General features: G+C 45.5%; 191 protein-coding genes, 4 tRNA genes and 1 pseudogene (2 of these 196 only partly in view). 89 read left to right on the top strand and 107 right to left on the bottom strand.

Going from position 1 to position 230,686, the window contains the following annotated elements; translation table 11 throughout:
• Positions 1 to 335, bottom strand: partial view of a hypothetical protein gene (locus V7Q13_RS03480; protein WP_333799289.1) — the start only. 1,306 nt of this gene lie to the left of the window's left edge; 335 of the gene's 1,641 nt are visible here — the first part of the coding sequence; it begins with the start codon at positions 333 to 335; its stop codon lies off the left edge, out of view.
• On the bottom strand, positions 335 to 3,412 hold the full coding sequence (locus V7Q13_RS03475) for a tetratricopeptide repeat protein (protein ID WP_333799288.1): 3,078 nt from the start codon (positions 3,410 to 3,412) through the stop codon (positions 335 to 337). Before V7Q13_RS03475 ends, V7Q13_RS03480 begins: the two co-directional genes overlap by 1 nt.
• A 210-nt stretch (positions 3,413 to 3,622) precedes the next feature.
• On the opposite strand from V7Q13_RS03475, the gene V7Q13_RS03470 reads away from it, so the two are divergent.
• The 6 genes from V7Q13_RS03470 (at position 3,623) to V7Q13_RS03445 (ending at position 7,068) form a co-directional block, all read left to right on the top strand.
• Positions 3,623 to 3,925: an ATP-dependent Clp protease adaptor ClpS gene (locus tag V7Q13_RS03470; RefSeq protein ID WP_333799287.1), complete on the top strand. Its 303-nt coding sequence runs from the start codon at positions 3,623 to 3,625 to the stop codon at positions 3,923 to 3,925.
• Positions 3,926 to 3,945: 20 nt separating this feature from the next.
• Complete coding sequence (aat, locus tag V7Q13_RS03465; protein WP_333799286.1) at positions 3,946 to 4,596, top strand: leucyl/phenylalanyl-tRNA--protein transferase; 651 nt, start codon at positions 3,946 to 3,948, stop codon at positions 4,594 to 4,596.
• Positions 4,597 to 4,854: 258 nt separating this feature from the next.
• Positions 4,855 to 5,058, top strand: coding sequence for a hypothetical protein (locus V7Q13_RS03460; RefSeq protein ID WP_333799285.1), 204 nt, complete (start codon positions 4,855 to 4,857; stop codon positions 5,056 to 5,058).
• Positions 5,058 to 5,312, top strand: a complete 255-nt coding sequence (locus V7Q13_RS03455; protein ID WP_333799284.1) for a type II toxin-antitoxin system RelE family toxin — start codon at positions 5,058 to 5,060, stop codon at positions 5,310 to 5,312. The genes V7Q13_RS03460 and V7Q13_RS03455 overlap by 1 nt, the downstream gene beginning before the upstream one ends.
• 26 nt (positions 5,313 to 5,338) lie before the next feature.
• Positions 5,339 to 6,151, top strand: coding sequence for an alpha/beta hydrolase (locus tag V7Q13_RS03450; RefSeq protein WP_333799283.1), 813 nt, complete (start codon positions 5,339 to 5,341; stop codon positions 6,149 to 6,151).
• A 221-nt stretch (positions 6,152 to 6,372) separates the two neighbouring features.
• Positions 6,373 to 7,068, top strand: a complete 696-nt coding sequence (locus tag V7Q13_RS03445) for a DUF6994 family protein (RefSeq protein ID WP_333799282.1) — start codon at positions 6,373 to 6,375, stop codon at positions 7,066 to 7,068.
• Between the two features lie 12 nt (positions 7,069 to 7,080).
• Here the strand turns inward: V7Q13_RS03445 and V7Q13_RS03440 are convergent, their stop codons facing one another.
• Complete coding sequence (locus V7Q13_RS03440; RefSeq protein WP_333799281.1) at positions 7,081 to 7,779, bottom strand: hypothetical protein; 699 nt, start codon at positions 7,777 to 7,779, stop codon at positions 7,081 to 7,083.
• A gap of 34 nt (positions 7,780 to 7,813) precedes the next feature.
• On the opposite strand from V7Q13_RS03440, the gene V7Q13_RS03435 reads away from it, so the two are divergent.
• Both V7Q13_RS03435 and V7Q13_RS03430 read left to right on the top strand, forming a co-directional pair.
• Positions 7,814 to 10,336 carry a VPS10 domain-containing protein gene (locus V7Q13_RS03435; RefSeq protein ID WP_333799280.1) on the top strand — a complete coding sequence of 841 codons (2,523 nt, stop codon included), beginning with the start codon at positions 7,814 to 7,816 and terminating at the stop codon, positions 10,334 to 10,336.
• 348 nt (positions 10,337 to 10,684) lie between these two features.
• Entirely contained in the window at positions 10,685 to 11,320 is a 636-nt protein-coding gene (locus tag V7Q13_RS03430; RefSeq protein ID WP_333799279.1) for an NUDIX hydrolase, read from the top strand.
• 92 nt (positions 11,321 to 11,412) lie between these two features.
• On the opposite strand, the gene V7Q13_RS03425 is transcribed toward V7Q13_RS03430, so the two are convergent.
• From V7Q13_RS03425 to V7Q13_RS03410, 4 genes are all read right to left on the bottom strand, one after another.
• Entirely contained in the window at positions 11,413 to 11,847 is a 435-nt protein-coding gene (locus V7Q13_RS03425; RefSeq protein ID WP_333799278.1) for a hotdog fold thioesterase, read from the bottom strand.
• A 4-nt stretch (positions 11,848 to 11,851) separates the two neighbouring features.
• Complete coding sequence (gene coaD / locus V7Q13_RS03420) at positions 11,852 to 12,325, bottom strand: pantetheine-phosphate adenylyltransferase (RefSeq protein ID WP_157478524.1); 474 nt, start codon at positions 12,323 to 12,325, stop codon at positions 11,852 to 11,854.
• A 100-nt stretch (positions 12,326 to 12,425) separates the two neighbouring features.
• Positions 12,426 to 13,349, bottom strand: a complete 924-nt coding sequence (locus tag V7Q13_RS03415; RefSeq protein ID WP_333799277.1) for an aspartate carbamoyltransferase catalytic subunit — start codon at positions 13,347 to 13,349, stop codon at positions 12,426 to 12,428.
• 38 nt (positions 13,350 to 13,387) lie between these two features.
• Positions 13,388 to 14,554: a TlpA family protein disulfide reductase gene (locus V7Q13_RS03410; protein WP_333799276.1), complete on the bottom strand. Its 1,167-nt coding sequence runs from the start codon at positions 14,552 to 14,554 to the stop codon at positions 13,388 to 13,390.
• Between the two features lie 99 nt (positions 14,555 to 14,653).
• Here V7Q13_RS03410 and V7Q13_RS03405 point away from each other — a divergent pair, with 99 nt between their 5' ends.
• The 6 genes from V7Q13_RS03405 to V7Q13_RS03380 are packed head-to-tail and all read left to right on the top strand — an operon-like array spanning position 14,654 to position 22,841.
• Positions 14,654 to 15,778, top strand: coding sequence for a 5-(carboxyamino)imidazole ribonucleotide synthase (locus V7Q13_RS03405; protein ID WP_333799275.1), 1,125 nt, complete (start codon positions 14,654 to 14,656; stop codon positions 15,776 to 15,778).
• 46 nt (positions 15,779 to 15,824) lie between these two features.
• Positions 15,825 to 16,895, top strand: a complete 1,071-nt coding sequence (locus V7Q13_RS03400) for an efflux RND transporter periplasmic adaptor subunit (RefSeq protein ID WP_333799274.1) — start codon at positions 15,825 to 15,827, stop codon at positions 16,893 to 16,895.
• Between the two features lie 43 nt (positions 16,896 to 16,938).
• Positions 16,939 to 20,058: an efflux RND transporter permease subunit gene (locus V7Q13_RS03395; RefSeq protein ID WP_333799273.1), complete on the top strand. Its 3,120-nt coding sequence runs from the start codon at positions 16,939 to 16,941 to the stop codon at positions 20,056 to 20,058.
• A gap of 46 nt (positions 20,059 to 20,104) precedes the next feature.
• Positions 20,105 to 21,373, top strand: coding sequence for a TolC family protein (locus V7Q13_RS03390; RefSeq protein ID WP_333799272.1), 1,269 nt, complete (start codon positions 20,105 to 20,107; stop codon positions 21,371 to 21,373).
• 51 nt (positions 21,374 to 21,424) lie between these two features.
• A complete protein-coding gene (gene purE, locus V7Q13_RS03385) occupies positions 21,425 to 21,943 on the top strand; it encodes a 5-(carboxyamino)imidazole ribonucleotide mutase (protein ID WP_333799271.1) in 519 nt (172 codons plus the stop codon).
• Positions 21,927 to 22,841, top strand: coding sequence for a DUF6929 family protein (locus V7Q13_RS03380; protein WP_333799270.1), 915 nt, complete (start codon positions 21,927 to 21,929; stop codon positions 22,839 to 22,841). The genes purE and V7Q13_RS03380 overlap by 17 nt, the downstream gene beginning before the upstream one ends.
• A gap of 1 nt (position 22,842) precedes the next feature.
• On the opposite strand, the gene bshC is transcribed toward V7Q13_RS03380, so the two are convergent.
• Together bshC and rimO are read right to left on the bottom strand one after the other, a co-directional pair.
• Complete coding sequence (gene bshC / locus V7Q13_RS03375; protein WP_333799269.1) at positions 22,843 to 24,435, bottom strand: bacillithiol biosynthesis cysteine-adding enzyme BshC; 1,593 nt, start codon at positions 24,433 to 24,435, stop codon at positions 22,843 to 22,845.
• Between the two features lie 26 nt (positions 24,436 to 24,461).
• A complete protein-coding gene (gene rimO / locus V7Q13_RS03370; protein ID WP_333799268.1) occupies positions 24,462 to 25,772 on the bottom strand; it encodes a 30S ribosomal protein S12 methylthiotransferase RimO in 1,311 nt (436 codons plus the stop codon).
• Positions 25,773 to 26,009: 237 nt separating this feature from the next.
• Here rimO and V7Q13_RS03365 point away from each other — a divergent pair, with 237 nt between their 5' ends.
• Entirely contained in the window at positions 26,010 to 26,423 is a 414-nt protein-coding gene (locus V7Q13_RS03365) for a hypothetical protein (RefSeq protein ID WP_333799267.1), read from the top strand.
• Positions 26,424 to 26,497: 74 nt separating this feature from the next.
• Here the strand turns inward: V7Q13_RS03365 and V7Q13_RS03360 are convergent, their stop codons facing one another.
• The gene (locus V7Q13_RS03360; protein WP_333799266.1) at positions 26,498 to 27,691 is read right to left on the bottom strand and encodes a pyridoxal phosphate-dependent aminotransferase; all 1,194 of its coding nucleotides are present in this window, start codon (positions 27,689 to 27,691) and stop codon (positions 26,498 to 26,500) included.
• Between the two features lie 160 nt (positions 27,692 to 27,851).
• Positions 27,852 to 28,394, bottom strand: a complete 543-nt coding sequence (locus V7Q13_RS03355) for a C40 family peptidase (RefSeq protein ID WP_333799265.1) — start codon at positions 28,392 to 28,394, stop codon at positions 27,852 to 27,854.
• Positions 28,395 to 28,634: 240 nt separating this feature from the next.
• Between V7Q13_RS03355 and secDF the strand changes: the two genes are divergently transcribed.
• Together secDF and V7Q13_RS03345 are read left to right on the top strand one after the other, a co-directional pair.
• Positions 28,635 to 31,655 (top strand): protein translocase subunit SecDF, encoded by a 3,021-nt coding sequence (gene secDF, locus V7Q13_RS03350; RefSeq protein WP_333799264.1) that lies wholly within the window; start codon positions 28,635 to 28,637, stop codon positions 31,653 to 31,655.
• A 144-nt stretch (positions 31,656 to 31,799) separates the two neighbouring features.
• Entirely contained in the window at positions 31,800 to 32,207 is a 408-nt protein-coding gene (locus tag V7Q13_RS03345; protein WP_333799263.1) for a DUF4332 domain-containing protein, read from the top strand.
• Between the two features lie 46 nt (positions 32,208 to 32,253).
• Here the strand turns inward: V7Q13_RS03345 and V7Q13_RS03340 are convergent, their stop codons facing one another.
• Positions 32,254 to 34,062, bottom strand: coding sequence for a right-handed parallel beta-helix repeat-containing protein (locus tag V7Q13_RS03340; RefSeq protein WP_333799262.1), 1,809 nt, complete (start codon positions 34,060 to 34,062; stop codon positions 32,254 to 32,256).
• Positions 34,063 to 34,265: 203 nt separating this feature from the next.
• Between V7Q13_RS03340 and V7Q13_RS03335 the strand changes: the two genes are divergently transcribed.
• On the top strand, positions 34,266 to 36,137 hold the full coding sequence (locus V7Q13_RS03335; protein ID WP_333799261.1) for an FAD-dependent oxidoreductase: 1,872 nt from the start codon (positions 34,266 to 34,268) through the stop codon (positions 36,135 to 36,137).
• Between the two features lie 76 nt (positions 36,138 to 36,213).
• A complete protein-coding gene (locus V7Q13_RS03330) occupies positions 36,214 to 37,512 on the top strand; it encodes a hypothetical protein (protein ID WP_333799260.1) in 1,299 nt (432 codons plus the stop codon).
• A 59-nt stretch (positions 37,513 to 37,571) separates the two neighbouring features.
• On the opposite strand, the gene V7Q13_RS03325 is transcribed toward V7Q13_RS03330, so the two are convergent.
• Entirely contained in the window at positions 37,572 to 37,910 is a 339-nt protein-coding gene (locus V7Q13_RS03325; RefSeq protein ID WP_333799259.1) for a HesB/IscA family protein, read from the bottom strand.
• A 154-nt stretch (positions 37,911 to 38,064) separates the two neighbouring features.
• Here V7Q13_RS03325 and V7Q13_RS03320 point away from each other — a divergent pair, with 154 nt between their 5' ends.
• From V7Q13_RS03320 to V7Q13_RS03290, 7 genes are all read left to right on the top strand, one after another.
• Positions 38,065 to 38,583 (top strand): DUF7935 family protein, encoded by a 519-nt coding sequence (locus V7Q13_RS03320; RefSeq protein WP_197429043.1) that lies wholly within the window; start codon positions 38,065 to 38,067, stop codon positions 38,581 to 38,583.
• Between the two features lie 10 nt (positions 38,584 to 38,593).
• The gene (locus V7Q13_RS03315; RefSeq protein WP_333799258.1) at positions 38,594 to 40,159 is read left to right on the top strand and encodes an acyl-CoA mutase large subunit family protein; all 1,566 of its coding nucleotides are present in this window, start codon (positions 38,594 to 38,596) and stop codon (positions 40,157 to 40,159) included.
• Positions 40,160 to 40,373: 214 nt separating this feature from the next.
• The gene (locus V7Q13_RS03310; RefSeq protein WP_333799257.1) at positions 40,374 to 41,843 is read left to right on the top strand and encodes a serine hydrolase; all 1,470 of its coding nucleotides are present in this window, start codon (positions 40,374 to 40,376) and stop codon (positions 41,841 to 41,843) included.
• Positions 41,844 to 41,863: 20 nt separating this feature from the next.
• Positions 41,864 to 43,174, top strand: coding sequence for an amidohydrolase (locus tag V7Q13_RS03305; RefSeq protein WP_333799256.1), 1,311 nt, complete (start codon positions 41,864 to 41,866; stop codon positions 43,172 to 43,174).
• Between the two features lie 141 nt (positions 43,175 to 43,315).
• Positions 43,316 to 43,945: a Crp/Fnr family transcriptional regulator gene (locus V7Q13_RS03300; RefSeq protein ID WP_333799255.1), complete on the top strand. Its 630-nt coding sequence runs from the start codon at positions 43,316 to 43,318 to the stop codon at positions 43,943 to 43,945.
• 85 nt (positions 43,946 to 44,030) lie between these two features.
• Positions 44,031 to 45,254: a TCR/Tet family MFS transporter gene (locus tag V7Q13_RS03295; RefSeq protein ID WP_333799254.1), complete on the top strand. Its 1,224-nt coding sequence runs from the start codon at positions 44,031 to 44,033 to the stop codon at positions 45,252 to 45,254.
• A gap of 63 nt (positions 45,255 to 45,317) precedes the next feature.
• Positions 45,318 to 45,776 (top strand): hypothetical protein, encoded by a 459-nt coding sequence (locus V7Q13_RS03290; RefSeq protein ID WP_333799253.1) that lies wholly within the window; start codon positions 45,318 to 45,320, stop codon positions 45,774 to 45,776.
• A gap of 112 nt (positions 45,777 to 45,888) precedes the next feature.
• Here the strand turns inward: V7Q13_RS03290 and V7Q13_RS03285 are convergent, their stop codons facing one another.
• From V7Q13_RS03285 to V7Q13_RS03270, 4 genes are all read right to left on the bottom strand, one after another.
• Positions 45,889 to 47,211 (bottom strand): aspartate kinase, encoded by a 1,323-nt coding sequence (locus tag V7Q13_RS03285; protein ID WP_333799252.1) that lies wholly within the window; start codon positions 47,209 to 47,211, stop codon positions 45,889 to 45,891.
• 224 nt (positions 47,212 to 47,435) lie between these two features.
• Positions 47,436 to 48,518, bottom strand: coding sequence for an Ldh family oxidoreductase (locus tag V7Q13_RS03280; RefSeq protein WP_333799251.1), 1,083 nt, complete (start codon positions 48,516 to 48,518; stop codon positions 47,436 to 47,438).
• 467 nt (positions 48,519 to 48,985) lie between these two features.
• Positions 48,986 to 49,450 (bottom strand): hypothetical protein, encoded by a 465-nt coding sequence (locus V7Q13_RS03275; RefSeq protein ID WP_333799250.1) that lies wholly within the window; start codon positions 49,448 to 49,450, stop codon positions 48,986 to 48,988.
• A 90-nt stretch (positions 49,451 to 49,540) separates the two neighbouring features.
• Positions 49,541 to 50,641, bottom strand: a complete 1,101-nt coding sequence (locus tag V7Q13_RS03270; RefSeq protein WP_333799249.1) for a TolB family protein — start codon at positions 50,639 to 50,641, stop codon at positions 49,541 to 49,543.
• A 138-nt stretch (positions 50,642 to 50,779) separates the two neighbouring features.
• On the opposite strand from V7Q13_RS03270, the gene V7Q13_RS03265 reads away from it, so the two are divergent.
• The 3 genes from V7Q13_RS03265 (at position 50,780) to V7Q13_RS03255 (ending at position 53,630) form a co-directional block, all read left to right on the top strand.
• On the top strand, positions 50,780 to 51,631 hold the full coding sequence (locus tag V7Q13_RS03265; RefSeq protein ID WP_333799248.1) for a tetratricopeptide repeat protein: 852 nt from the start codon (positions 50,780 to 50,782) through the stop codon (positions 51,629 to 51,631).
• A gap of 166 nt (positions 51,632 to 51,797) precedes the next feature.
• Positions 51,798 to 52,445, top strand: coding sequence for a ribulose-phosphate 3-epimerase (rpe, locus tag V7Q13_RS03260; protein ID WP_333799247.1), 648 nt, complete (start codon positions 51,798 to 51,800; stop codon positions 52,443 to 52,445).
• A gap of 132 nt (positions 52,446 to 52,577) precedes the next feature.
• On the top strand, positions 52,578 to 53,630 hold the full coding sequence (locus tag V7Q13_RS03255) for a serine hydrolase domain-containing protein (protein WP_333799246.1): 1,053 nt from the start codon (positions 52,578 to 52,580) through the stop codon (positions 53,628 to 53,630).
• A 71-nt stretch (positions 53,631 to 53,701) separates the two neighbouring features.
• On the opposite strand, the gene V7Q13_RS03250 is transcribed toward V7Q13_RS03255, so the two are convergent.
• Positions 53,702 to 54,154, bottom strand: a complete 453-nt coding sequence (locus V7Q13_RS03250) for a DUF3276 family protein (RefSeq protein WP_333799245.1) — start codon at positions 54,152 to 54,154, stop codon at positions 53,702 to 53,704.
• A gap of 183 nt (positions 54,155 to 54,337) precedes the next feature.
• Between V7Q13_RS03250 and sucC the strand changes: the two genes are divergently transcribed.
• Complete coding sequence (gene sucC, locus V7Q13_RS03245; RefSeq protein ID WP_333799244.1) at positions 54,338 to 55,549, top strand: ADP-forming succinate--CoA ligase subunit beta; 1,212 nt, start codon at positions 54,338 to 54,340, stop codon at positions 55,547 to 55,549.
• Between the two features lie 112 nt (positions 55,550 to 55,661).
• A complete protein-coding gene (locus V7Q13_RS03240) occupies positions 55,662 to 56,705 on the top strand; it encodes a hypothetical protein (protein ID WP_333799243.1) in 1,044 nt (347 codons plus the stop codon).
• Positions 56,706 to 56,751: 46 nt separating this feature from the next.
• On the opposite strand, the gene V7Q13_RS03235 is transcribed toward V7Q13_RS03240, so the two are convergent.
• A complete protein-coding gene (locus V7Q13_RS03235; protein ID WP_333799242.1) occupies positions 56,752 to 57,216 on the bottom strand; it encodes an FKBP-type peptidyl-prolyl cis-trans isomerase in 465 nt (154 codons plus the stop codon).
• Between the two features lie 78 nt (positions 57,217 to 57,294).
• Between V7Q13_RS03235 and V7Q13_RS03230 the strand changes: the two genes are divergently transcribed.
• Both V7Q13_RS03230 and fmt read left to right on the top strand, forming a co-directional pair.
• Entirely contained in the window at positions 57,295 to 58,584 is a 1,290-nt protein-coding gene (locus V7Q13_RS03230; RefSeq protein WP_333799241.1) for an exo-beta-N-acetylmuramidase NamZ family protein, read from the top strand.
• A 28-nt stretch (positions 58,585 to 58,612) separates the two neighbouring features.
• Positions 58,613 to 59,551 (top strand): methionyl-tRNA formyltransferase, encoded by a 939-nt coding sequence (gene fmt, locus V7Q13_RS03225; protein ID WP_333799240.1) that lies wholly within the window; start codon positions 58,613 to 58,615, stop codon positions 59,549 to 59,551.
• A gap of 1 nt (position 59,552) precedes the next feature.
• Here the strand turns inward: fmt and V7Q13_RS03220 are convergent, their stop codons facing one another.
• On the bottom strand, positions 59,553 to 60,392 hold the full coding sequence (locus V7Q13_RS03220; RefSeq protein ID WP_333799239.1) for a hypothetical protein: 840 nt from the start codon (positions 60,390 to 60,392) through the stop codon (positions 59,553 to 59,555).
• A 56-nt stretch (positions 60,393 to 60,448) separates the two neighbouring features.
• On the bottom strand, positions 60,449 to 61,819 hold the full coding sequence (locus V7Q13_RS03215) for a methyltransferase RsmF C-terminal domain-like protein (RefSeq protein ID WP_333799238.1): 1,371 nt from the start codon (positions 61,817 to 61,819) through the stop codon (positions 60,449 to 60,451).
• 84 nt (positions 61,820 to 61,903) lie between these two features.
• Between V7Q13_RS03215 and V7Q13_RS03210 the strand changes: the two genes are divergently transcribed.
• The 4 genes from V7Q13_RS03210 to V7Q13_RS03195 all read left to right on the top strand — a co-directional run bounded on the left by V7Q13_RS03210 (position 61,904) and on the right by V7Q13_RS03195 (position 63,583).
• Positions 61,904 to 62,224, top strand: a complete 321-nt coding sequence (locus tag V7Q13_RS03210; RefSeq protein ID WP_333799237.1) for a hypothetical protein — start codon at positions 61,904 to 61,906, stop codon at positions 62,222 to 62,224.
• Positions 62,225 to 62,313: 89 nt separating this feature from the next.
• Positions 62,314 to 62,388 (top strand) — tRNA-Val (locus V7Q13_RS03205).
• 148 nt (positions 62,389 to 62,536) lie between these two features.
• Positions 62,537 to 62,929 carry a DUF302 domain-containing protein gene (locus tag V7Q13_RS03200; protein ID WP_333799236.1) on the top strand — a complete coding sequence of 131 codons (393 nt, stop codon included), beginning with the start codon at positions 62,537 to 62,539 and terminating at the stop codon, positions 62,927 to 62,929.
• Between the two features lie 63 nt (positions 62,930 to 62,992).
• Positions 62,993 to 63,583, top strand: coding sequence for a phosphatase PAP2 family protein (locus tag V7Q13_RS03195; protein WP_157478487.1), 591 nt, complete (start codon positions 62,993 to 62,995; stop codon positions 63,581 to 63,583).
• On the opposite strand, the gene V7Q13_RS03190 is transcribed toward V7Q13_RS03195, so the two are convergent.
• From V7Q13_RS03190 to V7Q13_RS03075, 24 genes are all read right to left on the bottom strand, one after another.
• Complete coding sequence (locus V7Q13_RS03190; RefSeq protein WP_333799235.1) at positions 63,580 to 65,064, bottom strand: NAD(P)/FAD-dependent oxidoreductase; 1,485 nt, start codon at positions 65,062 to 65,064, stop codon at positions 63,580 to 63,582. The genes V7Q13_RS03195 and V7Q13_RS03190 overlap by 4 nt on opposite strands.
• 54 nt (positions 65,065 to 65,118) lie before the next feature.
• Positions 65,119 to 66,558: an MFS transporter gene (locus tag V7Q13_RS03185; protein WP_333799234.1), complete on the bottom strand. Its 1,440-nt coding sequence runs from the start codon at positions 66,556 to 66,558 to the stop codon at positions 65,119 to 65,121.
• A gap of 18 nt (positions 66,559 to 66,576) precedes the next feature.
• The gene (locus V7Q13_RS03180) at positions 66,577 to 67,242 is read right to left on the bottom strand and encodes a bifunctional 4-hydroxy-2-oxoglutarate aldolase/2-dehydro-3-deoxy-phosphogluconate aldolase (protein WP_333799233.1); all 666 of its coding nucleotides are present in this window, start codon (positions 67,240 to 67,242) and stop codon (positions 66,577 to 66,579) included.
• A 3-nt stretch (positions 67,243 to 67,245) separates the two neighbouring features.
• Positions 67,246 to 67,698 carry a YhcH/YjgK/YiaL family protein gene (locus tag V7Q13_RS03175; protein ID WP_333799232.1) on the bottom strand — a complete coding sequence of 151 codons (453 nt, stop codon included), beginning with the start codon at positions 67,696 to 67,698 and terminating at the stop codon, positions 67,246 to 67,248.
• Positions 67,699 to 67,709: 11 nt separating this feature from the next.
• Positions 67,710 to 68,735 (bottom strand): sugar kinase, encoded by a 1,026-nt coding sequence (locus V7Q13_RS03170; RefSeq protein ID WP_333799231.1) that lies wholly within the window; start codon positions 68,733 to 68,735, stop codon positions 67,710 to 67,712.
• A 39-nt stretch (positions 68,736 to 68,774) separates the two neighbouring features.
• A complete protein-coding gene (locus tag V7Q13_RS03165; protein ID WP_333799230.1) occupies positions 68,775 to 69,806 on the bottom strand; it encodes a sugar kinase in 1,032 nt (343 codons plus the stop codon).
• A gap of 3 nt (positions 69,807 to 69,809) precedes the next feature.
• Positions 69,810 to 70,715: a 5-dehydro-4-deoxy-D-glucuronate isomerase gene (kduI, locus tag V7Q13_RS03160; RefSeq protein ID WP_333799229.1), complete on the bottom strand. Its 906-nt coding sequence runs from the start codon at positions 70,713 to 70,715 to the stop codon at positions 69,810 to 69,812.
• A gap of 46 nt (positions 70,716 to 70,761) precedes the next feature.
• Positions 70,762 to 71,526 carry a 2-dehydro-3-deoxy-D-gluconate 5-dehydrogenase KduD gene (gene kduD, locus V7Q13_RS03155; RefSeq protein WP_333799228.1) on the bottom strand — a complete coding sequence of 255 codons (765 nt, stop codon included), beginning with the start codon at positions 71,524 to 71,526 and terminating at the stop codon, positions 70,762 to 70,764.
• Between the two features lie 45 nt (positions 71,527 to 71,571).
• On the bottom strand, positions 71,572 to 72,972 hold the full coding sequence (gene uxaC, locus V7Q13_RS03150) for a glucuronate isomerase (protein ID WP_333799227.1): 1,401 nt from the start codon (positions 72,970 to 72,972) through the stop codon (positions 71,572 to 71,574).
• A 33-nt stretch (positions 72,973 to 73,005) separates the two neighbouring features.
• A complete protein-coding gene (locus tag V7Q13_RS03145) occupies positions 73,006 to 73,821 on the bottom strand; it encodes an SDR family oxidoreductase (RefSeq protein WP_333799226.1) in 816 nt (271 codons plus the stop codon).
• Positions 73,822 to 73,848: 27 nt separating this feature from the next.
• Positions 73,849 to 75,492 carry a UxaA family hydrolase gene (locus V7Q13_RS03140; protein ID WP_333799225.1) on the bottom strand — a complete coding sequence of 548 codons (1,644 nt, stop codon included), beginning with the start codon at positions 75,490 to 75,492 and terminating at the stop codon, positions 73,849 to 73,851.
• 10 nt (positions 75,493 to 75,502) lie between these two features.
• Positions 75,503 to 76,945 (bottom strand): tagaturonate reductase, encoded by a 1,443-nt coding sequence (locus V7Q13_RS03135; RefSeq protein ID WP_333799224.1) that lies wholly within the window; start codon positions 76,943 to 76,945, stop codon positions 75,503 to 75,505.
• A gap of 34 nt (positions 76,946 to 76,979) precedes the next feature.
• A complete protein-coding gene (locus V7Q13_RS03130; RefSeq protein ID WP_333799223.1) occupies positions 76,980 to 78,875 on the bottom strand; it encodes a glycoside hydrolase family 88/105 protein in 1,896 nt (631 codons plus the stop codon).
• On the bottom strand, positions 78,876 to 80,516 hold the full coding sequence (locus tag V7Q13_RS03125) for a glycoside hydrolase family 28 protein (RefSeq protein WP_333799222.1): 1,641 nt from the start codon (positions 80,514 to 80,516) through the stop codon (positions 78,876 to 78,878). It abuts the gene before it with no gap.
• A gap of 145 nt (positions 80,517 to 80,661) precedes the next feature.
• Entirely contained in the window at positions 80,662 to 81,087 is a 426-nt protein-coding gene (locus tag V7Q13_RS03120; RefSeq protein ID WP_333799221.1) for a nuclear transport factor 2 family protein, read from the bottom strand.
• 66 nt (positions 81,088 to 81,153) lie between these two features.
• Positions 81,154 to 82,551, bottom strand: a complete 1,398-nt coding sequence (locus V7Q13_RS03115; protein ID WP_333799220.1) for a Gfo/Idh/MocA family protein — start codon at positions 82,549 to 82,551, stop codon at positions 81,154 to 81,156.
• Positions 82,552 to 82,570: 19 nt separating this feature from the next.
• Positions 82,571 to 84,172 carry a glycoside hydrolase family 43 protein gene (locus tag V7Q13_RS03110; protein WP_333799219.1) on the bottom strand — a complete coding sequence of 534 codons (1,602 nt, stop codon included), beginning with the start codon at positions 84,170 to 84,172 and terminating at the stop codon, positions 82,571 to 82,573.
• A gap of 6 nt (positions 84,173 to 84,178) precedes the next feature.
• Complete coding sequence (locus V7Q13_RS03105; protein ID WP_333799218.1) at positions 84,179 to 85,087, bottom strand: alpha/beta hydrolase; 909 nt, start codon at positions 85,085 to 85,087, stop codon at positions 84,179 to 84,181.
• Between the two features lie 6 nt (positions 85,088 to 85,093).
• Positions 85,094 to 86,140 carry a pectinesterase family protein gene (locus V7Q13_RS03100; protein ID WP_333799217.1) on the bottom strand — a complete coding sequence of 349 codons (1,047 nt, stop codon included), beginning with the start codon at positions 86,138 to 86,140 and terminating at the stop codon, positions 85,094 to 85,096.
• Positions 86,141 to 86,202: 62 nt separating this feature from the next.
• On the bottom strand, positions 86,203 to 86,928 hold the full coding sequence (locus V7Q13_RS03095; protein ID WP_333799216.1) for a rhamnogalacturonan acetylesterase: 726 nt from the start codon (positions 86,926 to 86,928) through the stop codon (positions 86,203 to 86,205).
• A 71-nt stretch (positions 86,929 to 86,999) separates the two neighbouring features.
• Entirely contained in the window at positions 87,000 to 88,409 is a 1,410-nt protein-coding gene (locus tag V7Q13_RS03090) for a pectate lyase family protein (RefSeq protein ID WP_333799215.1), read from the bottom strand.
• A 75-nt stretch (positions 88,410 to 88,484) separates the two neighbouring features.
• The gene (locus V7Q13_RS03085) at positions 88,485 to 90,263 is read right to left on the bottom strand and encodes a RagB/SusD family nutrient uptake outer membrane protein (RefSeq protein WP_333799214.1); all 1,779 of its coding nucleotides are present in this window, start codon (positions 90,261 to 90,263) and stop codon (positions 88,485 to 88,487) included.
• A gap of 67 nt (positions 90,264 to 90,330) precedes the next feature.
• Positions 90,331 to 90,519 (bottom strand): hypothetical protein, encoded by a 189-nt coding sequence (locus V7Q13_RS03080; RefSeq protein ID WP_333799213.1) that lies wholly within the window; start codon positions 90,517 to 90,519, stop codon positions 90,331 to 90,333.
• Positions 90,520 to 90,537: 18 nt separating this feature from the next.
• Positions 90,538 to 93,525 (bottom strand): SusC/RagA family TonB-linked outer membrane protein, encoded by a 2,988-nt coding sequence (locus V7Q13_RS03075; RefSeq protein WP_333799212.1) that lies wholly within the window; start codon positions 93,523 to 93,525, stop codon positions 90,538 to 90,540.
• Between the two features lie 399 nt (positions 93,526 to 93,924).
• Between V7Q13_RS03075 and V7Q13_RS03070 the strand changes: the two genes are divergently transcribed.
• Both V7Q13_RS03070 and V7Q13_RS03065 read left to right on the top strand, forming a co-directional pair.
• Entirely contained in the window at positions 93,925 to 94,986 is a 1,062-nt protein-coding gene (locus V7Q13_RS03070; protein WP_333799211.1) for a LacI family DNA-binding transcriptional regulator, read from the top strand.
• A gap of 91 nt (positions 94,987 to 95,077) precedes the next feature.
• Positions 95,078 to 96,397 carry a hemolysin family protein gene (locus V7Q13_RS03065; RefSeq protein WP_333799210.1) on the top strand — a complete coding sequence of 440 codons (1,320 nt, stop codon included), beginning with the start codon at positions 95,078 to 95,080 and terminating at the stop codon, positions 96,395 to 96,397.
• Positions 96,398 to 96,399: 2 nt separating this feature from the next.
• On the opposite strand, the gene V7Q13_RS03060 is transcribed toward V7Q13_RS03065, so the two are convergent.
• The gene (locus V7Q13_RS03060) at positions 96,400 to 96,882 is read right to left on the bottom strand and encodes a DUF6702 family protein (RefSeq protein ID WP_333799209.1); all 483 of its coding nucleotides are present in this window, start codon (positions 96,880 to 96,882) and stop codon (positions 96,400 to 96,402) included.
• 156 nt (positions 96,883 to 97,038) lie between these two features.
• On the opposite strand from V7Q13_RS03060, the gene V7Q13_RS03055 reads away from it, so the two are divergent.
• From V7Q13_RS03055 to V7Q13_RS03035, 5 genes are all read left to right on the top strand, one after another.
• Positions 97,039 to 97,617: a HupE/UreJ family protein gene (locus V7Q13_RS03055; protein WP_333799208.1), complete on the top strand. Its 579-nt coding sequence runs from the start codon at positions 97,039 to 97,041 to the stop codon at positions 97,615 to 97,617.
• Between the two features lie 36 nt (positions 97,618 to 97,653).
• The gene (locus V7Q13_RS03050; RefSeq protein ID WP_333799207.1) at positions 97,654 to 100,017 is read left to right on the top strand and encodes a M1 family metallopeptidase; all 2,364 of its coding nucleotides are present in this window, start codon (positions 97,654 to 97,656) and stop codon (positions 100,015 to 100,017) included.
• A gap of 166 nt (positions 100,018 to 100,183) precedes the next feature.
• Positions 100,184 to 100,268: transfer RNA gene (locus V7Q13_RS03045), tRNA-Ser, on the top strand.
• A 143-nt stretch (positions 100,269 to 100,411) separates the two neighbouring features.
• Positions 100,412 to 100,912, top strand: a complete 501-nt coding sequence (locus V7Q13_RS03040; protein WP_333799206.1) for a type VI secretion system tube protein Hcp — start codon at positions 100,412 to 100,414, stop codon at positions 100,910 to 100,912.
• 3 nt (positions 100,913 to 100,915) lie between these two features.
• Complete coding sequence (locus V7Q13_RS03035; RefSeq protein WP_333799205.1) at positions 100,916 to 101,317, top strand: hypothetical protein; 402 nt, start codon at positions 100,916 to 100,918, stop codon at positions 101,315 to 101,317.
• A gap of 8 nt (positions 101,318 to 101,325) precedes the next feature.
• Here the strand turns inward: V7Q13_RS03035 and V7Q13_RS03030 are convergent, their stop codons facing one another.
• Positions 101,326 to 103,443 carry an endonuclease MutS2 gene (locus tag V7Q13_RS03030; protein ID WP_333799204.1) on the bottom strand — a complete coding sequence of 706 codons (2,118 nt, stop codon included), beginning with the start codon at positions 103,441 to 103,443 and terminating at the stop codon, positions 101,326 to 101,328.
• 168 nt (positions 103,444 to 103,611) lie between these two features.
• On the opposite strand from V7Q13_RS03030, the gene V7Q13_RS03025 reads away from it, so the two are divergent.
• Positions 103,612 to 104,568, top strand: a complete 957-nt coding sequence (locus tag V7Q13_RS03025) for a hypothetical protein (RefSeq protein ID WP_333799203.1) — start codon at positions 103,612 to 103,614, stop codon at positions 104,566 to 104,568.
• On the opposite strand, the gene cysC is transcribed toward V7Q13_RS03025, so the two are convergent.
• Both cysC and V7Q13_RS03015 read right to left on the bottom strand, forming a co-directional pair.
• Positions 104,501 to 105,067, bottom strand: a complete 567-nt coding sequence (gene cysC, locus V7Q13_RS03020) for an adenylyl-sulfate kinase (RefSeq protein ID WP_333799202.1) — start codon at positions 105,065 to 105,067, stop codon at positions 104,501 to 104,503. The two genes, V7Q13_RS03025 and cysC, sit on opposite strands and share 68 nt — an antisense overlap.
• Entirely contained in the window at positions 105,064 to 105,786 is a 723-nt protein-coding gene (locus tag V7Q13_RS03015; protein ID WP_333799201.1) for an aspartyl/asparaginyl beta-hydroxylase domain-containing protein, read from the bottom strand. Before V7Q13_RS03015 ends, cysC begins: the two co-directional genes overlap by 4 nt.
• Before the next feature lie 141 nt (positions 105,787 to 105,927).
• On the opposite strand from V7Q13_RS03015, the gene V7Q13_RS03010 reads away from it, so the two are divergent.
• From V7Q13_RS03010 to V7Q13_RS02995, 4 genes are all read left to right on the top strand, one after another.
• Positions 105,928 to 106,761 (top strand): DUF2911 domain-containing protein, encoded by an 834-nt coding sequence (locus tag V7Q13_RS03010; protein ID WP_333799200.1) that lies wholly within the window; start codon positions 105,928 to 105,930, stop codon positions 106,759 to 106,761.
• A gap of 191 nt (positions 106,762 to 106,952) precedes the next feature.
• Entirely contained in the window at positions 106,953 to 107,207 is a 255-nt protein-coding gene (locus V7Q13_RS03005; protein WP_333799199.1) for a type II toxin-antitoxin system ParD family antitoxin, read from the top strand.
• On the top strand, positions 107,197 to 107,496 hold the full coding sequence (locus V7Q13_RS03000; protein ID WP_333799198.1) for a type II toxin-antitoxin system RelE/ParE family toxin: 300 nt from the start codon (positions 107,197 to 107,199) through the stop codon (positions 107,494 to 107,496). The genes V7Q13_RS03005 and V7Q13_RS03000 overlap by 11 nt, the downstream gene beginning before the upstream one ends.
• Positions 107,497 to 107,666: 170 nt before the next feature.
• Positions 107,667 to 108,815 (top strand): SIR2 family protein, encoded by a 1,149-nt coding sequence (locus tag V7Q13_RS02995; protein WP_333799197.1) that lies wholly within the window; start codon positions 107,667 to 107,669, stop codon positions 108,813 to 108,815.
• A 103-nt stretch (positions 108,816 to 108,918) separates the two neighbouring features.
• Here V7Q13_RS02995 and V7Q13_RS02990 read toward each other — a convergent pair whose 3' ends face one another.
• Positions 108,919 to 110,202, bottom strand: a complete 1,284-nt coding sequence (locus V7Q13_RS02990; protein ID WP_333799196.1) for a metal-dependent hydrolase family protein — start codon at positions 110,200 to 110,202, stop codon at positions 108,919 to 108,921.
• 219 nt (positions 110,203 to 110,421) lie between these two features.
• Between V7Q13_RS02990 and trxA the strand changes: the two genes are divergently transcribed.
• The 3 genes from trxA to V7Q13_RS02975 all read left to right on the top strand — a co-directional run bounded on the left by trxA (position 110,422) and on the right by V7Q13_RS02975 (position 111,937).
• Positions 110,422 to 110,739, top strand: a complete 318-nt coding sequence (gene trxA / locus V7Q13_RS02985; RefSeq protein WP_157478459.1) for a thioredoxin — start codon at positions 110,422 to 110,424, stop codon at positions 110,737 to 110,739.
• 86 nt (positions 110,740 to 110,825) lie between these two features.
• Positions 110,826 to 111,353 carry a hypothetical protein gene (locus V7Q13_RS02980; protein WP_333799195.1) on the top strand — a complete coding sequence of 176 codons (528 nt, stop codon included), beginning with the start codon at positions 110,826 to 110,828 and terminating at the stop codon, positions 111,351 to 111,353.
• A 23-nt stretch (positions 111,354 to 111,376) separates the two neighbouring features.
• Complete coding sequence (locus V7Q13_RS02975) at positions 111,377 to 111,937, top strand: hypothetical protein (RefSeq protein WP_333799194.1); 561 nt, start codon at positions 111,377 to 111,379, stop codon at positions 111,935 to 111,937.
• 26 nt (positions 111,938 to 111,963) lie between these two features.
• On the opposite strand, the gene pepT is transcribed toward V7Q13_RS02975, so the two are convergent.
• Entirely contained in the window at positions 111,964 to 113,268 is a 1,305-nt protein-coding gene (gene pepT / locus V7Q13_RS02970; RefSeq protein WP_333799193.1) for a peptidase T, read from the bottom strand.
• 130 nt (positions 113,269 to 113,398) lie between these two features.
• Between pepT and V7Q13_RS02965 the strand changes: the two genes are divergently transcribed.
• Positions 113,399 to 114,631 (top strand): 4-hydroxy-3-methylbut-2-enyl diphosphate reductase, encoded by a 1,233-nt coding sequence (locus V7Q13_RS02965; RefSeq protein WP_333799192.1) that lies wholly within the window; start codon positions 113,399 to 113,401, stop codon positions 114,629 to 114,631.
• Here V7Q13_RS02965 and cmk read toward each other — a convergent pair.
• Genes cmk through V7Q13_RS02950 form a run of 3 tightly spaced genes read right to left on the bottom strand, consistent with a single transcriptional unit; the run spans position 114,628 to position 118,476 of the window.
• Positions 114,628 to 115,320, bottom strand: coding sequence for a (d)CMP kinase (gene cmk, locus V7Q13_RS02960; protein ID WP_333799191.1), 693 nt, complete (start codon positions 115,318 to 115,320; stop codon positions 114,628 to 114,630). The two genes, V7Q13_RS02965 and cmk, sit on opposite strands and share 4 nt — an antisense overlap.
• A 36-nt stretch (positions 115,321 to 115,356) precedes the next feature.
• Complete coding sequence (locus tag V7Q13_RS02955) at positions 115,357 to 115,857, bottom strand: DUF1648 domain-containing protein (protein WP_333799369.1); 501 nt, start codon at positions 115,855 to 115,857, stop codon at positions 115,357 to 115,359.
• Between the two features lie 54 nt (positions 115,858 to 115,911).
• Positions 115,912 to 118,476 carry an ATP-dependent Clp protease ATP-binding subunit gene (locus V7Q13_RS02950; RefSeq protein WP_333799190.1) on the bottom strand — a complete coding sequence of 855 codons (2,565 nt, stop codon included), beginning with the start codon at positions 118,474 to 118,476 and terminating at the stop codon, positions 115,912 to 115,914.
• Between the two features lie 214 nt (positions 118,477 to 118,690).
• On the opposite strand from V7Q13_RS02950, the gene V7Q13_RS02945 reads away from it, so the two are divergent.
• The gene (locus V7Q13_RS02945; protein WP_157478603.1) at positions 118,691 to 119,074 is read left to right on the top strand and encodes an STAS domain-containing protein; all 384 of its coding nucleotides are present in this window, start codon (positions 118,691 to 118,693) and stop codon (positions 119,072 to 119,074) included.
• A 74-nt stretch (positions 119,075 to 119,148) separates the two neighbouring features.
• Positions 119,149 to 120,075: a ribonuclease Z gene (locus V7Q13_RS02940; RefSeq protein WP_333799189.1), complete on the top strand. Its 927-nt coding sequence runs from the start codon at positions 119,149 to 119,151 to the stop codon at positions 120,073 to 120,075.
• Here V7Q13_RS02940 and V7Q13_RS02935 read toward each other — a convergent pair.
• The 8 genes from V7Q13_RS02935 to porV all read right to left on the bottom strand — a co-directional run bounded on the left by V7Q13_RS02935 (position 120,035) and on the right by porV (position 127,687).
• Positions 120,035 to 121,177 (bottom strand): alpha/beta hydrolase, encoded by a 1,143-nt coding sequence (locus V7Q13_RS02935; RefSeq protein WP_333799188.1) that lies wholly within the window; start codon positions 121,175 to 121,177, stop codon positions 120,035 to 120,037. The two genes, V7Q13_RS02940 and V7Q13_RS02935, sit on opposite strands and share 41 nt — an antisense overlap.
• Positions 121,178 to 122,047: a 4-hydroxy-tetrahydrodipicolinate synthase gene (gene dapA, locus V7Q13_RS02930; protein ID WP_333799187.1), complete on the bottom strand. Its 870-nt coding sequence runs from the start codon at positions 122,045 to 122,047 to the stop codon at positions 121,178 to 121,180.
• A 28-nt stretch (positions 122,048 to 122,075) separates the two neighbouring features.
• A complete protein-coding gene (locus V7Q13_RS02925; RefSeq protein WP_333799186.1) occupies positions 122,076 to 123,059 on the bottom strand; it encodes an acetyl-CoA carboxylase carboxyltransferase subunit alpha in 984 nt (327 codons plus the stop codon).
• Between the two features lie 128 nt (positions 123,060 to 123,187).
• Positions 123,188 to 124,528: a murein hydrolase activator EnvC family protein gene (locus V7Q13_RS02920; protein ID WP_333799185.1), complete on the bottom strand. Its 1,341-nt coding sequence runs from the start codon at positions 124,526 to 124,528 to the stop codon at positions 123,188 to 123,190.
• Positions 124,529 to 124,602: 74 nt separating this feature from the next.
• Entirely contained in the window at positions 124,603 to 125,421 is an 819-nt protein-coding gene (locus V7Q13_RS02915) for a DUF4292 domain-containing protein (RefSeq protein ID WP_333799184.1), read from the bottom strand.
• A gap of 102 nt (positions 125,422 to 125,523) precedes the next feature.
• Positions 125,524 to 125,967, bottom strand: coding sequence for a dUTP diphosphatase (gene dut, locus V7Q13_RS02910; protein ID WP_333799183.1), 444 nt, complete (start codon positions 125,965 to 125,967; stop codon positions 125,524 to 125,526).
• Positions 125,967 to 126,452 carry a 2-C-methyl-D-erythritol 2,4-cyclodiphosphate synthase gene (gene ispF, locus V7Q13_RS02905; RefSeq protein WP_333799182.1) on the bottom strand — a complete coding sequence of 162 codons (486 nt, stop codon included), beginning with the start codon at positions 126,450 to 126,452 and terminating at the stop codon, positions 125,967 to 125,969. Before ispF ends, dut begins: the two co-directional genes overlap by 1 nt.
• 77 nt (positions 126,453 to 126,529) lie before the next feature.
• Entirely contained in the window at positions 126,530 to 127,687 is a 1,158-nt protein-coding gene (gene porV / locus V7Q13_RS02900) for a type IX secretion system outer membrane channel protein PorV (RefSeq protein WP_333799181.1), read from the bottom strand.
• 282 nt (positions 127,688 to 127,969) lie between these two features.
• On the opposite strand from porV, the gene V7Q13_RS02895 reads away from it, so the two are divergent.
• Entirely contained in the window at positions 127,970 to 128,692 is a 723-nt protein-coding gene (locus V7Q13_RS02895; protein ID WP_333799180.1) for a DUF6498-containing protein, read from the top strand.
• On the opposite strand, the gene V7Q13_RS02890 is transcribed toward V7Q13_RS02895, so the two are convergent.
• Both V7Q13_RS02890 and V7Q13_RS02885 read right to left on the bottom strand, forming a co-directional pair.
• Positions 128,689 to 129,705 carry a bifunctional heptose 7-phosphate kinase/heptose 1-phosphate adenyltransferase gene (locus V7Q13_RS02890; RefSeq protein ID WP_333799179.1) on the bottom strand — a complete coding sequence of 339 codons (1,017 nt, stop codon included), beginning with the start codon at positions 129,703 to 129,705 and terminating at the stop codon, positions 128,689 to 128,691. The two genes, V7Q13_RS02895 and V7Q13_RS02890, sit on opposite strands and share 4 nt — an antisense overlap.
• 74 nt (positions 129,706 to 129,779) lie before the next feature.
• Positions 129,780 to 131,231 carry an APC family permease gene (locus V7Q13_RS02885; RefSeq protein ID WP_333799178.1) on the bottom strand — a complete coding sequence of 484 codons (1,452 nt, stop codon included), beginning with the start codon at positions 131,229 to 131,231 and terminating at the stop codon, positions 129,780 to 129,782.
• A 194-nt stretch (positions 131,232 to 131,425) separates the two neighbouring features.
• Here V7Q13_RS02885 and V7Q13_RS02880 point away from each other — a divergent pair, with 194 nt between their 5' ends.
• The 4 genes from V7Q13_RS02880 (at position 131,426) to V7Q13_RS02865 (ending at position 137,375) form a co-directional block, all read left to right on the top strand.
• Positions 131,426 to 133,900 (top strand): S9 family peptidase, encoded by a 2,475-nt coding sequence (locus tag V7Q13_RS02880; RefSeq protein ID WP_333799177.1) that lies wholly within the window; start codon positions 131,426 to 131,428, stop codon positions 133,898 to 133,900.
• Between the two features lie 70 nt (positions 133,901 to 133,970).
• A complete protein-coding gene (locus tag V7Q13_RS02875; protein ID WP_333799176.1) occupies positions 133,971 to 134,567 on the top strand; it encodes a peroxiredoxin-like family protein in 597 nt (198 codons plus the stop codon).
• Positions 134,568 to 134,673: 106 nt separating this feature from the next.
• Positions 134,674 to 135,882, top strand: coding sequence for a radical SAM protein (locus tag V7Q13_RS02870; RefSeq protein WP_333799175.1), 1,209 nt, complete (start codon positions 134,674 to 134,676; stop codon positions 135,880 to 135,882).
• 11 nt (positions 135,883 to 135,893) lie between these two features.
• Positions 135,894 to 137,375, top strand: a complete 1,482-nt coding sequence (locus V7Q13_RS02865; RefSeq protein WP_333799174.1) for a hypothetical protein — start codon at positions 135,894 to 135,896, stop codon at positions 137,373 to 137,375.
• 7 nt (positions 137,376 to 137,382) lie between these two features.
• Here V7Q13_RS02865 and V7Q13_RS02860 read toward each other — a convergent pair whose 3' ends face one another.
• The 5 genes from V7Q13_RS02860 to V7Q13_RS02840 form a co-directional block, all read right to left on the bottom strand.
• Complete coding sequence (locus V7Q13_RS02860) at positions 137,383 to 138,348, bottom strand: NAD-dependent epimerase/dehydratase family protein (protein WP_333799173.1); 966 nt, start codon at positions 138,346 to 138,348, stop codon at positions 137,383 to 137,385.
• A 13-nt stretch (positions 138,349 to 138,361) separates the two neighbouring features.
• Positions 138,362 to 139,216 carry a dTDP-4-dehydrorhamnose reductase gene (gene rfbD, locus V7Q13_RS02855; RefSeq protein ID WP_333799172.1) on the bottom strand — a complete coding sequence of 285 codons (855 nt, stop codon included), beginning with the start codon at positions 139,214 to 139,216 and terminating at the stop codon, positions 138,362 to 138,364.
• Positions 139,217 to 139,294: 78 nt separating this feature from the next.
• Positions 139,295 to 140,284 carry a UDP-glucuronic acid decarboxylase family protein gene (locus V7Q13_RS02850; RefSeq protein WP_333799171.1) on the bottom strand — a complete coding sequence of 330 codons (990 nt, stop codon included), beginning with the start codon at positions 140,282 to 140,284 and terminating at the stop codon, positions 139,295 to 139,297.
• A gap of 5 nt (positions 140,285 to 140,289) precedes the next feature.
• Positions 140,290 to 141,633 carry a UDP-glucose dehydrogenase family protein gene (locus V7Q13_RS02845; RefSeq protein ID WP_333799170.1) on the bottom strand — a complete coding sequence of 448 codons (1,344 nt, stop codon included), beginning with the start codon at positions 141,631 to 141,633 and terminating at the stop codon, positions 140,290 to 140,292.
• Between the two features lie 33 nt (positions 141,634 to 141,666).
• Positions 141,667 to 142,800: a DegT/DnrJ/EryC1/StrS family aminotransferase gene (locus V7Q13_RS02840; RefSeq protein ID WP_333799169.1), complete on the bottom strand. Its 1,134-nt coding sequence runs from the start codon at positions 142,798 to 142,800 to the stop codon at positions 141,667 to 141,669.
• Between the two features lie 202 nt (positions 142,801 to 143,002).
• Here V7Q13_RS02840 and V7Q13_RS02835 point away from each other — a divergent pair, with 202 nt between their 5' ends.
• Complete coding sequence (locus tag V7Q13_RS02835; RefSeq protein WP_333799168.1) at positions 143,003 to 144,226, top strand: 3-deoxy-D-manno-octulosonic acid transferase; 1,224 nt, start codon at positions 143,003 to 143,005, stop codon at positions 144,224 to 144,226.
• Here V7Q13_RS02835 and V7Q13_RS02830 read toward each other — a convergent pair.
• Positions 144,187 to 145,203: a hypothetical protein gene (locus tag V7Q13_RS02830; protein WP_333799167.1), complete on the bottom strand. Its 1,017-nt coding sequence runs from the start codon at positions 145,201 to 145,203 to the stop codon at positions 144,187 to 144,189. The genes V7Q13_RS02835 and V7Q13_RS02830 overlap by 40 nt on opposite strands.
• Positions 145,204 to 145,268: 65 nt before the next feature.
• Here V7Q13_RS02830 and V7Q13_RS02825 point away from each other — a divergent pair, with 65 nt between their 5' ends.
• The 3 genes from V7Q13_RS02825 to V7Q13_RS02815 are packed head-to-tail and all read left to right on the top strand — an operon-like array spanning position 145,269 to position 147,772.
• Positions 145,269 to 145,847 (top strand): thymidine kinase, encoded by a 579-nt coding sequence (locus V7Q13_RS02825; RefSeq protein ID WP_333799166.1) that lies wholly within the window; start codon positions 145,269 to 145,271, stop codon positions 145,845 to 145,847.
• 30 nt (positions 145,848 to 145,877) lie between these two features.
• Complete coding sequence (locus V7Q13_RS02820; RefSeq protein WP_333799165.1) at positions 145,878 to 146,537, top strand: heme exporter protein CcmB; 660 nt, start codon at positions 145,878 to 145,880, stop codon at positions 146,535 to 146,537.
• A 41-nt stretch (positions 146,538 to 146,578) separates the two neighbouring features.
• On the top strand, positions 146,579 to 147,772 hold the full coding sequence (locus V7Q13_RS02815) for a hypothetical protein (protein WP_333799164.1): 1,194 nt from the start codon (positions 146,579 to 146,581) through the stop codon (positions 147,770 to 147,772).
• 49 nt (positions 147,773 to 147,821) lie between these two features.
• Here V7Q13_RS02815 and V7Q13_RS02810 read toward each other — a convergent pair whose 3' ends face one another.
• Positions 147,822 to 149,084 carry a nucleoside recognition domain-containing protein gene (locus V7Q13_RS02810; protein WP_333799163.1) on the bottom strand — a complete coding sequence of 421 codons (1,263 nt, stop codon included), beginning with the start codon at positions 149,082 to 149,084 and terminating at the stop codon, positions 147,822 to 147,824.
• Positions 149,085 to 149,411: 327 nt separating this feature from the next.
• Here V7Q13_RS02810 and ychF point away from each other — a divergent pair, with 327 nt between their 5' ends.
• Complete coding sequence (ychF, locus tag V7Q13_RS02805) at positions 149,412 to 150,512, top strand: redox-regulated ATPase YchF (protein WP_333799162.1); 1,101 nt, start codon at positions 149,412 to 149,414, stop codon at positions 150,510 to 150,512.
• A 40-nt stretch (positions 150,513 to 150,552) separates the two neighbouring features.
• On the opposite strand, the gene V7Q13_RS02800 is transcribed toward ychF, so the two are convergent.
• From V7Q13_RS02800 to V7Q13_RS02780, 5 genes are all read right to left on the bottom strand, one after another.
• Positions 150,553 to 151,293: a tyrosine-protein phosphatase gene (locus V7Q13_RS02800; RefSeq protein WP_333799161.1), complete on the bottom strand. Its 741-nt coding sequence runs from the start codon at positions 151,291 to 151,293 to the stop codon at positions 150,553 to 150,555.
• A 62-nt stretch (positions 151,294 to 151,355) separates the two neighbouring features.
• Positions 151,356 to 153,341, bottom strand: coding sequence for a polysaccharide biosynthesis protein (locus V7Q13_RS02795; protein ID WP_333799160.1), 1,986 nt, complete (start codon positions 153,339 to 153,341; stop codon positions 151,356 to 151,358).
• Positions 153,342 to 153,502: 161 nt separating this feature from the next.
• Positions 153,503 to 154,408, bottom strand: coding sequence for an FKBP-type peptidyl-prolyl cis-trans isomerase (locus V7Q13_RS02790; RefSeq protein WP_333799159.1), 906 nt, complete (start codon positions 154,406 to 154,408; stop codon positions 153,503 to 153,505).
• Positions 154,409 to 154,505: 97 nt separating this feature from the next.
• Complete coding sequence (locus V7Q13_RS02785; RefSeq protein ID WP_333799158.1) at positions 154,506 to 155,519, bottom strand: DHH family phosphoesterase; 1,014 nt, start codon at positions 155,517 to 155,519, stop codon at positions 154,506 to 154,508.
• A 103-nt stretch (positions 155,520 to 155,622) separates the two neighbouring features.
• The gene (locus V7Q13_RS02780; RefSeq protein ID WP_333799157.1) at positions 155,623 to 156,852 is read right to left on the bottom strand and encodes a lipopolysaccharide biosynthesis protein; all 1,230 of its coding nucleotides are present in this window, start codon (positions 156,850 to 156,852) and stop codon (positions 155,623 to 155,625) included.
• A 108-nt stretch (positions 156,853 to 156,960) separates the two neighbouring features.
• On the opposite strand from V7Q13_RS02780, the gene glmS reads away from it, so the two are divergent.
• The 14 genes from glmS to V7Q13_RS02710 all read left to right on the top strand — a co-directional run bounded on the left by glmS (position 156,961) and on the right by V7Q13_RS02710 (position 178,508).
• Positions 156,961 to 158,796, top strand: a complete 1,836-nt coding sequence (gene glmS / locus V7Q13_RS02775; protein ID WP_333799156.1) for a glutamine--fructose-6-phosphate transaminase (isomerizing) — start codon at positions 156,961 to 156,963, stop codon at positions 158,794 to 158,796.
• A 172-nt stretch (positions 158,797 to 158,968) separates the two neighbouring features.
• Positions 158,969 to 160,546: an SUMF1/EgtB/PvdO family nonheme iron enzyme gene (locus tag V7Q13_RS02770; RefSeq protein ID WP_333799155.1), complete on the top strand. Its 1,578-nt coding sequence runs from the start codon at positions 158,969 to 158,971 to the stop codon at positions 160,544 to 160,546.
• A gap of 95 nt (positions 160,547 to 160,641) precedes the next feature.
• Positions 160,642 to 161,922, top strand: a complete 1,281-nt coding sequence (locus V7Q13_RS02765; RefSeq protein WP_333799154.1) for a UDP-N-acetylmuramoyl-tripeptide--D-alanyl-D-alanine ligase — start codon at positions 160,642 to 160,644, stop codon at positions 161,920 to 161,922.
• An 87-nt stretch (positions 161,923 to 162,009) separates the two neighbouring features.
• Positions 162,010 to 162,465, top strand: coding sequence for a DUF983 domain-containing protein (locus V7Q13_RS02760; protein ID WP_333799153.1), 456 nt, complete (start codon positions 162,010 to 162,012; stop codon positions 162,463 to 162,465).
• Positions 162,466 to 162,555: 90 nt separating this feature from the next.
• Positions 162,556 to 164,892 carry an NADP-dependent malic enzyme gene (locus V7Q13_RS02755; RefSeq protein WP_333799152.1) on the top strand — a complete coding sequence of 779 codons (2,337 nt, stop codon included), beginning with the start codon at positions 162,556 to 162,558 and terminating at the stop codon, positions 164,890 to 164,892.
• Between the two features lie 53 nt (positions 164,893 to 164,945).
• Positions 164,946 to 165,689, top strand: a complete 744-nt coding sequence (locus V7Q13_RS02750) for an MlaE family ABC transporter permease (protein WP_157478637.1) — start codon at positions 164,946 to 164,948, stop codon at positions 165,687 to 165,689.
• Positions 165,686 to 166,489 carry an ABC transporter ATP-binding protein gene (locus V7Q13_RS02745; protein WP_333799151.1) on the top strand — a complete coding sequence of 268 codons (804 nt, stop codon included), beginning with the start codon at positions 165,686 to 165,688 and terminating at the stop codon, positions 166,487 to 166,489. Before V7Q13_RS02750 ends, V7Q13_RS02745 begins: the two co-directional genes overlap by 4 nt.
• A 15-nt stretch (positions 166,490 to 166,504) precedes the next feature.
• Entirely contained in the window at positions 166,505 to 167,050 is a 546-nt protein-coding gene (locus V7Q13_RS02740) for a hypothetical protein (protein WP_333799150.1), read from the top strand.
• A 204-nt stretch (positions 167,051 to 167,254) separates the two neighbouring features.
• Positions 167,255 to 168,046, top strand: a complete 792-nt coding sequence (locus V7Q13_RS02735; protein ID WP_333799149.1) for a DUF4198 domain-containing protein — start codon at positions 167,255 to 167,257, stop codon at positions 168,044 to 168,046.
• 89 nt (positions 168,047 to 168,135) lie between these two features.
• Entirely contained in the window at positions 168,136 to 169,008 is an 873-nt protein-coding gene (gene sucD, locus V7Q13_RS02730) for a succinate--CoA ligase subunit alpha (protein WP_157478640.1), read from the top strand.
• Between the two features lie 137 nt (positions 169,009 to 169,145).
• The gene (locus V7Q13_RS02725) at positions 169,146 to 175,286 is read left to right on the top strand and encodes an alpha-2-macroglobulin family protein (protein WP_333799148.1); all 6,141 of its coding nucleotides are present in this window, start codon (positions 169,146 to 169,148) and stop codon (positions 175,284 to 175,286) included.
• A gap of 64 nt (positions 175,287 to 175,350) precedes the next feature.
• Entirely contained in the window at positions 175,351 to 176,424 is a 1,074-nt protein-coding gene (locus V7Q13_RS02720; RefSeq protein WP_333799147.1) for a S66 peptidase family protein, read from the top strand.
• A gap of 35 nt (positions 176,425 to 176,459) precedes the next feature.
• On the top strand, positions 176,460 to 177,377 hold the full coding sequence (locus V7Q13_RS02715) for a S66 peptidase family protein (RefSeq protein ID WP_333799146.1): 918 nt from the start codon (positions 176,460 to 176,462) through the stop codon (positions 177,375 to 177,377).
• Positions 177,378 to 177,467: 90 nt separating this feature from the next.
• The gene (locus V7Q13_RS02710) at positions 177,468 to 178,508 is read left to right on the top strand and encodes a WD40/YVTN/BNR-like repeat-containing protein (RefSeq protein ID WP_333799145.1); all 1,041 of its coding nucleotides are present in this window, start codon (positions 177,468 to 177,470) and stop codon (positions 178,506 to 178,508) included.
• A gap of 440 nt (positions 178,509 to 178,948) precedes the next feature.
• Here V7Q13_RS02710 and V7Q13_RS02705 read toward each other — a convergent pair whose 3' ends face one another.
• Entirely contained in the window at positions 178,949 to 179,281 is a 333-nt protein-coding gene (locus V7Q13_RS02705; protein ID WP_333799144.1) for a DMT family protein, read from the bottom strand.
• 69 nt (positions 179,282 to 179,350) lie between these two features.
• Here V7Q13_RS02705 and mutS point away from each other — a divergent pair, with 69 nt between their 5' ends.
• Positions 179,351 to 181,978: a DNA mismatch repair protein MutS gene (gene mutS / locus V7Q13_RS02700; protein WP_333799143.1), complete on the top strand. Its 2,628-nt coding sequence runs from the start codon at positions 179,351 to 179,353 to the stop codon at positions 181,976 to 181,978.
• Positions 181,979 to 182,017: 39 nt separating this feature from the next.
• Here mutS and V7Q13_RS02695 read toward each other — a convergent pair whose 3' ends face one another.
• Positions 182,018 to 182,560, bottom strand: a complete 543-nt coding sequence (locus V7Q13_RS02695) for a hypothetical protein (protein WP_333799142.1) — start codon at positions 182,558 to 182,560, stop codon at positions 182,018 to 182,020.
• Between the two features lie 331 nt (positions 182,561 to 182,891).
• Between V7Q13_RS02695 and V7Q13_RS02690 the strand changes: the two genes are divergently transcribed.
• Entirely contained in the window at positions 182,892 to 184,022 is a 1,131-nt protein-coding gene (locus V7Q13_RS02690; RefSeq protein WP_333799141.1) for a hypothetical protein, read from the top strand.
• A 113-nt stretch (positions 184,023 to 184,135) separates the two neighbouring features.
• Here the strand turns inward: V7Q13_RS02690 and V7Q13_RS02685 are convergent, their stop codons facing one another.
• Complete coding sequence (locus V7Q13_RS02685) at positions 184,136 to 184,819, bottom strand: hypothetical protein (RefSeq protein WP_333799140.1); 684 nt, start codon at positions 184,817 to 184,819, stop codon at positions 184,136 to 184,138.
• 16 nt (positions 184,820 to 184,835) lie between these two features.
• Between V7Q13_RS02685 and V7Q13_RS02680 the strand changes: the two genes are divergently transcribed.
• Positions 184,836 to 185,336: a hypothetical protein gene (locus V7Q13_RS02680; RefSeq protein ID WP_333799139.1), complete on the top strand. Its 501-nt coding sequence runs from the start codon at positions 184,836 to 184,838 to the stop codon at positions 185,334 to 185,336.
• A 281-nt stretch (positions 185,337 to 185,617) separates the two neighbouring features.
• Here the strand turns inward: V7Q13_RS02680 and V7Q13_RS02675 are convergent.
• The 11 genes from V7Q13_RS02675 to pxpB all read right to left on the bottom strand — a co-directional run bounded on the left by V7Q13_RS02675 (position 185,618) and on the right by pxpB (position 195,492).
• Positions 185,618 to 185,691, bottom strand: a tRNA-Ala gene (locus V7Q13_RS02675).
• A gap of 176 nt (positions 185,692 to 185,867) precedes the next feature.
• The gene (locus tag V7Q13_RS02670) at positions 185,868 to 187,193 is read right to left on the bottom strand and encodes a citrate (Si)-synthase, eukaryotic (protein ID WP_333799138.1); all 1,326 of its coding nucleotides are present in this window, start codon (positions 187,191 to 187,193) and stop codon (positions 185,868 to 185,870) included.
• Positions 187,194 to 187,345: 152 nt separating this feature from the next.
• Positions 187,346 to 188,587 carry an NAD(P)/FAD-dependent oxidoreductase gene (locus tag V7Q13_RS02665; RefSeq protein ID WP_333799137.1) on the bottom strand — a complete coding sequence of 414 codons (1,242 nt, stop codon included), beginning with the start codon at positions 188,585 to 188,587 and terminating at the stop codon, positions 187,346 to 187,348.
• A gap of 40 nt (positions 188,588 to 188,627) precedes the next feature.
• Positions 188,628 to 189,359: a LytR/AlgR family response regulator transcription factor gene (locus V7Q13_RS02660; protein ID WP_333799136.1), complete on the bottom strand. Its 732-nt coding sequence runs from the start codon at positions 189,357 to 189,359 to the stop codon at positions 188,628 to 188,630.
• Positions 189,356 to 190,396 carry a sensor histidine kinase gene (locus tag V7Q13_RS02655; protein ID WP_333799135.1) on the bottom strand — a complete coding sequence of 347 codons (1,041 nt, stop codon included), beginning with the start codon at positions 190,394 to 190,396 and terminating at the stop codon, positions 189,356 to 189,358. The genes V7Q13_RS02660 and V7Q13_RS02655 overlap by 4 nt, the downstream gene beginning before the upstream one ends.
• 45 nt (positions 190,397 to 190,441) lie before the next feature.
• Entirely contained in the window at positions 190,442 to 190,774 is a 333-nt protein-coding gene (locus V7Q13_RS02650; protein WP_333799134.1) for a hypothetical protein, read from the bottom strand.
• 38 nt (positions 190,775 to 190,812) lie between these two features.
• Positions 190,813 to 191,622, bottom strand: a complete 810-nt coding sequence (locus tag V7Q13_RS02645; protein WP_333799133.1) for a LiaF transmembrane domain-containing protein — start codon at positions 191,620 to 191,622, stop codon at positions 190,813 to 190,815.
• Between the two features lie 166 nt (positions 191,623 to 191,788).
• Entirely contained in the window at positions 191,789 to 192,967 is a 1,179-nt protein-coding gene (locus V7Q13_RS02640) for an NRAMP family divalent metal transporter (protein WP_333799132.1), read from the bottom strand.
• Positions 192,960 to 193,718, bottom strand: coding sequence for a 5-oxoprolinase subunit PxpA (locus V7Q13_RS02635; RefSeq protein ID WP_333799131.1), 759 nt, complete (start codon positions 193,716 to 193,718; stop codon positions 192,960 to 192,962). The genes V7Q13_RS02640 and V7Q13_RS02635 overlap by 8 nt, the downstream gene beginning before the upstream one ends.
• Before the next feature lie 20 nt (positions 193,719 to 193,738).
• A complete protein-coding gene (locus tag V7Q13_RS02630) occupies positions 193,739 to 194,695 on the bottom strand; it encodes a biotin-dependent carboxyltransferase family protein (protein ID WP_333799130.1) in 957 nt (318 codons plus the stop codon).
• Complete coding sequence (pxpB, locus tag V7Q13_RS02625; RefSeq protein ID WP_333799129.1) at positions 194,692 to 195,492, bottom strand: 5-oxoprolinase subunit PxpB; 801 nt, start codon at positions 195,490 to 195,492, stop codon at positions 194,692 to 194,694. The genes V7Q13_RS02630 and pxpB overlap by 4 nt, the downstream gene beginning before the upstream one ends.
• 198 nt (positions 195,493 to 195,690) lie before the next feature.
• Between pxpB and rpsF the strand changes: the two genes are divergently transcribed.
• From rpsF to V7Q13_RS02605, 4 genes are all read left to right on the top strand, one after another.
• On the top strand, positions 195,691 to 196,044 hold the full coding sequence (rpsF, locus tag V7Q13_RS02620; protein ID WP_333799128.1) for a 30S ribosomal protein S6: 354 nt from the start codon (positions 195,691 to 195,693) through the stop codon (positions 196,042 to 196,044).
• A 3-nt stretch (positions 196,045 to 196,047) separates the two neighbouring features.
• On the top strand, positions 196,048 to 196,311 hold the full coding sequence (gene rpsR, locus V7Q13_RS02615; protein WP_333799127.1) for a 30S ribosomal protein S18: 264 nt from the start codon (positions 196,048 to 196,050) through the stop codon (positions 196,309 to 196,311).
• A 128-nt stretch (positions 196,312 to 196,439) separates the two neighbouring features.
• Positions 196,440 to 196,886: a 50S ribosomal protein L9 gene (gene rplI, locus V7Q13_RS02610; protein WP_333799126.1), complete on the top strand. Its 447-nt coding sequence runs from the start codon at positions 196,440 to 196,442 to the stop codon at positions 196,884 to 196,886.
• Between the two features lie 176 nt (positions 196,887 to 197,062).
• Positions 197,063 to 197,136, top strand: a tRNA-Asp gene (locus tag V7Q13_RS02605).
• 108 nt (positions 197,137 to 197,244) lie between these two features.
• On the opposite strand, the gene V7Q13_RS02600 is transcribed toward V7Q13_RS02605, so the two are convergent.
• From V7Q13_RS02600 to V7Q13_RS02580, 5 genes are all read right to left on the bottom strand, one after another.
• Positions 197,245 to 198,120 carry an HIRAN domain-containing protein gene (locus V7Q13_RS02600; protein WP_333799125.1) on the bottom strand — a complete coding sequence of 292 codons (876 nt, stop codon included), beginning with the start codon at positions 198,118 to 198,120 and terminating at the stop codon, positions 197,245 to 197,247.
• Positions 198,121 to 198,197: 77 nt separating this feature from the next.
• The gene (locus tag V7Q13_RS02595; RefSeq protein WP_333799124.1) at positions 198,198 to 198,881 is read right to left on the bottom strand and encodes a DUF3800 domain-containing protein; all 684 of its coding nucleotides are present in this window, start codon (positions 198,879 to 198,881) and stop codon (positions 198,198 to 198,200) included.
• Between the two features lie 139 nt (positions 198,882 to 199,020).
• A complete protein-coding gene (locus V7Q13_RS02590; protein WP_333799123.1) occupies positions 199,021 to 201,798 on the bottom strand; it encodes a DNA methyltransferase in 2,778 nt (925 codons plus the stop codon).
• Positions 201,799 to 202,067: 269 nt separating this feature from the next.
• Positions 202,068 to 206,570, bottom strand: coding sequence for a PKD domain-containing protein (locus V7Q13_RS02585; RefSeq protein WP_333799122.1), 4,503 nt, complete (start codon positions 206,568 to 206,570; stop codon positions 202,068 to 202,070).
• A gap of 361 nt (positions 206,571 to 206,931) precedes the next feature.
• Positions 206,932 to 210,069 (bottom strand): PKD domain-containing protein, encoded by a 3,138-nt coding sequence (locus V7Q13_RS02580; RefSeq protein WP_333799121.1) that lies wholly within the window; start codon positions 210,067 to 210,069, stop codon positions 206,932 to 206,934.
• A gap of 397 nt (positions 210,070 to 210,466) precedes the next feature.
• Here V7Q13_RS02580 and V7Q13_RS02575 point away from each other — a divergent pair, with 397 nt between their 5' ends.
• The gene (locus tag V7Q13_RS02575) at positions 210,467 to 211,129 is read left to right on the top strand and encodes an HAD family hydrolase (RefSeq protein ID WP_333799120.1); all 663 of its coding nucleotides are present in this window, start codon (positions 210,467 to 210,469) and stop codon (positions 211,127 to 211,129) included.
• Positions 211,130 to 211,131: 2 nt separating this feature from the next.
• On the opposite strand, the gene V7Q13_RS02570 is transcribed toward V7Q13_RS02575, so the two are convergent.
• Entirely contained in the window at positions 211,132 to 211,863 is a 732-nt protein-coding gene (locus tag V7Q13_RS02570) for an SDR family oxidoreductase (RefSeq protein WP_333799119.1), read from the bottom strand.
• A gap of 129 nt (positions 211,864 to 211,992) precedes the next feature.
• Here V7Q13_RS02570 and V7Q13_RS17400 point away from each other — a divergent pair, with 129 nt between their 5' ends.
• Complete coding sequence (locus V7Q13_RS17400; RefSeq protein WP_442958251.1) at positions 211,993 to 212,709, top strand: YfmQ family protein; 717 nt, start codon at positions 211,993 to 211,995, stop codon at positions 212,707 to 212,709.
• A 75-nt stretch (positions 212,710 to 212,784) separates the two neighbouring features.
• Here V7Q13_RS17400 and V7Q13_RS17395 read toward each other — a convergent pair.
• The 3 genes and pseudogenes from V7Q13_RS17395 to V7Q13_RS02555 form a co-directional block, all read right to left on the bottom strand.
• A pseudogene (locus tag V7Q13_RS17395) lies at positions 212,785 to 213,210 on the bottom strand (FAD-binding oxidoreductase); the annotation flags it as partial.
• Between the two features lie 86 nt (positions 213,211 to 213,296).
• Positions 213,297 to 214,190 (bottom strand): decaprenyl-phosphate phosphoribosyltransferase, encoded by an 894-nt coding sequence (locus tag V7Q13_RS02560; protein WP_333799117.1) that lies wholly within the window; start codon positions 214,188 to 214,190, stop codon positions 213,297 to 213,299.
• Positions 214,162 to 214,299 (bottom strand): hypothetical protein, encoded by a 138-nt coding sequence (locus V7Q13_RS02555; protein ID WP_157478312.1) that lies wholly within the window; start codon positions 214,297 to 214,299, stop codon positions 214,162 to 214,164. The genes V7Q13_RS02560 and V7Q13_RS02555 overlap by 29 nt, the downstream gene beginning before the upstream one ends.
• A gap of 120 nt (positions 214,300 to 214,419) precedes the next feature.
• On the opposite strand from V7Q13_RS02555, the gene V7Q13_RS02550 reads away from it, so the two are divergent.
• Positions 214,420 to 216,075, top strand: a complete 1,656-nt coding sequence (locus tag V7Q13_RS02550) for a hypothetical protein (protein ID WP_333799116.1) — start codon at positions 214,420 to 214,422, stop codon at positions 216,073 to 216,075.
• On the opposite strand, the gene V7Q13_RS02545 is transcribed toward V7Q13_RS02550, so the two are convergent.
• From V7Q13_RS02545 to V7Q13_RS02510, 8 genes are all read right to left on the bottom strand, one after another.
• Entirely contained in the window at positions 216,056 to 217,225 is a 1,170-nt protein-coding gene (locus V7Q13_RS02545) for an acyltransferase family protein (protein WP_333799115.1), read from the bottom strand. The two genes, V7Q13_RS02550 and V7Q13_RS02545, sit on opposite strands and share 20 nt — an antisense overlap.
• Positions 217,226 to 217,241: 16 nt before the next feature.
• On the bottom strand, positions 217,242 to 217,946 hold the full coding sequence (locus tag V7Q13_RS02540) for a TolC family protein (protein WP_157478306.1): 705 nt from the start codon (positions 217,944 to 217,946) through the stop codon (positions 217,242 to 217,244).
• 38 nt (positions 217,947 to 217,984) lie between these two features.
• Complete coding sequence (locus V7Q13_RS02535; RefSeq protein ID WP_333799114.1) at positions 217,985 to 219,445, bottom strand: O-antigen ligase family protein; 1,461 nt, start codon at positions 219,443 to 219,445, stop codon at positions 217,985 to 217,987.
• Between the two features lie 117 nt (positions 219,446 to 219,562).
• Positions 219,563 to 220,762: a glycosyltransferase gene (locus V7Q13_RS02530; protein WP_333799113.1), complete on the bottom strand. Its 1,200-nt coding sequence runs from the start codon at positions 220,760 to 220,762 to the stop codon at positions 219,563 to 219,565.
• Entirely contained in the window at positions 220,759 to 222,108 is a 1,350-nt protein-coding gene (locus tag V7Q13_RS02525; protein ID WP_333799112.1) for a lipopolysaccharide biosynthesis protein, read from the bottom strand. The genes V7Q13_RS02530 and V7Q13_RS02525 overlap by 4 nt, the downstream gene beginning before the upstream one ends.
• A 3-nt stretch (positions 222,109 to 222,111) precedes the next feature.
• Positions 222,112 to 223,200: an acyltransferase gene (locus tag V7Q13_RS02520; protein WP_333799111.1), complete on the bottom strand. Its 1,089-nt coding sequence runs from the start codon at positions 223,198 to 223,200 to the stop codon at positions 222,112 to 222,114.
• 5 nt (positions 223,201 to 223,205) lie between these two features.
• Positions 223,206 to 225,374 carry a GumC family protein gene (locus V7Q13_RS02515; protein WP_333799110.1) on the bottom strand — a complete coding sequence of 723 codons (2,169 nt, stop codon included), beginning with the start codon at positions 225,372 to 225,374 and terminating at the stop codon, positions 223,206 to 223,208.
• 272 nt (positions 225,375 to 225,646) lie between these two features.
• Positions 225,647 to 230,686, bottom strand: the 3' portion of a protein-coding gene (locus V7Q13_RS02510; RefSeq protein ID WP_333799109.1) for a fibronectin type III domain-containing protein. Its footprint extends 1,938 nt past the window's final position; only the last 5,040 of its 6,978 coding nucleotides appear in the window; its start codon lies off the right edge, out of view — the gene reads right to left on this strand; its stop codon occupies positions 225,647 to 225,649.

Genomic DNA, 230,686 nt, shown 5'->3' with positions numbered 1-230,686 from the left:
AAATTGCCGAATCCTGCTTTTACATACACAGAAGGAGCTGCATTTTTCAACGTACTATCTTCCTGAAAAGCCAATGGCCGCAACGGTGCGGGTACAAAATTGAACGCCAGATTTTGCGAAGGAATTTTGTAACTGAGTTTGGGCCTTGCACTATCTGCAGGGGTGGCACTGGCCGTAAAACCAAATTTCTGTTGCTGCTGCAAACTGGGCTTAAAGGAAGACGTGATTTCGATGGTTCTTCGCTTCACCGTATCCTGTGCGATAGCTGTTTGAAAACCTGCTACACACAGCAGCAAAACAAACAGGTGATTGAGTGATTGATATATTCGGTTCATTACTGCCCTCCTATTTTTGATGCTGCTGCACTCATGCTTTCGGCCTTGGCCAATTTGCTGGCGGCTTCGGCTTTCAGTTCAGGTATGGTAGCATTTTCGGCCACACTTTTGTATGTAGCCTTTGCATTAAAGTAATCTTCTTGTTTCAGGTAAATATCGCCGAGCAAAATGTAGGAACGCTCCACCCAGTTGGCATAAGAGCCAGCTTTTTGCACCACTTCAAATGCTGCTTTTTCAGCTTCTGCTAATTTTTGCATCTCAAAATAACATGCGGCAATTTGATAACGGGCTTCGGCTCCAAACTCCGCTTTCGACAGCGCCGCTACTGATTTGAAAGCTGTGATGGCTTCTGTGCAATTGCCTTCTGTTTTAGCCTGCTTACCAATGATGAGGTTGGCAAACACTTTGTCATCGCTGCCGGCGCCGCCTTGCTGCAACAACTCTTTTGCATTGGTAACTGCGTTGGCGAAATCGTTGAGGTAATATTGACAACGGGCCAATCCACGCATCGACTCCAAACGGTTTTCGTTGCTGCTGGCTTGTTGCTTCAGCTGTGTGTAATAGCCGGAAGCAGTGCTGTAATTCTTTTCATCGAAATAGTAATAGCGGGCCAGCAAGAGCAGCGATTTTTCTGCATACTTGTTTGGTGCCAGCTTTGCCACAGCATCATAGTGCGTCATGGCCCTGGGCATGGCTTTCATTTCACGGTTTAGCTCAGCAGCGTAGTAATGCGCATCAACAATGTAACGGCCGGCAGGAAACTGCTCGGTGTATTTTGTAAAGCCAGCCAATGCCTGAGGCTTTTTACCATCTGACAGCTGCAACTCTGCAGCAACATAGGTAAGTGAATCAGCCACATTCTGATCTACACTTCGGCCCACACTTTTCAGGAAGCTTACATATTGATCGGGTTTGCCTTGTTCTACATAAATGCTGCGAACGTTATCAATGGCTTCTTCACTTTCCGGCGATTGCGGATATTGTTTCAGCAGTGTGGTAAAAGCATTCAATGCTTCATTGAACTGATCGAGGTTGTATTGAGCCAGGCCTGTTTTGAGGTAAGCCGTTGGCTTCAAACTTTCATTTCCTTTTGAGGCAATGATTTTGGCCAGAAAGGGAATGGACTCCTTGAATTTTTCATCGGCCAAATAAGTATCGGCAATTTCCATATTGGCAAGAGCTGCCAAACCACTGTTAGGATACAAACCTTCGATAGAACGCAACAGATTGATTTTTTCTGCTGCACGGTTTTGAGCTCCTGCAATCATACCCGCCTGATACAACGCATAGTCGGCGCCATAGCCCCGCTTGGCCGCTACCTGATTGTAAATGGGCAACGACTTACTAAAATCTTTTTGCATGAACGCACAATCTGCAAGGCGCAACTGTACATCAGTTTGCTGTTGCTCGTTGGCAAAATAACCCTTGGCTATTTCTGCAAACACATTGCCTGCCTGCTTGTACTCTTGCAAGCGAAGCAAGCTATAGCCGAGGCTGTATTTCGCATTGGTTACATTGGCTTCGCCTTGCACTTGCGGCTTGCTCAGGTAAGCCTGAAAATGCTGCACCGCACTGGCAAATTCATTCTTACCAAAATCAATTTCGCCCTGCCAGAAATGAGCTAGCGAAATCACAGATTCATTGTAAGGAGCCGTCTGCACTTTTTTCAACAACAGCTCTGCACCGGCCACATTGCGATCGTTCATCAACTCCTGTGCACGGTTGTACGCAATGCGAGGATAGTACGACTTCGCCATTTCACTTTTGGTAGGAAGCGATTCGTACAAGTCGAGTGCTTCTTTGTAGTTGCTGGTATTGCCGAGCACACCCACCAGCAAATCTCTGGCTTCGGTAATGTAAGCTCCCTGGCGATAGCTGTTGACGTATTGTTTCAATGCGGGCAATGCTTCATTGTCGTAGCCGAGTTCGTAGCTCAGCTTACCGTAGTTGAACAAACTGATTTCTTTAAACTGTGCATTGCTGCTGTTGCTGCTACAAAACAAAAACGCATTGCGGGCATTGTTTTTCTGGCCTGTTTTTAAGTAGGCATCACCCAGCAAATACATGGCATGCTGGCTCAGCGAATCATCGCCGCCAGCCAATGGTTTGAACTGCTCAATAGCCTTAGGATATTGCTGACTGATGTAATAGCAATAGGCCAATTCATACAGGTCTTCTTTTTTTACTTTATCGGCATTTTTTACGTACTGCTCAAGATAGGGTTGCGCTTTGGCATACTCTCCTTTTTCAAAATAACCATGGCCCACCAATTGCTGCAATTCTGATTTGTAATAAGGATTGCCTGTTTTCAATGCAGCTTCGGCCTGCTCCATGCCTTTGGCTTTTTCGCCAATGGAATAGTTGATGCCGGCAGTATAATACGGCACCATGTCCTCGTACTTTTTATTGTACCGAACCACTTCAAAACTCTGCAGTGCTTCTTTGTATTGCTTGTCGTTGAAAGCCAGCAAACCGTAGTAATAATTGGCATCGGCATAGTAAGGTGATGCTGCAGACTGCCGCACCGAATTGAGCAAGGGCTTTGCCTGCACAAATTGCTTTTGCGTGAAATACGCATAGCCTTGCTGAAATTGCATGGTAGCCACCTGCTCGTTGTTGAGGTTGCTCACATTGGCTTTGTCAAAAGCAGTGATAGCCTCAGCATAGCGCTGCTGACGGAAATAATACGAACCCAGATAAAAACCCAGCTGCCCTTTGAGATAAGAACCAGCATTGCTCATCAAATAACCTTGTGCCTTTGGTTCGGCACCGGGATTGTCTTCCATCAGTTCGCAGGCCAGCATGTAAAAACGTAACTCTTCCACATACAACTGTTGGTTAATATCTACAGGTGTGGTTACGGCCTGCTCCAACTCTTTAAACACCGGATAAGCCAGTTTGTACTGGGCGGAAGTAAACCACTGACGGGCATCCAGAAAACGCTGGTACTTGCCCGGGTCTTTTACTATAAACGTGTGCTGTGCAGCAACGCTGTTTGCCCAAAGCACTACACCGGCCAAAACAACAAGCGGCAGGGTAGCAATATTCCTGGGCAGGAAACGGGTAACATGCATCATAATGAATTACTTACTGTGTATACGCAGTCGTACATCGACAGGTTACAGCAGCAGGCTAACGCAAATTAACCCGTGAATATTGGCAGGCCTCTGCCCTGCTTTTTCACATTTGCACATTTGGAGGGTGTTTTAACAAGCTATTCAACACAATCATTTTCTAACAATACATTTCAACCATAGCTGCCTAAATTTGCCGCCAATTTAAACTGCATGATTACTTTTTACTCCGAGCCAAACCCCGAACTGAAGCCTGATGAAGACACCCTCGTATTGGAGGATGGCGGGTACAGTCTCATCGTTTGGAACGATGATGTAAACAGTTTTGACTGGGTGATTCAAACCCTTATGGAAATTGTGGGCCACTCTGCCGAGCAGGCCGAGCAATGCGCCCTCATTATACACATGCGGGGCAAATATGCCGTGAAGCATGGCGGATTTGAAGAGCTGAAGGTAATGGCAGAAGGCATCACCGACCGGGGCATCAATGCAACGGTTGAAGCCGTAGCCGTGTAATCTGTGTTATTTTTACCGGGTTGACAACACTCCACATTCTCGACGACAAACTTTGGTTTCCGCCCGTAACAGCTGCCGATGCTGAAGGACTGCTGGCGGCGGGTGGCGATTTGCGCCCCGAACGGTTGCTGCTGGCGTACCGCAAAGGTATTTTTCCCTGGTACGATGGCGATGTACCCTTGTGGTGGAGCCCCGATCCTAGGTTTGTACTGTTTCCCGAAGAATTGTATATCAGCAAAAGCATGCAGCAAGTGCTACGCAGAAATGTGTTTCAGTTTAGCCGCAACCAATGCTTTGCTGAAGTGATGGCCCATTGCAAAACAACACTCCGCCCCGGACAGGATGGCACCTGGATATCGCCGGCCATGCAGGATGCGTATACGCAACTGCATCACATGGGCCATGCCATCAGTTTTGAAGCCTGGCAGCAGGGAAAGTTGGTGGGTGGCTTGTACGGCGTTTTGTTGGGCAAAGTGTTTTTTGGTGAAAGCATGTTTAGCCATGTGAGCAATGCCAGCAAGGCCGCCTTTATGTATGCCGTGCAATGGTTGCAGCAGCAAGGCATTGTGCTCATCGATTGTCAGGTGTACACAGCCCACCTCGAAAGTTTGGGCGCAAGGTTTATAGACCGGGAGGGGTTTATGGAAATATTGAAGGAGTATGTGGGGTAGTCCGAAAGACGGGAAGTCCGAAAGTTGATAGAGCCGTGAATTTCGCCGCTGTTGTATGATCTCACAAACAGCATCGCATGCATATTTTTCTTTCAGGTTAAAATCTACCTTGCAGTGTAGGCTACTTTGCCTTTTTTCAGGACTTTTACATAACATCATTTGTTGAAGTAGTAGACACAATACCTCGGTTACTGCGAGTATAAGAACCTATCAACGCCAATCAGAAAATATTTACATCGTTCATTAATACTTTTTTCAATGACTGCGCCACAATTCATCACCGATAAAAAAGGCAAAAAAATCTCTGTGGTTTTGCCCATGAAAGAGTATAAAAAAATACTGGAAGAGCTGGAGGAACTGGAAGATATCCGTTCATTCGATGAGGCTATGGCCGATAAAAAGCCATCTGTTCCTATTGACAAAGCTTTCAAAGCTTTAGATGCCAAACGCAAGAAAAAGTAATGGCATATCAGGTACTCATAAAACCCAAAGTGGTAAAGGCACTTGAAAAAGTGAATGAGCCACACTACACTGCCATTAAAACGGCCTTGTTTGATTTGGCAGATAATCCAAGGCCAATTGGATGCAAAAAATTGAAAGGTCGGTATGGCTGGCGTATCCGTGTTGGTGACTACCGTATTATTTATACCATTACTGACAAAATACTGACTGTAGAAGTAGTGCACATTGGCCACAGGAAAGATGTGTACGAATAGTTTTTACAGGCGCTTAGCTTTACCGAATGAACACATTTCTCAGTCGTAAGTTTTGTTGGATGCTGCTGGTGCTGCTTAGCACAACTACCTATGCATGGGCAGGCAAAGTAGATTCTGTACAGATTTTCAGCAAAGCCATGCAGCGGTCGTTGCCCTGTACCATTATTACCCCCAGCGATATGCAGCCACAACAAAAGTATCCTGTGCTCTATTTGCTGCACGGACATAGTGGCTGGCATAGCAACTGGATATTACGGGTACCGCAACTGAGCGAACTGGCAGATGAATACCAAACCATTATTGTGTGCCCCGAAGGTGGCTACAGCAGCTGGTATGTGAATAGCCCGCTGCAACCAGCTTCTCAATTTGAAACCTTTGTGGCCAGCGAAGTGCCTGCATATATTGATGCCCGTTATCCTACCCAGGCCAAACGCAGTGGCCGTGCCATCAGCGGGCTGAGTATGGGCGGCCATGGTGCTTTGTACCTGGCCCTGCGCCACCCCGATGTATTTGGCATGGCTGGCAGTATGAGCGGCGGAGTCGACCTCACAGAATCGAAAGGAAAATTTGGCATCAGCGAAGTAATTGGCGACAGTACCCAATGGGCCAACTACTCGGTATTGCATACCCTCAAAAAAAACAGTGCCCAAACCTTGCAGCTAATTATTGATTGTGGCACCGAAGATTTTTTTATTGGCGGCAACAGAGCCCTACACAAAAAACTGTTGCACATGCAAGTGCCACATACCTACCTCGAAAGAGCCGGCGGCCACAACTGGGATTACTGGCGCAGCGCCATCCGGTATCAGCTGTTGTTTTTTCAGCTGGGGAGGAAGTAGGGAAACTCTACAAGCCTACTATTCGCATAATATTGGTGTCTATTAAAGGAGAGATTCATACAGCCGATGAATTGTCAGATCTTCGGTATTTATAATCCAGAAACCATATTGGCAAACTTGCAATCCGAGTTACAATCTAGTAGAGTCGGAATTGCAAATCCCGAACAGAAAGAAATTATTGTTTGGTGTTGGTAACATGAAACATAGCTACGAATTCCGTTATGAATAATATAGACTTTGACTTTCGCTTAGATAGTAAGTGCGGTGACCCTGATACTGACAGCCAATTATTGTATCTCACTCACAAGTCCTTATGGAGTAAATCATTGCCAAATGGAAAAGCTATTTTTCTTGAAATAATCGGCGATAGATACGGGAGATTGCTTTTAAAAAACAATGTACTATCGAATTTTTCTAGCGATAGAATGTGTCCTCATTTTGATGGAAAATATAAAGGCATATTCGATGGCTGGCTTAAACAATTTGAAATCGAAGAAATAAAACATAAAGTCAGAACCATTGGAGGCCATATAATATTTCCAGCACATAAAAGAAATGGCTTTACGATAAATCAAGCAAGAGGGGTAAATCGAAAAATTTGTGACAGGTTCGATTTAACCTTAGAATGTGTTAGGCGTTTCTACTTAAATGAATCAAGTCCACTCTACGATACACTAAATAGGTACAAGGATTTTTTTGAGCAGTTTATTGATTTTGATAACTATATCAAATTCTTTCTACTCGAAGATTTTGTAGATGATACAAATCGAGTAAAATTCACTTTACCATTCGATGATTTTCATAGGTCTGCTTTACCTCAAACAGTAGAGGAATATAGAGATTATATAAATCAGACTATACACATAATTGAATGTAGAAATCAAAGGATTGTAAAAGAATCATATTATTCATTTTGATAAACTCTCCCCTCAATACCCCGTCGAGCCATCCCTCACTTTTACTTTTTTCTTGCCGGAGTTTTTCTTTTCGTATTCCTGTACAACGGCAGGTTTTTCATTCTTCTTACCGTTTTTACCGGTATCGGCAGGTTGCTTTTTGGTACGGCTGTTGCTCATGCCAAAAGCTTCCAGCCCACTCACGGCACTATCCCGTATAAACTCTTCGGTACGCTGCACAAAACCCGTGGTGGGGTCAAACCAGCGCCAGGTGCCGTGCCGTAAACTGCGGCCTTCATTTTTCAATATAACGGTCGTGTATTTACCATCTTCGTACAGGTCGGGCACTTCTATGGTATCGTATTGTTTGTTGGGGTTAATGGCCCACCATCCCTCTTCCCTTTCAAGGCCCAATACTGAGTAGTAACTGCTTTTGCCATGCAGCATGCCCCAGTGGTAAGCTTCCACGGCTACCAGGTCGCCTTCCATGGTGTAGCGCCGCCAGATTCCCTCCTTTTTATCGTCTACATACGAGCCTTCTTCCTCGTAGCCAGGGTTGCCCCGCTGCTCTGGCACCTGCACCAGCCACGGGCCTTGCTTACGGTTGCGGGTATCCACACAGTTGAGGGTATCGCCACGGTCGCTCAGCTTAAATGTTTTACATTGTGCCATCAGCCACTCCGGCCCACACAGCATTGCCAACACCAGTAAAAAATTGAGACGTTTCATCATAACTGCTAACGAACCATTCATTTAAAAATTGTCTATGGCTTCCTTTCCAAAACTACAACACATTGCTTTTACCGCAGGAGCTTTGCTCTTGGGCAGCAGCTTTCTTTGGGCACAAAATGTGGTGCCTACTTCTGCCACCGATCGCCTGAAGAGCCTGTCAGATAAGCGTCAACTGGCTGAGGCCTCGCCTTTTAAAACAAGCTTTCGCAATATTGGCCCAACGGTGATGAGTGGCCGTGTGGTAGATATTGATGTAAACCCCGCAGACCCCACCGAGTTTTATGTGGCTTATGCTACCGGCGGCCTCTGGCATACCACAAATAACGGTCAGTCATTTACGCCCATTTTTGATAATGAAGACGTGATTGGCCTGGGCGATGTAACCGTTCAGTGGGCTACCCGCACCATTTGGCTGGGTACCGGCGAAGCCAACGCCAGCCGCAGTACCTACAGCGGCATTGGTGTGTACAAAAGCACCGACAATGGCAAAAGCTGGCAATACCTCGGCCTGCCCGAAAGCCATCATATTGGCGAAATCATTGTGCACCCCAGCGATGCCAACACGGCTTGGGTAGCCGTAACCGGACATTTGTATTCGCCCAACAAAGACCGTGGCGTGTACAAAACCAGCGATGGCGGCAAAAGCTGGAAACAGGTGTTGTACTTGGATGAAAATACCGGTGCCATCGAAATGGACATCAACCCGCAAAACCCCAATGAGCTATACGCCAGCATGTGGTACAAAACCCGCAAGGCATGGAACTTTGAAGAAAGCGGCGCCAGCAGCGGCATTTATAAAAGCACCGATGGCGGTAACAAATGGACGCTGATTAGTGGTGAAGGCAGTGGCCTGCCACAGGGTGCGGTGTTTGGCCGCAGCGGCATGGTGGTGTACGAAAAAAATCCGCAAATCGTGTATGCCATTGTAGACAACCAAACCAAGCGCAGCAGCAATGCCAAAGCCGATTCGGTGAATTACAAACTCGAAGATTTTAAAGCGTTAAGCAAAGAGCAGTTTGCCGCTTTGGATGATAAAAAACTGGATTCATTTTTGAAAACCAACCGCATGGCGCCCCGCTATACGGCTAAGTCGGTAAAGGAAATGGTGGCCAGCGATAAAGTGAAACCCACGGCTATTTATGATTTTCTGAATGTGAATACCGGCTTTGAAGGCACTCCGATTGGTTTTGAAATTTACCGCAGCGAAGACGCCGGCAAAACCTGGAAAAAGCAAAACGAAAAAGACCTGCCCAATATGTACAGCACCTATGGCTATTGGTTTGGTCGTTTTGCCGTAAGTCCTTCCAACGATCAGAAAATTGTGATTCTGGGTGTACCGGTTATGCTGAGCACCGATGCCGGCAAAACATTTAAAAGCATTGGCAAATCGAATACCCACAGCGATCACCATTTCATTTGGATTAATGGCAAGCGGGACAGCCACATGATTTTGGGTAATGATGGCGGCATCAACATCACCTACGACAATGGCGACAATTGGTTCAAAGCCAACAGTCCTTCTGTTGGTCAGTTTTACGCCATTAGTGTAGACAATGCACGGCCTTACAAAGTGTATGGTGGCCTGCAAGATAATGGTACCTGGACGGGCTTCACCCGCCGCCAGCGTACCAGCGATGCCAACTTCGATACCCTGCAATACCGCAGCGTAGGCGGCGGTGATGGCATGATGATTTTGGCTGACCCGAGAGACAACAAAACCGTGTACTATGGTTCGCAGTTTGGCGTGTACACCCGCAGCCATTTGGATACGGGTGGTGCACTCAGCGTTCGCCCTTCGCACAGCCTTGGCGAAATGCCGTACCGCTTCAACTGGCTGACGCCCATTCTCATCAGCCGCCACAATCCGGATGTGTTTTACATTGCCAGCAACCGGGTGCACCGCAGCCTGAATAAAGGTGCCAACCTGCAAACCCTTAGCGAAGATCTCACCAATGGTAAAAAAGAAGGCGATGTTCCTTTTGGTACCATCAGCACCCTCAGCGAAAGTCCCTTACGATTTGGTCTGCTCTACGCCGGTACCGATGATGGCAACATTCATGTAAGCAAAGACGGCGGCTACAGCTGGACGCTCATCAGCAGCAAACTGCCCAAAGGATTTTGGGTAACACGTGTGTATGCCAGCCACCACAAAGAAGGCCGGGTATATGCGTCGTTCAATGGGTATCGCAACGACTTTTTCAAACCCATGATTTTTGTAAGCGACGATTATGGTGCCAACTGGAAACCGGTGAACGGCAACCTGCCACTGGAGCCTGTAAACGTGATTCGGGAAGACCACAAGTTTGAGAACATTTTGTACGCCGGAACAGATGGCGGCTTCTATGTTTCGAAAGACGGCGGCGCCACCTGGAACATCTGGAAAAATGGGCTGCCCCATGCTATTCCGGTGCACGACATAGCTGTACAGGAAAGAGAAAACGAAATACTGCTCGGTACCCATGGCCGCAGCATTTACGTGGCCGATCTGAACGAAATACATGGATTGGCACCGAAGAAAGAGCCGGTTGGCCCCCGCCGTTTCTTTGAAGAAGACTAATTCCCCCAAGAACTTTTAACAACAGAGCCCGCAGCCTACAGAGGTTGGCGGGCTTTTTTGTCTTCCAACCCCTTGAGTTTCTGACGGTCAAAAAAGTTATCCCCATTTTACGCTGTCGCAACATCAATACTGATGTTTTAACAATGAAAACATTCTATATTCGTTTCCCGGTGGTCGAAAATCTGGCTGGTTTGGGCTGCCGCATACAGACAGGACACAAGTTATTTTCTGTATAGAAATGTTGATCTGAAAAATCCAAATGGCAATGTCCCCTTCGCAAGAAGGGGATTTGCTTTTTTAGTCAACAACCACTTTTCTGCTGCTCTTGATAAGTTGTAACATTGCCACATGGCAAACACGTATCGCATCTACTTTGGCAATAAACCGTTTTACATCAGTAATGTGCTGACGCCCGACATGCAACAGCTGACCGATGCTGGTTGCACCTTAGTCATTAATCAGCCAACAGATAGTTGTGTGCAATCCTGCATTCACGACCTCGACAAAACAGATGCCGATGCCGCCATTATTTTAAGCAGCAAGCCGGATTATTATTTTCAGTTGTTGCAATCCAAATTCCAAACCATTACCGCAGGTGGCGGCTTGGTAAAAAATGAAAATGGCGAATACCTGTTTATTTTTCGCCGGGGCAAATGGGACTTGCCCAAAGGAAAGTTAGACGAAGGCGAAACCATTGAAGCCTGTGCCTTGCGGGAAGTACAGGAAGAAACAGGATTGCAACATGTACAGCTGATGGCGCCACTCATTACCACTTGGCATACCTATCATGAAAGAGGGCAGTTTCTGTTGAAAGAATCGGTGTGGTACCGCATGGAAGCCAGCACTGCAGAAGCATTGGTGCCACAAACCGAAGAAGACATTCAAACCCTGCAATGGGTATCACCGCAAGACATTCCTGCTTTATTAGACAATACTTTTCCTTCGATTGTAGATGTGCTGAAAGCGGAAGGTGTGATAGAATGATGAATTAGGAATGTGGAATGATGAATGGCGGAGAAAATAATCTATTGCGATAATAGAACTAGTGAACTGGTAAACTCGTAAACTAAAAAACTTTACGCTTTCCGCTTAATCACCGCCACCGTCAACCGGCTTATGCAGAGCAATTTTTGCTGCTCATCGTGGATGCGTATATCCCACACATGCGAGGTGGCGCCAAGGTGAATGGGTGTGCAGGTAGCTTCTACCCTGCCACTGCGGGCTGAGCGAACATGATTGGCATTTACTTCCATACCAACGCACATGTATTGCTGCATATCTACCACCAATGCGGATGCAACGCTGCCCAGTGTTTCGGCCAACACTACCGATGCACCACCATGCAGCAAACCAAAAGGCTGCTTGGTACGATGATCTACCGGCATGCTGGCTTTGATGTAATTGTCGCCAATTGCTGTAAACTGAATATCGAGCCACTCTCCCATGTTGCCCTTGCCCATTTCGCTGAGCATGTGCATATTGGGCAGCCCCTGAAACCAAATAGAAGCCATAGAATTATTTTGCCGGATAAATTGAACGCTGCACAGCATTGGGCAAAAACTGCCGCACATTGCCGCCATTGCGATACACATCTCTCACCAAGGTAGAAGCCACCGAAGTAAACTGCGGAGAGCAGGTGAGAAAAATGGTTTCGATGTTGTGTTCGATGCTGCGGTTCATGTCTGCAATTGCTTTTTCATATTCGAAATCGCTGACATAGCGAATGCCCCGCAAAATAAACCCTGCACCCACTTTATTGCAGGCATCTACTGTGAGGCCTTCATACACCAAAGCACTCACTTTATCATTACCGCGATAGGTTTCGAGAATCCAGTGCAGCCGTTCTTCTTCCGAAAACATCGGCTTTTTATTGGCATTGCGACCAATGCCTACAATCAGCTTATCAAACAAAGGCAAGGCCCTGTCGATGATGTCTACGTGACCCAATGTAATGGGATCGAAGGTGCCAGGGAAAAGTGCAATGCGCATAAACGGCCATTTGATGCCGTAAAGAAAAGGGATTAACCCAAATGTTGCTTCGCAAAATTTGCCTTGAGCTGACGTAAAATACAAAGCATTTTAGTCAGGGTTAATTTCTACCCGCAAGCAGATACAACACTGCCATGCGAACAGCCACTCCGTTTTCTACCTGATTCAATATTATGCTGTGCCCGCTGTCAGCCACATCGCTGTCCAGTTCTACACCGCGGTTAATGGGCCCCGGGTGCATGATGACGATTTCTTTATTCAATGAATCCAGCAACGATTTTTTGACACCATAAGTAAGGTTGTATTCCCGCAAAGAAGAAAACAACACCTGATTCTGCCGTTCGAGTTGAATACGCAACACGTTGGCCACATCGCACCAGGCCAGTGCCTTTTTCAAATCGTATTCCACTTTTACACCCAGTGCAGGTTCAATGTATTTTGGGATGAGTGTTGGCGGACCAGACACCACTACTTCTGCACCCATTTTCTTAAGCAAATAAATATTGCTCAATGCCACACGGCTGTGCATGATGTCGCCAATAATGGCCACTTTACGACCTTCCAAACCACCCGTTGCCTGCTGAATAGAAAAAGCATCGAGCAAGGCTTGCGTAGGGTGCTCATTGATGCCATCACCGGCATTTACAATGGCTGCTGGAATATGCTTGGCCAAAAAATGCGGTGCTCCGCTGGCACTGTGGCGCATTACCACCATATCCACCTTCATGCTCAAAATGTTGTTCACGGTATCAAGCAAGGTTTCCCCTTTTGATACAGATGAACCACTGGCCGCAAAGTTGATAGTGTCAGCACTCAACCGCTTTTCCGCCAGCTCAAAGGAGATGCGGGTACGGGTGGAGTTTTCGTAAAAAAGATTGACAATGGTAACGTCGCGGAGAGAAGGAACTTTCTTTACAGGACGCTGCAGTACTTCTCGAAATTGGCCTGCAGTTTGTAAAATAGTAGCGATATCTTCCTTCTGAAGGTTTTTAATGCCCAGCAGATGTTTAGTAGAGAGGCTCATTAAAAAGCAAAGATAAAGGAGCCCGACTTTTTTGGTAATTAATTATTCCCCAGAGTCTTGGCTAAAAAATCTTCCAGGTCCTGGCCCCGCAAATTTTTACCAATGATGCGGCCTTCAGGGTCGAGCAAAAAGTTTTGCGGAATGCTTTGCACTTTGTACAAACGGGCTGCTGCATTGTTCCAATACGCCAAATCGCTTACCTGCGGCCAGTTGAGGTTATCGGCGGCAATGGCTTGTAACCATTTGTTTTTGTCTTTGTCGAGGCTCACACCAAATACGGTAAAGTTTTTGCTTTTGTATTTTTCAAAGGCTTTTACCACGTTCGGATTTTCCATACGACAGGGGCCGCACCAGCTGGCCCAAAAATCTATCAGCACATATTTTCCCCTGAAACTTTCAAGTGAAATAGGTTTATTGTCGGGGTCGTTTTGTACAAACACCGGCGCCACTTGCCCGTAGCCCAATGTCATTTCTGTACTCACTATTTCATTGATGGAAAAGCCATACTGATTTTGCATGGCCGCAGGTTTTATTTGCTGCATCCATTGCTGCACCTGCGCTACAGGATAATTGAGCGGCCACACCAGATTGAGTAGAAACGGTGCCACAGCAGTCTCATTAAAGGTTTGCAAATAGCCCGGCACTTTAGTGGCCACTCTGTCTGCAATCACCTGGCGGCTGCGCAAAATGCTGTCGTTGTTGTAGCCATAAGTACCGGCACTTTCCCGCATTTTATTCAGCATCGACAGGGTGTCGAAATCGGGGCCGAACTGCTCTACCAAGGCCTTCCATGCAAACAGCGAAGCACCTTTTACCGGGTCGAAGTCACGGCTTTTTTCGGTGAGGTTAAGCTCTGCTATTCCGGCTTCTAAAAACACATTGTAATACGTGATGTTGTTCGTGTTGTTGGGGTCGCCCACCATCAGCACATACAAGCCAGGGTCGGCCAGTGGTGCTTTAATGGTAAAAGTGCCTTTGTTGATGCGGGCCAGCGAACCTACATAGCTGCCCTTTTCGGCATCAATAATGCCCGCCCACAAAGTATCGGCAAAAGCCCCCACATGACCGGTGAGCTGTATTTGTCCGTTGCCGGGGTTTTGCGCCAGCAGTTTTCCGCCGGGCACTATCAACACTAGGGCAAAGAATATTACAGACAATTTAATGGTGGTGGCTACTTTCGCAACCTGCTTCAACGATGGCATCATAGCCACAAATGTAAGCGGTGAAACTGCATATGTTGAGGTGCGAAAAGTCACCACGCTGGTAGTATTCCGTTAAAAAAAATCAGAACGCCAATTTCATACATGAAAAAAGTAGGCATACTCGGAGGCGGTCAGTTGGGCCGCATGCTGCTGCAAGACGCAGCCAATTATCCCGTAGAAATTTATGTGTTGGAAAACGATCCGAATTGCCCGGCGGCGCATTTGTGCCAGCATTTTGTGTTGGGCAATATCAAAGATTACGACACCGTATTGGCCTTTGGCAGACAGGTGGATGTGCTCACCATTGAAATAGAAGCGGTGAATGTGGATGCACTCGAACAGCTGGAAAAAGAGGGTATCACTGTTATTCCCAAACCGGCCGTGCTGCGCACCATCAAAAACAAGATTACCCAAAAAGCTTTTTACAAAGACAACCAGATTCCTTCACCCGATTTTGTGGTCACTCATACGCTGGAAGATTTGCAGCAACATGCCCATCGCCTGCCCGCTGTACATAAGGTGGGCGAAGGTGGCTACGATGGTAAAGGCGTGGTGGTAATGAAAGATGAAGCCGCCATGGCTCAAGGTTTTGATGCCCCTTCAGTGTTGGAAAACATGGTGGATATTGCCCAGGAAATAGCCTTGATTGTAGCCGTAGGAACCGATGGTAAACATGTGCTCTTCCCTCCTGCCGAAATGTTGTTCGACCCCGCACTCAACCTGCTCGATTATCAACTCACCCCAGCCAACATTACCAAAGAAGTGTTGTGGAAAGCAGAAGCCATTGCCATTCGGTTGGTAAAAGCTTTTGACAGCCCGGGCTTGTTTGCCGTAGAATTATTGGTAGATAAAAAAGGCGAAGTATGGGTAAATGAAACGGCGCCAAGGGTTCACAACAGTGGTCACCATACCATTGAGGCACACCTTACCTCTCAATACGAAATGCTGTGGCGCATTTTGCTGCAATACCCGTTGGGTGCTACCGATATGGTGGCACCTTCGGCCATCATCAACCTGATTGGTGAGCCCGGTTGTAGCGGCCCGGCGCATTACGAAGGGTTGGAACAAGTGTTGGGTATTCAGGGGGCTTTTGTACACATTTACGGCAAAGCCGATACCAAACCCGGCCGCAAAATGGGCCATGTAACCGTGTTGGGCACCGACCGCACCGACCTCATTCGCAAAGCCAAAATGGTGAAAGATACCTTAAAGGTCAAAAGCCTATAGTCATTCTACGGTTATTGTAGCAAGTAATGCAATGAATCATCGTCTTATGCAAAACGTTTTTGAGTTGAAATATTTATCCCTCATTGTGTGTGCCGGTGCTATGCTATTTGCCACGGCATGTAAAGAAGAAAAAGAATCAAATGCCGGCAGTATGGGTGGTGGTCAAAAGCCAGCCGGACCTCCTCCTGTATTTGACGCTGTGGTTGCAGGCTCCTTTGCTATAGATAGAATTGTATCTGCACCCGGTACTATTTTACCCAACGAAAACACAGAACTACAGTCAGAAATCAGTGGCCGGGTAGTAGCTATTAATTTTAAAGAAGGCAGCAATGTGGCAAAAGGTACACTGCTGGTAAAATTGTTTGATGGCGACCTGCAGGCGCAACTCAAAAAATTAGAAGTGCAACTGAAAGTGGCCGAAGCCACCGAACGCCGTCAGAAAGAACTGCTCGCCATCAATGGTACCAGTCAGCAAGATTATGATTTGGCTACACTGAATGTGAGCAACATCAAAGCTGACATGGAATTGCTACGGGTAAATATTTCCAAAACAGAAATACGTGCACCGTTCGATGGCCGGTTGGGCTTACGCAACATCAGCCTTGGAGCGTACATCAGTCCGGCTACTATTATTACCAATATTGCGCAAGTGAATACTGTAAAAGTAGAGTTTGCTGTGCCAGAAAAATATGCTGCTGAAATGCAGCCCGGCAAATCTGTTCGGTTGAGTTCGCTTTCCAGCAATACCAATTACACAGCAACTATTTTGGCTGCGCAAAACAGCATTGCTGCTGAAACCCGCAACCTCATAGTACGTGCCGTGGTCAATGGCGGCAAATCACTTTCTCCCGGTTCATTTGTAGAAGTAGGTATTGATGTAGGTAATCGTCAGCCGGCTATTATGGTGCCCACCCAAAGTGTAATACCCAGCACCCGCAACAAAAGTGTGATTGTGAGTGAAAATGGGAAAGCCGTGTTTCGTGTGGTTGAAACAGGCTACCGCGATAGTGCCCGTATTGAAATTTTGAGTGGCATATCTAGCGGAGATACTGTTATTACCAACGGTTTGTTGACCATCAAGCCAGGCATGCCTCTCAAAACACGGGTGAAGCAATAATATTTTTCAGGCATCTCTTTTATCAATTCGCAGTTTGTAGCGTATGAATATTTCTGAACTGAGTTTGCGGCGGCCAGTGCTGGCCATTGTGATCAACCTGCTGATATTGTTGTTCGGCATTTTGGGCTTTACGTTTTTGGGGGTGCGTGATTATCCTATGATTGAACCCGCCACGGTAAACGTACGTACCAGTTATGCTGGTGCCAACGCCGACATTATTGAAAGCCAGATAACAGAGCCACTGGAAAAAGCCATCAACAGTGTACCTGGTATTAAAAATATTACGAGTACCAGCAGCCAGGGCAGCAGTAGTATTTCTATTGAATTTGATTTGAGTGTACCACTCGAAGAAGCAGCCAATGATGTTCGGGATAAAGTTTCACAAGCCCAACGTTCGTTACCATCCGATTTAGAACAACCGCCATCAGTTGCAAAGTCAGATGGCTTTGGCGAATCTATCATGTCGATGGGCATTTCTAGCAACACCCGTAACCAGTTAGAGATTACTGAATTTGCAAACAACGTTTTGGTTGACCGCTTGCAAACCATACCCGGAGTAAGTGGTATTCAAATTTGGGGAGAGAAAAAATACGCCATGCGAATTTGGATGAAACCCGAACGCATGACGGCTCGTGGCGTTACGGCCAATCAAATTTCGCAGGCATTGGTACGAGAAAACGTAGAACTGCCGTCGGGAAAAATAGTCGGCGATAACACAGAATTAACGGTGCGAACTCTCGGCCGTTTGAATACCGAAGAAGAATTTGAAAACGTCATCATTCGCAGCGATGCCAATGGTATTATCCGGTTGAAAGATGTAGCCGAAGTAGTACTAGGTCCGGAAAATGAAGAAAGTGCTTTTAAAGAAACCGGTGTGCCTTCTATTGGCATGGCCATTGTACCACAGCCGGGCAGCAACTACATTTCTATTGCAGATGAATTCAACAGGCGGTTTGACCAAATTAAAAAAGAACTGCCAGCAGATATTACTACAAAAATATTGTTGGATACCACAAAGCCCATCCGTAAATCACTGGAAGAAGTAAAAGAAACCCTTGTGATTTCTATCGGACTGGTGGTGTTGATCATTTTCTTGTTTTTCCGCAGTTTCAACATGGCTTTCCGTCCACTCATTGATATTCCGGTATCATTGATTGGTGCATTTTTTATCATGTACTTTTCCGGCTTCAGCATTAATGTATTGACGTTGCTGGCCATTGTACTGGCCACTGGTTTGGTGGTAGATGATGGCATTGTGGTAACGGAAAACATTTACAAGAAAATGGAAAGTGGCATGAACAAATGGGCTGCTGCCAGAGAAGGTTCTAAAGAAATTTATTTTGCCGTAATCTCTACTTCCATCACTTTGGCGGTGGTGTTTTTGCCCATCATTTTCCTGCAAGGATTTGTGGGTAAACTCTTCCGCGAATTTGGGATTGTGGTTGCCGGTGCGGTATTGATTTCTGCTTTGGTATCATTAACACTTACACCGGTACTCAACGTAAAACTTACGCCCAAAACAGGCCCCAAACATGGCAAGTTTTACCATGCTACCGAGCCTTTTTTCCGTGGTATGGAAAATGGCTACCGCCATTTACTCAGCAAGTTCATGAAAGTAAGATGGATCGCTTTTGTGATTATTCTGTTGAGTGGTGTGGGTATGTATTGGTTTAGCAATACACTCCAAAGTGAACTTGCACCGCTGGAAGACCGTAGCATGTTCAGGCTTTCTGTTACAGCACCAGAAGGCACCAGCTACGATGCCATGGTTCAAGCTATGGACAGGCTGCAAAATTTTATTGTTGATTCTGTGCCTGAGCAGCGTGGTGTGTTGGCATTTACCGCTCCGGGCTTTACCGGTGGTGGTTCTGTAAACTCTGGTTTTGTAAGGATAGTGCTGTGTGATCCGAAAGACCGGACCCGATCGCAGGCCGATATTGTAAACTACGTACAGAAAAATTTGTACCGCTTTCCCGAAGTGCGGGCCTTTGCATCGCAAGAGCAAACCATTCAGCAAAACCGCCGTGGTGGCCAACCTGTGCAGTTTGTAATACAAAACAACAACTTCGAAAAGCTGCGTAGCACATTGCCAAAGTTTTTGGAAGAAGCCAAAGAAAGTAATGTGCTCGTAGGTGTAGATGCTGATTTAAAATTCAACAAGCCAGAAGTTCGGGTAGAAGTAGATAGACTGAAAGCCAGTGAGCTGGGCGTAAGTGTGGCCGATGTGTCTGAAACATTGCAACTGGCTTTAACCAATCGTCGATTGGGTTATTTCATTATGAATGGAAAGCAATATCAGGTAATTGGCCAGGTTGACCGTGGCGACCGTGATGATCCATCTGATTTGAAGCAATATTTTGTTCGCAACAACCGAGGCCAAATGATTACGCTGGATAACCTCGTGACCATTCAGGAAGAAACAACGCCGCCGAGTATTTACCACTACAACCGTTACAAATCAGCTACTATATCTGCTGGTTTGGCCGAAGGAAAAACCATTGGTGATGGTATAAAAGTGATGAATGATTTGAAGGCCAAACTGCTGGATGATTCATTTGAAACTTCCCTCACAGGCACCAGCCGCGACTTTGCAGAAAGCCAGGGTAACACGAACTTTGCATTGATGCTGGCATTGGTACTTATCTTCCTGGTACTGGCTGCTCAATTCGAAAGCTTCATCGATCCGTTCATTATCATGGTAACGGTACCGCTGGCATTGGCGGGTGGCTTGCTCAGCTTGTATCTCTTCGATCAAACTATCAACATCTTCTCGCAAATTGGTATGATTATGTTGATTGGTTTGGTAACCAAAAACGGTATTCTAATTGTAGAGTTTGCCAACCAACAACAAGAAAAAGGATTGAAGAAATATGATGCGGCTATTGAAGCAGCAACGCAACGGTTGCGTCCTATCCTCATGACCAGCTTGGCCATGGCGCTTGGCGCATTACCCATTGCATTGTCGTTGGGTGCAGCTGCTACCAGCCGTATTCCGTTGGGTATTGTAATTGTAGGTGGCATCAGCTTTTCGCTGCTGCTCACATTGTTTGTAGTGCCCGCCGTTTATTCTTATTTAAGTACCCGCAAAAAAGGTATTCCTGAAGCCATGATGCAGGATACCAGTTTGCACAGCAAAGATGAATTAGCAAATGCAGAAATGTAATAACCGATATGCCAGACTGTTGATGACTGCGGCCATCTGTTGCAGCATGATGTGGTCAGCAACTGCACAAAATGTGCTCACGTTGAATGATGCTATTCAGCAGGCGTTATCAAAAAACTTTGACCTGCAAATAGCCCGCAATGATGAGGATGTAGCAACCCTGCTGAACAACTGGAGCAATGCCGGCCGACTGCCTACTGTGTCTGCTGCTGCAGGATACAATTTCAGCAACAACAACCTGGATCAACGCTTATCGAATGGCACGAATATCAAACGGAATGGTGCCAGCTTCCAAAGCGAAAATGCTTCGGTAGTAGCACAGTGGCGTGTGTTCAATGGATTCAGAGTAGTGGCTGCAAAAAGCCGCTTAGATGAACAGCAAAAAATTGCCAACCTCAATGTGCGGCAACAGGCAAATGTGCTGGTGTATAATGTAATCAGCTCCTACATCAATCTGTTGCGTTTTCAGGCACAGCAAAAAGCCAATCAGGAAACATTACTGTTGTTTGAAGAACGTATGAAGCTGGCAGAAAACCGCTTCAACATTGGCGTTGCCGGTAAAAGCGATTACCTGCAAGCGGCTGCAGATTACAATGCGGCAAAAACCAACATCATGACCATCGAGAATAATATTGAGCAAGAAAAAGTCCGGCTCAATAATATTCTTTCCCGCAATCCTTCAGAAGCATTTACTACATCAGATGCTTCTATGACAGATGTATCATTTGATGACCGTGACAAAATTTTGGCAGCCATTGACACACTCAATCCATCTATGTTGATGGCACGTTCGCAACTGGCGGTGTTGTATCAACAACAACGAGAGATTAATGCCAACCGTTTGCCTACAGTTACATTAAATGCAGGTGCTGGTTTAAACAACTCAGTAAACAGTGCAGGCTTTACATTGCGCAATACAACCTATGGCCCGAATGCCGGTATCCAACTGGCCATCCCTATTTTTCAAGGTGGTGTGGTCAAGCAAAATCTGAAAGTGAATGCTGTACAGCAAAAGAGTCAGCAAGTACAAATTGAAAGCCTGCGCAACGATTTGATGACGGCATTGGCCGCAGCATACAACAATTACAAGAACGCCAAGAAACTCTACGATTTGGAATTACAAACGTTAGAAGTGATAAAGGAAAACAACGTGATTGCTATGGAGCGTTTTCGCAAGGCCAGCATTACGTCTGTTGAATTGCGACAAACGCAAATCAATCTTATCGAATCGCAAACCCGCATGATTAATGCCCGCTACCAAATGAAACAGGCCGAAGCTGATGTAATGCTGGTGATGGGCAAACTGGTAGAATAAGTTTTGTGTGTTTGCTGTGTCATTCATTTTCTTTGCAGCAAAACAACCACTATGCAACAACCACTGGTAGGTATCATTATGGGTAGCGACAGCGACCTTCCCATTATGCAGGAAGCAGCCAATGTGCTGCAATCTTTCGGCATAGCTTATGAACTAACAGTGGTGTCGGCACACCGCACTCCTACCCGTATGATGCAGTATGCACAATCGGCCCGCAGTCGTGGTTTGAAAGTGATTATTGCCGGTGCAGGTGGTGCTGCACATTTACCAGGCATGGTGGCTTCGCTTACACCTTTGCCTGTCATTGGTGTTCCGGTTAAATCTTCTAACTCAATTGATGGCTGGGATTCTATTCTTTCTATTTTGCAAATGCCCAATGGTATACCTGTAGCAACGGTTGCATTGAATGCTGCAAAAAACGCAGGTATACTTGCTGCCTCAATTATCGGTAGCTTTAATGCAGCAATTGGCGATAAAGTTGAAGTATACAAACACGATATGGAAACTGCGGTACTGGGTAAAGTGGAACACCTGCGTCAGCAAGGTCATCCTAATGGTTTTGACCAGTAGCACAGTGTGGGCACAGCCGAAACTAAGTGTACAAAAAATCACTGTTCTCCCCTATTTCCACAGTATTTCTGCGCTGGAATATCATGATAAAACCATCATGGCCATTGGCAATGATGCTACTCGTATTTTACTCTTAAGCGAAGATCATTCCATATTAGATAGCATTGCGCTTTTCGACTATCTTAACAAACCACAAGAAAAAAACACCAACTCTAATGGTATAAGAGCTACAGCGGTAGTTACTGTTGCCAATACACCAACATTACTCATCATGGGTTCAGGCGAAAACAGGATGGATAAAAGTGACATCTGGTTGTTTCCACTGAAAGGAAAATCATACAGTGAATTGTATACCCCTGCCATCAACATTCCTGATTTTTACAAGCGGATGAGGCGCTTAGGCATTACACAAATAAACATAGATGGCGCCGCTGAAATTAAAGACCATATTTTACTGGCTAATGCAGCTACAGCAGCAAACAGTAACAATCATTTTGTGCTGACTGAATTTGACTTTTGGACAAAAGGTGCAACGGCTGATCTGCGCATCATCAAACTGAACTCCGATGTAAAGCAGCCCATTCGGGTATCTGGTTTGGAGTATGATGCTGCAGAAGATTTGTTGTTGTTTTCTGCATCTTCTATCCCAACTTCCTCAAATGAATCTGTAGAAAGTTATATCGGATTGATTGAAAACATTTCGTCCAAACTAAAGCAACCCAGTATCCGGCCAGACTATTTACTGCCTATATACGATATTATGCCAGACATGAAGGGCAAACAACTGCAATCCATTTGCCTGGGCAAACAAAAAAACAGCGGCGAAACTATCATTCACGTGTGTGGTATTGATGCTAACAATCGCTGCTATGTGTACCGGTTTGGTATGCGCCGATAAATCACAAACGAACAATGGTAAACGTTGTATTCAGTACTGGTGATGCATCGTATACATCTTTGAGAAAAGAAGGTCCGTACTGAGCTAAAAAAGGCATGGCATTTTCAATTCGTTCCTGCAAATTATCCGTGGGAAATAATTCCTTTTTCAATCGAATGAGCTGCACTCCTTGCTCCCCCAATTTTCTGCGGGCAGCACTTTTTATTTTTTTGTGCAACCCACGAAGCCCTTTGATAGCTGCGGTATGCAAGGCTGCAACATGTGGTTGAAGTGTCACATCAATCTTACCTGCTACATGCTGCCAGTGTTCATATTGCTCCTGCAGTTTTTGCTCTTCAGCGGCCACATCAAAATCGTTCAATTGACCATCTCGTACTGCTAGCAAATCTTGCTGCGATTGCAAAGGCAAAAACATTTCAGTATCGCTCAAAGCTAACTTTTGTTGCAAGCCTTGCTGCTTTTCATTGAGCAGTAGCAATGAATTGCGCAAGAGCAACACAGGATATGGTACACCTGCTTTTGCAAACACTTCTTTCAACTCCAGCCAATAAGCCAACTCACCACCGCCGCCAATAAATACGATATTTGGCAAAAGCGTTTCTTGCAATACACCCCGTAAAATCACATTGGGACTAAAGCATTCAGGATGACTTTCTGTGAGTGATATTATTTCGGCTTCCGTCCAACGTAAGCCAAGTGATTCAACAATAAAATCATCACCTACTTTTTCAATACGTTCACGTGCACCCGATGCATCGAGGTAAAACATATTGATGGGGCGGCCCTTCACTTGCAATTTATAGTGCTGCTCCAACAAGCTACTGGTAGCTTCCACAGCAGGCTGCGAAAAACCACCTTTCAACTCTTGCTGTATAACGGGCACAAATTGACGTTTGAATGCCGCATTATCTGGCACTACCACCAGTAATCCATAGTCAGCAAAAAGTGAATTGACCAAGTGTAACGTAGCTTCCTGAATAGTAGGCTTGCTGTAAGCATCCTTCAATAAATTGACCATGTACTGGCCATGTGGCAAATGTAAAAACTGGCCAGCCAACTTATGTATCAGTGGGTCAATATCTTTTGATTTCATTCTGCCTACTGCACCTGTTTGGGTGGTTGGCCAGGTTCGTTTTTCACCATCAATATAAAAATGGCCTAACTCATCCAGGTCTGCATCTTCGCTACCCATATAAAATACGGGCACAAAGAATTGATCAGGAAAATCTGATTGCAATGAATCAGCCAGTTTAATGGCATGAATAATTTTGTACAAAAAATAAAGTGGACCTGTAAATAAGTTGGGCTGATGCGCCGTGGTGATAGTGAAGCAATTATCTGCTAAAAGAATTTCAAGGTTCGCTTCTTGCTTTTTTGTTAGTGTAAAGCCTTCGTATTGCTGCCGCAATGTGGCTACCAGCAATTGCCTGTCTACAGCATGTTTTGCTTTTTGGGCAATAGCGTTTTTGATGCCATCCAACGTTGGAGCATGCTCATAAAATGGCCGGAGTGTTTCGGCACCATTTATGTAGTCATTTACCAACTTAGAAAAAGCCAGTGTATCGGAATAAGCAACCGTTGAAAAATTCTTCATACAAATGAGTTCGTTGTGCAGCACAGTTATTCAGCAATTACTCCTTCCAAATCGTAGTCGTATGCTTTGGTAATAGTGACGGGATAGAACTGACCAATTTCCAGCTTTTTAGCTGATTGAATCACCACTTCATTGTCAACTTCTACGCTATCAAATTCTGTTCTGCCCAGGTAGCGGCCAGCTTCTTTTTTGTCAATCAGTACTTTCAGTGTTTGGCCTACTTTCTCCTGATTTTTTTCGTAGCTGATTTCTTGCTGTACTTCCATTATTTCCTGAGCACGGGCTTGTTTTTCATCAGCAGGTACATCATCCACTACATCGTATGCGCTGGTGCCTTCTTCGTGGCTGTAAGTAAAAATTCCCACTCTGTCGAAACGCATTTTTTCCAAGAAGGTTTTCAATTCTTCCACATCGTCCCTTGTTTCACCAGGATATCCGGCTATCAGCGTAGTACGGAGGCAAATATTGGGTAGCTTTTGCCGTATGGCGCCTACCAGGTCTTCCATTTCTTCGCGGGTAATCTGCCGCTTCATGGCTTTCAGCATGCTGTTGCTGGCATGTTGCAAAGGCATATCGAGGTAGTTGCAAATATTTGGACGGTCCTTAATGGCATCAATTATTTCCAGTGGAAATTTTGAAGGGTATGCATAGTGCAAACGAATCCATTCAAGGCCTTGCACGTCGGCCAATTTATGCATCAGATCGGGCAGTGTTCTTTTTTTATAAATGTCCAGGCCATAGTATGTCAGTTCCTGAGCTATCAGCATTACTTCCTTTACACCTTTTTGCACCAGCGATTTGGCTTCGTCTACCAACTGGTCCATGGATTTGCTCACATGGCCGCCACGCATCAGCGGGATGGCACAAAAGGAGCAGGTTCGGTTACAACCTTCACTTATTTTCATGTAGGCATAATGCTTCGGCGTACTTAGCATTCGTTCGCCCAACAATTCAGTTTTGTAATCGGCATTGAATTGCTTCAACATCAGGGGTAATTCCATGGTGCCAAACCAGGCATCCACTTCTGGTATTTCGGCTTCTAGCTGGTTGCGGTAGCGTTCACTCAGGCAACCGGTTACATACACCTTGTCGAGCTTGCCTTTTTTCTTTAGCTCTACCTGATCGAGAATGGTATTGACGCTTTCCTCCTTGGCCTTATCAATAAAACCACAGGTATTTACTACCACAATGTTGTGGTCCAGTTTACCCGATTCATGCACCACTTTTATGTCATTCGCCTTGAGCTGCCCGCCGAGGGTTTCGCTATCAACCAGGTTTTTACTACACCCCAGAGTAATGATATTCACTTTATCCCGGGTAAGACTTTTTGCTTTCATGGCGGCAAAGGTAGGTGTGGCCTATTTTCTTTCGGGCAAAGAGTTGGTTTTTAGCAAAACCTGATGAATTCCATCCGTATCGTGTTATTTGTATGTAAACCAGTCTTCTGAGTATGAGAAATGATTGTGATTTGGTGTATCTCCCATATTTTCGTTGCCATAGATCGTTCACCTAACCCGCTTTAAACTTCTTGTTTTATGCTGTTTCCATGGGAAATATTGCTACACCAAACACTAATGGTTGTTCTATTAGTTTTTTCCGCCATCATTTCCATTGTTATCAACAAAGCAGATTTATCTGGCAAAAAGAAGTACACCCTGTTTAAGTTCATTCGGGCTTTTACGCTTTTTTTTATGTTGCCCACAACTTTATTCTTAATGGCAGCCAATGTTTGGGGTATAGCTCAGCTTGATTTTATTACGGTGGAAAAAGCAGCTTACCGTGGCATTATTGCCATTACCGGGCTAACTACTATGCTTATAGCTGCATTCAGCATTATTCCTCAAACCCAGGAAGGCATGAAGGAAGTTCGCCGCAAATCCATTACAGCCTCCAAATACCAAAAGATTTTTCAAAAACTCAGGGCTAATTTCATTACCATAATGCTCACGATTGCAGTTGGCTTTTGGATAATGTACTTATTCAGATAATTAAAATACTTCACATAAAAAAGAGAGCTTACATTATGTGTAAGCTCTCTTTTTATGTATTTGATGTGCATTGTTTACTGCAAACTCAGCAAGGCATTTTTAATGCGTGTAAAACCTTTCTGAATGTCTTCGCGGCTGGCTGCGTAGCTAATACGAATGCAGTTCGGTTCGCCAAAAGCACCGCCGGTAACCGTGCTTACATGGGCGGTTTCCAGTAGATACATACACAGTTCATCAGCGTTTGCAATCACGGTATCCCCTGCTTTTTTGCCAAAATAATAGCTCACATCGGGGAACACGTAAAAAGCACCTGCAGGTTCATCAATTCGGATGTTGGGGATATCGGCCAACAAACCCATCACCATTTGGCGGCGGGCACTAAATTCTTTTACCATTTCGGCAGTAGGTTGCATATCGCCAAGCAAGGCAGCTACGGCACCCTGCTGTGTAACCGCATTGGCACCGCTGGTAAACTGGCCCTGTAGTTTGTCGCAGGCTTTTACCAAATCTACATTGGAGCATGCAATATAACCCAGGCGGTAGCCTGTCATGGCATAGCCCTTGCTCAAACCATTTACAATAATCACCCTGTCTTTGATGGAAGCAAACTGCGCAATGGATTCATGCTTACCCACGTAGTTGGTGTATTCATAAATTTCATCACTCATAATCCAGATGTCCGGGTGCTTTTCAAATACCTCGGCCAAACCTGCCAGCTCCTCTTTTGAATACACGGTGCCTGTAGGATTATTGGGCGATGAAAACATGAAGAGCTTGGTTTTGGGTGTAATGGCCGCTGCTAACTGAGCCGGAGAAATTTTGAATTTCGATTCGAGAGAAGTGCGCACCAAAATTGGATTGGCACCGGCCAATCGCACAACTTCTGAATAGCTAACCCAATATGGTGTTGGTACAATCACATCATCCCCTTCTTCCACAGTAGCCATTACTAAATTAGCGATACTTTGCTTGGCACCGGTAGACACCAACGTATGCTCTGGCAGGTAATCGAGGTTGTTGTCCCTTTTCAGTTTGGTGCAAATAGCCTGGCGCAGTTCGGGATAGCCGGCTACCGGAGGATAATGTGAGTAGTTGTTGTTGACAGCATCTACCAGAGCCTTTTTAATATGGTCGGGCGTATCAAAATCTGGTTCGCCCAAACTCAAACCCACCACATCGTGGCCCTGTGCACGGAGTTCACGGGCTAGTTTGGCCATTTTCAGCGTTTCCGGTTCGTTGAACTTTTGAAGACGTGTAGCTAATTTCATTGTATTGATAAATAGAGGTGTTATAAACGGCGCAAATGTAATTCAATCAACCAAGCAGGCTAATGCCATTTTTCTAAACATTTACGCTGCCTAACCCAAGTTTATTTTAGAAACAAGCTACATTATTGAATAAAAAATAACGAAGACCTATGCGGTGCCGTTAAGGTTTCATTACCGGAGCTTTACGCAGTCTACCGGCCGCAGTAAAATATTTTTTCCAGTAAGCCTCTTGCAAACTACTCACTATTACGCCTTTGCTGGTGCTGGCCTGAAAAAACAATTGATCCCATAGGTAAATGCCTGCGTGGCCGGGCTTGCTGGTGCCAATGGTAAAAAAGACAAGGTCGCCTTCCTGCAAAGAATCAACAGGAATAATACTGGATTGGGCAAATAAATCGGCCGTAGTACGTGGCGTTACTAATTGGTAAGCTTCTTTATACAATTGATGAATAAGTCCACTGCAGTCTATGCCATTAGAGGTATTGCCACCAAAGCGGTACGGTGTGCCTTTCCATTTTTCCATAGTGTTTACTAAACTGGTATTGGCAGATGCTGGTACCGGAATACCCAACACCGGATGCACAGCAGTCACAGGCTTGGACGGTGTTACTACCGGCGAAACGGGTGTAGCTTGTTGCTTCCGGGCGGCACAGCTACTCAATAGTATTACTGATACTACGGCCACCAAGTAATATGAAAACATAACTTTCATACTGCAACACTACAACGGCAAGCCGGCTAGCTCCCACAAAGAATGCTCCCAAACCTTGCCTGCCTGTGGAAATCTGAAACAGTTCTCAGTTGTAGCACAGAGTGGCAGCAAATAAAATAGTGGTCACCTTGGTTGTTTACTCTATTTTCCCACCTGTGTGCAAAAGCCAATTACATGCCATCAATTCCCCTATTTTTGCCACCCATTTAAAATCTGGTTAATTCTGTTCGTATGCAAATGAAAGGTTTGGTGCGTGTTTTTGCCGCACTCATGGTCATCTTTAGCTTGTACCAGTTGTCTTTCACCTGGTTTGTAGGCAGCCATGAAAAGAAGATGAAGGAGAAGGCCGAAAAGCAGGTAAAGGCAGTAATGCCAACCGCTGCCGCCAAATATCCGGGCAATAAAGAATTGCAGGCTCTGTATCAGGATTCGCTTGATGCCGCCGTGCAAACCCGCTACCAGCGACTGCTGGACAGCACCAGCCAGCAAAAAATTACCTGGTGGGGTTTCAACTATAAAGATGCCAAAGACCAGGAAGCCAAGCTGGGTCTTGATTTGCAGGGCGGTATGAACGTAACGCTGGAAGTAGGTATGGCCGACTTTTTGCGTTCAAAAGCCAGCTATACTGCCGATAAAAACTTCAATGAAGCCCTCAACAAAGCGGTAGCTCAAAAAGCCACCACTGGTCTCGACCTCATTGACCTGTTTGTGCAGCAATACAAAGCAATTGCCCCCAACAATAAGCTGGCCCCCATTTTCATTGCCAACAGCAATAAAATGCTGAACCTCGAAAGCAGTGATGCAGCAGTGGTGGCATACCTGCGGAATGAATCGGATGTGGCTTTTGAAAACACGTTCAAAATTCTGCAAACACGTATCGACCGTTTTGGTGTAGCGTCTCCTACCATTAACCCCGATAAGGTTAAGAAGATTATTACTGTAGAACTGGCCGGAGTTACCGATAAAGAAAGAGTTCGTCGCTACCTGCAAAGCTCTGCCAACCTGCAGTTTTTTGAAGTGTACAATATCAGCGAACTCGGCCAGAGCTTCCAAACAGGCGAACAACTGCTGGCCAGTGTGCTGAACAGTGCCGCCGGCGACAGTGCCACCCGTGCACAAGCTGATTCTGCAATGCTAAAGGACACCACAGCAGCAGGTATGGCGAAGCGTTTCCCAATTACCAGCGTTATGCAGGTAATTCAACCTCAGCAAGACCCAAGCGGTAAAGTGGTTTATCCTGGCCCTATTGCCTATGTGCAAACAAAAGATACTGGCATGTTGGGTGAAAGATTGCGCCATCCGGCGTTTTTAAGCCAGTTTCCTACAACCATCAAGTTTGTGTATGGCTACGCCGGTGGCGAAAATGAAAAGAACAATGGAGTGCTGGCTTTATATGCACTGAAAACTGTAGACGGTAGCCGTGCCAAACTGGAAGGCGAACACGTAAGTGATGCCCGCCAGGATTACGACGAACGTGGCAAAGTGGCTATTAAAATGGAAATGGACAAAGTGGGTACAGGCATCTGGGCCCGCATGACTGAGCAAAACGTAGGTAAGGCTATTGCCGTTGTACTCGATGATTTTGTTCAAACAGCTCCAACAGTAAACACTCCAATTCCTAACGGTAGCTCAGAAATTACCGGCGGATACGAAATCAAAGAAGCACAGGATATTGCTGAAATGCTGAAGAGTGGTAAACTGCCTGCTCCTGCTAAAATTGTAGCAGAACAAGTAGTTGGTGCAACCCTCGGCCAGGATGCGGTTAATGGCGGTTCACTGGCATTCCTCATCAGCTTTGGTGTCATCTTTGTTTTCATGCTGTTGTACTACAACAACAGTGGCTGGATCGCCAACGTATCACTTATTCTGAACCTGCTGTTTACCATTGCCATTCTTACCGCCATGGGAGCCACATTTACCGCTGCCGGTATTGCGGGCTTGGTGCTTACCATTGGTATGGCAGTAGATACTAACGTAATTATTTTTGAACGTATCAAAGATGAATTGTCGTGGGGCCGGAGCTATCAAACCGCTGTTACCAATGGCTATCGCCGTTCACTTTCTCCGGTACTCGATGCTCACGTAACTACATTTATGACTGCTGCCATCCTCTACTATTTTGGTTTAGGTCCGGTGCGTGGTTTTGCGTATGTACAAATGTGGGGTATTGTACTCAACCTTTTCTGTGGCATCCTCATTAGCCGCACCATTACAGATTGGTTTACCACTAAGCAGCAGCATCTGGAATATTTTACCACCATTGGCAGAAAGGTTTTCCAACATGCTAAATACAAGTTCATTGAGTTTAGAAAAACCGCTTACGCTATTTCAATTGTCGTAGCATCATTGGGTATTGGTGCCCTTATTTACGGTTTCGACTATGGTGTTGAATTCAAAGGTGGCCGTAGCTATACCATTCATTTCGACCAGAAAGTTGATAATGATGAGGTACGTGAAGAGCTGCAAAAAGTGTTTGGTGAATATCCAATTGTAAAAACATTAGGTGGCAATAATCAACTAAACATTACCACTGCTTACAAAATTGAAGAAGTAGGCGCCAATGTTGACAGCACAGTTGAACGTACACTGTTCACTGGATTGGCTAAGTTTCTGCCAAAAGATGCCAGCTTCGAAAGCTTTGAGCAAACGTATAAGGTAGGCTCACAAACTGTATTGCCAACCATTTCTGAAGACCTGAAGCGTGGTGCAATTTTGGCAACTGTATTTTCATTGCTGATCATTATGGGCTACATATTCATCCGCTTCCGCGACTGGAGATATAGTTTGGGAACCATAGTAGCGTTGATGCACGACGTATTGGTAACCTTGGCAGTATTTAGCTTCCTGCGTCACATTGTACCATTCTCGCTGGAAATAGATCAGCACTTTATTGCGGCTATCCTTACGGTTATTGGTTTCTCAATGAACGATACCATTATCGTATTCGACCGTATCCGTGAAAATAGCCAGAACATGCATGCGTCAGACAATGGCACTATCATCAACAAATCTATCAATGATACGTTGAGCCGTACCATCATGACTTCACTTACCGTGTTCCTCACCATCCTCATCTTGTTTATTGTAGGTGGCGAAGTAACCCGTGGTTTTGCTTTTGCAATGCTGATTGGTGTAATTACCGGTACGTACTCATCCATCTTCGTAGCAGCCCCCATTTTGGTTGACTTTGCAAAGGGTCGTCCATTGGGAAAAACTGACGCTCCGGTTAAAGCAAAGCCTGCGGCTAAATAATTTTGTCGATTGCTTGTGATTGTACCTAAACCACTCCTTCGGGAGTGGTTTTTTTTATTACAAAAGAAAACGTAACGAGAGTTGAAATAAGCAGATAAATCAAGGGAACTCCCTAACTTGCCAGCACTATAAAAAACTGCATGTATGCCTTATAAAATTATTGACATAGAGGGGATTGGAGAAACCTACGGAGCACGGCTAAACAAAGAAGGAATCATGACCACAACAGACTTGCTAAAAGTAGGTGGTACCAAACAAGGCCGGGCTAAAATCGCTACCGCTACACACCTGCCCGAAAGCTTGATTTTAACTTGGGTAAACCATGCTGATTTGATGCGCATAAAAGGTATTGCGGGACAAATAAGCGAACTACTGGAAGCTGCCGGTGTAGACACTGTAATGGAACTGAAGGGTCGCAACGCTGCAAACCTTCACGAGAAACTGATGGCTGTAAACGAAGAGTTTGGCTTATCCGGAAAAGTACCATCGGTACATGAACTGGAAAACATGATAGCTGAAGCCAAAACGATGTCGCCTGCTGTTGAGCATTGATAAAGTGTGCAACTTCAAACAACCATAAATACGGGTCAATGAATCATCACTGGCCCGTATTGCTGATGAGCAAATGAGCTCCGCTTTGTGTAGTTACTTGTTGCTGGTTGCTGTTCAAACTTCTGCACCATGCAAGACCAGCAATGGTAACAGCATGCTGCAACACAATATCATCTTCATACGTTGGCACTCTTCCCACATTCCAGGTAGAGGGATCATTCCATGCACCTGATTTTACAGTGGTAATACTGGGGTAAAAACTTAGTACAAAGGTACCTAAAGCGGCACTGGTATGCTTCGGTGGCATGGGTGTAATACCCAATGTTGGCGCCACTTCTGTCAACTTCATCGGCAGTTTAAAACTTGCCCCATTGTAAAGCCCCTTACTCAGTGGTACATACAAAGAACGCTGTACATCGTACAATGAAAACTGCATACCATTGTGCTCGTTGAAATTGTAGTTAATGAGCATAGAATCTAACTGCGCATAATTCGCGACGGTGATGTAATAAGTGTTTCGTTGATACTTATTACGCCTTACAAAAGCATTCTGCTCAGTGAAAGGTCCGTTTACAAAACTGCTGTGCTGATCTATATTAAAACTGTCTTTCCATTTAGTGAAAGTAAGATCTGAAAATGGCGTATTGTAAGAAGGATCATTGGTGCGATACGTATTGCTATCCCAGTTACTGAAGGGGTTGGCACCAGCTGCCATTTCAATTACATTGCTTACACCATCATTATTTGCTTTATAGCTGTATAAATAGTTATGTTTAAAAACGCCACTGTCCCATTGGTGTACTTTTAATGGCAAGGGGTCGCCGTAAAGATGGTTACGCTGAAACGATACGAAACTGTCACTCAATAATTCGTCTTGATAGCCAAGCTCGGTATTTTCTCTAAAGTCCCAGTAATTCCAATATTGAGGCAAAATATTGTCGGCTGTATCCCGAAATAAGACATTGTCGTGAATGTACAAATCGCTTACTCTGGTAACGCCGGGCGTAGCATTGGTTCTGCCACTGGTTTCTGCACCAGCAACAAAATTTTTCCTTCTGGCCTGCGTTGGTCGGGTTAAAGCTCCTGAATTGAAAATGGTGGTACTGTCAATAATCAACCCCTTCAGCTTATTGGCAGTGGCAGAAGAATAAAATTGAATGCCTGTACTAAAACCATTAAATAAAAAACTATTCCGTACAGCCTTGGGTTTGGCAGCATCTCCGTTTTGCGTATAAATGCCCGGACCGTGGCCGCGGTCTAACGCAGAAAAGCCATTGTTGTAGATGAAACAACCATAAATCTCTGCATCCAGAGCGGTACTCCAATAGCCCACACCAACACCGGGTTGGTCATGAATTTTGCAATTAATGATTCGTGTACTGTTGCCATAAATTTCCATACCAATGCTTTGGTGTAAATCTGTGGCTGTATTGATGCCGCTGGCATTACTAATGCGGGTGGGCGATGAATTTTCAATTTCAATGCCAACCAGCCAAACATAGTTCCCTAATACTTCCAGTGTTTTTACATTGTTATTCAAACCCGTATAACTATCTAACACAACCCGTTCTCCGGGATAAGCCTGATATACCAACGGTTTTGATACTGTGCCATCAGCATCCAATATGTAAGTACCGCTGTATTTTCCGCCTCTAATCCAAACAGTATCGCCTCCGGTAAGTCTTGATGCAGGCATTCGAAACGCGGTGTCTAATGCCCATGGCTGTGTAAACGTACCGGGATTAGTAGGATGTCCATTGACCGCTACAAAAAACTGCCTGCCGCTGGCGGGTACCAGCAATGCATTACCAAATAACAACACGAAAACAACTATGGAAATATTCAATAACCGCATACATCAATTTTCGATTCAGGAATATACGGTTCAGGGCTTCGGGTATGAAGGTAAATACTATTGATTGCTTTTAAGTAATGCTGTTGAATTAATTAACAGCATTCGAAAGGCTAGCTTTTTCAAATGTGTATTCAACAAATAAATCCATCGGAAAATGCAATGCCTGAAACGCTTAATTTTCATAAAGATTGACCCATTTAAACATGCATTCCATATTCAAATATTTGAGTCTTCTCTCCTGTTCTTTGCTGCTCATGGGCCACTTGGCTATTGCGCAATTGCATACACAAACGGCAGTGCTTGTTATTGGCGGTGGTACCGGCGGCACCGCGGCTGCCATTCAATCAGCAAGGTTGAAAGCCCCTACATTGCTCATAGAACCATCGCCTTGGCTGGGGGGGATGATTTCCGCAGCGGGTGTTTCCTGTACCGATGGCAATCATCAATTGCCATCCGGCATTTGGCAGGAATTTCGGCAGCAGCTGTACCAACATTATGGCACTACATCTTTAGCCACAGGCTGGGTAAGTCATACCAATTTCGAACCGCATGTTAGTAATATGGTTTGGCAACAATTGGCCAAAAAAGAAAAATGGCTGACCGTAATGCACGGATGGCAATTTGTGCGATGCAAGATCATAAACCAGCAAGTAACTGGTGCTGTATTTGTGCATACGCAAAGAAAAGACAGCTTGTATGTTGATGCTCAAATAACCATCGACGCCACCGAGCTGGGCGATGTAATGGCCAGCACAGGTGCCCGGTACGATGTGGGCATGGAAGCAGACGCCATTACCCAAGAGCATGTGGGCTTCAAAGAATCTAACGAGATTATTCAAGACCTTACCTATGTGGCCATTTTGAAAGATTATGGTTCCAAAGCGGATTGCACCATTGCCAAACCTGTTGGCTATACGCCAGCAGAATTTGATGCAGCTTGTACCAACTATTATCAAAATTTCAGCCGCCAAAAACCAACCGTTGATGCACTGAAAATGCTCAACTACGGAAAACTGCCCAACGGAAAATACATGATTAACTGGCCGAAAGAAGGCAACGATTATTATGTCAATATTATCAACATGACGCCTGATGAAAGAGAGCAGGCATTGGTGGCAGCCAAACAAACCACCTTGCGTTTTATCTATTTTATACAAACGCAATTGGGCTTCAAAAATCTCGGGCTTGCTGATGATGAATTTCCTACTGCTGATAAGTTGCCATTTTACCCATACCACCGCGAAGGCAGGCGCAGCAAAGGTTTGGTCCGGTTTACACTGCCGGATATTGCACAGCCATTTTCCCAAAAAACTGCTTTGTACAGAACGGGTATCGCCGTTGGAGATTATCCTGTCGATCATCACCACCGCAAAAATGCATTGGCACCACAGCACCTGAGTTTTTACCCTGTCCCCTCTTTCAATGTGCCGCTTGGCGCTTTGATTCCTGAAAAAACACAAGGGTTGATTGTAGCAGAAAAAGCCATTAGTGTGAGCAATGTGGTAAACGGCACAACCCGTTTGCAACCAGTGGTAATGCTCACTGGTCAGGCAGCAGGCGTATTAGCCGCTATGAGTTATTCTCAAATGAAGCAACCTGCAGCAATACAAGTGCGTGACGTACAAGCAACGCTCCTGCGACAGGGCGCTATGATTATGCCTCATCTGGATGTACCACCTACTGACAAGCATTTTATAGCCATTCAAAAAATTGGTGCCACAGGTATATTAAAAGGCAAAGGCATTCCCAAAGGATGGGCCAATGAAACTCGGTTCTATCCCGACAGCATGGCCGCTACTCAAGAAGTAATCAGCGGATTAAAAGCCTATTTCGAAAATGTTCCCAGTTTAAAGAGTACGAACCTGATAATGGCCGATCTCATCAATCTGCTGGCTGCCTTGATGAATACAAACCCTACTAGACTATCGGCGAAAGCAAATCAGTTAATGCCTGATTTAAAACCAAACGAACCACTCTCCAGAAGAACAGTTGCGGTCTTAATCAACGAATTTTTGCAACCCTTTGAGCGTTTCCAAATCGATCATTCCGGTGCATGGATACAACCCGCTGAATGAAATAATTTGGCACACCCCGTGTATAACCATCTGCTACGCAAAACCTTTTCCAAAGAATGGCAGAAGTTTGCCTGTTATGGCAGCAACTCAATACAGTAAATGGTTATTGACGGTAATATTTACCGCTTCATTTTTTGCAGCGAAAACACAGTTGTATTTCGATAAGGAAAAAATCATATCTCCTTACACCATCCAAAACGAGAAGGCTGAAAAAAGAAAACAACGCCTTATTGATCAGGCTAACTCATTGAACACACTCAATATTGACAGCAACGATGGTGAATTAGAATCGGCACTATGGGCTGTAGGCCAGTTTTTGGTACGTACACCGCAAAGCGATGCGGGCGTGGCCCGGCTGATGCAACAATTCGGCCGCTTATCATCGGGCAACCAACGGGCTTTAATGGAACTGGTATATGGCTTGTATCCCAATGAGTTTATTACAGAAGCCAAACGCATTGTACAACAAACGGATCATCCCAAACTGTTTGCACAAACTGCCAGCTACTTATACCGGGCCGATGCAAGCTTGCAAAACTGGTTGTTGCAATTGCTGCCTAAGCGTTTTCCCAATTATAGCAGCCATGATTTATTGATAGCATTGCAACAGCATTTACAAAAAAGCAATGCTGCTACACTACCTGCTTTAGATAGCTTATTTGCCCACCAGCAACTGCACAAATTCAAAGTGGTGTATTCATTTCAGCGCAGCCATCGCAATGCACCCGGAATAGCAGTAGTACAGCAAGCTGATGGTCGCTTTGCTAAAGACGAACAGGGCCAACTGAAATCTTTTGTGCAACTGGCCCGCTCTGCCAGCAACCTGCCTTATTTCATTACCAATGGCAGTACCCCGCAGGGTTTGTATGCCATTACAGGTACTGGCATTTCCAAAAATGTATTCATTGGCCCCACACCCAACCTGCAAATGGTGATGATGCACGAAGTAAATCCACCCACTTTTACGCATTATTTTCCCATTGTGTTTAATGCCCCTCCGGAGAAATTATACCGCAGTTATTTCCCCGCCAACTGGCAGCAATGGAGCGGTTTGATGGAAGCCTACCAAGCGGGCAAAATTGGTCGCAGCGAAATTATTGCACACGGCACCACCATTGATCCGGAATGGTTCAAGGGCCAACCCTACTACCCCATTTCACCCACACTTGGTTGCCTTTGTGGTAGAGAAATCTGGGATCCGAAAACAGGTAAAATCAGCAATAGTGACCAATTGAACCTGGTGAATACTTTTATTGAAACACCGGGTACAAAAGGCTATCTCATTGTGATCAATTTGGATGACAAACCAGGCCCGGTCACACCCGAAGAAATTGCGCCTATCATTGAGCGATTTGAAAAAACGATACAGCAATAGTGCCTAACAAGAACGCCACCCGTACTCAGGTGGCGTTCTTTATCTGCTTCGAAAAAAAATTAAACTGCAAAGCTGGTACCACAGCCACAGGTAGAGCTGGCATTGGGATTATTGAAAGTGAAGCCGCGGCTGTTCAATCCACCTTCCCAGTGAATTTCCATGCCATAGAGATAAATTTCATGCGAAGGATTGATCAAACACGGCAATCCTTCTACATCAAAATGTTTGTCCCCTTCCTTGGGCTCATCAAAATCGAGCACATAGGTCATGCCGCTACAGCCACCACCTTTTACACCTACCCGCAATTGCTTGCCCATGGCCAGTGGCTCTTCCGCCAGCAACCGCTTGAGTTCGGCAATGGCCGAAGCAGTAAACGTAACCGGTAATTGTGCAATCATTTCCATATGAATTTCCTCCGCTGGCAAATTTACGGCTATCTCCATTCCTATATCCACCGACCTTTCTTATGACAGAAACATTTCTGAAATCGGAAGCCGTATTAACATGCTGTTGATGCATACAGCAAAGCAGGTTAGCACTTACCTTAGCACTATGGATTTTACACATTTAGAAGTAACGCTTGCCCTCTTTCTGGTAGTCGTGTTGGCCATTTTCGCCTTTTACTTTTTTCAAACACAGCGCATCATGAAAAAGCTGCGCCAAACGCCACCCCGCAATGCCGAAGCCGACAAGCTTAAAATTGCTGCCTACGAGAGGCTCACACTGTTTGCCGAACGCAACAAGATTGACAATCTGATTAATCGCTTTTACCAGCCCGGTTTGGATACACAAACCATGCGCCAATTGATGTTGCAATCCATCCGTGAAGAGTTTGACCACAACGTAACACAGCAACTCTATGTAAAAGCCCCTATTTGGGATGCCGTGAGCAAAATCAAAGAACAAAACATGTTTATCATTAACCAGGTGGCAGCCATGCTACCCGGAGATGCACCGGCCATGGAGTTCAACAAACAACTGATTCAACTCATTCATCAAAATGAAAATACTACCATGAACAAAGTAGTATTGGAAGCGTTGCAATTTGAAGTGCAGCAACTGATGAACTAAACGATTTGCCATGAGTGATATAAAACCTGTACATACCGACAGTGGTATTCCCATTGATGTACGTTACAATGCTCAATCGAAAAATGCAACGCCAGCATTAGAAGAGCCGGGAGTCTTTCCTTTTACCCGTGGTGTGCAGTCCGACATGTACCGCGGCCGGCTGTGGACCATGCGCCAGTACGCAGGCTTTAGCACCGCTGAAGAAAGCAACAAACGCTATCACTACCTGCTCAACCAAGGTGTAATGGGCCTGAGTGTAGCCTTTGATTTGCCCACACAAATAGGCTACGACAGCGACCATGCTTTGGCCGAAGGTGAAGTAGGAAAAGTTGGTGTTGCTATTGATAGCATTGAAGACATGCAAACACTCTTCAAGGGCATTAATCTGCAGGACGTTAGTACCAGCATGACCATCAATGCAACGGGTTATATATTGCTGAGCTTGTATGTAGCTTTGGCCAAACAGCAAGGTGCAGATTTGAGTAAAATAAGTGGCACCATCCAAAACGATATTCTGAAAGAATATGCGGCACGTGGCACTTACATTTATCCGCCCAAGCCCAGCATGCGCATCATCACCGATATTTTTGAATGGTGTAGCAAAGACCTGCCCAAATGGAATACCATTTCTATCAGTGGTTATCACATTCGTGAAGCAGGCAGCACAGCTGTGCAGGAAATAGCATTTACCTTAAGCAATGGAAAGGCGTATGTAAAAGCCGCTTTGGAAAAAGGCCTCGACATCAATGTATTTGGCAAACGCCTGTCTTTCTTCTTCAATGCACACAACAACTTGTTTGAAGAAGTAGCCAAGTTTAGAGCAGCCCGAAAAATGTGGGCGAAGATTATGAAAGAGTTGGGCGCAACAGACGAAAAGGCCATGATGCTGCGCTTTCATACACAAACAGGTGGCAGTACACTCACAGCTCAGCAACCACTCAACAATATTTCAAGAGTAACCTTGCAAACATTGGCCGCAGTAATGGGTGGCACACAAAGTTTGCATACCAATGGCTATGATGAAGCACTGAGTTTGCCCACTGAAGAAGCCGCCAGAATTGCGCTGCGTACCCAACAAATTGTGGCGTTTGAAAGTGGTGCAGCAGATACTGTAGACCCGTTGGCCGGCAGTTATTTTGTAGAAGCACTCACTGCAGAAGTAGAAGCCAAAGCATGGGAACTGATGGGAAAAATTGATGCGATGGGTGGCAGCGTTACTGCTATTGAAGAAGGATTTATGCAGGATGAAATTGCCCGTAGCGCCTACGAGTATCAACGCAATATTGAAAACGGCAGCAAAATTATTGTGGGCGTCAATAAATTTCAGGTGGCAGAAGAGCAGCACCCGCCGGTGTTTAAAATTGACGACAGTATTCGCCGTATTCAGTCGGAAAAACTGGCGGCACTGAGAGCCGGCCGCAATGCTGCGTTGGCTGCACAAAGCTTTGCCAACATTGAAGCTGCCGCCAAAGATGGCAGCAACCTCATGCCGCATGTCATCAGCGCCGTTGAAAACAAATGCACTCTGGGTGAAATTTCAGATGTGCTGCGCCAAGTGTTTGGCGAATACAAATAAGCATCAACAACCATTTTACAAACCCCGGCAAGCTCCGGGGTTTTCTTTCGCCCATTCACGAAAAAACTACCATAGAATAGCCGACAGTTGCTAAATTGCTAACCGCTCACCGTCATTGCTCCGACACATACTCCATTTTCTTTTTTGTCATTCATTGCCTATGAAACGAATTGTTTATTCCGCCCTCTGTTTACTTTTCGCAGCTACACATACAATGGCACAACTGCCTCAATCATTGGGTGACGATTTAGATGCGTACATCAACAAAGGATTAAGCGACTGGCAACTACCGGGATTGGCATTGGTGATTGTAAAAGACGGACAGGTAGTTAAACTGCAGGGCTACGGAGTAAAAGACATTCAAAGCAAAACACCAGTGGATGCCAACACGCATTTCTTTATTGCCAGCAACAGCAAATTGTTTACAGGTACCGCACTGGCCAATTTGGAACAACAAGGCAAGCTCAACCTCAACGATCCCATCACCAAATACTTTCCCGATTATCAGCTATACGATCCCATCAATACAAAGCTCGTTAGCATTCGGGACATGCTGAGCCACCGTATTGGCACCAAAACTTTTCAGGGCGATTTTACTTTCTGGAACACCACCCTCTCCCGCTCCGACATTATGCAGCGGATGCGACTACTGAAACCATCAGCCGTGTTTCGGCAAGAGTATGGCTATTGCAACAGCTGCTTCATGACGGCAGGTGAAATCATTCCGAAAGTGATAGGCCAAAGCTGGGAGCAATATGTGCAGGATAGCATATTGAACCGGCTGGATATGCGCAACAGTTTTGCGGCTTCCAATGGCATTGAATTGCGCAGCAAAAACATTGCTACGCCATACACCACTTCGTACACGGGCAACCTCAATGTTGTTCCTTATGACAAATGGGATAACCTTGGTCCGGCAGCCAGCATAGTGAGTAATGTACAAGACCTTAGCAAGTGGTTGCTGTTTCAATTAGACAGTGGCCGGCACAACGGACAACGGGTGATGCCATGGAGCACACTGGCCAGAACCCGCAGCATCAATGTAATGACCGGTAGTTTTAAATCATCCGTATATCCCATCAATTTCAGAGGCTATGGCTTGGGCGTATTTGCTGCTGATTACAACGGACACCAATTGTACTGGCACACCGGTGGTGCCGCCGGCATGGTGAGCAATGTGTGCTTTGTGCCCGATTTAAAACTGGGCATTGCCATCCTCACCAACAACGATAACCAAAACTTTTTTGAAGCATTGCGTTACCAACTGCTCGATTATTTTTTGAAAGTACCAGCAGTAGATCGCAGTGCACAAATGCTACCCGGTTTTCAGCAAGACATGAAAGAGCAGCTCTCTGAAATTGCCGCATGGCGCAACCGTGTAAAAGGACAAACGCCAACGCTTTCGCTGGAAAAATACACCGGCACTTATGCCCATGAATTGTACGGAAACATTACTGTTGCCACAAACAACAATAAGCAGTTGACGGTGCGTTTTCAACAGCATCCTGCTATGACGGCAACACTAACTTATATGGACAACAATGAGTGGCTGCTGGAATACAGCAATATTGAGTATGGCATTTTTGCTACCAAATTCGATATCAAAAACAATGCTGTGCAATCCCTGCAAATTCCCGTGAATCCTTTTGTAGAAATGGATGCGTACACGTTTACCAAACAATGAAACAACTAACAACAATAGCTATGAGAAAAACAATGACCGCTTCGCTGTTGGTGCTCAGCACCGCAGCCATGGCACAACCCAATGCGGCCACCATCAATTCGGGTGCTGCTGCATTGCAGCCCAAATTGGTTGAATGGCGCCGCCACTTGCACCAGCATCCGGAGCTGGGCAACCGCGAAGTACAAACAGCTGCCTACATTGCAGCACATTTGAAAGCACTTGGCATAGAAGTGCGGGAAAAAGTGGGCGTTACCGGCGTGGTAGGCATACTGCGTGGCGGCAAGCCCGGCCCGGTAGTAGCACTCCGTGCTGATATGGATGCGCTGCCCGTGAAAGAACGGGTGGACTTACCTTTTAAATCAACTGTAACGGCCGAGTATTTAGGACAAACCGTTCCGGTGATGCATGCCTGCGGACATGACACACATGTGAGCATTTTGATGGGTACAGCACAGTTGCTGGCCAGTATGAAAAAAGATGTACCCGGCACAGTTGTCTTTATTTTTCAACCTGCAGAAGAAGGCCCTCCCGGCAATGAAGAAGGCGGTGCACCACTTATGATTAAAGAAGGTGCCCTCGACAATCCGAAAGTGGATGCCATTTTTGGATTGCACATCAATTCGCAAACGCCCATCGGTCAAATCAAATACAAACCCGAAGGCACCATGGCTAGCAGCGATTGGTTTACCATTAAAGTAAAAGGCAAACAAACGCATGGTTCACAGCCTTGGTCGGGTGTAGATCCTATTATGGTAAGTGCCGCCATTATTGATGGATTGCAAACCATTGTGAGCCGCGAAATGGAACTCACCAAAGCTCCCGTCGTGATTTCTGTTGGTAAAATCAACAGTGGTGTTCGCAGCAACATCATTCCTGAAGAAGCAACGATGGAAGGCACCATCCGTACACTGGAACCCAACATGCAAAAGCAATTGCACGAACGCATGAAGAAACTGGTGACCACCATTGCCGAGGCACATGGCGCTACTGCAGAAATCAACATTGATACCAAAACACTGGTGACGTACAACAATCCGGAGCTTACTGCCATGATGGTACCATCGCTGGTAAAAGCTGCAGGTGAAGGCAATGTAAAACTCACAGAGTGGACCACCGGTGCAGAAGATTTTTCGTATTTCAGCGACAAAGTGCCCGGCATCTTTTTCTTTTTGGGTGGCATGCCTGCCGGCAAAAATCCAAAAGAAGCTGCGCCGCACCACACGCCCGATTTTTACATCGACGACAGCATGCTCGACGTAGGTGTAAAAGCCTTTGCTAACCTGGTGTTTGACTACGCCGCGTTGAAAGCGCCAACAACCAAGAAAAAATAAATCGATACATAGTGAATGTGAAAGCGGTAGCCAATGGTTACCGCTTTTTTTGTCACAATAATCTCCCCTTTTCAATACAAGATTTTTATCATATTTTGATAAAGAGAATTGCTGCTATTTCGTAACCGTAAAACGGAAGCTATGAGCCTCGATATTCATCTGTTGCTCGCCATGGGTGCATCTTATCACAAAATGCAAAAAGGCGAAATCATTTTTCATGAAGGCGGGTATTGTTACTACTACCATCAGTTGGTGAGTGGCAGCGTACGCTGGGTGAATATTGATGAATACGGACAAGAGCATGTACAATCCATCATTGAACCGGGTGAGTGTTTTGGCGAATTACCCTTGTTTGATGACCGGCCTTATGCGGCATCGGCCATTGCAGGAGAAGACTGCCTGATACTGCGCTTACGCAAAGATGTATTTCGCAAACTCATGAAAGAGGACCATGAATTACATCTGGAAATGAACCGCATTTTGGTAGAAAGAATTCGTTTCAAATTTTTGATGCAGTACTCCATTACCCGCCATACACCCGAAGATCGCATCCGCATTTTGCTGGAATATTGTTTGAAGGAAAAACGCCACATTTGTCCGCACAGTTTTCAACTCAAACTGACCCGCCAGCAAATAGCCGACCTTGCTGGGTTAAGGGTTGAAACAGTCATCCGGGCCATTCGCAAAATGCATGAAGAAGGTTTGCTGCTGATTGAGAACCGAAAGATTTTCATTCCGGATTTGCCGCCCCACCACGGCTATCTGAATTAAAAAAGAAGTTGCCGACTTTCTGCCAACGGCTTACAGCCATGAAGCTTTGGGCCTTACATTTACGGCCTTCAATCAATCACATCACATGGCAGAGAAAAAGTCGGCCGCCATTGGCTTCATTTTCATAACACTACTCATCGACATTACCGGCTGGGGATTAATTATTCCGGTTCTACCCCAGTTGATCAAAGACCTGACCGGTGGCGATGTATCTTCTGCTGCAAAATGGGCAGGCTGGTTGGGGTTTTCTTATGCCATCACCCAGTTTGTTTTTTCGCCCATCATTGGTAACCTGAGCGATAAAGTTGGCCGCCGACCTGTGTTGTTGTTCAGCTTGTTCGGCTTTGGTATCGACTATATTTTATTGGCCCTCGCCCCCAGCATGGCATGGTTGTTTGCAGGGCGCATTATAGCAGGTATTACCGGAAGTAGCATCACCACAGCCTCAGCTTACATTGCCGATATCAGTACCACAGAAACCCGGGCCAAAAACTTTGGTATGATTGGCGCTGCATTTGGTGTCGGTTTTATTCTCGGACCGGTACTCGGTGGTTTGCTCGGTCAGTTTGGTGCCCGTGTACCCTTTTGGACAGCCGCAACGCTATGCCTGCTCAACTGGTTGTATGGTTATTTTGTATTGCCCGAATCGTTAGGCAAAGAACATCGTCGGGCATTCAGTTGGTCGAGTGCCATTCCGTTTAAATCGCTGTTGAATCTGCGCAAATACCCAAGCATTACAGCACTCATATTTTCATTGACGTTGGTATACATTGCCGGCCATGCGGTACAAAGCAACTGGAGCTTTTATGGCATTGAACGTTTCAACTGGAACGAAAAAATGATTGGCATTTCTCTGGGCGTCATTGGCTTATTGGTAGGTGCTGTACAAGGTGGTTTGGTTCGGGTCATCAACCCCAAAATTGGCAATGAAAAAAGCGTTTACCTCGGGTTGTTGTTGTACACCCTTGGCATGGTGTTGTTTGGCTTAGCCACCGAAACCTGGATGATGTTTTTGTTTCTCATTCCCTATTGCTTGGGAGGTATTTGCGGCCCTGCTTTGCAAGCCATCATCAGCGGACAAGTACCGCCCAACCAGCAAGGCGAATTGCAAGGAGCTCTTACGAGTTTAATGAGTGCCACCAGCATTGTAGGCCCGCCACTCATGACCAATACATTCGCCTACTTTACTGATAAAGCCCATCATGTGTACCTACCGGGAGCACCCTTCTTTTTGGGTTCGGCGTTCATGCTGGTGAGTGCCTGGCTGGCTTATCGATCGTTGCATCCGGGCAAGGCTGTCGCAGTTTAATGCACAACTCATGCTCTGTCGTTGGCGCCACAATCATTCAGTATCAGAATTCAAATTCCATTTATGAAAATACTATTTACACGTTTGGGATTTCTGTCATTGTTTTTCTTTTTGTGTTTGTCAAAATCTGCAGGCCAAACAACACCCAAAGAAATTACTGACAAGTTTTTTTCGCTCTATGCTAAAGATCCTGAAAAAGCAATAGAGTATGGCTTTTCTACAAATAGGTGGATGAGCAAAAAATCGGACGCTGTCAAAGACTTAAAAACCAAGCTCAATAACTTGATAGACCTTTGCGGAGCTTATTATGGTTACGATTGGTTAACAGAAAAAACAGCTGGAGAAAATATCAAAATCATCTCCTTTATTGTGAGATATGACAGAGAGCCCATCCGCTTTACCTTCTTCTTTTACAGACCAAAAGATAAGTGGCAATTAAATAACTTCTCTTTCGACGAGAGCATAGATGATGATTTAGAAGAAGCGACAAAAGCATACAGACTTAAAGAAAACTTCAACTGACGATTCTTTTTTGTTCCCTTTGAAAAAAAATGCCGGACTGATTATAAAAATCAATCCGGCATTGTTGTTTGTATTTACTATCAACTAACAACCATCATCCATCAACTTACCTTTACTCTAATCCAAACAATCCGCTATTCAATGCTTGCAGCGTAGTGGTTTTATGGGCAGAAGGCAGCAGCAAGCTTACGTTGTGACGGCTGCCACCGTAGCTCACCATGCGTACTGGTATGTCTTTCAGCGAATCGAACAACTTCATCAATACATCTTTCGTTTCAGCAATTTCATTGCCCACCACCGATACGATGGTTTGATTGTCTTCAACCTCTACAGTTCCAAATGGTTCCAGTTCTTTCAGAATTTCTGCCAGATGTGCTGCATTGTCGATTGTTACACTCACTGCTACTTCCGAAGTTGTAATCATATCGATACTGGTGCGGTACTTTTCAAACACTTCGAATATTTTACGCAAAAAACCATAGGCCAGCAACATGCGGCTGCTGCGGATATTGATGGCATAGATACCATCTTTTGCAGCCACTGCTTTTACGCCTGTGCTACCCGCTTCTTCTACAATCAAAGTGCCTTTGGCTGAAGGCTCCATGGTGTTGAGCAGTTTCACGGGCACATTGTAGTGTTGTGCTGGCCAAATAGAAGCCGGGTGTAAAATCTTCGCACCGAAGTAGGCAAGTTCCGCTGCTTCTTCAAAGCTCAGTTGCTCTACTGGTACTGTTTTTTTACATACACGTGGATCGTTGTTGTGCATGCCATCAATGTCGGTCCATATTTCACATACAGATGCTTGTATTGCTGCTGCAATCAGTGATGCACTGTAATCACTGCCACCACGTTTCAGGTTGTCTACCTCGCCACGGGCATTGCGGCAGATATAGCCTTGGGTAATGAACAATGATTTGCCTGCATGCTGCGCCAGTGCCTCTTTCAGCTTGGCGCTGATAACAGGCACTTGTGGTTCATCGTTGATATCGATGCTCATGAATTCCAACGCAGGCAGCAAGGCATGATCGATGCCATTTTCTGTGAGATAAACGCTGAACAATTTGGTGCTGAGCAATTCGCCCTGCGCCAGAATATCTTTATTTAATGCATCGCTGAAAGAAATTTTCAGGATGATGTTGAGGAATTCAAAATGCTCATGCACAATGGCAGTAGCCTTGGCAACTGATGCTTCCTGCTTCACCAGCTCTTGCACAAATGCATGGTAGTGAGCTTCCAGTTTATCAATCAACTGTTTGGCTTCGTCCCGTTTATATGCCGCCAGCGCATTGCTGATTTCTACAAGGGCATTTGTGGTGCCACTCAAAGCACTCAGCACAACAATCTTGGGTTCATTGTCGGCGGTAATGAGCTGTGCCACCTGGGCCATTCTTTCCGGGCGACCAACACTGGTGCCACCAAACTTCATGATTTTCATACCTGTCTCTCTTTTCTGTCGGGCAAAGCCTTTTGTATGTTCCGGCCTTGCTCCATTGGTTTACAATTGCTTTTGTGAAAGATGAATTACCCGCAAAAAATTGCCCATAGCAGCTGCTACAGGCAATCATTTTCGTTGTCACAAAATAACAGAATAATCCGCTTGTAGTTGGCAGTAATCTTTTGCCTTTCTTTTTATGACGTTGCTTTTACAGACTTGCGGTTTTATGCAGGAAAAGCCACACCAGTCTTGCTACTCAATGCTGCCAGGTCTTGCACCACAGCCTCCACTAATGGAATGCCCTGTGTAGCACGGATCGCTTCCATTTCCCGCTCCGGATCGCCGGGCACCAAAACGGGTTGTGCCGGGTTGGATGGAACTGCATTTTTAAACCGGGTAATCCAGTTGTCCATGTGTTGCTTGAACTCATCGGCCGGGCGGAAACCATCGATGCGCATGGCGCCGAGGAAATGACCCAGCCCCTCACCCGGCATATTGTCGGGCATGGGCACATAGGCCGGAAAGGGCGGTGCCCAAGGACCATAGCTGGCACCACTCAGCACAGCACTAAAAATATCGACGATGCTTCCCAAGGCGTATCCCTTGTGGCTGCCATGTTCCCGGTCGCCACCGAGTGGCAGTAAAGCACCGCCTTTTTTCAAAGCGTTGGCATCGGTGGTAGGTTCACCATCGGCATCCTGCACCCACCCCAGTGGCGCTTCGGCATTTTTGCGTTGCAATATTTCGAGCTTGCCATTGGCAGCGGTAGTGGTTGCAAAATCGGCCACAAATGCCGGCTGCTCACCAGCAGGAATGGCTACGCAAATAGGATTGGTGCCGAGCATTTTTTCTTTGCTGAAAGTGGGCGTTACCAAGGCACTGGCGTTGGTCATGGCCCAACCAATCATATCGTGTTGCAAGGCCATCATGGCATGATAGCCGGCAATGCCAAAGTGATTGCTGTTTTTCACACTCACCCAACCGCTGCCTACGTTGGTTGCTTTATCAATGGCCACTTGCATGGCTTTGGGCGCCACTACCAAACCAAGTCCTTTGTCACCGTCAATCACGGCGGTGCTGGGTGTTTCATGTACTACCCGCACATTGGGTGTGGGGTTGATGCGACCAGCTTCGTACAGCCGCCAGTAGCCGCTGAGGCGGGCAATGCCGTGGCTGTCAATACCCCGCAAATCGGCACTGAGCAATACGTTGGTGGCCAATTGTGCATCGGCTTCAGGACAGCCCATGGCTAAAAAAGTGTGCAGCGTAAACTGCTGCAAAAGGTTGTATGCAAATACCTGCTCCATGCGCCGCAAGGTAGGTTGTTATTTGTTTTTTGGAATGAGATGATAGGATAAGGATGATGGGACGCGGATATACCGGATGAGACGGATTTCGCTGATTGTTTTGATGGCCACAAATTCACGGATTAGATAAATGCAAAAGAACTTTTATAGCCCTAAAAGGGCGAACTCATGTAGCCACGGGTGTAGCCCGTGGTAAGGCATGCCGCCCCAATAATTTTAGCCCTGAATGGGTGAAATAATTGTATCCGGATTTGGTGTTGAGTTGAGTAACGGAATGTCACAGGCCAGAGGCCTGCGACAGCATTACGAGTTGGTACATGTTGAGTAATGCACTGCAGATGCAGTGAGTGACACAACGCAGCTGCCAAATGCACTTGGCTCGTCAACAACAATGTATTTGTACTTTAAGCTGAAGCATAAAAAAAGCGACCTCAGTGAGATCGCTTTTGAAATATTGTAATTGAGTATTACATACCTGGCAGCCAGGGGCGGCCTACGCCTTCACGCCATGGCCAAGGCATGCTGGCCAAAATAATAAGCAGGGCGATGGTATATAAAATGAGGGCACGACGGTGTTTGACAAAATCGTTGAACTGCTTTTTGCGAACGCCGTAACCGAGGGTTACCAAAACGATGGCGAGAATCATACCGATGCCATGCTCCACAGCCCAGTAGCGGGTTGCAGCATTCTTCATGGTTTCGCCCATACCTGCGTTTGTAATGAGTTTTAAACCAAGGTCACCGGCGAAGTACTGAAACAAACCCAACAGCAACATGATGTGGCTGCCAATCATGAGGAACAAACCGAGCTTACGGTCTTTTTCGCCATAGGGCTGCGCCGATGCCGTAGCATGACGATACACATTCAACAACAATAAAATAAGGATGACCCAGCGAAGCACATTGTGCAAATGAACTGAACCTGCGTACATACGAAATGATTTTTTGATTGAAGCAAAGGAAAGCGTTTTTGCAACTGCTCGCCTATCAATTTACCATAACCGTAAAAGGAAAGGAAGATTTTATTCTTCTACCCAATCGGCCAAAAACACATTGGTATCACGGGTGCCGCCATTGTTGCGGTTGCTGCAAAACAGAATCTTTTTGCCGCTATAGCTAAACATCGGGAAGGCATCAAAACCTTGGTCGCGGCTCACTTTGGTGAGGTTGCTGCCATCTTCATTAATCATGTACAGGTTGAAAGGAAAACCCCGCTTGTACTCATGGTTGCTGGCAAAGAGAATGCGTTTGCTATCGGGCATATACGTGGGTGCCCAGTTGGCCTGACCATAGGCTGTCACCTTCTTTGGATTGCTGCCATCGGCATTGGCAATCCACACTTCCATATTGGTTGGCGCTACCAAATTTTGAGCCAGCAAATCTTTGTACTCTTTAATATCCGCAGCTGCAGTAGGACGTGAAGCTCTCCAAATGAGTTTCTTGCCATCAGGGCTAAACCAAGCACCACCATCGTAACCCAGCATGTTGGTCACCTGTTTTTCCTTGCCGGTTTTCAGGTCCATAATCCACAGTTCGAGATCACCACTCTTGGTACTGGTGTATACCATTTTTTTACCATCAGGGCTTATTGTGGCTTCGGCATCGTAGCCCTTGGCATTGGTGAGCTGCTTTACAATTTTACCATTGTAATCGGCCATGAAAATGTCGTAGCTATCGTAGAGCGGCCAAATGTATTTATTGCCATACTTGCTGCGGTCGGGCACCGGCGGGCATTCGCTTGAACCCAAGTGAGTGCTGGCGTAAATCACGTGCTTGCCATCCTTGGTAAAAGCACCACAGGTAGTGCGGCCTTTGCCGGTGCTCACCATTTTGTAGGTAAACTTTTCGCCGGGCGCAGGCACTTTGCCAATAAACATCTGATCGCAGGTGATGCCTTCTTTGGGATTTGTTTTCTGGAAAATAATCCACTGATCATCGAAGCTGAAATAAGCCTCGGCATTGTCGCCGCCAAAAGTGAGTTGTTGTATGTTGCGAAGGTTTTTCTCGTCGGCATAACGAAGCGAATCAGTAGAGACCAGCTCCATGGGCGACACTTTTCCGGTAAAAGAAAACAAAACAGCTCCGGATATGAGGAGCATCACAGGCAGCATCAGTTTATTCATGCGGTTCATTTTTGGCTATCCGGCAAAAGTAACTCCCCTGCCGGGTTTCATTTGTCATGCCTTTGTCCGATTTGGCGGAGGTATGCAAATGATGGCACGAACGTTGACGAGGGTGCCCACAATACGCAACAGCTATTTATGCGTTATTTGCAGCAAAAGGAACGAAAGATGTTTGGTAGAAAAATAGTGCTGTTGATGGCGATGCTGAGCAGTGTCCTGACAGCCTGCGACAACAATGATGCAGCAGACAAGACAGCAACAACAACGGCTGCCAGCAAAGACCCGGTGCTGGCCGGCATGGAACAGCAAATAGCCCAATATCCGGATAGTGTGGTGCTGATAGACCGGTTGATTGATACCCTCAGCCAACGCAATCAAACCGATGCCGCTGCAACCTGGTGTGACACCTTACTGCAACGAGACACGGTCAATAATCTAATTTACAGTTTGGTAAAAGCCGATTTGTACAGAGCGGCACAACAATACCCGAAAGCCATTGCTGCGTATGAATATTATTTGCAACGCAAAGCAGATGAGCCGACCATTTTCTTGAGCTTGGCCAATACTTTAGCCGAAGCCGGCGACAAAAGGGTGCTTACATTTTGCCCGCAAATTGTACGGCAGTTTCCCACCCGGGAAGTGTATACAGGTGTGTGCTATGTAAAAGGCATTTACTACAATACCATAAAAAACTATGCACAAGCCAGGGCATGGATGGACAGCACCATCCGCTACGATTATGCTTTTACCGATGCCTACATGGAAAAAGGCTTCGCCTGGTTTGATGAAGGTAAAGCTGCACAAGCTGCTGCCACTTTTGCCAAGCTGGTAGAGATTGATGCCAAGAATGCAGAGGCCTGGTATTGGCTGGGTAAAAGCGAAGAAACCGCGGGCCGTAAAGCCGCTGCCATCAAGGCTTACGAACGTTGTGTGCTTATCAGCAGCAACATACCAGAAGCGAAGGAAGCACTGGAGCGGTTGGGGAAGTGAGGTGTACTGGTTGGAAGGTTTGGAAGTTGGTAGGTTGAAATGTTGAGGCCTTTTCCATTGAACATTGGAACTTGTGAACACTGGAACTTTGAAACTTTCAAACTTTCAACCTTGTAAACTCGAAATCAAACTCGACATTTGCCGCAAATAAACAACCGCTGATTGTATGGCATTGATTGCTCCTTCGCTGCTGGCAGCCGATTTTCTGCATTTGGATGCAGCCCTTCGCATGGTGAACGATTCTCAGGCCGATTGGTTGCACCTCGATGTAATGGATGGCCGTTTTGTGCCCAACATCAGCTTTGGGTTGCCCGTTATTGAAAGCCTGCGCAAAGCCACCAGCAAACCGTTTGATGTACACCTGATGATTTTGGAGCCGGAGAAATATGCGGAAGCATTCAAGAAAGCAGGTGCCGATATTTTGACAGTACACATTGAAGCTTGTCCTCACCTGCACCGCAATGTGCAGCAAATAAAAAGTCTGGGTATGAAAGCCGGTGTGGCGCTGAATCCGCATACACCCATTGCCAGCCTCGACAATATTTTAGGCGATATAGATCTGGTGTGTTTGATGAGTGTAAACCCCGGATTTGGTGGACAGTCTTTCATCCCCGGCACCATCGACAAAATCAAGCAACTGCGGCACATGATTGATACCCGTGGCCTGCAGGTTGATATTGAAATTGATGGCGGAGTGGGTGAAAAGAATGCCGCTGAAATTGTTGCGGCTGGTGCAACGGTGCTTGTGGCGGGCAGTTCCGTTTTCAACGCTGCAGACCCGTTGGCGGCAGTTGCCCAATTGAAAAGTTTATAACATCATACTACTGAAATGAAAGGCCGTACACTGTGTACGGCCTTTTTTATGGGCATTGCGTCAACAAGATTTGGAATGTTGTGTTAGGCAATCCGGCATACCAATTTCATTGACTCCATTTACCCGCCACGCATGAGTAAACTTCTATTAAGCTGCGGCTTATTATTGTTGCAGCTATCTGGCACAGCACAACATTCATTGGACAGTATTGTAAACGCCTACACCAAACAGCAAAATTTTAGCGGTGTCGTATTGATGGCTAAAGCTGGCAAAATACACTACCTATCGGCCAAAGGCCTTGCCAACCGTAGCTTTCAGATACCCACACAAAAAGATACCCGTTTCAAAATTGCGTCCATCACAAAAACATTTACGGCGGTACTTATTCTTCAATTAATGGAGAAAGGGCTGCTTCGGTTGGATGCAACAATGGGGCAATACTTACCCAACTACACCGGCGAAGCAAAAGACAAAGTGACCATCATGCAGTTGCTCACCTATAGTTCCGGCATTCCCAATTGTGAAGGCAACACAGGCATTGCCGTGTATCAATCGCCCAATTCGGTTGATAGATTTATACAACAACATTGCAGTGGTAAACTGGAGTTTGCACCGGGAAGCCGGTTCAATTATAACAATGCAGACTATATCATTTTGGGCAGCATCATTGAACACATTACCCGAAAATCTTTTGCGCAAAATCTTCAGGAAAACATATTGCAACCACTCAAAATGCAGCACACACAAATGCTGCGGTCGAAAGATGTGATACCAATGCTGGCCAGCACTTACAACAAGGATGATTCCACTGGCACAATGTACGCAGACGATCCTATGTACATCGAAAACTACTTTGCTGCCGGAGCCATGTACTCCACAGCCGAAGATTTGCTCCGGTTCGACCAAGGCATATTTACCCATCAATTATTGAAACCGGCCACGGTTGAGCTTATGTTGACACCCAATCCCAACCTCTATGGCGTGGCCATTAGCTTTTGGGTGTATAAACAAGAAATCAACCAAAAGCCATACACATTGGCCAACAGGCAAGGAAGCATTTGGGGTGCCAATGCCAATTGGATACATGTGTTAGGTAAAAATGAAACAGTCATTGTCCTCAGTAACAGCAATACCTGCAATTTGCCCGATATGACCAATGCATTGCTTCAGTCTTCGTTTCGCTAATTGAAACATGTAATAAACAAAGCGGCTGCTTCAATTAGTTGAAGCAGCCGTTTTATTGGAGCAAATGAGTATTACCACTTATCTACCTCTTCCAGCGAATGGGTATTTCCATTGCTGCTGGCTGGCGGCAGGTCGTTTACCACAACGGGTGCAGGCACCGGCACATCTTCTTCCACAGGTGCTACAGCAGCTACGGCCACAGGTGTAGCCTGCTCATCCCCTTCTCCATCATATTCATCGTGGTTGAAGGCATCGAAATCGAAATCGGGCATGAGTTCTGTTTTCACAAAATCAACCGCTTCGTTGAGGCCCTTAATGAACTTGTTGAAGTCTTCTTTGTACAAAAAGATCTTATGCCGGTCGTAGCCATCTTCATTGAATCGTTTCCGGCTTTCGGTGATGGTCAGGAAGTAATCATTTCCGCGGGTTGACCGTACATCGAAGAAATAGGTTCTTCTTTTACCGGCTTTAATGCGCTTACTGTACACACTGTCCATTTTCTTGTCGGTCTGCTCGTAGGCCACAGGTAGTTAGTTTTGGTTTAACAATTCTTTTTGAAAATGTTAAAACAAATATAGGGACCAGAATGAAATAGCAAATTTTTTATAAAAAGGCTTTGGTGGAAAATGAAGGGCCTAAAATCGGCAATTTCTGCACGGTCAAAACACGCAAGGCTTATCTTCGCCGCACTAAAAAAAAGCCCCCATATGAACCTACACGAATATCAGGCAAAAGAGCTGTTGAAAAAGTACAATGTGCCAGTGCAGGAAGGCATCGCCGTGGAGAGTGTGATGCATGCGGAAGAAGCCTACCGCCAGATTAAAACGCAAACAGGCAACAACTTTGCGGTGATAAAAGCGCAAATACATGCCGGTGGCCGTGGTAAAGGTAAAATTGAGGGCAGTGAGCAGCGTGGTGTAGCCGTAGCCAAAAGCCTCGATGATGTGACCAACATTGCCAAAAACATTTTGGGTCATACACTGGTAACAATTCAAACCGGCCCTGCTGGTAAAAAAGTAAATAAAGTATTGGTGGCGCAGGATGTTTACTATCCCGGACCCAATCCTGTAAAGGAATTCTACCTCTCTATTTTGCTCGACCGTACCAAAGGCCAAAACGTGATTATGTACAGCACCGAAGGCGGTATGGACATTGAAGAGGTAGCACACAATACGCCTGAGAAAATTTTTAAAGAGTGGGTACATCCCGGTGGCGGTCTGCAAGGTTTTCAGGCACGTAAAATTGCCTTCAACCTTGGCTTGAGCGGCGATGCTTTTAAAAGCTGCGTAAAGTTTGTAACCAACTTGTACAATGCCTATGTGGCGCTGGATTGCGGCATGCTCGAAATCAACCCGCTTTTCAAAACCAGCGATGAAAAAATTATTGCAGTTGACTGTAAAATGAGTTTGGATGAAAATGCGCTGATGCGCCATCCTGACCTCGCTGCGCTGCGTGATGTAACCGAAGAAGATCCTACTGAAGTAGAAGCCGGTCAATACAACCTGAACTTTGTAAAGCTCGACGGCAATGTGGGCTGTATGGTTAACGGTGCTGGTTTGGCCATGGCTACCATGGATATGATTAAGCTGAGTGGTGGTGAGCCTGCCAACTTCCTGGATGTTGGCGGTAGCGCCAATGCACAAACTGTTGAAGCCGGTTTCCGCATTATTCTGAAAGACCCAAAAGTGAAAGCCATCCTCATCAACATTTTTGGTGGTATCGTTCGTTGCGACCGTGTAGCACAAGGTGTTATTGATGCCTATAAAACCATTGGCGAAATCAACATTCCTATCATTGTTCGCCTCCAGGGTACCAATGCTGAAGAAGCCAAGAAGCTGATTGATGAAAGCGGCTTGCAGGTACAAAGTGCCATCCTCCTGAGCGAAGCTGCCGAGTTGGTAAACAAAGCAGTAGCCTAAAGTAAAGTCTTACTTGATATAAGAAAAGCCCCGCAAACATGTGGGGCTTTTCTATTGCTGTTATTCAAATTATTCAATTTTACAACCCGTACTTTTGAACTAAGCGTTATACATGCAAACACTGTTACAAACACCGGGTAATTTTGCCACTACTGAACAAGGAGAACAACTTTTCTTTTCCGGCTATAGTTACTTAGGCATGGCATCGCACCCTGCATTTATGCAATGGGCAAAAGAAGGATTAGACAAGTACGGGCTGATGCAACCCAGTGCCCGTATTTCAAACACTCCATTAAAAATATACAGTGAAGCAGAGGCACAAATCAGTGATTGGTTAGCTGCTGCAGACACAGTATTATTTGCTGGTGGATTTGCAGCAGGACAAGCAGCAGTGCACTCAATTCAACAATTGAACTGTCCCATTTTTGCAGCACCCAATTGTCATCCCGCAGTATTAGCAGCAGGCATTCAATCAGCCACAACTTCATTTGAAACATGGAGTCAGCATGTAGTGGAGCAAATCAACAACCATACATACGAAGGGCCTTATGCAATCATTGCAGATGCAGTGAACCCGTTAGCTCCCGTGGCATACGACTGGCAATTTTTATCTGCCATGCAAAAGCCATTGATCGTGTTGATTGATGATAGCCACGGCATTGGGATTACAGGAAACAATGGAAAAGGCGTAGCTTCATTTTTGCCGCAAAAAGAGAACATCGAATGGATGATTTCTTTTTCCATGTCGAAAGCATTGGGTGTGCAGGCTGGTGCTGTTGCATGCAGCAATGCCAGCACCGCAGCTGCCTTGCGCAGCAATCCGTTTTACGCAGCCACTACTCCACCCATGCCTGCAGTGGTGCATGCATGGCAGCAAGCAACCACATTGTATGAAGCACAAAGAGTAAAGCTGCAACAGCATTGCCATTGGATGAAAGAACAAGTACAGCACACTCCTTCTTTTGTATTGCATGCACAACTTCCCATTTTGTTTTTACCTACCGACATGGACGAGCATTGGTTTGCACAACACAACATCCTCATCTCCTCTTTTGCTTATCCAAATCCTGCTGGTAAGCCACTCAACCGTGCAGTATTTACAGCGGCGCATTCGCAGCAAGATGTGCAACAATTAATCGCTTTATTAAGGGCATAAAAAAAGCGTTGAACCAGTCAACGCTTTCACAATATCATCGAATCGATTAGTCGAGCAGAATAATTTTTGAGCCACCTTTTTCGCCATTCAACTCTACGAGTTCAATATCGAAAACGAGTTCTTTACCTGCCAGTGAATGGTTGGCATCCAACTTCACTACTTCGGTTTCAATAGCATGTACAATTACAGGAACAGGGCGGCCCATTTGGTCACGCAGCATCAGTTCCATGCCAATTTCCAATTGCATTTCGGCAGGAATTTGCTCCTTCGGAAATTCAATTACATTTTCTTCGCTCCATTCGCCATAAGCTTCAGCAGCAGGAATATTAATGGTTTTTTTATCGCCGAGAGTCATGCCTTCTACGCCGGCATCAAACCCTTTGATCATTTGACCAGCGCCAACTGTAAACTCCAATGGTTCACGGCCTGCAGAAGAGTCAAACTGTTCGCCGCTGGTTAATGTACCGGTGTAGTGTACCTTCACCACATCGCCTTTTTTTACTACAGACATCTTGTGAGATTTAATGAAGCTGCAAGGTAGTTGAATGATTGGTGATAGCAAACCTAAAATTGCGCAACTTGCATTGTTATGAGAAAACCACTGTTTCTTGCCATCCTTGTATCGCTGCTCCAATGGCTGAGTAGCCCCGGCTTTGCCCAACCTGTCAATAAACAAAAGCCGGGTATTAAAACCGGTGCCGACCGTATGGAAGTTTACCTGCCCTTGCTAAAAGGTAAGCGGGTGGCCCTCTTTGCCAACCAAACAACGGTGGTGGGGCCCAACAAAGTGCATTTGGCTGATACCCTGCTGAAGCGGGGCGTACAATTGGTCAAAATCTTTTCACCTGAGCATGGTTTCAGAGGCACGGCCGATGCCGGCGAAAAAGTGGGCAACAGCGTTGATTCTGCCACTGGCCTGCCCATAGTGAGTTTGTATGGGGGCAAATATGCACCCAGTGCTGATGAAATGAAAGATGTCGACATCATGATGTTTGATGTGCAGGATGTAGGCATGCGCTACTACACCTACATTTCTTCTTTAGAAGATTATATGAATGCTTGCATCGAAAATGCAAAGCCATTGTTGATTCTTGACCGACCCAACCCCAATGGTTTTTATGTAGATGGTCCTATTCTTGAAAAACCATTCAAGAGCCACGTTGGTATGCAACCCATTCCGATTGTGCATGGCCTTACTATTGGCGAATATGCACAAATGCTCGTGGGTGAAAAATGGCTTACCCCAAAAGCCAACAGCATGATGGAAACCTTTAAAAAAGCGGTGCCTACAAAGGATACGCCCTTTCATATGCTGGTGATTAAATGTCAGAACTACACCCACAGCGATTACTACGAGCTGCCTGTTCGTCCCAGCCCCAACCTGCCCAATATGCAAAGTATTTTCCTGTATAGCAGCACCTGCTTTTTTGAAGGCACTGATGTGAGTTTGGGCCGTGGTACTACATTTCCGTTTCAAGTATTTGGTCACCCCACTATGCCAGACTCACTCTTTAGTTTTACTCCGGTAAGCATGTTTGGTGCCAAAACACCACCCCAGCAAAACAACTTGTGCTATGGCTTTGATTTGCGCAACGAGAAAATAGACATCACCAAGCCAAAGTGGAAACAAATACAGCTTCGTTATATTTTGGATGCCTACAAATTGTTTCCCAACAAAGACAGTTTCTTTTTACGTCCGAAAAAGAACAACCCCAACTGGCAAGATTACTTCTTCAATAAGCTGGCTGGCAACTATACTTTGATGTGGCAAATCATGAATGGTAAAACAGAAGCGGAAATCCGTAAGAGCTGGCAGCCCGGTTTGAAGCAATACAAAGCCACCCGTAAAAAATACTTGCTCTACAAAGATTTTGAATAGCACATTTGCAGCCGCAAAGGCAGAGGTTATGATAGAGAAAGCAACACCACGAATTGTATTTATGGGCACACCAGCGTTTGCAGTAGCATCGCTGGATGCCTTGCTGCAAGCGGGTTTCAACGTTGTGGCTGTAGTAACTGCACCAGACAAGCCTGCCGGCCGTGGCATGAAGCTGACAGAAAGTGCCGTGAAGCAATATGCAGTGGCTCATAACCTGCCGGTGTTGCAACCAGAGAAGTTGAAGTCGCCTGAATTCATTGCGGCATTACAAGCATTGCAAGCCGATTTGCAAGTGGTTGTGGCCTTTCGCATGTTGCCCGAAATAGTTTGGAACATGCCTCCGATGGGCACCATCAATGTGCATGGAAGTTTGCTGCCACAATATCGTGGTGCGGCACCCATCAACTGGGCAGTTATCAATGGTGAAAAAACAACCGGTGTAACGACCTTTAAATTGCAGCATGCTATCGACACAGGCAATATTCTGTTACAAGCCAGCATGCCCATTGATGACAATGAAACAGCAGGCGAAGTACACGACCGCATGAAAAATTTAGGCGCAGCGTTACTTGTAAAAACTGTAACCGGTTTGGTTGATGGCACTATTCACGAGCAACCACAACCTGCCGATGAAGGTCAACTAAAACATGCCCCAAAAATTTTTACCGAAACCTGTCAGATCGACTGGAATCATTCAGCAGCGTCCATTCACAATCAGATACGCGGCTTATCGCCATTCCCAGGCGCCTTTACACAACTGCATGGCAAAATGCTGAAAATATTTGAAAGCCGCTACAGTACTGAAGCTCACCACCAATCTCCTGGCAGTATTGACAGCGATGGAAAAACTTATATCCGCTATGCAGCTATTGATGGTTGGGTAAACATATTGACGTTGCAATTGGAAGGGAAAAAACGCATGGCCGTAGCAGATTTCCTGCGGGGCTATCGCATGGATCAAGCCTGATTTATTGCTGGATGATAATGTCAAAATCATTTTCATCCCACACATCCAGCGCAGCACAGGCAGCACTGCTGAGTCGGGCCACAATGGATTCTCCTTTTTTAATTACCGGCAATTCGCCTATCACTTTCGCAAAAATCATTTGCTGATTTTTTTTGTTCGTCACTTTTACAACAGTGCCAATGGTAAACTGACTGCTGAGTATGTAAAACTTACCATCGTACCAACCAGCCATGCTTTTAAAGTAGCGGGCCTTCCCTTCTTTCATTGTGGTATCTGTACCTACAAATTCTGCAGCGTACGCTCCGGTGCCTGTATACACCGGCGGAAATTTCTTGGGCTCAATGTTGTGCGGAATATCCGTGGGCGTTTTCGCCTGCTCATGAGCCAAAATGGGCGACAATAATGACAGCGGCATGAAACCAACAAACACTGGCTTGCCTTCCAACTCCAATTCATACGTTGGATTCAACGCCTTCAACACTCTCGGGTTAGCTTTCCCAAACAATGGCGACAAATTTTGAAAATGATCACCTTTTTGTGCCAGGTAGTACAGCTCTACACAATGTTTATTGGCACAGCTATCGCTGAGTAAAGATTGCACTGTTAGGAAAATAGTATGCTGATAGTGGGCATGAGCTGTATCAATAGGATTAAGCAACGTATACTGCTCGGGCGACATGCCAAATGCAATCCGCAACGCTTCTGTATTGATGCTGCTATCGGCCCGAAAAGCTATGACCGGCAAACCATTGCGCAGCAGCACTTCCCGGTGCTGTGCAACGGATAGCTGGAGCCCCAGCATTAAGATGTATATGGTTATAAAAAGTACTCTTTTTTTCATGGCCTGCAAATATGTTGGTTTGCTACGAAAAGCTAATTGCATGTGCACAAACAGCTTTACATTCTCAATCGCCACTCTTTGGGATAGTAATTGTTGCTTCGGTTGCCCAATTGCTTTATCCAACCCAATGGCACTTGTTGAAAGCAAACCAGGTGCCAACCTTTTTCAGCTTCCACATCGATAGCTTCTTTACGTAAATATTTTAACGCCTCGGGTAATGATAATTCGATGCGACGAATATTGCTATTAATACAATCACTCATCGCCAATGCATGATCTGGTTGCAATTGCTGATGCATCATTTCACCCACACACACTCCGGCCTTCCGCACTCTCAAAATATTTTGCAACTGCGCAAATGTGTAAAATGTGTTTGTTGGCATTGCATACCACACTTCTTTGTGCATATACCATTGAACATCCGCTTCATTGTTTACCCAACGGGCAATGTCTGCTGGCGGTTGAGCAGCTTTGATGGTTCGGTAGGCTTTTTGCTTTGCGCTTGAAATTGTTATTGCTTCAGCAGCAGATTTTTTCCGAAAAACGGCCATAAAAAACCCTTCTCCTTTCACCAGATTTGGATAAAACCGATAACACGGATGATTCATTGTTTCACTCATGCTGGTTACTATGCCTGAAGATTCAGGAATAGTAACAGCCAGCGATTCTACATCAAATTGTTGATGCACCCAGTCCACTACAGCTTCATCTTCTTCAGGAGAAAAGCTACACGTGGTATAAATAAAAATACCGCCCGGTGCCAATGCGTTCCAAGCATCAGCAATGATGCGCTGCTGCCTTTGCCAACACATCGTTACATTGTCTTCACTCCATTCCTGAATGGCTTCAGGATCTCGCCTGAAAAGTCCGCTGCCCGAGCATGGTGCATCAATCAAAAGCACATCAAACAGGCCATCGAGTTGTCCAAAATCTTTCGGATCATTATTCGTCACCAACACATTGGCATTTCCCCAGCGGGTAATATTTTCCAGTAAAATATTAACGCGGCTGCTGATGACTTCATTCGTTACCAACACATCCTTTGGCTTCATCAACGACAGCAAGTGTGTTGATTTGCCGCCAGGTGCCGCACACAAATCCAATACTTTGATGGGCTGTTGTTGCGGCACATGCTGCCACGCCAGTTCAATGGCCATGCTGCTGGCTTCCTGTACATAGTAAGCACCGGCATGCCACAAAGGATCGAGGCTAAATACAGGCCTTTCAGAAAGATAACGGCCGTACTTTGCCCACAAAACAGGTGCATCTATTGGTAAATGTGCAGCTATTTCCTCTGTACTTTTCTTTGGATGCAACCTAACCGATACGGGTGGCTGCGCTGCTGCATGCACAGCTACAAATGCTGGTTCATCAAAACCAGGAGCAGCAGTCAGTTGTTTGAGTAAGGCAGCAGGAAGCGTCGGCATATTGTAAAAAAATGATAATGCAGCGAAATTATCTCAAATGACCTCTTACTTTGAAGTGGTTCCTGCATCTAAAGGAAAAAACCTATGGAAGGAGCAAATACAAATCAATCGCAACAACAGAAGTATCAGGTCACCATTCACTTTCGTATGGATGAAGAATTTATGACGCTGGTTCCGCCCCACCGAACTTACATCAATTACCTCATCAACAAAGGCATTGTAGATAGTTACACGGTGAGTTTAGAAAGCATGCGTAGTTGGATTGTGATCAGTGGAACATCTAAAAAAGAAGTGTTGCAGGTGTTAGAAAAATCACCTTTAGCAAAGTACTGGAGCATTGAGATAGATGAGTTGTATGTGGTTGATGGCCAACCATATAGACTTCCCCAATTACAGCCGAATTAATTTTTTTGAGAAAGACGGAAAAAAAATTTTGCAGATTAAATCCTACCCCTATTTTTGCACTCCCAAAACGATACAGGGGTATCAAAAAAGGGAGCATAGCTCAGCTGGTTTAGAGCATCTGCCTTACAAGCAGAGGGTCCGCGGTTCGAACCCGTGTGCTCCCACAAAGGTCGAAATACTGAAAAGTGTTTCGACCTTTTTCTTTGCTGCTACTGCACTCTACTATTTGTTTTATTCTGCCATTGTAACGTGACATAGATTACCTGCCAGCCTATTTCGATAAAATAGCTTTAGCCACAAACAAACCAACGTATGGCTTACTATTTCAGCACCGTGATTGAGGGTAAATCTTTTGAAGAAACAATAGCACTTACCACTGCCGCTCTCAAGCAAGAAGGATTTGGCATTATTTCCAGCATCAATATGCAGGCAGCCATGCAGGAAAAATTGGGAAAAGAAATATTGCCGTATACCATTTTGGGTGCCTGTAATCCTGGTTTTGCATATGAAGCACTGCAACACGAGCCACACATTGGAGTAATGCTGCCATGCAATGTAGTGGTTAGGGCCTTGAATGAAACAGCAACAGAAGTTTTTGCGGTTAATCCTGTGGTATCTATGCAGGGCATTCAAAATCCGGCCCTTGGCCACATGGCTCAAACCGTGCAATCAAAAATGGAGACTGTGATTGCTGCGTTAAAATAGCCCTGTTGCCTTTGTTCAATTTGCTGTGTGTGGTTTGCTACAGAGTCCTGACATTTGCGCAGCATGGCTTTTCCTGAAGCAATACAAAAACTGGATGCCTACTGGCTGTACCTCGTCAACAGACGCTGGAGCAATCCTGTGTTTGATACCGTTGTACCATGGCTGCGGTACCAGGAAGTTTGGTATCCGTTCTATATTTTTCTCATCGCTTTTGCTCTCATTAATTTTGGTAAAAGAGGTGCCTGGTGGATAGCAGGCTTTATTGCTACCATCGGCCTGTCAGATACGGTGAGCAGTCGGTTAATTAAGCTGAGTGTTGAAAGATTACGCCCCTGTAACAACGTTGATGTATTACAGTTTTTGCAGTTGCGGGTTACACACTGTTCGGGTGGTTACAGTTTTACATCCTCGCATGCAGCCAATCATTTTGCCATGGCTACTTTTATTGCCATTACATTACAACCCATTGTTGGTAACAAAATTAAATGGGTGTATGTATGGGCGGCTTCTATTGCCTATGCTCAGGTATATGTAGGCGTTCACTACCCGATTGATGTAATGGGTGGCACATTGGTCGGCATCGCCATCGGTTGGGTTACCGGCAACTATTTCAACAAAAAAATCGGTTTAAAGGGGTTGGGCACACATGCCTAATGCGGCACAGCCACAGGTACCAATCGGCCACCCTCCTCTGCCCCACGTTCGCCGCTTTCGTGGTAAATGGCATCCTGATTTACCTGCCAAACATCATACAAATTTTTACCTGCCAAAATGTTTTTAACGGCAAGCATAGCAGTCATCATACTATGGTCCTGATTGTTGTATTTGTGCATGCCATTGCGGCCTACCAATATCAAACCGGGATAGGCTTGCAAGCCGTCACGTATAATTTGCTGCTGTTGTAAATAGTCCTGATTGTATACCGGATATGCTTTGGGCTGACGTACAACATACGCATCCAATACTTCTGACGCTTTACCCAAGCCAATGTGTTCCAATTCCTGCGCCGCCATTTGGCATAAATCTGCATCAGTGGCAGTCCACATACCATCTCCTTCAAAGCAGAAGTATTCTAAACCGTAGCAGACTTTATCTGCATCGGGCACCATATAGGGGCTCCAACTTTTAAAGTGTTGAATGCGGCCTACTTTTACCGCAGGGTCGTGGATATAAATCCAATTGTCGTTGAAGCGTTGTTGATCTTTTAAAATAAGTACCACCGTCAAAAAATCGCGGTACTGCAAGGCCTTGGCCGCCTGCTGCATTGCTTTTGTAAAACATGAAGCAGGATGACCAATCACATCTTTAATGGCCGCTGTTGAAATCACATAATTGAAACCATCCATTTTCTGTCCATCATGCAGCAACAAAGACCAAGATGATTGATCGGCATTTAACTGCATGGTTTGAACGCCGGTATTCATGTGTACCTGTACGCCCAAAGCTTCGGCTTTTTGTTTGCAAACCGTCCACATTTGGCCGGGGCCAAACTTGGGATAACGAAACGCATCAATCAAGGTTTTGATAACGGTATCATTTCCTTTTTTCTTTTTGGGAGGAAACAAGGCATTGCGAATGGCCGCCATCAATGAAAGCCCCTGAATGCGTTGTGCCGCCCAGTCTGCAGAAATTTCGCTGCAAGGAATGCCCCACACTTTTTCAGTATAGGTTTTAAAAAAGAGTTGATACAAACGTTTGCCAAACTGGTTGCTCACCCAATCTTCAAAAGTTTTGGGATTGGCCACCGGAAACATTTTTGCCTGCAAATAACTCAACACACATCGGGCTGCTTCAATCACACCCAATTTGCGCAAAGCTTCTCCTGCGGCCAAAGGATACGCAAAAAATTGTTGGTTGAAAAAAATGCGGCTGCTGCGTGGTCTTTCCAGCATTTCATCGCCCAGTATTTCTGTCCAAAAATCTTCTACCTCTTTCGACTTGCTGAAAAAACGATGGCCGCCGATATCGAAATGAAAACCTTTATACGACTCTGTTCTGGAAATACCTCCTACCAAAGTTGGATGAGCTTCAAAGACCTGCACATCAACGGTGCCGGCTTTTCCCAGCAAGTAGGCAGCAGTAAGGCCGGCTGGGCCAGCACCAATAATAGCAACAGATAAACGGCGGTTACTCACGGGGCAAATATAACCCCTGCAAGTAACCGCCGTTCAGCATTTCAGCAGATGCGCTTACATATCTGTAATAGGCTTGTATTTAGGCACCAGCGATTTCATCACCATCCAGCCTATGAGGTATGCCACAGCACAAAAACAGAAGATGATAAAATAACCCGCCGGCTTACCTTCAAATCCCAAAAACTGCAGGTTGGTTTCGCCAGCGTACACAAACAATTTACCAGCCGATTTTTGCAACAGCATAGAGCCGAGGCCACCGGCCATACCACCAATACCTGTAACAGTGGCAATGGCTGATTTAGGAAACATATCACCTACGGTAGAAAAGATATTGGCAGACCATGACTGATGCGCTGCTCCTCCCAAACCAATCATGATAACGGGCAACCATGGCGAAATAGTACCAAGCGGTTGCGCCAACAAAACCAGCAACGGAATGAATGCAAAAATGAGCATCGCTTTCATGCGGGCAGCATACGGATTCTGACCAGTTTTACGGATGATAATTGAAGGCAGTTTGCCACCGTAAATTGACAACATGGTAATAGCATACAGCGTAAATACCAATGCGATACCCAACCCTTCGGATGTTTTGATACCAAACTGTGTGTTGAGGTAAGAAGGTGTCCAGAAAAGAAAGAACCACCAAACGCCATCCGTCATGAATTTGCCAAATGCAAACGACCATGTTTGTTTGTATTTGAAACAATCGGCTAAGGTTACTTTCTTTTTATTGGGGTCTTCTACTTTCTCAGCTTCACCGTTGGCATCTCTGTCAGATAAAATGTAGGCCAGTTCTTCTGCATTTACTTTCGGATGCTCTTCAGGCTTTTTATACATGAATACCCAAAAAGCCATCCAGATAAAACCCAATGCCCCGATGATGATAAACGCCATTTCCCAACTGGTAGCTTTGGCCAACGGAGGAATGCTCAATGGTGCCAGCAAAGCACCTACTGATGCACCAGCATTGAAAATACTGGTAGCAAATGCACGGTCTTTTTTAGGGAAATATTCGGCAGTTACTTTAATGGCTGCAGGAAAATTACCCGCTTCACCAATAGCCAGTACGATACGTGCCACTATGAATGCATACATGCTTACAGTAGAAATAATAACAGCCGTATCGCCCACTGCCTGAGTTAATTCTGCTGCAGTATGCAAGCCCACATATTGCTCGGTTACAATGCCACACAAGGCATGCAAACAAGCACCGACTGACCACACACCTATCGCCCAGAGAAAGCCTTTCTTTGTACCCATCCAATCGATAAACCGACCGGCAAACAACATAGAAATGGCATACACAATGGAAAAGATGGAAGTGATGGTTCCATAGTTGTCTTCATTCCAGTGAAATTCAGGTTTAATGAATTCATCCCATGTTAAAGACAACACTTGTCTATCTAGATAATTAATGGTAGTGGCAACAAAAAGAAGCGCCACAATACTCCATCTGTAGTTCGTCATTTTTCCATTGGCTTGAGCTTGCATATCGTTTGGCTTTTGTGGTTATTTCTTAGTGACTGCGGCAATAGTAGCCAAAACTTCAGCAGTAGTTTTTTCAATCGTTTCGTACTCTTTTGCTTCCATCAGTTTTTTACTGATAAGCTTGCTGCCCATACCCACTGCACAAACACCGGCTTTAAACCAGGCTTCAATATTATCTTTGGTGGTATCTACACCTCCGGTAGGCATAAATTTCAGCTTTGGAAAGATGTCTTTGATGCTGCTCAAAAATTCGGGACCGAGCATGTTACCTGGAAACAGTTTGATGAAACCAATGCCTGCATTTTCAGCAGCAATTATTTCAGAAGGCGTCATACAACCGGGTGCATAAAAAATATCTTTTGATACACACAGTGCAGCTACATCTGGCACAAAGCCAGGGCTCACCAAAAAGTCGGCTCCAGCAGCCAAATAATCATTGGCCTGTTGCAAATTCTTAATGGTGCCCACACCCAGCAACAAACCGGGCATTTCAGCATTGCGTAATGCTACCATGCTTTTAAAATTGTGCAATGCTGCATCGCCCCGGTTGGTGTATTCAATAGCTTTTACACCCGCTTTGTATACGGCTTTCAATATGTCGAGTGTTACCTCCTCATCGGCATTAAAATACAAAGGCAGCATGCCTTGTTCTATAATGGCGGTAGTTACTTCATGTGTTGTTGGCATTGTTCAGATTTTTACTTTCACTACTATTTTCTTAATGGTTCCGTCACCAATCATGGGTGCATGTACATCGTTGGGAAAAAACACAACGAACTGCCCGTCGGTGAGTTGAAAATACATATCAGGTTGTTCGGTGTACAGCTGTACATCTTTCTCTGCATTGTAGCCACCGTTTTCAACCACACATTTTTCCCGTGTTTTCCAACCAATGGTTTCAACACCACGAATGCACACCTGAATATCAATGTACTGATTGTGGCATTCAAATTTCGCTACGGAAGCTTCAGCCGTTTTACCAGCAGCATCCGATATGATGCCTTTCAGCGCATCGCCATCTATTTCATATTTACCCGGTTCAATGGTAGCAAAATCAATGCTGCCAATCCAGGCAAATGCTTTTTCGAAAGAGGGATGCAGCGAAAAATATTTCGCTGCATTACCTAAAGTATCTATGACCATGTGTATTGGTTTTAGCGTTGTACACGACCACTGCCGTCGCCTTTCATCAAATCTTTTACTTCACCCAAGGTAGCGTGGTTCAAATCGCCGGGGATGGTGTGCTTGATAGCAGATGCTGCAACACCAAACTCTGCCGCTTCAGCCATTGGCATACCCGTTACCAAACCGTAAATCAAACCACTGGCAAATGAATCGCCGCTACCTACACGGTCTACAATGCGAACATTGTATTTTTTGGTATGGTAAAAATCGGTGCCATTGTACACCAATGCACTCCAGCCATTATCACTGGCACTATAACTCTCACGGAGTGATGATGCCACATATTTGAAACCAAACTTGGCTACCATTTGCTTCATGATATCCTGAAAACCGTCGAGGTGAAGTTCACCTTTGGTTACATCGGTATCACCGGGTTTGAAACCAAGCGTTGTTTCAGCATCTTCTTCGTTGCCGATACAAACATCAACCCACTGGCAGAGATGTGTCATTACTTTTTGTGCCTTCTCTTTGCTCCACAATTTTTTGCGGTAGTTCAGGTCAATGCTCGTTGTAATGCCTTTTGCTTTGGCCGCTTTCAATGCAGCTTCGGTAAGCGCAGCAGCTTTATCGCTAAGAGCTGGTGTAATACCGGTGGTATGAAACCAATCGGCACCATCAAAAATTTTATCCCAATCGAATTCGCTGGGGTCTACATCGGCAATGGAAGCACCGGCACGGTCGTACACTACTTGAGAGGCACGCATAGATGCACCGGTTTCGAGAAAATAAATACCCAAACGGTCGCCGCCACGGGCAACAAACTGTGTATCTACACCATAACGGCGAAGGTGGTTGATGGCCGACTGACCAATGGGATTGTTAGGCACTTTGGTAACGAATGTACCATTCAAACCATAGTTGCACAATGCGGCAGCTACGTTGGCTTCGCCGCCACCATAGGTTACATCAAAAGAATCGGCCTGAACAAAACGCTTGAAATCTGGCGTTGACAAACGCAGCATAATTTCTCCGAGCGTTACTACTTTTTTGGACATATCAAATTGGTTTTGTTATGAGCTAAAATGAATATTGATTTATAAATTATTCTTATCAAACAAAGCTTTTACCTGTTGTATGTATGCAACTGTATTTTGGGTAGCATCACCTTTTTCGTGCAGCTTGGCATAGGCTGCAGCCGCAGCAAAACTGATGACATCTTGCAAATCATGCTTCGATTGCAAACCGTAAATAAGACCTGCCATAAAACAATCTCCGCTACCAACTTTATCTACAATGGCATCGGTGGTAAATAGCGGACTTACTACTTGAGTACTCTTTGTATTGAGTGCCGCATAGTAACGAATGCTGCTGGCATCGGCATCAAAACGAAAGGTGTTGGCTACAACAGTACAGTTGGGACAGGCCAGAAACAACGCATTTGCAGTGGTGCTGGCGTGTGCCAGATAAGCTTCCTGCGTGGCAGCTGTAATAGCGTTAGCATCTACGGGTATGCCCAACAAAGTTTCTGCTGCCCAAATATTTCCCATTACTACGTTGCAATACTTTACCAATTGTGGCATTACAGCAACAGGCAGCTTGCCATATTTCCACAGCAATGAACGATAGTTCAGATCAATGGAAATAGTGATATTACGTTGAGAAGCTTCTTTCACGGCTTCAAGGCAAAGTGCCGCAGCCTGCTCACTTACTGCTGGTGCAATGGCACTGAAATGAAACCAGTCAACATCCTGCAATATGTCATCCCATGGTACAACTCCAGTGGCAAGGGTTGAAAAGGAAGAATACTTTCTGTCGAACACATTTTCATGGCTCTTCATGTCAGCACCTTCTTTGAGGTAATACAAACCAATGCGTTCGCCGGAAAGAATGATGGGCGAAGTATCAATTTGTTTACTCTCCAAATAAGCAATGATGTCTTTAGTAATGATATTATCGGGTAATGCTGTGCAATATTTTACTGGCATTTTCCAAGTGGCCAAAGCCGTGGCTACATTGAGCTCGGCACCACCTACAAATACGGGCAAATGGTGTGTACGCAACCATTCACCACCATTAGCTGGCGGCAAACGGAGTAACAATTCACCAAAGCACAACACTTTTCCCATGACTTATTTTAATGTAGGAACCGGAGCCGGATCCATATCGGTATACACAAGGTTTTCGCCGGCCATGCCCCAAATAAAACCATAGTTGGTAGTACCACAACCATAGTGAGTACTCCATGGTGGAGAAATCACCGCTTCGTTATTGGCCATCACCAGGTGGCGTGTTTCCATGGGGTTGCCCATGAAATGAAACAAGCGTTGTCCTTCGGGCAAATCGAAATACAGATATACTTCCATGCGGCGGGTGTGGGTATGTGGTGGAATAGAATTCCAAACACTACCTGGTGCCAGTACCGTTAAACCCATCACCAGCTGGCAACTCTTGATGCCATCGAGGTGAATGTATTTGTAGACGGTACGTTTGTTGGCTGTTTCAGCAGCACCCAACTCAACAGGCGCAGCCTGCTCTTTGGTAAACAAAGTGTTGGGGTAAACCGCATGTGCAGGTGCACTCAGTAAGTAAAAAATAGCCGGTGTTTTTTTAGAGGCAGATGCAAAGCTTACCTTTTTTGTACCCTTGCCTAAATACAAGCACGATAGTTTTTCTAATTCGAACTTTTTGCCATCAGCTGTAACTGTTCCTTTACCGCCAATGTTGATGATGCCCAATTCTCTTCTTTCCAGAAAATAATCGGCACGAAGCTCAGGGTGATTGGGCAACGACAATGCTTTTGCCAAAGGCATTGCTCCACCCACAATTACACGGTCGTAATGGGTATACACCAGCTTCAGCTGATCGGGCAGCATCAGGTTTTTCACCAGAAAATTATCGGTGAGAGCCTGCGTATCGAAACCCTTTGTTTCCTGCGGACCAACAGCAAAGCGAATTTCCATGTCGCCGTCTTTGTAAGTATTGCTGTTGTAATCTTTCAACTGCTGCACAGGCGCAATTGCTTTTTTTGTAGCCATGAGAAATCAATTAAAAAATAACGTTTGGAGATTGCTGCCCGACATATTATCGTGCCATCCATCCACCATCTACAAATAATACGGTACCATTTACATAATCAGAAGCAGGAGATGCCAGGAAGGTAACCGGGCCTTTAAAATCGGCAGGTACACCCCAGCGGCCAACAGGTATGCGATCGAGAATAGACTTGCTGCGTTCCGGATCTTCGCGGAGCGCCTGTGTATTGTTGGTAGCAATGTAACCTGGTGCAATACCATTTACACACACACCTTTACTACCCCACTCATTGCCAAAGGCACGAACCAATCCTGCTACTGCAGATTTGCTGGCTGTGTAGCCGGGCACATTGATACCACCCTGGAAGCTCAACAATGAGCAAGTGAAAATGATTTTGCCACCACCTTTTTCAATCATGTGTTTTCCAAACTCACGGCCCAAAATAAACTGCGCATTCAGGTTGATGTCAATCACTTTGTCCCAATATTCATCAGGATGTTCTGCGGCAGGTTTACGCATGATGATTCCGGCATTATTCACCAAAATATCAATGCGTTCGTTTTCGGCTTTCACTTTATTAATAAAAGCATACAACGCTTGTCTGTCAGAAATATCGACACGGTGGTAAGTAAAACTACGGCCGGTTGCTTCGATAGCAGCTTTCACTTCGCTGTAATCTTCTACAATAGAAGCACCAACAATATTGGCGCCTGCTTCGGCTAATGCCAAAGCCATACCCATGCCAAGGCCAGTGTCACAACCTGTAACAACTGCAGTTTTGCCTGCCAAATTGAAGAGGTTCAAAGTTTCCATTTGTTGTAGTTTATTGAGGTTACCTGATGTTGCAGCTTGTGAATGCTACAGATTGAAATAATTTTTTGCGTTGTTATAGCAGATGTCCTGAACAATTTTACCCACCCATTGAATATCGTTTGGCAACTCACCTTTGTCAATTTCTTCGCCCATGATATTGCACAGCAAGCGACGGAAATATTCATGACGCGGAAAGCTGAGAAAACTACGGGAATCAGTCAGCATACCTACAAACCTACTCAGCAAACCCATATTCGACAAAGCGTTGATTTGTTTGGTCATTCCATCTTTCTGATCGAGAAACCACCACGCAGAACCCCACTGAATTTTACCAGCTACTGAGCCATCATTGAAGTTACCAATCATGGTAGCCATCAATTCATTATCGGCGGGATTGAGGTTATAAATAATTGTCTTTGCCAATTGATCGCTGTTGTCAAGCCTATTAAGAAAGCGGGCCAATGCCACAGCTTGCGGAAAATCGCCGATAGAATCCCAACCGGTATCTGCACCCAACAAACGTAACCCACGTGTATTGTTGTTGCGCAAAGCACCCAGGTGAAATTGTTGAATCCATCCTTTCTCATGATCCCATTGTGCAAATACAACGAGCATGGCACTCATGAATTTCAACCGTTGTTCTTTGCTCAATGTTTTGCCTGCACGTATTTCACTAAAGATGGAAATGATTTCAGCTTCCGTATAATCTTCAGCATAAATCTGTTCCAAACCATGATCAGACACTTTGCAACCATTGGCAGCAAAAAAATCATGGCGGTTTTTCAATGCATCCAAAAACTGGGCATAGCTACCAATACTCATGCCTGCTGCGGCTTCCAGCTTATCTACATACGCATTATAAGCTGCAGCATCATCTACCTGCATGGCTTTATCTGGCCGGAATGCAGGCAACACTTTCAATGCAATACCCGAAGTAGCAATCTGCTGGTGAAACTCGAGTGAATCAATCGGATCATCAGTGGTACACAAAGTTTCTACATTCATTTTTGCAAGTAAACCTTGCGTTGTGAATGCTGGTGTATTTACCAGAGCACTGGTTTGCGCATAAATCTCTTTAGCAGAATCGGCATTCAACAAATCATCAACAGCAAAATAGCGGAGCAACTCTAAGTGCGTCCAGTGGTACAGCGGATTGCGCAATGTATATGGCACTGTTTCTGCCCAAGCCTGAAACTTTGCCTCATCCGACTGAGTACCGGTACAAAAAGATTCGTGCACCCCATTGGTTCGCATGGCCCGCCATTTGTAATGGTCGCCATACAACCATGCCTGTGTAATATTTTCAAACTGATGATTTGCCGCAATTTGTGCCGGTGGAAGGTGATTGTGGTAATCAATAATCGGCATTTGCCTGGCAAAGTCGTGGTACAACTGCGCAGCGGTATCGCTGTATAAAAGAAAATTATCTGAGATAAACGTTTTCATATTGTGCGATTGAGCATTACAAATGGTTGCTAATTAAATACCGCTGAAAGAAGAATAACCTCCATCTACAGTGATGTTGCTGCCATGTACAAATGATGCAGCGTCACTCATTAAAAACACCAATGCTCCGCCCAAATCTGATGGAGAACCGAATTTTTTGAAAGGTGTATGCAATAGTATCAGATTACCACGTTCAGTAAGGCTGCCGTCTTCATTGGTAAGTAACCGTCTGTTTTGTTCTGTCAAAAAAAAGCCGGGTACAATTCCATTAATCCGAATTGAATTTCCATAACGGTTAGCCACTTCTACAGCAAACCATTTGGTAAACATATCGACAGCTGCTTTACCAATTGAATAACCTAGCACTTTGGTTAAAGCTTTATCTACACTAACAGACGATATATTTACGATACTACCTTTTCCAGTTGTTGCCAATGCTTTTCCAAAAACAATAGTTGGCAAAATGGTTCCCCACAGATTAACGTCCAATGCTTTTTTCATGCCTTCTACATTCATTGAAAAAACATCCTCGTTTGGTTGAAGTACGCCTTCAGGCACATTGCCGCCAGCGCCATTTACCAGTCCGTCAATTTTACCATATTTACTCAGCATTAAATCGCGGCAAGCAATGAGTTGAGCTTCATTTTGCACATCAGCAATAAGTGCTTCTGCTTCCCCACCAGCAGATTGTATTTCTGCTACTCTTTCTTTAGCAGTTTTTTCGTTGCGGCCGAGTATTCCTACTACTGCACCAGCAGCAGCCAGTGCAGTAATAAATGCATGCCCCAACACACCTGTTGCGCCGGTCACTACAATCACTTTGCCTTTTAATGGAAGTTCGTATGCCATAATATTATGTAAATGTGTAGATGATAATTAAAGTGAAACGCCTCTTTTCCAGGGAATAAAATCGTCCTGATTAAGTAATACAGCTTTAGGAATGACAATACCACTGGCTGCCTGAATGCAGTATTCCAAAATATCTTCGCCCATTTGCTCAAGCGTTTTCTCACCGTCGATTACAGGTCCGCAATCAATATCGATGATGTCATTCATACGTTTGGTAAGATTGCTATTGGTAGACACTTTGATGGTGGGACAAACAGGATTGCCTGTAGGTGTACCAAGACCAGTCGTAAATAAAATAAGCGTTGCTCCACTAGCGGCTTTACCAGTAGTTGCTTCCACGTCGTTGCCAGGTGTACATACCAAACTAAGGCCTGGTTTTTTCGCAATTTCTGTATAGTCCAATACATCTACCACTGGCGATGTACCACCTTTCAACGCTGCACCATTGCTTTTGATTGCATCAGTAATCAACCCGTCTTTAATATTGCCTGGCGAAGGGTTCATGTGAAAACCGCTGCCTGCTTTTTCGGCAGAATCGCTGTAGGCAGACATGAGTTTGATGAACTTTTTCGCAGCATTTTCATCCTCTGTTCTGTCAATCAAATTTTGCTCGGCACCACAGAGCTCTGGAAACTCTGCCAACAACACTTTGCCACCCAAGGCAACCAATAAATCAGATGCATAACCAACGGCTGGGTTTGCAGAAATACCACTAAACCCATCGCTCCCACCGCATTTTACCCCAAGGCAAAGCTTATCTAATGTAGCCGGCTGGCGTTCAATTTTATTGATCTCTGCCAAGCCCTCAAATGATTTGCGGATGGCATCTGCAATGAGCTGTTCTTCACTTTGCGATTGCTGCTGTTCAAATACAAAAAGCGGCTTATTGAAATTTGGATTGAGAGCTTTCAGGTCATTCAAAAAATCTTGTGTTTGTAAGTTTTGACATCCCAGACTCAACACCGTGATACCACCAACATTGGGATGATCGGCATAAGCTGCCAGCAGTTTGCTTAGTACAGCCGCGTCTTGACGAATGCCACCACAACCACCTTGATGGTTCAGAAATTTAATGCCATCAACATTTTTGAAAAATCTATCGTTATTACCTGCAATACCAGATGGAGCAAGACTTACAGATTCAATATCTTCTCCCTTCTTAAATGCTTCCAACAACTGGTGTGTGTAGCGTTTGTATTTATCCGTTACGGCGTAGCCAAGTTCATTGTGCATGGCCTCACGAATCACATCCAGATTTCTGTTTTCACAAAAAACAGTGGGAATGAATAACCAGTAATTGGCAGTACCCACACGGCCATCTGCACGATGATAGCCATTGAAAGTTCGGTCTTTAAACTTCGATACATCAGGGGCTTTCCATTCGTAGTTTACCTTACGGTAGGTGTACGGTTCCGCAGCATGTTTGGTATTTTCAGTAGACATTCTTGCACCCTGAGGAATATCCATTTGTGCCTTGCCAACCAACACACCGTACATAATAATTTCATCACCTTGCTTCATGTTGTGCATAAAGAACTTGTGTTTGGCGGCAATATCTTCTTGCATTACATATTCAATGCCTTCATATCGTACAGTTTGGCCTTTCGCCAAATCTTTCAATGCAACAATGACGTTATCTTTCGGGTGAACTTTTAAAATTATTTGAGACATTTGGACGGATTTATTTTTTGATTAATGCTGTTACTGCGGCCTTCATGCCATTGCTTAAAATACTATTGACAGCCGCTGAAACTTCTTCTATAAAATAGGGTAAAACAGTAAAGTCTTCCTTCCATATTTTTTTGTTGGTCACTACTGCTTCTACCCATCCGCTAATGTTATTGGCATCGAATGCGGATTGAATGAATGCTACAAATTCAGGAGTATCATTCGGTGTAAATGCTACAGCTGAATGACCACTATACAACACCAAAAGCGCAGCAAAAGAAAAAGTGGTGAGTGGAGCCTTACTATTCAATTTGGTGTAGTTGTCTTTTACTGTAGGAAAATCTCTCGTCTCCCATTTAGACAATGAGTTCAATGAAATATCCTTAAGATAATGCTTCAAAAATGGATTGTAAAAACGTTCCAGAATTTTTGCAGCAAATTTTTTCAATTCTTCAGGATCTTCATCAATAGCAGGAAGCACTTCAGTAGCCACTAATTGATTAATGTATTGTTCAACTTCTGGTGTATTAAACGCATCCAGTACTGTTTCGCATCCCAGCTGCAAAGCCACAGGTACCATAGCCGTATGTGCACCATTGAGTATGCGGACTTTCTTCGCTCTGAAATCACGAATATCATCCATGAAAAGAACATTCAAACCTGCTTCATCCAATGGAAGTTTTTGCTTGATGCTGGCATCGCCACCAATAGCCCATACATGAAAATATTCACCCTTTACCACTAGGTTGTCATCGAAACCTATCTCAGCTTTTATCTCATTGATGGTTTCTTTGGGAAAGCCGGGCACAATGCGGTCAACAAGGGTATCATAAAAATGACAACAAGCATTTACCCATTTTTCAAACTCAGCTCCAAGTTGATTGGCGGAGGCATGCTGCAATACATATTTGCGTAACGTAGAACCATTGTCTTCAATGAGTTCGCAGCATATAATTGAAAGACCTTTGGTAGTGTCCCCTGCAAAATGCTGAAAACGCTTGTACAAAAGCGCCGTCATTTTTGCAGGAAAAGAAGCAGGTGGCATGGCGAAAATATCATCTCCTTCTTCATAGCGAATGCCCGCTTCTGTAGTATTGGAAATAATCATTTCCAGGGCATCACTTACTATTAATTTTTCGTACGTCTGATAATCAGCATATGGATTATTTACAGTGGTAATACACTTTACTAAAGACACTTCTTTCACCGGTTGCTTATCCTTGATGCCTTCAAGATAAACATGGTACATATTGCTTTGCTGCTGAAACAAATCACGTACAAACTCACCACCGGCAATGGGTTGTACAATGGCTACACCATGATTCATTTTTCCTGCATCGTTGGCTTTTTGTATCATCCAATCTACAAAGGCTCTCAAAAAATTCCCTTCACCAAACTGCAATATTTTCACCGGCAGTTCAGGTTTATTTACGGTAGTGGTATTCAATACTTTCATCTATTTCTTTTTAACTTTTCCTAGAACGCTTAGCTTATTTCAGCAACCATTTAGCCAGCTGCTGTGCAGCTATTATATTCTGATATTCGGCAGGCAATTTTCGGCCATCTACGTATTCGTTATACAACCACGGATCTCCTACAGCTATCACTTTCCCTTTACCATATTTTGCAGTCGCAATCAACACTTCACCGTCTTTTACAATCACTGGTTTTGCAGGCCTTTGCAATGTCAACGTGCTTATTTCTTTCAGGAACATTTTATAATCGCCATTGAAAACCTTGTTGCTGCCGCTTATGACTAAGCCTTGCTCGTATACATCATTCTTCACCATATTGCGGCTCACATTGGTAAACTGAATGCCAAACTTCCCTGCCAGAATATTGAAATGTGAAAGATCACAATTGAAACTGTCATTTGCCATCAGCAGCAATGTGCCTCCGCTATTTACCCATGCAGCAATAGCACTGGCAGAGGTTTCATCCATCAAATTCGGATTGGCTTTATCCTTTGCATGATCGGGATCTACAATAATGTATACACTGGCCTGTTGCAAATTAGCCGTCGTTGGTGCTACATCCAGATTGGCCAAACGGGCACCATACTTTTCAAACTGCTGACCGAATGCATAAAACCCGGGATGAGATTTCTCTTCCCATGTGTAATGGAAAAAGTCTTTTCTGCCTGGTACAATCTCTCTTTGTTCACTATTGAAAAAACGATCTAATAATACCTGCTTACCATTGGCTACTTTTTGAGTGGGTTGTAATTCCATTTCGGCAGCACACAACAAAAAAGCGCCCAAGCCCTTAGGATCATTCTCAATCACTTTTTCTTTCATGTAGTAATCGAAACTGCCATCGCGGTAAGGATTGCCGCCCAAACCAGATACACTTACGGTGCCATGCAAGTCGGGCACATTATTGGTACGTTTTATAAACTGCTGTTGAATGCCAGCATAACCCCGCTTTACGTTAGCTGTAAAAGACGCAGGCAGGTAACCTTTCCGAATTCCTTTTGCAAGGGTATATACCAGCATACAAGAAGCTGAAGCTTCGAGATAATTAGGTGACCGGTCAGGCATATCAACTATATCGTACCATACGCCACTTTTTTTATCCTGCACTGCTGTAACCGCTGTTGCAAAACGATTAAGAATGGCAATGATTTTTTCTCTACCCGGATGATTGGCGGGAAAATAATCCAGCACATCAACCATGGCCATGCCATACCAACCCAATGCTCTACCCCAAAAATGCGGTGACAAACCCGATTGTTTATCTGCCCATTGTTGTTGCTTCGATTCATCCCAGCCATGATAGAGCAAACCCGTTTTAGCATCACGTGCATGGGATTCCATCCAAACAAACTGATTAGTGATATCATCGAAAGCCTTGACTTCACCCGCTATTTGGGCATACTGGGCATAGAATGGCTGACCCATATACAAACCATCTAACCACATTTGATACGGGTAGATTTTTTTGTGCCAAAACCCGCCTTCGTTGGTACGGGGATGCGTATTGAGTTGGTCACGCAACAGCGTTGCAGCCGTCCAGTATTTTTTATTTCCTGTTACCTGATACAACAGCAATAAATTCTTGCCATTGTTCAAATGATCAATATTGTATTCTTCTTTTTTGTAACCTCTGATGCTTCCGTCATTTCGCACATACTGATCCATACTTTTCTGGATATATTGAAAAAGACGAACATCTCCATTGCCATACCAAATGTGCTCTAAGCCTTTCAAAATTACACCCTGATCATAACGCCATTTTGCTTCCTTGTCGCCTTCCAGCAAAAAAGAATCAGGCCAAATGTTCATCACCCTTTGGGCCATTTCAGCAGCAGTAACTGTTGTTTTCTGCGACCACGAAGACGCAGCAATCAACAAGAAGAGTGATAAAAGTGATAGGCGGTTTTTCATTTACTGAATGGTTATGGTTCCGGGTTTTGCACCCAATTCATACACTATTTGCTGAGTAGCATTGCCGGCCTGCTTACGTACTTGTATTGCTGCAGAACGGTCGCCAGCCACACGATACATAAGTTGGTTATTGCCGTCAAACGTCAGTCCATTGAACTGTATATTTTTACTTTGAATGATGTCTACCACGGGGGTGGTATGCTTCGCTTTGATAGTAACATTGTTGAAAACAATACCATCGGCCTCTTGGATATCAATGCCTTTATCGGCCTGCAACACCATATTTTCAATCGTAATATTTTGAATAGGCATCTCTGGTAGTCCACGAATAAATACGCCTTTAGCAGCACCATTTACATACACGTTTCGGATATGAAAATTGCGGAAGACAGGCGTTGTTTCATCCACTGGTTTGAATTCTACTTTTGGCAACTCACGAACTTCTCCGGTGAGCGGAACAGGATCTTTGGCCATGTAATACATGTCGAATAAAATGGCATCACCCGGAATATCCTTCATGTAAATGTTTTCAATGTTGATATTCTCTACCAAGCCACCACGACCACGGGTTGTTTTAAAACGCAAACCAATATCGCTGCCAATAAAAGTGCAGTTGCTGATGTTCATATTTCTTGCACCGCCACTCATTTCGCTGCCAATCACAAATCCACCATGCGATGCATATACAACACAACCGCGAATGGTAACATTCTCTGTGGGCATAGCCCTTTTGCGGCCATCGGCATCTCTACCGCTTTTCATGCACAGCGCATCATCGCCCACATCAAATACGGAGTTTTCAATCAATACATTCTTGCAACTCTCCACATCAATACCATCTCCATTTTGTGCATACCACGGGTTCTTTACAGTAATGTTGCGAACTGTAAGGTTCTCACTCATGAGTGGATGCAAACACCAAGCTGGTGAGTTTTGAAAAATGACACCTTCCAATAAAATGTTTTTACACTTCGTAAATACAACCATGTTGGGTCGCAAAAAATCTTTAACGGCTTCGTAGTCGGCCATGCTCTTTTCCGGACTGATTGCACCGGGATTTTTCATTGCGGCACCTTTCAGTGAACCGGCATTGGGATACCAAGTTTTCTTGTCCTCACTTAGCAAGCCTCCACTCTTTACCAGCTTCTCCCACTGGCTGGCCGTGAGTTTATCTTTTTTTACCATCCGCCATGCATCGCCGTTACCATCTACAATGCCTTTGCCTGTAATAGCAATATTGCTGGCATTTGTAGCAGAAATAGGCGATTGGTTGCGCATTTGTGGAAGGCCTTCCCAATCGGTGGCTACTAATTTGTACTGTGTAAAATCATTACTAAACAATAATGTAGCACCAACTGCAATGTGCAGATTGATATTGCTTTTAAGCTCAATAGGACCGGTAAGCCACAAGCCAGCCGGCACCAGCACTACGCCGCCGCCTTTTTTGGCTAATTGATCAACAGCCCTTTGAATGATTGAAGTGTTGAGCAAATAACCATCCCCTTTTGCGCCAATCGATTTGATGGATAACGTGTCTTTACGAAAAACAGGCACTGGCACCTTTGGCAATGGCTTGAAATGTTGGGCCCATGCGGATAAACCCAATATGCTCAACAGAGAAAACAACACGGTTTTTTTCATAGCTAAAATGGTTCGCCAATCGGTATAAAATCGAACACAATGTTACCAAGTACCCTGCACAATGCACAGTGCCCGAAGGCTTTTATTTACGCAAACGATGTCAAAATCAGCTGCTGTACACAGGGCATATTCTACTCATAAACGGCTACATTTTTACTGCCTGACGGGCCAGTAATTTCCAGGCTTTCCCCTCTTTCTGAAATACCAGCAAGATGCGTAAGTGTACTTCGCCAGCCACATTATTATCGTTGGTTTTGGCATGCAATTCATGACGAACAACGGCTACTTTTTTATGAATAGCAATAGTTTGATTTTTCAGTTCGATACTGACAAAATCAGATTTGCCACTGGCAATTTTTTCAACGAACTGGGCCTGATTTTCTACAGCACCGCCGCTATGGCCATAGCTAAGCGCTACAGAAGAAACCGCCAATAAAGAATCGGCATTACCCGATACCATGGCACTGCGTAATTGCTCTACAGCAGCAGCTACAGCAGCAGTTTGTTTTTGCTGAGCCTTTGCCAGCGTAACTGTGCAAAATGCAACAAGAAAAGGCAGTATTTTTTTCATGTGTTGTTGTTGTATAAAAATGATGATGCTGCAGCGAACGTAGGTACGATGCAGCAATAAGTTGGGTTAAACAAAAGTTTGCGGCTTAGGTACCAAATCGGTGAGTTCGGTAATTTTTACCGGACGGCCTTCTGCTATGCTTTTACGGGCAGCAATGCCAATGAGGATTGACATGGCACCTTCTCTTGTGCCTGCCAATACATGATGCGGATTATCTGTTGGGTCTACAAAAATGCGGCGCAGCATTCGGATATCGCCGCCCCCATGGCCACCTTTTATTTTTGGCGTGGTGTATATTTCATAATTCTTGGCGAAGTTGTCCATCACCATTATCTCCTGCACTTCTCCTTTAATGGCATCATCGGCATCCGACATTTCTACTGCATGCCTTTTGGCTTGGTCGTCGGGTGTTTTTTGCAAATAAGGAATGTCTTCCCAGGTTTCCATTCTACCTTTTTTTCCATTGAAGGCAATCTGCCAACCTTCGTATGGTGAGTAGGTCGTCAATGAATAATTTACAACCACACCGTTGGCATATTTTATCTGTGCAGACATCTTATCCCAGATGTCGATTTCGTTGCGCCACACACAACCGTCACGTAAGTAACCATCATGTTGTTCATTGTCAGCATATAGTTCCATCAGGCGTTTGTCCTGCGACATATCCCAATAAAAAGCGCATTTATTTTTATACGCACAGGTGCGGCAGTTTTTACCACGGAAATCATTGTTTTTGCCATAATGCTCCAACGCTCCATAAGCACTCACTTCTACTGGTTCGCTATTGAGCCACCAGTTGAGCAAATCAAAATGGTGTGTGGCTTTGTGCACCCACAAGCTGCCTCCTTTGCCTACAAAACCATGCCAGCGACGGAAATAATCAGCACCATGATACACATTGAGGTACCAGTTAAAATCTACAGAAACCACTTTGCCTATTCTGTCTGCAGCCAGCAGTTCTTTCACCTGCATATTGTGCACACTGTGGCGATAATTAAATGCAACGGTCACTTTTTTGCCCGATTTTTTTTCGGCATCCAAAATGCGTTTGCACTTTACTTCATCGGTGGTCATGGGCTTTTCTGTAATCACATTTACACCCATGTTTAGCGCCTGCACTATGAAGTCATCGTGTGTACTATCTACAGTGGTTACAATTACATAGTCGGGCTTGGTTTCCTTTACCATGCTGGTAAAATCGCTATAGGTTTTACAGCTTACACCCATAATGCGTTTGGCAGTTTCCAATCGGCCAGGGTTGATATCGCACAAACCCACAAACTCAAGCACGTCGGCAAAAGTGCTCACCAATGTTTTGCCCCACAGGCTGCTGCCGCGATGACCTGTGCCAACCATGGCCAGTTTAATTTTGCTGCCAGGTTGAATAGCAAAACTTTCAAACGGATGCAACATCAGCGAAGCACCTGCTGCAACGGTGTATTTCATAAAATTTCTTCTTTCCATATTACAATCATTTGGTTTGTTATTGAAAACGAATCCAATCTATATCGATATAACCGCCATCATTAGTAACGGTATTTCTATTGATGAAAAAACCAAGCTTTGCCCCCACCCATCTACCTGGTTTGGCTATAAATTCATTGGGTGTATCTGTATATAACTTTCCGTCGGCACTAAAAGCAAAACGACACTTGGCGCCAGGTTTTACGGTTAGCCGCAGATACACGTCTTGCCCTTGCACCGTTCCCAATAAGGTCACTTTTTCCTGTTTGTTTTTATCCGCATTCAATCGTTCATGATAGTGAACACTTGTGATGCCGTCTTTTTGTGTTAATCCCAAAAAGGCATAATCGGTACCATGTACAATAAAACCAACCTGCTCATTGTTTTTGGTGGCTGAAAAACGAAGCTTGACTGTAGCGGTAAAACTTTCTGCCGGAAATTTTTGCGCCAGCAAATTGTTATAATCCCAGGCATTATTCAAGCTATCGGCACGATAGACGGCAAACAAACGTAAATACCCTTGCGTTGTAGGAAATGCCCATGTAATTTCTGGATTGGCCTGCCACTGCCATTGCTTGCCCAGCAGAGGCAAATTAAACTCATCGCTTGTGGGCGGTGCTTCTATACCTGTAGCAGCAAACGGTTTTTTAAACTGTATTACCGGCTCACCTATTCCGTCATTGTCTGCATCTGCACCAATAACCGGCCAATCATTTTGCCAAACCATGGGTTGCAAATGCACAATGCGGCCGTAAGCTTCCTTATCTTGAAAATGCAGGAACCAATCCTTGCCATCGGCGGCAGTAACCCATGCACCTTGGTGTGGCCCGTTGATGGCTGACTTGCCCTGATCCATCACTACTTTTCTTTCATACGGACCATAAATATTTTTGCTGCGCAACACCAATTGCCAGCCTGTACTTACACCACCTGCAGGTGCAAAAATGTAATAGTAACCATTGCGTTTGTACAACTTTGGTCCTTCTACAGTAGGGTCTTGCGGATGACCATCGAACACCATCACTCCACTACCTAAAGTTTTAGTACCCGAAGCGTTCATTTCTTTTACTACCAAAATAGATTTGATACCGGCACGGCTTCCAGCAAATGCATGTGCCAAATACACTTTACCATCATCATCCCACAGCGGACAAGGATCTATCAAACCTTTGCCGCCTTCCACCAACACCGGCTCCGACCATGGGCCTTGAAAATTGGGGGCTTTGATGACATAAATACCAAAATCAGGATCGGGATAATAGATATAAAACTCCCCCTTGTGAAAACGGATGGATGGTGCCCACACACCTGCTCCATGCTGCACTTTGCTGTAATGTTCTATGGGTTGCAAACGTGGCAATGCATGCCCCACTAATCTCCAATTCACCATGTCGGAAGATTGCAGCAACGGCAGGCCGGGTATGTGTGTAAAGCTGCTGGCCGTCATGTAATACTGGTTACCTACTCGTATGGCATCGGGGTCTGAATAGTCGGCATGCAATACAGGGTTTTGGTAAAATCCATTCCCTTTATCGGAAGCACCCACAGGTATTTGTGCGGTGGTTTTCACAGCCATTACAACACAAATAAAACCTGCGATATAGTTAATCAATCTTTTCATGGTCACTTACATCTTAATACTAGTCAACCAGTTTTTCAACCGGTCCATCCAAAAGTCTTCGGTGGTTTTGTTGTACATACCAAAACCATGGCCACCTTTAGGATACAGGTGCATTTCAGCAAGCACTTTATGTTGAATACATGCCTGATAAAAGCGAAGACTGTTTTCAACAGGCACTCCTGCATCATCGCCGGCATGCACCAGAAAAACAGGGGGCGTTTGCGGAGTTACCTGCAACTCATTGCTAAAAAACTTTAGCTGCTTTTCATCGGGTTTGTTACCTATCAGGTTGGTTTTGGAACCCTTGTGGGTGATGCTGCTATCGAAACTAATCACCGGATAAACAAGTACACCGAAATCAGGCCTAGCGCTGGTGGTGTCGGTGCTAGATGCATCTGCTTTTACATGGAAATGCGTCAGCGCAGTTGACGCTAAGTGACCACCTGCAGAAAAACCCATGATGCCAATTTTGTTCGGGTTGATGCGAAATTGTGTAGCCTTGCTACGTACCAGCTGCACAGCCCGTTGCGCATCTTGCAATGGTGCCATACTCTTGTCGATATTCATGCTATCACTGGGCAAACGATACTTCAATACAAAGGCCGTTACTCCCCAGCTATTTACTACTTCTGCTACACGTGTTCCTTCTTTATCAAATGCCAAAATGCTGTAGCCACCACCAGGACAAATAATGATTGCTGTACCATTGGGCTCTTTGGGAGCATATACCGTAAGCGTAGGCACACTCACTTTTTCAATACGGGTCACATTGTCTTTGAATGTTGTTCCCTCTTTGATGGCGGTTGGTTTACTGTTGGGTACAGCTCCAGAATAAAGGAACATTTCCACTGGTGGTTGTGCCTGAATGGTTGTCATCATACACAGCAATGTGAAGAAGAAAAAAGCTTGTTTCATCTTGAATTATTTACCGCCGGTTTTGCCCGGCCATACGAAAAGTATGGACTGCGTATTTTCAAAAAACGAACCTGCAGAAAAACGACCGATTTGTGGTCCGCTAAAAATGTTTTCCAAGCTGTACTGTCGGGCTTGCTTCTTGCTCAGCTGCTTTGCCCAAGGCACCCGCTGTGCTGTGGCTGCACCCGGACCGCTATTCTTGTATTCTGCGTAAAAAGTGGTTTGTTCATTGGCTGGATTATCCCAGTTATGCCAACCCACGGGAGCCAACTGTGCAGGCAGCTGGCAGTACATAAACACCGTTTTGGCATGAGCCCGCCAGGGTCGGCCCAAATAAAATTTAGTGACACTGCTATCAGCGGTGATGTTGCAATAGCGAAATACATAGCCAAATTGTTTGCCAGCGGTTGTACTGGCTGCTGTGATGTAAGAATTTACTTTGATGCGAATGTTGCAACTATCAAACACAGCAGTGGCAGGACCGAAAATAAAATCAGTTGTGCCTTCAATATCACACTTCAAAAAATACTGACGGCACAATTCGCCACCGGTAAAAATGGTATCCTGATTGCCCAGAAACCGACAGTTAATAAACAGCGCCTGATCGGCATCTACATACAATGCCAGTGCCTGTCCCACTCTGCCCGAATTGTTTTCAAACGTGATGTTTTGAGCAGTAAATCGATTGCCACTCACTTTCACTGTGTAAGATGAAAAAGTGCCATGCTTGCCTTTTTCGTAAGGCTTGCCAGAGTAATCGTCGAAAGTGATGATGGTGCCTTCTACACTCTCACCAATCATGGTGATGTCTGTGTTGTTAGCCAGAATTTCGAGCTTCTCTTTGTACACGCCATTTTTAATGTACAATGTAATGGGTGCCAGCGGATAGCCACGCATGGCTTTGATGGCCTCACCAATAGTGGTGTAATCTCCAGAGCCGTCTTGTGCTACAGCAAAAATGTATTTGTATTGTTGCGGGTTGGCCGTTTGTGCCTGCAATGCAGCAACAGCAATAAACAGCAACATCATTATTGTACAAAATCTTTTCATCATGGTAACAATCGTTTGCAGTTGAAAGCAACACCACATGCTGATGCAGCTCATCTTTCGAAGATTCATTTTTTTGTCCGATCAACTGTCCTGCTGTATAGTTCAGGAAGCTGCGCTTTGATTTGTTGCAATACCAGCTGCGCCACCAACCGGGCACCCAGTTCATTAAAGTGTGTATTGTCTTCCTTTCCTTCGGGATAGTTCGGATGTTCTCCGGGTTTCAATTGCAAAAACAACCACTTAGATTGTGCTTCGCCAAACTGCTGATACAATGCTTTGGTGGCCGTATTCATATCAAACAGCAACACATTTTTTTCTTTGACCACTTCTTGTATGTACGCAATGTATTCAGGATGTGTTTCTTCCTGTTGGCCCTGCGCATCAAACTTGCGGCGGCTAACAGGCGTCATCAACACAGCGGTCATGCCTTTGCTGCGGGCTTCATCTACAAAGCGACGCAAATTGTTTTTATAATCTTCTGGTTTGGTATAGCTTTTTTTAGTGGGCACTTCATCGTTGTGGCAAAATTGGATGAACACATAATCGCCGGATTTTCCTTCCTGCAAAATGGATTGCCACAAACCTTCTTCTATAAATGTGCGGCTACTGCGGCCATTCTTTGCTTTGTTTACCACCTTAACAGATGAATCCCAGAAATGCACAAAAGGCATGCCCCAACCGGCTTCAGGATAGGCTTTCTGCTCTTTGATACTCATGGTAGAATCGCCGGCCAAAAAGATTTTAATTGGAGAACGCTTCGCTTGAAATGCCCACAAGAGTAAGGCTGCCATCAGCATTCCGAAAGTTGTGTACAAGTGGCGTGTATTCATCATCCATGTATTTGCGTAACCAACAATTGAGTTTAGTTTTTTAGCAGGCTGTTCATGTACACTTCAAGGTTACAATACCATTTCGACAGACCGAAAGCAACAGCATCTTGCGGATTGTTTTTATCCAATCCATTTTTTATTTCCCAAGCATCAGGCATACCATCTTTATCCGTGTCCAATGGTGCTGGCAAGGCTTTCAATGCAGGCCAAGCGGTAACTGTTTTCTCATACGCTGTACCATGCGGATAGCCACCTTGCACATCAATGATATTACCATCTCCCTTTACAATATTTTGCAGAATACGTGCATCCAAAGTATCTCTGCTGTGGCTGGCTCCTGCATGCTTCAGCATGGCCTTGTATGCATCTATGGATGATTGCGGCGTAATGGCCAACACATCAAATGGTTGTTGCATCACAATACTATCGCCACTGAATGGCGCTTTGCCGTCACCAATATGAATGCCTTGCATATTCGTCATACTCACCGCCGGATATCCTTCCACTGTATTTCCGTCGACAAAAAATTTACCGAAGCCAACTTGTTCGTTGCGGGTAGGATTTACAATGCGGCCGGTTACTTTTTTACCCGTTGCAGGGCCGGGTTTGTAATAATTACCCACTACATTGTATCGGCCTGCTTCTCCACCATATACATTGTTGCCACCCCAGTTGTAAATGAGGTTGTTTCTAAAGTCGACCAACTCGATACTAGCACCAAGCCGTGTACCGTTGAAGCGGGGTGTACGGCTCACACAATGCGCAAATACATTGTGGTGTGCCGATAAATGAGCTCCGCCCCAAATGCCACCATACCCGTGATGTTCCCAGTCTTTATCGCCTGTTTCAAAATGATAAGAATAGTTAAGTGGCTCTGCAATAATGTTCCACTGAATGCTTACACTATCGCCACCGTACATAGAAAAAACTTCATCTGTACTCCAACTGAAACTACAATGATCTATGATGACATTTTTGCGACGACCACCGCTAAAAGCATCGTCTCCTCCGCTGCCATCTACCATACCTGCCTGGCTTTGGTAGCGGTCGCCCATGCGAAAACGCATGTAGCGTAAAATGATGTTATCGCCATTCAACGATACGTTGTGATCGGCAATGCAAATACCATCACCCGGTGCTGTTTGACCTGCAATTGTTGCATGCCCGTTTATAACCAGTTTAGATTGAAGATGTATGGTACCCGACACGGCAAACACAATCATTCGTTTGCCTTTGGCCTCGGCAGCTTCTCTGAAACTGCCTGGTCCGGCATCGTTGAGATTGTCAACTACATACACTTTACCGCCGCGTCCACCGGTAGTGAATTTTCCAAAGCCCTCAGCACCGGGAAATGCCAACGCAGGTTCTTGCACATTTACTTGTGGCTGAGCACTGCAAGACAATGCTAAAGAGTACAATCCCAATATCCATCCTGCTTTCATGGGGTAAAAATTTGCTCCTTCAGCGCAGTGCAACTGAAGGAGCTAATGAAAAAACAGCTTCTGTAAAAGGTACCTTTAATAATTCGGATTTTGCTTGAGCTTACCCTGATAGGCTGCAATGGTAGCCTGGTCGTAAGGGAACAATTCACTTTTGCCGGGGGTAAAAAAGGAAGCAACTCCTTGCCACAACGGACGACCATCAATTTGATTACTATTAAGATGCTGTGCCCAATCAGTACGTGTCCAGCCAGTTGTTGGAGAAGGTACTTGAGTAGGCCGCCAAAAAGGTTGTGCAGTTGCAGGTGAACCCACTCCGGCAAAGTATTGAATTTCTTCACCGCTGTTTCTCCAGTAAATGTATTGCGGTACATTGGCGTATGGTGCACGTCGGTCACGAATGGCCTGAATATTGGCTTTCGCTTCAGCTATTTTGGTAGCGAGCAAATTCCAACGGAGCAAATCGTATTTACGAATGCCCTCATGGCCGAATTCTAAATAACGTTCATTTACAATAGCGTTGAAAAATCCGGCTTTGTCTGTAGGTGTGGTACCTATCAACGCAGCGTTGCCGTTGAATGCTCTTTTGCGTACTTCTTCAAAAGCAGCAATAGCTTCTGCAGTAGGGCCATTGTTTATTTCGTTTACTGCTTCAGCATACATAAGCAATACATCTGAAAACCTTATAACAGACCAGTTGTAGCCAACATTCAACACTGTACCTGGCAACAAAGGATTACGCCAGTCTCGGCGGTATTTACCAGTGTTCATTTCACCCAAGCGGCGCTGGCTTTTTATATTGGTAGAAGAGGTAACCTGATAATGCGTAATAGTCACGTCTCTTCTGCTATCGGCAGAGTCGAAAGCATAAAAGTAATTTGGCAGCATTACAATTCCACCGCCACCTGCACCGTATCGTGATGCATTGTTCAGATTTGGACCATCATAATTTCCCATGCGGCTATCGCTGTTGCTATTGCCGCCACCTGCACCTACTTCAAACAAAATTTCTGCTTGTGGATCGTATTGGAAAGAAGTGAGTTTGCGCCAAATATCAATATAGCTGGGGTTTAGCGTATGCTGGTCGCGACGGGCCATCAGTTCTTCACATTCTTTCTTTGCCATTTCATAGTAAGTGAGGTAATCACTTCTACGCTCCATTTGTCCGTTTTGACGAAGAGAAAAACCACCACGAGCCAATGCAATACGGGCACGTAATGCCTTAGCGGCCCCTTTTGTAATACGTTCGTTGCGAGGTCCGGCATCTGTACGCCAAGGCAAAAGGTCGATGGCAACGGCTAAATCACTCAGGATTTTATTGTATGTAGTATCGCGGTCTTCTTGCGGTACAAAGAGGTCTGGTTGCTTGTACGCTGGTACCATGGGTGCTGGCACATCGCCCCAGTTGCGAATGAGTTCGTGATAGAACTGTGCACGTAGCGCAAGTGCTTCTCCGTACATCCTTTTCAATTCGCGTTGCTCCGTTGCCGTGCCACTCTTGTATTTTTCCATCAATGGAATTTGCTCGATACACAGGTTGGCTTTTTCTATACCCCGGTACAACTGGCGAAAAGGGTTGGCAATTTCTGAATTCGTGAGCAGCAACTGATAGCGGCCCACACCACGGCGACCGTTATCAATATTACCACTTACAATTCCTTCATCAGTATCGTAAGGATAATACATACTGATTCGAATGCCATATCCATTATCACCCTGCAATTCGTCGTACACGCCAACCAAGGCATTGTAGGTATTGGATACATCAGAAAAAACCTGATCGATACCGTATTGAGAAATGGGCTCTACAACTGTATATTTTTTACAAGAGCTGATTCCGAAAATTGCTGCTGACATTGCAGCCGCTATGAAAGTCCTTTGTATTTGCTTTTTCATAAGGCTTCGTATTTAAGGCTGAGTCAAATTAGAAAGTTACGTTTACACCAAACACCCAAGTACGTGAACGAGGATATGCGGCAAAGTCTACACCAGGTGTAAGCGGGTCAGAACGACGGGCTGTTACATCAGGATCGTAGCCGGTATAATTGGTAAGCGTAGCAAGGTTGTTCACCGTACCAAACACTCGTAACGTGCTTATCTTGATGCGAGACAAAACTTTGGCAGGCAATGTTTAACCAAGTGTTACGTTATTGATACGCAGGTATGAGCCATCTTCAACGGCCCAAGAATGCAACCACCAACGTTGTACCCTTACCGGGCTCCAGATTTTTGCGTTTGCATTCAACGCAGCCAACGCCTTAGGTTCTGTTACTATGTTACCATTGTCATCAATATTTGTCCAGCGGTCTTTCATGATGTTGAGCATATTCAGGTTTGAAAATGCGCCATCTGTCCACTCCAATTTATTGGCATTATAAATATCGTTGCCCACTACAAAATTCACAAAAATGCTGGCGTCGAAATTGCCATAGCGGAACTGGTTGTTCCAGCCACCGGTGAAGGTTGGGTTGGCATTACCAATAATGGTGCGGTCTTTATCGGCAGTAATTATGCCATCACCATCAAGGTCTTTCCACTTGAGCATACCGGGTTGTGGTGTGCCATACACCGCATTCACGGGTACGCCTTGCTTTATGGTGTACACACCGGTGGTAGCGTTATAATCGAAATCATCAATTTGATAATAACCATCGGTTTGGAAGCCATACATCAAACCAACAGGCTGTCCAACTTTTACCAGGTAATCGGGCACACCATCTGTTCCCTGCCAGCCGGAGTTACGTTCAATGAAATCTACACCGCCAAGGCTTTCTACTTTATTACGGTTGAAAGCAATGTTGAAATTGCTTGTCCAGGTGAAATTCTTGTTGTTGATGGGCGTTGCATTAATCTGTATTTCTAAACCACGGTTGCTGGTAGAACCAATATTTTGTATTTGTGAAGTATAACCGGTAGTTGGTGGTATTGCCACAGCCAGCAACAAATCATTGGCTTTATTTTTATACGCATCTACTGTTACCTGAAGGTTGTTGTTGAAGAAAGCCAGATCCAAACCTACGTTCATGGTGGTGTTTCTTTCCCAACGCAAACCTGGGTTAGCTAAAGCAGTTGGTGCAAAACCTGGTACAATGCTATGATTGAAAGCATACTGTCCGGTTACACCATACAACTGCAGGTACAGCAGGTTATCAATACGGTTGTTGCCCACTGCACCATAACCAATACGCACCTTTCCTTCATCCAGCCACTTGGCGTTTTTCATAAAGCCTTCGCGGTTGAAGCGCCAGGCAAAAGAGCCCGACGGGAACACCAGGCTTCCGTTGCTGGCGTTGAACTTTGAAGAACGGTCGCTTCGCAAATTGAAAGTGGCCAGGTACTTATCATCGTAGGTATAACTTACCCTGCTGAAGTAAGACAGAATGCGGCTGGGTGGCTGCACAAAAGTAGTGGGCAATGGCTGTGCTGAACCAGTTGGTGCAGAGCCTAAGCCCATGTTGGCCAATGCCTTTTCAGCAGAAATATCGGCAGGGAAAAAGCGGGTTTCAAAAGCTTCCGTCATAGAGCGTTGCTGCACAATTTCCTGACCCACCAACACGCTGAAGTCATGCTTATCCTTGTAGTTGTTTACACTGTACTGTAATGTGTTTGAATTGTTGAAAGAGTTGTTGTCTTGAGAACCGATGGAAGCCAATGGTAACTGACCAAAGTTCCTGGCATTGGCTGTGATTTTGCTGTAGAACAATTTCGTTTGCACACTGGCATTATCATAACCCAATGTAGAACGGAAAGTGAGGTTTTTAGCAATGTTGTAATTGAGGTAACCAGTAAAGTATGTTCCCTTGGTGTATTGGCGGCGATACTCTGCCTGTGTAAGCAACACAGGGTTAGTTGCACCAGCAGATGCAAGGAAATATGCTTCATCAAAATCATCTATGCCACCATTCGGAGTTGGTATTTCAAACGGACGATAATTAATGGCGTGACGCAAACGGTTGGTAGTTCTTGTACCACTATTGCTGGTACCGGCACCCTTTATGGTTTGATCGAGATAACGCATGGTAAAACCTACCCGCACTTTAGAATTCAACCGGTGGTCCAATTTAAAATTGACGAGGTACCGGTCGAAGCCTGATTCGAGCTGTACCCCTTCTTCTTTGTTGCCGGTAAGGCTAAGGTTGAATGTGGTATTTTGGTTACCACCATTTACCACTACGTTGTGGTTTTGAAATGAAGCAGTACGACCAAACACCTGCTCTTGCCAGTTAATGGGTGCCATGTTTTTATACACGTTCAACGTATCCCAGGTGGTACCATAGGTTTGTGCAAAACTGCTGCTATCAGCAACACTGCCGCGGCTACGTTCGTACTGCCAGCGTACAAAATCGTACGGGCTTAATACATCCATTGTTCTTGGCAAGGTTCGAACCCCCATTTGACCATTGTACGACACCATTGTTTTACCAGCCTTACCACCTTTGGTAGTAATGATGATAACACCGTTGGCAGCACGGGCTCCGTAGATGGCTGTAGTAGAGGCATCTTTCAACACGTCAATAGATTGAATGTCTTGTGGCGACAACACATTCAATGCATTTTCTACTTGCACACCATCAACAATGTAAAGGGGTGAATTGTCCTGCGTGATGGAACCGCCACCCCGAACACGAATGATTATTTCAGCACCAGGAGCACCTTCGGTAGCAATAGCCTGCACACCGGCAAGCCGGCCCTGAATAGCTTCTGCCGCAGAAGAAATCGGCACATCTTTTATTTGTTTGGCAGATACCGAAGACACTGAACCGGTAAGGTTTTTACGGGTTACCGTAGAGTAACCCACCACCACTACATCTTCCAGATTTGAAGCCACTCTTTCGAGTCTTACTTCTACCGGCGTTTTACCATCGGTAGCTACAGAGGTGCTTTTGAAACCTGTGTAACTAAAGCTAAGGGTTACCCTGCCAGCAGCAGTTACAGTTAGGCTGAAGTTGCCTTCTGCATCAGTTTGCGTTCCGGTTTTGGAACCTTGCAATACTACACTCACCGCATTCAGCGGATTGCCGGTATCATCGGTTACTTTCCCTTTTATTTGCCGGGATTGAGCCAATGCTGCAGTAGGCAGCAAAATTGCCAGCAGGCAATACAATAAGAGTTGTTTCATAAGCACACAAGCATTTAAAAAAAAATGAACAATGGCAAAGAAGGAGTCGTAGAAACAAAGATTATTTGCCTGCAGTTTTTAGTAGCAACATTAGCACACCACCTGAAAATGTTGACATATTCGTAGCATACAGCCAGAAATAAACAACCATTGAAGGACTGATTTTATGGTGGCGGAAATGAGGGTATTCAATCAGCAAGCAAATCATCATCATTTCACAGAACAATGCTACTCACATTTTATTTTTCGGGGGATGATGTGCCATTCTTTATTTACGCAATCGTTACCATTTTCAATCCATTCATGCACCGCTTTAACGGGTAAATATTACCAACAGTTTTGTGGAGAAAAACTCACCCCTACTTTTACCTGTACATTTACCCTGCAAAAATCGATGCTATGAAATTTGAAGCCGCCACTATTAAAGATATTGCCAAGGCATTGGGCGTTTCTACCTCCACAGTATCAAGGGCACTGAGAGACAGCCACGAAATAAGCCCCGAAACCAAGCAACTGGTAATTGAATGTGCTGAGCGGCTCAATTACAAACCCAACCCAATAGCCCTGAGTTTGAAAGAAAAACGCAGCCGTTCTATTGGTTTGGTGGTTACAGAAATAGCCAATAACTTTTTTTCACAAATCATCAATGGTATTGAATCCATTGCGTACGATAAAGGCTATAATGTCATCATCACCCAAACCTTTGAATCGTACGACCGGGAAGTGATGGATGTTCAATTTCTTGCCTCCCGGGGCGTGGACGGACTGATAATTTCCTTATCAACCGAAACGCATGACCTCAGCCATTTAAAGGCGCTGCACGACCGTGGCTTGCCCATTGTTTTCTTTGATCGTATCACCGATGAAATCAATACGCACAAAGTAATTGTAGACAATTACAAAGGATCATTTGAAGCCACCGAACACTTGTTGCAAATGGGGGCCAAACGCATTGCTGTTATCAGCAGCTCAGAGTTTTTGAGTATTACCAAAGACCGGGTGGCTGGCTACAAAGAAGCCCTGAAAATGCATGGCATGGAACCGACCGATGAACTCATTCATTACAGCTATTATAGTGGCATGGTGTTTTCTGAAGTCGAGGAAATCATCAATAAGTTATTTACACTGAAACACAAGCCTGATGCTATTTTAACCACCAGCGATAAAATAACCACCGGTGTATTAAAAACCCTCAAGCGTCGCGGCATTCGCATACCCGACGATGTAGCATTGGCCGGTTTTTCCAATACCGATATTCCAGAATTGTTAGATCCGCCACTTACAATTGTACAGCAACCATCCCGCGAAATGGGCGAAGCAGCCGTGAGCCTGCTACTGCAAATGATTGAAAGCAAACGCCCCATCCGAGACTTTGAAAAAAGAATGCTTTCGCCGGAGTTGCAAATCAGGTCATCGTCGGTTGTAAAAAAGAAGGCGGGAAAGAAGCCATCGGGCAAATGATTGTAGCTGGCATTTACCCCCAACCAAGGGAGGTATACAGGCGTCTGCTGCGTTTCCCATAGTTTTGTTGCACATCAATGCGTACCCCTGAATGGAGGAGTTTTTTATATTATTTGGCCTCATTATCCTGAACGGTCTTTTTTCCATGAGCGAAATTGCGCTGGTTTCGGCCCGCAAAACCCGCCTCGAACACCTGGCAAATGAAGGAGATTCCAAAGCCATCATTGCCCTGAAACTGATAGAAAAACCGGAAGTTTTTTTGAGTACGGTTCAGGTAGGCATTACCCTCATCAGCATCGTTACCGGTTTGTATTCAGGCGAAAAATTCAGCAAAGACCTCGAGCCTTTTATAGCCAATATTTCTTTTTTACAACCTTACGCAGCCTCGGTTAGTACCACGCTGGTGGTTATTGTGGTTACCTTTTTATCCATTTTAATTGGCGAACTCATCCCCAAAAAACTGGCCATGCTCCGGTCAGAAAAAATTGCCCTTACCGCTGCGCCTTTCATGTGGTTTTTATCGAAGCTTACCCTGCCTGCCATTTGGTTGCTCAATGCATTGTCGGGCATGTTCTTTCGGTTGTTTAAAATAAAAGAAACAAAGCTTTCCGTTGTAACCGAAGAAGAAATAAAAGCTCTGGTAAGCGAAAGTGCAGAAAGTGGCGAAATAGACGAAACCGAACAACAAATTATTGAACGGGTGTTTCACCTGGGCGACCGTAGCATTACATCGCTTATGACGCACCGGAGCGATATTGTTTGGCTGCCGCTCCATGGCACCATCGAAGATTTGCTGAAAAAAATGCAGCCCTCGCCCCACTCGGTGTACCCGCTGTGCGACGGAGGCATTGATGATATTGTAGGCATTTTGCAATTGAAAGATATTGTGCTGGCCGACCGCAATACCCATCTGTCACACTTTAAAAAAGAAGCCGTGTTTGTGCCCGACAACAATACGGCTTACCAGCTGATGGAGAAGTTTAAAAAAACAAAAGTACACTCGGCTTTTATAGTAGATGAATACGGCACGCTACAAGGCATGATTACCCTCAACGATATTCTGGAAGCCATTGTAGGCGACATACCCGAACAAGGCGATGATGATTATGAAATGATACGCCGGGAAGATGGTAGCTACCTGGTAGATGCCCGCCTGCCTTTCTATGACTTCCTCAGCCGCTTTGATAAAGAAGACTGGATGGACGACGAGCAGGAGTTTGATACTGTAGGTGGTTTTATCATCCACCACCTCGAACGCATCCCGTCTACCGGGGACCTTTTTGAATGGCGGGGTTTCAAATTTGAAATCATTGATAAAGACGGAGCCCGAATCGATAAAATTCTGGTGGTCATCACCGACCCATCTTTATTGCCCGATGCTGAAAGGGAAGACGAATTGGGCGATGCCTGAGGCTAAAATTTAAACACCACTTCGCTGGAAGGATTATCGAGCTTGTAGCTCTGCTGCTGCCCGTTTACGGTTACGTGGTGCATGTTTATCTGCTCCTTTTTGTACTCGTACAACAATCGGTTTGAAATCTGCAGTTGCTTCAGGGTAGGCACTTGAGTAATTTCGAAATAACACCAGGTGCTTTCCTCTACCCTTTCCGAACCAATGTAGTTCCATTTGCAAAGCTTGCCATCTACCCGAAACTGCATTTTCTCTTTGAGGTAAGTATTGATGAGGCTGTCGGTGGCGGCGTTGGGCTGGTACAAATCAATTTTCTTTCCGGGAAAGCGCAGCTTCAACGTGTTTTCAAAATCATCTGTAAAAATGCGGACGCTGGTTTCCAGCGATTGCTCAACCTTGTTGTGATTTACTTCTATCACACTCACAAAAAACGGGTGCCAAAAGGCCGCCAGCAACACGGGCAACAAAGATTTGATCATCAACATGGCGCAAATGTCTGCACTCGGCTGTGTACCACCAAAGTGAATTCATCGCCACTCATCAAAAACCTTAGGCCACTGCCTTCAGCTTCGCTTGTTTTTTGCCCTTGAAGCGTCTATTATTCTTTTTACTACAATTGGTTATTTCCTTTACTTCGGCGCATGTTTTGGGATTATTTTCATATCGGCTGGGATCATATCATTAACCACAATGCCTGGGATCACCTGCTGTTCATCATGGCGCTGAGTGCCATTTATGTGTTTAAAGACTGGAAACAAGTACTCATTTTAGTTACGGCTTTTACCATTGGCCACACGGTTACTCTCATTTTGGCTACGTTCAATATCATCCGTTTCAGCAGCAGCTGGATTGAATTTCTGATTCCTGTGACCATCATGATAACAGCGTTGCTCAATACGCTGATGAAGAAATTCACCCCCAAATCTGTTCGCCTCAATTACTTTCTGGCATTGGCATTTGGTCTTATACATGGCATGGGCTTTGCCAACGGGTTGCGCAGTTTATTGGGTAAAGAATCCGATATATTGCTACCCTTGCTCGGCTTCAACCTTGGCCTTGAAGCCGGCCAACTGGTAGCCGTGCTGGGCTTACTTATACTCGCAGCCATTTGGCAGGGGGTATTCAAAGTAAGCCGCCGCGATTGGGTGTTGTTTTTGAGTGGAGGCGCTTTTATGGCAGCTCTCGTAATGGCCATGGAACGCTTACCTTTCAACCTTTAATGTCAATTTCTCCTTCTATAAAAACCAATACTACGTATGATGAAAAAATGGCTGATGATTTGCTTCGGGATGGCCGCAACAGTGGCCCTGCAGGCGCAAGACATCCGAAACAACCCCACCAGTAACCACGGCAACAAGTTTGAGCAACTGGGCACTATACTGCCCACGCCCAACGAGTACCGTACAGCAAGTGGTGCACCGGGCCCCAAATACTGGCAGCAGCGGGCCGATTACAAAATCACTTGCGAACTGGATGAGGCTAAGCTGGAACTGCGGGGTAAAGAAACCATTACGTATTTCAACAACAGCCCGGATGTACTCACCTACCTGTGGCTGCAATTAGACGAAAACGAACACGACCCAAAGTCTGACAACAACGTGTTTGACGAAAGCGCCATGCGCCCCATGATGAGCTCGGCAGAACTGGCCGGTTTGGACAAAACCGCATTGCTCGAAGGCCATGGCGATAAGATTGATTATGTAAAAGATGCCACCGGAAAAGCGTTGAAGTACACCATCAACCAAACCATGATGCGCATTGACCTGCCTGTGCCCCTCAAGCCCGGCCAGCAGTACATCCTCAATATTGGCTGGCACTACAAAATTCCTAACCGCATGACACTGGGTGGCCGCGGCGGCTATGAGTTTTTTCCAAAAGATGGCAACAATGTGTTTACCATGGCACAGTGGTTTCCCCGCCTTTGTGTGTACAGCGATTTTCAGGGATGGCAAAACCATCAGTTTACCGGCCGTGGCGAATTTGCCCTGGTGTTTGGCAACTACGATGTAGAAATGACCGTACCTGCCGACCACGTAGTAGGTGCAACCGGCGAATGCCAAAACTATCAGGCCGTGCTTACTCCAGCTCAATTTGCCCGCTGGCAAAAAGCGCAAACATCAAAAGATGTGTTGGAAGTAGTAACACTTGAAGAAGCCAAGAAAGCAGAACTGAGCAAAACATCGGCTAAAAAAACATGGAAGTACAAAGCCAATATGGTGCGTGACTTTGCCTGGACCAGCAGCCGCAAATTTGTATGGGATGCAATGCCCACTTACGTAGAAGGCAAAAAGGTAATGAGCATGAGCTACTACCCCAAAGAAGCCTACAACCTGTGGCGTACTTACAGCACCAAAGTAGTGGCACACACCATTAAATCGTACAGCAAATTTTCTATTCCTTATCCATACCCCGTGGCTATCAGCGTAGAAGCCAGCAATGGTATGGAATACCCCATGATTTGCTTCAACAACGGTCGTTGTGCAGAAGATGGTACATACACTGAAGCCACCAAGTACAGTATGATTGGTGTAATTGTGCACGAAGTGGGCCACAACTTCTTCCCGATGATTGTGAACAGCGACGAACGCCAGTGGAGCTGGATGGACGAAGGCCTGAACACATTTGTGCAGTACCTCACCGAAGAATTGTTTGATAACAAATATCCAAGCCGTCGTGGGCCGGCATGGGCTATTGTTGACTACATGAAGCTCCCCAAAAACCAGCTGGAGCCCATTATGACCAACAGTGAAAACATTGTACAGTTTGGCCCCAACGCTTACAGCAAACCAGCCACCGGCCTCAATATTTTGCGTGAAACCATCATGGGCCGTGAGCTGTTCGATTTCGCCTTCCGTGAGTATGCACGGCGTTGGGCATTCAAACATCCTACTCCGGCCGATTTATTCCGTACTATGGAAGATGCCAGCGCCGTAGACCTCGATTGGTTCTGGCGTGGTTGGTTCTACAGCATCGATGCCTGCGATATTTCGCTGGACAGTGTTCGTGCCTTTAAGGTAAATGAGAACATAAGTGCACCGATGGCCCGTGGTGGCAAAGACACTATTTATGTAGCCAAACCCATGGTGAATACTTTTGAAGACATTTCTAAAATCCGCAACCGCGAAGACAAGAGCATTGTATTTGAAACAGACCGCGACACCACCCTGCGTGACTTTTATTATTACTATGCCCGTGGCCAAAAGAAAATAGACAACAGCCCCATCATCAGAGACAGAATGGCTCCTGAAGCAGTTACTGCCGATGATTTGGCGCCATACAAAGACAAGTGGTTTTATGAGCTCCGTCTTTCTAACAAAGGCGGTTTGGTAATGCCTGTAATTATTGAATGGACTTATGCTGATGGCAGCAAGGAAACGGAAAAAATACCTGCGGAAATCTGGCGTAAAAATGAACTGCAGATTACTAAGGCTTTCATGAAAAACAAAGAGGTAACTGCTATTGTCATTGACCCTATGCGTGAAACTGCCGACATTAACGAAGCCAACAACCGTTGGCCTTCGATGGGTGCTCCGAGCCGTTTCCAACTGTTCAAGGGTGGCTTCCGCAACCGCAATGCCGGTGCTGCTTTGCCCAACCCCATGCAGCGGGAAATTAAATAAGCATGACTGTATGAAATGTAAAAAGCCCTTCTGATGAGAAGGGCTTTTTTAATGCACTGACTTTTTGGCTTCAACATTCACATTGTAAAAACCCAATGCTGGCAAGGCTTTTAGCAGGGCAGAAAAAAATTTTTTGTCAATAAATCTGTACCCCTACTTTTGCCGCGGAGAGATGGCAGAGCGGTCGAATGCGGCGGTCTTGAAAACCGTTGACTGTCAAAGGTCCGGGGGTTCGAATCCCTCTCTCTCCGCCCTTAAAAGCCTCAGCAATGCTGAGGCTTTTTTGTTGGCCTATTGCCAGCCATGGTTGCCATACTTTTTTGCAAATCTCTTAGTATCTATCTATTGTTTTTCATTCGATGCAGTTATCTTACTACCCTCAATCCTTGGAAAGATGAAATACATCATTACCTGCTGTCTAATGTTGGTATTCAGTGTTTTTGGCAACGCCCAAAAAATTGTCATGAGAGTGGGGTACACTCAGGGGGGAACCCCTCCCGAAACCGGCGAAGTGGTAAAGGCACTGGAGTTTAAAATTGCAGCTGCCGTAACGTACGGAACTGGTACAGGTGCTTCAGTAGGTAAAGCTCAGCCAGGCACTTTATTCATCAAAAAAGATATTGATTCTTCCGCCAATCCATTGTTCAGGCGATTAGTAATGGGGCAGTCTTTCCCCAGTATTGTTTTTGATTATTATGATGACAAAAACACCAACTATTACAGTATCACCATCACAGAAGCTTTTGTGACCAACCTTGAATTTCTGACGCCCGAATGCCCCTCTTGTTTGAAGCTGGAAAACCTGATAGGTTTTGTTTTTAAAACGATCAAGCTGGAGGATAAAATCAAAAAGACAAATATTATCTGGGACATTTCACTAATGAGAATCTTTTAACAAATGAAAGTTCTGCTCATTTTTTTCCTGCTGTTTTGCGGTGCAGATGCCTTGGCGCAAATAGGGAAAGTCGACATCGGTAAATCTACCATTGGCCAAACAGATTTTAGTCCTGCCATTATTGCACAAGCTAGCACCACTGTATGCAGCATGCCGAATAGTTGTGGTAATTCCACGGGCTGTCCCATCTACATTTTTACGGGCGAAGGCGATTGGCGCATTCCTGGCAACTGGGCTGGTGGAAATATGCCGCCAGTTGAAATACCCAATTGTTACCAAATCATCATTAACCCCGTCAGCAACAAAAGTGTATTGGTGAATCCACAAACATTTTATACCGGCAGCAAACTACATGTAATGCCAGGTAAAACGTTGATTGTACCGGGCAATATATTTGTGCAGTAAATATTGGATTACTTCGTCGCTTCTTCCTCCACTGGTTTCTCAATTACTTTCACCAGCTCGGCCACATCTATGGTAATGGGAATGACACCTACTTGCACAATGGCCTTCTTGCCTCGTATTTCTTTTACCAAACCCACCTGCCGGTTTTTCTTCATTTTCACTTTGTCGCCTTCGGCAATGGGGTCAGCAGTTTCGGTGTATTTGCTGTCTACTTTTTTATCTTTCTTTTCGGCTACCTGCTTTTCTTTCTGCTTAAACAGCAAAGCATGAATGAGCTTAACCACTTCCTCTTTGTTGTCGGTTTTGCGCCACTCTATCACCATCGCTTTCAGCTTTCGCTCCATTTCTTTCAGATAAGTGAGCTGCTCTTCCCTGAACTTATTTTGCTGCTTCAACAGTTCCACTTGCTGCTGATGTTTTTCGCGGTTCATCACTTTCTCCATCTCTTTTTTCAACCGCTCATTTTCTTTCATCAGCTTGTGCAGCTCTGCTTCCCGTACCTCCAACCGTTGCAGGTCTTGCTCGGTGCGGTTCAGCAGTTTATCGAGGGTAAAATGATCTTCATCTACCAGCTTGCGGGCACGGGCTATCAAAGCCTTTGGCAAGCCAATTCTTTCGGCAATGGAAAACGTATAACTGCTGCCGGGTTTGCCTACCACCAACCGGTACAGCGGCGTCAGTTTTTCTTCATCAAACTGCATGGCCCCGTTGATGATACCGGGCACCCGGTTGGCCATCACTTTCAGGTTGAGGTAATGCGTGGTTACTACGCCCATGCTGTGTTTGCGGGCCAGTTCTTCCATTATCACTTCAGCAAAAGAACCACCCAAATTAGGATCACTACCGCTACCCAGCTCATCAATAAAAAACATGGTTTTGCCATTGGCCAACTCTAGAAAATATTTCATGTGTTGCAAATGGCTGCTGTATGTACTCAACTCAAATTCGATGCTTTGCGTATCGCCAATGTGTATGAAGAGTTGTTTGAAAATTCCCATCACACTATCGGCCTGCATGGGCACCAGTAAACCCGCCTGCAACATCATTTGGCAAAGGCCGATGGTTTTCATCGTCACCGTTTTACCACCGGCGTTGGGCCCGCTGATAACGAGGATGCGTCCTTTATCATCCAGTTTTAAATTGAGCGGCACCGTTTCTTTACCGCTCTGCTTGTTGTACAAATACAACAGCGGATGATAGGCTTTCTTCAATTCGATATGCGCCTTGTTTACCACATTGGGCATTTGCGCATTCATATCCACCGCCAGCTTGGCTTTGGCACGGATATAATCAAACTCGCCAATGATGTCGAGATAGGTTTGCATCAATGCAGCATACGGTTGCAGGCTGGCCGTGAGCTGACGCAAAATGCGTTGCACTTCTTTGTGCTCTTCATTTTCCAACGAAAAAATTTCGTTGTTCAGCGCTGTGGTTTCTTCGGGTTCAATAAAGGCTGTTTGGCGGCTGTCGCTCTCGCCATGCAGTACGCCTTTAATCATACGTTTGTTTTCGGCAAATACTGCGAGCACTCTCCTGCCATTCAAAAAACTTTCTTCAATATCGGCAAGGTAACCTTGCTTGTTCATCTTCTGAATGATGCGATCAAACACCCGTCGCAGCTCGTTGCGTTTGCGGTAAAGGCTTTGGCGTATGCGTTGCAAATCTTCGCTGGCATCGTCTTTTACCACACCCAGTTCATCCACCACGGCATCAATCATTTCCCGAATCACTTTTTCGTAGTAGCTATTGTTTACTACCAACGTGAGTGCAGGAAATGCCAACCGACGTTCGCTATCAAACCAGCGGAAAATATTGCCAGCAGTTTCGAGCAGTTTGCGAATGAGCACCCATTGCTCACCCGTAAGCATGGCACCGGGTATGCTCAGCAGTTTCAGGTCTTTCTCTAGGTTCTTATGAAAATCGCCGGGAAAATATTGGGCCGTTTGCAGCAGCAACATGAACTCATGTGTTTGCCGCAATTCCGTTTCAATGTATTGTATATGCGTATGTATGCGCATGTGCTCCACTTTGTGGTGGGCATACGCCGTTTTCACATGATTCAACAACAGCTGTTGCACCTTGTCGAACTCCAACTGAACCATCGCACTTTCAGGATATAACCGCATACAACTTGCTTCGCATCACTTTTTTTGCTGCGCAAAAGTGAGTAAAAATGAGGGAACCACCACTCTTGTGCAGGAAACCGCCCGGGCAATCTATTTTTTGTGAGCAAATGCATACCAAATCAAGCTTGACGAATCCCTACTTTTACGGCCCTTCGCTCCCATTATTTCATGACAACGCCCCCTCCATATTGGTTGCCATTGCGCCTGTCGGCCACCGCACAAATCTTACAACTTAGCTGGCTGTTCACTCAGCAACATCGTTTTACCGAGCCTTTTTTTGACGACAGCATTGCTGTTTGCAAAAGACTGTTTGCTGAAAACAAAGCCACCAACAAACCGCTCACCGGTATTGAAGTATTGCTGCAACCTACGCCCATTCCTGCGGCAAAAACATCCGTCATTGTGCATCATGTCTCCCGCTGCGGCTCTACATTGATTGCACAACTAATGGCATTGAATGAGCAAATGATAGTACTATCGGAAGTACCCGTGCTCGACGATGTGTTGCAACTTTTGCCTGAGCAGAAAAAGCCCGTCTATTTTAATGCTGCGCTGCAGTGGCTATCGCAGTGCCGCATAGGTACCGAGCAGCAGGTGTTGGTTAAAGCCGATGCCTGGCAGTTGTTTCAGCATGAGCATATAAAAAAGAGTTGCCCCGATGCAGCATATGTGTTGCTGTACCGCCATCCCTACGAAGTATGGCAATCGCATCAAAAAAGCCGCGGCATGCACATGGTACCGGGCATGTTGCCTGCAAATGCATTGCCAGCACCTGCACATGATTTATCGCCCGGCGATTTGGATGGTTACTGTGCTCATGTACTCGAACATTACTTCCGAAGTATGTACCAACTAGCGGTTGATCATCCGCAATATTTATTGCTGAACTATGTCCAAGGCCCCATGGCGCTGACATTACAAACCGCACAACATGCAGGCATTGCCTTAAGCGAAACTTTGCTGGCGCAAATGCAAACCAGAAGCCAGTTTCATGCCAAGCGGCCCGGCGAAGCTTTTGCTGAAAAAATGAATCATCAATCCATACCCGAAAGCCTTGCTACGGCAATGGCTTATTATCATCAGCTGGAGGCATTGCGCCTGCAGCAATCAATTGCCCGTAAATAAAAGCAAACAGAATTTCTGCTGCTTCTTCCACGCTGTGCAAGTGCGTAGGCAGGTGAACATGCGGATTTTCGGGAGCCTCATACACATCATTCACGCCCGTGAGGTTATGCAGCTTATCGGGATGACCTTCGGGCAGCAAAGCACGTTTGTACAAACCCTTGGTGTCGCGGCTGATGAGGGTGAGCAAAGCACAATCAACCCAAACCGTGTAAGCACCGTACTCTTTTTCTATTTGCTCCCGTACGGTAGCAAAAGGATTGATAACGGCCAGCAATACCACAGCTCCTGCCTGGCTTTTTTCATGCGCCAATCTGGCCAGTCGCCGCACATTTTCCTGCCGGTCTGCTGCAGAAAATCCGAGATCGGCACACAGCGTTTTGCGATATACATCCCCATCAATAATGAGGTGGGCTATTTGCAATTGTTGCAACTTTTCTGCCACCGCATGGGCAAGTGTGGTTTTACCGGCACCGGATAATCCGGTGAATTGAACAATCATGAAATAGCATTGGAGGATGAAGCAGTCAAATGTACTTGCAAGGCTGCTGCCAAATCATCGGCCAGATTGATGGATGTAGCAGTGCCTTGCTCTCGTAGTGCTGCTATAACAGCCTGCTGTTGCTGTATAGCCGCAGCATCAACTGCTGCCATAAAACGGGTAGCGTTGGCCATGGTTTGTTGCAGCCAGTCATTCACCACACAATCAATTACCAAATGAATACGGTCGATGTTGCTTTCATTTACCACCGAATGAGGCAGGTTGGCATTGAGGTACCAGCATTCGCCGGCAGGCATATGCATGGCTTGTCCGTCGATGGTAAAAACTACTTTGGGATGCGTAAAAATGGGCAGGTGCAATCTGGCTTCGCCCTGCTCAAAAGACAATTCTCTGTCGCGGTGGGTTTTGATGACCGCACCAGCGGCAAGGTTCAGCAGTCGCACCGACATCACAGTACCAGGCAATGCCTCCACCCATGCTTCAATGCTGGGTAGTTCCTGCATCAGCGGCGTGTTGGCATAGGTTTCAGCGCCCACAGCATCGGGCACCACATGGCCGGTTTCGCCACCCGGCGACCGCAAGGCCAGCGCAGTCCACGAACCTTCGTAATGCAGCTGATTGAAATGCGGCAACCACTGCTGCTGCAGTTGTTGCACCTCGGTTTGCATTTGCTGCCAGGGATAGCTCAGGGGTAGTTTGGCGTGTGAAATAATCTGCATGATGGCACCAAATTAAAGGCTTCGCATTTGCAGTAGCAAAAATTACAAGCTGGCTTCATTTGCCAAATGCGGAACCAGACGCCAACTCTTGCTTGTACAGCTGCATTCCCTGTACATTTGCGCCAAACATCAGATAGCATTATGAAAAAGATTGTTGTTGCTGCATCACTGGCCCTGTGTATGGTAGCCGGTGCTCAGGCCCAGGCCCTCAAAACTCCTGCGCCTTCTACTACTCAGTACATTAAGCAAGATTTTGGTTTGGGTACCATTGAGCTGAGCTACAGCCGCCCCAGCGCCAAAGGCCGTGTGGTAATGGGCGATTTGGTGCCCTACGGTAAAGTATGGCGTACCGGTGCCAACAATGCAACCACCCTCACCTTTAGCGATGATGTAACCATTGGTGGCAAACTGGTAAAAGCCGGTAAGTACGGTCTGCTTTCAATTCCTGATGCCAAAGAGTGGACACTCATCATCACCAAAGATTTGAATGTCACCAGCCCAGCTGCGTACAACGAAGCCAATGATGTGGTACGTGTAAAAGTGCCCGCTACTACCGTAGGTATGAAGGCTGAAACCTTTACCATGCAGTTTCAGAGCATTACCAACAGCACTTGCGAATTGCACCTGCGTTGGGACAATGTAATGGTAGCACTGCCCATCAGCACCGATGTAGATGGCAAGGTAATGGCACAGATTAAGCAGGTAATGGAAGTAGACAGCAAGCCTTATTTTGCTGCTGCCCAGTACTACTACGACAATGGTAAAGACCTGAAGACTGCCCGTGAGTGGGCCGACAAAGCAGTAGCTGCCAGCCCTAATGCGTATTGGGTAGCGTTGCTCAATGCCCGCATTTGCGCCAAGCTCGGCGACAAAGCGGCAGCAAAAGCCATGGCCGAAAAAACAGTTGACCTGGCCACCAAAGGCAAAAACGACGATTATGTAAAAATGGCCAACGACCTGCTGAAAACTTTGTAAGCTGCAGTTGTTGTGGTAATAAAAAAAGGATGGCGAGAGTCATCCTTTTTTTGTTGGGAGAAGTGATGAGCTTAGGATTTGTTAGAGTGTTGAAAGCGCCCCCTGTGGTGTTTTCACCATCAGCAATCACCCAATCCTAAATTTGCGGCCTATACCAAGAATTGGTATTTTCATACTCAAAATGCAGTGACATGGCCAAAAACACGTCTATTTTATTGGGAGATTATTTCGACCAGTTCATCAGTAGCCAGATTGAAACAGGGCGTTTTTCGTCTGCCAGCGAAGTTGTAAGAGCTGCGCTTCGTCTTTTTGAGCAAGAAGAGCGTAAGAAAGCAAACCTGATACATGAACTCAAAGCGGGAGAAGAATCGGGTTTTGTAGCGCATTTCGACAGGGCTGCATTTCTGAAAGGCCTGCACGAAAAACAGGTAGCAGATGGCATATAGCATCAGCCACAAAGCAGCAGCAGACATGGAACAAATCTGGTTGTATACTGTTGAGCACTGGTCTGTAGAACAGGCTGACAGGTATATCAACCTCATCTTCGACGAAATAGAATACCTGACAGTACATCCCAGTTCAGGAAAAGATTACAGCCACATACGTGAACAGTACCGTTGTAGCAAAGTAAAATCGCATTTAATATTTTACAGATCCGCCAATAACGGAATCGGCATCGATATCATTCGGGTACTGCATCAACGAATGGATATTGAAAGCAGGCTTGGAGAGTAAGTGTTGTGCTGTCAGTAATATTTAATGAAGCACGTTTCCCAGCAACTTTTCCAGCCGGGGACGTTGCGTGACATCGAAAGCGCCGCTGTTGGTATTTTTACCAACAGCAAGTGATGTAGATTTTAAGAATTGCGGGTGATAACACCCGCAAAGGAAAAAATGAAAAAAATATGGCAATAACTTTTCTACTTGGTGCAGGGTTTTCAATGGAAGCGAACTATCCTAGTGCTCATGCTTTAAATGAAAAGTTTTTTACTAATGTCGAAAACAAGCTTTTGAAATTTTCATCAGGGGAATGGATGTGGGACGAGTATGATGAAGTCACTTCTCATAACGGAAAGCTCAATACAGACTATTTAAATGTTTCTTATTTGCATAGTGAATTAATTGACGTCTTTCAGAAAACAACCTTTCAACCGTTTGATTATGAAGTATACTATGACTGGATATTCCAAAACGATTTCTCGATAAGCATAATTAAAGAATGTTGCCAAAGAGTAAATCAAAGATTAAAAAAAACTTATAAGTCAATTAGCGATGACTTTCTTTTTTCAGATCCTGGTGTAAATGAACTAAATAAAATAAGAGAAAGCTATGTTTATCTAATTGCAGACTTATTGAGAAGACCTTATGATAGAGAGATAAATTCGAATCACTACAACGCATTTATTAATTGTATTTCAGGAATCGAATCGAATATTTTTACATTAAATCATGATACTTTATTGGAACATTTATTTGCTAAAAATAACATCAAATATTCCGATGGATTCTCCTCGAATGAAAGCATTTTAGTTAACGTAGAAAAAAATCCTCTAACAGTATTTACAAACTCTTTTGAAGAAAAAACAAGACTTCATAAGCTTCATGGCAGTATTGATTACTATCGTTTTCAAGAATTGAGTCAATCTAATGGGGTTTATTATGATACATCCAATTATTGGTTTTTCAAACCAAGTACATATTGGGAAAAACATATTGTTTCAAAAATTGACCCAACAAATCAAAAGATAATTCAGTCTTTGAATCCTGATATTAAACCACAATTCCTTACTGGAAAGTCGAAATCAGAGAAAATGAGTAATCATCTTATTTATAAAAACTTATATACTCGATTTAAAAACTCGCTTAGGTCTACCGAAAAACTGATAATCATTGGCTACTCCTTTAGAGATAACCATATCAATGAGTTATTAATTCATTTTTTGTCTGTAAACACATGTCCAATAGTTAATATAAATCCGTATGTAAGCTTTCCATTTAGACGCAATTATTCCAAATTAAATATCACTGAATTAAAGTCGATTCGCTCTCTCTAAAACTCTCTCACCCCTTTTCCAGCAACGGCTCCGCAAGGGACTTTGCAATATGCTTTAAAGATTTTTTGCAAGCGATAACACCCACAAAGGCAACATCACACAATCACTTATACCGCACCCCATTTTTCATTACCAGCTGCACCTGATACAGGGCTTGCAGGTTCTCCAAAGGATTGCCGGCTACAGCAATGATATCAGCCCACTTGCCGGCTTGTATTCGGCCGAGGTTGGGCAGTTGCAACCAGTCGGCATTGCCGGCGGTAGCGGCTTTCAGTACTTGTGGTATGGGCATACCGTATTCGGCCATCAGCAATAACTCCTGCACATTGCTGCCGTGGGCAAATACGCCCACATCGCCGCCAAACACAATACCCACGCCCGACTGCAAGGCAGCGGCAAAAGATTGTCGCTTTTTAGTTATGGATACCGGCTCGGACTCCTGCCCTTTTTTCCAGCCACGGTAAAGCGCTATCGATTCGCTGGCGGCCAGTGTGGGGCAATACGCCACCCCTTTTTGTTGCATCAGCTGAAAAGTAGCAAGGTCGCCTTCATCGCCATGCTCAATGGTAGCCACGCCTGCCAGCGTAGCCCGGCGCATGGCTTCGGGGGTAACGGCATGTACCACCACCGGCCGGCCTGCACTGGAAGCTACCGCCACCGCCACCGACAATTCTTCCTGTGTAAACGTAGGGCGGGCAGTGCGGCCCACACCCCAGTAATAATCGCCGTAGAGTTTTATCACATCGGCCCCCTTGCCTATCTGGCTGCGTATTTCTTTGGTCAGTCCTTCTACGCCATCGGCTTCGGCAGCGCCTTTGGGATAATCCACATCGGCCGATTTGCTTTTGGGTCCGTAGCTACCGGTGGCCACAATGGCCTTGGTAGCCACCAGCATGCGGGGCCCGGGAATGACGCCTTTATCAATGGCTTGCTTGAGGCCCACATCATCGTAGTTGGCGCCTTCCGTTCCCAAATCACGAACGGTGGTAATGCCCGCCATCAGCGTGGCACGGGCATGGTTCACGGCACGGGCAATGCGTTCTGCCGCCGACTCCTCCAGCACCTGCTCATTCCAGCTCACTTCGTTGTACGGATGCAACAGCAGGTGTGAATGGCCTTCAATTAAACCGGGTAGCAGGGTTTTACCTGCCAACGAAATGGTTTGCAGCGGTGCCTTACCATAAGCTGTTGCGGAAAAACCGGCCTTGGGCCCTGCATATACAATGAGATGGCCCTGCACCGCTACCGCCCAACCAGTATGCATTTGCTCGCCATCCCACACCCGATCGGGCATCAGCAGACGAAGCGTATCTGTAGCTGTTTGTGCCTGCGCCGTATGCAAGCCCAGCATCAGGAATAAAAACAAGCGGAACCAGCGTTGGCTCATGTTGGTACAATTTAGGCTGACAAATTAGCCATTGGGTGCCATTCCGCCACGGCCCTTCACCCTTTTCCTTCACAGGCTCTTCACATTTGTATGCCCAACTGGCAGGCAAATGACCTGTGCACCTTTCGTGGAAAAGCCAAATGGCAGAAAATTTCAAATGGCTTTATTTTTGATTTTCTCTCTACGAACATTTCTAACCAATCAAAAAAAGGATATACAATGGCTTTAGAATTTACCGATGCCGCTTTTAAGAAAGACGTGCTCGAAAGTGATAAACTGACTGTGGTGGATTTTTGGGCAGAATGGTGTGGCCCCTGCCGTGCTATCGGTCCCGTAATTGAAGACCTGAGCAAAGAATACGCCGGTAAAATTCAGGTGGGCAAACTCAACGTAGACCACAATCCTGAAGTAAGCATCAACTACGGCATCACTTCTATTCCTGCCATCCTGTTTTTCAAAAACGGTCAGGTGGTAGACAAACTGGTAGGTGCTCAGCCCAAGTCAAACTTCGTGAAGAAGATTGAGCAACACATGTAAGAAAGTCCCGATTGTATCGGGTTAAATTTTAGCACTGCAACCTGTCATCATTCAATTTGATGACAGGTTGCTTTATTTTGCAGCTTATGGAACAATCAATTTTTAATACGTGGAGAGAGCTGGTGCCGGCCGATTTTGCCGACAACAGCCGTGTGTGGATTTATCAGTGCAACCGCATGCTCATGATGAGCGAAGCCTTGCAGGTAGAACCAATGCTGGAAGATTTTGTAGCCAACTGGAAAAGTCATGGCGCCCCGGTGAAGGGTTACGCCAATTTATTCTTCGGTCAGTTTTTGGTGATTATGGCCGATGAAAGTGCCACCACGGTGGGCGGTTGTAGCACCGATAGTTCGGTACGCATGGTAAAAGAAATTGAACAACGTTTTCGGGTAAATATGTTCGACCGTTTGTCGCTGGCTTTTTTGGTAAAAGGCAAAGTAGAAATGCTGCCCTTACAACAGTTGCAATACGGTATCGAAAAAGGCTTTATTACACCGGATACCATTTACTTTAATAACCTGGTACAAACCAAGGCCGACTGGCTACACAAGTGGATGGTGCCTGCTGCTCAAAGCTGGCTGGCCAGCCGCTACAAGCCACTCACCACCGTATAAGCTTATACCACTAATTCTGCTTTATGCAACGTTTCTTTTCTTCCAAATGGCTGCTCATCGGCTGTATTACATCCGCCTTGTTTGCTTTCAATGCCGATGGCAACGCAGCCGGATTTGTGCCAGTCAAAAAAGACAGAGCCATCATTGTACAAGAAACGGTGCAACAAATAATGCTGTACAAAAAAGCGGAACAAACTGCCTTCACCTTGGCTGGCTTTGAGCAGTTTTTAGGACGAAAACTGAGCAAAAAAGAGAAGCGGATTTTTACCGTTTATAATTTTTATACTGAGCTGACTCCGGAAGAAGAAGCAGCGATGATTCAAAATAAACGGATGGGCAACTGGAGCATGATTATGGGTATTGCGGGTTTTGTGGTAATGTTCATTCCTTACGTATCGGCACTCACAATTGCGCTTTGGCCAGCCGCCATTATAACGGGCATTATTGCCATCAGTAGAGCTAAAAAATTCGACAATAGAAAAGGCAGCGGTTTTGCATCGGGACTTGCAGGTTTGCTTACCGGTGGGCTTGGTTTGGTGCTGTCATTTTTGGCGGTATTAGTGATTTTGGCGCTTTGGCAATAGTTATTGCCTCGCCAATATTGAACTCTTTACTTCGCCCATAACTGTACCAGCGTTACCAACACATCAGAAGCTTTTTGCATGTCCTGCACACTTATCCATTCGTGCTTGCCATGCAGGTTTTGCATACCGGTAAAAATATTGGGGCAAGGCAGGCCCATAAAACTCAGACGACTACCATCGGTACCACCACGAATGGCTTCCATTTTGACAGTAAGTCCATTGGCTTCAATAGCTTGCTTTGCCAACGTTACAATCTGCGGATGTTTGTCCAATACTTCTTTCATGTTGCGGTATTGCTCGGTTACCACAAAATCCATGGTAGCGCCTGGAAACTCTGCCACTACCTGAGCTGCCAATTGTTGCAAACGGGTTTCATGCTCTGCCAGCTTATACGTTTCAAAATCACGAACAATGAAATGAATGGAAGCTTTTTCAGCAATACCTGTAAGTTGTACCGGATGCACAAAGCCTTCCCTTTTTTCGGTGGTTTCAGGGCTCCATTCTGCTTTCGGTAAACGATCGAGAATGGCACCGGCTACTTTCAATGCATTTACCAAAATGCCTTTGGCTGTGCCGGGATGCACACTTACCCCATGCACTACTATTTCTACGCCATCAGCACTAAAGGTTTCATCTTCCAAATCGCCGGCTTCGCCACCATCCAATGTGTAACCGAACTGTGCACCGAGTTTTTGCAAATCAACTTTGGCGGTTCCACGTCCCACTTCTTCATCTGGCGTAAACAATATTTTAATGGCACCATGCCTGAGCTCAGGATGCTGCATCAGGTATTGGGCCATATCCATGATTACTGCCACACCACTTTTATCATCGGCACCCAATAAAGTACTACCGCTGGCGGTAATGATGTCGTTGCCAATCTTCTTTTGTAAATACGGGTATGCTTTGGGTGAAATAATCTGCGTAGGATCGTCAGGCAATATCAAGTCACGTCCATCGTATTGACGATGCATCATGGGCCGAACGTTGGTCCCGCTGCAATCCGGCGCCGTATCTACATGGCTGCAAAAACAAATCACCGGCACATCATGCTCCACATTGGCAGGAATGGTAGCGTACACATAACCGTACTCATCCATATGTGCATCGGCTATGCCCATGGCTTGCAGCTCTTTTGCCAGTATGGCCGACAAATATTTCTGCTTTTCTGTACTGGGAAAGCTGCTGCTGTTGGGATCACTTTGGGTATCAACCTGCACATACCTGATTAATCTTTCTGCTACGCTGTATTCTTGTGCCGTCCGTTGCATGGTGCTTGTATTTTGAAAGATGGCAATGTACATGAAGCTGAGAAAATTCAGGAAATCCATCCCTTTTCATTTATAAAAAATTGCTGCGCATACCACTTCAGCAACCTTTCTGCAGCAGGCTTGTTGCTAAAAAGAAACAGTACTTGGCCGGCGAGGGTTATTTTTGCAGCGGCCAACGGCCTACATCGATATGAAACAATTTAACGTTCCCTCTTTTTATAGAAGTCAGCTTATTTCAGCCATCAAGGCCAACCGCAAAGCGGCAGACAAACTCAAGAAAGATTTTGCACCCACCCTGCTCGATTTTGGTTCGTTGAAAATATACCTGGCCCGTCATTTCGGCTTTTGCTACGGTGTAGAAAATGCTATTGAAATTGCGTACCGCTGCGTGGCAGAAAACCCGGGCAAACGCATTTTTCTGTTGAGTGAAATGATTCATAACCCGCAGGTAAATGCCGATCTGCAGAAAAATGGTGTTGCGTTTTTGCAAGATTCATACGGCAAAACCATTGTGCCTTTTGAAAACCTGACGCCGGAAGATGTGGTGATTATTCCCGCCTTTGGCACCACCATTGCCATTGAAGAAAAATTGAACAGCCTCGGCATTTCGCCGTACAAATACAACACCACCTGCCCCTTTGTAGAAAAAGTGTGGAACCGTGGCGAACAGCTGGGCGAAAAAGGCTACAGCCTTGTCATTCACGGCAAGCCCAAGCATGAAGAAACGAGGGCTACTTTCAGCCGGGCGGCGCACCACTCTCCTGCCGTTGTTGTAAACGATATGTCAGAAACCATCACCCTTGGCAAATACATCACCGGTGAACTGCCTGCTGCGGAATTTTACGACACATTTAAAGGCCGGCACAGCGATGGTTTTGACATTAGCAAAGACCTGCAACATTTTGGTGTTATCAACCAAACTACGCAGCTGGCTACTGATACGCAAGCCATTGCCGATTACCTGAAAGCCCTGGTAGAAAAACATTTTGGTGAATCCGATGCCGATGGCAAAAAACGTTTTGCAGATACACGTGATACCCTTTGCTATGCAACCAACGACAACCAAACTGCCGTTCGGGAAATGCTAAACACCGATGCCGATTTGGCCATTGTGGTGGGCGGCTACAATAGCAGCAACACCAGCCACTTGGTAGAACTGTGCGAAGAGAAACTGCCAACTTTTTACATCAAGGAAACTGCCAGTATTGTTGATACCAACAGCATTGTTCATTTTGATTGGCGGAATAAACAAGAGTTGCAAACCATTGGCTGGATGCCCGCCAAAAAGCCATTGACCATTTTGCTGACAAGTGGTGCCAGCTGCCCTGACACTTTAGTGCAGGCGGTGATAGAAAAACTACTCGGTTATTTTCCAGATGCAAAGGCATTAGAGCAAGTGGCTGAAACATTTTTGCACGACTAAGCTTTGTGTGGCTTGGTCTTCATGGCCAGTACCAATTCGTAAGCTTTGTTCAGGGTTTCTTCTGGCGAAAGATCAGTATTGTCTAGAATAATTGCATCGTCGGCTTTGCGCAGCGGACTTATCTCCCGGTTGCTGTCGATATAGTCACGCATCTCGAGGTTATGTTTTACCTCTTCAATGGTAACGGCCGGATTTTTTTCGTGCAGTTCCTTAAAGCGACGGGTAACACGGATGGCAGGATCTGCCTGTAAGAATATTTTCAATTCGGCATTGGGAAAAACGGTGGTGCCAATGTCACGGCCATCCATCACAATGCCTTTGGCATTGCCCAGCTTTTGCTGTGCCGCTACGGCAAATGTGCGAACCTCTTTTACTGCGGCTACTTCACTTACTTTTTCAGCCACTACCAAATCACGAATCACATATTCCACGTTTTCGCCATTCAGGAAAATTTCACTCTGTTTGGTATCGGGGTTTACTTCGAAATGTAATTCAATGTTGCTGATAGCGTTGTCCACTTCGGCATTGTCATTCCAATCAATACGATTGCGCAAAAAATACAACGTGATGGCCCGGTACATCGCACCGCTATCAATGTATTTGTAATGCAGTTTGCTGGCCAGCTTTTTAGCCAGTGTGCTTTTGCCACAGGAAGAATACCCGTCGATGGTGACAATAATTTTGCGCATGTTGCAAATGTCTGCCTGCGCAGCTAAGCATGCAAATTATTTTGGGGCCTTTATGTGAAAACGATAGATGCCCCACCCAACCGTATAAAGCAACCCAACTACGCAAGCCATCAACAAGTAATTGAGTTTGCTGGCTCCGCCACTCATGGCACTATCATATACCATCCATTGAATGCCCAGAAAAATAATAGCCACCCACACCCTTATTAGCCGCACCATCCATGCCCCAACCTGATACATTTGTGCTGCATTTTCTTCGGTGATGGGTACGGAATAGTTGAATTGCTGCGGGTGTTTATTCATAAAAAACAATGTGGTGGCTACGAAAAAATAAATACCAGCCAACAGCCAAACCGATTCTTTCCCAGACCAACCATCTGGCTTTCCATTAAAACTAAAATGGATGGGCACTCTTTCGGGCAACACCGCATAGTGGTATATCACACTTACCAATATCGCTGCAGACAATAACCAAATAACCAACTCTAAGCGGCTATCTGTTTTGGTAAATGGTATTGAAATATTCGGACGATTCATCACATAAAAAAGCCAGCTGTTTCCAACTGGCTTTAAAGATAAATCATGTATGCATTAGGCTTTGCCTTCTTCTACGGTTGGTTCCGATTCGCGGCTCTTCATGCTGAACACAATCTTCTGATTGTCCTTATCAAAACTGGCTTCGAGTACATCGCCCTGCTTGATATTCATATTTAGAATTTCTTCTGCCAGCGGGTCTTCCAAATACTTTTGGATGGCCCTGTGTAGCGGACGAGCACCAAACTGTGAATCGTATCCTTTATCGGCAATGAAGTCTTTTGCTTCTTTGGTGAGTTCCAAACTAAAGCCCAGGTTGTTCAACCGCTTCATCACATTCTTCATCAAAATATCGATGATAGAGAAGATGTTTTCTTTCGACAAACTGTTGAAGATGATCACATCGTCAATACGGTTCAAAAATTCAGGACTGAAGGTGCGCTTCAATGCTTTTTCAATAACAGCCTTGCTGTTTTCTTCAGCACTCTGCATACGGGTAGCGGTAGCAAAACCCACGCCTTCACCAAAATCTTTCAACTGGCGTACACCAATGTTAGATGTCATGATGATAAGGGTGTTTTTGAAATCTACCTTGCGACCGAGGCCATCCGTAAGCTGACCATCATCCAATACTTGCAACAAAATATTGTAGATATCAGGATGCGCTTTTTCAATTTCATCGAGCAGGATAACGCTGTAAGGTTTACGACGCACTTTCTCAGTGAGTTGTCCGCCTTCTTCGTAGCCCACGTATCCCGGAGGCGCACCAATCAAACGGCTTACGGTAAACTTCTCCATGTATTCACTCATGTCGATGCGAATGAGTGAATCTTCGCTATCGAACATATAACGAGCCAAGGCACGGGCCAATTCTGTTTTACCTACACCCGTTGGACCAAGGAAAATGAATGTACCGATCGGTTTCTTTGGATCTTTTAAACCCACCCGGTTGCGTTGAATAGCTTTCACCACTTTCAGGATGGCTTCATCTTGTCCGATGACCATGTCCTTCATATCGTCGCTCATGCGGCGTAGCTTCTCCGTTTCGGCTTGCACCATGCGTTTTACCGGAATGCCGGTCATCATGCTCACCACTTCAGCAATGTTTTCTTCATCGATCGGATAGCGGGCATGCTTGCTGTCTTCTTCCCATTCGTTCTTGGCTTTTTCCAGTTCTTCGCCAAGGCGTTTTTCGGTATCCCGCAATGAAGCAGCTTCTTCAAAACGTTGGCTTTTTACCACCTTGTTTTTCTCCAGCTTTATTTCTTCAATGCGTTTTTCCAGATCCAGAATATTCTGTGGTACATTGATGTTTTTGAGGTGCACACGGGCTCCTACTTCATCCAATACATCAATGGCTTTGTCGGGCAGCAATCTGTCTGTCATGTACCGATCGCTAAGTTTTACGCAGGCTTCAATGGCTTCATCATTGTAGCTTACGTTATGGTAGTCTTCGTACTTGCTTTTGATGTTTTGCAGAATCTGAATGGTTTCTTCCACGCTGGGTTGTTCCACAATCACTTTTTGAAAACGACGATCGAGGGCACCATCTTTTTCAATGTGCATGCGGTATTCATCCAAAGTAGAGGCGCCAATGCACTGGAGTTCGCCACGGGCCAATGCAGGTTTAAAAATGTTGGAGGCATCCAGTGAGCCACTGGCACCACCAGCACCTACGATGGTATGAATTTCATCGATGAACAGAATCACGTCTCTGTTCTTTTCGAGTTCGTTCATGATGGCTTTCATGCGTTCTTCGAACTGACCACGATATTTTGTGCCGGCTACCAATGCAGCCAGGTCCAAACTAATCACTCTCTTGTCGAACAACACCCGGCTTACTTTACGCTGCACAATGCGCAGTGCCAGACCTTCTACAATGGCGGTTTTACCCACACCGGGTTCACCAATTAGAATGGGGTTGTTCTTTTTACGGCGAGATAAAATTTGTGACACCCGTTCTATCTCTGCTTCACGCCCCACAATGGGATCCAATGTGCCTTGCTCTGCCAGGCGGGTGATATCGCGGCCAAAGTTGTCGAGCACAGGTGTTTTGCTTTTTTGCGCACCACCTTGCTGCTGCCGTTGTTTGGATGCACCAGCACCATAACCGCTACCTTTTTTCTCCTCTTCAAAATCATCGTTATCGTCGTCGGAGTATTCGGCACGGGTGTTGAAATCGCTGTTGAGCAATACGCCCAATTCATTTTTGAAAACATCGTAGTCTACTTCATACTGCATCAGTATTTGTGTAGCAATATTTTCTTTGTTTTTCAAAATGCTCAGCATCAGGTGTTCGCTTTCTACGGTGCCACTCTTAAGCGATTTTGCTTCGAGTACCGTTACACGAATCACTTTTTCTGCCTGCTTGGTGAGCGGCAGGCTGTTGATGTTGGCAATATTTTTTCCTGTTTTATCCCGCACGGCCAGTTCTACTTCCTTGCGCAATTCGTACAGGTCTACGTTCAATTGTTTCAGCACTTTGATAGCTGTGTTTTCGCCGTCTCTTATCAGGCCAAGCAACAGATGCTCGGTGCCAATAAAATCATTGCCCAACCTCAATGCCTCTTCTCTGCTGTAGGAAATTATTTCCTTTACCTGTGGTGAAAAATTACCGTCCATATGTGTGCTCTCCTGTTGCTTACAATATTAAAGATTATTTTCGGGGCTCAATCCTTTGCTGAAATACACATGTTGTGAATTAAGGAACAACCTCCACAACCTGCCCGTTTCAACATTTAAGATGCCGGTTGAATGCATTACGATTCAGGAACAATTTAGGTTGTGAAGGAATCGGTAATCCTGAAAAGCGGCAACAACTTATACACCGTTGTTTATGAACGTCAAATTAGATACCAAGGAAAAATTTCACGAAATCAGCCTCCTCGATGGCGTATTAACTGCTAATATGACAGCCGACTTTGCCGAAATGCTGTCTGTTGTACAAAAACAACCGCCATTTAATGTAGTGCTGTCATTGGAGCAGGTGCAGGAAGTACATGCAGATATGCAGCAGGCACTGGCGCAGGCTCAACAAGCTTACTATGAACTCAACTATTCTTTTGTGATTTGCTGCATGCAACCTGCTGTAGAAGAAGCGTTTGACAAGGCCGAACTCCTGGAAATGATGAACGTAACGCCTACCCTGAGCGAAGCCTGGGACATTGTGCAAATGGAAGAAATAGAGCGGGAACTGATGGGTGATTTTGATACGGAATAATTCATATCCGTTTTTTTGCAGCATACGCAGCCGATTGATTGTCATTTGCATTTACCCACTACACTGCACCGCTTATGTACGGACTCACCATTCTCGGCAACAATTCGGCTATACCGGCATATGATCGTCATCCAACGGCGCAGGCCCTGTACTGGAACGACGAAGTGTTTTTGATAGATTGTGGCGAGGGTACACAAATGCAGCTTACCCAGTACAAAATCCGTCGGGGCAAAATCAACCACATTTTTATCAGCCATTTGCATGGCGATCATTATTTCGGGCTCATTGGCCTTATTACTTCGTTTGGATTGCTGGGCAGAGAGCAGCCGCTGCACATTTATGCTCCTGACGGTTTGGAGCAAATCATCCGACTCCAGTTACAGGTTGCCGATACTACGCTCCCATTTGATTTGCAGATACATACTATTGAAACTGCCGGCACATTACTTAGCACCAAGCATGTGCGGGTGGACTGTTTCCCGGTAAAGCATCGCATTCCTTGTTTTGGGTTCCGCTTTACGGAGCAAAAAGCACCCCGGACTTTACTTAAGGAAAAAGCTGTGGCCGCAGGCATACCGCAATACTTCTACAACCGCCTGAAGCTGGGTGAAGATTACATCAACAAAAATGGCGAAGTAATACTGAACGAAACAGTAACTACTGCAGCGCCAGCACCATTGAGCTATGCTTATTGCGCCGATACTGTATACCTGCCGGAATTATGCGTTCATCTGCAACAGATTACATTGATGTACCACGAAGCCACTTTTTTGCAAGATTTGGAAGAAAGAGCCGCAGCCCGTTTTCACAGCACCAGCAAACAAGCCGCTATGATGGCGCAGCAATGCCAGCCACAGCGATTACTCATCGGTCATTTTAGTAGTAAGTACGAAGACTTGCAGGAGTTTGAAGATGAAGCCCGAGCAGTATTTCCTACAACAGATTTGGCAATTGAAGGAGTTACTTATTTGCTGCGCCGCCCAACCGAAGCAGGTAGCTAAAAAAAGAGGGCAATTGTTTGCGCCAGGCGGCTTCGTTGTGCTGCGCCTCCGGCGAAATAATTTCGACGAATGATCTTGGTTTTCCTTTTTTAGCCAATGCAGCCATGCGTTGCATGTCGGGTACCATGGATTCTCCTTCCATGCCGCCGGCATAAAAGAACAGCCGCTTTTTCCGAAAGGCTGATGGTTGCGCATTAGCTGCATTGAAAATTTCAGGTGCTGTCCAGTATGCAGGAGAAAATATTCCTGCACCAGCAAATTGTTGCGGTGCTTGCAGCAAAGCTTGGGTGCTGATGAGCCCGCCCATGCTGCTACCTGCAATCCACGTGTGTGAAGCTTTGCTATTGGTACGATATTGTGCATCTACCCAGGGCTTCAATGTATCCGTAATCCATTGCACAAATGCACGTCCGTCGGCTTTGCCAAAACGGGGATGGTTATATGGATTGTATTCATTCATCCGTACCGGGCCTGCATGATCTATACCTACAACAATCATTGATTTTCCCGTGGCTAGAAAGATGGAATCGAGGACTTCATCTACCTGCCATTCGCCAAAGCTGCCCGTGGTTACATCAAACAGGTTTTGCCCGTCCATCATGTACAGCACCGGATACTTGTTGGTGCCCTGCGTATAATCGGGTGGCAAATACAAACGGATGGTTTTACTTTCTTCCTTTCGTTGTACAGCAGCAGGTAATACATGCACATTGGCTGAGGCTGTTGAAACAATGGGCTTGCCTGCATGCAAGTGCTGAAAGCTTTCAATACGAATTGTAACGCTTGTGTCTTTCAGCAATTTGATAATGCGATTGTTGATGCCTGCACCGTTACTCGTACATTCTACTTTTTCCCAGCTACCCAAAGTGCATTTAAACTCCAGCAATGCAGCAGCAGTAGCTTGTATGCGCAGCTCTCCCTGATTATTAAAACGATAGTTACTGTCTTTCGGATTCCAACCATTGAAATTGCCAGCTACAAATACTTGTTCTGCTGAAATACCATTCGGCAAATCTTTCAGCGAAAGCAAAAGGGTTTGTGCCCACCCGTTGGTTTGCACAAACCCCATCCAGACCAGTAAGGTCAGTATTGATTTATTCACTTACAGTAAGCTTTTCAGTTTTGGCATGTGTGCTGCACTCAGCGGCACCAACGGCAAACGAAGATGGTTGCTGATGATACCCATTTCACTCAAAAATGCTTTTACACCTGCAGGATTGTTTTCTACAAAGCACATGTCCATTTTTTCGAGGAGACTGTTTTGCAAAGGACGAGCTTCTGCAAACTGACCATTGAGGCACATGTGCACCAATTGGCTGAACTGTGCAGGATGACTATTGGCAATCACACTGATCACACCATCAAAACCACAGGCAATGAGCGGCATGGTTACATGGTCGTCGCCACTAATGAGCAAGAAGCCTTCCGGACGATTTTTGATGAGGTGCATGGCTTGCACCATGTTGCCGCTGGCTTCTTTGGTACCAATCACTTTGCCAGGAAAGTCGTTGGCCAACCGAATGGTGGTTTCGGCACTTACGTTAGATGAAGTACGACCGGGCACATTGTACAAAATCACCGGCTTAGGCGATGCGTTGGCAATAGCTGCATAATGCTGGTAAATACCTTCCTGAGAAGGCTTGCTGTAATAAGGGCTCACACTCAGCACTGCCGTTACAGCATCCAAAGGCCAAGTGGCCAATTTGCGCAACACTTCTTGAGTATTATTGCCACCAATACCAACCACTACCGGCACACGGCCCGCCACGGTTTTCAAAGTAAAATCGAGTACAGCGAGTTGCTCTTCTTCAGAAAGTGTAGCTACTTCTCCTGTAGTGCCAAGTGTTACTACGTAATCGGCTTTACCGCGAAGAACATATTCAATGAGTCTTTCGAGGGCTGCATAATCTACAGCCATATCTTGCTGGAAAGGTGTAACTAGGGCTACACCCACACCTTTTAATTGTTGCATTTTACTTGTGATTTTTGCTTGTGCTTGACTAAGCAACAGGGTGCACTTCGTAGAAGCCCATGTTGCCAAATTTTCTGATTCGCTGGCTGACCCGCTCTTCTGCGGGCACCTGTTTAAGCTCACGAATCATCGGCAGCAAAGTGTCTTTCAAATATTGGGCAGCCAAATCATAATCCCAGTGAGCACCGCCCACTGGTTCTTTTACCACACCATCCACCAGGCCAAATTCGAGCATGTGGTCGCTGGTGAGTTTCAGTTGTTCGGCAGCAGTTTCCTTTTTCTCCCAGCTGCGCCACAAAATGGAGCTGCAACTTTCGGGGCTGATAACGGTGTACCAGGTATTTTCCAACATCAGTACTTTATCGCCCACACCAATACCCATGGCACCACCACTGGCTCCCTCGCCTATCACCACGCAAATCACGGGCACTTTCAGGCGCAGCATTTCATAAATATTGCGGGCAATGGCTTCGCCCTGGCCACGTTCTTCGGCTTCAATGCCAGGGAAAGCGCCAGGTGTGTCAACCAACGTAATAATGGGCTTGTCGAATTTTTCAGCCAGCTTCATCAGGCGCAGCGCTTTGCGATAACCTTCGGGGTTGGCCATACCAAAGTTGCGTTCCTGCCGCATTTTGGTATTGATCCCTTTTTGCTGACCAATAATCATCACAGTTTCGCCGTCGAGCTTGGCAAAACCACCAACGATGGCTTTGTCGTCTTTTACATTGCGGTCGCCATGCAGCTCCACAAAATCAGTGGTCATTTTCTGAATGTACTTCAGCGTATATGGCCTGTCCGGATGTCGGCTCAGTTGTACTTTTTGCCAGCTGGTGAGGTTCTCGGTAATTTCTTTTCGTTTATCTACAATGGATTGTTCCAACTGTGCAATCACAGCGGTATAATCAACGCTCTTATTTTTTTCAGCATTTTTCTTGTTCACTTCAATTTGCTCATACAGTTCTTTGATGGGCGTTTCGAAGTCGAGGAATTGCCTGTTTGGATACTGGGGCATACTTGTTTTAGTTTACCTACGTATTAGATTGGGGCGGTAAAATTAAGGGTTGACGTATAGAATAAAACAGGCGGATTGTGTAAATCCGCCTGTTTAGGGTAAATGTGTAAAAACCTTTATACGAAGCCTTACCTACGACGCAGCCATGCTTCTGGGTTTTGCGTGCCTTTTTCAGTATCAATCTGGAAGCTCACTTCACCTACACCTTCATCGTTTAGGGCGGCACGGCCAAGCACCTGTCCCGGGCTTACTTTTTGTCCTTTACTTACAGCTATGCCTTGCAGGTTGCTGTAAGTGGTAAAATATTTTCCGTGCTTCACCATCACCACATAGCGGTCGCCCACCGGAAACACTGAGTTTACTTCGCCTTCAAACACTGCTTTTACATTAGAGCCCTGACTCACTTCCATAGTAATGCCATCGCTGGGCACTTCAATGGGGCGAGAACCAAAACCGGGTATCATATTGGTGCCGTACTTAAGCGTTACCACACATTTATCAACCGGCCATGGCAGGCTACCGCGGTTTTCTTCAAATTGCTGCGAACGAATCAGTCCTTCAGGTGTGTTTTCCAACACAGAAGTTTCCCGTTTTTTTACCGTTGTTGTAGCTGTTGGCGGATTGGGTTTAGCACCATTGGTAGGTTTGGTAGCTGTACCAGTTGCAGCAGTGGCATTGGTGTTGGTATTATTGGCGGCGGCTTCTGCTTTTTTACGAGCCGCTTCTTCTCTTTCTTTTTTCAGCGCTGCTTCTTTTTCCCGCTTAATTACCGCAGCAATGGCATTCTGCAATTGCTTCCGTTCTTTTTCACGGTTGGCCAGCATATTGCGCAATTGCTTTTCCTGACTGGAATATTGCGCCACTACCTTGTCCTTCTCTTTCTTTTCTTCTTCTAATTCAGCTTTTTGTTTGCCTTCCAAATCGAGGGCTTTTGTTTTTTCCTGACGCTTACCGGAAAGGCTGGCTACTTTCTCTTCCAGCAATTGCTGAGTACGCAAAATATCACCCGCTTTTTGAGCACGGTAGCTGCGATATGTTTTCAAATAAGAAACACGCTTCAACGCATCGGCAAAGCTGCCGGCAGAAAAAAGGAAGTTGAGAAAATCGTAATTACTGCGGTTTTTGTATGCATATACAACACTCTGTGCGTACTGGTCTTTCAGGGTGGTGAGCTCTTGTTTGAGTGTATCTATTTCGCGGTAGGTTTTGATGATATCTTTTTCTACATAATACACTTCACCCTTGATGTTTTGTATTACCTGATTGCGGATGTTGATCTTTTTTTCGATACCGCGGAGCACACCCAACGAAGCTTTTTTATTCTTCTGTGCCTCGGCCAAATCTTGCTTTACATCTTCAATTTCTTTGAGCAGTTGCTGCGTTTTGCGCTGCAGTTCTTCTTTCGATTGTTGCTGCGCCACAGCAGAAAGAGATAGCAACAACAAAAAAGCGGTGATCATACGTAGCATAGGCTTCAATTTGAATGGGTGATAAACAGCAATGTGAAGGATGATGCAACTGAAACGATGAGACATCGCCAGTATTATTTGGCCGTATAATTTTTAGGAATGGTGAAGGGAAATGTTTGCACCTCATCGAAGGTTACCTGCTTAAACTCCAGTAACACATCCAGCTTGGATTTTTCGGTAACAGTAATGGCCCGCATATTGCTGAACATGCGGTTTTGCAACTGCCCGTAGTTGGTAAACGTGATGCTGCAGGTGCGGTTGCGCAACTCATCCACATCATCCAGTTTGCTGTGCAGTATGATGTTAGAAGCGGTATCTACCGTTACCAGGTGCTTAAAATATTCGCCGGTACTCAAAGCCATCAATGTATTGCCAGTGGTTTTAAATGAATTGATATTTTGTGGGAAATACACAGGATTTCCGATGATGAGATCCTGCAACACGGTAAAATCCACAGGCAACTGCACAATTTCTTTCAGATACTCTACACTACGGGCTGCAATGGTTTTTTCAAGCTTGTCCATTACCCAAACCGAATCGGGCCGAACTAAAATGCGAAAACCTTCGATACCCAATGCACCGGTAATGGATATCCACATCAGACTATCTTTTTTAATGCGGATAAAAGCGGTGGCATTGGTATTCTTACCCTTGCTATCGTTGAAGTCGATTTTTACTTTTCCCAGAAAATAATTGAAGTCTATTTTATTGCTGTGTACCCTGTCGTAAATGGCTTTTTTAATGGCTCCCGAATCAACTTCGGGATGCGTTACTGGCGTAACCCCCGAGGAATCTACTTTTTGGATGGCTGTTTGAATTTGCTTGGGTGCTTTGCAAGAGGCCGCCAATAGCAGGCAAGCCACACAGCCGAAGAATATATTTTTAAATGACATATAGTTCAATGGGAGGTTCCAACGCAAATATGCGGCAATGTGGCAGCACCTTGTGTTAAAAGGTTATTCAGCCTGCGTGGAAAGCCTTGGTATAACAATGATTTACTGCTTACCGGTGTGGCCAAAACCACCTGCCCCCCGGTCGGTTTCGCTCAAGGATTCTACAGGCAACCAATGTACCTGCGCTACCGACTGAAACACCAGCTGTGCAATGCGATCTCCTGAGTGAATGGTTTGGGGCTCCTGGCTAAGGTTGATGAGTATGACTTTTACCTCACCCCTATAGTCACTGTCTATAGTGCCAGGCGTATTAAGGCAGGTAATGCCATGTTTTATGGCAAGGCCACTGCGAGGACGAACCTGAGCCTCAAATCCGGCAGGAATTTCGAGGTACAAACCAGTGGAAATCAACGTTCTATGCAAAGGTTGCAAAAGTACCGGCTCAGGTATCCAGGCTCGTATGTCAAGCCCGGCAGCACCAGGGGTAGCATAAGCGGGTAAATCATTGCCCGACTGATTGACAATGCGAACTGTAACAGCGTTCATTAATCTTCCATGTTTCTTTGCAGCAATACAACGGCACTGGCACTCAGCCCTTCGCCACGGCCTATGGCATCCATACTTTCGGTGGTGGTGGCTTTAATGCTTATATCATCGAGGTTGATTTTAAGTATGGAAGCTATAACCAACTGCATGTGGTTTATGTAGGGCTTAATTTTTGGAGCTTCCAGGCAAATAGTACTGTCGATGTTGACCACGTGGTAGCCCTTCTCCCAAATCTTATCTACGGTTTCTTGTAGCAGCACTTTACTGTCGATGCCTTTGTACGCCGGATCATTGTTGGGAAAATGAGTGCCTATATCGCCGAGGGCTAATGCACCCAACATGGCATCGCAAATAGCATGCAACAACACATCGGCATCACTATGGCCCAGAGAGCCTTTTTCAAATGGAATTTTTACACCACCCAGCCATAAATCTCTGCCTTCTACAAGCTGATGAAAATCAACTCCTTGTCCTATTCTTAACATGATGAAATATTTAAAAAAATGATAGGCGAAAGTACACCCTTCGCCTATCTCAAAAACTGATTCTTTTCAGGAAAAAATTACTCTGCCGCACCAAAATCAAAAGCAAGGCTAAACCGCAACGTATTGCTCAGCGGGTTGCGGTTGGTACCGCTGCCACTGGGTACGAGGTAAGAAAAGTTCAGCCCCATGGCATTGAATTTCAACCCGAGACCAACGCTGAAAAACTTACGGTTGCCCTTGGTTTTATCTTCATAAAAATACCCGGCACGAAAGAAAAACTGATCAGCGTAGCTGTACTCCGCTCCGAGGCCAAATTGCAATTCTTTAAATTCTTCGCCCATGCCGCCGTTGGCATCACCCATGGAACTAAACCAGCTTGATACAACACTTTTGCTTCTGTAATCGAGCAAAGCCGTGGCATCAATGGCGCTATCGCCGGTTGCAACAGGTGGCGTAGGTACCAACAGTTTATTGATGTCGATACCAAACATGATTTTGTTGGTTTCGTCGAAAGCTTTGGTGTAAGTAAAGCCCAGGCCAAGGTTGGCAGGTATGTAGTCTTTTTCAGTAGCATTATTGGTGTAGCCTATTTTACCGCCAAGGTTGGTGAGGGCTGCGCCAAAACGAACACCACTGCCAAGTTCATCGGTTCCGTCATAAAATGCAGTGATATCGCCGGCTACGGTGTTGCCTGCCTGATACACCACACCGCTGCTGGAGGCATAGCCACGTGCCAGATTGCTGTTGATGTAGCGAAGCGAAGCACCGGCACTCCAACGTTCTGTCAGCTTACGGCTGTAGCTAACATCTACAGCCAGTTCTGTGGGTTTGCCTGTGCTGAGCGGGTTGCCGCTAAAATCGGTAAACTGGATATCGCCGAGGTTGAAATAACGAAGAGAACCAGAAACGGCTGATTCGTCATCGAGTTTGTAATAGCCCGCCAGCGCTGCCAAAAACACATCGTTTACACCAATGTCTTTAAGCCAGGGCGTATAGGTTACTGATATGCCAGCCTTAGATTCGAGGAAAGGGGTTTTGGCTACGTTCCAAAAAGAAGCGTTGGCATCGGGGGCCGTTGCCACACCAATATCGCCCATACCACCGGCACGGGCATCGGGACTAATACGTAAAAATGGAACGGAAGTGGTAACTACATTAATGGTTTGTTGTGCCTCGGCAAAAACAGCTGTAAGCAAGCCAAAGCCCAACAAGGAATTACGCAGGGGTACTCTCATGAAAATAGATTTTTTAAATCAATACTGGCCTTTTCATGCCATGCATACAACGGCAGTCAGCATAAACAATAGCATAGAAAAGAGTAGACATCAGCCAATAGGCAAGTATTATTTGAGATTGTCGAAGGTAAGTAAAATCTGTCATCGGGGTAAACCTGGCAAACGAATAATCGCAGCAGATATTACGCCATGCAAACGAAATGTATTGACAGTACAACAAACGGCCCGATTTATGCAGACCTGTGCATTACCCCAAAAAAGTTCAAAAAGTGAAGCCTGTGTATGAAAGGCTTAACTTTCAGGGATTGTTTTGCTATGCCTGATAAGAAAATAACCTTACAACAAGTGCTTCGGCGCCAATGGACCATCAGCGATATTGGCTGGCTCATCATCAACCTGATGCCGTTGCTTTTCTATATCGCCGGTGCCATTTCGGCTATTCAGGCATTCCTGTTGTATATGGCCGAAACCTTCATGATTGGCATGTACAATACCATCAGGCTGCTGGTTTCATCAGCTCTTCGGGCTGGTGATGGCAGTTCTTTTAAAAAAGGCGATTTAATTGCAGGCATTTTTTTTGCGGCCTTTTTTGTGGTACATTTTGGACTGTTTGCCTACGTTCAGTTTATGATTTTCATGGGTGTTTCAGGCACGTCGGTAGGCATGAGCATGTTCAGTAATTTTACAGCAGCCTGGCAGCTGCTGGGCACCAATGGCCATTTGTTTTTCTACATCAATCTGGGCTTGATATTTCTGCAGGGTGGTATTCAATTTTTGCAAGAGGTAGAATGGAAAACCAAATCGATGTTGCAGATGATGTTTGAGCCCTACCTGCGCATTTTTGTACAGCAATTCACGGTGCTTGCAGGCGCCATGTTTCTGAACTTTGGCCTAAGTGGTGGTTTCCTCGTGATATTTATGCTGGTGAAAATCTTTTTCACCAGCTTTCTTGATTTCAACAAGTTGTTTGCTGAAATGAAACGCACCAGTGGCGACCGCTTTTAACCATCAATCAACTGGCTACCTTCCTGCTCATTGGCCAGCAACCGCTTGCATTCGTCGAGCAGTTGTTGCTTATCAATAGCCACCGTACCAACCGATTCACACACCAAACCGCCAGCCAGGTTGGCCACAGCTGCCATGAGCGGCGCATTGCCCGTGCAGGCATATACTGCAGATGCCACCGCAATTACCGTATCGCCAGCGCCACTTACATCGGCAATGTTGCGAATATGTGCCGGTGTAATGCTGGCTTCGTTACCCTCCTGCACAAATACGCCACGTTCACTTAATGTAATGAGAGAAACCTGATGCTGCAGTTGTGCTTTTAATAATTCATGAACGTGTTGCATACCTGCCAAGGTTGGAGCTACTTCCAACAGGTTCAGGGCTTCTTTGGCTTCTTTCAAATTGGGTTTGAAAATGCTGACGCCTTTGTAAGCAAAAAAGTTTTTCCGCTTGGGATCAACGGTGGTAATGATGTTGTTTTGCTGACAGTAATTCAACAAGGCTGCAATCACTTCCTTCGTCAATACGCCTTTGTTATAATCTTCAAAAATGACTACCTGCGGTTTGTCTTGCTCAAAAAGCGCAATGGTTTTATCAATGAAACGTTGGGCTTTGTAAGCAGGCAAATCATCGCTTACTTCGTAGTCGAGGCGGAGCAAATGCTGGCTGCGGCTGATGATGCGGATTTTGTTGGTAGTCATTCGGTCATCACTTTTCCAAACACCCTCGGTATTAATACCGCTGTCCTTCATCATTATTTCCAGCAGCAGTCCGTCTTCATCGGTACCGGTCACCGTATGCATCGACACTTTTGCACCGAGACTTATCAGATTCAGTGCCACATTGCCTGCACCACCAATCCGGTATTCCTTGCCTTTTACTGCCACCACCGGCACCGGTGCTTCGGGCGAAATACGATCGGTGTGACCAAACCAGTACGTATCAAGCATTACATCGCCCACCACTGCCACATGCAAATTTTCTATCGCTTCAAATACCTGATCGAACATATACTTGGTTTGTTACGCAAAAGTAGGGAACCCAACAACAAGGCCTGTTACGGCATTTGTAACAGGCCTTGCATCTATGCTTCGTTAGCAGGGCCTACAGGTTTAAAACTCTTTCGGGCCAAATAATACAGCGGTATGCCAATGGCAACAATGATGAAGCCGGGCCATGTATACGCTGGCTTATATACGAGTAACAGTCCGCAAAATGCAACCCCCATAAGTATATAAATGGCAGGCAAAAACGGATAACCGAATGCTTTGTAAGGCCTTGCAGTATCGGGTTGTTTGTTGCGCAAAATGAAAATACCAATGATGGTGAGCACATAAAACAGCACCACTACAAATGAAATCATATCGAGCAAATCGCCGTAGCGGCCACTCAGGCACAGCAGCGATGCTACCACACATTGAGCCCACAAGGCCCACTGTGGTACGGCGTTTTTATTGAGCTCCGCAGCTTTCTTAAAAAACAACCCATCTTTTGCCATGGTATAGTACACTCTGGCGCCAGCCATAATGAGTCCATTATTGCAACCAAAAGTCGAAATCATGATGAGCACTGCTACCAGCAAGGTACCAAATGATGGAAAGATGCGGTTGGCTGCTGCCACTGCTACCCGGTCATCGGTTGGGAATGCCAGCTCTTGCATGGGCAATACATACAAATACATGAGGTTGGCAGATACATAAATGATGGTCACAATCAGCGTACCCAAAAACAAACTCAAGCCAATATTCCGGCTGGGGTTTTTCATTTCGCCGGCAATGAAGGTCACGTTGTTCCAGGCATCGCTGCTAAAAATGGAACCCACCATGGCCGCAGCAATGGCCCCCATTAATGCACCAACCGAAATGCCCACCCACGAAGTAGGTTGTAACACTCCCGCAGCATCTTTTTGACCCAAATCTTGCACAGGCGCAAAGCCGGTTTCCCAGTTGGCGGCCCAAAAGTTTTCTTTAGCCAGTACAAAGCCCAATATTACCAACCCAAACAGGGCCAGCAACTTAGCAGTGGTAAAAATGGTTTGAATAATCTTTCCCTCTTTTACCCCACGAGAGTTGACATACGTAAGCAACACAATAATGGCAATGGCTACCAGTTGACCGCTGTACACTTTTACAACACCGGCATCAAACAAAAAATAACTATTGCCCAGCTCCGGTACCAGGTAGGCCAAGAATTTGGAAAACGCCACGCCAACAGCAGCAATGGTGGCGGTTTGTATCACCGCAAAAAAGCTCCAGCCATACAAGAAACCCATGAGTGGATTGTAGGCTTCTTTCAAATACACATACTGGCCGCCAGCCTTTGGAAACATGCCGCTTAATTCGCCATAACTCAGTGCTGCGGTAAGCGTCATAAAGCCAGTGATGAGCCAAACGGCAATGAGCCAACCGGCACTGCCTACATTGCGGGTAATGTCGGCACTTACTATAAATATACCGGAGCCAATCATGGAACCCACTACAATAAGGGTGCCGTCCATCAGGCCCAGCGATTGTTTCAAATGTGTTTGTTCTGCCATGTGTTGTTTTGATAAAGGAGCCAATATAGGTAAAATGCGTTTTGTGCAACCGCCATCATCCACATTGTTTGCTGTTCCTGATAATCCGCTTAAAATTGTAAAAAAACTGTGTACAACATTATGGCCTGGCATCAATGGGCAACATGTTGTACAACGTCTAACAAGGTTCAATTACCAATCATAACTCAATGCGTATGCGGAAATCGTTTGTGTGGCTGTGTTGTTTCATCGCCATCTCTGTTTCGGTGCAGGCCCAGCAAAAAGGCAACTATGCACTGGCCGCCCGATTCTCTCCCAAAAAAATGGAGAAAATGTTGTTTTCCACTTCGGTCGATCCTCACTGGCTCAAATCGGGTGACAAGTTTTGGTACATGTACCAAACCACTGCCGGCAAAGTGTGGTACCTGGTAGATGCTGCAAAGGGTACCAAAACCAAACTGTTCGACAATGATAAGATGGCGGCCGATATCACCCGCATTGTGAAAGATCCTTTTGATGGCCAGCACCTGCCCATCGACCGTATCAAATTTGTAAAAAATGAAACGGCTTTTCAGTTTGAAGTGAAGAGCACTGAAGAAGTAGAGAAAAAAGACACGGCTGCCAAAAAAGGTGCCGAGCCAGTAAAAGAAAAGAAGACCTACTACTTTGAATACACATTGGCTACAGGCCAGCTCACAGAGTTGAAAGATTTTGAAAAACCAAAAGAACGGCCACAGTGGGCTTCTATCAGTCCCGATAAAAGCATCGTGTTGTTTTCTAAACTGAACAACCTGTACTGGATGGACAGTGTGAACTACAATAAAGCGCTGAAAAATGAAGACGACAGTACCATTGTAGAATACCAACTTACCACTGATGGTGAAGAGAATTTTTCATACGGTGGTGGCCGCAATGAAACCAATGTTGAAAAAGAAAAAAACGCCAAAAAACGCAAAAGTGTATTTGTGTATTGGTCGCCCGACTCGAAACGCTTTGCCCTTATGCGTACCGACGAACGCAAAGTGAAAGACCTTTGGGTCATCAACAGTGTAGCAGAACCACGCCCTACTTTGGAAACATACAAATACCAAATGCCCGGTGAAAAAGAAGCACCTGAACGCTACCTCTACATTTTTGATGCCAGCAGTAAAACCAACAAAATAGTCAACACGGCTGCCTTCAAAAATCAGGAGATTGGTATGTGGAGTGCACCTATGAAAGAGAGCAGCCGCGATGATGATTTTCGCAGCAACATTTGGCATGGCACCAACACTCATTTTTACATGAGCCGCACCAGCCGCGACCTCAAGAAGATTGACATTTGCAAAGTGGATGTGGCTACAGGTGCAGTAACTACACTCATTGAAGAACGCCTGAATACGTATGTTGAAATTCGTCGTCCTGCCCTCATCAACGGAGGTAAAGAGATTGTACACTGGAGCGAAAGAGATGGCTGGGGTCATTTCTATTTATATGATGAGAAAGGCAATATGATTCGCCAAATCACCAGCGGCCCATGGCATACAGAAGATATCGAAGGCATTGACGAAGTGGGTCGTGTGATGTATTTCACCGCCAATGCCCGTGAAGAAAATGAAGACCCATACTACAACCATTTGTATCGCATCAACCTCGATGGCAGCAATTTGAAATTGTTGAACCCCGGCAACTTCGACCATCAGGTAAGTGGCAACGACAACAAGCGTTTCTTCGTCAACAACTTTTCCCGTGTCAATACCATTCCCGTTTCTACCCTGCTCGACAATACCGGCCGAGTAGTAATGCCACTGGAAAAGGCCGACTTCAGTTCTTTGTTTGCTGCAGGCTACAAGTTTCCTGAGCCTTTTAAAGTAAAAGCCGATGATGGCATCACCGATTTGTACGGGGTGATGTACAAGCCTTTCGATTTTGATTCCACCAAAAAATATCCGCTGATTGAATACGTGTATCCCGGCCCGCAAACAGAAGCCGTGAACAAAGCTTTTGGCCGTGGCCTCGACCGTACCGATCGTTTGGCACAGTTTGGTTTTGTAGTGGTAACCATTGGCAACCGTGGCGGCCATCCTAACCGCAGCAAGTGGTACCACAATTTTGGCTATGGCAACCTTCGTGATTATGGCCTGGCCGACAAAAAAGCGGCAGCAGAGCAACTCGCAGATCGTTATTCATTCATCGACATTAACCGGGTGGGTATTCATGGCCACAGCGGTGGTGGTTTTATGAGTACCGCTGCCATGCTCGTGTACCCCGATTTCTTTAAGGTAGCTGTGAGCAGCGCCGGCAACCACGAAAACAATATGTACAACCGCTGGTGGAGCGAAAAACACCACGGCGTTAAAGAAGTGATTTCTGCCAAAGGCGATACCAGTTTTGTGTACAGCATTGAAAAGAATCCTGAGCTGGCCAAAAACCTGAAAGGACATTTGATGCTGAGCCATGGCGATATTGACAACAACGTGCATCCGGGCAACTCTATCCGCATGGCCAATGCACTCATCAAAGCCAACAAGCGTTTTGAGTTTGTACTGCTGCCCGGCCAGCGCCACGGCTATGGCGACATGACGGAGTATTTCTTCTGGAAAATGGGCGACTATTTCTGTGCTCATTTGCTGGGCGATACCAACCCGCCAGTTGACATCATTGAAATGACAAAAGAACAAGAACAAAGCGGCAACAAGCGTCGCAACTAACTTAAGGGCCTGCTATCCAACCGCTTTCCCTATCCTTAATTGTTGTAACTTTAAAACAGAAATTGAGGACATGAAAAGAGGAATCATCTGGATAGCAGGCTTATTATTTTGTGTGCAGGCAGCCTTTGCACAGGCCCAGCCCATGGCACTTAGCAAAGGCAGCAAGGCTCCCGATTTCACATCGGTTAATCAGCACCACCAGCCTGTTTCACTCAATCAATTATTAGAAAAAGGACCCGTGGTTTTGGTGTTTTACCGTGGGTATTGGTGTCCGTTTTGCAACCGTCAGCTAAAGCAACTACAAGACTCCTTGCCTTTGCTGAAAAAGTACAATGCACAAATAGTTGCAATCAGTCCGGAGTCAGCTATCTATGTTAACAATACCATTGACAAAACCGGGGCTACTTACCAAATCATTTCCGACGCCAACAACAGCATTATGCAGCGGTATAAAGTTGCGTACAATGTAGATGCCAGTACCAACAACCGCCTAAAAAATATTGGAGTAGACCTGCAAGCTGTGAACGCCTCTAACAACGCAGTGCTACCCGTTCCAGCTGTGTACATCATCAATAAAAAAGGTGTTATTCATTATGCCTTTTTCGATCAAAACTACCGCAACCGGCCAAGCGTAAAAACGCTGCTGGAGCAGTTGGATCAACTTTGACCCGAGCAATTCCTTTTTTCGCCAGCACAAAATAGAAGGCTGAACGGCTTTCCTACCGATATTTGACCGGGCAGCAACAGTTCATTGCCGCCAACGAAAAAAAGGTATGTATCAATTAGGCGATTATTTACGCAGGGGAAGCAAGTTTGTGAACAATCAGTTTTTTCCATCACACAAAAAACTGAGCACACTCATGATTTATGCCACAGATGTGTGCGATAGTGCCTGCAAGCATTGCCTCATCTGGGCCAAGCGTCCGGTCAATTACCTGAGTAAAGAAAAAATATTTGAAGTGATGCAAAGCAAGTGCATCTCCAAGCATACTTCTGTTGGATTGGAAGGTGGTGAGTTTATGCTACACCCCGATGCCATGGATATTTTGCAATGGTTTACAAGGCATCATCCCAATTTCGATTTGCTGAGCAATTGCCTGAAACCCGAAGGTGTAATTGAAGCGGTAAAAAAACATCCGCCCCGTCGTTTGTACATTTCATTGGATGGCAATGAGGAAACCTACTTGTATATGCGGGGAAAACCGGGCTATCAAAGTGTAATTAAGGTGATAGAGTCGGTGCACAAAACACTGCCCGTATCTGTGATGTTTACACTCAGCCCGTACAATAACTTTGACGACATGCAGCATGTGGCTGAAGTGTGCAAACACTACGGTATTGATATGCGGGTAGGCATCTACAACGACATTGCTTTTTTTGACACGGTAGACAAAGCACACGACCACGAACCGGGTGATGCCAAAAACCAGCATGCACTTGATTTTAAACAAGTGCAGCAATTAAAAAGTGAAGGCAAGGTAGAAACTATCAAAAAGATTAAGGCAGCGGAAAGAACCAATGATATTCAAAATCCCAAACACGACACAAGCCGCAACTTTCAAAATTTTGTGCCCAACATTCCGGAGATTATTAAAGAGTTTTCGGAGAACTATGATTTTCTGGTACTGTATAACGAGTGGCGGCAAAACCATATAAAGCTCAAGTGCTACAGCATTTTAGACAGCCTCGTTATTTTGCCCAATGGCGAAGTCCCTATTTGCCAAAACCTTGATTTAATGTTGGGCAATGTGCATGAGCAAAGTCTCGACGAAATATTTAACGGCCCCACAGCCATTGCTCAGCAAAAGCATTTTGTTCATAACTGCAATCAATGCTGGCTCAATTTTCATCGTAAATACGATGTAGTGCTATACCGGGCTTTCGAAAAATATTTTGGCAAAGGCATTACCCAAAAAATGTTTGGCTATTACCAATGGAGCAATGATGCTGAAAAAAGGTATACAGATATTGTGAAGCCCTAATTGGATACAACATGTTTGCCAAATTTAACCAAGTGCTATCCACTGCCCCTAGTCAAAAAACCATTGCATTTATTTGGTTGGCAGTGCTGGCATTGCTTACGTGGCTGTATTTTCCAGGAGGTCTTTTTTTCCTCAACGATGATTTCATTCATGTTCCGCTGAGTGAGCAGGCTGTGTTTGGTCAACGCCATTCCATAAGAGTAGTTAATGATTTTAGTTTGTACCTCGACAGTTTATTGTATGGCAAAAATGCGGTGGGTTTTCATACAACTAATTTGTTGCTTCACTTCTTCAACATTGCATTGGTATTTATTACTTCCAGAAAAATCTTTGCGTTGTTTGGATTGCCATCAAGCAAGCTGGTAGCTCATGCTGCCGCTATGTTTTTTGCATTGTATCCATTTCACAGCGAATCTGTTTTTTGGATTATTGGCCGAACAGGTGCACTCTCGACAGCGTGGATGCTACTGACTTTTTTGGCACAGCAAAGCCGCAACCTGCTGCTACAACTTGCAGGTGCAGTGCTGTTGCTATTGGGTTTTCTTACGTATGAATCTGTATTGGTATATCCTTTTTTTGTAGCCGCTATTTGGCTGTATAAAAAACGCAAGAAAGAACCAGATGCCGCACATTGGATGCAACAATTGCTGATTGCTGTGGCAACCACACTCGCCTACTTGCTTATTAGATTGTTCATGCTTGGCGGCGTTACAGACCACTACGAATCGGGCAATGTTACTGCAGGCTTATTAGGCACACTTGCAGGTAACTATCTTGCATTAGTGATACGCTTGCTTGCACCTCCTTTTCAATCATCCTGGCCGTTGGTTTTCATTTTTTCTGCTATCGCCGGTTGTATTTTTCTTACTGTTGCTACGCAATGGAAAACAATACAGTCAAACATCAACGGGTACCTGCTGCTGGCATTGGTTTTATTCGCCAGTTTGCTGCCCTACATTTCACTGGGCATTGATACACATGGAGTAGAATCTGAAAGATATTTGTATGTTCCATCAGTATTTCTATCATTGATTGCGGCGCAACTAATCCGCCTTTTTTCCACCATCAAACTTCGCTGGATGGCAGCAATTTGCTTTGCACTGTATGCCAGTATTTGTTTATTGATTTCGTCAATAGCATTCAGAACAGCCAGCAGTTTTGCAGCACAAATTATTGCTGTCACCAATCAACATGTACGCCCTGCACACCAGAGCATTTGGTATGTACATATGCCGGGCGAACACCGTGGTGTTGTATTGCTTCGATTAGGATTGCCCGAGGGTATTGCATGGCTGGTGCCTGCGGCAAACGGAAAGTCCATACACTTGCATGAAACCAATATGGACCCACTATTGCAATTGCCGCAGCATACACCTATTGAACTCGTAAGTAAAGAAAGATTACAAAACTTGCTGCCAACGGTGCCAAAAGACAGTACCAGGCAAAGTCTTGTTGTAGCCATGATCAACAACCGTTTGGTGATTGCTGAATAAAGCATTTTTATCTTTTATCTTTTATCATAGCTGCAATACCTGCATCAAAATTGATGATGGGATGATAGCCCAACGTTTGCTGTATTTTTTTGGCATTCAGCGTAAAAGAGGTTGAAAAACTATACGCTGCAATTTTTGAAATGGGAGGGGCTTTTTTGATGCGCAACAAATGCCAAACAGGTTCAATGCAATTTGCTATAACTCTTGCAATCCAGCCCGGAATGGATGCTGTGGGCAGTTGTAGTTGTTCTGTCTGAAGCTGCTGCTGCCAAAAGAATTCAAGCGTATGCTCTTCCGCATCTGCTACATGAAAAATTTGTCCTGCTGCAGCTTTGTGAGTGGCAGCCAACTCAATAGCATGGGCAAGATTTTGTACATGAGTAACACTCGTAACTGCAAGTCCGTTATTGAGCCATAAATACTTTTTGGAAACTGCCGCGGCCTTCATGCTTTTGTACAAAGGGTTTGCGGTAGTACCCCAAATCATGCGTGGCCGAAGGATGACGATTTCTATTGTTGAATGATAAGATTGTAATATCAGCTCTGTCTGTCTTTTGCTGCTGGCATACGGAAACTTCACATGACCCAATGGATACTCTTCTGTAGCACCAATGCAATCTTCGCCTTCAAACAATACCATGTCGGTGCTGATGTGAATAAAGCGCTTTGCACCAATAGCTATCGCCTTTTCTACTGCCTGTATTGTTCCGGTTACATTCACCTTATTATACGCATCGCTGCTCTCCCATTGGCCAATCATAGCAGCACAATGTATCACTACATCAATTGCTGGTAGTGATATTTCAGCCAATGTTTCCAGTGTTCCTGCTACAGGATGAATACCGGCAGCAATCAATACTTGTGATTGTATAGGCCGCCGGTGCAAACCACACACGGTATTCCCGGCCGCTACCAGAAAACGCCCCACCTCTAACCCTGTAAAACCTGCTGCTCCGGTGATAAAAAAACGCATGGCCGTGTACCGTTTATAAAAGCTGACGAAGACAATGTTGTAAAGATGTTTGCCATTCCATCAATGGAATTGAATAGGTCCGTTCAATTTTTGAGCAGTCCATTACACTCCATGCCGGCCGCTTGGCCGGGGTTGGAAAATCGGCTGTTGTAATTGGATTTACAGTGCAATTCAATCCTGAAATTTCTTGTATTGCCACGGCAAAATTGTACCAACTAATGATGCCACTATTGCTGTAGTGAAAAATGCCAGGCACAAATTGCGGATGCTCACAAATAGTAAGCAACGCCTTGGCTAAATCTATTGCATGTGTTGGTGAGCCAAGTTGATCCTTTACTACACCAATAGCTTCCCGTTCTTTCATCAGGCGAAGCATCGTTTTTACAAAATTGGCACCGTGGCGGCTGTACACCCACGATGTTCTGATGATGGCCGTGCCAGCTGCGTACACTTCCTGCGCCAGCTGCTCTCCCATCAATTTGCTCTCTCCATAAATACCAATCGGATGAACTGTATCTGTTTCTACATAAGGCGTTGTGGCAGTTCCATCAAACACATAATCGGTAGAAACATGCAGCAATTTTGCGCCTACATCTTTGCACACTTTTGCCAGGTGTCCCACCGCTTCCCCATTTATGAGTCGTGCAGCGGCAGCTTCTTGCTCAGCTTTGTCTACAGCGGTGTAAGCAGCTGCATTTATTACCCAATCGGGCTGCAATGAATGCAGCACCTGAGTTACCATTCCAAACTGCTGTAAATCGCAATGCTCTCTGCCAAGAAAAATACATTCTAAAGTTGGAAACTGTTTAGCAACATCCTGCAAGCACTTACCTAACTGGCCATTGGCACCTGTGACTACAACTTTCATGGCTACATATTTTCTCAAATGTAAATGGGTTTTTCAACCCTTGCAGATTGAAAAACCCATTCTTGTATAAATCGCAGTTTACTTGCTACCAAATTCCTTTGGCTGCTTATGCCATTCTGTTTCCGGCAGGTTTTTGAAATACTCATACGTTAGTTTCAAACCTTCGGCACGGTCTACCTTGGGAGCCCAACCCAAAATGGTTTGCGCCTTGGTAATGTCTGGCTTACGCTGTTTAGGATCATCGGCAGGCAGTGGTTTGTATACAATTTTCTGATCGCTGCCAGTGAGCTTAATAACTTCCTCAGCAAAATCTTTCAATGAAATTTCGCTTGGGTTGCCAATGTTTACCGGGTATACATAATCACTCAGCAACAAACGGTAGATGCCATCCACCAAATCACTCACATAGCAAAAGCTGCGGGTTTGGCTACCATCGCCAAACACAGTCAGGTCTTCGCCACGCAGTGCCTGGCCAATGAAAGCAGGCAGAGCACGACCATCATTGAGGCGCATTCTGGGGCCGTAGGTATTGAAGATGCGAATGATTCGGGTTTCAACGCCATGGTAAGTATGATACGCCATGGTAATACTTTCGAGGTAACGCTTGGCTTCATCGTACACACCACGAGGACCAACCGGGTTTACATTTCCCCAGTATTCCTCTGTTTGCGGATGCACCAATGGATCGCCATATACTTCGCTGGTTGAAGCTACAAGAATCCGGGCCTTTTTTGCCTTCGCCAATCCAAGACAGTTATGCGTACCCATGGCGCCCACTTTCAGGGTTTGAATGGGAATTTTCAGGTAATCGATGGGGCTGGCGGGAGAAGCAAAATGCAAGATGTAATCCAACTCACCCGGAATATGGATGAACTTAGTAACATCGTGATGATAGAATTCAAAATTCGGATTCGGAAAAAGGTGTTCAATATTGCGAAGATCGCCTGTAATGAGGTTATCCATGGCAATAACGTGATACCCTTCACTTATGAACCGGTCACACAAATGTGAGCCCAAAAAACCCGCAGCACCCGTAATCAGAATTCGTTTTTTATTGCTTGATGGCATGGTGCTTATTTTGAAGGGTTAACTGTTTTGCGACCAACACTGAAATAGTAGTAGCCCAGCTTTTCCATCAGTTCAGTATCAAACAAATTGCGGCCATCAAAGATGGTGCGGCGCTTAAGTGATGAAGAAATTTTGGTGAAGTCGGGTGTGCGGAATTCATTCCATTCAGTAGCAATGATCAATGCATCAGCATCGGCCAGTGTTTCATATTGCGATTCGGCGAACTTGATGGTATCGCCTAATAATGCTTTTACATTAGGCATAGCCTCGGGGTCGAAAGCAGTAACAGTAGCGCCAGCTTCTAACAGTTCTTTGATGATGTACAATGCTGGTGCTTCCCGAATATCATCTGTATTGGGCTTGAAAGCCAAACCCCAGATGGCAAAATGCTTACCGGTCAAATCGCCGTTGAAATAATCTTTGATTTTGGGAATGATGTATGTTTTCTGCGCTTCATTTACTTCCATTACACTGGTAAGAATGCGAAAATCATAGTTGACTTCTGCAGCAGATTTGGCCAATGCCTGCACATCTTTTGGAAAGCAACTGCCACCATAACCAATGCCGGGAAAAAGGAATCGTTTGCCAATGCGTTCGTCGCTGCCTACACCTTTACGCACCATGTCTACATCGGCACCCAGCAGTTCGCACATGCGGGCTATCTCGTTCATGAATGTAATCTTGGTAGCCAAAAATGCGTTGGCGGCATACTTGGTGAGTTCTGCACTCTTTTCATCCATATAAATTACAGGATTGCCGGAGCGTACAAACGGACCATACAATTCGCCCATAAGCTGGCGGGCCTTAGGGCTGTCAGTTCCAATCACCACACGGTCTGGCTTCATGAAGTCTTCTACTGCTACACCTTCCCGCAAAAATTCGGGGTTGCTCACCACATCAAAATCTTCACCAGGTACCAGTGTATTGTTACTGCCCTTTAATACACTGGCAGTTACTTTATCCGCTGTGCCTACGGGCACTGTGCTTTTGTCTACAATTACTTTGTAGTCGCCTTTTTTCATAATGGTACCGAGCTTGTGGGCTACTCCCAATACATAGCTCAGATCGGCACTGCCATCTTCACCAGGAGGCGTGGGCAATGCCAGAAAAATGATTTCAGCATCCTGAATGCCCTCTTCTATTTGTGTTGTAAATAATAGGCGTCCTTCTTTTACGTTTCGTTCAAAAAGTTTTTCTAAACCCGGCTCATAAATAGTGACGGTGCCGCCTTTGAGCTTGGCAATTTTGCGTTCGTCAATATCAACGCAAGTGACACGGTTTCCGGTTTCTGCAAAACATGTTCCTGTTACAAGGCCTACGTAGCCTGTTCCAATAACTGCAATTTTCATGGTGTATGTTAAGTGTTGGTTGAGAAAGTTTTTTTAGGATTGTTTGGCAAATTCAATCACGGCGTCAGCAATGTATTTCTGCGTTTCAAATGTTAACTCAGAATGCATAGGCAGTGAAATAACCCGGTTTGTGAGCCAGTCTGTTACCGGCAGCTCGTAGCCAGAACCTCCAAATGCATCAAACATTTTTTGGCGGTGTGCCGGCACAGGATAGTAAATCATGGAAGGAATACCTTTTGCTGCGAGATAATCCACCATCTTGTCGCGGTCTATGCCTTCAAGCTGCAATGTGTACTGATGAAATACGTGACGGGTATAGGCAGCACGGTAAGGAACCACAATGCTTTCCTGAGTAGAAAATAACTTGTCGTAAGTATCAGCAGCAGCAATACGTGCTGCGTTATACTCCTCCAAATGACGAAGCTTGATGTTGAGTACTGCGGCCTGCACGGTATCCAGCCGGCTGTTGCAACCTACCATATCGTGATAGTAGCGCACCTTTTGGCCATGGTTGGCAATCATGCGCAATTTTTCTGCCAGGGCATCGTCGTTGGTAAACATAGCACCGCCGTCGCCGTAGCAACCGAGATTTTTACTAGGAAAAAAGCTGGTGCAACCAACAGTACCCATGGTACCAGCTTTTGCTTTGGTACCATCTGGAAAAATATAATCGGCCCCCATGGCTTGAGCCGTGTCTTCAATTACCGGCAAATTATGCTTGGCTGCTATCTCCAATATTTCTTTCATGGGAGCTGCATGGCCGTATAAATGCACGGGTACAATGGCTTTCGTTTTCGGGGTAATCGCCGCTTCCAGTCTTTCGGGATCCATGCAAAAAGTACGTGGATCAACCTCTACAAACACTGGTTTCAAACGGAGCAGCGCCACCACTTCAGTTGTTGCCACATACGTAAAAGAAGGCGTAATGACTTCGTCGCCGGGCTGCAGGTCTAGCGACATCAATGCAATTTGCAATGCATCGGTACCGTTGGCACAAGGTATTACGTGCTTCACACCTAAAAACTGCGCCAAGGCTGAGGCAAATTCGCCAACAGGTTTACCATTTATAAAAGCCGAAGATTCGAGTACATTAATGACTGCCCTGTCTACTTCATCCTTAATTTTCTTGTACTGCGTCTGCAAATCCACCATTTGGATGGTACTCATAGGGAGGGAAATTTTAGCGTTGCAAACCTACATGAAAAAGCTTGACAATAAATACCAACTGCATGGTATTCTGATACATATAAATAATGAATGTACACTTGGCCGTACCGAAACCATAGATTTGCAGTAAACCATCACTTTGCCTGCTATTTTTCTATACCGCGTTTTTCTTTGGTTGTACCGGGCTGTTGCTTTTTGCCTGATGCCCTTTAGCCCAAAAATTACCAAATGGGTTAAGGGCCGCCGTAACGATTGGAAACAATGGTCTACCCTTTTAACAGCGGCCAGGCAACAACAAACCGGCCCGGTTATCTGGCTGCATGCATCTTCATTGGGAGAGTTTGAACAGGGAACTCCCTTGCTTAGCGCCATTCATCAACAATATCCAAAGGCATTGTTTGTGGTTACGTTTTTTTCCCCCTCGGGCTACGAGGTAAAAAAACATTACAGCGGGGCGCATTGCATTGGCTACCTCCCGTTCGACGGGCCTGTTGCAGCCAAACGTTTTGTAGCCATGGTTCAACCCGATTTGGTGTTGTGGGTAAAATATGACTATTGGTATTTCACCCTCAAAGCTATTCATGACCAAAAAGTTCCTTTGCTGCTGGTGAGTGCTATGTACAGAAGCAATCAGCCATTTTTCAAATGGTATGGTGGCATGCACCGAAAAATGTTGGGTTACTTCACTCACTTCTTTGTGCAAACCACCGAAGCAGCTGCACTACTGAGCACTGTTGTATCTAAAGAAAAAATGACCACCAGCGGGGATACCCGTTTTGATGCCGTAGTAGCGGTATTGCAGCATTGGCATGGCAATCCAGTGATTGAACAATGGATTGCTGATACCCAATGGGTGATTGTGGCTGGCAGCACCTGGCCTTCGGATGAAGAAAAAATGGTGCACTACAGCAAAACCTATCCGCAGGTAAAGTGGATTATCGCCCCACACAATATTGACGAAACAGATATTGCAGACTGCAAAGTGCTTTTTCCCAATGCCATTTGCTATAGCCAACTCACGGAAAGCAAGGCTACTCCTGATAAAAACGTGTTGATTATTGACAACGTAGGCATGCTGAAATACCTGTACAAGTACGGCCAGATTTGCTACATCGGGGGTGGCTTTACCGGCGATGGTGTACACAATGTACTGGAAGCGGCCGTGTACAGTAAGCCTATTATTCACGGGCCCGAATATTCAAAATATGCAGAAGCAATAGCCCTGGAAGAAAACGGTGGCAGCCAGATTATTGAAACGGCGCTGGAGCTGGAAGCCTTGCTCCAAAAATGGATAGCGGAACCCGAAACACTCAGCCGCATGGGCCATACCGCCGGGCAGTATGTGCAGCAATACAGTGGCGCTACGCAAAAAGTGATGAATTACATTCAGGCAAACCGCCTTTTAACCAACGATACAAACTGCTGAACCAACTCGTCTTCTTCATTCCAACCAAGTTTGATGACCAGTTCACGTTGCATCCAGTATTGAGCTTCAGGTAGTATTTCAAAACCATTCAGTGTTTTTACGCTGCGTTCAAACATCTGCTCATCACCTCTGAAAAGTGACTGGATGAACTGGTATTTTTCTAAGATAGAAATGGCTTTGCGGATGTCGGCAATTTTGCCGGGCACAATTTTTTCGGCCAGCACAGGCTCGGGCTGGGCAAATAATTCGTTGAGCACCTTGGTTCTGTGAGCCAGTTTTTCATTCAATTCCTTTGGCTCCTTTCTTTCATCTTCTTCGGCTACTTCTTTTGGGGTAGGCATTTGCTCAAACGATTCAGGCAATGGTTGAAGCTTTGCCATTTCTATGGCTGCTGCCTCTTCAATCATTTCATCTGTCAATGGTAGCTCCAGCACCTCATCAGCAGCAGCAGCAGTAACGGGTGGTACATACGCAGCATGCAGTTCATCCATGTGTTGCAGGGCCGCTTTTACCATAGGATCGGCTATGCTGGCGTACGTTGGTTCAGGAGTTACGGTAAAAGGCTCTTCCGGCTCTTCAGCCACTGGCTGCGGTGCAAATTCAACCGGAGGCAACACCTCTATATCAGATTCACTCACTATTTCCTCTACCTGTACAGGCGCTGGCTCGAATGCTTCCGCCGTTATAGCTGGCATTTCCTCCACAACTGAATGCGTTTCTGTTTCTTCTACCGCCACCACTGCGGGTGGCTTGGGCACATACAACACTGAAGGCTTAGGAAGTACCTGCGAATTTTTTACTGCAACAGCGGTCACCACATCAGCTTCACCATTCATCGCTATTTTTTCATGCACTATAGATTGAACGGCTTGCAGCTTTGTGCTTAATTCTTGCACCATGGCAAGCAAGGTGCTATTATCTTCGCCACGGGCACTGGCTGCCGCTAATTGTTGTATGAGTGTATGGATTGATTGCATAGAATATACAGTTGATTAAAGTTACACGGAACAACAATCCTTAAACGACGCTCATTTATTCACAGATGTTTATTGAACCAAATTTAACAGGAGAAAGAAGGGGTTGGATTGAAGTAATATGCGGAAGCATGTTCAGCGGAAAAACCGAAGAACTGATTCGCAGACTCAAACGTGCCCGCATTGCTAATTTGAAAGTGGAAATTTTCAAACCCGGCATTGATGTTCGCTACGATGAAGTAAATATTGTGAGCCATGATGCCAACGCTATACAATCAACACCCATCGACAACTCGCAGAAAATATTGCTGCTGGCACAAGATGTAGATGTAGTAGGCATTGATGAAGCACAGTTTTTTGATGAAGAAATAACTCATGTATGTCAGGCATTGGCCAACCGTGGTTGCAGGGTTATAGTGGCTGGTTTGGACATGGACTTTTTAGGCAAACCTTTTGGCCAAATGCCCAACTTGCTGGCCGTGGCCGATTACATTACCAAGCTACACGCCATTTGTGTAGAGTGTGGCAGCATGGCTACTTTCAGCTACAGAACCGGTGCCGGAGAGCAGCAGGTACTATTGGGCGAAAAAGACGTGTACCAGCCACTGTGCCGCAAACATTACTACGATAAAACCGGGGATCAGTAACGGTTTTTCTTTTACCAAAAAGCAGCCGATTTGAAAACTACTTCCATCATTGCACTGATAAAAAAAGATGTACAGCTGGAGCTACGACAGCAGCAAAACCTATATGGCATTTTGGTGTATGCGCTAAGTACCATTTTCATTTTGTACCTGGCAGCCGGCAAACCCGATGCTGTGCAATGGAATGCTTTGTTTTGGGTGACACAACTTTTTATTGTTGTAAATGCTGTGATAAAATCTTTTGTAGGCGAACCCAAGGGCCGCAGCTTATACTACCACAGCATTGTGCATCCGTTGGAATACCTGTTTTCTAAAATGGTGCTCAACGGCATTTATATGTTTATTCTTGGCATTGTATCGGTGCTCTGTTTTACTGTATTGCTTGGCAATCCTGTACAAAATATGCTGGCTTTTTTTGGCATCGTTATGTTGGGTGGCATTGGGCTTTCATTAGTGTTTACCATGCTGAGTGCCATTGCTTCCAAAGCCAGACAGCAAGCCAGTTTGGTGGCCATTTTAGGTTTTCCGGTGATAGTGCCGCAAGTGGTGTTATTGGTGCGCTTAAGCAAGCTGGCCTATGGCGAAGTTTTTAAAGAAGGTGTACCCTTACAAATAACCGGCCTTTTGATTGGCTTAAATGTTTTGGTGGTAATAATGGCCTCCGTGTTATTTCCGTATTTGTGGAAGGATTAAATTCATGCACTCTTCCATTTACTCAACTTAAATTACTGGATATGGTGCCTGCTATCCGCAACGCTTTTAATAGTGCTTTTACACCCGAAAAATATGCAGCCTTTTTGCAAGACCTGCATGCGGTACACCCCGGTGATATTGAATTTCGGGTGGCAGAAACACCAGTATTTGTACCAAAGTCATTTACCCAACAAGTACTGCAAGCCTGCGAGGATATTGTGGATGTGATTGTACGGGATGATTTTAAAGCATTGACAGAATCGGCCATTCCTGAAGCCTATAAAATGGCTGGCGAAAATGCCCATTCCGATTTTATTGCCTTCGATTTTGGTATTTGTAAAAACGAAACCGGCGAATACATTCCGCAGCTTATTGAAATGCAGGGCTTCCCTACCCTTTTTGGTTATCAGGTATTTCACGATGCCATTACCAAAAAGCATTTTCCCATACCCGAAGGTTTCGACAGCTACCTCAACGGGTACCACCGCGACAGCTATGTGGCCTTGCTGAAAGAAGTGATTATTGGCCAGCATAAACCCGAAGAAGTGATACTGCTGGAGATTTATCCGGAACAACAAAAAACAAGAATAGATTTCAGCTGCACGAAAGACCTGATTGGTATCGAAACCGTTTGCCTCACCAAACTTCGCAATGATGGCCGTCGTTTATATTATCTAAAAGCAGATGGTAGCAAACAATACATCAGCCGCATGTACAACCGGGTGATTTTTGACGATTTGGAAAAACAACAACTGCCGGCAGACAGCATCAATATCCTTTCCGATTGGGATGTTGAATGGTGTCCGCATCCGCATTGGTTTTACCGCATCAGCAAGTACACATTGCCATTTATCAATAGTCCTTTTGTACCCGAAACAAGATTCTTGCATCAGGTAGATCCTTTGCCGGAAAACCTGCAGGATTATGTGCTGAAACCACTGTTTTCATTTGCCGGACAAGGCGTAATTATAGATGTAACCAAGGCAGATATTGATGCTGTAAAAGATCCGGAAAACTGGATACTGCAAAAGAAAGTACAGTACGCCGATGCTATTGAAACGCCGGACATTCCTGCCAAAGCCGAAATCCGCATTTTCTACTTTTGGCCAAAAGGCGCTGCACGTCCTTTTGCTGCGCAAAACCTGGCCCGCCTGAGCAAAGGCAAAATGATTGGCGTACGCTACAATGCCGATAAAGAATGGGTCGGCGGTTCGCTGGTGTATTTTGAGCAGTAACTTTTTATGTAAAAATGAAACGGGGCAGTGATCATCCCCCCCCGTTTTTTTATTTACCAAAGAAGAAATACGCAATGATGACGGCTGCAATAACACCAATAAAATCGGCCAGCATGCCAGCCCATATTGCATAGCGTACCTTTTTTATACCTACGCTGCCAAAGTACAAGGCAAGAATGTAAAAAGTAGTATCGGCACTGCCTTGAAAAGTGCTGGCCATTTTGCCCACAAAGCTGTCGGGGCCGTGGGTTTTAAACACATCGAGCATGAGGCCACGGGCACCGCTGCCGCTGAAAGGTTTCATAATTGCTACAGGCAACGCAGGCACAAATTCATTGCCAAAACCAAGTACTGCAAATCCGTACGCCAAACCATCGATGATGAAATCCAACGCCCCGCTTTCACGAAACACTCGTATGCCCACCAGCATTCCTACCAGATAAGGAATAATTTTCACAATCACATCCCAACCGCCTTTGGCGCCTTCAATAAATGCATCAAACACATTCACTTTTTTCCAAACACCACCAATGATGAAGGAGGCAACAATTAAATACAAAATGAGGTTGCCAAAAACCTTGCTGAAGGTTTCACGGGTAAGAAAAACCGGTTCGGAAAAGTTAGCCTGAGAAGGAAGAATGCTGATGAAAAGCATGAAACCTACCACAGCTGCCAGCATGCCGAATAACCACAGGGCCAACACCCGGTCGAATTTTAAGCGTTGCCAAAAAGCGGTGACTACAATGCTGGCCAAGGTGGTAACAACAGTACCTAAAACGCAAGGAATAAATACACTGGTTGGATCGGTGGAACCAGCACTGGCACGGTAGGCAAAAATGCTGAGCGGCAATAACGTCAGCCCACTGGTATGCAGCACCAGAAACATGATTTGCGCATTGGTCGCCGTGTCTTTATTGGGGTTCAGCGTTTGCAGGCTATCCATGGCTTTGAGGCCAAAGGGCGTGGCAGCATTGTCGAGGCCGAGCATATTGGCGCTGAAGTTCATCACCATTTGGCCCATGGCAGGGTGCTTTTCTGGTACTTCAGGAAACAATCTTTTTAAAAACGGATTGAGGATACGAGCCAGAAAATTAATAGCTCCGGCTTTTTCGCCAATGTTCATAAGGCCTAGGAAAAAAACCATTACGCCTGTGAGTGGCAACGCTACATCCATTACAGCACCTTTGCCCGATTCAAACATGCCATCTACCAGCCGTTTGAAAATTTCGTAGTCCTGTAAAACAATGAGCTTAAATAGCGCCACAACAAGACCAACTAAAAAAAATGCAATCCAAACGTAATTAAGTGCCATGGTTACCTAATAAGGTGGCCAATATCCTTAATCCCGCTGACATTGCATCAAGATGTGGGCAATCTTTTACAGACCGGATGTTTACAATAAATGATGAATGCGACGCACCATCAGCGAAAATAAATAGTTGAGCATTGCGTGTGTTTTATAATTGGTTGACAAAATTGGTTCCAAAATCGCTGCACGTTTCGTTAAATACGTGAGCTGACGATGTTCAGGATGAGCCTTGCTTTTTTGCTGATAAACGTTCCCAAACAACCTCCATAAAGACACTTTAACAGCCAAATAGTTTATTGCCCCTACTTTTGCAGCCTCAAAAAAAATACTATGGCATTGCAGGCAGGCATCGTAGGGTTGCCAAACGTGGGTAAATCAACCTTGTTCAACGCAGTAAGTAATAGTGCCAAGGCGCAGGCCAGCAACTATCGCTTTTGTACCATCGACCCCAACGTAGGTTTGGTAGATGTACCCGATCCGCGGCTGGATAAACTCCGTGATTTGGTAATACCTGAACGTGTGGTGCCTACCCAAATTGAAATTGTAGACATTGCCGGACTGGTGCGTGGCGCCAGCAAGGGCGAAGGTTTGGGCAATAAGTTTTTGGCCAACATCCGCGAAGTGGACGCCATCATTCATGTGGTTCGCTGCTTTGAAGATGAGAATGTGTTGCGGGAAGAAGGTGCCATCAACCCTGTTAGCGATAAAGAAATTATTGACACCGAGCTCCAGTTGAAAGACCTCGACAGCGTGGAGAAGAAAATTGCCCGTATTGAAAAACAGGCCAAAAACGGCGATGCCAAAATGAAGGCTGAGCTTGAGGTATTGCAGCGCTGCAAATCCCATTTGGAACAAGGCAATAGCATTCGTTCGCTGGATTTGGCCAATGAAGAATTGTCGGCCATTGCCGATTTGTTTTTGCTGTCTGCCAAGCCTGTATTGTATGTGGCCAACGTAGATGAAGCATCAATGCAAACAGGCAACAAATACAGCGAAGCATTGCAAACTATGGCAGCGGCTGAGGGTGCCGGCATCATCATCATGAACAACTCTATTGAAGCGCAGATTACCGAAATGGAAGACCCTGCTGACAAAGAATTGTTCATGTCGGAATACCATATGGATGAGCCTGCATTACACCGCTTGATTCGTTCTGTTTATGCATTGCTGAAACTGCAAACCTATTTTACCGCAGGTGTAAAAGAAGTACGTGCATGGACCATTCAAGAAGGCTGGAAAGCGCCGCAAGCCGCCAGTGTTATCCATACCGATTTTGAGAAAGGATTCATTAAAGCGGAAGTAATTGCCTACAACGATTTTGTGCAATATGGCTCTGAAGCCGCCTGCCGGGATAATGGCAAATTGCGCATTGAAGGAAAAGAATACATTGTAAAAGACGGCGATATCATGCACTTCCGTTTCAACGTGTAATGCAGAAGTGGAGTGTTTTATAAAAAGAAAAACCGCAGCCTTACAGACTGCGGTTTTTTAATAGCTTGATGCGTTCCAACCGTTTGATGATGTTTTTATCGGCAGCGAGTTTTATTAGTGCAGCCAAATGACGGTCGTGGTGCAAATCGGTACCTACCCAGGTAACAAATTGCTCATCCAACAGTTTCTCAGCAATTTTTTGTGAAGGCTTGCCATAATAGCCGGCTAAAGACAGTATGTTGATTTGCAAATCGGCACCTGCATCCAGGAAAGATTCGTATTTATCGAAGCGATCGAAGTAAAAAGGATAGCGTTCAGGATGCGCCAGTATGGGCTCGTATCCTTTGGTTTGTAGTTGAAAAATCATCTCCCTTATATTGGGCGATTCTACTGCAAAACTCATTTCTATCAACACCCTTTTGCCGGGCAGTGGTACAAAATTTTCTTTTTCAAGAATGCTTTCGAAATCGTAGTCAATCATGTATTCCGCCGAAAAACCTTTCAATACATTCCAGCCTTTTTCGGTAGCCGCTGTTTGCAGTTGCTGGTACGCAGCCTCAATTGTTTGAGGAGTATTAGGGTGTACTTCGCCCAACACATGGGGCGTGCAGTAAATTTTGCTGTAACCCAACTGCATCAAATGATCCATGAGGTATAACGAGGTCTCCACATCGGGGCTGCCATCGTCTATACCGGGAAGCAAATGGTTGTGCATGTCTGCACCAATACAAGCAAGTGTATCCGTAATGGTTGGCGTCTTTTTCTTGAACAACGAAAACATAACCTGGAGCCGACGGTGAGGTTGAATGCCGTGCGGAAAGCGAAAGTAAGGAAAGCAGTAGGTTATTGTGCTGCGTTAACAGTCATTTGCGACTTATTCATATCGTCGAAAGACTGATAAATGGAATTGTTGCTGATGTACTCAGGCACCATCCGTTTCATTTGACGTACTACATTTTCATCGTTGCTCTGAAAAGCTTCTGCTATCAATGTATCGATTGATTTATTGACAGCATAAAAATCGTACTCTGCTACACGGGCTATTAAAATCTTTTTGTGGTGAGTAGGCACCACTTCTTCTTTTTTATTGAGCAGCTCTTCGTACAGTTTTTCGCCGGGGCGCAATCCGGTGAATTTTATTTCAATGTCTTTGCCAGGAACATATCCTGCCAGCTTAATCATTTTACGGGCCAAATCCTGAATGCGTACGGCTTCGCCCATATCAAACAGCAACACTTCGCCCCCATTGCCCATGGTTACTGCTTCCAGCAGCAATGAGCAAGCTTCGGGTATGGTCATGAAGAAGCGGATAATATCGGGGTGTGTTACGGTTACCGGGCCGCCTGCAGCAATTTGTTCTTTAAAGCGAGGAATAACCGAACCATTAGAACCAAGTACGTTGCCAAACCGGGTGGTGATGAATTTGGTATGGGTTTTGTGCTCCGGCAAACCATTTTCGGATACAAAATTCGAAGAAAGGTGCACCACCTTTTTATCGCGGTTGCCCAGCGACTGGCAGTAGATTTCTGCAATCCGTTTACTGGCACCCATTACATTGGTAGGGTTAATGGCTTTATCGGTAGATACCAACAAGAAGCGTTCTACTTCATGCTCTATGGATAAATCGGCCAGAATTTTTGTACCCAACACATTGTTTCGGATAGCTTCTGATGGGTGATATTCCATCATGGGCACATGCTTGTATGCTGCAGCATGAAAAACGATTTGTGGATGAAACCGCTTGAACAAACTTTCCATGGAGCTCTCATCACGAACATCGCCTATGAATAAAGCAATATTGCAAGAAGGATAATGATTGCGAAGATCGTACTCCAACTCGTACAGGCCGGTTTCATTTTGGTCGCACAGTACTAAAATGGATGGTGCTATGCTAGCTACCTGACGGGCAAGTTCGCTTCCGATTGAGCCGGCGGCACCTGTAATGAGTACACGTTTTGATGCAATTAAATCAGTTACTTGTTTGTTCTGTAATTTAATCTGTGGCCGTCCAAGCAATTCTTCAATCTTAATTTCTTTTAGTTGTGTGATATTGAGTTGACCTTTAATCCATTGGTCAATGGGTGGTATGTTTCTAACCTGAATGTCGTTGGCAAGGCAAAAATCAACAACCTGATTCTTCACCTCCACTTCCATTTCTGGTTTGGCAAATAAGATCATACCTACATCTCCCCATTCTTCTACTACATGCTGAAGTTGATCGATGCTGTAAATCTTGATATTGTCGATGCTCTTGCCCACGTATGAAGGGTCGTCATCAACAAATCCTACCACCCTGTATTGCTGATTGCTCGATTGCTCAATGGTTGTTTTAAGCTGTGAACCGTTTATTTCACCACCATAAATCAGCACATTTACTTTTTGCCCCATGCTCAGGCTTGCCCGGTACCATGTTTTTACAATCAACCGGTAGGCCACCATAAAAAATGACCCCGTGAGCAATGTGATGATGAGAATGGATGTAGGAATGAGCACCTGCGCCTCTGCCACCAATACCATAGAGATATTGAGCAAACTCATCAGTAAAAAAGAGGCGAATAAAGCAGTAGTGGTTCTGATAGCTTCGGCAAAACCCGAAAACCGAATGATACCCTGATAGGTTTTGAAAACAAAGAAGAACAGAGAATTGGTAACAATAACTAAGACCAAATGGGTAAAAAGTCCGCCTTCTAAAACAGTGTTTATATCAAAATTGAAACGGAGAAAGTTAGCGATGATCACAGAAAGTGCCCCGATAGCGGTGTCAAAAAGGAAAACCATCCATTTGGGTGCCACCTGATGACTGAGTAAATACTTTCTGACTTTGTACACAGAATAGGATTTAGTTTGGGTGAGTAAGTGTAATAAGCAGTAACCTATTCGGGGGCAAATGTAGCTTAGTCTATTGGGATAGCCAATAGACTAAGCATGATTTTTCCAAGGTCATTTAAAAGCTTCAAATTGATAATCAGCTATTTAAATGTTTAAATAAATTAATGCCCGTGAGGATCGGCTGCCGGACCTGCAGGCTTAGGCATGTTTGGTCGCACATCCATTACTTCAATATCGAACACCAAATCGCTGAATGCGGGCAGCTTTTCACCTTGCGCATTGGGGCCATAGGCCAGCATGGCTGGAATGTACAAAGTAGCTTTAGCACCTTTGTTCAGGTACACAATGGCTTCATCCCAACCGGGAATTACTCCATTGCCTTTGGCCACAAATTCAAAAGCACTCGGGTGACCAAAAGCAGAATCAACATTAGAGTCGAACTTGGTACCGTTTTTCAAAGCACCGGTATAGTTTACACTCACCAGCATACCGCTGTCTACTTTTACACCTGCACCCTGACTGTGTAATTTAATGAACACACCGCCGGGCGTTTTTACATAGCCGGTTATGTTTTTCTCTTTCAAAAACTGCTCCATGGCAGCTATTTCACGTACTTTCTCTTTGGCTGATTCCTGCTCCTGATCTTTCATGAGAGCCTCTTGTGTACGAAATGCACCTAATACGGTGATGTACCCTTTAATGGTACCGCCTTGCTTAAACGACTCATTGTACATCAGATAGCCACGCTTTTGCATGGTATCTACGTTGCGGATGAAAACAACGGAGTCTCCAATTTTCATTTCGCCGAGGAAATCAACAAAGTCGTGTACATTTTTGGTAGATGTATCGTACTGACCGTAGGCAGGAATACGCTGGTAAGTATCAATCAGCACACTATCACCAATCATGGCCCGGTAGTGCAGCTTAACAAACTGACCAGGAAGCACTTTCTTGTTTTGACCTTTACGATGGATTTTGTACAACAAGCCGCTTTTCGTTTTTTGGTAATCAGCATTGCCACAGCCAGCCATCACAAGGGTGAGTACAACAAAGCATGATATTTTCATAAAACCAGTTTTCATAATTGATTTCATTGTTTATAATTTTCTATTTGATTTTCAATAATTTATTAAATATAATTGAATGACAATATCGATTGCTTCACTACCCGATTAGTTGTGGCTGAAGTGCCCCGAGTACTTCATAAAAATGCTTCAACGTATTTTCAAGTGAATCAGAAGAGCGTCCTCCGGCAGCATTTTTATGGCCGCCGCCTTCAAAAAATTGGCGGGCAAATTGATTCACATCCACATCGCCTTTACTTCTGAACGACCATTTTCTTTCCTCATCCCTATCAATTACTATGGCTGCCATTTTAATGCCTTGGATACTCAGCGGGTAGTTTACCAGCCCTTCGGTATCGCCTGTGGTTATGTCGAATCGGTACAAATCGGCTTTGCTAATGGCCATCACCGCTGTGTTCATTTCATAAATTACCTCCATTCTGTTGAGCAGTACATGGCCAATAAATCGCAGCCTGTTTTCCAGAAAGCTATCGTAAATATGATCGTGAACGTGAGAATGGGCAAAACCGGTTTCTTTCAAATGAGCAATCATGCGGTGTACGGAAGCCGTGGTGGATGGAAATCGAAACGAACCAGTATCCGTCATTACACCGGTGTACAAACACTGGGCAATGGCCTGATTGATTAGTTGACTACCGCCTGACTCTACTATAAAATCATATACCATTTCGCAGGTGCTGCTTTTACCGGTATCGCTAATGCCGTAAGCAAACATGTGCTCTTGCGGCTCCTGATGATGGTCTATTAAAATACGATCACCCTTAGCTGCACCCAAAGCTGTTTCCATCCTTTTGGTGCGGGAAAGCGTATTGAAATCCAAACAAAACAACCAGTCTGCTTCGGCAATCAACGCCTCAGCTTGTTTTGTTTTAGCTTCAAAATCTACCACAGTATCAACGCCGGGCATCCAGTTGAGAAAGGCTGCCCAGTTAGTTGGAGAAATTACGGTTGCCTCATGGCCAAGTTGAACCAAATAATGATACAAAGCCAGCGTTGAGCCCATGGCATCGCCGTCGGGTTTTTGATGGCAAGTAATCACCACTTTGGCGGTTTTCTCTTGTAGCAGCGGATAAAATGCAGTAATCGGGTTCATGTGTAATGCCAGCAAAATTCAGGTTGGAGGGTGTTACAGGCAAATAAATGTTTACGAAATGAGCAGCCGACTTGTGTATAACTCAAACCCAAGCTGACCTGAGTTATAGGAGCTTTTGCCTGGAACGAGCTGCTGCTGCCCGCCAGCCTCCACCAAAAAATACTACCGCTGACACACCTGAAACTACCAGACCGCCAGCTACACCGGTTACAAGATTTTGCAACACCCAACCATGCTTAACGTAAAACAACAATGAAAAAACACAGGTGGTTAGCAATGAAAAAATAGTACAATATAAATTGATGTAAAATTTTCCATGTGCTGATTGCCAATAACTTAGCATCATATACATGCTGTAAAATAGCATGCTAAAAGAAAGCAGTTTTAGGTAGGCCCCTACTCCGTTGAAACCCTTGCCAAAAAGAAGGGTATAAAAGCTTTCTGGTAACAATTGAATTACCACAACAGCTACAGCTATGAGACCGGCATTTACAACCATTAATCTGGCAAAACGTCGATAATCTTTCAACCCGGGTTCTTGGCCTGCATGTTGGCTGTAATACACCTGACCAATACTGCCGGGGAGCAACATCATAGCTTCCGCCAGGGCCAGGCTGTTGGAAAAAACACCCAGCATGCCCGCTTTCATCCAAAAAAACGGAAACCTGTTGTTGGCTAACCCCAACAACTGCACCAACTGATTAATGAAACCTGTACCCACCATTTTTTTCAACACTGCCCATTGGTTTGGTTGGGGCTCATCCAGGTATGGCGAAATACGCTGCAGTAATGTATGCTGAGCTAAGGAGGCCATACTCCACGCCAGTAGCATAGCGTATAAATAACCTTGGCGGCCAGTGCCCAATTGCAGAAAAAAGTAGGTAGCTGCGAAAAGTGTAAATGCCGCAACCGAAGTACTGATGTTGAACATCCGGAACTGCTTAAGTCCCAACAATACATGGTTTTGAAAGGAAAACATGGCATTAAAAAATGCGATAACAAATAAAAGTGAAGCTTCAACATATTGTACACTTCCCAACAGATAGGCTGCGCCAGTTACAACAAATCCAATTCCAATTGCACAAAACAGGTAAATTTTTCGCATGGCCCGCCAGCCAAACTGCTGCATCAGGTAAACTACTGTGCCTCCGGCAGCAATATCAGTAATCAATAAAGAAATGGCTATCAGCACGGCATACCAGGCACACACCCCTCTTTCTGTTACGCCAAGCAACCTCGACAGCAACACAATGGTGCCAAAATTGCACAAAGCCGTTGTCAACTTTGCCAACCAGGAATATGCAGCCAACCGAATCATACCTGCGAATATCATTTTTATTTATGTGCACCACGCCACTACCCAACGATTGTCTTTAATTTTGAATTTATTTACTAATCAGCCTTACATGGTTGATTTACATAACTCATTAATGGATTTCTCATGTGCGGCATAGTTGGATACATAGGCGAAAGACAAGCCTATCCCATAGTTGTAAAAGGACTGAAAAGATTGGAATACCGTGGTTACGATAGTGCAGGTGTAGCCCTCATCGACGAACATTTATCCGTATATAAAAAGAAAGGCAAAGTGGCCGACATGGAAGATGCCATAGTTGGTCAGCACCTTGGCGGTCATATTGGTATTGGCCATACCCGTTGGGCTACTCATGGTGAGCCCAGCGATCGAAATGCACACCCGCATCGTTCGGCATCTGGCAAACTGGCCATGATACACAATGGCATTATCGAAAACTACATGGCCATCAAAGAAGAACTGACGCAAAAAGGCTACCATTTTTCCAGCGATACCGACACTGAAGTACTCCTCAATTTTATAGAAGACATTCGGGTAAACAACGCCTGCGGTTTAGAAGAAGCCCTGCGCATTGCCCTCAAGCGTATTGTGGGTGCATATTGCATTTTATTGATTGATGAAGACGACCCGGACACAATTTTGGCAGCCCGCAAAGGTTCTCCGCTGGTTATTGGTATTGGCAAAAACGAACATTTTCTCGCCAGCGATGCCTCGCCTATTATTGAATACACCAAAGAAGTGGTGTATGTAAATGATTACCAGGTAGCCATTGTGAAAAAAGATGAGTTGGTACTCAAAAACCTCGGCAACGAAAAAGTAACACCGTTCATTACCAAGCTCGATATGGAACTGGCCGCTATTGAAAAAGGCGGTTACGATCATTTCATGCTGAAAGAAATACACGAACAACCTGCAACCATTTTCGATTGTCTGCGTGGTCGTTTGTTACCCGAAGCTGGTCTGATAAAAATGGGTGGTGTTGAAGCGAATATCGATGCCCTCATCAATGCCCCTCGTATCATAATAGTGGCATGTGGCACAAGCTGGCATGCCGGACTGGTGGCCGAATACCTGATTGAAGAAACCTGTCGAATACCCGTGGAGGTAGAGTACGCATCAGAATTCAGGTACCGCAATCCCATTATTCATCCCGGCGACGTAATTATTGCTATCAGCCAAAGCGGCGAAACTGCTGATACGCTGGTGGCTTTAGAAAATGCCAAAGAAAAGGGTGCTTTCATTTTCGGCATTGTGAACAGTGTGGGCAGCAGCATAGCCCGCCTAAGCCATGCAGGTGCTTATACGCACAGTGGCCCCGAAATTGGCGTAGCCAGTACCAAAGCATTTACCGGCCAGTTGGCTGTTATTTCTATGATGGCACTGAAAATGGCGGCTGCCAAAGGCACCATAACCACTGAAAAATATACCGAACTATCGTTTGAACTGCAGGCCATTCCCGAAAAAGTAGCCACTATTTTAAAGGATACCAGCCACATAGAAGCTATTGCAGAAAAATACAAAGATGCCAGCGACTTCCTGTTTCTTGGCCGTGGTTACAACTTCCCAGTGGCACTGGAAGGTGCATTGAAGCTGAAAGAAATCAGCTACATACATGCCGAAGGCTACCCCGCTGCCGAAATGAAACACGGCCCCATTGCCTTGGTTGATGAAAACCTGCCAGTGGTTTTTGTGGCCACCAGAGATCGTTTTTACGAGAAAATCGTTTCTAACGTACAAGAAATAAAAGCCCGGAAAGGCAAGGTTATTTGCGTGGCTTCCGAAGGCGACAAAGTGATTCCCACCATGGCTGACGATACCATGTTTGTACCGGATGCCGACGAGTTGGTGGGGCCATTACTGAGTGTTATTCCATTACAATTGCTGAGCTACTACGTGGGTTTGAAAAAAGGCTACGATGTAGATAAACCACGAAATTTGGCCAAAAGCGTAACTGTTGAGTAAATATTTCAGCTTTTATCCACGGTTTCTACGCTGCTGTGGGTAAGAATTGGCTGCCGGGTTCTTACAGGTATGAGGCCTGTTTAGGTACATTCGCAGGGCTATATTTTATGTGTAGCACAATATTTGAAGTATTACTCCGTTCGTTATTCAGAAAAACTGTATCGCAGATACTATGAAACTTACCCAATTATTCTTTTTTGCTGCGGCTATCGCCATTACCCCTGCCTGTAAAGAAGGCGGACTTTTCAAAAAGAAGTTCGACAAATCAGGTGCAACAGGTTGGAATTACAATGATAAAAACAGCGGTGGCTTCAACGTAGCCAAGGCCAAAGACATCAAAGCCGGTCCAGGTTTGGTGTTTGTACAGGGCGGCACTTTTGTAATGGGTGCTGCAGAAGAAGACGTAATGGCCGATTGGAACAACGTTCCCAAGCGGGTTACTGTCAATTCTTTCTTTATCGACAAAACTGAAGTTGCCAACGTTCACTACCGTGAATACCTGTTTTGGCTCAACCGCACATTTGACCCCGCCGGCGACCCTGCAAACCAACCTATTGTAGATGCAGCCTACCCCGACACCTTAGTTTGGCGTAGCGAATTGGCGTACAACGAGCCTTACGTAGAATATTATTTCCGTCACCCAAGCTTCAATTACTATCCTGTAGTAGGTGTAAGCTGGAAGCAGGCTCATGATTATTGCCTGTGGCGTACCGACCGTGTAAACGAACTGGCATTGCTGAGCGGTGGTTTCATCAATAAAAATGAAATGAAAAACATGCAAGGTAAAGGTGCTGACGCCTTCAACACCAAAGCTTACCTGCTGGGTTTAACTACGCCACCTCCTGGAACAGCTGCCAAAAGCAAAAAGAATCCTTTGACCGATCCAAATGGCCGTCCTCGTACACAGGTTACTTTCGAAGATGGTATCATGAGCCCCGATTACCGCCTGCCTACGGAAGCTGAATGGGAATATGCAGCTCTTGCTTACATTGCTCAAAACCCACAGCCCCGGCGCAAAGAAAAAGGGCAGCGTGGTGAAGAATTAGTGGCCAACAAGCAAGTGTATTCTTGGAACAATAACTACAATGGTCTCCGCGACAACCGCCGTGGTAGCTGGCAGGGCGAAATGCTGGCCAACTTCAAACGTGGCTCTGGTGACTTGATGGGTGTGGCCGGTGGCTTGAACGACCGTTCTGCATTGCCCGCCCCCGTTGAAAGCTACTACCCCAACGGTTTCGGCTTATACAACATGAGCGGCAACGTAAGCGAATGGGTAGCCGACGTGTATCGCCCCATGACCCATGAAGTAGGTGATGATTTCAACTACTATCGTGGTAACGTTTTCCAGAAACTGAAAGTGGTAGACCCTACATCAAATGATCCTTCTACACGCTACGAAAAAGACTCAACCGGCAAGGTGAAATATGTAAATGAAGACAACGCCGACCTTACCAAACGGAGAAACTACCAGAAGTTCTATGCCCTTAACTACCTCGATGGCGACAGCCTGAGCGGCGCCAGCTACGGCTACGGCATTACTACTTTGGTAAGCGATAAGAGCCGTGTAATTAAAGGTGGCAGCTGGTTGGATATGGCCTACTGGCTCGGCCCCGGCACCCGCCGTTTCCTCGAAGAAGATCAGTCTACCAGCACAATCGGTTTCCGGTGCGCCATGACTTACTTTGGTGCGCCAGAAGGAAACAGAACACGTGCCGGTAACTACTGGCAAACAAAACGTACACGTCGATAAGTTTTCCCAACATTAGAATGAAGCCCGCCAATTGGCGGGTTTTGTTTTTTTGATAACCCTTCAGCTACCTAATTTGCAGCACTTAGTATTTTTTCATGACAACGATTCCACAACTATACGAAGCATTTTTGCAGTGCAGCGGCGTTACAACCGATACCCGCAGTATTCAACCCGGCCAATTGTTTATAGCACTAAAAGGACCCAATTTTAATGGCAATTCTTTTGCAACGAAAGCATTGGAAGCTGGTGCTAGGTATGTTTTAATTGATGAACCTGAATATCAAATCAACGAACAAACCCTCTTGGTGCCCAATGCACTGGATGCTTTGCAACAGCTGGGATTGCACCATCGCAGACAATTACATATTCCTGTACTGGCAATAACCGGCAGCAACGGCAAAACCACTACTAAAGAATTAGTTCATGCTGTGCTGGCTACTCAGTTCAAAACCTACACCACCAAAGGAAATCTGAACAACCATATTGGTGTGCCCCTCACCCTGCTATGCATACAAGCCGATGCAGAAATGGCAGTAATTGAAATGGGCGCCAACCATCAAAAAGAAATAGCCGCTTACTGTAGTTATACCGAACCCACTCACGGACTCATCACCAATTGCGGCAAAGCACACCTGGAAGGTTTTGGCGGTATAGAAGGCGTAAGAAAAGGCAAAGGCGAACTCTTTGATTGGCTGCGCAATCACAACGGGGTGGCATTCATTTGCGACGACTTCGATTATTTCCATACTATGAGTGCCGGCCTGCAAGAAATACATTGGTACGGTACAAATAATGGCGAAGTGGTTGGTAAAGTGCTGGCCAGTGAACCATTTTTGCAAGTGGCCATAGAAAAGGGGGTGAATACTTCCGTCATAAATACACAGTTGGTGGGGAGCTACAACGTGTACAATGTATTGGTTGCAGCTACTGTGGGCAAATACTTTGGCATAAGCGATGCAAACATTGTGCATGCTATTGAAGCATACACACCCACCAACAGCAGAAGCCAACTCATAGAAAAAAATGGCAATAAAATTATACTCGACGCCTACAATGCCAACCCCACCAGCATGGTTGCAGCCATTGAGAATTTTGCTAAACTGCAAGCAGAAAATAAAATGCTGTTTTTGGGCGGCATGATGGAACTGGGTGAAGAAAGTGAACAAGAGCATACTCAATTAATTGCACTGATTCAACAGCACCAATGGAAAGACGTGATATTGGTAGGTGGTGACTTTGCCACGCTGCCTCACCCCTTTCGTTTTTTCACCAACTCCAGCGAAGCAGCCAACTGGTGGAATGCACAGCAAAGCGCTGGCAACTACTTGTTGGTAAAAGGAAGTCGGAGCATGCAAATGGAAAAGATAGTTGGGTAGCCAACGAACGCAGTGATGAAAATTACAGAGGACCGGACACAGTTCGATACTTTTGTAACCTTTTAGGAAAATGTGAAAATGAAACTCATGGAAAGCAAACGGAAACCATCTTACCTGCCGAGTGTATTGCAATGCAAATGTGCCCGCTGCCGCGAAGGCAACATGTTTGAGCACGGCTTACAACCACTCCCATCTGCCAAAAACATGCAAATGCCTACTCATTGCAAAATATGTGGCCAGCCTATGGAAATTGAAGTGGGTTTTTACTACGGCACTGGTTACGTAAGCTATGCCTTAACTGTAGCCATAAGTGTGGCTGTTTTTGTAGCTTATTGGGTGCTCATTGGCATTTCCATCAAAGACAATAGTTTGTTTTATTACCTCGGTATTAATGCCTTGGTTTTGCTGGTATCCATGCCTTACACCATGCGACTGAGCCGCTCTATCTGGCTCTCTTTTTTTGTAAAATACGATGCCGACTGGAGGCACAAAGCACCCAAAAAAGTGGAACGCATTGTAGAAGGACAAATGGGCAACTGGTAACGGTTGCTTTTTTTGTGGTAGCCGTTGCCTTGTTCACAATATTCACCAACGGTGATTTCTCCTTTGCCAACCTCCTTACATTTGCCTCCTATGCTACACGATTTGCGCAAAGAACAGGCACTGGAATACCATGCCAAAGGACGGCCGGGAAAAATTGAAGTTGTTCCTACCAAAGAAGCCAAAACGCAACGCGACCTCAGCCTTGCTTACAGCCCTGGTGTGGCCGAGCCATGTAAAGAAATCAAGTCTGATGTCAGCAATGTGTACAAATACACTGCCAAAGGAAATTTGGTGGGTGTAATCAGTAATGGCACTGCTGTTCTCGGTTTAGGAAATATTGGCCCTGAAGCCAGTAAACCCGTGATGGAAGGAAAAGGCGTTCTCTTCAAAATTTTTGCCGACATCGATGTATTTGACATTGAGGTAAACGAGCTCGATCCTGATAAGTTTTGCGATATCGTTAAATCTTTAGAACCAACCTTTGGTGGCATCAATCTCGAAGACATCAAAGCTCCCGAATGTTTTTACATAGAAAAAAGACTGCGGGAAGAAATGAAAATTCCGGTGATGCATGATGATCAGCATGGCACGGCCATCATCAGCAGTGCCGCCTTACTGAACGCACTGGAAATACAACGCAAAAAAATTGAAAAGGTAAAGTTTGTGGTGAATGGTGCGGGTGCCGCTGCCATTGCCTGTATCAAACTATACATTGCATTGGGTGCCCGTTTCGAAAATTTTGTGGTGTTCGACATCAACGGTGTACTGCACAAAGGCCGTACCGATTTGGATACTTTCAAACAACAGTTGGCTGTAGATGCATCCAAAGCACAATGGACATTGAAAGATGCCATGAAAGATGCTGATATGTTTTTGGGATTGAGTGTGGGCAACGTGCTCAATGCCGACATGATAAAAAGCATGGCCAAAAATCCGGTGGTATTTGCCTGTGCCAATCCCGATCCGGAAATTATGTACGATGCAGCACACGATGCCCGAAAAGACATCATCGTAGCAACAGGCAGAAGTGATACCCCCAATCAGGTAAATAACGTGCTTGGATTTCCCTACATCTTCCGTGGTGCATTGGATGTAAGGGCTACCACCATCAACGAAGAAATGAAACTGGCGGCCGTTCGTGCCCTGGCAGAGCTGGCCAAAACACCAGTACCTGATATTGTGAACCTTGCCTACAATGAAAAATCCATTTCATTCGGGCCCAACTACATCATTCCAAAACCGTTAGACCCACGTTTGCTGGCGGCAGTAGCGCCTGCTGTAGCCAAAGCAGCCATGGACAGCGGTGTAGCACAGCAGCCCATTGCCAACTGGGACAACTACGAAATTGAACTCAACCGCAGGCTTGGTTTGGATAACCAACTCTTCCGGGTTATTAGTTCGAAAGCTCGTCGCGACCCACGCAATGTAATTTTTGCAGAAGCCGACAACATCAAAGTATTGAAGGCCGCAGAAATTTGTCTGGAAGAAGGTATCTGCTTCCCCATTCTTATGGGTGAAGAAAAAAAGATCCGCAGGCTGGCAGAAGAAAACGGACTCACCCTCGATGGAATGACCATCATCGACCCCAAAGAAGAACAATGCGAAGACAAACGACAGGAATATGGCGAACAGTTTTTTGGCATGCGTGGCCGCAAAGGTTTCAACCGCTACGAAGCCATCAAAGCCATGAAAGACCGCATGCACTTTGGTTGCATGATGCTGCGCAATGGTGAAGCCGACGCATTGATTGCCGGCCCCAGCCGCGACTATTCAGGTTTGATTCGTCCTGCACTGCAAATAATTGGTACAGAACCCGGCGTAAAAAAGATTGCCGGTATGTACATTTTGCTCACCAAAAAAGGACCGCTCTTTTTGGCCGATGCCACGGTGAATTTTCACCCTACTGCAGAAGAAATTGCTGACATCACTCAGATGGTAAGCAAAGAAGTCCGCAGCTTCAATATTCAGCCACGCATTGCATTGCTCTCCTACTCCAACTTTGGCAGCAGCAATACACCCGAAGCAAAAATGATGGCAGAGGCCAGAAACATTTTGAAGGAACGGGATCCTAAAATGATTGTGGATGGTGAAATGCAAGGCATTCTCGCATTCAACAATGATATCCTGAAAGAAAATTATCCATTCAGCGAGTTGGTGGGTCAGGATGTAAACACATTGATTTTCCCCAACTTGTCTGCCGGCAATATTGCCTACAACCTGCTCCGCGAAGCTGGCAATGCCGATGCTATTGGCCCCGTATTGCTGGGTATGAAAAAACCAGTGCATGTATTGCAACTCGGCAGTACAGTACGCAGCATTGTAAACATGACGCTGATTGCAGTGATAGATGCCCAAATGAAATGCTATGCACACGACACCGGCAAAGAACCTGCCAAAAAGAAATGGTGGCAACGCGGCAAGCAGTAACATCATTCCTTTTTACGCAACACACACTCATTGCAACGCATTAATTTCAACTCATGCCGTTATTCGAACACTTAGGAAGCTACATCATCACCATGAAGGGCATGTTTGCCCGTCCGGAAAATGAAAAAATGTACTGGAAAGAATTCATGCACCAGTGCGTAGAGATCGGCATTGGCTCATTGCCCATTGTCCTCATCATTTCTATGTTTTTGGGCATGGTAATGACCGTGCAAACAGCCTACCAACTGGTGGCCAATTTTATACCACTCAGTACCATTGCGGTAGTAGTGCGGGATAGCATGTTGCTCGAACTATCACCCACGGTTATTTGTGTAGTATTGGCTGGCGTAGTTGGCAGTAAAATTGCTTCCGAACTGGGAAACATGCGCATCAGCGAACAAATAGATGCACTGGAAATCATGGGCATCAACACTAAAACCTATTTGATTTTACCCAAGGTGCTGGCATCACTCATTGTGGTACCCATGCTCATCACTTTATCCATTGTTATTTCGTTGTGGGGCGGTCGCTTTGTGGGTGAAGCTGCAGGCATCATCAACTCCACCATTTTTGATGAAGGCCTGCTCCGCGACTTCAATCCGTTTAACGTGACAGTAGCCATGGTGAAAGCGGTTACGTTTGCCTTGCTCATCAGCAGCATCTCGGCCTATTTTGGATACAATGTAAAAGGCGGTGCTTTGGAAATTGGCCGCAGCTCTACCCTTGCCGTGGTGGTAAGCTGCATCCTCATTTTGCTGGCCGATTATGTCATCACACTTATTCTGCTCAATCCATGATCAAGCTTCAAAATATCAAAAAATCTTTCGGCGAAAGAACGGTGTTGCATGATATCAGTGCTGAGTTTTTGCCCGGCAAATGCAACCTCATCATTGGCACCAGTGGCAGCGGTAAAACGGTGCTGATGAAATTGCTGGTGGGTTTGTTTACTCCCGACAGCGGACAGATTTTATACCACGGCGATGACATGGTGCAAATGAGCCGGGAAGAACGCAAAGAACTGCGCCAGCAAATTGGCATGCTGTTTCAGGGTTCAGCATTGTTCGACAGCATGACCGTGGAGCAAAACGTAATGTTTCCCCTCGACATGTTTACCAAAGACAGCTACGCTACCAAACTGAAGCGGGTAAATGAAGTGCTCGACCGGGTTAATCTGAAAGACACCAACAAAAAATATCCGGCAGAAATAAGCGGCGGTATGAAAAAGCGGGTGGGCATTGCCCGTGCCATTGTGCTCAATCCGCAATACCTGTTTTGCGATGAGCCCAACAGCGGCCTCGATCCGCAAACAAGCATGGTGATTGATAAACTCATCAAAGACCTGACTGTGGAATTCAATACCACCACCATCATCAACACGCATGACATGAACAGTGTGATGGAAATCGGTGATAATATTTTGTACATGTACCAAGGCTACAAGCAATGGACGGGCACCAAGGAAGACATCATTTTCAGCACCGATGAAAAACTCAACAGCTTCATTTTTGCCAGCGAGTTTTTGCAGGATGCCAAAAACATGCGGATGCTCGAAATGACGGGTAAATATCCGGGGCAAACACCACCCACAAATGCATGAGGTAGCGGTTATTTTATGAAATACCTAAGTACTCCAATTTTATTTCTTTTAACTGCATTTGCTTCTTTTGGACAAAACAAAGTGAAGATAAATGAGATGAATTATTTCATGAACACTATAATTGACTTTTTCAAAGCTGACAGATATTTATTACCCGACTCAAACAATATATTTCTTTCATCTAATGTACCAAGATATTTTAGAGATTACATATTGACAACAGACACATTAAAAGACATAAACAATAAAAAAACTTCTGATTATTTTATTCTAACTAATGAAGAAAAAAATCAAATTCTTGTTGACACTATGAAATGGACAAAACTTTCTCAAAAAACGTTTCAACTTGACAAAATAAAATTAGTTAGCAAAGACACCGTAAAGAATAGATATGATCCATCCTATCTTATTTACAAACCAATTTTCTTGAGAGACAATACAGTTTGTTTATTTTATTATGACTTCATTTGTAGTTTATGTGGACACGGAACATTTTGGCTTTATAAAAAGACAAAAAAAAGTTGGGAACCTTGGATTGAAATTGGTGGCTGGACAAATTAAAACAACCGCTAACAAAAGGTTTTACGTCAGCAGGGCTGACGGGTCAAGCCTCTCAACTTTTGTTTTTTCAATTTAGCTTTTGTACTTGGCTTGACCGAACGCTACTCGTCAGTAGATTTTGTTTGTAACTATTTATCTTTATTCAACAACAGTTCCAAGCAGGACATTATAAATGTCCTGCCAACGTAAAGCCTTTGACGTGGTATGAAAAAAATCCTGCTATCGGTATTTGCATTTGTGTTGTTCAGTACAGTCGGCTTTGCCCATGAGTTTTGGCTCGATCCCGTTTCATTCTTTTCCAAAAATGCCTGCGTTCGCTTTCGGGTGGGCGAACATTTCAGTGGCGACAACTGGAGCGGCAACTTTGAAAAAGTACGGCTGCTGGAAGTGCTCAACCATACAGACCGCAGCACCAGCAATGCACAGCAAATGCTGCCCAACCCAGGCGATTCACTGCAATTCAGCCTGCCATTTACCGGCACACAACTACTGGTGTACAACGGCAGCAACAGCTACATAGAACTACCCGCTAGTGAGTTCAATGCCTACTTGCAGGAAGATGGTTTGACCGACATTGCGGCATGGCGTAAAGCCAACGGACAAGACACAGCCCGCAGCCGCGAATACTACCAACGCAGTGTAAAAACCTTGTTGCAAAATGGCACACAGCTTACGCCCTGCAACTATCCTACCGAATTGCCGTTGGACATTGTGCCGCTGCAACATCCGTACAGCCTCACCAAAGCGGGCAGCATCAGCTTTCAGGTATATTTTCAACAGCGGCTGCTCAAGCAGGCCCTCATTCGCACCTGGCACATCAGCAGCAGCGGTAAGCTCACTGCCGGCAGTATTGCCATGACCGATGGCAGCTTTACACTGCCGGTAACGCCCGATGGAAAATGGATGGTAAGCCTCGTAAAAATGGTACCCAACAAGGCCGATGACAAAGCCGACTGGCAAAGCTATTGGGGTTCATTCACCTGGGGTTATTATTAACCCCTTTTTTGGGGATAATGCCTCGCCAAGTGTGGCGGTCAACCCCTACTTTTGCGTCACTTTTTACGTCCACAGTATAAACTTTTGCCATGAGTGTTTTAGTAAACAAAGACTCCAAAATAATTGTACAGGGTTTCACCGGTACAGAAGGAACGTTTCATGCTACGCAGATGATTGAATATGGCACCAACGTGGTTGGTGGTGTTACGCCAGGCAAAGGTGGCAGCACCCACCTCGACCGTCCGGTGTTCAACACCGTGGCCGACGCTGTGAAATCAACCGGTGCCAATGTGAGCATCATTTTTGTACCACCCGCATTTGCTGCCGACGCAGTAATGGAAGCTGCCGACGCTGGTATTGCTTTGGTGGTATGTATTACCGAAGGCATTCCAGTGCAAGACATGGTAAAAGTGAAGAACTACCTGCAGGGCAAAAACACCCGTTTGGTAGGCCCTAACTGCCCCGGTGTAATTACGGCCGGCGAGTGTAAAGTAGGCATCATGCCGGGCTTCATTTTCAAAACCGGCAATATTGGTATTGTAAGCAAGAGCGGTACCCTCACTTACGAAGCGGCCGATCAGGTAGCTAAAGCTGGTTTGGGTATTACCACGGCCATTGGTATTGGTGGCGACCCCATTATTGGCACTACTACCAAAGAAGCGGTTGAACTGCTGATGAACGACCCCGCTACCGAAGGCATTGTAATGATTGGTGAAATTGGTGGTGGCATGGAAGCCGAAGCGGCCCGTTGGATTAAAGAATTTGGCACCAAACCTGTGGTAGGTTTTATTGCCGGCCAAACAGCGCCTCCCGGCCGCCGCATGGGCCACGCCGGTGCTATTGTAGGTGGTGCCGACGATACTGCTGCTGCCAAAATGAAAATCATGGCAGAATGCGGTATCCACGTAGTAGCCAGCCCCGCCGACATTGGCAAAACCATGGCTGCTGCCCTGAAAAAATAAGCCAGCTATTCAACGCTAAATATTTTGTTAAGCCGACCTTGTGTCGGCTTTTTTTATGTGCATGGTTATGCAAAAATGCCGTTCCTTACATCCCGTTTACCGATAGCGAAAAGAGACCTTTACATAAACACCGATACATGATGCCGAACAGATGGACGCTGCTCCTACTCAGCCTTTGCTGCACACTCAGTTTGCTGGCGCAAAAGCCATTCAACTACGAAAAAGCCTGGCAAAAAATTGATTCCCTCATTTACAAAGAGCTGCCCAAATCTGCCTTGGCAGAGGTAAACAAACTGTATGCGCAATCAGTAAAAGACCAGCAAGAAGCACAGCGGTTGAAAGCCATCATTTGCAAAGGACACCTCGCTTTGGTAGTGGAAGAAGAAAGTTTCAAACCTGTAATGGCACAACTGGAAAAGGAACTGAAAACGGCCAAGCAACCGAGCCAGCAGATAATTCAAAGCTTGTTGGCAGATGTGTATCTCCGCTATTTCGAAAGGCAACGCTGGAAAATATATGACCGTAAGAAAACGAACAGCACCAGCAGCAACCCCGATACCTGGAGTGCAGAAGATTTTCACCAACGCATTACGCAACTGTACACGGCCAGTTTGAAAAATCCTACACTTCTTCAGCAAACCAATATCGACAACTATCAGCCCATCCTCATCAAAGGAGAAAAGAAACTCCGCCCTACCCTGTATGATGTATTGGCGCATAAGTTTCTCGATTATTTGCAAAGCGATGAAATGGACATCAGCGAACCCATTGATGCATTTACACTCAACGATGCGGCCTCGCTGAGCATGCCAAAACTTTTTATCCGCCAGCACTACAGCAGCAACGATAGCAGCAGCCGGGTGTGGCGGGCTATTCAGTTGTACCAACAGTTGCTGAGCTTTCACCTCAACGATGCCGACCCTTCTGCATTGATTAATGCCGACCTATCCCGCTATGCATTTGTGCAGCGGGAAAGCAGTCATCCTTACAAAAAAAGATTGGGGAAAGAATGGCTGGAAAACATAGTGGCGCAATATCCCGACAATGAAATGGCTGCCATGGCTGCACTTGAATTAATTGAGTACTGGCGGGATTTGGGTGAAGCATGGGAACCACAACAAAGCAAGAATACAGAAGGCAAAATGGCACTGGCCATTGCCGCTAACATGGCGAAGGACATCAGCGGAAAATTTCCGAAAGCCATTGCCGGAGAAAGAGCCGCTTACCTCTATAAAACCCTTACCAAACCACAGTTGAAAGTAGAGGTAGAACAGGTAAATGTGCTGAAAGAACCCTTCAGGGCGAAGCTCACTTTTACCAATACCACGAAAGCGTATTTACGCATCATCAAAGCAAAGAATGGCGAAGAAGTGGACGAGTATTTTTACCCCAGTGAAGATTGGTGGAGTATAATAGTGAAACAAACAGCCATCCGTCAATGGACACAAGACTTACCTGCTTATACCGACCTGCGGGAGCACAGTGCCGAAATAGCCATTGATGAATTGCCCGTGGGCGAATACTGGCTGCTGGCCAGTGCCGATGAATCGTTTAGCACGGCGCAAAATGCACTCACTACAGTGCACTTGTACGTGAGCAACATCAGCTATGTGTACAACAGCAGCCAGCATTTGTTTGTACTCGACCGGGTAACCGGCAAACCACTCGCAAATGCACAAGTGCAGTTTTGGAAAAAAAACTATGACTACGAAAAACGCAAACAGCAAAAAACATTGTGGCAACAGTTGCGTACCGATAAGAACGGATTGGTGATGATTCCAAAAGATAAATCTAACAGCAACCGAAACCTGCTCATTGAGATTACGCATGGCAACGACCACCTGTTTGTGCAAAATGAAGTGTACAATACCGGCTATGTGTACGATGAAGAACAACAGCAATTAAAAAAAGATGCTCTTGCCCGCTATTTTATTTTCACCGACCGTGGTTTGTACCGGCCGGGGCAAACGGTGTACTTCAAAGCCATTGGGGTAACCAACGATGACCAATCAAGCAATCCGAATCTGTATTTACCCAACAAAAAAGTGTTGGTAAATCTATATGATGCCAACCGTCAACTTATTAAATCATCAGAACTCATGCACAATGAGTTTGGCAGCATTCAAGGCAGTTTTATATTACCAGCCAACGGCCTAACCGGCAGCTTTCGCATAGAAGTGCAGGAAGGCGATGAACGCCATCCCGCCTACTTTAAAGTGGAAGAATACAAGCGGCCAAAATTCAGCGCCAGCTTTGCCCCTGTACAAGGTAGTTACCGCCTGAACGACAGCGTAACTGTAAAAGGGAATGCCACTGCTTATGCCGGCAATGCCATTACTGGTGCCAGTGTGAAATACACAGTGCGAAGAACACATCGCTTCCCCATTTGGGATGCGCCATTCAAAAATAGCTGGACTGCTTATCCTCCGCTTTCCCGCTATCGTGGCGAAACAGCCGAGATAGCCAACGGTACCGTAACCACGCAGGCCGATGGCAGTTTCAGCATCTCCTTTCCTGCCCTGCCCGATGAAAAAATTGATGCAGCAGCACAGCCCATTTTCACTTACAACATTGAAGCCAGTGTAACAGACATCAACGGTGAAACGCATGATGCCAACACAACAGTAAGTGTGGGTTACACCTCGCTGCAACTGAGCCTTGACAATGCCCGACAGGATTTCATGCGGGTAGACAGCGCAGTGCGGTTTGTACTCAGCAGCAGCAACCTCAACAATGAACCTGTACCCACCAACGTGCAATGGAAAATTGTGGCGCTGCAAACGCCCAACCGTTTGATGCGCAGCAGGTATTGGTCAGCGCCAGACACGGCCACCATGGACAAAGCCAGCTTTGTGCAACGTTTTCCCCACGACCCCTATTTGAATGAAGACGATATGCGAAGCTGGCCATTGGGCAAACAATGGTTGAGTGATACCGTCAACACGGGCAGCAACAACCGCATTCAAATACCCGCCGGTAGTTTGCCTGCTGGTATGTATGCTCTACAGTTTAGTGCTACTGACAAAGATGGAAAACCAGTCAGTGGACATCACATTTTTGGCATGTACGATGTGCAAAAGCAACGGCTGCCCATGCCCATGTATCAATTGTTGCCGCAAACCAACCTAACCCTTGAGCCGGGTGAAAAAGCAAACATCTTACAGGGCAGCACAGCCAACCCTGCTTATGTAATTGAGCTGACCAGTAAGTTTCGAAACCAACAACAAACAGACAGCCTGGCTTACCACAACATGCAGCAACCGCTACTGCAACAAACGGTAACAGCAACAGAAGCCGACCGCGGTGGCTATCATATCAGTCAGGTATTTGTGCAGCACAACCGGGTGTACAGCAACAGCTGGCAGGTAAACGTACCTTGGAGCAATAAGGAGCTGCACATTTCTTTGGCCAGCTTCCGCAACAAACTCTTGCCCGGCCAGCAGGAAACTTGGACACTCAACATACAAGGCAAGGGTAAAGAAAAGGCAGCGGCTGAATTGCTGGCCAGTATGTACGATGCATCTTTAGACGACATACAGCCATTTGCATGGAATGACATGTATCTGTGGCCCAATCATTATTTCACAGCCAATGGCTGGCGAACTGATGCACAGTTCAAAAGCCAGACAGGTAATGAAAAGCACAATGAAGTGGTGGATACAAGTGGCGCCTATTTCTACACTCAAATGATGACCATCGCTGAGCATTGGCAAGTGTTTGGAGAAAAAGATATTTTAATGTCTGGTTTCATTTCAAACTCAAGAATAGCAACCATGAATCAAGAAGCTGCAATAGATGATGGATTAGTTAGGTCTGCAGCACCCAAAATAGAAATTGCAAAATTCACTCCTCCAAAAATTGTAGCAGACGAAGAAGTTCTGCAAAATGAAAAGCCTCTGGGTCAAAATGGTAAGCCTGTTCAAGTTCGTAAAAACTTCAATGAAACCGCATTCTGGCTACCGCAGTTGCGTACAGATTCAGCTGGCAATGTGAGCCTGAGTTTTACCATGCCCGAAGCACTCACCCAATGGAAATTACAACTACTGGCACACAACCAACAATTGCAAACGGGTTTGCAGCAAGCCATGGTGGTTACACAAAAAGAGTTGATGGTGCAGCCCAATGCGCCCCGCTTTTTCCGTCAGGGCGATCAGCTGGAACTGGTAAGCAAAGTGGTGAACCTTTCCAACAAAGAACTCACCGGTGTGGCTCGGCTCGAACTCATCAATGCCAGCACCAATCAACCCGTAGATGGTTGGTTGCAAAATGTTTTTCCGCAGCAATATTTTACCGTAACTCCTGGTCAATCTGTAGCGGTGAAATTTCCATTGCAAATACCGGTGCAATACACCGATGCCCTAACCTATCGCATTACGGCCACGGCCGATGATTACAGCGATGGCGAAGAAATGACCTTGCCCGTACTCAGCAACCGGGTGTTGGTAACAGAAACATTGCCACTCACCATTCGCAATACCAACCAACGCAGCTGGCAATGGCAAAAGTTATTGCAAAGCGATAGCAGTAGCACATTGCAGCATCAATCATTCAGCATTGAGTTTACCAGCAATCCGGTGTGGTTGGCTGTGCAGTCTTTGCCCTACCTCACCGAGTATCCGTACGAGTGTGCAGAGCAAACCTGGAACCGTTTTTATGCCAATGCATTGGCGGCACACATCAGCAAGCAAATACCCAATATGGCCAAACTGTTGCAGCAATGGCAGCAACAAGACACAGCCGCTTTGCTCTCAAACCTGCAAAAAAATGAAGCGTTGAAAACCGTACTGCTGCAAGAAACGCCATGGGTACTGGCCGCTAAAACAGAAGCCGAACAAAAGAAACAACTGGCAGTATTGTTTGATGTGGTACGCATGGCCAACGAATGGAACAAAGCCCTGCAACAACTGGAAGAACTGCAAAGCAGCAACGGTGGTTTTGTTTGGTTTAAAGGCGGCGCCGATGACCGGTACATCACCCAATACATTGTAAGCAGCATTGGGCATTTACTCAAACTCAACGCAGCTCCTGCCGGCTTGCAAAACCGTTTACAAACCATGGCCACCAAAGCCATTGCCTACCTCGATGCCCGAATGCAGGATGACTACCAATATTTGCTGCGGACAAAATTGCTGGCGGCTACCACCACTGTCAACGACTTGCAGGTGCAATACTTTTATGCCCGCAGTTTCTTCCCCAATGCTGTGCTAAAACCAGCCTACAAAACAGCCTACGATTTTTACTTTGGCAAACTCAAAAACAGCAGTACCAAACGCAGCAAGCAAACACAAGCCATGCTGGCCATGGTGCTGCAACGCAACAAGCAAACGGCAGCGGCTGCAGCCATTTTGAAATCGCTGACGGAAAACAGCATCAACCATCCGGAGATGGGCATGTATTGGAAGGAGTTCAACAACCCGGCGTACTATTGGTGGCAGGCACCCATTGAAAGCCATGCCCTGCTGATAGCAGCCTACGCAGAAATTGAGAATAACGCAACACGCATTGCTGATTTAAAAACATGGCTATTGCGCCAAAAGCAAACTAACAACTGGAAGACCACAAAAGCCACCGCAGATGCCTGCTATGCCTTGCTGCTCAAAGGCAATAATTGGGCTGCTGCTCAAGCTACGGTGCAAATAGCAGCCGGCAACTGGACGCCGACCATTCAACAAGAAGCAGGCACGGGTTATGTGCAGGTGCAGGCTGTGGGTGAAAAAGTGAAAGCTGAAATGGGCAATATCCGCATTCAGTTGAAGCAGCAAGACAAAACCGCTGCCAAAGGCTTGACGGCTTGGGGTGCCGCCTACTGGCAATACTTCGACAACCTCGACCAGATAACGGAAGCAGCTACGGGCTTGCAATTGCAGAAGAAACTGTACAAAGAAGTGCTGAGCAACAAAGGCATTGAACTGGTAGAAGTGTTGCAAGACACGCCGTTGAAACCCGGTGACAAACTAGTCGTTCGTCTTACAATCACTTCCGACAGAAGTCTGGAATATGTGCACCTGAAAGACATGCGGGCTGCCTGCCTCGAACCGGTATCGCAACTGAGCCAATACCAATGGCAGGGTGCGTTGGGTTACTATCAGGCACCCAAAGATGCCAGCATGAATTTCTTCATTCACTATTTACCCAAAGGCACTTATACGTTGGATTACAGCGTTTGGGTAACGCATGAAGGTATGTTCAACAACGGCATCAGTACCATTCAGTGCATGTATGCGCCGGAGTTTAGCAGCCACACAAGCGGACAAATATTGACGGTAAAGGCAGAGTAAGAAAATACCCGCAATTGGGGATACAGCTATTTCATTGCAGGTGTACATTCGCTATGCAACATTCATGAACAGAAAGCATTTTCTCAAAAACGTATTGGGTACTGCAGCCGCAGTTACAGCCGGCACCACCGCCATGGCCATGCCCGACCCACCAGTGGTGCGTAGCCTGGCACAACCGCCATACCTCCAACCGGGAGATATTATTGGCATTACCTGCCCTGCCAGCCCGCTAGAAATGAAGGATATGCTCAACTGTAGTTCGGCCCTCAAAAAATGGGGCTACGAAGTGTGTGTAGGCAATACCGTAGGCCAGGTTTGGGAACGCTTTGGCGGTAGCGATGCCGAACGGGCGGCCGATGTGCAACTCATGCTCGACGATCCTTCCATTAAAGCCATTTTATTTGCCCGTGGCGGCTATGGTGCCATGCGCATGATGGACCGGGTGGATTGGACATCGCTACGCAAAAACCCGAAATGGTTGGTGGGCTACAGCGATATCACCGCCATTCATTGCCATGTACATGCACAGTTTGGTTTGCCCACCATTCATGGCGATATGGTGAATGGTTTCAAAGCCATTGAAGACATCAGCACGTTTTCTTTAAAGCAAGTGATTTCAGGCAAACGTTTTGAATACCGCAGCCCGGCATTTGGCCTCAACCGCAAGGGCCAAACCACGGGCATGCTGGTAGGTGGCAACCTGAGTTTGGTAGCCGCCATGCTCGGCAGTAAAAGTTCGTTAGATACGGATGGTAAAATTCTGTTTCTGGAAGAAGTAAGCGAATACAAATACACGCTTGACAGAATGATGATGTCGCTGAAAAGAAGCGGCAAACTGGATAAGTTAGCAGGCCTCATTATTGGCGGTATTACGGCTACAAAATCAGATGCCGAAACGCCTTTTGCCATGAGTGTAGAAGAAATCATTTTTGAAAAAGTAGCTGACAAAAACTTTCCGGTGTGTTTCAATTTTCCTGCTGGCCATATTCGCAACAACATGGCGTTGAAGCTTGGCATTTACTATACATTTCGGGTGACAGAAACCGGAGGTTCTCTCACCGAAGTTTCTTCTACATTGCCACTCATTCCATTACCCGATATTGACAGTTTGCTAGTGCCTCCTGAAATTTTACCATAGCCATTCTCCTTATCTTTCGCCATCAATTTTTTCTGATGGCAAAAGCAATCATCACTCCCCCGTATTTACGCAAAGGCGCCACTGTTGGCATTGTTTGCCCCGCCGGTTATATGCCCGCTGCAAAAACACTGACCTGCCAGCAAACCCTGCAATCGTGGGGCTTTCAGGTAAGGCTGGGCAAAACGGTAGGCCATCAGCACTATTATTTTTCAGGCACCGATGCTGAACGATTGCAAGACCTACAACAGATGATAGACGATCCAACGGTGGATGCCATTTTGTGTGGCCGTGGTGGATACGGCACCAGTCGCATCATCGATCAACTCAATTGGAAAAAATTTCGCCAGCATCCCAAGTGGATCATTGGTTTTAGCGACATCACTGTGTTGCATAGTTTCCTGATTGCCAAACTCCGCACAGCTAGTTTGCATGCACCTATGGCCAATGCTTTTAACGATGGTGGCGCCCAAGATGAATATGTACAAAGCCTGCGCAAAGCCCTTACAGGAAAGAACGCGAATTATACTTGTGCCGTGCATGCCTGCAATAAACAAGGCAAAGCCAGCGGACAATTAATTGGCGGCAATTTGAGTTTAATGGCTCATCAAATTGGTACGCCCAGCGATGTAGATACGAAAGGGAAAATTTTATTTCTGGAAGATGTGGGCGAATACCTCTACAATGTTGACCGTATGTTGTTGCAATTAGACAGAGCTGGCAAACTCAAATCATTGGCGGGCTTAATTATTGGCGGCTTCACCGACAACAAAGACACTACTACTCCATTCGGCAATACCATTGATGAAATCATTGCGCATCGCATTGCGGCTTACAACTACCCTGTTTGCTTTGGCTTCCCCGTAAGCCACGAAAAAGAAAATGTGGCACTGAAAGTAGGTGCAACATTTGCTTTACAAGTTGGTAAACAAAAAGTAACGCTCAAAGAGTTGTGATACAGCTAAGCAAGTAGTGAACATGTCAATAACACTACCATCCTGTTTGCGCTGCAAAAATTTTCCTGCTCAAATCCTCATCTTCATTTCATGAAATATTTTCTCTTACTCATTTCCTTTTGCCTGATGCATACCATGGGTATGGCACAATCAATTGTGGTGATGGACAGCAGCCAACGCAATGTTTCTTTTCGGGGGTTGAGTGTGGTGAATGATTCGGTGGCCTGGGTAAGTGGCAGCCGCGGCACCATTGGCCGCAGTACCAACGGTGGCCAACACTGGCAATGGCTGCACCCCAAAGGTTTTGAGCAACGCGACTTCCGGGATATTGAAGGCTTTGATGCCCAAACCGCGGTAGCCATGGCGGTGGATAGTCCGGGTATCATCCTCCGCACCAGCGATGGTGGCCAAAGCTGGCAAACCGTTTACCGGTCAGATTTGCCCGGCATGTTTCTCGATGCCATGGCTTTTGCCGGCGATACCGGCGTATGCCTTGGCGATCCCATCGACGGCTTTTTCTGGATGCTGCAAACCACCGACGCTGGCCGCAGCTGGACCGAAGTACCCATACAGGCCCGGCCCAAAGCAGAACCCGGCGAAGCCTGCTTTGCCGCCAGTGGCACCAATATTTTGCTGGTGCCCGAGCCCGGCAATCTGCGGGGTGCTTTTGTTACCGGGGGCAAAGTGAGCAAGCTCCACCTGTTCGACCTGACCGTCAACCAACAATTTGGCGGCAAAGTAGCCCTTACCCAAGGCCAAACAATGACGGGTGGCAACAGCATCTTATGGCATGGTGGCGGTTTTGTAATGGCCGCTGGCAACTACACTTCGCCACAGGTGAGTGACAGCAATCTGGCGGTGATGTCGCCACAATGGCCCACGCCACACCAACCGGTGCCGGCGTTCAGCGGCTACGCCAGCTGCATTGCCGAACTGGCCGATGGCCGACTGATTGCATCTGGTGTTCCGGGTGTTTCTATCACTCAACAAAAAGCGGTTTTCAGCCCCGGTCAATTGCCCGTGTGGCAACACCTTAATAAGCATCCGTATCATGTAGCACAGCGGGCTAAAAAAGGAAAACTGGTGTTGCTGGCAGGCGCCAGAGGGTATGTAGGTCGTTTGGAGGAGTGAGTTTTTTCGCACAGAGGCACAGAGGTTTTCTGTCGCAGGCCTCCGGGCCTGTGACGAATGGTTACTCATTTAATCAATCAACCTTCAAGCCAAATAACCTGAGCCTCGGTGGCAAGGATTTTTTTCAGCCACGAATGCACTGATTGTAATTGTACAAATCAAGCCAAAGATAAATCCGTGAATCTGCGGCCAGCAATCTTGCTGTACTTACATCGGAGTTTAGTAACGCAACCGTCACAGGCCGGGAGGTCTGCGACAGTATTTCACAATCCGTGCTCATCGGTATTCATCCCTACAATCCGCGTCCCATCTTTCGTGTCCCATAAAAAATTTCTACCCCGGTTTTAAACCTTCGCTTTTCATCCCCATCTATCATTCTGTAAAGCAGCAGGGAAACCGGGGTCGTTTGCGGGATGCAGGCGGCCCCTTTCTTTTCCTCCCTACTTCTTAAAAGCGAAATACACCGCTCCCATAATGCAGGCAAAGCTGGCGAGGTAGCGCCACTCCAATTTTTCTTTCAGCACCAGCACGGCAAACACCGTAAACACCAGCAGCGTTATCACTTCCTGAATAATCTTGAGCTGAAAAGCCGAAAAGCCCGACAACGTGTAGCCAAAGCGGTTGGCCGGCACCATGAGGCAGTACTCAAAAAACGCAATGCCCCAGCTCACCAAAATAGCTTTCCACAAAGGAATGTTGTTGTTTTTGAGGTGGCCGTACCAGGCAATGGTCATGAAAATATTGGAGGCCAGCAGCAAGAAAATGGTACGCATAAAAGATGTGTATAATTGGCTTGCAAAGTAGCGCCAATCAGCCTGACCACTACCCTATTTTTGGCGCCCATGGCAAAAGGCAGTTCAGATACTCCATTGATGCAGCAGCACCGGGCAATCAAGCAAAAATATCCCGATGCAATCCTGCTGTTCCGCGTAGGCGATTTTTACGAAACCTTCGGGCAAGATGCCGTGGTGGCCAGCCAGGTGCTGGGCATCACCCTCACCAAACGCAACAATGGCAGCGCCAGCGAAAATGAACTGGCCGGCTTTCCGCACCATGCCCTGGATACCTACCTGCACAAGCTGGTAAAAGCCGGTTACCGGGTTGCCATCTGCGATCAGCTGGAAGACCCCAAAACGGTAAAAGGCATTGTGAAACGTGGCGTAACCGAACTGGTAACGCCCGGCGTAGCCACCAACGACAAACTGCTCGAACACAACCGCAATAACTTTTTGGCGGGCCTGCATTTCAAAGACGACAATCAAATTGGCCTCGCCTTTCTCGATATTTCTACCGGCGAATTTTTCATTGCCGAAGGCGATAAAGAATACGCCGACAAACTACTGCAAAGCCTGCAGCCCGCCGAAGTGGTTTTTCAACGGCAGTACCAAAAGCGTTTCAAAGAAACCTTTGGTCACCGCTTTTACACTTATGCGCTGGACGAATGGATTTTTGATGAAGCCTTTGCCCGGGAGAACATGCTGCGGCATTTTGGCACCCACAGCCTCAAAGGTTTTGGGGTGGAAGAAATGAGCCATGGCATCATAGCCGCCGGTGCCATTTTTCATTACCTCAAAGAAACAGAGCATCCCAACCTGCAACATATTACGCATGTGCAACGCATCAACCGCGATGAGCACATGTGGATGGACCGCTTTACCATTCGCAACCTCGAACTGGTGGGCAATGGCAGCAGCGACCAACGCTGTCTGCTCGATGTGCTCGACAATACAGTGTCGCCCATGGGTGCCCGCCTGCTGAAACGCTGGCTGCTGATGCCCCTCAGCGATATCGGCAAAATCAATCAGCGGCTGGATGCCGTGGAATGGCTGATATCCCATACCGATACCCGCCAGCAAGTGCAGGCATCAGTAAAGCAGTGCGGCGATGTGGAGCGACTGGTGAGCAAAGTGCCGCTCAAAAAAATCAACCCACGGGAAGTATTGCATTTGGCCAAAGGCCTGCAGCAAATTGAGGTGCTCAAGCAAAGTCTGAGCCAGCAAAACAATGATTATTTGCAAAGGCTGGCCGATGCCTTAAATCCATGTCCGTTATTGTCGGACAATATACGGCGTACACTGGTCGACAATCCGCCGGTGGCAGCCGGCAAGGGCAACCTCATTGCCACCGGTGTGCATGCCGAACTGGATGAGCTGCGCAGCATAGCCTCCGATGGCAAAAACTACCTGGCCCGCCTGCAGCAAAGCGAAGCAGAGCAAACTGGCATCAGCTCGTTGAAAGTGGGTTTCAACAATGTGTTTGGCTACTACCTGGAGGTAACCAATGCCCACAAAAGCAAAGTGCCCGACAGCTGGATACGCAAGCAAACGCTGGTGAATGCCGAACGCTACATTACCCCGGAGCTGAAAACCTACGAGGAAAAAATAACCGGCGCCGAAGAAAAAATACTCGCCATTGAGCAGGGCTTGTTTGATGAACTGCTCCGTGAGCTGCAAGATTATATGGCGCCCCTGCAAACAAACGGTCAGGTATTGGGGATACTCGATTGCCTTTGTTGTTTTGCGGCCAATGCCTTGCAATACCAATACCGCAAACCGGTACTCCACAACGGCGGCGCATTGATGATAAAAGATGCCCGCCACCCGGTGATTGAAAGAACACTGGCTGCCGGAGAGCAATACGTGGCCAACGATATTGACCTCGACCCCGAAGGACAGCAAATCATTATTTTGACCGGCCCCAACATGAGTGGTAAAAGTGCCTTGCTACGCCAAACAGCCTTGGTCACCCTGATGGCACACATGGGTAGTTTTGTGCCGGCTACAGAGGCGCAAATTCCACTCACCGATAAAATATTTACCCGGGTGGGTGCCAGCGACAACCTGAGTGGTGGCGAGAGCACGTTTATGGTGGAGATGAATGAAACCGCCAGCATCATCAATAACCTCAGCAGCCGCAGTTTGGTATTGCTCGACGAAATTGGCCGTGGCACCAGCACCTACGATGGCATCAGCATAGCTTGGAGCATTGCGGAGTATTTGCACCACTGCCCGCAGGCACCCAAAACCTTGTTTGCCACCCACTACCACGAACTGAACGAGCTGGAAGAAAAACTACCGCGGATTAAAAACTACCACATCACCAACCGCGAAGTGGGCAACAAAATTATTTTTCTGCGCAAACTGGCGCCGGGTGGCAGTACCCACAGCTTTGGTATACATGTAGCCAAGCTGGCAGGCATGCCGCCAACACTCATAGACCGTGCCAATGAAATACTGAGCTGGCTGGAAACCAAACATGCCCACGACAACGAGGAAGGACAAAGCATGCAGCAAAAAGTAAAACAGCTGCAAGCCCCCAAAACCGATGCGCAAATGCAGCTCAGCATTTTTGATGCGCATACCGAAGTATTTACCGACATCCGCAGCATGCTCGAGGCAGTAGATATCAACAGATTGACGCCGGTAGAAGCCTTGCTGAAACTCAACGAGATTAAAAACAAATTGAAGTAAAGCTGCATTTTATTGATACAGTCAGTTGGATTATTTTTTTTAAGTTAGGCTTATGTAGTTCAGAATCTTTTCTATATCCTTTGATTCGCCTGGGTAAGGAGCTGTGAAATAATAACTATTCACTTCATCTACTGGTCTAGCTTCTAAATCAAGATGATAATGTTTACTATAAAGCAGCAACATACATTCCCAAAAATGAATAATTGGAAGAAACGGAGTTTTGTCCACATATTCGTTTAGGGCAGGCAAGCGAATATTTTCATAATCATGGTTTTCTGGATCTAAGTAATCAATTCCAAAGAGGCATAAATTCTCATCGAAAAAATCAATATGTTTCTTTATCCATTTCTTTACACTCGATTGCTCTAACGATTTGTTGACCCGTAATATAGCCTTAAGTTCTTCAATGGCTCGTTGTGAGTAATCACTAAACGCAAGGTTGTCCAAGAGTTCTTGGTAAATCTTTGATTTTTCTTGATTAGAGAGTTGAATATCATCTGGTAATAATTGCTGGCTATTCGGCAAAGAGTTAGAGGAAACAAATTGAATTAAATACTCAACATTTAAAATTGGCTTTTTCATCTCTATTCACATTTTGAATCGGTTTGAAGATTATGTGTAAACGTATTTATGAATTAAATAAGCATCACACCATTATGCCCAAAATACTTATTAAATTCAATTCTTCTTCTGCCCTGATTTCTCTTTTTCACTCTCCAAGATATGTGCTCGATGGTTGTTATTAAAGGTAAAGGGCAGGTCGAATTGTAGAATTTCTGTGTTTTTTGCTCAAACAATGAGTTCTAAAAAAGTTAACTTGGGATTTGAACGAAAAGTGAGCTAATGTCTCATTCTTCATTCGATATTTTTTTTCATTAACCACTTTAATTAATCCTTAAATACCTGCCAATTAATGAGCTACAGAGGAATGATAGGAATATATGGCCCTTCTAAAGCTATATGGTTTCCAAGTAAATCTTGGAAAAGCATATTCGATAGCATTTTAATTAATCAAGATATTGACAAGCAAGAACGTGTAAGAATTGTAAATGAAATCATTGAATTACTATTGTGTGCTCCTCTGCTTCAAGAAATTGAAGATGATTTAAAGCGTCTCGGAAATCGGCAATTAACTCAAAATCGCATAGATCTCACTGAATTGATATCTAATACTTTTGAAAGTATTATTGAAGGCAAAAATACATCCGAGATTCTGGCTGCTATTCACGATTGTTATTTCCTGGATTTTTATGAATTCTTCAGCAGCGAAACTCATAAACTGGAGATCAAGAGATGCTTGTCTATATTAATTGACCATTGTCCGGAAGACATTAAGTATTATCCGAGAACGATTAATATTCTTGAAGAGCTTACTTCTATTCATCTTAATTTTTTCGCCTTGATGTCAAGAGATCAAGGTGCAGTTTGTTACAACCCTGGTTATCCCCAGTTCTATTTCCACGAATTTTTAACTCAAGGCTACTTCTACGTCCAAAGTGATAAATTCTGTTTTGATTTCAGTTTTCCAGTAGATAATCCATATGGCCGTATTAACGAATCCAAATTAAGTTTTGAATATGATAGAATCATAGAAATTATTTCAAGGGATATTTTTGCTTACCCAAGCGTTCACAAAATACTTTCTTTAAATAAGGATCTTAATTTGGAGTGGAGATTTGAGAAATATCATCCTTATGAAAAGATTAAGTTTGGAATGCATAGCGGCAAACTAATTTATGAAGTGCCTCCTGATTATTTGCTTTGGCTAGTTCAAAGCAAACCTGAGTTTATTTTAAATGAAATGTATTTTGTGGGTTTCATGTCGTTGTATATCGATTCTGATAAATCCGAAATAGTTAACTCTATTTGGTATAAATTATTTGCCACAAATAGGAACAAGCTTTTTCTTTTGAAGTTAATCTCTAGTAATAGAGGGATTATGGAACAGTGGCGGGAAAAAGATAATTCACGTTGGCATAATGATTGGACTGCTCGTGATGCATTTGATGATGATGATCAGTATAGGGAATGGCTCAATCATTAATTATACCCTCTTCTACCCCAGCTTCCCCTGCTACCGCCAGTGTTCCGCCCAAGCGGGTCACTGGTGAATGTGCAAACTGCCGGACTGTTTCCGGATTGGTGAATAGACTCACATCACTCATGCGTATTGATGTACGCCAATAAAGCCATCCAGTCTTGTTCTGATTTGGGTTTGCCTGCCTGTTGCAGATAGGCGGCCAACAATGGATGGCGGATAACAGTCGCAGGATTGGTTTTCTTCGACACAGGTTGCAGCTGTTGTGCTTGTACATCATACAGGCACCATTCGCTGGTTTGCTTGTACTCCTGATTGATGGTGGTGCCGTAGGTAGCAATATCCACTTTGTTTTTGCGGATGTAATTGAGCAATTGGTAGCGGGGCCCATCTGCCAGCACCTGGTACAAAGTGGTAGCCGGTCTGTCGCGAAAAACCGGATAGCCCGTACGGAACTGGTACCTCAACGAGTCGTCGTTGTCGGGGAAAGCCAGTTGGCATTCTGCCACGGGTTCGGCAAACTGGTAATACTGCCCGTTGAAGATGAAATACAACGCATTGTTGTACAAATCCACCTGCAAATCGAAGCCACTCACCCGGTTGCCGTTTTTGAGTTTCACCCATCCCTTGGCGGTTACTTCGTGCAAAAAGGGAAATCCCTTCACGTTGTCTTTGCCCACATTGGGCAACACCCGGCCCATTTCATCAATCTTCATCAAAAACGGGTTCGACTGTGCCGCAGCGGTTTGCCCCAGCACCCGGCCGGCTATCAGCATCAACGATACCAAAACAAGTTGCTTCATTCATGGAAAATACGAAATGCTTTCCTTACTCCTCGCCTGCTTAGAAAGGATGATTCCAGTACATTTATCCACTCAAACAATGAATATCCAATTATCAGTCGGACAGTGGCAAGGCTTCTATACATATGGAGCTTCTTATGGCCAATTACTGGAAGGTCAGGAAGTAGAATTCAGATTGTTTATTGAGCAGTACAACAACGGCGTCTTTTCTGGAAAAATTATTGATTGGGATGGCGTTGGCGCTGAAGGTGAAGTTGCCATTGTAGAAGGCTTTTTGGAAGGCAATTTGATTAGTTTTAAAAAGACCTATGCCCATTATCTGGAAATAGATGAATGGGGCAACAGCTTTGCAGCTGAAGATATTCCGGGGCATACTGTTTTTTATGAAGGTTCCTTCAATAAGGAACTGAATCAATTTGATGGTAAATGGGAAATCATCGAACAAGAGTACCATACGCCAGTTGCCACCTACGAAATGTTAGCATCAGGTACCTGGCGATTACTGCATGTAGATTAACCCTCGAGGCGGAACACTTGTGACTACAGAAACCTGCCGGACTGTGTCCGGATTATTTTACATCAAGGGTAAACAGAAGAATCATAATCAGTCTATGAAACGCCCGATACAATCGGGCAAATTTGAACTGGCACAAGTGGCCTGCTGAGCAGCACACTTGCGCCAGTTCCCGATAGCTATCGGGAGAACCGATGACCTCCTCGACTTAGTCGAGGCGCCACAGCATGCTGACTTGTATCAAACAAAAAAGGCTCACAAAATGTGAACCTTTCTTTTTGATGTGGAGGATAACGGAGTCGAACCGATGACCTCTTGCATGCCATGCAAGCGCTCTAGCCAGCTGAGCTAATCCCCCTTCTTGTAAGAACTTCCATTCAAGCTTTTTTTACCAGCCTCCCGATAGCTATCGGGATGAGCTAATCCCCCTGAATGGGCGGCAAAAATAGGGGCACAAATCAATTCACCAAAATATCTTTTCAAAAAAAATACCGGCATGTACTGCCGGTATTTTTTGGGTATCACAAGGGCGAATTATTCACCCCAAATTTCATCTTCACCATTCAGCCATTTCTTCACCAAATCGGTGGTTACACTCTTCGGACGCTCAATGGGCAAGCCCAGTGCACGGTCCCAAATGAGGCTGGCCAATACACCCATGGCACGGCTTACAGCAAAGAGCACGGTGTAGAACTCGTACTCCTTCATGCCGAAGTGTACCAGCAGCGCACCGCTATGCGCATCTACGTTTGGCCAGGGGTTTTTCACCTTGCCGAGGCTTTCCAAAATGGGTGGTACTACTTCATAAATCTTCCATACAGTACGGCAGAGCTTGTCTTCCCGCATGTACTTTTTACCAAACTCCATTTGTGCTGTATAGCGGGGGTCGGTTTGGCGCAATACAGCGTGGCCATAGCCGGGCACTACTTTTCCTTCCGACAGGGTTTGGCGTACGTAGTTTTCTATCTGGTCATGCGTGGGCAAATCGGTGCCCAGCTTTTCCTGCATTTCAAAAATCCACTTAATCACTTCCTGATTGGCAAGGCCGTGCAGCGGTCCGGCAAGGCCGTTCATACCGGCGGCGTAGGCCAGGTAAGGATCGCTGAGGGCAGAACCAACAAGGTGCGTGGTATGAGCACTCACGTTGCCACCTTCGTGGTCGGCGTGGATGGTCATGTACAAACGCATCAGTTCTTTAAACTTATCGTCGTTGAAGCCGAGCATGTGTGCCAGGTTACCACTCCAGTCCATCATACCATCGGGGGTAATGTCTTCACCGTTGTGGTATTTACGCCGATAGATATAAGCAGCCAAACGAGGCAAACGGGCCAGCAAAATCAGGCTGTCATCAAAAGTGGCTTCCCAGTAATCTTTTTTCGACATGCCCTGGCTGTAGCGCTTCATAAAGCAGCTCTCCGTTTGCAAAGCCATTACACCCGTTACAAACATGGTCATGGGGTGCGTGGTGAGTGGCATGGAGTCGATGATTTTGAACACGTGGTTGGGCACGTGGCTCTTGCGCTGCAACACATCGGTTACATGCTGCACATCTTCTTCGGTGGGTATTTCACCAATGAGCATCAGGTAAAACAATCCTTCAGGAAGCGGTTCGGTACCGCCGGGCACTTTGGGCAGTTTTTCGCGAAGCTCAGGAATGCTGTAGCCGCGAAAACGGATGCCTTCCTGTGCGTCGAGCAATGAAGTTTCGGTAACCAGGCCGGTGATACCCCGCATGCCCTGGTAGATTTGTGATAAGGTTACTTCTCCGATTTTCTTTCCGCCATGCTCTTTCAAAATCGATTTGATTTCAGCAGAGGCGATATCGGCTTTGGCTCTGAATCGTTCCTTTAAAATGCCCATGTGTTAATCGTATTTAGATAAATTCCTGAATATTACTGTGTTGGAAGGGCTCCAAAGTTAATTGAATGCGCCCAAGCAATAACAGCTACTGAAAACGATTGTTCCACATTTTGAGAATTTTCATATTTCATAACTGTTGCTTATTCATTTCTTCATACTGTTTGTTCCGCAATCGTCTTCGCTGCTACAAAACCGGAGCTCCATGCATGCTGAAAATTGTAGCCACCCGTAATGCCATCCACGTTGATGATTTCGCCGGCGAAGCAGAGGTTAGACGCTTTTTTGCTTTGCATCGTGTCGGGCGATAGCTCGGCTGTATCAATACCACCAGCCGTTACAAATTCATCTTTAAAAGTGGTTTTGCCGCTGGCTGCACATTCATAACTGCATAGTTTTTTTACTAATGCATTTTGCTGTGTAGCGGGCAAATCGGCCCAGCGCTGTTGTGGGGCAATGCCTGCTTCCTGCAATAAAAATTCCAGCAACCTGGCCGGCAAACCAAACCAGGGCGTATTGATGACGAGTTGCGAACCATGCGCCTGCCGGTGTTGAATGATGGCCTCCCTCAGGCTGGTTTCATTCCAGTAAGGCAGCCAGTTGATGAGGGCGGTAAACTTATATTCGTTCTCGTGTAAATGACGGGCGGCAAATGCCGACATCCGCAACACGGCCGGGCCACTCAAACCCCAGTGGGTAATGAGCAGCGGTCCCTCCGACTCTTCTTTGAAACCCGCTATCCGCACTTTGGCAGGCGTGGCTACGCCCATGAGTTGGGTGATGGGATGCTTGGGCAAATTGAACGTGAACAATGACGGAACGGGCGGCACCACTGTATGCCCGGTAGATTGCTGCAACCATGCAAATTGCTCCAACTTGGGAAAGCCGCCGGTGGCGATGCACAATGCATCGGCATGGATGCTGCGACCATTGTCGGCAGTAATTTGCCAGCCACCGCTTTCCGTTTGCGCCAGTGTTTTTACTGAAAAATTCAGCAGCAACTCCACTCCAAACTGGTTGGCTTCTTTCAGCAAGCATTCAATGATGGTTTGCGAATCGTTTGTTACGGGAAACATGCGGCCATCCTTTTCTACTTTCAAGGCCACGCCCCGCTCTGCAAACCATTGAATGCTGTCTGGTACAAAAAAATGCCGGAAGAGTTTTTTCACGAATTTCTCGCCCCGAGGATAGCATTTGCTCATCTCCGAAATGGAGCTGCAGTCATGCGTTACATTGCAACGGCCGCCGCCACTCACTTTTACTTTTTGCAGCACTTTGCTGCCTTTTTCCAAAATGGTCACCTGCCAGTCGGGTTGTAGCCGGGCTACATTTACCGCACAAAAAAAACCGGCAGCACCACCGCCTATCACCACAATATGTTTTCGGGATTGCTTCACTGCTCAAAGATGCAGCGAAGTAGCGAGCTGGCAAGGTTACTTACATCCCCAGCACTTCCCGCAGGCGGGTGTAGCCCGATTTGCTCACGGGCACTTGCTGCCCGTTGCGGAGAATGGCCAGAAAACTTTCCCGTTCGTAAGGGTCGATGCGGCTGATGTGCCGAACGGCCAACAGATACGACCGGTGCACCCGTACAAACTGGTTGGCATCGAGTTGTTTTTCGAAAAAAGCCATGGTTTTATTCTTAAGAAAATGGCCTTCGGCTGTATGAATTTTTACATAATCATCTGCCGCTTCGAGGTAGATAATATCGTGCACCGGAATGATGCGGATGTTGTTGCCAATTTTCACCACTATCCGCTCCTGCTGCTGTGGTATGTGTTCTTCTAATTGTTGGTAGCCATGTGTTTGCTGGGCGGCCTGCAGTTGCAGCCATTTTTGCATGGCCTTATTGAAACGCTCCTGGCTAAAAGGTTTCAGCAAATAATCTACCGCACTGGCTTCAAACGCTTTGATGGCATATTCATCGAAAGCTGTGGTGAAAATGATGGAAGGTGGCTCATCCAATAACTCAAGCATTTCGAAGCCGGTTATTTTGGGCATTTGAATATCGAGAAACACCAAGGCAGGCAGATGCTGTTGAATGGCTTTCAATCCTTCAAAACCATCGCCACATTCGGCTACTACGCTTACCTGCGGAAAGGCCTGCAAATATTCCAGCACAACCATTCGTGCCAGTGGTTCATCATCTATTACTACTGCTTTTATCATAACGGTTGCGGAACTATGATGGTGGTAATAAAAAGGCCGTTGCTGCCATTGGTTTTGAGCAAATCGCTTTGCCCAAACAAGAGCTGCAAGCGCCGCTGAATGGAGCGTAAACCAAAGCCTGTGCCGGCAGGTTGACGACTTGTTTGCGGATCGTACGGGTTGCGGATTTCCAGCACCAGCTTACTGCCCTCCTGCCGGGCAATGATGTCGATGGTGATGGGCTCGGTGGTATCATACAAACCAAATTTGATGGCATTTTCTACCGCTGGCTGCAATAACATAGCAGGTATTTGTGCAGTGCTCAATGCTTCAGGAATATCGATGACGGTATTGAGGCGATGTCCAAAGCGGACTTTTTCTATATCCAGATAAAGTTGCAAATGACTGATTTCATCGGCCAGTGCATTCCAGGTGTTTTCTTCTTTGCGCAAGGTGCCCCGCAAAAAATCCGCCAGTTGCTGAATCATGGTGCGGGCCTGCGTGGGTTTGGCTACAATGAGTGCATTGATGGAGTTTAAACTATTGAAAAGAAAATGCGGATGTAATTGATCCCGCAGTTTCATCAGTTCTACTTCTCTCGCCAAAGCCTCCGATTCTTTACGGCGATCTTCATCTTCCTGCTGCTGCTGTACTGTGTACCACAACACATGTATGAGGGTATTGGTTCCCAAAATGAGTACGCCCACTGCCATGCGTATGGGATAAGTTTTGCCCGGCACAAATGCGTAGTTCGATAAACTATCCGGCAGCATAAACAACACCAGCTTAGACAAGAGCATCCAGAGCAATGCTACCAAACCGGTTAACGCCAGCAGGTAGCTGTAGCGGTTGTTGTCGGGCAGGTAATACCGAAGACTATTGCTGATAAGCCAGCTGCAACCGAGTAACAATGCATTGCTTACGAGGCTATCAATGGCAGACAATTTCCAGCTGAGGCCATACGCGGAGAGCACCCATGCATGCACCAGCATCCAGAGTGCCCAGCCGGCAAAAAACATGCGGCGAAACCGCGGTGTGGTAAATGGTGAAGAAGCCACTGAATTGTTTTGGTGAATAACGAAACGACTACAATGTTACTGAATTCATACCTGCAGTATGCGGTACTTTTCTTCGGCTATGTGGGCCAGCAAAGCAGCTTGTTGTTGCTGCAATTGCTGTTCCATTTTTTCAGTGTTTGTGTGTTGTTGAACTTGTGCCAAACATTCTGCGCCATCGGCGTTTTCATCTAACAACAGCATACCGGTTACACTACGAAACTGCCAGGGAGATTGTGTGTGCCGGCCTTCGTGCAGGCCAATGTGTGTGGCTTTGGAAAAGGCGCAGTATGCATCGTCGGCCAGTATAAACCGCCATTGCTCTTGGTACTGTGGCGTGTCGGCGCATTGATACATGAGGCGAACGAGATACGGTTTCATGGCGAAATGTTTTGGCAATGTGTGGGTCGATGTGCTGATTAATAACTTTTGATTTCCAGTCCACCCAAAAAGCTGGTGCCTTCTATAATCAGTTTCTTGTTGGGGTTAATCATTTCGGGCTTGATGAAACGCTTGTCGTCTACCCCGCCAAACACAGCCACCATTACAGATTGCACATCCCAATCGGCGGGTACAATGAGTTTGGTACCACCCAACACATTCACAATTTCCATTTTGATGGTGCCTTCAAAATCGGCATGCGCCAGGTTGATTTCTGCACCGCCAAATACGGCTACCACTTCACCACCACGAAAACGTTTGGAAACGACACTTCTTTTTACACCACCAAAAACGGCGGTTGCATCGAGCACATCATCTGTTACGGTGTTGGCATCATTTACGGGAGCTGCATCGGGCACCACGCTAAAGTTGCTCAGTGGTTGTGTGGCTGGCATGGGTGAAGTTTCGTTCATCCAATGGTTGCGGCGGCGATTGCCAAAGCCGGGGCGGAACGCAATGACCAGGCCCACTACAATGATGCCGATGGGCCATATATATCTTTTGATTTCGGGGAAGGGCAACAAATCATCCGATAAAAAAATGAGCCCAATGGTGATGAGGATGATCCACGCAACATCTTTAAACTTTGAATTGATACCGGTGATGACACCAATGAGAATGAGGATCATTTCCCAGCCAAACAACCAGTTGGGCAACGGAAAATCCATGCGTTTGAGTAAGATGCCCAACCCCACCAATACTACCACTAAGCCAATGGTGAGCTGTGTGGGGATGACTTTTTGTTTGTGTTCGAAGGGAGCTTGCGGCTGTTGAAATTGCTGTGACATAACAGTTGTTTTTTGTTTGATAACACAAACCTACTGCCTCTATCTACCCAAGGCAAGTGGGTTTAGGTATGTAGTGTTCGGGCCTCGGTAAAGCCCGCTTTTTTGTCGGCGAAAATGTTTCGCTTTTGGGTGCACTTCATTTACCGAAACAAGTCTACGGTAAAAACTACAACGCCGCAATAGCCCGCCATGCCATGTACAACAACAATGCGGTGATGCCCCATCCGCTGATGCTGAGCCACAAAGGATGGCGGTAGTTGGGCAGCCATTTTCGATACGACATGGCCAGCAATACCAGTATCAACGCCAGTGGCAATACAAATGCGTTAACGGCTCCGGCCAGCACCAATATTTTCACCGGATTGCCAAAACCTGCAAACACTGCAGTAGCAACAATAATAAAGGCAACGATCATCCATTGACGATGTTTGACAATGGCCGGATGCCAGCTTTCCAAAAAAGAAACCGACGTATAAGAAGCGCCTACCACAGAAGTAATAGCAGCACTCCATAAAATGAGACCGAATATGCGGCGGCCATTGTCGCCCAATGCCTGCTGAAAAACACTGGCGGCAGGATTGCCGGCATCGGGCACAAACCCGGTAACCACTACTCCCAATACAGCTGCATACAAACCAATACGCATGATGCCCGATACAATGATGCCTGTTACCGCCCCTTTCGTTACTTCTTTCTCCGCCATGGGCTTGCCTTGCTGCGCTTCGAGCATGCGGTGAGCACCTGCAAAACTGATGTAGCCACCAACAGTGCCACCCACCAATGTGAGAATGGATAAAGAGTTGATGTGTGTAGGCAGCACTGCATGTTGCAGCATATCACCCACAGGTGGTTGTGTAGCAAAGGCAACAATCAACACCATTACAATCATGAGGATGCCGAGCCACTTGGCAAATGCATCCATAGCCTTGCCAAACTCTTTTAGTAAAAACAACGCAATAGCAATGGCGCCGCTAATAACAGCACCGGATGTAGCCGAAATACCAAACATGGTTTGCAAGCCCAGCCCACTGCCCGCAACATTGCCAATATTAAACACCATCCCTCCTGCCACTACCATAATGGTGAGCAATATTCCTGCACCGGGCAACACCCGATTGGCCAAGGCCGGTGCCTTCAAACCCGTTGTGGCTATGGCTTTCCAGATATTGAGTTGTACTACAATGTCAATGAGAATAGATACCAAAATCACAAAGCCAAAGTTGGACAACTGCTGACTGGTAAACACTATGGTTTGCGTAATAAAGCCGGGCCCAATAGCACTGGTAGCCATCAAAAAAGCAGCCCCCATCATGCCGCTGCTCATCCATTGTTGTTGCTTAGCCATGTGCCTGTATGTTGATACCGTTTTGCTGAAATGCAAGTACGATATGTTGGGCAAAAGAAATGGCATGAGCCCCATCGCCATGCAGGCAAATGGATTTGTATGCCCCTGCTGCCGGATAAATAACACTTCCATCTACCGCCATCAGCTTTCCATACAATGCAATGTTCAATACTTGTTGCATAGCCACATTATCATCTGTAATCAGGGCATTGCTTTGGGTGCGTGGCGTAAGCGAACCATCGGATAGATAGGTACGGTCTGCAAAAAACTCATCTACGGTTGTAAGGCCAATGGCTTTTGCTGCGCTGATAGAATGACTCCCCGCCAAACCATACAGCAAAAGGTTGGAATCAAAATCATACACCGCTTGTGCAATGATGTGAGCTATTTCCGGCAGGCGGGCACTCATGTTGTACAAGGCACCATGAGGTTTTACATGTCGCATTCTTACGCCAGCTTTGTTGCATGCTTCCTCAATAATACTCAGCTGCTCGGCAATGAGTTGATACCATGCATCGGGCGTAGGTAGCATCATGTCATTTCTACCAAAATTGGCTTTGTCGGCAAAGCCAGGATGTGCTCCAATTGCTACACCGTGTTGCTTGCACAAATCTATGGTAGTGGCAATGGTAGCCGCATCGCCTGCATGGTAGCTACAGGCAATATTGGCCGAGGAAATTAGCGGAATGAGGGCAGCATCAGTCGGCATTCCTTCTCCCACATCTGCATTCACATCAATGGTTGGTTGCATGGGCTAAATATAGCGGCGAATCAGGTTAGGAAACTGCGCACCATAAGTTGTATTTGCCGGATATGTTTTTGCTGCTGCTCGTATAAACCCATGGCTTCAGCATGAGTAATAAACTGAAACCCGAAGGACATGCCAGCCGAAGACTGCGCCAAAATGGGTAATGCCACTTTGCACAACTGCAACACCCGCGGGTAACCGCCCACGGTTTGATGATCGGCCATGAGAGTGAGCAATTGCCCGGAGGGCAAGAGTTGCGTAGCGCCCATTATCACCGGCGACGACACCATACTGCAGGATGCCTTCAATTGCAATACTGTGCCCAACCAATGAATGCCCGTTCGGTCGGCTTTTCTGCTTACTTCAAAGCGGCTGCGCTGCAATTGGTAGCGGGCATCTTCCTGCAGCCATTCCCATTCAGGGCCTTTGAGTACGGGTAGTTCCGTTGTATTTTCTGGTACAAAATCAGGTACAAACCAGGGCATTTTTTTGCTGTTGCATCTTTCGGGCAAATACAATTTAACAGGCAAGGAATCGCCTGCTTTTAAGGCCCTGCCCTGATAGCCACCAAAGCCCGATTTGAGATTTGTAGCTGCGCTACCCATCACCTGTGGCACCAGCCAGCCATGCCGCACGGCGAGATAACATCTTTCGCCTTGCTTTTTATGTGCAAACCGGAGCACAGCGCCTGCTGCCACTTGGTAAGCCCGGTTGGTGAGCAACGGTTCTCCATCGAGCATTGCCGAAAAATTAGCCCCTGTTAATGCAATCAAAGCCGGTTGCTGAAAGCGAATGATAGGTGCAGGAAAATGTACTTCCAGCACAGGCGCATTCAGTTCATTCCCCAGTAAGGCATTTGCTAACGCAAACGCATATGGATCCATCGGGCCGTTGGTATTTACGCCCCAATGGCCATAACCATAGCGACCGGCATCTTGCACAGTATCGTGTAAGCCCGCTTTTTCTATCAAAATACTCATGATGATTGCAGGCTTTTATACTCGGATAAAGAAATGGGCACGAAACGAACCTGCTGGCCGGGCTGTAACAGGCAGGCCGGTTCACGATTGATATCAAACATTTGGAGCGGCGTGTAGCCCACAATATTCCACCCGCCGGGCGTTGCAGTGGGATAGATACCCGTTTGCGTACCGGCAATACCCACCGCTCCGGTTGTTACGGGCACTGGTGCCGCCTTGCGGGTCAATGCAATGCGATCATCTACACTACCCAAATAAGCAAAGCCGGGTAAAAAGCCCAACATATATATATGGTAAGTAGCTGCGCTGTGCAGTTCAATAATTTCTTCCACCGTTAAATTGGTTTGCTCAGCCATGGCCGATAAATCGTTGTATAAGGCTTGATCGTAGCAAACGGGGATTTCTATCAAACTTATTGTGGAGCCGGATAAAGTGATGTTTGCCAACTGTTTCAGGCTTTCATTAATCCGGACTTCGGCATGTAGTTGAGGGTGCTGAAACCGAAGCAGCAGGCTGTCGTATGCCACTACTACATCTTGCAGCAAGCTGCCATGCCGCTGGCGAAACATTGTAGCCAATGCATGCAATTGCCGATTGGCTGCAACGGAAAAGCCGGTGTGAAACTGAAACAACCAGTCGGTTTCGGAGAGGGGTGAAATATGAGGCGGAGGCAATAGCATGGCTTCGAATGTAAGACCTGACGGGGAAAGATACATAGCTGAGGGGCTGCGCCAGACCGGAGGGCCTATGGCAAAGGCCGGTACGGAACCCGCAGGGCGGCGAACGGCGGCTGCCATGAGCAAAACTGCTGACAGCCCCCTCCCTAGATTTGCCGCTGCTTATGGCGAAAGCCTTGCTGGCCTTGAATTTTGTTTTGCCAAATAGGCGGTTTCTCCTACCTTCGCCGCCCAAATTCAGCTGAAATGACTGAATTCGCCCCGATTCACAACGATGAAGGGTGTCCATTGTAAACATTTTAAAACCAATCAGGGATCATGAACAATTATGAATTGATGGTGATTTTTACCCCTGTGCTAAACGACGAAAGCTACGCAGCCGCTCAGAAGAAGTATGTAGACTTCATTACTGAACATGGCGGTGCTATCGTAAACAGCAATCCCTGGGGACTGAAATCACTGGCGTACCCAATCCAGAAAAAAACCACTGGTATGTACTGGGTTGTAGAATTTACTGCGCCATCCGACCTCAATGAAAAACTGAAAATTCAGTTTTTGCGTGACGACAACGTAATGCGTCACCTGTTCGTAAAACTCGACAAACACGCCGTTGAGTACAATGCACGTAAGAAAAGTGGCGTGAAGGCAGAAACCGAAAAAGCGGAGGCATAAGTTATGGCACGGAACGAAATCAAATACCTGACCGCCATTCGTACTGAAAAGCGTCAGAAGAAATATTGCCGCTTCAAGAAAATGGGCATCCGTTATGTAGACTACAAGGACGCCGAGTTTCTGAAGAAGTTTTTGAACGAGCAGGGCAAAATGCTGCCCCGCCGTATTACCGGTAACAGCCTGAAGTTTCAGCGCAAAGTAAGCGACGCTATTAAGCGGGCCCGCCAGATGGCGCTGCTGCCTTACGTAACCGATTTGATGAAATAAGCAACTTACATAAAGCCGTAAGCGATACTTGCGGCTTTATGTTTTCAATTCAGTAACCATTCCCTAACTCTGCTGCAAGGCAGAAGGACAGCGAAAGCTGGGCTCTGGGAACTAAACCATTTGCAACCATGCAAGTAATTTTGATTCAAGACGTAGACAACCTGGGCGGTAAAAACGAACTGGTAAATGTGAAAAACGGCTATGCCCGTAACTTTCTCATCCCCAACAAGTTTGCTGTAGAAGCCAGCCCAAGCAACCTGAAAATGCGTGAAGAAAAGCTGAAAGTAGCCGCTAAGAAAGAAGCTGCACTGTTGGCTGCTATCAATGAAGTAATTGCCAAACTCAAAGAAGCACCAGTAAAACTGGGTGCTAAAGTGGGTACCTCTGGCAAAATCTTTGGTAGCGTAACTTCTGTACAAATCAGTAAGGCTATCCGCGAACAGAAAGGGTATGAAATTGACCGTCGTCGCATTAGCATTTTGGATGAAGTAAAAGAACTGGGCGCTTACAAAGCTGCTGTAGACTTTGGCAACGGCAACACTGCCGAAGTTGAGTTTGAAGTAGTAGCTGAATAAGGCTCTTTTCGAAACATACTTTTTATAAAAAACCTGCCTGAAATGGCAGGTTTTTTATTGCTGAAAAAGGAGGAAAAAAAAAATCAAAAAAAAGTGTAAGAGAAAGTTGGTCGTTATATCTGTTCCCCTATTTTTGCACTCCCAAACGAGATAATCGCTACGGGAAAAGCTCTTAAGGATCGGTAGTTCAGTTGGTTAGAATGCCGCCCTGTCACGGCGGAGGTCGCGGGTTCGAGTCCCGTCCGGTCCGCAAAAAGCCTCAACGAAAGTTGGGGCTTTTTGGTTTTTGTACGGTTTATAAATGTTTCGTGTGCTACGAACCAAGGCGGAGGCATTACATAAGCCAACTCCCCCATTTTTAAGCCATTACAGCATCAAAAAACAGGCGGCCTTCTTTGTCGGTTACTTCTGTAAAGCGTTGGATGCGGTCAGAGAGTTCTGCCAGCCGGTCTATATTGGCCACCACATAGCCATTTTCGGCAAAGTGGCCATCAATGTTTACTATTTCATCATCCAGTGCCTTTACCACATCATCCAGCTGCAAATCTTGCGGCAGCCTGTTGCGGTTGATGATGATTCTCGATTCCTGTACAGCCAGCTCCATGTTTTCAGCAGTATTAAAACCTTCGTGGATGAGCTGGTACACCCTGTCGTTATCGCTATGGTCTACTAACCTTATATAAAAGTCGTCGGCGTTTTGTATTTCCTTTCGTCCGTGGTGCGGGGCTGCTTGGGCATAGCTTACCCGTGTCAGGCGGTCTTTGCTGCTTCTTAAGGTGCGGTAATTCGGGCTTTCTATAGTGGTAAGATAACTGGCGGTTTCCGGCAATGGCTCGTTGGTTATTTCTTTGAGCACATACACGGCTATGGCTACATGCTCCCAGGCTTGCGCCTTGGGTTCAATATGGGTTATTTCTGCCAGCAGCTCTACCACCTGCGCATCCATGAGCCTGCTCAATATTTCGTTTTCTTCTCTTGGGATGTAGCCTATCATGTGCGGCCCACAGTACAGCGCAATGGCGCAGGCATCGTGCTCGTTTTGTGGCTCCCGCTGTAGCTCCAGCAACTGGCCCACCGTCATTTGCTCCAACAGCTTGGGCCCTTGGTGAAACCGAAAGCCCCGCACAAAGCACTGAAACAAATACACTTTTTGATACTGCTTTACCAATGCCGTGGGCAATGCGCCTACGCCAAATAAGCCAATCAGGTTTTTTATAAAGGTGGTGCGGTTCATATTGGTAGTTAATGGTTGGCAGATGACAGAAAAGCGATGGGTACTACCAAACGGCTGGGGTAAATTTTAAAAAGTCATTACAGCCTTTCATACAGCCCATGCCTTAGCCCACCGGCACTGTCTATTCTGTGCTCTATGATGGAATAGAATTGATTGTCGCCAAATTCATAGTTTCTGAAAATGGCGTAGGCCACCAGGTCGGCTAATTGTATAAGCCGCGATGCCCTAGAATCAATAAATAAAGGCACTTCAGCAAAGTTTCTGAGTACACCCCAAGTATGTCCGTTTGTTCTAAAATCGGCTGCCAAATTTTGTATGGTTGTTTCATAGGTTGACTTATCGAAAATAATCAACCCCCTTTGCGAATCATTGGCTCGGTGTAAGCTTAGTAAATATTGGTCAAACCTGCTGGATAGCTGCTCAAATGCAAACTCTACCGGATCGTTGGGAGAGATGGCCGCTTTATTGATGACGCAACCAAATACACGATTAGAAACATGCGCATTTGCCAAAACACCCAGCGCTCTTTTTATAAGCTCAACTCTGGTTTCTTTGGGTATTTTCCTCCACATGTTTTTGCCACCAAACATGGGGCTGCCATGCAACTCAACAGAGCCCGGGTCAGCTGGATTTATTTCAGCAGCGATGTTGTCTAATTCAGTAGAAATCCAGAAACCTTGCCGCTCAAAAACACTGAGGCCGGCTAATACAAAATGTTGTTGTTTCGGATCGTTCGTCGAGCCTGATTCGTCGGCATACAAAAGGTGCATGGGCGTGGGTTTGCAAAAAAAAGACAGTCAAGGAGAAACCAAGTTCTCACGGACTGAAAAGTCAGGCCTCTCGACTGTAGACATCAAAATTAGCCATTTTTATTGGACAGTAGCAAGCGCCCCCATTTTATTAGGCTTTCTTTTTCCCTTTCTTCTTCCCCTCACCTGCAAATAAACCTGCGGTGTATTGGTCGTAGAGTTCGAATAAATACTCAATGCGTTTGGTTTCGCTGGTAAAGGGTTGTGGGCGGTAGCATAGGTCTACCGCTTTATCCAACGCCTGATGGGCTTTTACCAATACCGGCGGCATGGTGTTGGGGTCGTACAAATCGGCCAGCGAAGCATCGGGAAACTGTGCCCTTGCATCGAGTACCTGCTGCGCTGCGGCTTCTACGGCCTGCTTTTGCTTATCGGTGGGCGATAATGGCCAAGGAAAATTATTGTAGACGATTGTGTTTGAATAACGATAATCACTTTTAAGCCTGCCACACACTTGTTTTACCCAAGCCATATGCATTGAAGACGTTAGAACTCCAAAGTGAAATAAACTAGAATTCGGCAAGGTTATTGCGCTATCGCTAGCAATGTTTTCAGCATCTAAATATCCAATTGGGATGTATTCTCGATTTTCTGATGAGACTCGTGGTATCAACAGATAATTGGATTTAGGCTGCCTGTTTTCAATAAAAACACTTGGAAATTTTGCCCACTTAACTGTTGCAGCTTTTGTGCTAACATTTCTAAAATCTTTGACCTTTTTCAATCTTTCCAAAATCGGTGGGACCTCTTTTAATTCATTCGGGTTGATATCTTCCAACCACAAACAATATCTTTTTAAAGAGTTGATGTATTCTTCACTCCCAATATAGTTTCTTACAAACTTTAACGCCTTAGGATAATTAGATATCAATTCATTTTTTTCTACTTCACTTAAAAGTAAATTTCCACCATCAGTAGGTGAGCTACCTTTTGTCATTGCTGGAACATTACAAAGTGGATTTTTTCTTTTTTCAATGAAAACATCCTTTGCTTCAACTAGGTAAGGGTTAATATTTTTTGCGTTTACAACATCTGGTTCTCCACTAATATTTTCATACGAAAACAATTGCTTCTGTGTTTTATCATAATTTGAAAACCCGATTATCACAACGTGAACAGCAGCGTTACCTCTTGCATCATTATTCCACTTGAACGTTCTATGAGCAAAATGAATTTTTACACCATATTCTTCAACCAAAAGCTTCCATAATAGTCCTACTTGTTCGCCTTGTGTAATCGAATTTGTACTTACGAAACCTACTTTGATTTTTTGAGCATGGTTATATGCTTTTAAATATTGAGCACCTTTAAAATACCAGCCTGATACATAATCAAGTACGCCGCTTCCTTTTACTGAACCGAATAACATAGCCATGTCATTTTTCTGTTCATCATTTTGCCAAGCGTAACCATAAAAAGGCGGGTTGCCCATGATGTAATCAAACCTTGCTCCCTCTGCATCCCAAGGCATGGTTTTAATAATGCTTTGCCAGTCTATCCGCAAGGCATTACCGTGTACTATGGTAGCACTTTTGCGCAGCGGCAGACGTACATAATATTCGCCAAAGGTTTGGCTGGCCTGCAGGTTCATTTGGTGGTCCATCAGCCACATGGCTACCTGTGCTATCTGTGCCGGAAATTCTTCGTACTCTATGCCATAAAACTGGTCTACATCCAGCAAAAAATAGCTGCCTATATCGGTTACAATCTGCCCTTGCAGCAGGTCTTTTACGATGTCCATTTCCAGCAGGCGCAGCTCACGGTAGGCAATTATCAGAAAGTTGCCACAGCCACAGGCGGGGTCTAAAAAGCGCAGCTGGCTAATGCGCTGGTGCAGCTTTTTCAGTTTGTTTTTATCGTGCCTTATGTTGCCATGTTCCGCTTTCAGCTCATCCAAAAAAAGCGGCTGTATCACTTTCAATATGTTCTTTTCGCTGGTGTAGTGTGCCCCCAGGTTGCGGCGTTCTGTGGGGTCCATCACACTTTGAAAGAGAGAGCCAAAAATGGCGGGGCTTATTTTGCCCCAGTCCAGCGTACAGCATTGCAGCAGCAGGCGGCGCATACTACTGCTAAAGGCAGCCACAGGCAGGTTTTCTTCAAACAGTTTGCCATTTACATAGGGGAACTGCATTAGCTGCTCGTCCAGCGTTTTCAGGCGTTTATCGGGTGGTGTATTGAGCACCCCAAACAGGGCATGCAGGTGCATGGCCAAATCGCTGCCGTCTTCGTTGGTTTTGCGGTCTATATATTCCTGGAATATGCCCCGCTCAAAAATGCTGGTATCATCGGCAAACAGCAGAAAGAGCAACCGCACCAGATACAGCTCCAGCGGGTGCCCTTCGTACCCTATGGCTTTCAGCTCATCGTGCAGCTGGCCCATGAGCTCGGCGGCTTTAATGTTTACGGGGTCTTGGTCGGCAAAGGTTCTTTTTTGAATGCCTGCCAGCGGATAAAAAACGGTTATGTATTGCAGCAGTTGCGGCAGGGTAAAAGCTGTTTCCTGTCCATCGGCATCGTACACTTTAACATGGTAAAAGTCGGATACCATTATCAGCTCCGGCAGTTCGTGCTCTTTCAGTCCGTGGCAATATTCTTTGGCCTGTGTGTAGGCTTTGCTCAGGTCTTTGCCTTTGCTTTTCATTTCTACCAGCAGGCGGCCTTTCCATAGCAGGTCTATATAGCCGTCGGCTTCACTCAGCTTTTTCACCCGGTGCTCAAATGTGGCTACCCGCTTACGGCTGATGCCAAAAATGTTGAGAAAGTCAATCAGAAATTCTTTGGCGTCTGCTTCTTCCCGTCCTTCGGTCTGCTCCCAGTCTTTGGCAAAGGCGGTTGCCCTTGTCTTTATTTCATTCAGCGATAGGTTCATGGGTCTGTTTCGTTGGGGAATGAAAGTAGCAAAAAAGGCGGTTGGGTGGATGTTGGTTTTTTTGTGAGCAGTGCTGTGATTTGTTTCGTGTGCCACGAAACATGGCCATCGATGTGTATGTTTATGTGCCACGAAACATGGCTGGCAGTATCCATACAAAAGCCCCGGCAATACTGCCGAGGCTTTTTGCTTTTTTCCGCTACAAATTCTTTTTCACTACACACTGAAATCAGCAATGTGTCCTAAGGGTTGAAATGCGTTGCTTGAATTTATTGTTCGGTCTCTCTGGTTACGGCAGTGAGTTGCAGTTTTTTGCCTGGTGCTACAACAAGTTTCATGCCGGCTTTCAGTGTAAATGGAATGTCTAATACACAAGGCAGGTTGTTGGATGGGTCGATTACAATTTCTGTAAAGTCGGGCATTGCAGCGGCTGGCGGTATACCGTTTTTCCAGCTGGCTACGTTAGAAAAATTGCCATTACCAGTAAATACATACGCAGGGCGCAGCGGGGTGGCAAACGATGCAGAACCAATCGTAAATCGCTGTCCGTTACTCAGGTTTACCTGGCGGAAAATAACAGTATTATCATTCAGCTTTTGGCCAATGGCAGCAATACCACCTGATACACTTTGTTCATCGCTGAACAAGCCATCACCATCTGTATCTACCAGCAGGCGCAGGTTTTCGGCCTGTACGGGTCCTGGAATAGAATCAAGCGACATTACGATATCTACGTTACCTACATCACCTGTTTCGCTGGTGCGCCATACCCTGTTTAAACGGCTCACTATTTCGGCAGGAACATCATTTACGCCTACACTACTAACAGCCGCATTGTTGTGTCCCCAAAAAAACCATTCGTTTGTTTGTACATCTGAGGGGTTTTGAATTTGCAAAGTACCCATACCTCTCGAACCAAACACGGCACTATTATCGGCAGCCATACCAATACCTACTACATCATGATCGAAGTGGCCATTGGCGGCATCATCCATGGTGTATTTTTTACGGGCAGCAGGCAGGGCAATGTTGTACCGTGCAGAGAGATAGTTTTCTACCACTATTTGTTGTGCTTCACTTAATAATGCATTAAACACCAATAATTCTGCAACCTGTCCATCCCAAAATTCGCGGTGCGATGGTTGGGTATTGAGTGTATTTAAATTACCAATGGTAAAAGTTGTTTTGCCTTCTATATGGGTTACATCAGCATCGGCTGCTTGTGCTACCCCATTGAGCGAAGTGGCAATATTGTTGGGGCTGTACTGGGTTTTGAGCATGATGGATTGATTGGCCGGTACAACACCCAGCTCTTTTACCTTGCCACCACTGAGGTAGCCCAGCTTGGCAGCAATGCTTGTATTTACATGCAGCCCCGCTCCTCTTGTATAACTGCCAGAATCGTTGCCCCACATTTTACTGTACAAATTTCCGGTGCGGTGGTTGCCCACTGCATATACCGTAAGGTATGGCATTACCGAAGGGTTTATGTTGAGAGCAGCGGCATCGAGCAACTGACCATTGAACTGCAGTACTGGCTGCTGGTTGAGCAGTGCACTACTGGTTTGCTCTGGCTGGTATGCAGCATTCGTTTGTACGGCATCATGACCATTGCCTGTGAGGTCGTACAGGCGGGTTACTTTTGTACCATGTGCAGTAGCGGTGGCTACGTTATCGGCACGGTACCATGCTTTTAAAGCAGCGGCTGTTTCGTCGGTATCGGTAAACAGTGTGGTTACACCAGCATTTTGCTCAATGGTTGTGCGTGGAGGCTCACAGGTAAGTGCCAGCCAAAATTCGCCACCAGCAGTAGCGTCTACTTCAAAATAACGAAGACTATTGCCAGCACCATAGTTAGTTACCAATGGTGTAATGCTTCTGTAAAAAGATGCCTGAGCAATGTTGTTGGCGTAATCCAAATCGGCATTTGCCCCTGTGTAATGAACGATACGGATATCGGCTACGGTGCAAGTTGTTCCTCTTGCTGCATTGTATGCGGCCAAAAACTCATCTACTTCCCCGGCGGTAGCAATAAAACGAAGCTTCATATTGCCGGTGAGTTGCTGGCCACGCATATCTATAAGCCAGTTACGCATAAAGTAGGCTCCCAGCTGCTTGTCAGGATTGCCATAGAAACCATCGAACTGGCGCAGTTCATTATTTACAATACGACGACCGAATGCAATGGCTGTGAAGGTTTGTCCATTTTTCAGGATGTCGAACACAGGCTTTTGCTCAGGATCGTAAATGGTATTCCATGCAGTGCCATTTACTGGAACCGTTTTTTTCAGCGTAGAATAATCTTGATTAGTAGCATTGTCTCTTGGAGCCAGCAAATTGTTTTGCAAAAACTCATACGCACCTACATCTACGGCGTTGCCAGATGGGCGGGCTACGTTGTCTAAATCGAAATTGAAACCAAAACTTGTAATGGCTGCACCGGCATTCAATGCAGGTGAAGTAGCGGTAAGATGATAATCATGCGCAGTCAGGTTTGCAAAATTGGCCGCTGCTGCTGTAGACAGATTGATATTATTACTTTCAGTACCGCCAATGGTTGTAGGATAGTTGATATAAGGCTTGGGGTTGCTGCCAATGGAACCCGGTGCTACCACCAGATTGTTGACAAACTGTGAACCGGCTACCATTGTCTTGTTCACGTTATTTACCCGAATACCATCACGGCCCGTTTTTACAATCGTGTTGTTGATAATTCTGATACTCAAACCTGGGTCGCCTGCAAATGGCCTGTCATCTACAATGATGCCATCCTGACTGGTGGTACCAGTATTGATGAGCAGGTTGTTGTACAAATAGTTTACACCCATACCAAATACCTGAATACCGTTTCCGGTTCCGTCTTTTACAATATTGTTGTACACACGGCCATTGGTACGACCACCCAACAATATACCAGCCTGCTGGCTATTCATATTGGTACGGCCATAATTCAATACCCGGTTGTTGTAAATTTCTACACCAATTGGAGCACTGGCCACCTGAATACCATCCCAACCTGTTGAGTCAGTAATGTTATCATGAATTTTTACATTATGAATGGGCTGTACCTGAACCGTAATACTTACACCTGAACAGTCTGTAACTGTGGATGTATAGTTGGTGTTGCCAATATAAAACCCCTCTCCTTCTATATTGTGGATATAGTTATTGTACAAATCCAAATTGGCCATTGTCCAGTTGGGACCCCATGTACCGGGAGCACAATTGGCAGGATTGGTTTTCATAATAAAACCGGCCTGTGTTTTGGTCACTTCGATATGATCAACGGCGAAATTGCCAGAGCTATCACTAATGGCTACGCCGTTTGCTATCACTTTGGTTGATCCGTCTATTTTAATACCGTATTCCAGTCCTGGCATACCGGTACCACTCAAGCGGAAATATTGACTCTTAATCACCCGAAAACCGTAGCTGCCGCCATTGAAAGTACCATCGGCCTTTTGTACGGGTGTAATCTGCACCACACCGCCGCAGTTGATAATCTGTACAGGATTTTCTGGGGTACCCTTCACTCCTTCTATCGATATGTAGGGATAAACACCGGCGAGAATACAAATGCGTTCACCAGGTTTCACATTGGCAGTTTGCAGTTTTACGTAAATACCGCCATCGGCCTGTGGACGAAGAATACGATCGCAACCACAATCGCTGTAATTGCCTGCAGAGTTCACCACAATCTGTACGGTATCTGCTGTCTTAGCACTGTTGTTATCTGTAACAGTCAGTTCAAACTTGTAAGAGCCCGCTACCATATTGGTTACTGTAGCATTGGCATTGGCTGCATTGCTGAGAGTAAAAGTGGTTGGACCGTCAATCTTTTTCCAGTTATAACCAACCACATTGCCATCCAAATCGGATCCTGTGCCACGCAAAGCCACACTATTGGTTGGCAATACAATTAAGGTATCAGCGCCGGCATTGGCTACTGGTGGAATATTATTGGGGTTGTTGCTGCTCAGGTTGATGCGTTGTTTCAGCATCCACGTGTAAATGCTTTCGCCGTTTTCCTGCCATGCAGGATTGTACCAAGTATTCCAGCAGCAATGGCCGCCGACATACTGGGTATAACGGGCACTTCCGGGTACGGCAGCGTTCAGGCTATCCCGGGTAATGTCCATTTTGCGATAATCGAGGGTTCCTTCAAATCCCCACCATTTGCCGCCATTCATGGCATAATATTTCAGGTTGCTCAACGGATTATCAGGATCGGGAGCTGACATAGAAACAATAGCAGCAGGGCGACGACCGTATGTTGGAGAACCGCAGATGTAGTTATCGAAAGTCCAGCCACCCATAGAGAGACCGGTGAGGTACAACCTGCCCGGATCGATGCGCCAGCGGGCAAGAATAGAATCGATACGGGTGTTGATGGTGGCGGGTTGCGGCCAGCCTGTGGGTGGTTGTAATGAAATTACGATGGGTTTTTCCAGTTTGCCATTTACATTAAACACCATATTGTGTCCTTCAGCAATGTATTTTCCCGGGCCGTACACCAGCATTTTCGCAGGGTCCGTTCCTATTTCGCCTACACCAGAAATGAATACAATAACCGGATACTGCTTCGCAGGACTATCAAGGTAATCATTGGGCAAATGAACGTATGCGTTCCAGGAGGCAATTTTCGTAAGTGATTGGTCGCCAACCTGTGCAACAGTTTGTTGGGTTCCCAGTAGCAAAGCTACGAGTCCCAGAAAGGTGTACACTTGTACACGCAGATTCCCTGTAACGATGCTATGTAATGCTTTCGTCATTGGTTGGGTTGGTAAGTAATATGATAAATAAAGCGGAGGCCAGCCAGACCTTCAATCTCTCCGCAATCTTGCAGGCTTTTAAGAAAAGCCCGGCAAAGATTGCCTCAACCTAAAGTATCTAAACCAGATAGTTCTCTCACCCACTACAGTTTCAAACACTCGGTATAAGACAACCTTTGTGCCAAAATGTTGATTTCGGCTTTTTAACCGGGATTTTTTTTCTCTGTTTGAATCTCAAAGAGGATAACAACCGGTGTTTTTATTAAATGATTATTGCTTTTACTATGTAACTGCTACAATCCGGCTGTTATGTCTTGATAATCACTAAACTAAGTATTTTACTGTTGCAACACTATTTTTTTTATTGAATCATCAGTTTCAGCATATCCACCTTGGCTCCGGTCTGCACTTTTACATAGTACAAGCCCGGTTTCATACCCATGGCACTAAATCTGACTGCCATGCTTTCCTGATTTTTTTGCACTTGTTGCTCTTTTACAGCAGCACCACCTGCATTCAGAATTTGCAACAGCATGGTTCCTCTGTAATTGTTGTCAACTTTTACACTAAACTCACTGGTGGCGGGGTTTGGCCAAACCAGTGCTTTGCTGCTTAATGGCAGTGCTACCGCAACTGATGGTTGGGTGATTGGTTGTACGGTTGCATCATCGGCAGTACCAGTTTGTGTACTGGCTACGGCGGCTGTGGGTGCGGCGGCGTTGTCAAGGGTTATAATATCTATTACGCTTACGTTGCCAAAAGTCTGACCAGGCTTCACCTGCATATTGAATATTACTTCGGTTACACCAGTTACACCATTGATATTGATAGCATTATTGTAGTCTACATTCATTACTGAGTTAGACTCTTGTGTATAACTGGCATCTGTTGAACGCTTAATCTGGATGGTACGAACACCGTAGGTAGTGCGGGTTCCCCAAAACTTAAAGTTGTAAGTAAGTGCGGGATTGAGGCCGAATACTCTCCAGCGTCCGGTGGTAGTAGAGCTGTGTGCGAAAATGTTGTCGTTGGTAGCAGTCGCTGGATAATCACCTACGTCGCCAATGGTATTGCCACCGTTGGTACCCCAACCGGTGAGGCCAAATGTGCCATCGAGTCTTTCAATCACTTCAATACCCAAACCAGTACTATTATTGGCAGTGTCTTTAGCATTGCTGAGCTGCACACCAGCACGGCCATTGGTCATGTTGTTCCAATACTTGCCCCACTTATCCTGTGCGGTCAATTGGCCAACACTTGGCGAAGCACCACAATCAATCAAAATGCGGTTTCTTTTGGCTGTCACCTGCACTGTTGCAGCTTTTACAGTAATCAGCATTGTATCAGCTGCTTGTAAGCCATAGTTGTCGGTTACTTGTAAGCGAAGACTGTGTTGACCTTCTGCCAGGCCAGCAATACCTGCACTAAGTGTGTTGGCATTGGTAAAAGTGACTGTACCAGGGCCGCTAATCCTGGTCCAGCTATAACTACTTATTTGTCCTTCAGCATCAGTTGCGGTAGCTTGTGTGAATGTCAGGGAGTTGGCGGGCAAAGTCATGCTGACATCTGCACCGGCAAATGCAATTGGATAAGCATTTACGATCAACTGCATATCGTCGGTAGACTGGGCACCTTTATCGTCTGTTACTTTTAATTGAACCTGGTATTTGCCTGCAGGCAATGTAGCGGGAGGAACGGCCACGAGATTGGCTACAACTACCCCACTCGCTGTGTTGGTAATGGTCCATACGCTACTGATTATTGAACCATCGGCATCTGTACTAGCAGCTGAGCTCAGGCCAATGGCAGCGCCTTCAGCTACTACTTTATCAGCACCGGCTACGGCTACAGGAGGCTGGTTTACAACAATCACAACTTGTACAGTGTCTTTTGATGTTGCACCTAAATTATCTGTAACGGTAAGAACGAAGTTGAAGCTACCGGCACACAAACCACTTACGGTAGTTTGCAAAGTATTAGCTGTTGCAAAATTACATGTACTTGGTCCGGCTATTTGTAACCACTGAATAGCAGCAATGCTACCATCGGCATCGTAGGAAGAACTGCCATTGAGTGTGCAACTGCTTTGAAGTGTGCTAAACTGCTGGTCGGCACCTGCAATAGCTACTGGCAACTGGTTGATAATAATGCTAACGGTATCTTTTGCAATGGCACCTTTATTATCTGTAATAGTGAGTGAAAAACTAAAGCTTCCGGCTTTCAAACCACTAACGGTTGTTTGCAATGCGGTGGGTGCAGAAAAACTACATGCAGCAGCACCGGCAATTTGTTGCCATTGAATACTTACGATGCTACCATCAGAGTCGTAAGATGCGCCGCCATTTAAAGTAACACTGGTTGCTGGAGCATTAAGAACCTGATCGGCTCCGGCATTGGCCACAGGCGCTACATTACTAACCACATTTGAGACTACGTTGATTTTCATAGTGTCTTTGGCAGTAGTACTGGCGTAATCAGTAACCATTAATTCAATAACATAAGTACCAGCCTTCAAACCAGAAATTTTGGTTGATGCAACCGTGGCTTTGGTAAACACAGCTGTTGAAGGACCTGAAATCTGACGCCATTTCCATGCAGAGATGGCACTTTCTTTATCTGTACCGCTGCCATATAAAATAGTGGTATCTGTAGGCAACAGTACTTGCTGATCGGCGCCGGCATTGGCTTTGGGAGCTGTGTTTGGAATTACAGGACGCAAGCCTCTCTTCTGACGCAACATCCATTCATAAATGCTTTCACCGTTCTCTCTCCACTCAGGATTGTACCACGTATTCCAGCAACAGTGTGTGCCTACATATTTTGTATAGCGGGCAGTACCGGCACGGGCATTGTTCAAAGAGTCTCTGGTCAAATCCATTTTACGGTAGTCTTGAGTGCCTTCAAAACCCCACCATACACCACCTTGATATGCATAGTGACGCAGGTTAATCAATGGGAAATCCGGATCGGGAGCAGACATAGATACAATGGCTGCAGGCCGCTTGGCATACGCTTCGCCACCAGAAATATAGTTGTCACAACTCCAGCCGCCCATTGACAGACCTGTCATGTACAAACGGTCTACATCAATACGCCAGCGTTTCATTACGGAGTCGATGTATTTATTCATGGTAAGTGCAGATGGCCAACCTTTATCGGGCTGCAACGAAATCACAATGGGTGTTTCGAGTTTACCATCCACCATAAACTCCATTTTATGGCCTTTGGAAATGTAGTAGCCGGGGCCATACTTCAATACTGCAGCTGCATTGGTACCTACTTCGCCTACACCGGGTATAAACACGATGGCGGGATAAGATTTACCAGAAGTAGCATAGTCTGAGGGGAGATGCACGTAAGCGTTCCAGGCGCCAACTTTTGTCAGCGTTTGATCGCCAACCTGAGCAAAAACAGTTAAACGAACTGCACCGATGAACAGTAAGCCTACGAGGATCACATGCCTCCAAAGAAATCTAGGTAATACAATTGTGGTAGCCATTGTATTAATATTTTTTAAGGTGTTATAATCTTTAGCTGCTACGTTTTCTGAAGCAACAGCCTGTCGCTGGGAGGAGGGAAAAGTTGACAGACCAAACAGCTCAGCCATTTTGTACACAACGGCGCTGTGGCAACGGATCATAAAACTCTTGGAGAAATGTGCGAAGTATTACTTGAAACTGCCGATAGGTTTCTTTCGAAACTGCATCAACATAAGGTGGGTGAGAGAGCCTTATTTTCAGATGTAAAAGTAGAAAGGCGGGAGAAGACGAATGGTAGCCGCTGATGGGAATCACTTGTCCTTTTACCAACTACAAACTGTGGTAGTAAGCAGTACACAAGAACCTGATTGAAATCAGCATTCATCCTGAGCAATGTTCTTATCGGCAATTTATAATTTGACAATAATCAAACTCCATTATTGTTATATTGCTTTGCGAAGCACTCTTAAAACACACCAATCTGTGAAAAGACTTGTCCTCTTTGATTTTGATGGCACTATTACTACCAAGGATACAATGCTGGATTTGGCTAAATTCTATGCAGGTTATTTTCGTTACTATATTATCATGCTGGTTATTAGCCCGCTGCTACTGTGCATGAAGTTGAAACTGGTAAGCAACAGCTTCACTAAAGAAATTTTTCTGGGTTTGTTTTTTGGAGGAATGAACGAGCTTGAGTTTATGCAGCTCTGTCAACGATATTCTTCACAGCAGCTCCCAAGTTTGATTCGGCCAAAAGCCTTGGCCGAAATACAAATGCATCAACACCAAGGCGCAACAGTTGTGGTTGTATCCGCTTCTGCAAAGCACTGGCTGATTGATTGGTGCGATCAACAACATCTACCCTTACTCTCTACTCAGCTGGAAATAATAGACGGAAAACTAACCGGCAAACTAAAAGGGCCCAACTGTAACGGGCCAGAAAAAGTTAACCGCATAAAAGCAGCTTACAATCTTTCTGCATTCGAGAAAATAATTGCCTACGGCGATAGCAGTGGCGATAAAGAAATGTTTGCCATCAGCCACGAACATTATTTTAAACCTTTCCGAAATGAATAATGCTACATCTTCATTTTCTTGAATACAAATTCAGGAACGCATTTGATGATGAGCATGATGTAACGCCAAAACCATTTCACATAAATGGTATTTTTCTTTTTGTCTACAGCATGTACAACTGCCTTTGCTACCTGCATGGGCGAAGCAGTGAGCAATGGCGGCAGTATTAATCCATCCGTCATTTTTGTTTTAATAAAGCCAGGCTTCACCGTTACCACGTGTACCGATTTATGAAAAAGCCAGTTGCGCAATCCATCGAGGTATACAGAAAAACCCGCTTTGGCACTGCCATATAAGAAATTGCTTTGACGGCCACGTTCGCCGGCAACTGAGCTAATACCAACAATAGTACCACTCCCCCGCTCTGCCATACGAATGGCAATGGCATTGCATACGGCCACAGCACCGGTATAATTCACGGCTATTGTTTTCTCTGCCTCGGGCCAATGCTGCATTGATTGCTCGTTAGTATCGAGATAGCCGAATACACACACTGCCACATCGGCCAACGGTTGCACCTGACTAAAGGTTGCAGAGGATGCTGCGAAATCAGCTGCATCAAATACAACCGAAGAGCACTCCACTCGATAGCGAATTTCAATGTCTTTTTGAATGGCTTGCAGTTGTGCAGGATTGCGGGCAGCCAGCTGTATGCTGTAACCTTTGGCAGCATAAGCTTGTGCAATGGCCTGCGCAACATCGGAGCCGGCACCTAATATTAAAACCGTTGGCATAAGTATTCTTTGCTATTGTGGAGTGAGTTGTAAACGATCGGACAGCAATGAGTGCACCACTTGCTGACCGTTGTATTTTTGAATGGTTTGTTTAAACTCCTGCAACCGGGGATAAGATTGCTGAAAGGTATGTGCTTTCATTCTGGCATCTTTCGACAGGTAAATTCTGCCGCCGTATTCCAACACCAGCTTGTCCATTTCATCCAAAAATTCGAACAGGCCATTGCGAATGGGTATATCCAATGCCAACGTAAATCCTTCCATCGGAAAACCAATCATCGTGTCTTGCTTGCCAAACACTTTGAGCACTGCCAGAAAAGAGGCAAAACCTCTTTCTGTAATGCGGTGCAAAATATTGGCCAACCCTTCTTTCTGATTCAGCGGCAGCACAAACTGGTATTGCACAAATCCTTTGCGTCCATACATTTTGTTCCATTCATCTATCACATCCAATGGATAAAAGAATGGTTCGTATGGCACCACATTATTGATTTCTTTCTTGGTGTTTTTGAGGTAAAACAAAAAGTTGAAAATGCCAATGCTCAGTTTATTCAAAAAGATGGAAGGCAGATACACGGGAAAACGAAACAGCGTTTTATTCACCACTTTCAATGGCTGTTGCTGCTGTGCCAGCGTAAGCTCACTGAGCTGTGCATGCTCGCCAAGCATCAAAATGCTGCGGCCAAAACCTTTCCCTTTTTTCAGACAGTCAATCCATGCTACGCTGTACGTGTAATCTTTATATTCTTCAAACAGCCGAATGATTTCATCGAGGTTGGCTGCTTTAATCTGCTTTTGTTTGATGTAAGAAGTTTCAATTTTCTTCAGGCGAAATTTTACTCTTGATATCAAACCAGTAAGGCCCATGCCGCCACAGGTGGCCCAAAACAAATCGGCATGTGCATCGGGGCTGCACACAATCAATTCGCCACCAGGCAGTATCACATCCATATCTACAATATGGTTGGAAAAAGAGCCATCCACATGGTGATTTTTTCCATGCACATCGGAGCCTACAGCACCACCAATGGTAATGAGTTTGGTACCGGGTGTAACAGGCAAAAACCAGCCCTTGGGTACTATCACTTCCAACACCTGATCGAGTGTAACGCCAGATTCACAATCGAGAATACCATTCAATGTATCAAACGAAATGAAGCGGTTTAGTTTGGTGGTGGTAATAACAGTTGGTGCCAGCGACGCATCGCCATAGCAGCGGCCATTGCCCCTGGGAATCCAGTCTTTTTTTTCTGCAGCCAATGCTTGCAGCTGGTCTCTGAATGCGGGTTGATACTCATCGGCATGTTCAACCGGGTAATTGCCCCAGTTGGTGATATTGCGTTTCATACTCACGGTCTCCTATGATGCATGCAGGCGTGCATGCTGTATATTTTCATCACTGCAAAAGCGTTGCTTTTGTAATGTGGTAAGGGTTATTCAAAAAACGTGATGGTACTCTTAAGGTATACCAAAAAGTAAAACGAGGCACCCCAAAGTGCCATGCATATTTGCAAAAAACGATCGCCGATAAAAATGCGGGTTGGCGAACCCGAACGCTCCAATACAAATACAATTTGCAAATACCGCAGTATGCCCACCAGCACAAACAAGCAGGTATAATACAAGCGATAGGTGCCCATGCGTTGTATTACTTCGGGGCTCATGGTGTACATGAAATACGCTACCACAATGACGGCACACACCAGCGACAAACTCACGTTTAAAAAATCGAGGTTATAGCCTTTGATACTTTTGCGCATATCTGTACCCGACTTCAGTTTCAGCAAAACATCATCCCGACGCTTACCAATGGCCATAAACAGCGCCAGCAAAAACACCATGATGATAAGCCACTCTGAAATGGGAACAACAGTAATAATGGAACCACCTTTTACCCGAAACACAAAGCCCACGGCAATGATAACAATGTCGAGTATCGGGATGTTTTTTAACCCTAATGAATACCCCACGTTGAGCAAAAAGTAAATACCCAACACAAACAAGAATTTCATTTTGGGATTGGCCATGTATGCCAATGCAAAACCTGCAATAAGCAGCAGCGCCGCAATGGCCAATGCCATCGCAGGTTGAATGAGCCCCGCAGCCAACGGCCGCTTACACTTGGTAGGATGCTTGCGGTCATCTTCACGGTCGCGGTAATCATTGAGGATATAAATGGTGCTGGCCACAAAGGAGAAGGCAAAAAAGCCCGGCACCAGCATCAGCAGTTTTTCTGTGTTGAACATTTCGCCGGCAAAAAACAGCGGTATCAACAGAAATAAATTCTTGACCCACTCTTTAGGGCGTAGCAGTTGGATGTATTTCATCTGCAATAAAGGTTAGTACCCGAAAACTGCCGGAAACATACAGCTTGGGTGTGTAAGTGCTTGGTTTAAGTGTATGTGTAAAGGTAACGGCATCATGTAAATAAATCATGAATAAGCGATTGTTTTTCAGTATATCTACCCAAAGCAAAAGACCTTTTGCCTTCCATCAAAACCAAACACGCTGCGTATAGGTTTACTGAATATTTTTACGCCCTATACCCTCCTAGCCATGCAACCAACCAAACTACAACGACTCCTTTTCACTTCCGACATCCTCATCATTATTGCCTTTGCATTGGTGCCGCTTTTCAGCACTTTTCCGTATCGGGTCAATATCTTCCTGTCTTGGGAAGGCGCTTACCGCATTTCGCAGGGCCAAACACCGTTTCAAGATTTTGGCCTGCCCATGGGCTATATGTTTTGGGTGGTACCTGCATTCTTTTTCAAAATATTCGGCCCCAGCCTGGTCACATTGGTAAAGGCACAAGTCTTCATCAACATTCTGTCTGGCTTGGCTTTCAGGAGCATGCTCAAATCACTTCAGGTGCAGCCCGGACTCAGGCTGGCCGGCGTATTGCTCTTTTGTTTGTCATTTTCTTTTTTCAATTTTTGGCCCTGGTACAACCACACAGTCATCGTGTATGAATTTGTAGCATTGGCCCTTTTACTTAAAGCCATCACGAGCCAAAACAAACTCCGTTTGCTGTGGTTTGCGGCTGGTGGTGCTTTCCTGTTCATCAGCTTTTTTACCAAGCAAGATGGTGGCGGCATGGCCATTGTGATTGGCCTCGCATTGATTGGCTACGCCAGTATTGCCGATAAAAAATGGTGGTACCTGCCCGCAGCGTTGGCCGGTACAGCATTGGCAGCCGCCTTTTTCTTACTGCCCCTGCGGGGAACCGATTTTGGCTACTGGTTCAATCATGGCCAGCCACCGCACAACTCCCGGTTGTCGGCGTTTGATATTGTAGATGAATTCTTCACTAATTCGCAGTGGATTAAGTTTTACCTGTTCATCATTTTACTACTCATGCTGCCCCGTCTGCTAAAATGGAAACAACTGTGGGCCGATAAAATGATGATGCTGTTTTTCCTGCTTACTGTGGGCATTTTGGCCGAAGCCAGCATCTTTCAAATCACCAGTTACACGCCACCCGACAACAATATTTTCTTTCACAGTTTTGCTGCTGTTTTCATTTTGCAATTGTTGGGCCAGCGCATGGCCGACCTCAATTTCAATTCAATTAAAACTATTACTGTGGTAATGGCCGGCATGCTGCTTTGGTGGAGCGGCACGTATTGGAAATACATCAACCGCATTGTAAGCAGGGCCAATAGTGGAGAGCAAACAGCCGCTGCCGCCGTGGGCAGAAACACGTACATGATTAAGTCGGACTCATCAGATGTACCCATGAGTAAATGGATTTTTTCGAACAGAAAAGGCTTTGAAAAAATTTACATGCCGCCTTCAACTGTTGAAGGAATTGAACGAGTGATGATGATGGATGCGGTAACCAAACCTACTGACAAACCTCGTCGTATTCTCAACTTTACAGAACTGACACCGCTCATTTTGGAAATGAAATACGAACAAGACCGCGGCATTCATATTCCACTGTGGCACCACCGTGGCGTAGCCATGTTCGACAGAGAAACCAAGCTGTACACCGACCGTGTACACAATAAATACTACGATTTGGTTTTGTTTGAATACATGCCAAAGCTCAACAACTTCTTTCCATTTGAAGTACGTGACTCACTGCTGACCAACTATGAACTGGTAGATTCGTTTCATGCGCCACGCCGCCCGACTGATACCTGGATTGAAGTGTTTGTACCAAAGCATGCCGCCAAAGACAGCAGCGCTACTTCCCCTTTACAATAACAGCAAACTTGTCTTTCCATTTCAGGAACCAGCTTTCAAACCAATGGTAAGAAGCAATGCTGATGGCGAGGCTCAATGCCAGTGCCAGCAACATTTCTGCAAATGAAATACCCGGGCTGCGGCGGTCGAGGTGCAGTTTGTCAAATACCACACCAGCTGCAATAATGCCTACAAAATGCAGGCAGTACAAGCCATACGTGTACACGCCCAATTTTGAAATGCGTTTCAAGGATTGCATTTTGAACAGCGAATGTTTGCTGTAGTTCTGCTCCATAATAATGGCGCCAAACACAATAGCAATAATCAGGCGTTCAAAAACCAGCACCACAGGAATGGGTGGCAGTATGTCTTTTTTGAAAAATAAAATAGCAAAAGCCATTACATAAATACCGGCGATTACCCGTTTGGGTAAGGCTTCCCAAAACTGCATAAAGCGTTTGCTGAAAACGGCACCGTAGGCCAACAGTCCACCCCAGGCCATATCGCCAATCACAGCAAATGTGTGGAAGTAACGTACACCGTAATCATGCTCATCATTGTTGGTGTAAAAGCTGCGGAAAATGAGTGTGCCAATAATGATACCCACCATTAGTACCGGCAGCAACCGTAGCTTGATAAACCGAACCAAAACCGGCCAGCTCAGGTAAAACTGTTCTTCTACTGCTACTGACCAAAGCACAGAAAGAATCAATGCATCTGGCACTACGGGCCAGCTGTGCATGAAGTCGAAGTTGTTGGCCAAGAGTACATAGTACCAGATATTGGCTACTTCATCGGGCTGGCCACCCAAGGCTATTTTTATTTGTGGAAACACCACAAAGCCTAAAAAAATACAGGCATAAAACAAGGGCCAGATGCGCAAAATACGCCGCACATAAAACTTGCCCACGTTGATATCGCCGGCAAATTCCTTTTCTTTTATCAGCAAATAAGTAATGAGAAAACCGCTGAGTACAAAAAAGAAATTCACCCCAAGATTACCATTCTGAAACAGCCCATTGGTGAGGTCATACCATTGCGTACCCTTCAGGTTGCTGAAAATGGTTTTATTGCTATGAAACAAAAACACAACAAAGAAGGAGAAGAAACGCAGGCCATCCAGGTTGGGAAAAAAGATTTGCGGTTTCTTTTGTGCGGTAGCATTGCTCATATGTGTGCAGTAGAAATTAACGCAAGCCTTTAATTACGTCATCCAACGGAACGAGGATGTATTTTTCAATTTCGATACGGGCAATTTCACGGTTGCGTTGGGTATTGATTTTCTTCGTCATTTCCTCGTTGTACTTTTTCAATGCATCATTGTACGCATCTTCAGTAGCAGCACCGTTTTCAAAGTCGCTTTCTACTTTTAAAAAGTTGAGGTATTCGGCAGAAGTCGATTTGGTTTGTACATCCAACAGTGCTGAATACATCAAAAAATCTTCATAGTTTTTCAGGATGATGGCCTTGATTTCGCCATAGGTTTTTGAACGTTCCGCATGTGCAATGGCTACATTTTGCTCGGCCACCCGAATGTCTTTTGCCCGTGTAAACATCACACCCAGCGGCAATTGCAAACCGATATTGTACCGCGGAAAAAGGTTGGCCTGATTTTGTGTTGGCTGACTTCCTTTGATAGAAAATTCATTGAGGTTACCCGTCACAATCAGCTGGTTCATGATGGTGCGTTTGGAACGCTGCAATTGTTGCTGTGCGATGATTTCATTGCGGTCGGCAATTTCCATATCGGGGCCGGGCAGTGCCAGTTCTATCAATCGCTGACGGATGTCTTTGATAGTAGAATCAGGTCTCATTTGGGGTGATTGTGCAACAGCCGCTACACTGCTCAGCAACAATGCAATCATCAGGCAGCTATACTTTCCGGGTTTCATAAGCGTGGAGATTTGTTTTAAAAGTAGGTAATCGGGCTTTACTGTTCTTCTTCCTCCCAGGCAATGTTGGGGTCATCAAACTGTTTGAGTCGTCCAATGACGGCCATCAGCGCAAAGAAAAATAAGATGCCGGGCATTTGGCCAATGGCTATTTGTCCGTAGTGGGCTACAATTTGCGCAAACAATGCCGCCGCCATGGCGCAGTACAATGCTTTGATGGTAGGATTTCTTGACCGGTAATAATGATGCACACATTGTTGCATCATCACAAAGTACAACAGGCACAAAATAACCAGGCCTATCCAGCCAGCTTCCAAGGCAAATTTGAGGTAGCCGCTGTCGGTAGGAAAGCCAGCCAGTTCATGCCCGGGATTGTATCGTTCGCCTTCTACCCCATTCGTAGCCAATCCGCCACCCATGGGATGCGACAGCATGTATGGCCGAATTAATTCTCTGTTTTCATCCCGCACTTTCAGCGATGCATCGTTGGTGCCATTCATGAGGGTACGAACCCGGTTGATGGCGGCATTATTGACTGGCCCAAATAAGATAAACGCCAATGCCAACAATGAAACCCCGGTAAAAATGAGTGTTCGTTTCTGCTGAAAATTCATGAGGATGTAAATAGCGACACCAATTGCAAAAACGATGTACGATGTACGGGTGCCAGAATACACGGCGCCTAAAACCATGGCCACACATGCAAAGTACAACCAGCGTTTGTATGCTGCAAAAGGTTTGAACTGTGATAATACCAATGCAATAACGGCAGTATAACCCAACAAAATACCACTGGCAGCAGGGTCGCTTAAAAATGACATTTTACGGAACATGCCACCCTGATAATAGAGTTTCACTTTGTGCGGATCACTCATGAGCCAACGGGTTTCGAAACCAAAAAAATCGAACCACTGCTGTTTGCAGGCATAGAGCCCAGCCAGCACACACATGATGAGCCAGAACTTAAAAAAGCGAACAATTTTGGGCAAATCGTCGAGCAACAAATAAGCGATGTAATAAATAAGCAGAAAGGCGAGTACTTTCCGATAATAGAAAATAAGCCCGGACATGCTGCGCATATTGGGATTGAAAAACTCAACGAGTAAATACGCAGTGTAGATGATGAGCATGATGCTTACCGGCTGCCGTACAAAACCATCTATCTTTTGCTGCTGCACTTTTTTGCGTAGCAAAGCACTCATGAGTACCAGTACCGTTAATAATTCGGCGCCAATACCCACTGGTAAATCTGTTCCCAATACACGCCCCGGCATAAACATGATGAACGTGTAGGCAAATAGCGCATAAAAACCAAAGTAAGGATTGCCCAATACAGCCAATACGAAACCAATACCCAATGGCGCTGCTGCTACAGCCATTGCCAGCACCAGTTGGTTGGATGCCACCAGAAAAGCCACCACAGCTGTAATGGCAATTAAAACTGCTTTACCGATGAGGGTATCAATCCATGCTTTGTATGTATTTGATGCCAGTCTCATACTTTAGAAAAACAACACTTTCATGAAAATAAATAACATGGCCACTGCAATCATGGTGGTAAGAATTACTTCCAGTATGCGATCATTTGTGCTGTTACGTTGTGCCATATGCTTCTATTAAATTCCTGCTTTTTGCATCGCATTAAACATAGCAGCAATGGAAGCAGCCCATGTATGCGACAAAGCAAAGGCTTTTCGATTTGCTTGCATGGCGGCATCACCCGGCTGTTGTAAATATGCGTTGATTGCCGCTGCAAAATCTTCTTGGCTTTCCGCTGTTTTTACATAGGGTTCAAACATTTCCATAGCTACAGTTTTGGTGGCTACAATATCTTTTCCCAATGCCAGATACTCATCTATTTTTCTGGGATAATTGCCAATAGTGAGTTCATTAAGCACCTGTGGATTGATACACACATCAAAATGCTGTATATAGGCATACAAGGATGCAGCAGGCTTAGTACCCAAGAAATGCACGTTCGGCAATTGATGCAGTATGCTGTTGCGAAATGCCTCATCTTCCGGCCCCACCAATACCAACGATGCCTTTACATGTTGAGCTACATGCTCCAGCAATTCTATCCCCAACCTTGATTGTATCAATGCGCCTGTATAGCCAATGATTGGCTTAGCAATGCCGGCCAAATCTTCCGGACAAGGCAATGATTCAGTCTGCAAGCCACTAAAATCACAACCCTGACCAATATCGTAGCTATGCTGATTGTTTTGCTTGCCGTAATCGGACAAATACTTTGAATTGGCTACTACACAATTGGCTTTGGCCATGAGAGCAGGTTCCAGTCTTTTACCATGCTTACTGAAATACGGCTGTGCATTCAGATAATCACGGATATAGTAAATCGTGGCTTTCACCGGCAGCAATTCATGAAGGTATTGTCCTCGAAAAAAATCATTATCGATGAGTAAGTACGGTTGCTGAAAATGTAGCTGCTGCATTCCTTTTTCAATATCTGCAGCAAGGCGCTGGTTGTTTCGTTTATTGAACCAGTCAAACAAACCTGCATGTCCAATCCAGTTGATGGATTCAAGAATAACAGTTGGTGTCAATACAAACAGGTTGGGTTGTACTTCCTCAATCAACAGGCTTCCAGATGCACGAACTTTTTTCCGTTGAATAATCTTTGCATCCTTTCGCTGGCGAATAGCAGAAATACGATCGAGTGCCCGGTTGATGTACAACACCGGGTACTGCTTCGACAATTCCTCCGCCATGTTTTTGAAATTGCTGCCAATTTCAATATCCCAAGGCTGCAGGCCCATCATTACAAAGCTGGTATGTTGGTTGGTTGTACTCATTTTGCCCAAGCCAGTTTAGTTTTTGCAATGCCCAACAAATATTGGTATGCATATATCATTTGCATGAATATCCGAGGTATTGATACATCAAACAAACGACGCATGATTAGCTGATTGATGATAAACACAAATGTATGAGCCGTTAGCACACCATAAGCAGCGCCTTTCAATCCAACGGAGCTGATGAACAAGTAACAGGCAATCACACTCACGGTCATCAGCACCATCATCATGGTCATATTGATGTGTGGCTTTCCTGTTGAATCGAGCAGCGTACCAAACTGCCGCAAAAAAGGCATGAAAAAACTCACACATACACAAAGCTGCAACAACTGCGTATAGCTGGTGTATTTTTCGCCGCCAATGAGGTATAAGAAAATTCCGGGCACTGCAATCACACACAATGCAGCAGGAATAACAATGGCCAGCCCAATGCCAACAGCACGTTCATACAAAGCACCTACTTCATTGTTTCCACCACCGGCATGCAGTGCTGCAGATTTGGGGAACAACACATCGGCCAATACCTGCGAAGGAATGTCGATAATATTGGTAAGCCTGGCACAAATACTTAATGGAGCAACCATCGCCGAAGAAATCAGCATAGAAGTCATGAAGTGGTCGGTGGTTCTGAACACAGAAGACGCAGCATTTGTACCCACAACATATTTACTGTAGTGTACAAACTTACTCACCCAAGCGGCATCCCAATGCCAGCGAAACCGGAACACACTATTGTGCTTCCACAGAATAAATATTGCCGATGCAAAGATGCCGGCGTTGTATGCCCAAACCAGTGCAGAGCCCGACATATCTAACCATCCGAAAGCCAGTAAAACAACGATGCTCAACGCCACTACCTGACGGATGAACAATGCATGAAATACCGGTTTGAAATTGGGATATACAGCCATGCGCCATTCAAAATAGGTGCTTACTCCTATGAGTATATTTCCGGGAATAAACCACAGCAACATTTCATTGAGGCCGGCTGCATGCAGCGGGGCTTCGATATTGAATAATGCCAGCAGCACCAATGCCACACTGGAGAGGCTTGTGATAAAAACATTGAGCCACATGGCGGCTGAATAAACGGCATCTTTTTCATCGGCTTTTGCTACATGGTAAAAGCGAATAAGGGCATTACGCACCATGCTTTGCCTGATGATTTCTATAATAGAACTGATGAGTAAAAATTGCGCCCATGTACCCAAAGAAGATTCGGTGAGTACTCTGGTAAGAATAACCGTACTGGCAATACCGAACACCAATGTACTGGCCTTAATGAGGGCGCTGTACAATCCTGCTTTGAGTGTAGAGCTGGCGGTATGTGTATTGCTTGCCATGAATTATTGTGTCACCAATGTTGGAGCAGGTTTCTTTTCAAAGGACCATTGAAAAATCCATTGCCAGTTTTTCTTTTGTGCAATGCTGGCCACCAACATGGGTATGAGCATGCCCAAAGCAATGCATATGAACAATAACACTGGCACGTAAGTATAGCCGATGAATTTACTGAAAACGGTGCGCACCAGCGATGCTACCAGCACATGCATTACATAAATCTGCAGGCTATACCTGCCAATGGCTGCGAAAATTTTGCCGACAGCTGTACCATTGAGTTGCATACTTAGCATGAGCATAAACAGGCCGCCAATCTCTGCAATGAAGAAATACAATGCCGGTTGGTAATACTCAATATGGTTGGCGCTACCATGACTATTATTAATCATCAAAAATTGATAATTAGCATATAGAAATAACGGCAGCAACAGCAATAATACCCAAGTCTTCTTTACCCATACTTCTACTGCAGGCCTAAAAATGTATTGAGCAATCCAGCTACCCAAGGCCATAAAAATGTAGTAGTGTAAAATATCATACACAAATCCGGTTTCGATATGATACACCGTAATGGCACCAGAAGCAGCGTACAAAATAATACCCAACAATACATGTTGCCATGCTTGTAATTTGAACCAATGCGACAGCAACGCAAACAGCATTGATACATTGAACAAAGCATACAAATACCAAAACTGATCGATACGACGGGGCCTGACAATCAAATCGAAATAACTAATCCAATTACGGTCTGCATTGGTGTATTTCGACATGATGAATTGCAATGTGATTTGCAAACAACCCCAGAGCAAAAAAGGATAGAGTATGGTACCTGTCTTATTCAACGCAAACCAACCAAAGCCTCTTTTAGCTAAGCTGGAGGCTACAAAAATACCCGAGATCATAAAAAACAAAGGCATGCGAAAACTGAAGAACATAATGTTGGCATCTTCAAGCATGGGAAATGATTCGGTACCAAGATTTGCTCTCGACAGTCCCTCAAACACATGCCGGTATACCACCAGAATAATGGCAACACCTTTTGCAACATCTATCCACCCGTAGCGGTTCGTTTTTTGTTGAAGCGACTGCATGCGGCTTACATTTCTAACACGTCCATTTCCACTTTATTCAATACAGCGCCCAGGTAGTTTTTGCCATACTGCTGCACTCGCTGCATACTTTCAATAGCAGCAATATTCAACACATTGTTTGCTGCATGAATCGTTGCCACAGCTTCAGAGCTGGCAAGTACTTCCAGTCCGTCTACATGATATTTCAACGCAGCCACTTCAATCAATACGCAATCAAAATCTGGGTTTGATTTAGCAACTTCCAAAATCTGAGCAATGGTATCAGCAAGGCCGACGGGTGTTGCGGCGGAAGCTGCTATACCTAGTATGGATATACCTGGTACAGCAGAGTCTGTTATATGTTTTTTCAATGTAGCAGTAGAAACTGTAGTACCCAGTAATGGAGACAATCCATCAGTACCACTCAATTGTTCTGTAAGTGATGCAGAAACATAGTTGCCGTCAATCACCAATACTTTCTTACCTGCCTGCGCCATGCTTTTTGCAAGGGCAACGATTGCAACGGTTTTACCCTCCCCTCTTTCATAACTGGCCATTACAAGCGAATGCACTTTTTGCGATTGCAATTCAATACGCAACTGTTGTATGCCGTTAATGAACAATACTTTTTCAGTAGCTTTTTTCTCATTCACCGGCTCATCGAGCAATGCCATTAAGGATTGCTTTTTTAAGGGTATCAAACTCAAATTTACCAGTGGCTTAAAACCAGCCACTTTTGCAAATTGAGATGGCGATTTGATCGAGTTATCAAAAAATGCGGACAATAGAATAATGAAGCTGATTAGGAAGAACGTTACGATACCAGCCAAACCTGTTGTCAAAATGGTACGAGAAGATTCAGGTTTCAACGCAGGCTGCCCCATCAGTGTCTGACGGAAGTTCAATCCTCCATCCTGCTTGTACCCTTGTACTGCCTCAAAGCGTTGTTTGAGATCGGCAAATTCTTTCGATGCAATATCAGCCTTGGCCTGTTCACGGGATACATCCACATCTTTACCTGCTAATGAAGAAGCCTGAGCCTGATACTTGCGTATCATGCTTTCATATTCTGCAATATTTCCTTTTGCGGATGCAATGTCTGCCTCAAGTTCATATTTGCGTTGCTGAAGTGTTTTACGCAAATCTTCATCCGGTCTTTCCACGTTATTACTTCTGCCTTTTTCAATCAGGTCTTGTTGCAGTTTTTTAATCCGTTGCAACAATGCCTGGTCATTGCCGCCTTTCGCATTGTTCTCTGCCTCGAGTGTACTTATTTGCTTACGAATTGCAACAATTTCGCTGTTGTTTCCACCACCACTCACCGGCGGCGGCATTCTTTGCAGCTGTCCTGTTACCGATTGCAACTGCGCCATATTCCGGTTGTAGTTTCCTTTCTCATCAGCCAGTTTGGTTTCATAATCTTGCACTATACTCAATGCCGCCGAAACCGCTGCAGAAATATCTGCGGTACCCAAGCCAACTTTTGTAGATTGTAGTTTACTGAAAGTACTGTCGAACTCCTTAGCCTTTTGTTGCAGCTGCCGGTTGATTGATTCCATAGATTCGTTGGAGCGTACATTGGACAACGAATTGTAAAATCGCATAAATTCAGGACCAATGGCATTTACCACTGTAGCAGATAAAATCGGATTTTCTGACCGGTAAATGATATCAATATAATCGGTACGGGCCAATCGGTTGATGCTCAGTGTGCTCACGAAGCTTTCATAATCGTACCCATATATTTCGAGCATTTCAATCAGCTTATTTTCATCTGCATTGGCAGTTGAAAGCAAGCGAACGGAGTCAATTTTATTTTTCAGAATCTGAACGGCCTTTTCTTTGGCTATACCAAGGGCACCTACTTCTGCCTTCTCTTTTTCCGTCAAAACTTTAAATGGTTTGTCGGCAGTAAGGTCATGTTGCAGAATACGGTAAGTCATCATCCCAATTACATTGGGCGATTTAAAGGTTTCCAACACGTTGTTGAATTTTACGTCTATTTCAAAAACGTTGAAGTCTTCCTGCAAAGCTTTCGATTGCATGGTAAGACCAGTAGAATATTGAGCACTAGAGAGATAGCTTTTCTTTTTTAAGAAGGCGTAAGAAAAACCAATTGCGGCTGCAAGTATGGTGAGTAAGAGTACCAGCCACTTTCTTTTAGCAAGTGCCTGATAAAAAAAGATCAAATCCATGGTGGTTGGAATTTGGGTATCGGTGGTTAAGTAGAGGTATATACAGGCGGCTAAGCCACCCTTCACAGTGCATGCAATGTACCATAAATTATGGTCAATGATGCAACACCAGATACAATAATTAATTGTAAAACACGGAGTTTAGCGTACGTTGATGACTATAAAACCTACAAAAAATCCATATACACCGCCATACAAGATGATGATGAATATGGATTGTAAAAAAGCAGGCAGCCTCCTAAAAAGGAGACCACCTGCCGTCACGCTTACCCTTATTCTATCTTCAATAACTTAATTGACTTGGTCACTTTGCCATCAACAATTACCCGTGCCATGTACATGCCTGGCTTGAGGCCCAAGCCTGAAACATTCATATTTACGGTATTGCCGGCAGCCATATTTGCTTTGCGGTCAGCTATTACCATGCCGTTGGCATTGAGGAGCTGAATCTGATAGCCCTTCGCTTTTTCCAAACCAGACAGCTTGAAAGTAATTTCATTGCGGAACGGATTCGGATAAGCAGCTACGGTTGTATTTGTAGCAACTTCAGGAGCATTCACATTCACCTTGCGGGCCTCAGTAGCGGTTTCCACTTTACCAGGTTTCTGCTGGGCCACAGGCGGCACCATCATTACTGGCTTAGCAGGTGCTGCGGGTGCAGCTGCTGCAGAGTAACCCTGAATGATTAATCCACTCAGGAAGCCAAACTGTGCCAGGCTGTTTGTAGAAACCTCGAGATAAATTTCTCCATCGTTGGTAGGAGTAATTTCATCGATATACTCAGCACGTGAAGTGTTCTTAGAAGCATTGAGGAACCTGACACGACCATTTACGGTGTAGCTTGTAGTGAGGTTATAGTTCCAGTCGGCACTGGCGAAGAAGCCAAGGCGATACTTGAGTGACTGGTTCAAACCATCAATACGGATGAGTACTTTCTGGCCATTATCAATCCAGTAGCTACTAATCAATACTGGGTCTGGGAAAATGCCGCTGTTATTACCCGTATTCATACCAGCCCAGAATTCACCGTTGAAACTTGACACCAGATTTACGGCTACACCAGAAATGTTACCCAAATCATTGTTGAGGTTTTCATAGCGATCACCTACTTGTGGTATCACCCTTGTATTGTTCCAAGGAGCCGGAGCAGGATACTGGTTGGTAAGGTGCAGGTAAACAATATTGCTTGGTGTAATTACTGAAGCAGCATTGCTAAACTCTGTACCACCACCACTTACGGTAGCCCTAACTACATAGAAGTAACGAGTACTTGCAGATGCAGTGTTGTCGGTATACTTGGTGGTGTTAGCAGGCAATGTAGCAATAAGTGCATAAGAACCGCCAGCTGTTGCTCTCCAAAGTTCATACCCTGTTTCGTTATTAGCTCTGTCTGACCAATGGAGCGATACAGAAGTACGGGTTTCCGGAGTTGCCTTCAACGCTACAGGAGCCAATGTACCAACAGTTCCATCGTAAGATTCAATCACCAGACCATTCAGATAGCTGTATAAAGCTGTGCTGTTTTTGGTAATGGTCACAAATATTTCACCGTTTGCATCAGGTACTAAACCATTCAGGCGGGTGGTAGTATCGTTGTTGTAACGAGCCTGCATTTGAACTGATTGTGTACCACTTGTGATGGTTGCAGATGCATCGAAACCAGCATTTACACTACCCAAGAAGGCGATATTGTACAACTTGCCAGGGGTAAGACCAGAGAACTTCACCTGCTTGCTATTGGTACTGCTTTCGTAAATAGCACTGCGGATTACTTCATCTCCAAAGGCACCGGAGTTTTCGGTAGTGATATGACCCAGATCTGTTGTGCCAGTCCATTGTTGAACCAGAGAGAAATCGACTGTAGTCAAAGCGCCATTTTCATCACGCATGTTCTGGATGTTTTTGTTACCCATTGGATAACCCAACAAATTGTTCCATGGTGTTGCTGCAGGCATATTATCACTTCCAAAGTTGAGGAAGATGGCTGTTGTATTCTTATCAGATACACTGATTGAAACTGTTCTTGTTACACTTGCACCTTTATCATCAGCTACAGTTATAACGATGCCGTTATAAACACCGATATTGTCTACTGTTGGTGTAGCAGCAATGTGGTAAGAACCACCGCCGTTGTTTACCAATGTAGCAAACGCTGGCAGGTTGCTGGCCGTTACTGTCAATACATCTTCAGCATCATCAACGGCTGTAAATGGCAAGGTAGCAAGAGCATCAGTTTTTACATACAAGGTACCACCGCCGGTAATGACAGGCAGTTTATTACCAGTTGTTACTGATACAGTTGGCGTGTATGCAGAACTACCGTTACTACCTACAGAACGAATCTGATAATAATACGTAGTGCTGCTGCTAACTGTCAAATCATCGTACGAAGTGGTATTCAAATTGGCCGCACCAGGATTGAGCAATACAAAGTTTGCATTCGGCTCCAATGAACGGTAAATCTCATACCCTGTTTCGTTGTAAGCTACATCTCTCCAAGTAAGCTTTACACCACCTGCAGGCAACAATGCTGCTGCAAAACCCTTAGGCATTGCTGGTGCAGAACCGTCATCAAATGCTGATTCAATTTCAAGAGCATTGATGTATCCAGCCGGTGTACCAGCAGCTTTGCCCATGCTAAAGGTTACAATACCTGAAGCATCTGGCTGCACATTATCAATAGAAACTTTGTTCTGGTTATTGTTCTGTACATATTGGCTCACCGTTTGGCTACCAATAGTAAATGTAGTGGTACCATTATCAGGAGTACCAGTCCACTTACTACCTGCATAGAAACTGAACTTGTATTTCTTGGCTGGGTTCAAACCAGTTGTACGAACATTTATGGTATTTGGTGCACCAAAAATGCCGAAGTAATAGTAATCTCTGATTACTGCATCGGGATACAGCCCACTGTTATTGCCAGTTACCGGTCCTTGATCGAAGGTATTCCAGGCAGTAGTTTGGAAAGAAAGACCAACTGTTGTAGAAGCACCGGTAGTGTTTTTAAGCGCATTGGTATTTAAACCAATCACATTGTTCCATGGACTTGGTGCTACAGAAGCTTTTTGAATACTTACCAAAATGCGTTCGTTTGGAACAACCTCAGTTACTGTAAAAGATACGGGTTTTGTATCGATAGCACCGTTTGCATCGGCAACCTGTACAGTGAAGTTGTAGGTGTCACCATCAGCGTAGCCGGGTGCAACATTCAACTGAGCCGTACCATTACCATTATCTGTAAGAGTTACAAATGAAGGCAAACCTGTAGCTGAAATGATGAGACCAGTTTGACCATCAAGGTCAGTTGCTGAAATGTTGAAACTACCAACTGAACCTTCCGCTACAGAACTTACTACTACAGGGTTCAATGTAGGCGGATTGTTTGCATCTACCAAAAGGGTAAAACTTCCGGTACTTACTCCGCCATAGTTATCAGTAACTGCGTACTCAATAGTATAAGTACCCATATCACCAATTTGTGGTGATAATGAAATGCCTGCACTACCGTTGCCATTATCTGTAATAGTTGCAAATGATGGAAGGTTTACGCCTGTTATGGTTAAGGCATCACTGTTCGGGTCTGTTGCGCTGATACTAATATTTCTTATCGTACCAAACTTCATGGTAGTATTGGCAATTGCTGTAATTACTGGTACATCATTTCCAGTTTTCGCAGAATCCTCATTACTATCACCTGCATTTCCACCTACGCCGGTTGCAACAACCTTATAGTAGTAAATAGCATTCGAAAACAGAGACGCATCGTTAAACGTAATGGTACTTCCTGTACCTGCAGCACCTGCTACAGCAGCAATTTTGCGGTAAGTAGTATTGTTAGACAATGAACGATAAACGTCATAGCCAGTTTCATTGGTGCCATTATCAGTCCAGGTTACATCTACAGTATTACTTCCTGTAGCAGTAGCCAGCAAGTTGGTAGCAGCAGCAGGTACGGCAGGAAGAATCTGTGTAATTACATCTGAAGACTGATAGCCGTCATTCATAAGCTGTGCAATTTCTGCGGCACTCAGGTTCGCATCAATTACCCGGAGGTCATCCATGCGGCCGCGATAGTAAGCAGAAGCATTTGCACGGAAAGCATTTCCGCTATTGTGATAACCAAGACGAGAGTTATTGGTAGTAGCAGCCACTGAGCTAAACGATAGATTAGTATTTTCAGCGGCAAGTACACCATTAACGTACATACGCAGTGTGTTACCTGCATATACCATAGCTACGTGAGACCAAGCATTGGCAGCAGTGAAGCTTGTAGAAACGGACACAGAAGTATTCGCATTAACCACAGCAGCTTGCAACTGATTAGCATTGATACGCATAGCTACACCGTTATCCGAACCACCAAAATCAAACAGCAAACGGGTACCTGTAAGCAATTCCGGACGAATCCAGAGGCTTACTGTTCTTGCATTGAAAGCTGACTTCAAGAAGTTATTAGGTCCGCTAACTTCTACCAAATCATTTGTTCCATCAAACAATATTGAATGCGTACCCTCCTGGGCAGTTGTGTTGTAAGCAGCACCATTTGTAAGTGTAATCGTATTCGCCCCCCCAGTAGCATCGGCATTGTTATTGTTCATTCTCCAACGTGCTTCTGCATAGCTAAATGCAAATGCAGATTCGCCATACTGACCAATAGCTCTTACTTTATAGAAGTAACGGGTATTGGCTGACAAACCAATAGAGTCGGTGAAAGTGGTAGTATTAGCTCCAATGGTACCAACAGTAATAAACTGGCCAGTTTTAGAAGTGCTTCTAACCACTTCGAAACCAGTTTCATTATTACTCATATCCATCCAGTTTACCTGAACTCTATTGTGAGCCAAAGCATTTGCTCTTACACTTGCAGGGGCAATCGGAGCAACGCCAGCAAAAGGAACAGATTCATCGAATGCAGTACTTGGAATTTGCTGCCTTGCAATACCAGCAGCTGTACTTTGCCACCATACCTGCATTGATTGTCCACCACTACCCTGGAAGTAACTTATTGCAATGGGATGTAACCCTGCTGTAAGAGTGATAGTACCTGTGCGACACTGGTTGCCGTGGGCACCATCGTTATTAACTAATGCCGTGGCTGTATGGCTATATGTGCCAATATAGAGTTTGCTACCATCATCGGAGCAAGTTTCAAAAGTGTAACTACCAGCAACTGGCACTTTAATGGTACCCTCCCAAAGGAAGGCATAGTTGTTTGTCTGATTTCTCAGGGTAATATCTACGTTAGCTGACCTGCCAGTTTGCACTGGTGTAAGTGTTGCAAAATTGGGAAGTACAGTCCAGGTGCCATT

Origin of the sequence: Phnomibacter sp., assembly GCF_036803085.1 — a bacterium.
Lineage (GTDB): Bacteria > Bacteroidota > Bacteroidia > Chitinophagales > Chitinophagaceae > Phnomibacter.
The sequence above is the reverse complement of the archived record's forward strand: the minus strand, read 5'-3'. Positions and strand labels throughout refer to the sequence as shown.

Coding starts and splice junctions, on each gene's coding strand:
- V7Q13_RS02860 (WP_333799173.1), bottom strand. CDS start 138,348: ATGCGTTTTTTTATCACCGGAGCAGCAGGTTTTACAGGGTTAGAGGTG.
- V7Q13_RS03065 (WP_333799210.1), top strand. CDS start 95,078: ATGGAGGAGTTTTTTATATTATTTGGCCTCATTATCCTGAACGGTCTT.
- V7Q13_RS03445 (WP_333799282.1), top strand. CDS start 6,373: ATGAATAATATAGACTTTGACTTTCGCTTAGATAGTAAGTGCGGTGAC.
- V7Q13_RS03075 (WP_333799212.1), bottom strand. CDS start 93,525: ATGAAACAACTCTTATTGTATTGCCTGCTGGCAATTTTGCTGCCTACT.
- V7Q13_RS02745 (WP_333799151.1), top strand. CDS start 165,686: ATGATCAAGCTTCAAAATATCAAAAAATCTTTCGGCGAAAGAACGGTG.
- V7Q13_RS02705 (WP_333799144.1), bottom strand. CDS start 179,281: ATGCGTACCATTTTCTTGCTGCTGGCCTCCAATATTTTCATGACCATT.
- V7Q13_RS03415 (WP_333799277.1), bottom strand. CDS start 13,349: ATGAGCCTCTCTACTAAACATCTGCTGGGCATTAAAAACCTTCAGAAG.
- V7Q13_RS02670 (WP_333799138.1), bottom strand. CDS start 187,193: ATGGGCATTTTAAAGGAACGATTCAGAGCCAAAGCCGATATCGCCTCT.
- V7Q13_RS03035 (WP_333799205.1), top strand. CDS start 100,916: ATGAAAGTTCTGCTCATTTTTTTCCTGCTGTTTTGCGGTGCAGATGCC.
- V7Q13_RS03450 (WP_333799283.1), top strand. CDS start 5,339: ATGAACACATTTCTCAGTCGTAAGTTTTGTTGGATGCTGCTGGTGCTG.
- V7Q13_RS03440 (WP_333799281.1), bottom strand. CDS start 7,779: ATGATGAAACGTCTCAATTTTTTACTGGTGTTGGCAATGCTGTGTGGG.
- V7Q13_RS02915 (WP_333799184.1), bottom strand. CDS start 125,421: ATGTCATTTAAAAATATATTCTTCGGCTGTGTGGCTTGCCTGCTATTG.
- V7Q13_RS03135 (WP_333799224.1), bottom strand. CDS start 76,945: ATGAAAGTATTGAATACCACTACCGTAAATAAACCTGAACTGCCGGTG.
- V7Q13_RS03295 (WP_333799254.1), top strand. CDS start 44,031: ATGGCAGAGAAAAAGTCGGCCGCCATTGGCTTCATTTTCATAACACTA.
- V7Q13_RS03265 (WP_333799248.1), top strand. CDS start 50,780: ATGCGTTATTTGCAGCAAAAGGAACGAAAGATGTTTGGTAGAAAAATA.
- dut (WP_333799183.1), bottom strand. CDS start 125,967: ATGAACGCTGTTACAGTTCGCATTGTCAATCAGTCGGGCAATGATTTA.
- V7Q13_RS03085 (WP_333799214.1), bottom strand. CDS start 90,263: ATGTCAGCAGCAATTTTCGGAATCAGCTCTTGTAAAAAATATACAGTT.
- V7Q13_RS02865 (WP_333799174.1), top strand. CDS start 135,894: ATGTTTGCCAAATTTAACCAAGTGCTATCCACTGCCCCTAGTCAAAAA.
- V7Q13_RS03460 (WP_333799285.1), top strand. CDS start 4,855: ATGACTGCGCCACAATTCATCACCGATAAAAAAGGCAAAAAAATCTCT.
- V7Q13_RS02840 (WP_333799169.1), bottom strand. CDS start 142,800: ATGAGTACCATCCAAATGGTGGATTTGCAGACGCAGTACAAGAAAATT.
- V7Q13_RS02640 (WP_333799132.1), bottom strand. CDS start 192,967: ATGGCTAAGCAACAACAATGGATGAGCAGCGGCATGATGGGGGCTGCT.
- V7Q13_RS02995 (WP_333799197.1), top strand. CDS start 107,667: ATGGCAATAACTTTTCTACTTGGTGCAGGGTTTTCAATGGAAGCGAAC.
- V7Q13_RS03330 (WP_333799260.1), top strand. CDS start 36,214: ATGGCAGCAACTCAATACAGTAAATGGTTATTGACGGTAATATTTACC.
- V7Q13_RS03355 (WP_333799265.1), bottom strand. CDS start 28,394: ATGTTTTCATATTACTTGGTGGCCGTAGTATCAGTAATACTATTGAGT.
- V7Q13_RS02710 (WP_333799145.1), top strand. CDS start 177,468: ATGAAATATTTTCTCTTACTCATTTCCTTTTGCCTGATGCATACCATG.
- glmS (WP_333799156.1), top strand. CDS start 156,961: ATGTGCGGCATAGTTGGATACATAGGCGAAAGACAAGCCTATCCCATA.
- V7Q13_RS02950 (WP_333799190.1), bottom strand. CDS start 118,476: ATGGACGGTAATTTTTCACCACAGGTAAAGGAAATAATTTCCTACAGC.
- V7Q13_RS03235 (WP_333799242.1), bottom strand. CDS start 57,216: ATGTCTGTAGTAAAAAAAGGCGATGTGGTGAAGGTACACTACACCGGT.
- bshC (WP_333799269.1), bottom strand. CDS start 24,435: ATGAAGAATTTTTCAACGGTTGCTTATTCCGATACACTGGCTTTTTCT.
- sucD (WP_157478640.1), top strand. CDS start 168,136: ATGAGTGTTTTAGTAAACAAAGACTCCAAAATAATTGTACAGGGTTTC.
- V7Q13_RS02920 (WP_333799185.1), bottom strand. CDS start 124,528: ATGCTACGTATGATCACCGCTTTTTTGTTGTTGCTATCTCTTTCTGCT.
- V7Q13_RS02740 (WP_333799150.1), top strand. CDS start 166,505: ATGAAATACCTAAGTACTCCAATTTTATTTCTTTTAACTGCATTTGCT.
- V7Q13_RS03125 (WP_333799222.1), bottom strand. CDS start 80,516: ATGAAAAAAACCGTGTTGTTTTCTCTGTTGAGCATATTGGGTTTATCC.
- V7Q13_RS02980 (WP_333799195.1), top strand. CDS start 110,826: ATGGAACAATCAATTTTTAATACGTGGAGAGAGCTGGTGCCGGCCGAT.
- V7Q13_RS02645 (WP_333799133.1), bottom strand. CDS start 191,622: ATGTCACAGCAATTTCAACAGCCGCAAGCTCCCTTCGAACACAAACAA.
- rfbD (WP_333799172.1), bottom strand. CDS start 139,216: ATGAAAGTTGTAGTCACAGGTGCCAATGGCCAGTTAGGTAAGTGCTTG.
- V7Q13_RS02770 (WP_333799155.1), top strand. CDS start 158,969: ATGAAACTTACCCAATTATTCTTTTTTGCTGCGGCTATCGCCATTACC.
- V7Q13_RS03030 (WP_333799204.1), bottom strand. CDS start 103,443: ATGCGGTTATATCCTGAAAGTGCGATGGTTCAGTTGGAGTTCGACAAG.
- V7Q13_RS02945 (WP_157478603.1), top strand. CDS start 118,691: ATGAACGTCAAATTAGATACCAAGGAAAAATTTCACGAAATCAGCCTC.
- V7Q13_RS02890 (WP_333799179.1), bottom strand. CDS start 129,705: ATGTTCGATCAGGTATTTGAAGCGATAGAAAATTTGCATGTGGCAGTG.
- V7Q13_RS03475 (WP_333799288.1), bottom strand. CDS start 3,412: ATGATGCATGTTACCCGTTTCCTGCCCAGGAATATTGCTACCCTGCCG.
- V7Q13_RS02760 (WP_333799153.1), top strand. CDS start 162,010: ATGGAAAGCAAACGGAAACCATCTTACCTGCCGAGTGTATTGCAATGC.
- V7Q13_RS02550 (WP_333799116.1), top strand. CDS start 214,420: ATGCAACCAACCAAACTACAACGACTCCTTTTCACTTCCGACATCCTC.
- V7Q13_RS03430 (WP_333799279.1), top strand. CDS start 10,685: ATGGCAAACACGTATCGCATCTACTTTGGCAATAAACCGTTTTACATC.
- V7Q13_RS02535 (WP_333799114.1), bottom strand. CDS start 219,445: ATGAGACTGGCATCAAATACATACAAAGCATGGATTGATACCCTCATC.
- V7Q13_RS02690 (WP_333799141.1), top strand. CDS start 182,892: ATGAGCTACAGAGGAATGATAGGAATATATGGCCCTTCTAAAGCTATA.
- V7Q13_RS02895 (WP_333799180.1), top strand. CDS start 127,970: ATGAAAGGCTTAACTTTCAGGGATTGTTTTGCTATGCCTGATAAGAAA.
- V7Q13_RS03140 (WP_333799225.1), bottom strand. CDS start 75,492: ATGTCTCAAATAATTTTAAAAGTTCACCCGAAAGATAACGTCATTGTT.
- dapA (WP_333799187.1), bottom strand. CDS start 122,047: ATGCAACAATTAAAAGGTGTGGGTGTAGCCCTAGTTACACCTTTCCAG.
- V7Q13_RS02825 (WP_333799166.1), top strand. CDS start 145,269: ATGTTTATTGAACCAAATTTAACAGGAGAAAGAAGGGGTTGGATTGAA.
- V7Q13_RS02800 (WP_333799161.1), bottom strand. CDS start 151,293: ATGTTTTCGTTGTTCAAGAAAAAGACGCCAACCATTACGGATACACTT.
- cmk (WP_333799191.1), bottom strand. CDS start 115,320: ATGCGCAAAATTATTGTCACCATCGACGGGTATTCTTCCTGTGGCAAA.
- pepT (WP_333799193.1), bottom strand. CDS start 113,268: ATGGATTTCCTGAATTTTCTCAGCTTCATGTACATTGCCATCTTTCAA.
- V7Q13_RS03320 (WP_197429043.1), top strand. CDS start 38,065: ATGGATTTTACACATTTAGAAGTAACGCTTGCCCTCTTTCTGGTAGTC.
- V7Q13_RS02580 (WP_333799121.1), bottom strand. CDS start 210,069: ATGGCTACCACAATTGTATTACCTAGATTTCTTTGGAGGCATGTGATC.
- ychF (WP_333799162.1), top strand. CDS start 149,412: ATGGCATTGCAGGCAGGCATCGTAGGGTTGCCAAACGTGGGTAAATCA.
- porV (WP_333799181.1), bottom strand. CDS start 127,687: ATGAGAGTACCCCTGCGTAATTCCTTGTTGGGCTTTGGCTTGCTTACA.
- V7Q13_RS02765 (WP_333799154.1), top strand. CDS start 160,642: ATGACAACGATTCCACAACTATACGAAGCATTTTTGCAGTGCAGCGGC.
- V7Q13_RS03340 (WP_333799262.1), bottom strand. CDS start 34,062: ATGCGGTTATTGAATATTTCCATAGTTGTTTTCGTGTTGTTATTTGGT.
- V7Q13_RS02635 (WP_333799131.1), bottom strand. CDS start 193,718: ATGCAACCAACCATTGATGTGAATGCAGATGTGGGAGAAGGAATGCCG.
- V7Q13_RS02785 (WP_333799158.1), bottom strand. CDS start 155,519: ATGAACCCGATTACTGCATTTTATCCGCTGCTACAAGAGAAAACCGCC.
- V7Q13_RS02835 (WP_333799168.1), top strand. CDS start 143,003: ATGCCCTTTAGCCCAAAAATTACCAAATGGGTTAAGGGCCGCCGTAAC.
- coaD (WP_157478524.1), bottom strand. CDS start 12,325: ATGCGCATTGCACTTTTCCCTGGCACCTTCGATCCCATTACATTGGGT.
- sucC (WP_333799244.1), top strand. CDS start 54,338: ATGAACCTACACGAATATCAGGCAAAAGAGCTGTTGAAAAAGTACAAT.
- V7Q13_RS02755 (WP_333799152.1), top strand. CDS start 162,556: ATGCTACACGATTTGCGCAAAGAACAGGCACTGGAATACCATGCCAAA.
- V7Q13_RS02880 (WP_333799177.1), top strand. CDS start 131,426: ATGCGGAAATCGTTTGTGTGGCTGTGTTGTTTCATCGCCATCTCTGTT.
- V7Q13_RS02965 (WP_333799192.1), top strand. CDS start 113,399: ATGAAACAATTTAACGTTCCCTCTTTTTATAGAAGTCAGCTTATTTCA.
- V7Q13_RS02955 (WP_333799369.1), bottom strand. CDS start 115,857: ATGAATCGTCCGAATATTTCAATACCATTTACCAAAACAGATAGCCGC.
- V7Q13_RS02660 (WP_333799136.1), bottom strand. CDS start 189,359: ATGATAAAAGCAGTAGTAATAGATGATGAACCACTGGCACGAATGGTT.
- V7Q13_RS03410 (WP_333799276.1), bottom strand. CDS start 14,554: ATGATGCCATCGTTGAAGCAGGTTGCGAAAGTAGCCACCACCATTAAA.
- V7Q13_RS03055 (WP_333799208.1), top strand. CDS start 97,039: ATGTTTTGGGATTATTTTCATATCGGCTGGGATCATATCATTAACCAC.
- V7Q13_RS03070 (WP_333799211.1), top strand. CDS start 93,925: ATGAAATTTGAAGCCGCCACTATTAAAGATATTGCCAAGGCATTGGGC.
- V7Q13_RS03060 (WP_333799209.1), bottom strand. CDS start 96,882: ATGTTGATGATCAAATCTTTGTTGCCCGTGTTGCTGGCGGCCTTTTGG.
- kduD (WP_333799228.1), bottom strand. CDS start 71,526: ATGGAAACTTTGAACCTCTTCAATTTGGCAGGCAAAACTGCAGTTGTT.
- V7Q13_RS03400 (WP_333799274.1), top strand. CDS start 15,825: ATGCAAAACGTTTTTGAGTTGAAATATTTATCCCTCATTGTGTGTGCC.
- V7Q13_RS02540 (WP_157478306.1), bottom strand. CDS start 217,946: ATGAAACCCGGAAAGTATAGCTGCCTGATGATTGCATTGTTGCTGAGC.
- trxA (WP_157478459.1), top strand. CDS start 110,422: ATGGCTTTAGAATTTACCGATGCCGCTTTTAAGAAAGACGTGCTCGAA.
- V7Q13_RS03215 (WP_333799238.1), bottom strand. CDS start 61,819: ATGCCGACGCTTCCTGCTGCCTTACTCAAACAACTGACTGCTGCTCCT.
- V7Q13_RS02680 (WP_333799139.1), top strand. CDS start 184,836: ATGCTTTCCTTACTCCTCGCCTGCTTAGAAAGGATGATTCCAGTACAT.
- V7Q13_RS03300 (WP_333799255.1), top strand. CDS start 43,316: ATGAGCCTCGATATTCATCTGTTGCTCGCCATGGGTGCATCTTATCAC.
- V7Q13_RS03220 (WP_333799239.1), bottom strand. CDS start 60,392: ATGAAAAAAAGAGTACTTTTTATAACCATATACATCTTAATGCTGGGG.
- V7Q13_RS03310 (WP_333799257.1), top strand. CDS start 40,374: ATGGCACAACTGCCTCAATCATTGGGTGACGATTTAGATGCGTACATC.
- V7Q13_RS02735 (WP_333799149.1), top strand. CDS start 167,255: ATGAAAAAAATCCTGCTATCGGTATTTGCATTTGTGTTGTTCAGTACA.
- V7Q13_RS17400 (WP_442958251.1), top strand. CDS start 211,993: ATGTGCTTTCATTCTGGCATCTTTCGACAGGTAAATTCTGCCGCCGTA.
- V7Q13_RS03290 (WP_333799253.1), top strand. CDS start 45,318: ATGAAAATACTATTTACACGTTTGGGATTTCTGTCATTGTTTTTCTTT.
- V7Q13_RS03240 (WP_333799243.1), top strand. CDS start 55,662: ATGCAAACACTGTTACAAACACCGGGTAATTTTGCCACTACTGAACAA.
- V7Q13_RS03105 (WP_333799218.1), bottom strand. CDS start 85,087: ATGAAACAAGCTTTTTTCTTCTTCACATTGCTGTGTATGATGACAACC.
- mutS (WP_333799143.1), top strand. CDS start 179,351: ATGGCAAAAGGCAGTTCAGATACTCCATTGATGCAGCAGCACCGGGCA.
- V7Q13_RS03470 (WP_333799287.1), top strand. CDS start 3,623: ATGATTACTTTTTACTCCGAGCCAAACCCCGAACTGAAGCCTGATGAA.
- V7Q13_RS02780 (WP_333799157.1), bottom strand. CDS start 156,852: ATGATATTCGCAGGTATGATTCGGTTGGCTGCATATTCCTGGTTGGCA.
- V7Q13_RS03435 (WP_333799280.1), top strand. CDS start 7,814: ATGGCTTCCTTTCCAAAACTACAACACATTGCTTTTACCGCAGGAGCT.
- V7Q13_RS03315 (WP_333799258.1), top strand. CDS start 38,594: ATGAGTGATATAAAACCTGTACATACCGACAGTGGTATTCCCATTGAT.
- V7Q13_RS03015 (WP_333799201.1), bottom strand. CDS start 105,786: ATGCAGATTATTTCACACGCCAAACTACCCCTGAGCTATCCCTGGCAG.
- V7Q13_RS03040 (WP_333799206.1), top strand. CDS start 100,412: ATGAAATACATCATTACCTGCTGTCTAATGTTGGTATTCAGTGTTTTT.
- V7Q13_RS03185 (WP_333799234.1), bottom strand. CDS start 66,558: ATGCAAGCTCAAGCCAATGGAAAAATGACGAACTACAGATGGAGTATT.
- V7Q13_RS03230 (WP_333799241.1), top strand. CDS start 57,295: ATGAGAAAACCACTGTTTCTTGCCATCCTTGTATCGCTGCTCCAATGG.
- secDF (WP_333799264.1), top strand. CDS start 28,635: ATGCAAATGAAAGGTTTGGTGCGTGTTTTTGCCGCACTCATGGTCATC.
- purE (WP_333799271.1), top strand. CDS start 21,425: ATGCAACAACCACTGGTAGGTATCATTATGGGTAGCGACAGCGACCTT.
- V7Q13_RS02975 (WP_333799194.1), top strand. CDS start 111,377: ATGCAACGTTTCTTTTCTTCCAAATGGCTGCTCATCGGCTGTATTACA.
- V7Q13_RS02870 (WP_333799175.1), top strand. CDS start 134,674: ATGTATCAATTAGGCGATTATTTACGCAGGGGAAGCAAGTTTGTGAAC.
- V7Q13_RS03405 (WP_333799275.1), top strand. CDS start 14,654: ATGAAAAAAGTAGGCATACTCGGAGGCGGTCAGTTGGGCCGCATGCTG.
- rimO (WP_333799268.1), bottom strand. CDS start 25,772: ATGAAAGCAAAAAGTCTTACCCGGGATAAAGTGAATATCATTACTCTG.
- V7Q13_RS02990 (WP_333799196.1), bottom strand. CDS start 110,202: ATGAGCCAACGCTGGTTCCGCTTGTTTTTATTCCTGATGCTGGGCTTG.
- rpsF (WP_333799128.1), top strand. CDS start 195,691: ATGAACAATTATGAATTGATGGTGATTTTTACCCCTGTGCTAAACGAC.
- V7Q13_RS02725 (WP_333799148.1), top strand. CDS start 169,146: ATGATGCCGAACAGATGGACGCTGCTCCTACTCAGCCTTTGCTGCACA.
- V7Q13_RS02545 (WP_333799115.1), bottom strand. CDS start 217,225: ATGAGCAATGCTACCGCACAAAAGAAACCGCAAATCTTTTTTCCCAAC.
- V7Q13_RS02790 (WP_333799159.1), bottom strand. CDS start 154,408: ATGAAAATATCATGCTTTGTTGTACTCACCCTTGTGATGGCTGGCTGT.
- V7Q13_RS03025 (WP_333799203.1), top strand. CDS start 103,612: ATGACAACGCCCCCTCCATATTGGTTGCCATTGCGCCTGTCGGCCACC.
- uxaC (WP_333799227.1), bottom strand. CDS start 72,972: ATGAAAACGTTTATCTCAGATAATTTTCTTTTATACAGCGATACCGCT.
- V7Q13_RS02830 (WP_333799167.1), bottom strand. CDS start 145,203: ATGCAATCAATCCATACACTCATACAACAATTAGCGGCAGCCAGTGCC.
- V7Q13_RS02555 (WP_157478312.1), bottom strand. CDS start 214,299: ATGATTTATTTACATGATGCCGTTACCTTTACACATACACTTAAACCA.
- V7Q13_RS03425 (WP_333799278.1), bottom strand. CDS start 11,847: ATGGCTTCTATTTGGTTTCAGGGGCTGCCCAATATGCACATGCTCAGC.
- V7Q13_RS02685 (WP_333799140.1), bottom strand. CDS start 184,819: ATGAAGCAACTTGTTTTGGTATCGTTGATGCTGATAGCCGGCCGGGTG.
- V7Q13_RS02650 (WP_333799134.1), bottom strand. CDS start 190,774: ATGAAACCGTATCTCGTTCGCCTCATGTATCAATGCGCCGACACGCCA.
- V7Q13_RS02590 (WP_333799123.1), bottom strand. CDS start 201,798: ATGAACCTATCGCTGAATGAAATAAAGACAAGGGCAACCGCCTTTGCC.
- V7Q13_RS03285 (WP_333799252.1), bottom strand. CDS start 47,211: ATGAAAATCATGAAGTTTGGTGGCACCAGTGTTGGTCGCCCGGAAAGA.
- V7Q13_RS03170 (WP_333799231.1), bottom strand. CDS start 68,735: ATGTCCAAAAAAGTAGTAACGCTCGGAGAAATTATGCTGCGTTTGTCA.
- rpsR (WP_333799127.1), top strand. CDS start 196,048: ATGGCACGGAACGAAATCAAATACCTGACCGCCATTCGTACTGAAAAG.
- V7Q13_RS02750 (WP_157478637.1), top strand. CDS start 164,946: ATGCCGTTATTCGAACACTTAGGAAGCTACATCATCACCATGAAGGGC.
- rpe (WP_333799247.1), top strand. CDS start 51,798: ATGGCATTGATTGCTCCTTCGCTGCTGGCAGCCGATTTTCTGCATTTG.
- V7Q13_RS03325 (WP_333799259.1), bottom strand. CDS start 37,910: ATGATTGCACAATTACCGGTTACGTTTACTGCTTCGGCCATTGCCGAA.
- V7Q13_RS03090 (WP_333799215.1), bottom strand. CDS start 88,409: ATGAAAGCAGGATGGATATTGGGATTGTACTCTTTAGCATTGTCTTGC.
- V7Q13_RS03275 (WP_333799250.1), bottom strand. CDS start 49,450: ATGTACGCAGGTTCAGTTCATTTGCACAATGTGCTTCGCTGGGTCATC.
- V7Q13_RS02560 (WP_333799117.1), bottom strand. CDS start 214,190: ATGAAATACATCCAACTGCTACGCCCTAAAGAGTGGGTCAAGAATTTA.
- V7Q13_RS03345 (WP_333799263.1), top strand. CDS start 31,800: ATGCCTTATAAAATTATTGACATAGAGGGGATTGGAGAAACCTACGGA.
- V7Q13_RS03145 (WP_333799226.1), bottom strand. CDS start 73,821: ATGGCATACGAACTTCCATTAAAAGGCAAAGTGATTGTAGTGACCGGC.
- V7Q13_RS03455 (WP_333799284.1), top strand. CDS start 5,058: ATGGCATATCAGGTACTCATAAAACCCAAAGTGGTAAAGGCACTTGAA.
- cysC (WP_333799202.1), bottom strand. CDS start 105,067: ATGATTGTTCAATTCACCGGATTATCCGGTGCCGGTAAAACCACACTT.
- V7Q13_RS03365 (WP_333799267.1), top strand. CDS start 26,010: ATGGTTGTTCTATTAGTTTTTTCCGCCATCATTTCCATTGTTATCAAC.
- V7Q13_RS02810 (WP_333799163.1), bottom strand. CDS start 149,084: ATGGCACTTAATTACGTTTGGATTGCATTTTTTTTAGTTGGTCTTGTT.
- V7Q13_RS03280 (WP_333799251.1), bottom strand. CDS start 48,518: ATGGAGCAGGTATTTGCATACAACCTTTTGCAGCAGTTTACGCTGCAC.
- V7Q13_RS03175 (WP_333799232.1), bottom strand. CDS start 67,698: ATGGTCATAGATACTTTAGGTAATGCAGCGAAATATTTTTCGCTGCAT.
- V7Q13_RS03115 (WP_333799220.1), bottom strand. CDS start 82,551: ATGGAAAGAAGAAATTTTATGAAATACACCGTTGCAGCAGGTGCTTCG.
- V7Q13_RS03010 (WP_333799200.1), top strand. CDS start 105,928: ATGAAAAAGATTGTTGTTGCTGCATCACTGGCCCTGTGTATGGTAGCC.
- V7Q13_RS02695 (WP_333799142.1), bottom strand. CDS start 182,560: ATGAAAAAGCCAATTTTAAATGTTGAGTATTTAATTCAATTTGTTTCC.
- V7Q13_RS03195 (WP_157478487.1), top strand. CDS start 62,993: ATGGCTTTTCCTGAAGCAATACAAAAACTGGATGCCTACTGGCTGTAC.
- V7Q13_RS03050 (WP_333799207.1), top strand. CDS start 97,654: ATGATGAAAAAATGGCTGATGATTTGCTTCGGGATGGCCGCAACAGTG.
- V7Q13_RS02515 (WP_333799110.1), bottom strand. CDS start 225,374: ATGGATTTGATCTTTTTTTATCAGGCACTTGCTAAAAGAAAGTGGCTG.
- V7Q13_RS03130 (WP_333799223.1), bottom strand. CDS start 78,875: ATGAAAAACCGCCTATCACTTTTATCACTCTTCTTGTTGATTGCTGCG.
- V7Q13_RS03120 (WP_333799221.1), bottom strand. CDS start 81,087: ATGAAAAAAATACTGCCTTTTCTTGTTGCATTTTGCACAGTTACGCTG.
- V7Q13_RS03200 (WP_333799236.1), top strand. CDS start 62,537: ATGGCTTACTATTTCAGCACCGTGATTGAGGGTAAATCTTTTGAAGAA.
- V7Q13_RS03360 (WP_333799266.1), bottom strand. CDS start 27,691: ATGAAATTAGCTACACGTCTTCAAAAGTTCAACGAACCGGAAACGCTG.
- V7Q13_RS03100 (WP_333799217.1), bottom strand. CDS start 86,140: ATGATGAAAAGATTTTGTACAATAATGATGTTGCTGTTTATTGCTGTT.
- V7Q13_RS03305 (WP_333799256.1), top strand. CDS start 41,864: ATGAGAAAAACAATGACCGCTTCGCTGTTGGTGCTCAGCACCGCAGCC.
- V7Q13_RS03390 (WP_333799272.1), top strand. CDS start 20,105: ATGATGTGGTCAGCAACTGCACAAAATGTGCTCACGTTGAATGATGCT.
- V7Q13_RS02940 (WP_333799189.1), top strand. CDS start 119,149: ATGTACGGACTCACCATTCTCGGCAACAATTCGGCTATACCGGCATAT.
- V7Q13_RS03180 (WP_333799233.1), bottom strand. CDS start 67,242: ATGCCAACAACACATGAAGTAACTACCGCCATTATAGAACAAGGCATG.
- V7Q13_RS03255 (WP_333799246.1), top strand. CDS start 52,578: ATGAGTAAACTTCTATTAAGCTGCGGCTTATTATTGTTGCAGCTATCT.
- V7Q13_RS03110 (WP_333799219.1), bottom strand. CDS start 84,172: ATGAAAAGATTGATTAACTATATCGCAGGTTTTATTTGTGTTGTAATG.
- V7Q13_RS02720 (WP_333799147.1), top strand. CDS start 175,351: ATGAACAGAAAGCATTTTCTCAAAAACGTATTGGGTACTGCAGCCGCA.
- V7Q13_RS02570 (WP_333799119.1), bottom strand. CDS start 211,863: ATGCCAACGGTTTTAATATTAGGTGCCGGCTCCGATGTTGCGCAGGCC.
- V7Q13_RS03210 (WP_333799237.1), top strand. CDS start 61,904: ATGGAAGGAGCAAATACAAATCAATCGCAACAACAGAAGTATCAGGTC.
- V7Q13_RS03095 (WP_333799216.1), bottom strand. CDS start 86,928: ATGGCAGCCTTACTCTTGTGGGCATTTCAAGCGAAGCGTTCTCCAATT.
- kduI (WP_333799229.1), bottom strand. CDS start 70,715: ATGGCTACAAAAAAAGCAATTGCGCCTGTGCAGCAGTTGAAAGATTAC.
- ispF (WP_333799182.1), bottom strand. CDS start 126,452: ATGTTAAGAATAGGACAAGGAGTTGATTTTCATCAGCTTGTAGAAGGC.
- V7Q13_RS02850 (WP_333799171.1), bottom strand. CDS start 140,284: ATGCCATCAAGCAATAAAAAACGAATTCTGATTACGGGTGCTGCGGGT.
- V7Q13_RS02585 (WP_333799122.1), bottom strand. CDS start 206,570: ATGACGAAAGCATTACATAGCATCGTTACAGGGAATCTGCGTGTACAA.
- V7Q13_RS02845 (WP_333799170.1), bottom strand. CDS start 141,633: ATGAAAATTGCAGTTATTGGAACAGGCTACGTAGGCCTTGTAACAGGA.
- V7Q13_RS03005 (WP_333799199.1), top strand. CDS start 106,953: ATGGCCAAAAACACGTCTATTTTATTGGGAGATTATTTCGACCAGTTC.
- rplI (WP_333799126.1), top strand. CDS start 196,440: ATGCAAGTAATTTTGATTCAAGACGTAGACAACCTGGGCGGTAAAAAC.
- V7Q13_RS03270 (WP_333799249.1), bottom strand. CDS start 50,641: ATGAATAAACTGATGCTGCCTGTGATGCTCCTCATATCCGGAGCTGTT.
- V7Q13_RS03395 (WP_333799273.1), top strand. CDS start 16,939: ATGAATATTTCTGAACTGAGTTTGCGGCGGCCAGTGCTGGCCATTGTG.
- pxpB (WP_333799129.1), bottom strand. CDS start 195,492: ATGGCAGCCGCCGTTCGCCGCCCTGCGGGTTCCGTACCGGCCTTTGCC.
- V7Q13_RS03000 (WP_333799198.1), top strand. CDS start 107,197: ATGGCATATAGCATCAGCCACAAAGCAGCAGCAGACATGGAACAAATC.
- V7Q13_RS02885 (WP_333799178.1), bottom strand. CDS start 131,231: ATGGCAGAACAAACACATTTGAAACAATCGCTGGGCCTGATGGACGGC.
- V7Q13_RS02600 (WP_333799125.1), bottom strand. CDS start 198,120: ATGAACCGCACCACCTTTATAAAAAACCTGATTGGCTTATTTGGCGTA.
- V7Q13_RS02815 (WP_333799164.1), top strand. CDS start 146,579: ATGGTGCCTGCTATCCGCAACGCTTTTAATAGTGCTTTTACACCCGAA.
- V7Q13_RS03335 (WP_333799261.1), top strand. CDS start 34,266: ATGCATTCCATATTCAAATATTTGAGTCTTCTCTCCTGTTCTTTGCTG.
- V7Q13_RS02925 (WP_333799186.1), bottom strand. CDS start 123,059: ATGCCCCAGTATCCAAACAGGCAATTCCTCGACTTCGAAACGCCCATC.
- V7Q13_RS02525 (WP_333799112.1), bottom strand. CDS start 222,108: ATGGCAAGCAATACACATACCGCCAGCTCTACACTCAAAGCAGGATTG.
- V7Q13_RS02530 (WP_333799113.1), bottom strand. CDS start 220,762: ATGAGTACAACCAACCAACATACCAGCTTTGTAATGATGGGCCTGCAG.
- fmt (WP_333799240.1), top strand. CDS start 58,613: ATGATAGAGAAAGCAACACCACGAATTGTATTTATGGGCACACCAGCG.
- V7Q13_RS02875 (WP_333799176.1), top strand. CDS start 133,971: ATGAAAAGAGGAATCATCTGGATAGCAGGCTTATTATTTTGTGTGCAG.
- V7Q13_RS02520 (WP_333799111.1), bottom strand. CDS start 223,200: ATGCAGTCGCTTCAACAAAAAACGAACCGCTACGGGTGGATAGATGTT.
- V7Q13_RS02715 (WP_333799146.1), top strand. CDS start 176,460: ATGGCAAAAGCAATCATCACTCCCCCGTATTTACGCAAAGGCGCCACT.
- V7Q13_RS02630 (WP_333799130.1), bottom strand. CDS start 194,695: ATGAGTATTTTGATAGAAAAAGCGGGCTTACACGATACTGTGCAAGAT.
- V7Q13_RS03165 (WP_333799230.1), bottom strand. CDS start 69,806: ATGGGAAAAGTGTTGTGCTTTGGTGAATTGTTACTCCGTTTGCCGCCA.
- V7Q13_RS03380 (WP_333799270.1), top strand. CDS start 21,927: ATGGTTTTGACCAGTAGCACAGTGTGGGCACAGCCGAAACTAAGTGTA.